General features: G+C 40.1%; 213 protein-coding genes, 20 tRNA genes, 3 rRNA genes, 36 pseudogenes and 1 riboswitch (1 of these 273 running past the window's edge). Of the genes and pseudogenes, 64 read left to right on the top strand and 208 right to left on the bottom strand.

The window, feature by feature from the left end; genetic code table 11:
- On the bottom strand, window positions 1–1,031 hold the 5' portion of the coding sequence (locus tag OVN21_RS01635) for a galactokinase (RefSeq protein WP_267246995.1). 148 nt of this gene lie to the left of the window's left edge; 1,031 of the gene's 1,179 nt are visible here — the first part of the coding sequence; its start codon is at window positions 1,029–1,031; its stop codon lies off the left edge, out of view.
- A 164-nt stretch (window positions 1,032–1,195) separates the two neighbouring features.
- Here OVN21_RS01635 and OVN21_RS01630 point away from each other — a divergent pair.
- The 3 genes and pseudogenes from OVN21_RS01630 to OVN21_RS01620 all read left to right on the top strand — a co-directional run.
- Window positions 1,196–1,309, top strand: a pseudogene (locus OVN21_RS01630) (LacI family DNA-binding transcriptional regulator); the annotation flags it as partial.
- Window positions 1,310–1,700: 391 nt separating this feature from the next.
- Window positions 1,701–2,183, top strand: a complete 483-nt coding sequence (locus tag OVN21_RS01625; protein ID WP_267246929.1) for a transposase — start codon at window positions 1,701–1,703, stop codon at window positions 2,181–2,183.
- Window positions 2,184–2,385: 202 nt separating this feature from the next.
- Window positions 2,386–2,916: pseudogene (locus tag OVN21_RS01620) on the top strand (transposase); the annotation flags it as partial.
- A gap of 76 nt (window positions 2,917–2,992) precedes the next feature.
- Here the strand turns inward: OVN21_RS01620 and OVN21_RS01615 are convergent.
- From OVN21_RS01615 to miaA, 5 genes are read right to left on the bottom strand one after another with little or no spacing between them, the layout of a single operon-like run.
- Window positions 2,993–3,748, bottom strand: a complete 756-nt coding sequence (locus tag OVN21_RS01615; RefSeq protein ID WP_267246994.1) for an SDR family NAD(P)-dependent oxidoreductase — start codon at window positions 3,746–3,748, stop codon at window positions 2,993–2,995.
- A gap of 20 nt (window positions 3,749–3,768) precedes the next feature.
- Window positions 3,769–4,698, bottom strand: a complete 930-nt coding sequence (gene rnz, locus OVN21_RS01610) for a ribonuclease Z (RefSeq protein WP_267246993.1) — start codon at window positions 4,696–4,698, stop codon at window positions 3,769–3,771.
- Between the two features lie 14 nt (window positions 4,699–4,712).
- Complete coding sequence (locus OVN21_RS01605; RefSeq protein ID WP_267246992.1) at window positions 4,713–5,336, bottom strand: cystathionine beta-lyase; 624 nt, start codon at window positions 5,334–5,336, stop codon at window positions 4,713–4,715.
- Entirely contained in the window at window positions 5,329–6,567 is a 1,239-nt protein-coding gene (gene hflX, locus OVN21_RS01600) for a GTPase HflX (RefSeq protein WP_267246991.1), read from the bottom strand. The genes OVN21_RS01605 and hflX overlap by 8 nt, the downstream gene beginning before the upstream one ends.
- On the bottom strand, window positions 6,560–7,444 hold the full coding sequence (gene miaA, locus OVN21_RS01595) for a tRNA (adenosine(37)-N6)-dimethylallyltransferase MiaA (protein WP_267246990.1): 885 nt from the start codon (window positions 7,442–7,444) through the stop codon (window positions 6,560–6,562). Before miaA ends, hflX begins: the two co-directional genes overlap by 8 nt.
- A gap of 120 nt (window positions 7,445–7,564) precedes the next feature.
- Between miaA and OVN21_RS01590 the strand changes: the two genes are divergently transcribed.
- Window positions 7,565–7,735 (top strand): DUF3042 family protein, encoded by a 171-nt coding sequence (locus OVN21_RS01590; RefSeq protein ID WP_001051782.1) that lies wholly within the window; start codon window positions 7,565–7,567, stop codon window positions 7,733–7,735.
- Window positions 7,736–8,158: 423 nt separating this feature from the next.
- Here the strand turns inward: OVN21_RS01590 and OVN21_RS01585 are convergent, their stop codons facing one another.
- From OVN21_RS01585 to OVN21_RS01435, 31 genes and pseudogenes are all read right to left on the bottom strand, one after another.
- Window positions 8,159–9,703: an ATP-binding cassette domain-containing protein gene (locus OVN21_RS01585; protein WP_267247289.1), complete on the bottom strand. Its 1,545-nt coding sequence runs from the start codon at window positions 9,701–9,703 to the stop codon at window positions 8,159–8,161.
- Window positions 9,696–10,892, bottom strand: a complete 1,197-nt coding sequence (locus tag OVN21_RS01580; protein ID WP_267246989.1) for a radical SAM protein — start codon at window positions 10,890–10,892, stop codon at window positions 9,696–9,698. The genes OVN21_RS01585 and OVN21_RS01580 overlap by 8 nt, the downstream gene beginning before the upstream one ends.
- Before the next feature lie 223 nt (window positions 10,893–11,115).
- The gene (locus tag OVN21_RS01575) at window positions 11,116–12,006 is read right to left on the bottom strand and encodes a helix-turn-helix domain-containing protein (protein ID WP_267246988.1); all 891 of its coding nucleotides are present in this window, start codon (window positions 12,004–12,006) and stop codon (window positions 11,116–11,118) included.
- 630 nt (window positions 12,007–12,636) lie between these two features.
- Complete coding sequence (locus OVN21_RS01570; RefSeq protein WP_267246987.1) at window positions 12,637–13,476, bottom strand: thymidylate synthase; 840 nt, start codon at window positions 13,474–13,476, stop codon at window positions 12,637–12,639.
- A gap of 52 nt (window positions 13,477–13,528) precedes the next feature.
- Window positions 13,529–13,963 (bottom strand): GTP pyrophosphokinase, encoded by a 435-nt coding sequence (locus OVN21_RS01565; protein WP_267246986.1) that lies wholly within the window; start codon window positions 13,961–13,963, stop codon window positions 13,529–13,531.
- A gap of 93 nt (window positions 13,964–14,056) precedes the next feature.
- Window positions 14,057–15,016, bottom strand: a complete 960-nt coding sequence (locus tag OVN21_RS01560) for an ROK family glucokinase (RefSeq protein WP_267246985.1) — start codon at window positions 15,014–15,016, stop codon at window positions 14,057–14,059.
- Window positions 15,017–15,139: 123 nt separating this feature from the next.
- A complete protein-coding gene (gene pabB / locus OVN21_RS01555; protein ID WP_267246984.1) occupies window positions 15,140–16,858 on the bottom strand; it encodes an aminodeoxychorismate synthase component I in 1,719 nt (572 codons plus the stop codon).
- 260 nt (window positions 16,859–17,118) lie between these two features.
- Window positions 17,119–17,682 carry a TIGR01440 family protein gene (locus OVN21_RS01550; protein WP_267246983.1) on the bottom strand — a complete coding sequence of 188 codons (564 nt, stop codon included), beginning with the start codon at window positions 17,680–17,682 and terminating at the stop codon, window positions 17,119–17,121.
- A 109-nt stretch (window positions 17,683–17,791) separates the two neighbouring features.
- On the bottom strand, window positions 17,792–19,483 hold the full coding sequence (locus tag OVN21_RS01545) for a cache domain-containing sensor histidine kinase (RefSeq protein ID WP_267246982.1): 1,692 nt from the start codon (window positions 19,481–19,483) through the stop codon (window positions 17,792–17,794).
- Window positions 19,483–20,217 carry a response regulator transcription factor gene (locus OVN21_RS01540; RefSeq protein ID WP_267246981.1) on the bottom strand — a complete coding sequence of 245 codons (735 nt, stop codon included), beginning with the start codon at window positions 20,215–20,217 and terminating at the stop codon, window positions 19,483–19,485. Before OVN21_RS01540 ends, OVN21_RS01545 begins: the two co-directional genes overlap by 1 nt.
- Window positions 20,218–20,287: 70 nt before the next feature.
- Entirely contained in the window at window positions 20,288–21,400 is a 1,113-nt protein-coding gene (gene msrB / locus OVN21_RS01535; protein ID WP_267246980.1) for a peptide-methionine (R)-S-oxide reductase MsrB, read from the bottom strand.
- Window positions 21,401–21,410: 10 nt separating this feature from the next.
- A complete protein-coding gene (locus tag OVN21_RS01530) occupies window positions 21,411–21,974 on the bottom strand; it encodes a redoxin family protein (protein WP_267246979.1) in 564 nt (187 codons plus the stop codon).
- 13 nt (window positions 21,975–21,987) lie between these two features.
- A complete protein-coding gene (ccdA2, locus tag OVN21_RS01525; protein ID WP_267246978.1) occupies window positions 21,988–22,698 on the bottom strand; it encodes a thiol-disulfide oxidoreductase-associated membrane protein CcdA2 in 711 nt (236 codons plus the stop codon).
- Between the two features lie 163 nt (window positions 22,699–22,861).
- Window positions 22,862–23,413 carry a GNAT family N-acetyltransferase gene (locus OVN21_RS01520; RefSeq protein ID WP_267246977.1) on the bottom strand — a complete coding sequence of 184 codons (552 nt, stop codon included), beginning with the start codon at window positions 23,411–23,413 and terminating at the stop codon, window positions 22,862–22,864.
- Between the two features lie 57 nt (window positions 23,414–23,470).
- On the bottom strand, window positions 23,471–24,295 hold the full coding sequence (nadE, locus tag OVN21_RS01515) for an ammonia-dependent NAD(+) synthetase (protein ID WP_267246976.1): 825 nt from the start codon (window positions 24,293–24,295) through the stop codon (window positions 23,471–23,473).
- Window positions 24,292–25,752 (bottom strand): nicotinate phosphoribosyltransferase, encoded by a 1,461-nt coding sequence (locus tag OVN21_RS01510; protein ID WP_267246975.1) that lies wholly within the window; start codon window positions 25,750–25,752, stop codon window positions 24,292–24,294. Before OVN21_RS01510 ends, nadE begins: the two co-directional genes overlap by 4 nt.
- Before the next feature lie 115 nt (window positions 25,753–25,867).
- Complete coding sequence (locus tag OVN21_RS01505) at window positions 25,868–26,356, bottom strand: DUF6773 family protein (protein ID WP_267246974.1); 489 nt, start codon at window positions 26,354–26,356, stop codon at window positions 25,868–25,870.
- The gene (locus OVN21_RS01500) at window positions 26,346–26,819 is read right to left on the bottom strand and encodes a DUF6773 family protein (RefSeq protein ID WP_267246973.1); all 474 of its coding nucleotides are present in this window, start codon (window positions 26,817–26,819) and stop codon (window positions 26,346–26,348) included. The genes OVN21_RS01505 and OVN21_RS01500 overlap by 11 nt, the downstream gene beginning before the upstream one ends.
- On the bottom strand, window positions 26,809–27,018 hold the full coding sequence (locus tag OVN21_RS01495; protein ID WP_001107495.1) for a helix-turn-helix transcriptional regulator: 210 nt from the start codon (window positions 27,016–27,018) through the stop codon (window positions 26,809–26,811). The genes OVN21_RS01500 and OVN21_RS01495 overlap by 11 nt, the downstream gene beginning before the upstream one ends.
- A 147-nt stretch (window positions 27,019–27,165) precedes the next feature.
- The gene (locus tag OVN21_RS01490) at window positions 27,166–27,762 is read right to left on the bottom strand and encodes an HAD family hydrolase (RefSeq protein ID WP_267246972.1); all 597 of its coding nucleotides are present in this window, start codon (window positions 27,760–27,762) and stop codon (window positions 27,166–27,168) included.
- A 58-nt stretch (window positions 27,763–27,820) separates the two neighbouring features.
- Window positions 27,821–28,231 carry a GNAT family N-acetyltransferase gene (locus OVN21_RS01485; RefSeq protein ID WP_267246971.1) on the bottom strand — a complete coding sequence of 137 codons (411 nt, stop codon included), beginning with the start codon at window positions 28,229–28,231 and terminating at the stop codon, window positions 27,821–27,823.
- A 101-nt stretch (window positions 28,232–28,332) separates the two neighbouring features.
- Window positions 28,333–29,697, bottom strand: a pseudogene (locus OVN21_RS01480) (amino acid permease).
- 76 nt (window positions 29,698–29,773) lie between these two features.
- The gene (gene greA / locus OVN21_RS01475) at window positions 29,774–30,256 is read right to left on the bottom strand and encodes a transcription elongation factor GreA (protein ID WP_267246970.1); all 483 of its coding nucleotides are present in this window, start codon (window positions 30,254–30,256) and stop codon (window positions 29,774–29,776) included.
- Between the two features lie 61 nt (window positions 30,257–30,317).
- Window positions 30,318–32,060 carry an endolytic transglycosylase MltG gene (mltG, locus tag OVN21_RS01470; RefSeq protein ID WP_267246969.1) on the bottom strand — a complete coding sequence of 581 codons (1,743 nt, stop codon included), beginning with the start codon at window positions 32,058–32,060 and terminating at the stop codon, window positions 30,318–30,320.
- 90 nt (window positions 32,061–32,150) lie between these two features.
- On the bottom strand, window positions 32,151–32,639 hold the full coding sequence (locus OVN21_RS01465; protein ID WP_267246968.1) for a GNAT family N-acetyltransferase: 489 nt from the start codon (window positions 32,637–32,639) through the stop codon (window positions 32,151–32,153).
- Window positions 32,636–33,103, bottom strand: a complete 468-nt coding sequence (locus tag OVN21_RS01460; RefSeq protein WP_267246967.1) for a GNAT family N-acetyltransferase — start codon at window positions 33,101–33,103, stop codon at window positions 32,636–32,638. Before OVN21_RS01460 ends, OVN21_RS01465 begins: the two co-directional genes overlap by 4 nt.
- 9 nt (window positions 33,104–33,112) lie before the next feature.
- Window positions 33,113–34,447, bottom strand: coding sequence for a UDP-N-acetylmuramate--L-alanine ligase (murC, locus tag OVN21_RS01455; RefSeq protein ID WP_267246966.1), 1,335 nt, complete (start codon window positions 34,445–34,447; stop codon window positions 33,113–33,115).
- 11 nt (window positions 34,448–34,458) lie between these two features.
- Window positions 34,459–35,070, bottom strand: a complete 612-nt coding sequence (locus tag OVN21_RS01450; RefSeq protein WP_267246965.1) for a cystathionine gamma-synthase — start codon at window positions 35,068–35,070, stop codon at window positions 34,459–34,461.
- A 47-nt stretch (window positions 35,071–35,117) separates the two neighbouring features.
- Window positions 35,118–38,213, bottom strand: a complete 3,096-nt coding sequence (locus OVN21_RS01445; protein WP_267246964.1) for a DEAD/DEAH box helicase — start codon at window positions 38,211–38,213, stop codon at window positions 35,118–35,120.
- Window positions 38,214–38,305: 92 nt separating this feature from the next.
- Window positions 38,306–39,471: pseudogene (locus OVN21_RS01440) on the bottom strand (MalY/PatB family protein).
- A 7-nt stretch (window positions 39,472–39,478) separates the two neighbouring features.
- Window positions 39,479–40,563, bottom strand: a pseudogene (locus tag OVN21_RS01435) (cystathionine gamma-synthase).
- Window positions 40,564–40,719: 156 nt separating this feature from the next.
- On the opposite strand from OVN21_RS01435, the pseudogene OVN21_RS01430 reads away from it, so the two are divergent.
- Window positions 40,720–40,940 (top strand): annotated as a pseudogene (locus OVN21_RS01430) (transposase); the annotation flags it as partial.
- Between the two features lie 222 nt (window positions 40,941–41,162).
- Here the strand turns inward: OVN21_RS01430 and OVN21_RS01425 are convergent.
- Together OVN21_RS01425 and OVN21_RS11110 are read right to left on the bottom strand one after the other, a co-directional pair.
- The gene (locus tag OVN21_RS01425) at window positions 41,163–47,114 is read right to left on the bottom strand and encodes a S8 family serine peptidase (protein ID WP_416370405.1); all 5,952 of its coding nucleotides are present in this window, start codon (window positions 47,112–47,114) and stop codon (window positions 41,163–41,165) included.
- Entirely contained in the window at window positions 47,111–47,626 is a 516-nt protein-coding gene (locus tag OVN21_RS11110; protein ID WP_416370404.1) for a hypothetical protein, read from the bottom strand. The genes OVN21_RS01425 and OVN21_RS11110 overlap by 4 nt, the downstream gene beginning before the upstream one ends.
- Window positions 47,627–48,162: 536 nt before the next feature.
- Here OVN21_RS11110 and OVN21_RS01420 point away from each other — a divergent pair.
- The 4 genes and pseudogenes from OVN21_RS01420 to OVN21_RS01405 all read left to right on the top strand — a co-directional run bounded on the left by OVN21_RS01420 (window position 48,163) and on the right by OVN21_RS01405 (window position 50,620).
- Window positions 48,163–48,420 (top strand): helix-turn-helix domain-containing protein, encoded by a 258-nt coding sequence (locus tag OVN21_RS01420; RefSeq protein ID WP_267246963.1) that lies wholly within the window; start codon window positions 48,163–48,165, stop codon window positions 48,418–48,420.
- Window positions 48,389–48,767: pseudogene (locus tag OVN21_RS01415) on the top strand (IS30 family transposase); the annotation flags it as partial. The gene OVN21_RS01420 and the pseudogene OVN21_RS01415, both read left to right, overlap by 32 nt.
- An 8-nt stretch (window positions 48,768–48,775) precedes the next feature.
- A pseudogene (locus OVN21_RS01410) lies at window positions 48,776–49,247 on the top strand (transposase); the annotation flags it as partial.
- Window positions 49,248–49,467: 220 nt separating this feature from the next.
- Window positions 49,468–50,620, top strand: a pseudogene (locus OVN21_RS01405) (IS110 family transposase).
- A gap of 174 nt (window positions 50,621–50,794) precedes the next feature.
- Here OVN21_RS01405 and OVN21_RS01400 read toward each other — a convergent pair.
- From OVN21_RS01400 to OVN21_RS01365, 8 genes and pseudogenes are all read right to left on the bottom strand, one after another.
- A complete protein-coding gene (locus tag OVN21_RS01400; protein WP_267246962.1) occupies window positions 50,795–51,079 on the bottom strand; it encodes a GIY-YIG nuclease family protein in 285 nt (94 codons plus the stop codon).
- Window positions 51,069–51,818 (bottom strand): tRNA1(Val) (adenine(37)-N6)-methyltransferase, encoded by a 750-nt coding sequence (locus OVN21_RS01395; protein ID WP_267246961.1) that lies wholly within the window; start codon window positions 51,816–51,818, stop codon window positions 51,069–51,071. The genes OVN21_RS01400 and OVN21_RS01395 overlap by 11 nt, the downstream gene beginning before the upstream one ends.
- 53 nt (window positions 51,819–51,871) lie before the next feature.
- On the bottom strand, window positions 51,872–52,231 hold the full coding sequence (locus OVN21_RS01390; RefSeq protein ID WP_267246960.1) for a S1 RNA-binding domain-containing protein: 360 nt from the start codon (window positions 52,229–52,231) through the stop codon (window positions 51,872–51,874).
- A 1-nt stretch (window position 52,232) separates the two neighbouring features.
- Entirely contained in the window at window positions 52,233–53,633 is a 1,401-nt protein-coding gene (locus OVN21_RS01385) for a bifunctional Cof-type HAD-IIB family hydrolase/peptidylprolyl isomerase (protein WP_267246959.1), read from the bottom strand.
- A gap of 125 nt (window positions 53,634–53,758) precedes the next feature.
- A pseudogene (locus tag OVN21_RS01380) lies at window positions 53,759–54,861 on the bottom strand (glycosyl hydrolase family 8).
- An 8-nt stretch (window positions 54,862–54,869) separates the two neighbouring features.
- Window positions 54,870–56,173 (bottom strand): annotated as a pseudogene (locus tag OVN21_RS01375) (glycosyltransferase family 2 protein).
- 493 nt (window positions 56,174–56,666) lie between these two features.
- Window positions 56,667–56,840, bottom strand: a pseudogene (locus OVN21_RS01370) (small molecule-binding protein); the annotation flags it as partial.
- A 54-nt stretch (window positions 56,841–56,894) separates the two neighbouring features.
- Window positions 56,895–57,794, bottom strand: coding sequence for a helix-turn-helix transcriptional regulator (locus OVN21_RS01365; RefSeq protein WP_267247288.1), 900 nt, complete (start codon window positions 57,792–57,794; stop codon window positions 56,895–56,897).
- Here OVN21_RS01365 and OVN21_RS01360 point away from each other — a divergent pair, their 5' ends adjacent.
- The 6 genes and pseudogenes from OVN21_RS01360 to OVN21_RS01335 all read left to right on the top strand — a co-directional run.
- Window positions 57,795–58,058, top strand: coding sequence for a transposase (locus OVN21_RS01360; RefSeq protein ID WP_267246958.1), 264 nt, complete (start codon window positions 57,795–57,797; stop codon window positions 58,056–58,058).
- Complete coding sequence (locus OVN21_RS01355) at window positions 58,055–58,573, top strand: transposase (protein WP_323743922.1); 519 nt, start codon at window positions 58,055–58,057, stop codon at window positions 58,571–58,573. The genes OVN21_RS01360 and OVN21_RS01355 overlap by 4 nt, the downstream gene beginning before the upstream one ends.
- 215 nt (window positions 58,574–58,788) lie before the next feature.
- Window positions 58,789–59,241, top strand: coding sequence for an NUDIX hydrolase (locus OVN21_RS01350; RefSeq protein WP_267246957.1), 453 nt, complete (start codon window positions 58,789–58,791; stop codon window positions 59,239–59,241).
- 59 nt (window positions 59,242–59,300) lie between these two features.
- Window positions 59,301–59,600: a DUF1827 family protein gene (locus OVN21_RS01345; RefSeq protein WP_267246956.1), complete on the top strand. Its 300-nt coding sequence runs from the start codon at window positions 59,301–59,303 to the stop codon at window positions 59,598–59,600.
- A 315-nt stretch (window positions 59,601–59,915) separates the two neighbouring features.
- Window positions 59,916–60,398: a transposase gene (locus tag OVN21_RS01340; protein ID WP_267246929.1), complete on the top strand. Its 483-nt coding sequence runs from the start codon at window positions 59,916–59,918 to the stop codon at window positions 60,396–60,398.
- 202 nt (window positions 60,399–60,600) lie between these two features.
- Window positions 60,601–61,131 (top strand): annotated as a pseudogene (locus OVN21_RS01335) (transposase); the annotation flags it as partial.
- Window positions 61,132–61,202: 71 nt separating this feature from the next.
- Here the strand turns inward: OVN21_RS01335 and rpsR are convergent.
- The 7 genes from rpsR to asnS form a co-directional block, all read right to left on the bottom strand.
- The gene (gene rpsR, locus OVN21_RS01330) at window positions 61,203–61,442 is read right to left on the bottom strand and encodes a 30S ribosomal protein S18 (protein ID WP_156975163.1); all 240 of its coding nucleotides are present in this window, start codon (window positions 61,440–61,442) and stop codon (window positions 61,203–61,205) included.
- A gap of 241 nt (window positions 61,443–61,683) precedes the next feature.
- Complete coding sequence (locus OVN21_RS01325) at window positions 61,684–61,872, bottom strand: group II intron maturase-specific domain-containing protein (RefSeq protein ID WP_323743921.1); 189 nt, start codon at window positions 61,870–61,872, stop codon at window positions 61,684–61,686.
- Between the two features lie 3 nt (window positions 61,873–61,875).
- On the bottom strand, window positions 61,876–62,871 hold the full coding sequence (gene ltrA, locus OVN21_RS01320) for a group II intron reverse transcriptase/maturase (protein ID WP_267246954.1): 996 nt from the start codon (window positions 62,869–62,871) through the stop codon (window positions 61,876–61,878).
- Window positions 62,872–63,408: 537 nt separating this feature from the next.
- Window positions 63,409–63,879 (bottom strand): single-stranded DNA-binding protein, encoded by a 471-nt coding sequence (locus tag OVN21_RS01315; RefSeq protein ID WP_000609613.1) that lies wholly within the window; start codon window positions 63,877–63,879, stop codon window positions 63,409–63,411.
- A gap of 11 nt (window positions 63,880–63,890) precedes the next feature.
- Window positions 63,891–64,181: a 30S ribosomal protein S6 gene (rpsF, locus tag OVN21_RS01310; protein ID WP_001151776.1), complete on the bottom strand. Its 291-nt coding sequence runs from the start codon at window positions 64,179–64,181 to the stop codon at window positions 63,891–63,893.
- Window positions 64,182–64,315: 134 nt separating this feature from the next.
- Complete coding sequence (locus OVN21_RS01305) at window positions 64,316–65,521, bottom strand: MFS transporter (protein WP_267246953.1); 1,206 nt, start codon at window positions 65,519–65,521, stop codon at window positions 64,316–64,318.
- Window positions 65,522–65,645: 124 nt separating this feature from the next.
- Window positions 65,646–66,989, bottom strand: a complete 1,344-nt coding sequence (gene asnS / locus OVN21_RS01300) for an asparagine--tRNA ligase (RefSeq protein ID WP_416370403.1) — start codon at window positions 66,987–66,989, stop codon at window positions 65,646–65,648.
- Between the two features lie 228 nt (window positions 66,990–67,217).
- Between asnS and OVN21_RS01295 the strand changes: the two are divergent.
- A pseudogene (locus OVN21_RS01295) lies at window positions 67,218–68,278 on the top strand (transposase).
- Window positions 68,279–68,543: 265 nt separating this feature from the next.
- On the opposite strand, the gene OVN21_RS01290 reads toward OVN21_RS01295, so the two are convergent.
- From OVN21_RS01290 to OVN21_RS01255, 8 genes are all read right to left on the bottom strand, one after another.
- Complete coding sequence (locus OVN21_RS01290) at window positions 68,544–69,485, bottom strand: 3'-5' exoribonuclease YhaM family protein (protein WP_267246952.1); 942 nt, start codon at window positions 69,483–69,485, stop codon at window positions 68,544–68,546.
- Entirely contained in the window at window positions 69,475–70,731 is a 1,257-nt protein-coding gene (rmuC, locus tag OVN21_RS01285) for a DNA recombination protein RmuC (RefSeq protein ID WP_267246951.1), read from the bottom strand. The genes OVN21_RS01290 and rmuC overlap by 11 nt, the downstream gene beginning before the upstream one ends.
- A 1-nt stretch (window position 70,732) precedes the next feature.
- A complete protein-coding gene (locus OVN21_RS01280; RefSeq protein ID WP_267246950.1) occupies window positions 70,733–71,395 on the bottom strand; it encodes a thiamine diphosphokinase in 663 nt (220 codons plus the stop codon).
- Window positions 71,358–72,014: a ribulose-phosphate 3-epimerase gene (rpe, locus tag OVN21_RS01275; protein ID WP_267246949.1), complete on the bottom strand. Its 657-nt coding sequence runs from the start codon at window positions 72,012–72,014 to the stop codon at window positions 71,358–71,360. Before rpe ends, OVN21_RS01280 begins: the two co-directional genes overlap by 38 nt.
- A 10-nt stretch (window positions 72,015–72,024) precedes the next feature.
- Complete coding sequence (gene rsgA, locus OVN21_RS01270) at window positions 72,025–72,903, bottom strand: ribosome small subunit-dependent GTPase A (RefSeq protein ID WP_267246948.1); 879 nt, start codon at window positions 72,901–72,903, stop codon at window positions 72,025–72,027.
- Window position 72,904: 1 nt separating this feature from the next.
- A complete protein-coding gene (rsmA, locus tag OVN21_RS01265) occupies window positions 72,905–73,777 on the bottom strand; it encodes a 16S rRNA (adenine(1518)-N(6)/adenine(1519)-N(6))-dimethyltransferase RsmA (protein ID WP_267246947.1) in 873 nt (290 codons plus the stop codon).
- A 64-nt stretch (window positions 73,778–73,841) separates the two neighbouring features.
- Entirely contained in the window at window positions 73,842–74,408 is a 567-nt protein-coding gene (rnmV, locus tag OVN21_RS01260; protein ID WP_267246946.1) for a ribonuclease M5, read from the bottom strand.
- A complete protein-coding gene (locus OVN21_RS01255; protein WP_261028364.1) occupies window positions 74,408–75,181 on the bottom strand; it encodes a TatD family hydrolase in 774 nt (257 codons plus the stop codon). Before OVN21_RS01255 ends, rnmV begins: the two co-directional genes overlap by 1 nt.
- Before the next feature lie 151 nt (window positions 75,182–75,332).
- Between OVN21_RS01255 and OVN21_RS01250 the strand changes: the two are divergent.
- A pseudogene (locus OVN21_RS01250) lies at window positions 75,333–77,170 on the top strand (APC family permease).
- 181 nt (window positions 77,171–77,351) lie between these two features.
- Here OVN21_RS01250 and rpmH read toward each other — a convergent pair.
- From rpmH to OVN21_RS01235, 3 genes are all read right to left on the bottom strand, one after another.
- Complete coding sequence (gene rpmH, locus OVN21_RS01245) at window positions 77,352–77,486, bottom strand: 50S ribosomal protein L34 (RefSeq protein ID WP_000831902.1); 135 nt, start codon at window positions 77,484–77,486, stop codon at window positions 77,352–77,354.
- 144 nt (window positions 77,487–77,630) lie between these two features.
- The gene (locus OVN21_RS01240) at window positions 77,631–78,845 is read right to left on the bottom strand and encodes a pyridoxal phosphate-dependent aminotransferase (RefSeq protein ID WP_267246945.1); all 1,215 of its coding nucleotides are present in this window, start codon (window positions 78,843–78,845) and stop codon (window positions 77,631–77,633) included.
- Window positions 78,846–79,000: 155 nt separating this feature from the next.
- Window positions 79,001–79,303 (bottom strand): hypothetical protein, encoded by a 303-nt coding sequence (locus tag OVN21_RS01235; RefSeq protein ID WP_267246944.1) that lies wholly within the window; start codon window positions 79,301–79,303, stop codon window positions 79,001–79,003.
- Between the two features lie 161 nt (window positions 79,304–79,464).
- Between OVN21_RS01235 and OVN21_RS01230 the strand changes: the two genes are divergently transcribed.
- The gene (locus OVN21_RS01230; RefSeq protein WP_000079152.1) at window positions 79,465–79,917 is read left to right on the top strand and encodes a universal stress protein; all 453 of its coding nucleotides are present in this window, start codon (window positions 79,465–79,467) and stop codon (window positions 79,915–79,917) included.
- Window positions 79,918–79,951: 34 nt separating this feature from the next.
- Here OVN21_RS01230 and OVN21_RS01225 read toward each other — a convergent pair whose 3' ends face one another.
- Window positions 79,952–81,340, bottom strand: coding sequence for a Cof-type HAD-IIB family hydrolase (locus OVN21_RS01225; protein ID WP_267246943.1), 1,389 nt, complete (start codon window positions 81,338–81,340; stop codon window positions 79,952–79,954).
- A gap of 65 nt (window positions 81,341–81,405) precedes the next feature.
- On the opposite strand from OVN21_RS01225, the gene OVN21_RS01220 reads away from it, so the two are divergent.
- Window positions 81,406–82,368, top strand: coding sequence for an asparaginase (locus OVN21_RS01220; protein WP_267246942.1), 963 nt, complete (start codon window positions 81,406–81,408; stop codon window positions 82,366–82,368).
- Window positions 82,369–82,420: 52 nt separating this feature from the next.
- Here the strand turns inward: OVN21_RS01220 and ccpA are convergent, their stop codons facing one another.
- Window positions 82,421–83,431 (bottom strand): catabolite control protein A, encoded by a 1,011-nt coding sequence (gene ccpA / locus OVN21_RS01215; protein ID WP_267246941.1) that lies wholly within the window; start codon window positions 83,429–83,431, stop codon window positions 82,421–82,423.
- A 205-nt stretch (window positions 83,432–83,636) separates the two neighbouring features.
- Here ccpA and OVN21_RS01210 point away from each other — a divergent pair, with 205 nt between their 5' ends.
- Window positions 83,637–83,954 (top strand): DUF960 domain-containing protein, encoded by a 318-nt coding sequence (locus tag OVN21_RS01210; protein WP_267246940.1) that lies wholly within the window; start codon window positions 83,637–83,639, stop codon window positions 83,952–83,954.
- A gap of 46 nt (window positions 83,955–84,000) precedes the next feature.
- On the opposite strand, the pseudogene OVN21_RS01205 reads toward OVN21_RS01210, so the two are convergent.
- The 7 genes and pseudogenes from OVN21_RS01205 to OVN21_RS01175 form a co-directional block, all read right to left on the bottom strand.
- Window positions 84,001–85,052 (bottom strand): annotated as a pseudogene (locus OVN21_RS01205) (DUF308 domain-containing protein).
- Window positions 85,045–85,866 (bottom strand): 2-amino-4-hydroxy-6-hydroxymethyldihydropteridine diphosphokinase, encoded by an 822-nt coding sequence (gene folK / locus OVN21_RS01200; RefSeq protein ID WP_267246939.1) that lies wholly within the window; start codon window positions 85,864–85,866, stop codon window positions 85,045–85,047. Before folK ends, OVN21_RS01205 begins: the two are co-directional and overlap by 8 nt.
- Window positions 85,867–85,908: 42 nt before the next feature.
- Complete coding sequence (gene folE, locus OVN21_RS01195) at window positions 85,909–86,463, bottom strand: GTP cyclohydrolase I FolE (RefSeq protein WP_267246938.1); 555 nt, start codon at window positions 86,461–86,463, stop codon at window positions 85,909–85,911.
- Window positions 86,444–87,763 carry a bifunctional folylpolyglutamate synthase/dihydrofolate synthase gene (locus tag OVN21_RS01190; protein WP_267246937.1) on the bottom strand — a complete coding sequence of 440 codons (1,320 nt, stop codon included), beginning with the start codon at window positions 87,761–87,763 and terminating at the stop codon, window positions 86,444–86,446. The genes folE and OVN21_RS01190 overlap by 20 nt, the downstream gene beginning before the upstream one ends.
- A gap of 1 nt (window position 87,764) precedes the next feature.
- Window positions 87,765–88,739, bottom strand: a complete 975-nt coding sequence (gene folP, locus OVN21_RS01185; RefSeq protein ID WP_267246936.1) for a dihydropteroate synthase — start codon at window positions 88,737–88,739, stop codon at window positions 87,765–87,767.
- A 75-nt stretch (window positions 88,740–88,814) separates the two neighbouring features.
- Entirely contained in the window at window positions 88,815–89,522 is a 708-nt protein-coding gene (locus OVN21_RS01180; protein ID WP_267246935.1) for a CPBP family intramembrane glutamic endopeptidase, read from the bottom strand.
- A 29-nt stretch (window positions 89,523–89,551) separates the two neighbouring features.
- Window positions 89,552–90,970 (bottom strand): NCS2 family permease, encoded by a 1,419-nt coding sequence (locus OVN21_RS01175; protein ID WP_267246934.1) that lies wholly within the window; start codon window positions 90,968–90,970, stop codon window positions 89,552–89,554.
- 190 nt (window positions 90,971–91,160) lie between these two features.
- Here OVN21_RS01175 and OVN21_RS01170 point away from each other — a divergent pair, with 190 nt between their 5' ends.
- The 6 genes and pseudogenes from OVN21_RS01170 to OVN21_RS01145 all read left to right on the top strand — a co-directional run.
- Window positions 91,161–91,973 carry a Cof-type HAD-IIB family hydrolase gene (locus tag OVN21_RS01170; protein ID WP_267246933.1) on the top strand — a complete coding sequence of 271 codons (813 nt, stop codon included), beginning with the start codon at window positions 91,161–91,163 and terminating at the stop codon, window positions 91,971–91,973.
- 266 nt (window positions 91,974–92,239) lie between these two features.
- On the top strand, window positions 92,240–93,229 hold the full coding sequence (locus OVN21_RS01165) for a PTS sugar transporter subunit IIB (protein ID WP_267246932.1): 990 nt from the start codon (window positions 92,240–92,242) through the stop codon (window positions 93,227–93,229).
- 74 nt (window positions 93,230–93,303) lie between these two features.
- A complete protein-coding gene (locus OVN21_RS01160) occupies window positions 93,304–94,116 on the top strand; it encodes a PTS mannose/fructose/sorbose transporter subunit IIC (protein WP_267246931.1) in 813 nt (270 codons plus the stop codon).
- Window positions 94,117–94,130: 14 nt separating this feature from the next.
- Window positions 94,131–95,042 carry a PTS system mannose/fructose/sorbose family transporter subunit IID gene (locus OVN21_RS01155; protein ID WP_267246930.1) on the top strand — a complete coding sequence of 304 codons (912 nt, stop codon included), beginning with the start codon at window positions 94,131–94,133 and terminating at the stop codon, window positions 95,040–95,042.
- Between the two features lie 315 nt (window positions 95,043–95,357).
- Window positions 95,358–95,840, top strand: a complete 483-nt coding sequence (locus OVN21_RS01150) for a transposase (protein WP_267246929.1) — start codon at window positions 95,358–95,360, stop codon at window positions 95,838–95,840.
- A gap of 202 nt (window positions 95,841–96,042) precedes the next feature.
- Window positions 96,043–96,573, top strand: a pseudogene (locus tag OVN21_RS01145) (transposase); the annotation flags it as partial.
- A gap of 23 nt (window positions 96,574–96,596) precedes the next feature.
- Here OVN21_RS01145 and yidC read toward each other — a convergent pair.
- Entirely contained in the window at window positions 96,597–97,517 is a 921-nt protein-coding gene (gene yidC, locus OVN21_RS01140; RefSeq protein ID WP_267246928.1) for a membrane protein insertase YidC, read from the bottom strand.
- 77 nt (window positions 97,518–97,594) lie between these two features.
- Window positions 97,595–97,873, bottom strand: a complete 279-nt coding sequence (locus OVN21_RS01135) for an acylphosphatase (protein ID WP_020903085.1) — start codon at window positions 97,871–97,873, stop codon at window positions 97,595–97,597.
- Window positions 97,874–97,906: 33 nt separating this feature from the next.
- Between OVN21_RS01135 and OVN21_RS01130 the strand changes: the two genes are divergently transcribed.
- From OVN21_RS01130 to OVN21_RS01075, 12 genes are all read left to right on the top strand, one after another.
- A complete protein-coding gene (locus OVN21_RS01130; RefSeq protein WP_267246927.1) occupies window positions 97,907–98,647 on the top strand; it encodes a TrmH family RNA methyltransferase in 741 nt (246 codons plus the stop codon).
- Between the two features lie 55 nt (window positions 98,648–98,702).
- Window positions 98,703–99,386: a Bax inhibitor-1 family protein gene (locus tag OVN21_RS01125; RefSeq protein WP_267246926.1), complete on the top strand. Its 684-nt coding sequence runs from the start codon at window positions 98,703–98,705 to the stop codon at window positions 99,384–99,386.
- A 111-nt stretch (window positions 99,387–99,497) separates the two neighbouring features.
- On the top strand, window positions 99,498–100,490 hold the full coding sequence (gene asnA / locus OVN21_RS01120) for an aspartate--ammonia ligase (protein WP_267246925.1): 993 nt from the start codon (window positions 99,498–99,500) through the stop codon (window positions 100,488–100,490).
- 64 nt (window positions 100,491–100,554) lie between these two features.
- Window positions 100,555–101,094 (top strand): 16S rRNA (guanine(966)-N(2))-methyltransferase RsmD, encoded by a 540-nt coding sequence (gene rsmD / locus OVN21_RS01115; RefSeq protein WP_267246924.1) that lies wholly within the window; start codon window positions 100,555–100,557, stop codon window positions 101,092–101,094.
- Window positions 101,084–101,560 carry a pantetheine-phosphate adenylyltransferase gene (coaD, locus tag OVN21_RS01110; RefSeq protein WP_267246923.1) on the top strand — a complete coding sequence of 159 codons (477 nt, stop codon included), beginning with the start codon at window positions 101,084–101,086 and terminating at the stop codon, window positions 101,558–101,560. Before rsmD ends, coaD begins: the two co-directional genes overlap by 11 nt.
- Window positions 101,557–102,594 (top strand): SepM family pheromone-processing serine protease, encoded by a 1,038-nt coding sequence (locus OVN21_RS01105; protein WP_267246922.1) that lies wholly within the window; start codon window positions 101,557–101,559, stop codon window positions 102,592–102,594. Before coaD ends, OVN21_RS01105 begins: the two co-directional genes overlap by 4 nt.
- A gap of 55 nt (window positions 102,595–102,649) precedes the next feature.
- The gene (locus tag OVN21_RS01100; protein ID WP_002892633.1) at window positions 102,650–102,880 is read left to right on the top strand and encodes a DUF1146 family protein; all 231 of its coding nucleotides are present in this window, start codon (window positions 102,650–102,652) and stop codon (window positions 102,878–102,880) included.
- A gap of 61 nt (window positions 102,881–102,941) precedes the next feature.
- On the top strand, window positions 102,942–103,838 hold the full coding sequence (locus tag OVN21_RS01095) for an acyltransferase family protein (RefSeq protein WP_267246921.1): 897 nt from the start codon (window positions 102,942–102,944) through the stop codon (window positions 103,836–103,838).
- 11 nt (window positions 103,839–103,849) lie between these two features.
- Window positions 103,850–105,133: a UDP-N-acetylglucosamine 1-carboxyvinyltransferase gene (gene murA / locus OVN21_RS01090; protein WP_267246920.1), complete on the top strand. Its 1,284-nt coding sequence runs from the start codon at window positions 103,850–103,852 to the stop codon at window positions 105,131–105,133.
- The gene (locus OVN21_RS01085) at window positions 105,126–105,314 is read left to right on the top strand and encodes a DNA-directed RNA polymerase subunit beta (protein WP_267246919.1); all 189 of its coding nucleotides are present in this window, start codon (window positions 105,126–105,128) and stop codon (window positions 105,312–105,314) included. Before murA ends, OVN21_RS01085 begins: the two co-directional genes overlap by 8 nt.
- Window positions 105,315–105,350: 36 nt before the next feature.
- On the top strand, window positions 105,351–106,175 hold the full coding sequence (locus tag OVN21_RS01080; RefSeq protein WP_267246918.1) for a DNA/RNA non-specific endonuclease: 825 nt from the start codon (window positions 105,351–105,353) through the stop codon (window positions 106,173–106,175).
- Between the two features lie 135 nt (window positions 106,176–106,310).
- The gene (locus OVN21_RS01075; protein WP_267246917.1) at window positions 106,311–107,642 is read left to right on the top strand and encodes a hemolysin family protein; all 1,332 of its coding nucleotides are present in this window, start codon (window positions 106,311–106,313) and stop codon (window positions 107,640–107,642) included.
- Between the two features lie 5 nt (window positions 107,643–107,647).
- Here OVN21_RS01075 and OVN21_RS01070 read toward each other — a convergent pair whose 3' ends face one another.
- From OVN21_RS01070 to OVN21_RS01055, 4 genes are all read right to left on the bottom strand, one after another.
- Window positions 107,648–108,268, bottom strand: a complete 621-nt coding sequence (locus OVN21_RS01070; RefSeq protein ID WP_267246916.1) for a transposase — start codon at window positions 108,266–108,268, stop codon at window positions 107,648–107,650.
- Entirely contained in the window at window positions 108,222–108,401 is a 180-nt protein-coding gene (locus OVN21_RS01065) for a hypothetical protein (RefSeq protein ID WP_267246915.1), read from the bottom strand. The genes OVN21_RS01070 and OVN21_RS01065 overlap by 47 nt, the downstream gene beginning before the upstream one ends.
- Window positions 108,398–108,718, bottom strand: a complete 321-nt coding sequence (locus tag OVN21_RS01060) for a transposase (RefSeq protein WP_267247285.1) — start codon at window positions 108,716–108,718, stop codon at window positions 108,398–108,400. Before OVN21_RS01060 ends, OVN21_RS01065 begins: the two co-directional genes overlap by 4 nt.
- A 419-nt stretch (window positions 108,719–109,137) precedes the next feature.
- Entirely contained in the window at window positions 109,138–112,344 is a 3,207-nt protein-coding gene (locus tag OVN21_RS01055; protein WP_267246914.1) for an LPXTG-anchored hyaluronate lyase, read from the bottom strand.
- 220 nt (window positions 112,345–112,564) lie between these two features.
- Here OVN21_RS01055 and OVN21_RS01050 point away from each other — a divergent pair.
- Window positions 112,565–113,029 (top strand): annotated as a pseudogene (locus OVN21_RS01050) (glutathione peroxidase).
- Window positions 113,030–113,295: 266 nt separating this feature from the next.
- Window positions 113,296–113,538, top strand: a pseudogene (locus tag OVN21_RS01045) (IS3 family transposase); the annotation flags it as partial.
- A 100-nt stretch (window positions 113,539–113,638) separates the two neighbouring features.
- Here OVN21_RS01045 and OVN21_RS01040 read toward each other — a convergent pair.
- A pseudogene (locus OVN21_RS01040) lies at window positions 113,639–114,151 on the bottom strand (GNAT family N-acetyltransferase).
- A 125-nt stretch (window positions 114,152–114,276) separates the two neighbouring features.
- Here OVN21_RS01040 and OVN21_RS01035 point away from each other — a divergent pair.
- Window positions 114,277–114,441 (top strand): hypothetical protein, encoded by a 165-nt coding sequence (locus tag OVN21_RS01035; protein ID WP_267246913.1) that lies wholly within the window; start codon window positions 114,277–114,279, stop codon window positions 114,439–114,441.
- A gap of 250 nt (window positions 114,442–114,691) precedes the next feature.
- Here the strand turns inward: OVN21_RS01035 and rpsI are convergent, their stop codons facing one another.
- The 5 genes and pseudogenes from rpsI to OVN21_RS01010 form a co-directional block, all read right to left on the bottom strand.
- The gene (gene rpsI, locus OVN21_RS01030; RefSeq protein ID WP_000075969.1) at window positions 114,692–115,084 is read right to left on the bottom strand and encodes a 30S ribosomal protein S9; all 393 of its coding nucleotides are present in this window, start codon (window positions 115,082–115,084) and stop codon (window positions 114,692–114,694) included.
- Window positions 115,085–115,102: 18 nt separating this feature from the next.
- Entirely contained in the window at window positions 115,103–115,549 is a 447-nt protein-coding gene (rplM, locus tag OVN21_RS01025) for a 50S ribosomal protein L13 (RefSeq protein WP_267246912.1), read from the bottom strand.
- Between the two features lie 210 nt (window positions 115,550–115,759).
- A pseudogene (locus tag OVN21_RS01020) lies at window positions 115,760–116,949 on the bottom strand (ABC transporter permease).
- Window positions 116,946–117,839, bottom strand: coding sequence for an ABC transporter ATP-binding protein (locus tag OVN21_RS01015; protein ID WP_267246911.1), 894 nt, complete (start codon window positions 117,837–117,839; stop codon window positions 116,946–116,948). Before OVN21_RS01015 ends, OVN21_RS01020 begins: the two are co-directional and overlap by 4 nt.
- A 288-nt stretch (window positions 117,840–118,127) precedes the next feature.
- On the bottom strand, window positions 118,128–120,107 hold the full coding sequence (locus OVN21_RS01010) for a peptide ABC transporter substrate-binding protein (protein ID WP_267246910.1): 1,980 nt from the start codon (window positions 120,105–120,107) through the stop codon (window positions 118,128–118,130).
- A gap of 211 nt (window positions 120,108–120,318) precedes the next feature.
- Here OVN21_RS01010 and OVN21_RS01005 point away from each other — a divergent pair.
- A pseudogene (locus OVN21_RS01005) lies at window positions 120,319–120,907 on the top strand (transposase).
- Between the two features lie 485 nt (window positions 120,908–121,392).
- A pseudogene (locus OVN21_RS01000) lies at window positions 121,393–122,395 on the top strand (endonuclease/exonuclease/phosphatase family protein).
- Window positions 122,396–122,461: 66 nt separating this feature from the next.
- Here the strand turns inward: OVN21_RS01000 and pheT are convergent.
- From pheT to OVN21_RS00960, 8 genes are all read right to left on the bottom strand, one after another.
- The gene (pheT, locus tag OVN21_RS00995) at window positions 122,462–124,867 is read right to left on the bottom strand and encodes a phenylalanine--tRNA ligase subunit beta (RefSeq protein ID WP_267246909.1); all 2,406 of its coding nucleotides are present in this window, start codon (window positions 124,865–124,867) and stop codon (window positions 122,462–122,464) included.
- A 129-nt stretch (window positions 124,868–124,996) separates the two neighbouring features.
- A complete protein-coding gene (gene pheS / locus OVN21_RS00990) occupies window positions 124,997–126,043 on the bottom strand; it encodes a phenylalanine--tRNA ligase subunit alpha (protein WP_267247284.1) in 1,047 nt (348 codons plus the stop codon).
- Between the two features lie 455 nt (window positions 126,044–126,498).
- Window positions 126,499–127,914 (bottom strand): glycoside hydrolase family 1 protein, encoded by a 1,416-nt coding sequence (locus OVN21_RS00985; RefSeq protein WP_267246908.1) that lies wholly within the window; start codon window positions 127,912–127,914, stop codon window positions 126,499–126,501.
- Window positions 127,915–127,926: 12 nt separating this feature from the next.
- Window positions 127,927–129,765, bottom strand: coding sequence for a beta-glucoside-specific PTS transporter subunit IIABC (locus OVN21_RS00980; protein WP_267246907.1), 1,839 nt, complete (start codon window positions 129,763–129,765; stop codon window positions 127,927–127,929).
- Window positions 129,766–129,782: 17 nt separating this feature from the next.
- The gene (licT, locus tag OVN21_RS00975; RefSeq protein ID WP_267246906.1) at window positions 129,783–130,622 is read right to left on the bottom strand and encodes a BglG family transcription antiterminator LicT; all 840 of its coding nucleotides are present in this window, start codon (window positions 130,620–130,622) and stop codon (window positions 129,783–129,785) included.
- Between the two features lie 226 nt (window positions 130,623–130,848).
- Window positions 130,849–131,499 carry a phosphatase PAP2 family protein gene (locus OVN21_RS00970; protein ID WP_267246905.1) on the bottom strand — a complete coding sequence of 217 codons (651 nt, stop codon included), beginning with the start codon at window positions 131,497–131,499 and terminating at the stop codon, window positions 130,849–130,851.
- Window positions 131,489–132,052: an ECF transporter S component gene (locus OVN21_RS00965; protein ID WP_267246904.1), complete on the bottom strand. Its 564-nt coding sequence runs from the start codon at window positions 132,050–132,052 to the stop codon at window positions 131,489–131,491. The genes OVN21_RS00970 and OVN21_RS00965 overlap by 11 nt, the downstream gene beginning before the upstream one ends.
- Window positions 132,053–132,204: 152 nt before the next feature.
- Window positions 132,205–132,423: riboswitch (FMN riboswitch) on the bottom strand.
- Window positions 132,424–132,476: 53 nt separating this feature from the next.
- Window positions 132,477–132,980: a tRNA (cytidine(34)-2'-O)-methyltransferase gene (locus tag OVN21_RS00960; RefSeq protein ID WP_267246903.1), complete on the bottom strand. Its 504-nt coding sequence runs from the start codon at window positions 132,978–132,980 to the stop codon at window positions 132,477–132,479.
- A gap of 406 nt (window positions 132,981–133,386) precedes the next feature.
- On the opposite strand from OVN21_RS00960, the gene trkA reads away from it, so the two are divergent.
- Both trkA and OVN21_RS00950 read left to right on the top strand, forming a co-directional pair.
- Window positions 133,387–134,736, top strand: a complete 1,350-nt coding sequence (trkA, locus tag OVN21_RS00955) for a Trk system potassium transporter TrkA (RefSeq protein ID WP_000706802.1) — start codon at window positions 133,387–133,389, stop codon at window positions 134,734–134,736.
- A 3-nt stretch (window positions 134,737–134,739) separates the two neighbouring features.
- Complete coding sequence (locus OVN21_RS00950) at window positions 134,740–136,179, top strand: TrkH family potassium uptake protein (protein WP_267246902.1); 1,440 nt, start codon at window positions 134,740–134,742, stop codon at window positions 136,177–136,179.
- Window positions 136,180–136,267: 88 nt separating this feature from the next.
- Here OVN21_RS00950 and OVN21_RS00945 read toward each other — a convergent pair whose 3' ends face one another.
- The 5 genes from OVN21_RS00945 to OVN21_RS00925 form a co-directional block, all read right to left on the bottom strand.
- Window positions 136,268–137,197, bottom strand: a complete 930-nt coding sequence (locus tag OVN21_RS00945) for an ATP-binding cassette domain-containing protein (protein ID WP_267246901.1) — start codon at window positions 137,195–137,197, stop codon at window positions 136,268–136,270.
- Window positions 137,198–137,207: 10 nt separating this feature from the next.
- A complete protein-coding gene (locus OVN21_RS00940) occupies window positions 137,208–138,275 on the bottom strand; it encodes an ABC transporter ATP-binding protein (protein WP_267246900.1) in 1,068 nt (355 codons plus the stop codon).
- Between the two features lie 8 nt (window positions 138,276–138,283).
- On the bottom strand, window positions 138,284–139,210 hold the full coding sequence (oppC, locus tag OVN21_RS00935) for an oligopeptide ABC transporter permease OppC (RefSeq protein WP_267246899.1): 927 nt from the start codon (window positions 139,208–139,210) through the stop codon (window positions 138,284–138,286).
- Window positions 139,210–140,706, bottom strand: coding sequence for an ABC transporter permease (locus OVN21_RS00930; RefSeq protein WP_267246898.1), 1,497 nt, complete (start codon window positions 140,704–140,706; stop codon window positions 139,210–139,212). The genes oppC and OVN21_RS00930 overlap by 1 nt, the downstream gene beginning before the upstream one ends.
- A 66-nt stretch (window positions 140,707–140,772) precedes the next feature.
- Window positions 140,773–142,752, bottom strand: a complete 1,980-nt coding sequence (locus tag OVN21_RS00925; RefSeq protein WP_267246897.1) for a peptide ABC transporter substrate-binding protein — start codon at window positions 142,750–142,752, stop codon at window positions 140,773–140,775.
- Window positions 142,753–143,058: 306 nt separating this feature from the next.
- Here OVN21_RS00925 and OVN21_RS00920 point away from each other — a divergent pair.
- Together OVN21_RS00920 and OVN21_RS00915 are read left to right on the top strand one after the other, a co-directional pair.
- Window positions 143,059–143,129, top strand: a tRNA-Cys gene (locus OVN21_RS00920).
- Window positions 143,130–143,638: 509 nt separating this feature from the next.
- On the top strand, window positions 143,639–143,830 hold the full coding sequence (locus OVN21_RS00915; RefSeq protein WP_267246896.1) for a hypothetical protein: 192 nt from the start codon (window positions 143,639–143,641) through the stop codon (window positions 143,828–143,830).
- Window positions 143,831–143,901: 71 nt separating this feature from the next.
- Here OVN21_RS00915 and OVN21_RS00910 read toward each other — a convergent pair whose 3' ends face one another.
- The 37 genes and pseudogenes from OVN21_RS00910 to OVN21_RS00730 all read right to left on the bottom strand — a co-directional run bounded on the left by OVN21_RS00910 (window position 143,902) and on the right by OVN21_RS00730 (window position 176,788).
- The gene (locus tag OVN21_RS00910) at window positions 143,902–144,333 is read right to left on the bottom strand and encodes a DUF2335 domain-containing protein (RefSeq protein WP_267246895.1); all 432 of its coding nucleotides are present in this window, start codon (window positions 144,331–144,333) and stop codon (window positions 143,902–143,904) included.
- Complete coding sequence (locus tag OVN21_RS00905) at window positions 144,317–144,523, bottom strand: hypothetical protein (protein ID WP_267246894.1); 207 nt, start codon at window positions 144,521–144,523, stop codon at window positions 144,317–144,319. Before OVN21_RS00905 ends, OVN21_RS00910 begins: the two co-directional genes overlap by 17 nt.
- A 167-nt stretch (window positions 144,524–144,690) precedes the next feature.
- Window positions 144,691–145,635, bottom strand: a complete 945-nt coding sequence (locus OVN21_RS00900; RefSeq protein WP_267246893.1) for an N-acetylmuramoyl-L-alanine amidase family protein — start codon at window positions 145,633–145,635, stop codon at window positions 144,691–144,693.
- 2 nt (window positions 145,636–145,637) lie between these two features.
- Window positions 145,638–145,970 (bottom strand): phage holin, encoded by a 333-nt coding sequence (locus tag OVN21_RS00895; protein ID WP_267246892.1) that lies wholly within the window; start codon window positions 145,968–145,970, stop codon window positions 145,638–145,640.
- Window positions 145,971–145,973: 3 nt separating this feature from the next.
- Window positions 145,974–146,390, bottom strand: coding sequence for a phage holin family protein (locus tag OVN21_RS00890; RefSeq protein ID WP_267246891.1), 417 nt, complete (start codon window positions 146,388–146,390; stop codon window positions 145,974–145,976).
- 8 nt (window positions 146,391–146,398) lie between these two features.
- A complete protein-coding gene (locus OVN21_RS00885) occupies window positions 146,399–146,749 on the bottom strand; it encodes a hypothetical protein (protein ID WP_267246890.1) in 351 nt (116 codons plus the stop codon).
- Between the two features lie 2 nt (window positions 146,750–146,751).
- On the bottom strand, window positions 146,752–146,952 hold the full coding sequence (locus OVN21_RS00880; protein ID WP_267246889.1) for a hypothetical protein: 201 nt from the start codon (window positions 146,950–146,952) through the stop codon (window positions 146,752–146,754).
- Entirely contained in the window at window positions 146,933–150,217 is a 3,285-nt protein-coding gene (locus tag OVN21_RS00875; protein WP_267246888.1) for a phage tail spike protein, read from the bottom strand. Before OVN21_RS00875 ends, OVN21_RS00880 begins: the two co-directional genes overlap by 20 nt.
- The gene (locus tag OVN21_RS00870) at window positions 150,210–150,395 is read right to left on the bottom strand and encodes a transposon-encoded TnpW family protein (protein WP_000545053.1); all 186 of its coding nucleotides are present in this window, start codon (window positions 150,393–150,395) and stop codon (window positions 150,210–150,212) included. The genes OVN21_RS00875 and OVN21_RS00870 overlap by 8 nt, the downstream gene beginning before the upstream one ends.
- A 109-nt stretch (window positions 150,396–150,504) precedes the next feature.
- Window positions 150,505–151,513: pseudogene (locus tag OVN21_RS00865) on the bottom strand (ORF6N domain-containing protein).
- 71 nt (window positions 151,514–151,584) lie between these two features.
- Complete coding sequence (locus OVN21_RS00860) at window positions 151,585–151,908, bottom strand: hypothetical protein (protein ID WP_001222544.1); 324 nt, start codon at window positions 151,906–151,908, stop codon at window positions 151,585–151,587.
- A 173-nt stretch (window positions 151,909–152,081) separates the two neighbouring features.
- Entirely contained in the window at window positions 152,082–152,834 is a 753-nt protein-coding gene (locus OVN21_RS00855) for a phage replisome organizer N-terminal domain-containing protein (RefSeq protein ID WP_000774837.1), read from the bottom strand.
- A 2-nt stretch (window positions 152,835–152,836) separates the two neighbouring features.
- Entirely contained in the window at window positions 152,837–154,489 is a 1,653-nt protein-coding gene (mobQ, locus tag OVN21_RS00850) for a MobQ family relaxase (protein WP_267246887.1), read from the bottom strand.
- 244 nt (window positions 154,490–154,733) lie between these two features.
- Window positions 154,734–155,063, bottom strand: coding sequence for a DUF3847 domain-containing protein (locus OVN21_RS00845; protein ID WP_000712033.1), 330 nt, complete (start codon window positions 155,061–155,063; stop codon window positions 154,734–154,736).
- Between the two features lie 84 nt (window positions 155,064–155,147).
- On the bottom strand, window positions 155,148–155,564 hold the full coding sequence (locus tag OVN21_RS00840) for a sigma factor-like helix-turn-helix DNA-binding protein (protein ID WP_001074478.1): 417 nt from the start codon (window positions 155,562–155,564) through the stop codon (window positions 155,148–155,150).
- A gap of 265 nt (window positions 155,565–155,829) precedes the next feature.
- Entirely contained in the window at window positions 155,830–156,414 is a 585-nt protein-coding gene (locus tag OVN21_RS00835) for an MptD family putative ECF transporter S component (protein WP_000791750.1), read from the bottom strand.
- A 10-nt stretch (window positions 156,415–156,424) separates the two neighbouring features.
- On the bottom strand, window positions 156,425–157,129 hold the full coding sequence (locus OVN21_RS00830; protein ID WP_000567178.1) for an energy-coupling factor transporter transmembrane component T: 705 nt from the start codon (window positions 157,127–157,129) through the stop codon (window positions 156,425–156,427).
- Window positions 157,119–158,636, bottom strand: a pseudogene (locus OVN21_RS00825) (ABC transporter ATP-binding protein). The gene OVN21_RS00830 and the pseudogene OVN21_RS00825 overlap by 11 nt, the downstream one beginning before the upstream one ends.
- 2 nt (window positions 158,637–158,638) lie before the next feature.
- Window positions 158,639–160,348 (bottom strand): ABC transporter ATP-binding protein, encoded by a 1,710-nt coding sequence (locus OVN21_RS00820; RefSeq protein ID WP_267246886.1) that lies wholly within the window; start codon window positions 160,346–160,348, stop codon window positions 158,639–158,641.
- Window positions 160,341–162,080: an ABC transporter ATP-binding protein gene (locus OVN21_RS00815; protein WP_019034767.1), complete on the bottom strand. Its 1,740-nt coding sequence runs from the start codon at window positions 162,078–162,080 to the stop codon at window positions 160,341–160,343. The genes OVN21_RS00820 and OVN21_RS00815 overlap by 8 nt, the downstream gene beginning before the upstream one ends.
- A gap of 140 nt (window positions 162,081–162,220) precedes the next feature.
- Complete coding sequence (locus OVN21_RS00810) at window positions 162,221–162,739, bottom strand: ClbS/DfsB family four-helix bundle protein (protein ID WP_000708365.1); 519 nt, start codon at window positions 162,737–162,739, stop codon at window positions 162,221–162,223.
- 50 nt (window positions 162,740–162,789) lie between these two features.
- Window positions 162,790–163,362 carry a TetR/AcrR family transcriptional regulator gene (locus OVN21_RS00805; protein WP_267246885.1) on the bottom strand — a complete coding sequence of 191 codons (573 nt, stop codon included), beginning with the start codon at window positions 163,360–163,362 and terminating at the stop codon, window positions 162,790–162,792.
- Between the two features lie 75 nt (window positions 163,363–163,437).
- Window positions 163,438–165,276 (bottom strand): recombinase family protein, encoded by a 1,839-nt coding sequence (locus OVN21_RS00800; protein ID WP_001243447.1) that lies wholly within the window; start codon window positions 165,274–165,276, stop codon window positions 163,438–163,440.
- A 76-nt stretch (window positions 165,277–165,352) separates the two neighbouring features.
- A pseudogene (locus OVN21_RS00795) lies at window positions 165,353–165,820 on the bottom strand (phage tail spike protein); the annotation flags it as partial.
- Window positions 165,817–166,515 carry a phage tail protein gene (locus OVN21_RS00790; RefSeq protein ID WP_267246884.1) on the bottom strand — a complete coding sequence of 233 codons (699 nt, stop codon included), beginning with the start codon at window positions 166,513–166,515 and terminating at the stop codon, window positions 165,817–165,819. The gene OVN21_RS00790 and the pseudogene OVN21_RS00795, both read right to left, overlap by 4 nt.
- Window positions 166,515–170,690 (bottom strand): phage tail tape measure protein, encoded by a 4,176-nt coding sequence (locus OVN21_RS00785; protein ID WP_267246883.1) that lies wholly within the window; start codon window positions 170,688–170,690, stop codon window positions 166,515–166,517. The genes OVN21_RS00790 and OVN21_RS00785 overlap by 1 nt, the downstream gene beginning before the upstream one ends.
- A gap of 56 nt (window positions 170,691–170,746) precedes the next feature.
- On the bottom strand, window positions 170,747–170,977 hold the full coding sequence (locus tag OVN21_RS00780) for a hypothetical protein (RefSeq protein ID WP_267246882.1): 231 nt from the start codon (window positions 170,975–170,977) through the stop codon (window positions 170,747–170,749).
- A 248-nt stretch (window positions 170,978–171,225) separates the two neighbouring features.
- Window positions 171,226–171,519: a phage tail assembly chaperone G gene (gene gpG / locus OVN21_RS00775; protein ID WP_267246881.1), complete on the bottom strand. Its 294-nt coding sequence runs from the start codon at window positions 171,517–171,519 to the stop codon at window positions 171,226–171,228.
- A gap of 45 nt (window positions 171,520–171,564) precedes the next feature.
- A complete protein-coding gene (locus OVN21_RS00770) occupies window positions 171,565–172,149 on the bottom strand; it encodes a major tail protein (protein WP_267246880.1) in 585 nt (194 codons plus the stop codon).
- Window positions 172,150–172,171: 22 nt separating this feature from the next.
- A complete protein-coding gene (locus OVN21_RS00765) occupies window positions 172,172–172,552 on the bottom strand; it encodes a hypothetical protein (protein ID WP_267246879.1) in 381 nt (126 codons plus the stop codon).
- On the bottom strand, window positions 172,549–172,950 hold the full coding sequence (locus OVN21_RS00760; protein ID WP_267246878.1) for a hypothetical protein: 402 nt from the start codon (window positions 172,948–172,950) through the stop codon (window positions 172,549–172,551). The genes OVN21_RS00765 and OVN21_RS00760 overlap by 4 nt, the downstream gene beginning before the upstream one ends.
- Window positions 172,943–173,332, bottom strand: a complete 390-nt coding sequence (locus tag OVN21_RS00755) for a phage head-tail adapter protein (RefSeq protein WP_267246877.1) — start codon at window positions 173,330–173,332, stop codon at window positions 172,943–172,945. The genes OVN21_RS00760 and OVN21_RS00755 overlap by 8 nt, the downstream gene beginning before the upstream one ends.
- Window positions 173,319–173,507: a hypothetical protein gene (locus OVN21_RS00750; protein ID WP_148842732.1), complete on the bottom strand. Its 189-nt coding sequence runs from the start codon at window positions 173,505–173,507 to the stop codon at window positions 173,319–173,321. The genes OVN21_RS00755 and OVN21_RS00750 overlap by 14 nt, the downstream gene beginning before the upstream one ends.
- Window positions 173,500–173,790: a phage gp6-like head-tail connector protein gene (locus OVN21_RS00745; protein WP_267246876.1), complete on the bottom strand. Its 291-nt coding sequence runs from the start codon at window positions 173,788–173,790 to the stop codon at window positions 173,500–173,502. The genes OVN21_RS00750 and OVN21_RS00745 overlap by 8 nt, the downstream gene beginning before the upstream one ends.
- 13 nt (window positions 173,791–173,803) lie before the next feature.
- A pseudogene (locus OVN21_RS00740) lies at window positions 173,804–174,918 on the bottom strand (phage major capsid protein).
- Window positions 174,919–174,936: 18 nt separating this feature from the next.
- Window positions 174,937–175,659, bottom strand: coding sequence for a head maturation protease, ClpP-related (locus OVN21_RS00735; protein WP_267246875.1), 723 nt, complete (start codon window positions 175,657–175,659; stop codon window positions 174,937–174,939).
- Complete coding sequence (locus OVN21_RS00730; RefSeq protein ID WP_267246874.1) at window positions 175,640–176,788, bottom strand: phage portal protein; 1,149 nt, start codon at window positions 176,786–176,788, stop codon at window positions 175,640–175,642. The genes OVN21_RS00735 and OVN21_RS00730 overlap by 20 nt, the downstream gene beginning before the upstream one ends.
- A 122-nt stretch (window positions 176,789–176,910) precedes the next feature.
- Here OVN21_RS00730 and OVN21_RS00725 point away from each other — a divergent pair, with 122 nt between their 5' ends.
- Both OVN21_RS00725 and OVN21_RS00720 read left to right on the top strand, forming a co-directional pair.
- Window positions 176,911–177,198 (top strand): type II toxin-antitoxin system RelB/DinJ family antitoxin, encoded by a 288-nt coding sequence (locus tag OVN21_RS00725; protein WP_267246873.1) that lies wholly within the window; start codon window positions 176,911–176,913, stop codon window positions 177,196–177,198.
- On the top strand, window positions 177,188–177,529 hold the full coding sequence (locus OVN21_RS00720) for a type II toxin-antitoxin system RelE/ParE family toxin (protein WP_148842681.1): 342 nt from the start codon (window positions 177,188–177,190) through the stop codon (window positions 177,527–177,529). The genes OVN21_RS00725 and OVN21_RS00720 overlap by 11 nt, the downstream gene beginning before the upstream one ends.
- Before the next feature lie 69 nt (window positions 177,530–177,598).
- Here OVN21_RS00720 and OVN21_RS00715 read toward each other — a convergent pair.
- The 19 genes and pseudogenes from OVN21_RS00715 to OVN21_RS00625 all read right to left on the bottom strand — a co-directional run bounded on the left by OVN21_RS00715 (window position 177,599) and on the right by OVN21_RS00625 (window position 187,397).
- Window positions 177,599–179,239, bottom strand: a pseudogene (locus OVN21_RS00715) (terminase TerL endonuclease subunit).
- Between the two features lies 1 nt (window position 179,240).
- Window positions 179,241–179,591 carry a hypothetical protein gene (locus tag OVN21_RS00710; RefSeq protein WP_267246872.1) on the bottom strand — a complete coding sequence of 117 codons (351 nt, stop codon included), beginning with the start codon at window positions 179,589–179,591 and terminating at the stop codon, window positions 179,241–179,243.
- A 156-nt stretch (window positions 179,592–179,747) separates the two neighbouring features.
- A complete protein-coding gene (locus OVN21_RS00705) occupies window positions 179,748–180,041 on the bottom strand; it encodes an HNH endonuclease (protein ID WP_267246871.1) in 294 nt (97 codons plus the stop codon).
- A gap of 470 nt (window positions 180,042–180,511) precedes the next feature.
- Window positions 180,512–180,940, bottom strand: coding sequence for an ArpU family phage packaging/lysis transcriptional regulator (locus OVN21_RS00700; protein WP_267246870.1), 429 nt, complete (start codon window positions 180,938–180,940; stop codon window positions 180,512–180,514).
- A gap of 69 nt (window positions 180,941–181,009) precedes the next feature.
- Complete coding sequence (locus OVN21_RS00695) at window positions 181,010–181,393, bottom strand: helix-turn-helix domain-containing protein (protein ID WP_267246869.1); 384 nt, start codon at window positions 181,391–181,393, stop codon at window positions 181,010–181,012.
- A gap of 5 nt (window positions 181,394–181,398) precedes the next feature.
- A complete protein-coding gene (locus OVN21_RS00690) occupies window positions 181,399–181,575 on the bottom strand; it encodes a hypothetical protein (protein WP_267246868.1) in 177 nt (58 codons plus the stop codon).
- Window positions 181,568–181,800, bottom strand: a pseudogene (locus tag OVN21_RS00685) (DUF3310 domain-containing protein). The gene OVN21_RS00690 and the pseudogene OVN21_RS00685 overlap by 8 nt, the downstream one beginning before the upstream one ends.
- Entirely contained in the window at window positions 181,797–182,714 is a 918-nt protein-coding gene (locus OVN21_RS00680) for an N-6 DNA methylase (RefSeq protein WP_267246867.1), read from the bottom strand. The pseudogene OVN21_RS00685 and the gene OVN21_RS00680 overlap by 4 nt, the downstream one beginning before the upstream one ends.
- Window positions 182,715–182,746: 32 nt before the next feature.
- The gene (locus OVN21_RS00675) at window positions 182,747–183,295 is read right to left on the bottom strand and encodes a hypothetical protein (RefSeq protein ID WP_267246866.1); all 549 of its coding nucleotides are present in this window, start codon (window positions 183,293–183,295) and stop codon (window positions 182,747–182,749) included.
- A 143-nt stretch (window positions 183,296–183,438) separates the two neighbouring features.
- Window positions 183,439–183,606 carry a hypothetical protein gene (locus tag OVN21_RS00670; RefSeq protein ID WP_267246865.1) on the bottom strand — a complete coding sequence of 56 codons (168 nt, stop codon included), beginning with the start codon at window positions 183,604–183,606 and terminating at the stop codon, window positions 183,439–183,441.
- Window positions 183,607–183,618: 12 nt separating this feature from the next.
- A complete protein-coding gene (locus OVN21_RS00665) occupies window positions 183,619–184,008 on the bottom strand; it encodes a hypothetical protein (protein ID WP_267246864.1) in 390 nt (129 codons plus the stop codon).
- A gap of 198 nt (window positions 184,009–184,206) precedes the next feature.
- A complete protein-coding gene (locus OVN21_RS00660; RefSeq protein WP_267246863.1) occupies window positions 184,207–185,043 on the bottom strand; it encodes a PD-(D/E)XK nuclease-like domain-containing protein in 837 nt (278 codons plus the stop codon).
- Window positions 185,044–185,045: 2 nt separating this feature from the next.
- Window positions 185,046–185,909, bottom strand: coding sequence for a recombinase RecT (locus tag OVN21_RS00655; RefSeq protein WP_267246862.1), 864 nt, complete (start codon window positions 185,907–185,909; stop codon window positions 185,046–185,048).
- A gap of 96 nt (window positions 185,910–186,005) precedes the next feature.
- A complete protein-coding gene (locus tag OVN21_RS00650) occupies window positions 186,006–186,182 on the bottom strand; it encodes a hypothetical protein (protein ID WP_267246861.1) in 177 nt (58 codons plus the stop codon).
- 105 nt (window positions 186,183–186,287) lie between these two features.
- Window positions 186,288–186,431, bottom strand: a complete 144-nt coding sequence (locus OVN21_RS00645; RefSeq protein ID WP_000196747.1) for a hypothetical protein — start codon at window positions 186,429–186,431, stop codon at window positions 186,288–186,290.
- 16 nt (window positions 186,432–186,447) lie between these two features.
- Window positions 186,448–186,696: a hypothetical protein gene (locus OVN21_RS00640; protein ID WP_267246860.1), complete on the bottom strand. Its 249-nt coding sequence runs from the start codon at window positions 186,694–186,696 to the stop codon at window positions 186,448–186,450.
- Window positions 186,693–186,878, bottom strand: coding sequence for a hypothetical protein (locus tag OVN21_RS00635; RefSeq protein ID WP_267246859.1), 186 nt, complete (start codon window positions 186,876–186,878; stop codon window positions 186,693–186,695). The genes OVN21_RS00640 and OVN21_RS00635 overlap by 4 nt, the downstream gene beginning before the upstream one ends.
- 10 nt (window positions 186,879–186,888) lie before the next feature.
- Window positions 186,889–187,146 (bottom strand): hypothetical protein, encoded by a 258-nt coding sequence (locus OVN21_RS00630; protein ID WP_323743920.1) that lies wholly within the window; start codon window positions 187,144–187,146, stop codon window positions 186,889–186,891.
- A 74-nt stretch (window positions 187,147–187,220) separates the two neighbouring features.
- Window positions 187,221–187,397: a helix-turn-helix domain-containing protein gene (locus tag OVN21_RS00625; protein WP_033675869.1), complete on the bottom strand. Its 177-nt coding sequence runs from the start codon at window positions 187,395–187,397 to the stop codon at window positions 187,221–187,223.
- A gap of 141 nt (window positions 187,398–187,538) precedes the next feature.
- Between OVN21_RS00625 and OVN21_RS00620 the strand changes: the two genes are divergently transcribed.
- Entirely contained in the window at window positions 187,539–187,781 is a 243-nt protein-coding gene (locus OVN21_RS00620; protein WP_267246857.1) for a hypothetical protein, read from the top strand.
- A 339-nt stretch (window positions 187,782–188,120) separates the two neighbouring features.
- Here the strand turns inward: OVN21_RS00620 and OVN21_RS00615 are convergent, their stop codons facing one another.
- The 4 genes from OVN21_RS00615 to OVN21_RS00600 form a co-directional block, all read right to left on the bottom strand.
- The gene (locus tag OVN21_RS00615; RefSeq protein ID WP_222861492.1) at window positions 188,121–188,384 is read right to left on the bottom strand and encodes an HTH domain-containing protein; all 264 of its coding nucleotides are present in this window, start codon (window positions 188,382–188,384) and stop codon (window positions 188,121–188,123) included.
- A gap of 136 nt (window positions 188,385–188,520) precedes the next feature.
- Entirely contained in the window at window positions 188,521–188,736 is a 216-nt protein-coding gene (locus OVN21_RS00610) for a hypothetical protein (RefSeq protein WP_267246856.1), read from the bottom strand.
- A gap of 33 nt (window positions 188,737–188,769) precedes the next feature.
- Window positions 188,770–189,180 carry an ORF6C domain-containing protein gene (locus tag OVN21_RS00605; RefSeq protein ID WP_267246855.1) on the bottom strand — a complete coding sequence of 137 codons (411 nt, stop codon included), beginning with the start codon at window positions 189,178–189,180 and terminating at the stop codon, window positions 188,770–188,772.
- Window positions 189,177–190,052, bottom strand: a complete 876-nt coding sequence (locus tag OVN21_RS00600; RefSeq protein WP_267246854.1) for a DUF3102 domain-containing protein — start codon at window positions 190,050–190,052, stop codon at window positions 189,177–189,179. The genes OVN21_RS00605 and OVN21_RS00600 overlap by 4 nt, the downstream gene beginning before the upstream one ends.
- Window positions 190,053–190,109: 57 nt before the next feature.
- Here OVN21_RS00600 and OVN21_RS00595 point away from each other — a divergent pair, with 57 nt between their 5' ends.
- Window positions 190,110–190,592 (top strand): hypothetical protein, encoded by a 483-nt coding sequence (locus OVN21_RS00595; protein ID WP_267246853.1) that lies wholly within the window; start codon window positions 190,110–190,112, stop codon window positions 190,590–190,592.
- 80 nt (window positions 190,593–190,672) lie between these two features.
- Window positions 190,673–191,203 (top strand): hypothetical protein, encoded by a 531-nt coding sequence (locus OVN21_RS00590; protein ID WP_267246852.1) that lies wholly within the window; start codon window positions 190,673–190,675, stop codon window positions 191,201–191,203.
- A gap of 25 nt (window positions 191,204–191,228) precedes the next feature.
- Here OVN21_RS00590 and OVN21_RS00585 read toward each other — a convergent pair whose 3' ends face one another.
- The 4 genes from OVN21_RS00585 to OVN21_RS00570 form a co-directional block, all read right to left on the bottom strand.
- Window positions 191,229–191,369 (bottom strand): hypothetical protein, encoded by a 141-nt coding sequence (locus tag OVN21_RS00585; protein ID WP_267246851.1) that lies wholly within the window; start codon window positions 191,367–191,369, stop codon window positions 191,229–191,231.
- An 18-nt stretch (window positions 191,370–191,387) separates the two neighbouring features.
- Window positions 191,388–191,573: a helix-turn-helix domain-containing protein gene (locus OVN21_RS00580; protein ID WP_267246850.1), complete on the bottom strand. Its 186-nt coding sequence runs from the start codon at window positions 191,571–191,573 to the stop codon at window positions 191,388–191,390.
- Between the two features lie 122 nt (window positions 191,574–191,695).
- Window positions 191,696–191,875, bottom strand: a complete 180-nt coding sequence (locus tag OVN21_RS00575) for a helix-turn-helix transcriptional regulator (RefSeq protein ID WP_284525284.1) — start codon at window positions 191,873–191,875, stop codon at window positions 191,696–191,698.
- A 27-nt stretch (window positions 191,876–191,902) separates the two neighbouring features.
- A complete protein-coding gene (locus OVN21_RS00570; RefSeq protein WP_267246849.1) occupies window positions 191,903–192,061 on the bottom strand; it encodes a hypothetical protein in 159 nt (52 codons plus the stop codon).
- A 355-nt stretch (window positions 192,062–192,416) separates the two neighbouring features.
- Here OVN21_RS00570 and OVN21_RS00565 point away from each other — a divergent pair, with 355 nt between their 5' ends.
- The 4 genes and pseudogenes from OVN21_RS00565 to OVN21_RS00550 all read left to right on the top strand — a co-directional run.
- Entirely contained in the window at window positions 192,417–193,214 is a 798-nt protein-coding gene (locus OVN21_RS00565; protein ID WP_267246848.1) for a helix-turn-helix domain-containing protein, read from the top strand.
- 141 nt (window positions 193,215–193,355) lie between these two features.
- The gene (locus OVN21_RS00560) at window positions 193,356–194,306 is read left to right on the top strand and encodes an Abi family protein (RefSeq protein WP_267246847.1); all 951 of its coding nucleotides are present in this window, start codon (window positions 193,356–193,358) and stop codon (window positions 194,304–194,306) included.
- Between the two features lie 120 nt (window positions 194,307–194,426).
- The gene (locus tag OVN21_RS00555; protein ID WP_267247283.1) at window positions 194,427–195,494 is read left to right on the top strand and encodes a site-specific integrase; all 1,068 of its coding nucleotides are present in this window, start codon (window positions 194,427–194,429) and stop codon (window positions 195,492–195,494) included.
- Between the two features lie 75 nt (window positions 195,495–195,569).
- Window positions 195,570–196,454, top strand: a pseudogene (locus OVN21_RS00550) (substrate-binding domain-containing protein); the annotation flags it as partial.
- A 122-nt stretch (window positions 196,455–196,576) separates the two neighbouring features.
- Here OVN21_RS00550 and OVN21_RS00545 read toward each other — a convergent pair.
- The 9 genes and pseudogenes from OVN21_RS00545 to purR form a co-directional block, all read right to left on the bottom strand.
- Window positions 196,577–197,092, bottom strand: a pseudogene (locus tag OVN21_RS00545) (alcohol dehydrogenase catalytic domain-containing protein).
- A pseudogene (nmlR, locus tag OVN21_RS00540) lies at window positions 197,093–197,509 on the bottom strand (stress response transcriptional regulator NmlR).
- Window positions 197,510–197,541: 32 nt separating this feature from the next.
- On the bottom strand, window positions 197,542–198,021 hold the full coding sequence (locus OVN21_RS00535; protein WP_267247282.1) for a transposase: 480 nt from the start codon (window positions 198,019–198,021) through the stop codon (window positions 197,542–197,544).
- A 35-nt stretch (window positions 198,022–198,056) separates the two neighbouring features.
- Window positions 198,057–198,320, bottom strand: a complete 264-nt coding sequence (locus tag OVN21_RS00530; RefSeq protein ID WP_267246846.1) for a transposase — start codon at window positions 198,318–198,320, stop codon at window positions 198,057–198,059.
- Between the two features lie 37 nt (window positions 198,321–198,357).
- A pseudogene (locus OVN21_RS11105) lies at window positions 198,358–198,616 on the bottom strand (transposase); the annotation flags it as partial.
- Window positions 198,580–198,939, bottom strand: coding sequence for a transposase (locus OVN21_RS00520; protein ID WP_267246844.1), 360 nt, complete (start codon window positions 198,937–198,939; stop codon window positions 198,580–198,582). The gene OVN21_RS00520 and the pseudogene OVN21_RS11105, both read right to left, overlap by 37 nt.
- Window positions 198,940–199,230: 291 nt before the next feature.
- Complete coding sequence (gene pflA / locus OVN21_RS00515; protein WP_267246843.1) at window positions 199,231–200,025, bottom strand: pyruvate formate-lyase-activating protein; 795 nt, start codon at window positions 200,023–200,025, stop codon at window positions 199,231–199,233.
- A 125-nt stretch (window positions 200,026–200,150) separates the two neighbouring features.
- Complete coding sequence (locus OVN21_RS00510) at window positions 200,151–201,401, bottom strand: diaminopimelate decarboxylase (RefSeq protein ID WP_267246842.1); 1,251 nt, start codon at window positions 201,399–201,401, stop codon at window positions 200,151–200,153.
- Between the two features lie 66 nt (window positions 201,402–201,467).
- A complete protein-coding gene (gene purR, locus OVN21_RS00505; protein WP_004238844.1) occupies window positions 201,468–202,295 on the bottom strand; it encodes a pur operon repressor in 828 nt (275 codons plus the stop codon).
- Between the two features lie 215 nt (window positions 202,296–202,510).
- Between purR and OVN21_RS00500 the strand changes: the two are divergent.
- The 3 genes and pseudogenes from OVN21_RS00500 to OVN21_RS00490 all read left to right on the top strand — a co-directional run bounded on the left by OVN21_RS00500 (window position 202,511) and on the right by OVN21_RS00490 (window position 204,423).
- A pseudogene (locus tag OVN21_RS00500) lies at window positions 202,511–203,571 on the top strand (transposase).
- A 73-nt stretch (window positions 203,572–203,644) separates the two neighbouring features.
- A complete protein-coding gene (locus OVN21_RS00495; RefSeq protein WP_267246841.1) occupies window positions 203,645–203,908 on the top strand; it encodes a transposase in 264 nt (87 codons plus the stop codon).
- The gene (locus OVN21_RS00490; protein WP_323743919.1) at window positions 203,905–204,423 is read left to right on the top strand and encodes a transposase; all 519 of its coding nucleotides are present in this window, start codon (window positions 203,905–203,907) and stop codon (window positions 204,421–204,423) included. Before OVN21_RS00495 ends, OVN21_RS00490 begins: the two co-directional genes overlap by 4 nt.
- 117 nt (window positions 204,424–204,540) lie before the next feature.
- Here OVN21_RS00490 and OVN21_RS00485 read toward each other — a convergent pair whose 3' ends face one another.
- Together OVN21_RS00485 and OVN21_RS00480 are read right to left on the bottom strand one after the other, a co-directional pair.
- Window positions 204,541–204,894, bottom strand: coding sequence for a hypothetical protein (locus tag OVN21_RS00485; RefSeq protein WP_267246840.1), 354 nt, complete (start codon window positions 204,892–204,894; stop codon window positions 204,541–204,543).
- A 144-nt stretch (window positions 204,895–205,038) separates the two neighbouring features.
- Complete coding sequence (locus OVN21_RS00480; RefSeq protein ID WP_267247280.1) at window positions 205,039–206,232, bottom strand: O-antigen ligase family protein; 1,194 nt, start codon at window positions 206,230–206,232, stop codon at window positions 205,039–205,041.
- A 272-nt stretch (window positions 206,233–206,504) separates the two neighbouring features.
- Between OVN21_RS00480 and birA the strand changes: the two genes are divergently transcribed.
- Together birA and OVN21_RS00470 are read left to right on the top strand one after the other, a co-directional pair.
- Window positions 206,505–207,443: a bifunctional biotin--[acetyl-CoA-carboxylase] ligase/biotin operon repressor BirA gene (gene birA / locus OVN21_RS00475; protein ID WP_267246839.1), complete on the top strand. Its 939-nt coding sequence runs from the start codon at window positions 206,505–206,507 to the stop codon at window positions 207,441–207,443.
- Between the two features lie 240 nt (window positions 207,444–207,683).
- A pseudogene (locus tag OVN21_RS00470) lies at window positions 207,684–208,856 on the top strand (IS110 family transposase).
- 183 nt (window positions 208,857–209,039) lie between these two features.
- Here the strand turns inward: OVN21_RS00470 and OVN21_RS00465 are convergent.
- From OVN21_RS00465 to OVN21_RS00360, 22 genes are all read right to left on the bottom strand, one after another.
- Window positions 209,040–209,127 (bottom strand) — tRNA-Ser (locus OVN21_RS00465).
- 14 nt (window positions 209,128–209,141) lie between these two features.
- Window positions 209,142–209,215: transfer RNA gene (locus OVN21_RS00460), tRNA-Ile, on the bottom strand.
- Between the two features lie 33 nt (window positions 209,216–209,248).
- Window positions 209,249–209,319, bottom strand: a tRNA-Gly gene (locus tag OVN21_RS00455).
- A gap of 16 nt (window positions 209,320–209,335) precedes the next feature.
- Window positions 209,336–209,408 (bottom strand) — tRNA-Phe (locus OVN21_RS00450).
- A gap of 4 nt (window positions 209,409–209,412) precedes the next feature.
- Window positions 209,413–209,486 (bottom strand) — tRNA-Met (locus OVN21_RS00445).
- A 10-nt stretch (window positions 209,487–209,496) separates the two neighbouring features.
- Window positions 209,497–209,586 (bottom strand) — tRNA-Ser (locus OVN21_RS00440).
- A gap of 11 nt (window positions 209,587–209,597) precedes the next feature.
- Window positions 209,598–209,671: transfer RNA gene (locus tag OVN21_RS00435), tRNA-Ile, on the bottom strand.
- A 13-nt stretch (window positions 209,672–209,684) separates the two neighbouring features.
- A tRNA-Met gene (locus tag OVN21_RS00430) sits at window positions 209,685–209,758 on the bottom strand.
- Window positions 209,759–209,763: 5 nt separating this feature from the next.
- Window positions 209,764–209,837, bottom strand: a tRNA-Pro gene (locus tag OVN21_RS00425).
- Window positions 209,838–209,852: 15 nt separating this feature from the next.
- Window positions 209,853–209,926 (bottom strand) — tRNA-Arg (locus OVN21_RS00420).
- An 11-nt stretch (window positions 209,927–209,937) separates the two neighbouring features.
- Window positions 209,938–210,023, bottom strand: a tRNA-Leu gene (locus OVN21_RS00415).
- Window positions 210,024–210,030: 7 nt separating this feature from the next.
- Window positions 210,031–210,102 (bottom strand) — tRNA-Gly (locus OVN21_RS00410).
- A 27-nt stretch (window positions 210,103–210,129) separates the two neighbouring features.
- Window positions 210,130–210,202, bottom strand: a tRNA-Thr gene (locus tag OVN21_RS00405).
- Window positions 210,203–210,214: 12 nt separating this feature from the next.
- Window positions 210,215–210,296, bottom strand: a tRNA-Leu gene (locus OVN21_RS00400).
- A gap of 5 nt (window positions 210,297–210,301) precedes the next feature.
- Window positions 210,302–210,374, bottom strand: a tRNA-Lys gene (locus OVN21_RS00395).
- Between the two features lie 24 nt (window positions 210,375–210,398).
- A tRNA-Asp gene (locus OVN21_RS00390) sits at window positions 210,399–210,471 on the bottom strand.
- A 4-nt stretch (window positions 210,472–210,475) separates the two neighbouring features.
- Window positions 210,476–210,548, bottom strand: a tRNA-Val gene (locus OVN21_RS00385).
- A 32-nt stretch (window positions 210,549–210,580) separates the two neighbouring features.
- Window positions 210,581–210,696: ribosomal RNA gene (rrf, locus tag OVN21_RS00380) — 5S ribosomal RNA — on the bottom strand.
- 76 nt (window positions 210,697–210,772) lie between these two features.
- Window positions 210,773–213,673 (bottom strand): 23S ribosomal RNA (locus OVN21_RS00375).
- A gap of 121 nt (window positions 213,674–213,794) precedes the next feature.
- A tRNA-Ala gene (locus tag OVN21_RS00370) sits at window positions 213,795–213,867 on the bottom strand.
- A 51-nt stretch (window positions 213,868–213,918) separates the two neighbouring features.
- A 16S ribosomal RNA gene (locus OVN21_RS00365) occupies window positions 213,919–215,466 on the bottom strand.
- Together the 16S, 23S and 5S rRNA genes with 19 tRNA genes alongside form the textbook arrangement of a ribosomal RNA operon.
- Window positions 215,467–215,696: 230 nt before the next feature.
- Window positions 215,697–215,768 (bottom strand) — tRNA-Glu (locus OVN21_RS00360).
- Window positions 215,769–215,964: 196 nt separating this feature from the next.
- Here OVN21_RS00360 and OVN21_RS00355 point away from each other — a divergent pair.
- Window positions 215,965–216,929, top strand: a pseudogene (locus OVN21_RS00355) (transposase).
- Window positions 216,930–217,181: 252 nt separating this feature from the next.
- Here OVN21_RS00355 and OVN21_RS00350 read toward each other — a convergent pair.
- The 5 genes from OVN21_RS00350 to pbp2a form a co-directional block, all read right to left on the bottom strand.
- On the bottom strand, window positions 217,182–217,655 hold the full coding sequence (locus OVN21_RS00350) for a sigma-70 family RNA polymerase sigma factor (protein WP_267246838.1): 474 nt from the start codon (window positions 217,653–217,655) through the stop codon (window positions 217,182–217,184).
- A gap of 120 nt (window positions 217,656–217,775) precedes the next feature.
- Window positions 217,776–218,312: a transcription termination/antitermination protein NusG gene (gene nusG / locus OVN21_RS00345; protein ID WP_267247279.1), complete on the bottom strand. Its 537-nt coding sequence runs from the start codon at window positions 218,310–218,312 to the stop codon at window positions 217,776–217,778.
- Between the two features lie 53 nt (window positions 218,313–218,365).
- The gene (gene secE / locus OVN21_RS00340; RefSeq protein ID WP_267246837.1) at window positions 218,366–218,542 is read right to left on the bottom strand and encodes a preprotein translocase subunit SecE; all 177 of its coding nucleotides are present in this window, start codon (window positions 218,540–218,542) and stop codon (window positions 218,366–218,368) included.
- 9 nt (window positions 218,543–218,551) lie between these two features.
- Window positions 218,552–218,704 carry a 50S ribosomal protein L33 gene (gene rpmG / locus OVN21_RS00335; RefSeq protein ID WP_267246836.1) on the bottom strand — a complete coding sequence of 51 codons (153 nt, stop codon included), beginning with the start codon at window positions 218,702–218,704 and terminating at the stop codon, window positions 218,552–218,554.
- 52 nt (window positions 218,705–218,756) lie between these two features.
- Window positions 218,757–220,952: a penicillin-binding protein PBP2A gene (gene pbp2a, locus OVN21_RS00330; RefSeq protein ID WP_267246835.1), complete on the bottom strand. Its 2,196-nt coding sequence runs from the start codon at window positions 220,950–220,952 to the stop codon at window positions 218,757–218,759.
- A gap of 86 nt (window positions 220,953–221,038) precedes the next feature.
- Between pbp2a and OVN21_RS00325 the strand changes: the two genes are divergently transcribed.
- Window positions 221,039–221,914: an RluA family pseudouridine synthase gene (locus tag OVN21_RS00325; protein WP_323743835.1), complete on the top strand. Its 876-nt coding sequence runs from the start codon at window positions 221,039–221,041 to the stop codon at window positions 221,912–221,914.
- 67 nt (window positions 221,915–221,981) lie between these two features.
- On the opposite strand, the gene gap is transcribed toward OVN21_RS00325, so the two are convergent.
- The 6 genes from gap to OVN21_RS00295 all read right to left on the bottom strand — a co-directional run bounded on the left by gap (window position 221,982) and on the right by OVN21_RS00295 (window position 227,764).
- Window positions 221,982–222,989, bottom strand: coding sequence for a type I glyceraldehyde-3-phosphate dehydrogenase (gene gap / locus OVN21_RS00320; protein ID WP_050142225.1), 1,008 nt, complete (start codon window positions 222,987–222,989; stop codon window positions 221,982–221,984).
- Between the two features lie 316 nt (window positions 222,990–223,305).
- Entirely contained in the window at window positions 223,306–225,957 is a 2,652-nt protein-coding gene (gene adhE / locus OVN21_RS00315; protein WP_267246834.1) for a bifunctional acetaldehyde-CoA/alcohol dehydrogenase, read from the bottom strand.
- A 296-nt stretch (window positions 225,958–226,253) separates the two neighbouring features.
- Window positions 226,254–226,667: an MORN repeat-containing protein gene (locus OVN21_RS00310; RefSeq protein ID WP_267246833.1), complete on the bottom strand. Its 414-nt coding sequence runs from the start codon at window positions 226,665–226,667 to the stop codon at window positions 226,254–226,256.
- A complete protein-coding gene (locus OVN21_RS00305) occupies window positions 226,654–227,097 on the bottom strand; it encodes a low molecular weight protein-tyrosine-phosphatase (RefSeq protein WP_267246832.1) in 444 nt (147 codons plus the stop codon). The genes OVN21_RS00310 and OVN21_RS00305 overlap by 14 nt, the downstream gene beginning before the upstream one ends.
- Window positions 227,098–227,144: 47 nt before the next feature.
- Window positions 227,145–227,465, bottom strand: coding sequence for a preprotein translocase subunit YajC (yajC, locus tag OVN21_RS00300; protein ID WP_267246831.1), 321 nt, complete (start codon window positions 227,463–227,465; stop codon window positions 227,145–227,147).
- A gap of 98 nt (window positions 227,466–227,563) precedes the next feature.
- On the bottom strand, window positions 227,564–227,764 hold the full coding sequence (locus tag OVN21_RS00295) for a hypothetical protein (protein WP_267246830.1): 201 nt from the start codon (window positions 227,762–227,764) through the stop codon (window positions 227,564–227,566).
- 79 nt (window positions 227,765–227,843) lie between these two features.
- Here OVN21_RS00295 and OVN21_RS00290 point away from each other — a divergent pair, with 79 nt between their 5' ends.
- On the top strand, window positions 227,844–228,464 hold the full coding sequence (locus OVN21_RS00290) for a hypothetical protein (protein WP_267246829.1): 621 nt from the start codon (window positions 227,844–227,846) through the stop codon (window positions 228,462–228,464).
- Between the two features lie 218 nt (window positions 228,465–228,682).
- Here the strand turns inward: OVN21_RS00290 and tkt are convergent, their stop codons facing one another.
- Entirely contained in the window at window positions 228,683–230,659 is a 1,977-nt protein-coding gene (gene tkt, locus OVN21_RS00285; RefSeq protein WP_267246828.1) for a transketolase, read from the bottom strand.
- Between the last annotated feature and the right edge of the window lie 27 nt (window positions 230,660–230,686).

Below are 230,686 nucleotides of genomic sequence, written 5' to 3'. Positions count from 1 at the left end.
CCTGCCCCTGTCATACGAGCACCTAGAACTCCTTCTTGTGCCCAAGCAGTATGAACCAGGGTATCCAATTCCAAGCCAGTTACTTCATAATCATGCTCCAGAGAAACGTGAGAAGCATTCATCAAGCGACCAAAAGTTTCCAAATCACCTGCCTGAAGAGCTGCTTGAGCTTTAAGGGTACGTTGGTTTTCAAGCACAGCATGGCGAGCACGTTTCAAACGATTTTCGTCTTTAATCAGATAGCTGTATTGGTCAAAGGCCCACTCGTCCAATTCACCCAAGGTCTGAATATCCAAGTCAACTTGCAACTCTTCCACAGCTTTTTCACACTCAGCACGACGTTCATTGTATTTAGAATCTGCCAATTCACGACGTTTGTTGGTGTTCATGATAACAACAACATTGTCCTTCAAATCAAGTGGCACCAAGTCATACTCCAAGGTATTGGTATCTAGGTAAATGGCACGTTGGTCTGCCCCCATACCTATAGCAAATTGGTCCATAATACCAGAATTAACTCCAATAAAGTTGTTTTCTGTTTGTTTTCCGATTTTAACCAAATCCAAACGGTCTAGTTTTAAATCAAAGAGATGCTCTGCCACTACCCCTGTCAAAAGTTCCAAGGATGCTGAAGAAGACAAGCCAGCACCATTTGGGATATTCCCATAAACATAAAAATCAAAACCTTTGTCAATCACATGTCCAGCTTCTTGCAAGAAATGAAGGACACCTTTTGAATAGTTGGTCCAGTTGTGCTCTTTTTCAAACTTGAGGTCAGCTAAAGGTACTTCGATGATGCCCTTGTCCTCAAAGTTAGCTGAGTAGAAACGTAAAACTTGGTCGTCACGCTTACGAGCTGCACCGTAAGTTCCCAAGGAAATAGCAGCTGGAAAAACGTGCCCACCGTTGTAGTCTGTGTGCTCACCAATCAAGTTGATACGACCTGGTGAAAAGAATGTTTGGTCTGCTTCTTGACCAAAAACAGCAAGAAAGTCTTTGCGAAGCGCTTCAGCAGTAAGATGTTGTGTCATATGATTTCTCCTTTTACTGTCCGTTAAGTCACCTTAACGTGTAATCGTTTTCTTCTATTGTATCCAAGGGATTTCCCAAAGTCAATCCTTTTTACTAAACTTTTACTAAACTATCAGTAAAAAAGCAGGAAAATATGATATACTAACCTAATCAAGGAGGATTTATGGCTACCTTAAAAGACATTGCACAGCTAGCCTCTGTCTCTATCTCGACCGTATCCCGTGTTCTCAACCGCGATCAGAGCCTATCTGTCACAGAAGAAACCAGACACCGCCTTTTTTTAACCTATTTTATAGTGATTTATCCGAAAAGAAAGTCCGTAAAATCGGGCTTTTTTATTTTTCTAAATAGATAGGGATAACTATATCTACCATATAGATTTACACAAAAAACCTAGGACAATAGTCTCTTATCTCCAAAAAAGCAACGGATTTGCCGTTGCTTTTTGCATGGTTACGATAGTCTTGGTAAAATAGAATTGCACAATACACCATTTAGAAAGGCTATCTTATGCATATTCACTATAACAAAAATCAAACAACTTTACCACTAGAAATCCGTTCTTTCTTGCCACAAGACCATCTCGTCTTTATTATCTGAATACCTTGGAAGATAGTCCTTTCCCTACCTTCTATCATGCCTCTGCTCACCCGTCTTAGCACCCTAAAATGCTTGTATCTACTCTTCTATTTGCCTCTTCACAAGGGATTTTCTCTGCTCGAAAAATTGAAAAAATGATGATTGAAAATCTCGCCATGCAGTACCTAACAGGGCAGTTGGTTGTTAGCTATCGCACCATCAAGCGTTTTCGTGTCGCCGAAGGGATGGAAGAACTCATTCGTGATCTTTTCATCGACCTCAATCTTCGTTTAAAAACGGAAGAGTTAGTGATCTTAGATTGTTTGTGTATTGACGGGACTAAGATTGAAGCCAATGCCAACAAGTATCGTTTCGTGTGGAAAAAAGCAAGGGACAAGTTTTCCGTCAAACTGCAAGAACAGATCCAGATTTATTGTCAAGAAGAAATCATTCCTCTTATCCATCAAGCTATCGAACTAGAGACACAAGAGCCTATCTCCTCAGGGCAGTTGATTGAACTCTCTCACGTCCTTGAAGAAGAATTGCCAAGACATGGAGGAGACACTCCTTAAAGGAAAAGATGAGCGTAAAACCAAAGGTCGGAAACTCAAGAAAATCTTGCCTAAAGTCAAAGATGATTTTTCAGTACGTGCTGAAAAATAGGAGAAGGATCAAGAAACTTTTGTAGGTCGCAACAGCTTTTCCAAAACAGATACAGATACCAAGACTCTTCTCCCCTTACTTGAAACCTATCCACATGACCTAAAGACAGTTGTCGCAGATGCTGGATATGGAAGTGAAGAGAACCTCCTTCGTTTAGATGAAAAGGAGGTGAACCATCTGATGAAATATGCCATGTTTGATAAGGAACAAAAGAGAAGGTATACACAGTCAGCTAGAAACTTAGGGAATTGGTACTATAATGGCAAGGAGGATAGCTACACACATCCTGATGGCTGGTGTTATCGTTTTCGCCCTATCAAACATCAGAAAACAGAGACGGACTTTCAAGAGGAAATCAAGGTTTACTACGCTGATGAATCTGAATCAGCTCCTCAAAAGGGACTGTATATGAATGAAGGCTATCAGCACTTAAAAAATAAAGAATGCCAGGCGCTTTTATCTCCCCAAGGTAGACAGATTTTCGCTCAACGCAAGATTGATGTGGAACCTGTCTTTGGACAGATAAAGGCTTGTTTGGGGTACAAGAGAGGTAATCTGAGAGGGATGCGTCAAGTGAGAATTGACATGGGATTGGTACTTATGGCAAATAAGCTCCTAAAATACAATAAGAGAACGACTTAAAATGAAAAAGCTAGAGTTCTGCAATTGGAAATCTCTAGCTTTTTGTGGTTGAGAACTATTTTGTCCTAGGTTCTTTTTACTTATAATTAAAGATTCCTCCTGCCAACTTATCAGTTAGCTTGGGAAAGAGTGTATAAAACTTATGGGCTAAGTTTAACAAAACTGGGAGATTGAGTTCCCGTTTGTTTTTTCCTATGGTTTTGACAATCTTTCTAGCGACTTCATCTGGTTCTAAGAGAAAGCGGTCAACCGACTTAAGGTAGGTCCCATCTGGGTCTGCCTGGTTAAAAAAGGAAGTACGAATCGGTCCTGGATTAACCGTCGTTACATAAACACCATAGGACATAAGTTCGAGGCGCAGAGAGTTTGAAAATCCAATAGCCGCAAACTTGGTCGCTGAGTAAAGACTGGACTTAGCAGTCGCTATCAAACCTGCCATGCTGACGATATTGATGATATGCCCCTTTCCCCTCTCCTTCATACGAGCCGCAAGACGACGAGACAGATTCATCAGGGCAAAGGTATTGACCTCAAACATCTGGTGAATGTCTTGAACAGAGATCCGGTCGAAATCTTCAAAAATCCCGTAACCAGCGTTGTTAATCAAGACATCAATCTTGCCATAACGGAGATAGAGGTCAGCTACCAGATTTTCTAAGGCCGAGTCATCAGTAATGTCAATTTCAATCAATTCCACATTAGGATGATTTCCATAGAGTTTCGACAGTTTTTCCTTGTTTCTACCTAACAAGATCAGTTGGTCATTTGGCAAGAGTTTGACCATTTCTTGGGCTAAGCCACCGCTAGCACCTGTAATGAGAATTGTAGACATATTTATCCTTTCTCAATCTTTTAGATTTCCACTTCTTCCAAGTCTTTGACTACATGGACATTTTCAAAAATACTAGCTGCATCTTTCTTAAGCTGGCTGATATCTTTTGAAAGGAAACGAGCGCTGATATGATTGAGCAGGAGTCGTTTGGCACCTGCTTCTGCTGCTACTTGCGCTGCCTGCATATTGGTTGAGTGACCGTGATTGCGGGCAATTTTTTCATCGCCCTTGCCATAAGTAGACTCATGGACCAAGACATCGGCATTGACTGCCAGACGCACACTGGCATTGGTTTTTCGGGTGTCACCAAGAATAGTGATAATTTTACCTGGGCGAGGAGCTGAGATATAATCTGCTGCCTTGATTTCAGTTCTATCTTCTAAAACAATGTCCTGACCGTTTTTGATTTTTCCAAAAAGCGGGCCGAACGGAACACCAGCAGCCTTGAGTTTTTCAGCATCCAGCGTTCCTTCTAGGTCCTTTTGCATGACACGATAGCCAACACAGAAAATAGTGTGGTCCAACTCCTCTGCATACACCGTGAATTTATCGGTTTCAAGGATTTTACCTAGAGAATCTTGGTCAAACTCATGAAAATGAATGCGATAAGGCAAACGAGAACCTGACACACGAAGGCTGGTTAAGACAAATGACTTGATCCCTTGAGGTCCGTAGATTTCCAAATCTGTTTGCTCTTCATTGGCCTGAAAGGCACGACTAGAAAGGAATCCTGGCAAGCCAAAAATGTGGTCTCCATGCAGGTGAGTGATAAAGATTTTGCTGACCTTACGTGGTCGAATTGTGGTTTCAAGAATACGATTTTGCGTTCCTTCTCCACAGTCAAAGAGCCAAACTTCGTTAATCTCGTCCAAGAGTTTCAGGGCGAGACTTGAAACGTTGCGGGCTTTAGAGGGTTGACCAGCCCCCGTTCCTAAAAATTGAATATCCATTCGATACTTTCTAATTAATCAATATATAACATGGCTGTGCGGTTTTCCGATCGGAAATAGCGCTTGCCAGAAAAAGCAACAGCTTCTTGTAATAAATCCTCTTGGCTATAACCTTTGAGACGTTTGCGACCATCAGCCAAGCTTTCCAAATCTGTCAAAGCTGTGAGACTCTCCACACTAACAACTTCTTCGTCTCCGGCATCCTTCATGTAAATCTTTCCAGACTCTTCAAAGACGAGCTGATGGGGGAAAATTTGCGCAATCTCAAAAAGCAAGTCATTCGAGATTTCCTCTTCATTTTCAGAGAAAATCCTTCCCAGTCCTTCACTCTCGTAGCAAAATCCAAAAGATTTGCCAGATAAATTAAGACGAATAAAAGGCTTATTTTCAAAGGTGAAACTTGGCTCAGCATTGTAGAGGTTCAGTTCTTGACTGAGTTCTGCAAAGTAATCTGTCGCAGCCTGAGGACTCTTTTTCTGGTAGAGTTCTGCAAAATAGGCATTGACGACACTAGGCGGAGGGGTGATGAGAGCCAACTGCTCTTGCTCTGTTTTGCCAGCTAGAAGTTGATCCAGATAGACCTTATCCAGACTTGTATAGCCCCCATATTTTAGAGCCAAGGTTTTAATATCAGTCATAAAATTCCTCTAACTTCCATTTATTTTTCTCAGAAATGTAGCCTGTAATCACTTCTCCGTCATCTTGGTAGTCACGATCTTCAAGAATCGCCACACTTTCTAAATCATGAATCTTGTAGGACTTAGAAAAAGGCACCCGTAGAGTAAAGGCTTCAAAAATATCCTTGATTTTCTCTAAAAATAAAGCCTGCAACTGCTCACGACTATCCTCAGACTTGGCAGAAATGAGGGCATACGGCGTTTGGGTAGGCGTGAAATCCTCCACCAAATCCGCTTTATTATAAAGAGTCAGGCGAGGAATATCCTCCATATCCAAGTCTTTCATGATAGACAGAACCGTTTTTTCATGCTCCTCATGATAAGGATTGCTGGCATCGATGACATGAACTAGAAGGTCTACATGCTTGCTTTCTTCCAAGGTTGATTTGAAACTGGACACCAACTCTGTCGGCAAATCTTGGATAAAGCCAACCGTATCAGTCAAGGTAACCTGTAGATTGCCCCCAAGATGGATGCTCTTCGTCGTCGCATCCAGAGTCGCAAATAGCTCATCTGCTTCATACTGGGTCTTACTGGTCAAGGTGTTCATGATGGTTGATTTCCCAGCATTAGTGTAACCAATCAAACCAATCTTAAAGGTGCTTGATTCCAGACGCTTTTCTCTGACTGTCACCCGATTTTTCTCAACCACCTTGAGCTGGCGCTCGATATCTGTAATTTGATTACGAACACTACGACGGTTCAGTTCCAGCTGGCTTTCACCAGGTCCACGGGAACCAATTCCCCCAGCCTGACGGCTGAGCATAATTCCCTGACCAACCAAGCGAGGCAAGAGATACTTAAGCTGGGCCAAATGCACTTGGAGTTTTCCTTCATGGCTTCGAGCCCGCATAGCAAAGATATCCAGAATCAACTGCATACGGTCAATAACTTTAACACCCAGAACTTCCTCTAGATTGACATTTTGCCGTGGTGTCAGACGGTTGTTGACGATGACAGTGCTAATTTCTTCCGCATCTACCATCAGTGCAATCTCTTCCAACTTACCAGAACCAACGAAGGTCTTGTAGTCATACTTTTCCCGTTTTTGCCTGTAGCTATCTACAACAACTGCCCCAGCTGTCTTAGCCAGACTGGCCAACTCTTCCATGGAGATGTCAAAATTATCCATGCCTTGTAGCTCAACACCAATTAGCAGGACTCGTTCCTCTTTTTTCTCCGTTTCAATCATTTAAAAACTCCTCTATCTGTCTTAAAATGCGGTCTTGAACTCCAGGCTCTCCTATCTGATAAAAGGTGACCTGCATGCGATTACGAAACCAGGTCAACTGACGCTTGGCAAAACGACGAGTCGCCTGTTTGAGACTCTCGCTTGCTTCCTCAAGAGTTTGCTCCCCACGGAAATAAGGAAAGAGTTCCTTGTAGCCAATGCCTTTGGCTGCCTGCACATCTGGATAATTTCCAAAAAGCCACTTAGCTTCACTCAAAAGCCCAGCATCAAACATCAGATCTACTCGGCGATTGATACGTTCATAAAGCTGGCTGCGTTCATCATCCAAGCAGATAATCAGAGGTTCATACAAAGTCTCCTGATTTTCCAAATCCTGACCAAAATGGGCAATTTCCAAGGCACGCATGGCACGACGACGGTTAAACTGGGGAATTTCAAGACCTGCTTGCTCCACAAAATGGGCTAATTCCTCATCTGAGTAAGGCTCCAAACTAGCCCGATAAGCTAAAATCTCCTCATGAGGTGTTTCCCCACCTAGATGGTATCCTTCCAGCAAGCTCTGGATATAAAGTCCAGTTCCACCAGCGATAATGGCTAGCTTGCCACGGCTTTGAATATCCTCAATAGCCTTCTTAGCTTCTAAAACAAAATCAAAAGCCGAGTAAGACTCGGTCACCTCTCTGACATCAATCAAATGATGAGGAACAGCTGCTTGCTCCTCTGGGCTAGCCTTGGCCGTCCCAATATCCAACCCTCTGTATACTTGCTGACTGTCACCGCTGACCACCTCTCCACCAAAGCACTTGGCCACTTTAATAGCAAGGGCTGTCTTCCCAACAGCAGTCGGTCCAACAATCACAATTATTTTTGTTTTCATCTTTTTTCCTTGAAAAATTTCCATTTTTTCGTTACTATTATTATATCACAAAAAGGTCGGTCAGAAAAATGCTACCTCTTGAGGAGCCTGACTGTTCGGGAAGATAAAGGAGGAAGACTCATGGCTAAAGGATTCGCTAAAGGTCTTGTAACAGGTGTCGCAGGCACTGTCGCTGCCGTTGCAGGTGCAGTATACGCAATTAAAAAGAAAGTGATTGAGCCAGAAGAGCAAAAAGCAGCTTTCATCGAAGAAAACCGCAAAAAAGCGGCTCGTCGTCGCGTATCACATTAAGCAACAAAAGAAGTTGGGGATAAACTTAATTTGAGGAGAATGCCCAATAAATATTTCCACAATAAAACACATAGTATCAGGTATTCAAAAAAATTGATACTATGTGTTTTTTGATTTCGACTACCTTTAACCCATACTTTATAATTAAAAAGTAGAAATCGAATTGATAAATAAAGTATGAATCTATATTACGAAAGTTAGACAGAAAATTTCATGATTGAGGTGTAAATTAAATATGTTTGCTACTATTCTTTACTTATATTATTCATAAAAAGGTAATATTGAATCTATTAAATTTACAATATCAGATTTTGTAATAACGTATATATACACAATGATGTTAACTGTCAGCCAAATGCAAACAATTCGCGTACTAATAATTTTACAAATGAACGAAACATACCTTCCTCTTTTTATTGATTGTCACTGAGACAAATTAATTACTTTGTCGTATTGTGCAAGTGTCTCCTCATCATAATGGTGGATTACCTCAACCAAGGTTTGTGGAAGGGTTAATAAGATATTTGAAATTTGTTTTGAATTCACTTTATCAAGATTGGCTTTAACCTCGTCTGCCAAAATAAGATCACTATTATGATACAAACTGCGAGCGATTTCTATACGTTGCTTTTCCCCACCAGAAAGATGATTTCCATAAAGAAGATGTCCCTTTAAAAATTCTAGATTTACTCGATTAAGAATTAGGTCCATCTTTATATTATCCATCGACTCTCCAAGGGTAATATTCTCCTCAAGTGATAAACCATCAAAAATATAGGAATCTTGTAAAATATAAGAAGCTGATTTGGCAACTTGCTCTTGATTTAAGATCTGACCAGCATAAGTCACCTTCCCCAAATCTGGAGATAGTTGCCCATAGATGAGGTTAAGTAAGGTTGACTTACCACAACCACTTGCACCTATTAGAGCAATTTTTTCTCCTTTTTTAATTTCAAATGATAGATTTTCAAAAAGTATATTATCTTCAAAACTTAAACTGACGCAATCAACTAAGATAGGAAAAAGTGATGTTGAAGACAGGTCATCTGTTTGTATAATCGCATCTTGAAGTAGAAAATCATAACGATTCCTAAGCTGCTTGCTTGATTTATAGGTATTGATAAAATATGACAATTCATTGAATTGATAGCCTATATTATGAGATACTAGATAAATTGCAACAAAACTAGCTCCTGACAAATAATTATAATAAGTCATTATACCACCGATAATGATGGGAACTACCGAACAAAATGCGCCAATACTATTAATGAGAATATTATTAATCGTACGTTGTTGTTCATAACGAATGTCCTGATCAATTCTCTTCGACAAGGCTCTTCTGAAAAGAGAATAGAAGAAATCCATAGCACCGTAATTTTTAATCACACTCTCTCCACCAATGATATTCGTTGTCTGAGACAAGTACTCCTGATTCGACGTCGCTTTTTCCTCAGAAATAAGGGCTAATTTTTTACTACCTATACCACTACAGAGTGCAGGCATAGAGTAAAAAAAAATAAATATCCAGCCCAACCAAAAATTTGTTGTCAATGCATATACAATGGAAACTATTGTAAAACCAACTGAGGAAATAATAATGACTGCTGGTTCGAGATAAGACGTTTCTAATTGTTTGACATCGTTTTCAAGATTGGATAGGATATCCTCTTTTTTACTATTTTTATTATATAGAAAATGCCCAAACAATTTATATTTCATGATCCAAGTGAAATCTGCTACTAACTTGGCATAATAATACCTTTTCCCAGCCAACCCAATAAGAATAAATAAATTACCAATTATACCTACAGCAAGGGCTATCCATAAATCATCCAGAATCTTCTTCTCAAAACTGGCTATAATCATCGATACCAAGGTTGGTGTGATGATAGCCTCTAACCACGTAATAGCAATGAAAATAAAATAGAGCACCAAATGTTTTTTTGTGATGAACTTTTTAAGCATATCTAATGAACCTTTCAAAATTGGTAACTAATTTTGTTAAACGCTCTTTATCCTTACTCAATTCAATAATTTTATAAATACAGTATTCCATTAAATCTTGTTTTTTACACTCAATAAATTTTCCTTCTTCAGAAATAATTGATGAATAGCCATCAATCATATTTGCGACACATTCCATGCACATTCCTCTACACCAACAATCTTTACACTTAGAAAAGTTATCCTTATTATTGAATTGTGTAACTTTATCACTGCTATGGGTCCCCAAAAATCTAAAGCAAAATTTAGTTGATCCATCAACATCAAATGTTATTGTTGTTTCTGGATCAATATCATCACAAAACGATTCTATCTTACTTTTAAAAATCATTGAAAGTAGCACATCATAAACAATCGGGCTAATGTAGTTTTTAACATTATTATTGATAATATCTTCGAATGACTGATCGATAAATGTTTTTCTATTTTCTTCAGTCATTTCCATTTCTTTAACTATTAGAATTTTATTTTTGCTAAATACATTATTGATATTAAATCTAACACCCATATCAGTAAAATATCTATAGATATCCCCTTTTTGAAATCCAAGTTTTTGATGCATCCGCGTGTAAGTAGAAGCGACTTCAAAATTTTCGTAATCTATTTCTTTTAAATACTGAATAAAATTCAATGTTCGTCTATGACTTCTCTTGCCTCTTAACTTATCGTGAATCAATTGTGGGCCATCAAGGCTAACTGTTAAAAAAGGATGATAATTGTTAATCATCATTTCAACTTTCTTATTTAAGATGGTACCATTTGTCACAGTTTCAATTTTTTGAATCTCAATATTTTTAGATAGCTTTTCAATAATATAAACAAACAAATCAATATTTAAAAACGGCTCGCCTCCAAAAAGGATTAATCTCTTGATACATTGAATTCTGCGAGAGACTAGCTGATCAATAATTTTATCTGCTGTATCAATATTCATCAGTTGATTCATCATTCCGTAATTACCACCATCAGCATAGCAGTATGTACATGAAAGATTACAGTTATTTGAAATATTGATTACTACTTTTTTTAAAATATTATAATCGTTTTCTTTTTTGATATTATTATTCAAATCATCTATTGAAGTTGATAAAGTAAAGGTTTCAGAATTAAAATAAAGAGTATCAGATTCTGTAATAAATGCTTTTAACATAATTATTCCCCCTATATAACATAGAGAGGGAATAAAAATCCCTCTCACAATAAAAATAAGATAGTCGTTACCGACCTCCACCACAAGAATGACTAGGGCCGCAATCATGAATAACATAGGCTGATTTATTGGCTAGTAATTCTTCCAAATCGATAATTTTGAGATTATCCATTTTATTGTCCTCCTTTATTTGATGATATGATTATATCATTCAATAGTTCAGTCAAAATTTCTTTCCCATATTTGCTTGATGACTGTCCTCCCCTAAAACTTTTTTTAAATGTCCTTCATAAATCTTTGCTAAGTGGTTACTGCCTGCTAATTTTATTGCTCCAATACATTTTTTCATTTCAATAATTGCAATCTTATTTCCGTTTTTTTGATAGCGATAAAGGTTTTGAGCATAGAGAAAAATGAGTCTTTCATAAATTTCTGTCTCGATAAAAAAGCATTGTTTCAATTGTTTTTCAAAATACAAAGCATCCATAAACTTTTTCTTTTCAATACAGGTAATATAAGCATTAAGCAACATGGTTGAAATCAGGCGTCGATTAATAGGAATTTCTTTATAAAAATCTGATCGTCTAGACATTTCTCTTGCTAAAACCATAAAACCATCATGTTTTAGAACATCCAAAGTATTCATGAAAATCAACAATTCATAATATCCCCAATATTCAACACCAAATAGATAATCGGTTAAATCATCCAAATCTGTTTCATTATAGTATTTTTCTCCCGATAAATCCTGAAGGCGAATTTTAACTAAAATGGTATTTATATGATGAAATTTCTCTCGTTTTCCTTCATTTTCCATTTGAGATATCAACAATCTCTTCATCCCTTCAATGTCGCGAGTCGTTACACATTTCCTAACCTGAGCTAATAGTTCATTTAGTTCATCACGATGAAAATCATGAACGGCATACATAAATTCATCAATTGGCATGTTAATTTCATTTAGAATATGTATAAACTTTGAAATGGTTAAATCCGTTTCTCCTTTTTCGAAACGTGAAAGCTGAGATGTTGATATACCAGCCTTCGTGAGATCCTTTAACCGCAATCCTCTTGATTCTCTAAACTTTTTAAAAATTTCTCCAAAATTTTTCATTCTGAATCTCCATCACGCATATATGGGAATATATTTTATTCACCCCAATAATAACATATAATAAAAAAAAAGTGAGGATTACACATGAAAAAACAAAAAATATTACCACTCCTACTCTTTTTACTAGAAGGAATTATTATTATCGGAGTTGGATAATCTTAATTTCTAAGGAGAGTTTTGCCTAGACTGCTCAGCGATAAGTACGGCTGAGCGCCGGCTATAGTTTGGAGGCAGGTAATGTACGTAACAGTCAGGTATTGCCTGCCCTCTTTAGCTAGATAGAAAACATCAAACTTTCTTACATTATCGCGCATTCTAGTTACAAAACTCCTATTAGACTTAAGTTCTTACTGAATTAAGACATCACTCCTATCTCTCCTTACACTCGTCCTAGCAGACAGAAGGATATGCTTAGTCCGAAAAAGTTTAACTATAGTCAGCACAATGACTCCTATACCTGTCTTAAAAAGTCTTTTCGCTAGACCACTACAGTTGACGAAAAGCCTGCTTTTGCAGATTATAAATTTGAACTTTATCCTCATAAATTACAACATAAGAAAACACCTCATAAGTTAGATTTTTCTGTCTAACTTATGAGGTGCTAGTCATAGAAGGATATTTACATTTTTCTTAAATAGCCAAATCAAACTTCAGCTGCGGCTTAACTGGATCATAGTCGACCAACTCAAAGTCTTCGGCTTTGATATCAAAGAAATTAGTCTTGTCTGGTACATTCAAGACCAAACGTGGTTGGCAGTTTGACGGCTCACGACGGAGCAATTCCTGAGCTTGTTCAAACTGATTATCATAGATATGAAGGTTGTTGATAAAATAGAAAAACTTCCCAACCTTCCAGCCGAAATGCTTGGCAATCATCATCTGCAATGCTACGTACTGCATGGCGTTAATGTGGTGAGCCACCAGCATATCATTCGAACGCTGGGTCAAGGTCGCATCCAGATAGATTTCCCCATCAACTCGACGGACATCAAACATGGTCTGAAAGGCGCATGGAAGGAGGCCGTCTGTCTCCTCAAAAGCCTCATAATCCCAGAGAGAGATGATATTGCGACGATTCCATGGATTGGCTTCCAACTGCTTAAGAATCTTATTAATAATGTCGTGCTTCTTAACGACTGCCCCATAGCGCTCACCAATAGTTCCCGTATCTCCCACTTCCCAGTCATTCCAGTAGTGAACATTGTACTTGCTATTTAGCACTTCTAGGCTATTAGACTGGTCTTGGTAGATCCAGAGTACTTCCTTGATAGCGGATTTGATTGCAATGGGACGCAAGGTTGTGATGGGAAATTCCCCTTTGGCCAAATCATACTCCGCAAAGGCACCCGTTACGTACTTGGAGTTGGCAACAGTCCCATCCTTGTACTTTGGACGAGCCTGCTCAGAAAAGACACCTTCCTTAAAAATTCGTTCTATATTTTCTTTAAAAATCGTATCTGCTTTTGTCATTTACTCTCACCTCATTTATTGTCCTAACTAGTATAGCATAAAAAAATCTTTTCTACATACTCAGATAATCGATGGCCTTTTTATATTTTTCTAATCGTTCCAAATCCTTATCAGTGACAGAACTCAGTCTCGATAAATCCGAATTATGCTTCAAATCTGCTAATTTGACAACGCGTGCTAGGGAATTAGATTTCACATTTTCTAGATATGTTTGATAATCTTTCTCCTTTTTCTTTGTCAAAACCTGAACAGCAGTAACTACTGTTTCTGGTAAACCAGCTTGTAATAGTTCTTCAGCCGTAAAAGGACTGTCCTCAATGACATCATGTAGTAAAGCAACTGCTTTTTCTTCTTCAGTATCAACTTGGCTTGCCACATAGATTGGATGTTCTATATAATCTACTCCTGCCTTATCAAATTGCCCTTTATGAGCTTCCGTAGCAATAGACAATGCTAATTCAAGCATGGGTTGTTTTGATGTGTTCATCTAGCGACTCCTTCCCAAAATTTAAACCTATTCCGTTTTATTTGATTTCTAAAAAAGAGCTTGATAAACACCAAGCTCTATTATCAATCTATCTTATTGCAATACAAGTGATGCTGCTCCGATAACTCCAGCGTCATTTCCTAGAGTTGCAAGAGCCAATTTAGTGGATGCACGTACTTGTGGGAAGGTATTTTCATCATAAACCTTTTGCACGCCTTGTAGAAGGAATTCTCCCGCAGCTGATACTCCACCACCGATAACGATTGTTGATGGGTTTAGGATTGAACCAATATTAGCACACGCAATACCCAAGTAACGTGAGAAGTTACGGTAAACGATCAAGGCAAGGTCGTCCCCTTCTTTTGCAAGGTCAAAGACAGTTTTAGCAGTTACTTCTTCTCCGTCATCAATCAAGCGTTTCAAAGCTGCATCGCCTTCGTATTCATCTGCATAACGACGAGTCAAGTTGACAATCCCTGTTGCTGAAGCAACTGTCTCAAGACAGCCTTTTTTACCACAGGTACATGCGATTGGTTGGTCAAAGTCAACAGTGATGTGACCAAGCTCACCAGCAGCACCAGCAACACCGTGAAGCAATTTGCCTTCTGCCACGATACCGCCACCAACACCTGTACCAAGTGTCATAAAGACAACGTCTGGTTGGTTGTCACCAGCGCCCATCCAGCGCTCACCAAGAGCAGCTACGTTGGCATCATTGTCGATGAAGAACGGAATACCCAATGCTTTTTCAATCTTTTCTTTAATCGGTTGAAGGGTTTTCCAGTTCAAATTGTAGGCACCAATAACAGTCCCTTTTTCACGGTCAACCACACCGGGTGAACCCATTCCAATACCTCGGAAGTCTGTAGCTGACAATCCAAGCAAGTCCAAACGATGTTGAATAGACTCTATCATATCATCTACAATGTGGCTTCCTTCGTCCAAAATATTGGTCTTAATAGACCATTTTTCTTGGATTTCTCCTGCTGTTGTTAAGATTGCAAATTTGATAGAAGTTCCACCAAGGTCAATCCCAATAATCTTTTGACTCATCATATTCTCCTTTTTAATTGAAAATGCTTACAGATATAGTATAACAGAATCATCAGTTTTATGCAAAGGTTTGCGTGAATTTATTCTCATTTAATCATTTTCTTTATTTCAAAGTTTGCTATCTTAAGATTCAATCCTCAACTCATACAATCCTCTCACTGCATTACAACCATAGATAGCCTCCGCTTGGTTCAAGTCTGCCAAAGTCAGAACTTTTTCCTCTACTTGTCCTATTTCTAGCAAATGCTGGCGGTAAATTCCTGGCAAAATTCCTTGACTGGTGGGGGGTGTGTAGAGTTTACCATTAATTTTTAAGACCAGATTTCCAATAGAGGTCTCAAGCAGTTCTCCTGATTTATTGTAATAAATCTTCTCTTGCTCCCCTAGACTCAAATGCGGTCTATGAGTTGTTTTAAAGTAGGTAAATGATTGATTCAACTCTGCCTCTTGCAGGCAGAGTTTAGCTTTGCAGAAGGTCGAACTGAGGGATGTTAAGATTTGGCGACTGAGTTCTATCTCTCCAGACTTGCTAAGACTGATTCTTAGACGGTAATCTTGATTAGCGTCACAAACTTGGCACTCAGCTTCTATATTTTGCCTCAAGTCTTCTGTATTAAAAGGAAATACAAAATACCGACTAGCTTTTCTCAGCCTTTCTATATGTTGATTTTCAAATAGCAGTTGTTTTTTGCTTATTTTTCCAGTTGTAATCAGTTGGAAGCGAGCTTGTTTACGATAGAGAACAGCCGCCTTTTGATGAACTTCACGGTATTCAGATTGCCAAGTGCTATCCCAAGTAATGCCGCCACCCACTCCATAGATGGCTTTCCCTTGATGCAGTTGGATAGTCCGAATGGCGACATTGAAAATTCGTCGCCCATTTGGAAGCAAGATACCAATCGTTCCGCAGTAGACTCCGCGTGGTTGTGGTTCCAAGTTCTTGATGATTCCCATGGTCGCAATTTTCGGAGCTCCCGTTATGGAACCACAAGGAAAAAGAGAGCGAAAAATGGCAACCAAGTCCACATCCTCTCGCAACTGACCCTTGATGGTTGAAGTCATCTGCCAAACAGTCGAATACTGCTCCACTTGACAGAGACGCTCTACATGCTCACTTCCAACCTCAGAAATACGGTTCATATCGTTGCGCAATAGGTCAACAATCATCATATTTTCAGAGCGATTTTTAGGATCCTGTTCCAACCAACTGGCCCGCTCTAGATCTTCTTGGTCAGTCACTCCTCGCTGGGTTGTTCCCTTCATCGGACGTGTTGTCAATTTTCGGTCATTTTGCTCAAAAAAGAGCTCTGGGCTCATGGAAATCACTGCCATCTCATCATGTTCAATATAGGCATTGTAGCCCGCCTCCTGCTCTACCACCATACGATTATAGACGGCAAAAGGATTAGCACTTAAGTCCTGCTTGAGTTGGACGGTGTAGTTGACCTGATAGGTATCCCCCTGGCGCAAATGATGGTGAATCTGGGCAATGGCCTTTTCATAGTTCTCTGCAGATGTTTCTTCCTGCCAATCAGAAGGCAAATCTACTCCCTCATAAATCAGAGGGATAGGAGATGTTTCTACGCTATCATGAACTGTAAAATATAGCAGATACTCTGCCAGTAAAGGAGCTTTATGAACTGCTAATTTCTCCTCAAATGCAGGTGCAGCCTCGTAACTGACATAGCCCACCACATAATAGCCTTGCTCTTGGTAACTTTCCACTTGTGCCAGCAAGTCTGCCACTTCTGCTAAATCTCTCGTTTTTAACTCTTTGATAGGCTGGGTAAAGGTGTATCTCTCTCCCAGAGCCCTAAAATCAATCACTGTTTTTCTATGCATACTAAAAGTATAGCACAAAAAAGCCGACCTAGAACAGCTAAATACAGCTTTGTTTACTGATTCTATAACGAAAAAATTCTCTAAGTTGCTTTTTTTACTTTTGACAATTCTCCATCAGATGGCGCCCCTTCTTCTTGTAAAAACTGTTCTTATTTGGAGCACTTTACACAAAAATTCAACAAAAAGAACAGAGGAAGTCATGGTATCTATACCGTTATTTCCTCTGTCTTTTGCTTTTCTTCTGTTACTACAGAATAATTTCAGGACTTTTTGATAGAATCTTGTGGATACTGCGCACGCGCACCTCCGATTAGTTTTGGACGACTAGCTAGAGCCGTTACGTGGGCATGCCCAATTTCACGCAGTACGGGACGAATCGGAACCTGAACATGCTTAACATGCATGCCAATTGCAGTATCTCCGATATCCAATCCAGCATGGGCCTTGATAAATTCGACCTCAACTGGATCCTGCATAAACTTGAAGGCTGCCAACTGACCCGAACCTCCCGCATGAAGAGTCGGAAGGACACTGACGATTTCCAGGCCAAACTGCTCTGCCACCTGACGTTCAACAACGAGTGCACGATTGACATGTTCACAACCTTGAACGGCTAGATGAACTCCTTTTTCTCCTAGGATATCTAGGATGGTCTTCACAATGATTTCCCCAATTTCTTGACTGGATTCCTTGCCAATCTGACCACCCATTACCTCACTAGAAGAAAGACCCAAAACAAAGATAGCTCCTTGCTTCAAATTAGCCTTTTCTAATACATCTTCTACAATCTGGCTTGTTGCTCTTTGAATGTCTTTTTCCTTCATACTTGATACCTCTTTTGTCACTATCTATCATATCTTTTTTTACTGATTTTATCAAGACCAACTAATCATTCTGATTTTTAAAAGCAAAACTCCCAGAATTGACTGGGAGTTAGCTAATTGCTTTTTTATTGATGTACACTTCAACCGTCGTCCCTTTTTCGGATGCAGAATTGATCTTCATCTGGTAATTGTCTCCAAAATGAAGTTTGAGTCGTTGGTCGACATTTTGAAGGCCAACTCCCCCACGTTTGAGCTGACCTTGACTACTATCGCCAGCAGCTTGAAAACCAACACCATCATCCTCAATGCGGATGACCAGTCCTGAATCCTTTTTCCGAACAGAAAGTTTAATATGACCCTGACCTTCCTTCTCCTTGATGCCATGGTAAAGAGCATTTTCTACAAGAGGTTGCAACACCAACTTGGGTAAGACTAGGTTATCAAAGGCAGGATTTTCATCAATTTCATATTCCAGCTTATCCCCATAACGCTGTTTCTGGATAAAGAGATACTGACGGACATGATTAATTTCGTCAGACAGGCAAATCAAATCCTTACCTTGATTGAGCGCCAAGCGGAAATAGGTTGCCAAGGACTTGGTCACCTGCACCACTCGCTGACTATCCTGAAATTCAGCCATCCAGATGATGGTGTCCAAGGTGTTGTAGAGGAAATGAGGGTTAATCTGGCTCGACAAGGCTTGAAGCTCATACTGACGGGTTGTTTCTTCCTGCCTGCGCACATCTGCCATCAGCTGATCAATCTGATTCAGCATGGCATTAAATTGACGAGTCACTTCTCTCAGTTCATAGGCACCAGCCTCCTTGGCACGAAGATTTTGATCACCAGAGGCAATTTCCAGCATGGTTTCTCTCAGATCCTTCAAGGGAGCAATCCAGCGTTTGAGACTGAACCACACCAAGCAGATACAGGCAAAAAGAGAGGTGACACTTGCCCCAAGCAAGGTCCACAAGAGCTGACTCCGAACCTGGTCTAACTTCTCCAGCGAAGACACGCCTATAACTGTCCAATCAGTTCCTGCAATCTGTTTCTGACTGACGTAGGATTGGTGATCTAGCGTATAGCCCTGCCCTGTCTCGATATAGGGTTTCATGGCCTCCATTTCGCTAGACGAGCTGTAAACTGTGTGTTTAGGGTGGTAGACAAATTCATGGGTTTCATTGATGATAAAGGCAAAGCCCTGCTGACCCAACTGGAGTTGGTTGAGATAGGCTTCCAGAGTTTCATAAGAAATGTCCAAACGAAGCACGCCTAGATTGGCTCCCTTTGCATCAAGAAGTTCTTGAGTGACAGAAATGACCCACTGACTATCTGATTTACGAGCTGGTGTCAAAACAGGCTTAGCCCCCTGATGAATGGCCTTTTGGTACCAATCCTCAGCCATCATATCAGATGAAGTTTTCATCTGCACACTGTCATCTGTAGAAATGACCTGACCAGATTTAGTCACCAGCACAACAGTTTTCAAATCCTGGTCTGCCTTTAAGATGGTCAAAAACAGATTTCGAATTCCCTTGACCTTGTCTTGACTAGGATTCTCAGCATAGGCTAAGACATCCGTCTGCTGGGTCAAACTGGTAGAGGTGGTTTCTAATTTTTTGATATAAGACTGGATAAAGTGGCTAGTCTGACTGATGGTCGTTTGGCTATTGCCTTCAATGGTGGCCTCAATAGCTGATGAACTAGATTGATAGTAGAAAGTCCCAACCAGAGCTAGGAGAATGAGAAAGACCAGAAAGATGGAAATAACCATTCTGACTAAAAGAGAAGAACGCTTCATCAGCCTTCCCCCTTCTTAAACTGACGAGGCGTTACACCTGCAATCTGTTTAAAACGTTGGGTAAAGTAGTTCATATCTTCAAAACCAACCTTTTCAGCTATTTCATAAATCTTTAAATCTGTGGTCAATAGTAAGAGCTTGGCTTGTTTGACACGCTCTCGTACCAGATAATCCTGAAAAGGCAGACCTAACTCTTTCTTAATCAAGGAGCTCAGATAAGTCGGACTAAAACCCAAGTCACTGGCTAAATACTTCAAACTAAACTGGCTATCAGCCAGATGGGACTGGATTTTCTGGGCCATGTTTCCCTCAAACTTATCGGTCAGTAAATTTTGTAACTGCTCCTCTTTTTCTTCTTTGTCTAACTTTTGCTTGACTTTCCCCAACATTTCTTCAATATCCTGACGAGAAAAAGGTTTGAGCAAGTAGTCGTCCACACCTAGTTTGACAGCAGACAAGGCATAATCAAAATCATCGTAACCTGTTAAAAAGACCAAATGAACCTGAGGATAGGTTTCTCGTACCAGACTGGCCAACTGGATGCCATTTAGATGAGGCATGTTGATATCGGTTAAAATGATATCTGGCACCTGCTTTTGGATCAATTCCCAAGCCTGCCTTCCATTTTCAGCCTGACCGATGATTTCCATATCGTAGGCTGCTACATTGACCAGTTTAGTCAAGCCTTGTCTTACCAGATATTCATCTTCTACGATTAAGATTGTGTAGGTCATGCTCTGCTCCTTTACCACTTACTAGTATCAGTATAGCAAAATTCTCTTCTAACTGCTTAGGAAAGACTTATTAATCAACATAATCTAGTAAATAAGCATAGCCTTTTTCTTCCATTTGGTCTTTAGGAATAAAGCGGATAGAAAGGCTATTGATACAGTAGCGCAAGCCACCCTTGTCCTGAGGCCCATCTGTAAAGACATGACCAAGGTGAGAATCTCCAACTCGGCTCCGCACTTCCATACGCGTCATATTGTAAGACTTGTCTTCCTTGTAGATAGCAACATCTGGGCTGATGGGTTGGGTAAAACTAGGCCAGCCACAACCAGACTCAAACTTGTCCTTTGATGAAAATAGAGGTTCACCAGTTGCTACATCCACATATATACCGGATTCAAATTTATCCCAATAGCGGTTTGAAAAAGCCCGTTCTGTTTGATTTTTCTGGGTAACTGCATACTCTTCAGGTGACAAGGTCTTTTTCAACTCTTCATCACTTGGTTTAGAATAGTTGCTGGCATCGATGACGGGATAAGCAGCCTGATTGACATTGATATGGCAATAACCATTTGGATTTTTCTTGAGGTAGTCTTGGTGATAATCCTCCGCCACTACAAAATTCTTCAAGGGTTCCTTTTCAACTGCCAAAGGTTGGTCGTATTTCTTAGCCACCTCATCAAAGACTTGGTTGATTGCCTCCAAATCCTTGTCATCTGTATAATAAACACCGGTCCGGTACTGGGTTCCCACATCATTTCCTTGTTTATTTTTGCTAGTTGGATTGATAATGCGGAAGTAATGAAGCAGGATTTCCTTAAGAGAAATTTGATTGGCATCGTAAGTGACATGGACGGTTTCCGCATGACCTGTTTGATTGATCAATTCGTACTTGGTTGTTTCCGCTCTACCGTTTGCATAGCCTGAAACGGCATCTGTCACTCCGGGAACGCGGGAGAAGTATTCCTCAACTCCCCAGAAACAACCTCCAGCTAGATAAATTTCGTGCAAGTCTGCGTCTTTACTAATTTCTGTTTTTTTCACTGTTTTTCCTCCTTGGCTGACTGATGCTTTCTCAATTTGCGATCTATCTGTCTGCCCTGCATTTCGCATCAATAGAAAATAGAAACCAGTTATGGCTAGGAAAAATACACCTAGCAACAAGATGATTTTTAACTTATCATTCATAGGATATCTCCTAGGCTAATTCTTTCAAAGTTTGTAAAATCGCATCTTTTTCCATGAAACCTGGCTGGGTTTTGACCAGCTTGCCTTCCTTGTCTATAAAGGCTTGAGTTGGGTAAGAACGAACACCATAAGTTTCCAAAAGTTTGCCTGATGGGTCAACTAAAACTGGGAAATTTTTATAATCCAAGCCCTTATACCAGTTCTTAAAGTCCGCTTCTGCTTGTTCTCCCTTATGTCCTGGTGACACTACCGTTAGAACCACATAGTCATCGCCAGCATCTTTAGCGATTTCATCCGTATGTGGAAGGCTGGCTAGGCAGATGGAACACCAAGAAGCCCAGAATTTGAGATAGACTTTCTTGCCCTTGTAATCAGACAAGCGATAGGTCTTGCCATCTACACCTGTCAGTTCAAAATCAGCGACTTCCTGACCTTTAGTCGCAGTTTGTGAACTGACTTGTTCTGTTTTGGTTTGCTCCTTCATAGTAGATTGGTCTGACATATTTTTAGTCGAACAGGCTGCCAAGCAACAGATTGAGCCTACTCCAAGGAGACATGTTTGCCATTTTTTCATTTCTTCTTCCTCTCTATTCAAATAATGTAGTCAAAATGGAAGCATTTCCCAAAAACACCAAGATTCCCATCACGATAATGAGGAAACCACCCACTTTTTTGAGGGTTCCGAGGTAAGGATGGAGTTTTCGGAAATGTTTCAAAACATAGCTGGAGGCGAGAGCTAGAACCAAAAATGGTAGCGCCAAACCCAGCGTGTAAACCAACATGAGACCAGCTCCCTGCCAAGCTCCTGAACCACCTGAAGCCGCCAAAGCCAAAACAGACCCCAGAACCGGCCCCACACATGGCGTCCAAGCAAAACTAAAGGTTAACCCCAGTAAAAATGCCTGGCTATAGCCGTTACCCTTTTGCCCTTGTCTCTTTAATTGTAGCCTTCTTTCCTTGTAGAGCCCCTGCAAATGTAGGACTTCCATCTGGTGTAAGCCCAAGAGAATGATAACCGCACCCGTCACATACTGAAACCAAGAAGCATACAGCAAATTGCCTAAAAAACCAGCTCCATAACCCAGTAAGATAAAGATAAAAGAAATCCCCGCTATAAAGGCCAGAGTTCGCAATAAACTAACAAGTGAGATTGAAAATTTTTCGCTAGAATCCTGAGCACCATCTTTGTCATCCAACAAGACCCCTGCATAGACAGGTAACAAGGGTAAGATACAAGGAGAAAAGAAGGAAAGAATTCCAGCAAGAAAAACACTGATAAAAAAGATTATATTATCCATTGCCTTCCTCCATTCTTTGATTTGATAGGACTATTATAGCCCCAAAACTCAAGAAAAAACAGGGACAATGATAGGGAAAAATAGGAATTTAATCAGTTTATTCAGAAATCTGGCACAAAAAAAGCCAGACAAGGTCTGACTTTGATAGATACAGAAAAGAAAATCACCTGTCTTCCCTACTTATCTGGTAATAAATAAGGTCCGCAACGCAGTCTTTTCTCTCCACACCATTGGCAATGGTTTTTAGATAGGACATTCCAGCCTTTTCCATGACACGGCCTGAAGCTGGGTTGAGACTGGCGTAACGAGCTCTGACTTTTTGAAAACCTGCTTGAGTAAAACAGAAGTCTAGCACAGCTTTCAATGCTTCCGTCATTATACCACGACCCCAATAATCTTTTCCTAAAACATACCCAATCTCACAGCTAGAGTCAATCTCATCCATTTCAACGATGCTGATATCTCCTATCACTTGCTCTGGTTTTTCTTTGAGACAAATGACCCATTTGTAATAGTTGGGATTAGCATAGGAGGCAATCGAATTTCGACTCGAGTTCCGAGTTACCCCGACATCAGGATGGGGATTCCAAGTGACATAGGTCAAATTCTCAGCAGATGAAGCCCAATTTTGAAACATGGTTTCCGCATCACTCTCCACAAATCTTCTCAAAATCAAACGTTCTGTCTGTAACATTTTCGTGCCGATTTCTTTCATGACGATGCTTCACTTTCTCATTTCTAGGCTCAGGGTAAAAACCTCCACTGGAGGTTTTTACTCCCAAAAGTCATCAAAAATGGTGATTGGTAGGTGGCGTTTGTGTTGGCCTTTATGCCACCAGTTTTCAATAGTCACTTGGGCTTCTGGACTGATTGTTTTGCCTTCGAGGTAATCATCAATTTCATTGTAAGTGACTCCGAGGGCTATTTCGTCAGCAAGTCCAGGTTTGTCTTCTTCTAGGTCTGCTGTTGGGATTTTTTCATAAAGTGCTGGGTCTGCGCCAAGTTCCTGCAAGAGTTGTTTTCCTTGACGTTTATTGAAACGGAAAAGGGGTAAAATATCCGCACCACCGTCACCAAACTTGGTAAAGAAACCTGTGATATTTTCCGCTGCATGGTCTGTTCCAATGACCGCTCCGCTATGGGAACCTGCCAGGGCATATTGGGCAATCATACGGCAACGAGCCTTGATATTGCCCTTGGTGAAGTCTGAAACAGGGCTTCCTGTCGCTTCGACTGCAGCTGTCATGGCGTCAGCAGATTCCTTGATATTAACTACCAAGCTGGTATCTGGCTGGATGAAAGCGAGGGCTTTTTGAGCATCTGCTTCATCAGCCTGCACTCCATAGGGCAGGCGGACAGCAATAAATTTGTAGCTGTCATCTCCTGTCTCTGCTCGCATTTCTTCCATAGCTAATTGGGCCAATCGACCTGCTAAGGTTGAGTCTTGTCCTCCAGAAATCCCTAATACAAATGTCTTAAGAAAGGGATGCTTTTTCAGGTATCTCTTTAAGAAATCAATAGAACGACGGATTTCTTCCTTGGCATCAATCACAGGTTTGACACCCAGTTCTTGGATAATCATTTCTTGCAAACTCATTCTTCTTCTCCTTCACCAAGAGCTTCCTTGCGCATCTTATCAATCAAGTCCATCTTGTCTTGCCATACATCACGCGCCAAATCCACTGGATAGTGTTGCGGATTGAGCACGCGCTTGTACTCATCCCACAACTTGTCAAATTCCTTACGGGCATAAGCCTGAATCTCAGTCAAGCTAGGCAGGTTGTAAATCAATTTCCCGTCCTTGAAAATATCCACCAAGAGAGGAACAGCATCAAAATTACGAACGGTCTTCTTGATGTATGTATAAGTCGGATGGAACATCTTGATTTCTGTCATGTCATTCACATCAAGACCATCATAAGTGATGTAGTCACCTTCTGACTTACCTTTTTCACGACTGGTAATACGCCACACCTGCTTCTTACCTGGCGTAGACACTTTTTCCGCATTATTAGACAGCTTAATCGTATTGCGCATGTTCCCATTTTCATCTTCTATCGCAACAATCTTGTAAACCGCCCCAAGAGCTGGTTGATCGTAAGCTGTAATTAACTTGGTTCCCACACCCCAAACATCAATCTTAGCCTTTTGCATCTTGAGATTAAGGATGGTATTTTCATCTAGGTCATTAGAAGCATAAATCTTAGTTTCCGTAAAGCCTGCCTCATCCAATTGCTGACGGACTTTCTTAGAAATGTAGGCAATATCCCCAGAGTCAATCCGCACACCCATAAAGTTAATCTGGTCACCCAGTTCACGCGCCACCTGAATAGCAGCTGGCACACCGATACGAAGGGTGTCATAGGTATCCACAAGAAAGACACAATCGCGATGAGTCGCCGCATAGGCCTTGAAGGCTTCATAGTCGTTTCCATAAGCTTGTACCAAGGCATGGGCATGAGTCCCCAATACTGGAATGTCAAAGAGTTTACCAGCACGCACATTGCTAGTTCCGTTGGCACCGCCAATCACCGCTGCGCGTGTTCCCCAGATAGCCGCATCCATCTCTTGCGCCCGACGTGTCCCAAACTCCATCAAGGGCTCATCTTCAATAACCGAACGAATACGAGCTGCCTTAGTCGCCACCAAGGTCTGGTAGTTAACGATGTTCAAGAGAACGGTTTCAACCAACTGACATTGGGCTAGAGGGCCTTCCACCTGCACAATCGGTTCATTAGCAAAAACCAGGTCCCCTTCTTGGGCAGAACGAACGGTCAACTCCAACTTGAAATTGCGGAGGTAGTCTAAGAACGCCCCATGGTAGCCCAGCGACTCCAAATAGGCAATATCACTATCTGAAAAATGCAAATCTTCAAGATAGTTCACAATTCTTTCCAAACCAGCAAAAACCGCATAGCCATTCTTAAAAGGCTGTTGGCGGAAATACACCTCAAAGACCGCCTTCTTATTGTGAATCCCTTGGTCAAAGTAAACCTGCATCATATTAATCTGGTACAAGTCCGTGTGCAATGTCAAACTATCATCTGGATACATACTTTTCCTACTTCCTTAACTAGAAATACATGAAAATTTTCAAAAACTTTCATGTATTCCAATAAATTAGTACTATTATAACACATTTTAGCTGGATTGAGAAAAGAGTAACAAGCTATTCTCCGTTCTCCAGTTCATCCATATCTTGCTCAAACTTTTTTTGAGCCCATTCGCCATAACTTTTAAGCCCGAGATTGCCGATAAAAACCCAAGGAAGGTAAATCAGATAAGTAATGACCCAAGCAGACAAATATTTAACGTTCAAAGGATTGTGTTGATAAATCTCGATGTTGAATTGATAATTCTGCAACATCAAGAGAGTCGTAATAGCGAGAGTTACCAGCAAACACCCTACAATCGTAAAATGAAAACAACTATAGTAGGTCACTCCAAATTGTCGTGCACGGTTGAAAAAGAAAAAAATTCCTAGAAAAAGGCTAACCAGAAGAATAGTAGGATTAAAAAGAGCAGGTGCTAATACAGCTACCAAATAGCTTAGAAGCACAAGTCCACTGAAGAGGGTAAAGGATTCCGCCCCAGCTTTGTTAATCAGTTGTTCTTCTCTTTCGTCTAGTAATTGATAATAAAAAAATCTATTTTTCATCTTCTTCCTCCCAAACTTGCTGATTTATGCGATTCAAGTATAGGATAACCCTATCCATAGAATAACTCCCGACGAGATAGATGATAACTGCTAGAACCACTTTTAGGGAGTACTTCCAAGTCAATAGACTGACCAGTTCCTCGCGATTGCCTACGATATCAATCAATAAAACCACTATAGAAAATCCCAAAGCAGATAAAATTCTTTCTTTTCCAGTATTCTCACCAATATCTCTAATATCAATTCCTACATACATGCGGCGAATAATGGCATACAAACCTACTCCAATCAATAAAAGTAATTCTGGTGAATAGGATAGAAGCGTTAAATTAAAAATATAAACTTTGGCAAAAATTTCCAGTGCCAAAAATAGGTACATTCCCAAAAGAATTTCTCCTGAAATCTTTCCATCCAATTTTTCCGTACGTTCATCTTTGATCACAAGTTTTTTTCTATTTTTCATCCTCTTCCTCCCAAAATAATTGATCTAAAGTTTTGCCTAAGCATCTGCAAATGGACTGGCAGAGCGAGAGACTCGGATTGTATTTCCCAGCTTCAATCAAGCCTATAGTCTGCCTAGTAACGCCCACAGCTTCTGCCAAATCCCCTTGTGTTAAATCAAGCTCCACCCGAGCTAATTTTAATTTTAAATTTTTAGCCACTAGCGTCCTCCTTCACATTTTTAAAAAGTTGCGCTTCTTTTAAAAACATTATACCATATATCTAACTTAATGCAATATATAAATGTCATTTTGTAAGATTTTATTAACAAAAAGACTCTCTACTACAAAAAATAGAGAGCGTTGCCTTTAACTATAGGATTTCAAAATATCGATGACATCACTTCTTTTCTTGACCTGATAGCTCTTGATGCCCAATTTCTCAGCTGCGTTTGTATTGTCCTCAATATCGTCTAGAAAGACACAATTTGTAGGATCTAGCTGGTATTTATCGAGAATCTCCTTAAACATTACCAAATCAGGCTTTATAGCTTTTATATCACAGGATAAGACAAAGCCATCTAAAAGTTCTTTTAAGGGAGATAGGTGCTCTTCCAGCAAGTCGTAAAATACCTTTGAGGTATTGGACAAAACAAAAATCCGATGACCTTTTTTCTTTAGTTCTGACAAGATAGGAAAGACCTCCCTATAAATATCAATGTAGTTAGGCCAGTTCCAGATAACTTCTTCAACCTTCTTTTGATAGGCACTACCAATCATTGACACAACTTTAAGCACCAATTCTTCTCTCGTCATAGTCCCAAGATCTAATCTTAACCAAAGCCCCGACTGAAAAATGCTCTTATCTAAAATTAGGTAATCTTTCTTCATCTCCGAAACGCCTTGTAAAATCTTATCCTTGTTCCATTCTAATAAAACGTTGCCCATATCCAATATTATATCCATCTGTCCACCTCCATACTTATGTGCGAGTCTCTCTTTGTACTATACCTTCATACTCACCTTACAAATCCTTTTGGTAATAAAATCTTTGCCCTGTATAGGGATAGTCTTGCAAAGCAAAGGCTTCCTTATAGCCATGCATTTTATAAAAATCTGGTGCTTGAAACTGGTAAGTGTTCACGAAAGCAAACTGACAGTTTCGATTCTTAGCTTCATTTTCAGCTTGCTCCAATAGTCTTGAACCGATTCCCTGTCCTCTCAATTCCTCTTTCACAAACAAATACTCGATTTCCAACCAATTTCCGAAAGTCTCTGCTACTAATCCCGCCAAGAGATTGCCCTTTTCATCTTCAACATAAAGGTTCAGTGGCTCGCTTTCAGCCTCTTCTCGTTTGGAACGATTATAAGCACGAATCAAATTCCCTATTTCTTGCGCTTTATGCGACTCCTTATTTTCCAATCTAACGTGCATCCAAACCTCCTTAGAACTATTTACAGCTTGATTATAATCTTATTTCAATAGACTGTCAAACTAGAAAAAAACTCACCAACCTGAGTTGATGAGTCTTTAATCTATTTTCTAAATTTCCACTGGCTATAAATTCCGAAAACGATAATCCAGATAGCAGAACCAACTGCCCCCCATAAAAGTAGATTCTTGTAAAAAGAGGGTTACAAAGACAAAGGTAAAGAAGAGCATGGTTAAAGGATTTAGAAAACGGTAATGGGGCATGAGGTAGCCATCCGCCATAAAGTCTTGTGACTTGCGGTATTTGAGATGAGTCACCATGATCAAGATATAAATCGCGATATAGACACCTGATGAAGACGCCGTAATCAAAGCAAAGGCAGCCAAAACACCTGGCAACACATTGATAAAGGCAGCCAGAGCAATTAAGGTTGCTGAAGTAATAATAGCATTTTGTGGAACATTATGGCGAGAGAGAGTATTTGCCTTGATCGCTTTTAGGAAGCGATTGGGTGAATCATGGGCAATCTGGTAGAGGTGTCGTCCTGTTGAATAGAGGGTTGAATTAAGAGCAGATGCGGCCGACGTCAAAACGAAGAAGTTAGTCAGAGCTGCCGCCCACTTGACACCTGCCAATTCAAATACTGTAACAAATGGTGAATCTGAAGAAGCAAGTTCTCTCCAGGGAATGATAGATATAATAGCTAATAGAGCTCCACCATAAAAGAAGACCATTCGAAGAGGAATTTCTTTAACTGCTTTTGGCAAAACCTGACGAGGATTCTTCGTTTCAGAGGTTGTCACTCCGATAAATTCAATCATCAGATAGGCAAAAAATACCATTTGAAAGGTCATGACAAAGTTCATAACTCCATTTGGGAAAAGAGAGAATTGATTGCTGATATTTGCCAAACTTGCAGCACCATATGGTGTTTCAAATCCTGTCAAGACCATAAAGACTCCTGTTGCAATCATAGCTAAAATAGCCACAATCTTAACCATAGCAAACCAAAACTCGACTTCTCCAAAGAGCTTAACCGCAATCAGATTGACCAAGGCTAGAATAGTCAAAAATCCAATCTCAATCATCCAACTTGGCCAGCTAGGGAACCAGAACTGAACATAGTGAGAGATAGCAGTGATTTCTGCCATACCGATAAAGATAACAGACAACCAATAAGACCAAACCGAGAAATACCCCCAGCCTTTCCCAAAATGACGGGTGATAAAGTTGATAAAAGTATGTTGTTCTGGATCCTGATAGAGCATCTCCCCAGCAGCCCGCATCATGAGGAACATAAAGGCTCCAGTAATCATATAAATCAGGATGATAGAAGGTCCAGTAAGGATGATAGAACGCCCAGCACCTAAGAAAAGTCCGGTTCCGATTGTCCCCGCAATAGCCATCACCTGAACATGACGATTGGTTAAACCACGCTCCATTTTATTTTTTTCTTATTTGAACTCATATAATCTCCTATTTATTCAAAAAATCAAAAAGGAGTTGAGCAAGTCAAGACCTCCACTACTCCATTTTCATTCTATTTAGGCTGTTTTTTCAACCTTTAAAATTTTGACATCGTAACTACCAACAGGTGTCTCAATCGTAACAATATCACCTGTCTTTTTACCGATTAAAGCTTGTCCAATCGGACTTTCATTTGATACCTTCCCAGCGAAAGCATCCGCACCTGCTGAACCTACGATAATATAAACTTCTTCTTCGTCCTCACCAATTTCTTGGATAGTAACTGTTTTACCAATCGCTACTTCGTCTTGGGCAACTGAGTCACTATTGACGATTTCAGCATAGCGAATTTTTGTTTCTAGACTTGAAATTTGTCCTTCAACAAAAGCTTGTTCATCCTTAGCTGCTTCGTACTCGCTATTTTCTGAAAGATCCCCGTATGAACGAGCAATTTTGATACGCTCTACTACTTCAGGGCGACGAACGAGTTTCAATTCTTCTAATTCTTTTTCAAGTTTTTCCTTTTCCTCAAGGGTCATTGGGTAAGTTTTTTCTGCCATTTTTTCAACTTTCTTTTCTATTACTTTTTTAAAACAAAATTATGTGGAAAACCACATAATTTTAGTTTGAACTACTTGATGGTGTTAATTTACTATTGATGTGTTCTGCAACGTTTTGGTCATGCTCTTCTTTTGTCGTTGCAAAGTACACTTTACCATCTTCGACATTGGCTACAAAGTACAAGTACTCACTCTTTGTCTGATTTATACTTGCTTCAATCGCATCGAGGCTTGGACTATCAACTGGTCCGGGCATGAGGCCAAGATGTGTATAAACATTATAAGGTGAATCAATCGTAGTATCAATTGCAGTATCATCAGCCAAGCTAATCTTTTGCCCAAGTTTTCCTTCAGCATACAAGATAGCAATGTTGCTTTGAAGTGGCATACCAAGATTCAAGCGGTTATAGAAGACTCCCGCAATCAATTTACGATCTTCGGTCTTGGCCCCTTCTTTTTCAACAAGAGAAGCAACACTGAGCAATTCATTAACTGTCAGATTCTTTTCTTTAGTCGTAGTGTAGTACGGTGACATGGCCTTGTCCATAGCTGCTAACATATCATCAATCAAGCTTTCAACTGTGGTGCTGTCTTTGATAGTGTAGGTTGCTGGGAAAAGGTAACCTTCAAGGCGATAACGAACGCCACTGTCTTTTGTTGGAAGACTTCCAAGAAGGTTTGGATACTTGACTACTAGTTGGGAGATGAAGGTTTCATCTTGAACTTTTTCCATGAAAGCATCCGCTGTAAGAGGTTCTTTAAAATCACCTTGGAGTTGACCTACTGTCTGAGCAATTTGCTCTAAGGTATAACCTTCCGGAATAGTTAAGTTTGCAAGTACTGGTTCTTGAGGTTCAGGAGTTCCACCTTTTTGCAATTCTTGAATCAAGTCATCCGTACTCATGCTCTTCTTCAAATTGTAATAACCTGACTTCAAGTTTGAACTCTTATACTTAGCATAAATACTAAAGATAAGACCATGTTTGACCAAACCAGATTTTTCCAAAGTGCTCCCAATTTGTTGCACATTTGATCCTTCTGGAATTTGAACTGTCACATACTCCTTAGAACTCGCATCAACAGGTTTCAAGGAGTCTTGAACGTAACCGTACCCAGAGTATCCACCAACAGCCACAAGCATCGAGAGAAATAAAAAGGTTACTAGGAAACCTTTGACCCTTGATTTCTTCTGTTTCTTGGTTGGTTTTTTGCCTTTACGACGATGGTTACGACGTGATTCCTCCGTTAATCTGTCTGAGGAACCAGTTGAAACTGGGGCTTCAGCTTTATTCTCAGAAGAAGGAATTGATTTATTGGCCCCTTCTGTCTTATAAGTCACATCTATCTTCATCGGAGTATAGTTAAATTCTTTTTCTTCAGATTCAAATTCAACTGGTTCCACCTCAGGTTGAACGGACTCCACTACAGGTTCCTCAGCTGGATGAATCGGTTCTATTGGAGGCTCTTCAGATTCTACAACTTCAATCTTGTCAATGATAGACTGTCTAATCTCTTTCTCTTCTTTTTCTTCAGTTCCAGCACTTGAAAGTGGAGGAACACTTGGCGCATTCTTTAGAATTTTATCAACAACAAATAGGGAATCAGCCAGCAACTCTTCTGTTGAAATATCAGATTCAGGATTTGCAGGAGTTACTGAACTAGCTTGAGATGATGAAACTGTCAGATTTGGAATGTCTACTTCTTTCTCTCTTCTACCTTGTTCTTTCACTCTCTCTAAATCACGTAGAATCTGCTCTTTAAAGGTTAATTTTTCTTCTTCTCTTGATTTTTCAGTCAAAAGCATTACCTCCTTGTTGACAATCCATAATATTATATCTTAAAAGTTACAGAAAAGCAACAAAACATCCCTTTCTATAGCTATGATTCTCATTTTTTAAGGTTGCCAAACCATATCATACCAACTTTCACCCGCAAAGCTTGACTGAGATACCCCTTCATTCACAAATCCATGTTTTTCATAATAAGGGATGAGATAGTCATGACAGGTCAAGTTGATACCTTCTCGTTCATGTTCTAAAGCGACTTCTTTCAGAGCCCTTAACAGTCTTTTCCCCACGCCCAAGGCTTGTGCTTCCTTAGCTATGGAGAGACAAGTCACAGAGATATAACCTCCAGGTCGATGGCTATAGTCTTTTATCTCTTCTGTAAAGGACTGATCTTGTAGATGACGATGTGGGACGACTGGACCTTCGATATACCCAAGGATACGTCCCTCCTTTTCAGCTACGAGAAAACTGGTCCGAATTTCACGTAAGTGCACCTCAAAGACCGAACAAGGAATGGCTTCTTCAAGGGAGAAATTCTCCAGCTCTATCTCTAAAATTTGATCTAAATCCGAAAATCTAGCTTGTCTGATTTTCATACTTCCTCCTGATAAAAAGGATTTGCCCAAATCAAATCCCATCCTGAAAATCTTGCGTACGAAGCTTCGGGCACTTCTTCCTCAACAAAGCCATTCATCTCAAAATAAGAGAATAAGTCATCAGGACAAGTCAAGCGAAGATACTCATACTCTCCTTCCACTGCCACTTGTTTCAAGCTAGCAAGAAGAAGTGTCCCCAAGCCTTGCCTACGATGGTCAGGATGAATAGCAAATGATCTTATTTCTATCCATGTGGGATGAAGAGACTGAGACTCTCCTAAAACATAGCCCACGAGCTGGTTTTCATCTCTAGCTACAAGAAAGGTATCTGCAATCTTACGGATACTCTCTTCTAAAAATTCGTAGCTCACTATTTCTTCTGAGGATAAACAAGATTCTTCAATTGCTACAATTTCTTCTAGATCCGATAAAGTAGCTCGTCCTATGGTGATTGGAATTTCCATTCTTTTTTCTTATTGGACATTACTTGTCAAATTAGACAAGAGACGTTCAAATGAGTACTCATAGGTTTGGATGTCTCCTGCTCCCATAAAGACATAAACAGCATTGTCATGGTCTAGGAGTGGAGAAACATTTTCAACAGTGATAACTTGGTGTTTTTTGTTGATTTTTTTGGCTAGGTCTTCTACCTTAACGTCACCATGGTCCACTTCACGAGCTGACCCATAAATTTGCGCTAGGTAAACGGCATCCGCTTGGTTCAAAGCGTGAACAAATTCGTCCAACAAGGCAATGGTTCTTGTAAAGGTATGCGGTTGGAAGACCGCTACGATTTCCTTGCTTGGGTATTTCTGACGAGCCGCATCCAAGGTCGCAATAATTTCTGTTGGATGGTGGGCAAAGTCATCGATAATCACTGTATTATTAACAATTTTCTCAGTAAAACGACGTTTGACACCCACAAAAGTTTTCAAGTGTTCACGAACCAATTCCAAGTCAAAGCCTGCTGTGTAAAGAAGAGCAATAACGGCCGTTGCATTCATGATATTGTGACGACCAAAGGTTGGAATGTGAAATTGACCCAACTCTTGTCCTCGGAAATGAACTGTGAAGGTCGAACCAGTTGTAGAACGTAAAAGGTCGCTGGCTACAAAGTCATTTCCCTCAGCATCAAAGCCATAGTAATAAATTGGAGCATTGGCTGTAATCTTACGCAACTCAGCATCCTCACCGTACACAAACAAACCTTTAGTAATTTGTTTGACATAGTCATTAAAGGCATTGAAAACATCCTCTAGACTTGTGAAATAGTCTGGATGGTCAAAGTCAATGTTGGTGATGATAGAGTATTCTGGGTGGTAAGGAATGAAGTGGCGCTCATATTCGTCAGATTCAAAAACAAAATACTTAGCATTTTCAGAACCTCGACCCGTTCCATCCCCAATCAAGAAGCTAGTGTCTGTGATGTGAGACAAAACGTGAGACAGCATCCCCGTCGTTGATGTCTTACCATGTGCTCCTGCAACCCCCATGCTGACAAAGTCACGCATAAAGCTACCTAGAAATTCATGGTAACGTTTATAGCTGATACCATTTTTGTCAGCATAAGCGATTTCAACATTGTTATCTGGACGAAAGGCATTTCCAGCAATAATTTCAAGATCCCCTTGCAGGTTCTTTTCATCAAAAGGAAGAATCGTAATTCCTGCCTGCTCTAGTCCACGTTGAGTAAAGTAGTATTTTTCAACGTCTGAACCTTGAACCTTGTGTCCCATTTGATGCAACATCAAAGCCAAGGCACTCATCCCTGATCCCTTGATTCCAATAAAATGATATGTTTTTGACATGTTTTTCTCCCTTACTCAGTAATTCTTGTCAGATTCAACTCTTGAGCAACCTGACGTTCCTGTTCTGTTTGCTTATGCTTTTTATTATAGATTTGACTCTTCTTTAGAAAATCATAGTTGTTCTTTTTAGCTTTTTCCGTTTGGGTTTTCGGAGTTGGATTCGCCACTTGGCCAACCTCCTCAGCTAAGATATAGTGAGACTGACTCAAGTTTTTACTAAATTTGGCAAACTCACCTGGATTTTCCTTTTGAAATGGCGCTGTTGGTTGGTTTCCCTGTCGAACAAGTGTTGAACCATTGTGTCGTCTGGTATGACTAACATCCTGAGTCAAATACTTAGCTGAACGTTTCTTCTTCAAATCCGCACGCGCCTCTTCTCGAGCCAATTCAGCATACGTTTTTTCAACTTTTTTAGGTTCTGGGCCTGGTTTTGACTCCTTGCTAGCTGCCGAAGGAGTTACAGCCTGTTCCTCATTGATAGGAGACCATTCCAAATAGTTTTTATCGCGGTAATCACCCTTGATATTGCTAATAAAGTCTGACTCATCGTACAAGTCCATGACTGTCATTTTAGTCAGCATGATCTCATCATCTGACACTAATGGAAATCGATCTTGTTTCATTTTGTATTTCCTTTCAACACTTCATTATAGCGTATTGTCTTGATTTTTCAAGTGCTGGCTTCAGAAATCCCTAAAATTTCTCGAATTTCTGCCAGACTGAGACTCGCACGCGATTCCGTCCCACCTAAAACTTGGGAAACCAGGTGTCTCTTCTGTTCTTGGAGTTCTTGAATCTTTTCTTCAATGGTTCCTCTAGTAATCAAACGGTAAACCTCTACCTTCCGCTCCTGTCCCATTCGGTGAGCTCGTCCGATAGCCTGGGCTTCGACAGCAGGATTCCACCAGAGATCCACTAGGATGACGGTGTCAGCTCCTGTCAGATTGAGACCGACACCACCTGCCTTAAGGGAGATGAGAAAGATATCTCTTTCCCCTTGATTAAATATTTTGGTCATCTCTTGTCGATCTTGAGCAGGAGTTGAGCCCGTAATTTTGAAGGAAGTCAAGCCCAAATTTGGGAGCTCTTGCTCGATTTTTTCTAACATTCCTTTGAACTGGGAAAAAATCAAGACCCGATGCCCACCATCTGCCACTTGTAGCAATAAATCTCGGAGACTATCCAATTTACCACTGGCTCCCTGGTAATCGTCCATAAAGAGAGCTGGCGTATCGCAGATCTGGCGCAAACGCATGAGACCGGATAAGATTTCTACACGACTTCTCTGAAATTCTTGATCTGTCACTTGCGCTAGGCGGTCTCGCATCTGTTGCAGCTGAGCCAGATAGATGGCCTTCTGCTCGTCTTCCAGTTCATTTTTATAGACGACTTCGATCAGGTCAGGCAGCTCTGTTAGAACTTCTTCTTTCTTACGCCTCATGACGAAGGGCTTGATAAACTGCGCGACTCGGTCAGCCGGTAATTTCATAAACTCCTTTTTACTTGGCAAGAGCCCCGGAAGCACAATTTGGAAGATAGACCACAACTCTCCTAAATGGTTTTCGATGGGCGTACCTGACAAAGCAAAGACTGCTGGCACCACGAACTGGCGCAAACTCTGAGCAATCTTAGTCTGGGCATTTTTCATGACCTGGGCTTCATCTAAGAAGAGAAAATCAAAAGCCATCTCTTGATAAAGCTCGCTGTCTTGACGAAAGGTAGCATAACTGGTTACGTAGATTTGGTGATTTTCAGAAAGAATTGCTTCTCGATTCGCTTTCAAACCATGAACGACAGCCAAATCCAACTGTGGTGCAAATTTCCTAAATTCATCTGCCCAATTGTAGATCAAACCTGACGGCGCTAAAATCAAGACCCGACTATGTTCTGTCACCTGACTGGTCAAAAAAGCGATAGTTTGCAGTGTTTTTCCCAGTCCCATATCGTCTGCCAAGATGCCACCAAAGCCATAGCGGTAAAGCATCTGAAGCCAACGAACTCCCTTTTCCTGATAGTCTCTCAAACTCGCCTGCACCCGTATATCTCCTAAAGGAAAGTCCTCTGGATGGGTCAAATCATGAGCTAAATACTGAAATTCTTCCGAGAAGGAAATCCCGTCTCGACCGTCAAAAAGCTGAGAAAGGCTATAAGCCAGAGATTTTCGAGCTTGAAAAGAACCATCTTTTAGTTCAACACCCAGTTCCTGCAAATTTTGACGAATCTGCTTGGTTTCCTCATCAAAAAAGTACACTTGGTCAGAAGAACTGATATAGAAATCCTGATTGCTGGTCAGGGCTTTGAGAGCTTGAGCAATCTCTTCTTGGGCAATCCCTTGGAAATCAAATTGGATTTCCAACAGTCCTCCCTTGGACTCAATCTGAACCTGAGGAGCTTGGATGCTGTAGAGCTGATTCATCTCATCAGACAAAGAGACCTGACCCAACTTCTCAAAAGCTGGAATTGTATGGTGAAAGAAAGAATAAACTGCCTCTGGCTTCAAAGCCTGTCTCCAGGACTGAAAATCAGCCTCAAAACCAGCCCCTAAACAGACTTGAAATAGCTGATTTTCCAAGACGGCATTACTTGAAAAAGGTAATTGTTCCAACTGTTGACGACTAGTCACCTTAACATCTCCATAGTCAAACTGGATATCCAAGCGGATACGACCGTCATCCTCCTTATCAAAGTAAAAGATTGGTGAAAAAGGTTTGATTTGCAAGCGCTCGGGAGCAGAAACTGTGCCCAGCTGCCCAAACAAGGGCAGACAGGCGGCTAGGCGGTCACGATCACTGTTGTCAAATTGGAGGCACTTCCTCCCTCTTCCCTCCTGAGGAAGTTCCTTTAGTTCCTTCAAAAGAGTTATCTGATTAGGGGTCAAGAAATAAACATTTCCTTTACGAAAGAGAACTGCCCCTACATAGAATACGTTGACTCGCTCACTTTCAGAAATCTCCATCTCAAAATAATCGGGATACTCCTGCACGGAAAAAGAGAACAGTTCTGCATCAGGACCTAAATCATGAAAGAGAAGATTTTCATAACTATCGTTCTGGTGTTCAAAATGAAAATCCTCCAAGTTCATCAGCAACTCCACTCCCTGCTCAAAAAAGGTCAGAGGGAAAAAGAGGTGACGACCTTGATTAGGGAAAAAGAGCTCTTGACTCAGTCCCTCCTCAATCAAGCCACATAAAAAAGTAAGAACTTCTTGACTAGCTGTATCAAAAGCCTTCCAAGACAAGTCATTTTCATAGTATTTCCCAATCATATATGGTTTTCGATGGACTAAAACCTTCAAAAAGAGTGGGATGTCACGAATGACATAATATTTTTGACTATCAACTAAACCGATTCGGAGAGTCCAAAGGAGGCGATTGGTCCCAGCTTCCACCTGGCCTTGAGCCGACAAAGTGTAGATTTTCTCTCGCTTCTGAGGTTGGATACGCTCCAAAAAACTACCACCAAAACTAACCTTGGTTTCGACCTCTTCTTGCTCTTCATGTCCTTTCTCTAAAGCTTGTAAAATCACCTGGCCTTCTTCGTCGTTCTTCAGATAATGCTCGAGCGCCGCTAGGTGAACACAGTAACCTCTTTTTTGGAAAAAATCACAAGCACAAAAAACCAGATCATCCTCTAAACTGTAGCGCAAGTATTCTCCCGCCACACGAGTATAGAGGCGACTCCCTTTTTCCTTGATAATCTCAATGTTGCCTGTCTCATAGAGAGTAACACCCTCCATGCGCAACTTTCCCGGAATCAATTTAGCCATAGTTACCCCTTTATCTTATCTTTTCATTATACCACATTTTCCCCTACGAAAATAGCCTTCTAGGAAGACTTTTCTCCTAGAAGGCTGGATTTTTAAAGTGTAGCAAAAGTGGTCACGATGCATTGGCAAACTTCTTCTAGTACTGACTTCGGCATAGCCACATTGAGGCGAGCATGAAGGGATCCCTCCTCCCCAAAGTCCAAACCTCGGTTCAAGATAACCTTGGCTTCATTCTTCAAAAGCTCTTGCAAGCGGTCATCCGTTAGGTCATAGGCTGAAAAATCAAGCCAGATCAAGTAGGTACCTTGTGGTTTCATGACCTTAATCTTGGTTTCGTTGCCCAAAACATCCACTACATAGTTAATGCGATCCTCGATGACTTCTTTTAACTCTCCTAACCAGTCCTTACCATAACGGTAGGCAGCTTCTGTCTCCAAATACCCCAAGCCTGAGATTTCATGTTGGTTATTGGCCAACTGGCGTTTTTGGAAAGCAACTCGAAGCTTTGGATTTTCAATAACTGCATAGAAATTCTTGGTCCCAGCAATATTAAATGTTTTAGTAGCACTGCTCAAGATAAGGGCGAAGTCTTTAAAGGCGGGATCAATGGTGTTGAAAGACTGGTGTTTGTGATCAAAGAGAGCCAAATCTTGGTGAATCTCATCTGAAACCAACAAAACACCATGTTTTTGGCAGAGATGACCAATCTTTTCAAGACCTCCCTTTCCCAAACACATCCACCAGGATTGTGGGGATTGCAAAGAATATAAAGTTTCACATTCTCATCTACCAAATCCTTCTCCAGCTGATCAAAGTCAATCTCAAGCAGCCCATCCTTTTCCACCAAAGGATTGGTAATCAATCTGCGATTGTTCAGTTTGACACTGCGAGCAAAAGGTGGATAGACCGGTGTGTTAATCAGAACAGCCTCTCCTTCTTTTGTAAAGGCTTGGATAGCTGTTGAAATAGCTGGTACCACACCCTCGATAAAGACGAGAGCCTCTTTGTTAAAGTGGTAACTGTGTTGTGTGGCTTCCCAGCCCTGAACCGATTCAATCAAAACATCACTAGCATAAGCATAGCCATAGACCAACTGATCTGCGTAGGCTTGTACAGCTTGTCGAACTTCAGGCAAAACCACAAAGTCCATATCTGCTATCTAGGCTGGTAAAACTTCTCGATCAGCTTCCACTTCTTTCCATTTATAGGTATGGTGCCCAAAACAATTGGGCAGGCTTGTAAAATCATATTTTCTCATATCTATCTTATCCCTCCAAAACTTGTCGCAAGTCCGCAATCAAATCTCTAGCATCTTCAATCCCAATTGAGAAGCGCAAGAGATCATCTGTCAATCCATAGGAATGGCGCACTTCTGCTGGAATATCCGCAGGGGTTTTAGTTGTCGGATAGGTGATTAGACTCTCTACCCCACCCAAACTTTCTGCAAATGAGAAGACCTTCAAGCTATTTAAAATATGAGGAATACGCTTTTCATCCACTACTTTAAAGGAAATCATCCCCCCACGTCCTGTATAGAGAACTTCCTTGACAGCAGGTGAATCCTTCAAAAAAGCAACTACTTCTTGGGCATTGGCTGTAGAAAGTTCCATACGAAGGGGCAGGGGTTTGAGACCACGAATCAACTGATAACTATCCAACAGTGACAAGACCGCACCTGTCGTATTGAGATTATAGAAAAGTTGTTCATATAGTTCTAAACCATTAGTCACAACCACCCCAGCTAAGACATCATTGTGCCCTGCTAGATACTTGGTAGCTGAATGAAGAACAATATCCGCACCGTCTTCAATCGGACGTTGGTAAATCGGACTGTAGAAGGTATTGTCCACTACTACATTGGCACTCTTGGCATGAGCTAGTTTGGCTAGTTTTGCAATATCAAATTCCAACATCAAGGGATTGGTTGGCGTTTCGATATAGAGAACACCCACATCCTTTTCTAACTCAGTAATCAGCTCTTCTTCTGTATTGGCATAGGTAAAATGGAATCGACCTTCCTACTCCACTTGGTTGAACCAACGGAAAGAACCCCCATAAAGATCTCGCACAGCCAAGACTTTACTTCCTACTGGAAAGCCAGTACAATCGCAGCCATTCCTGAGCTCGTCGCTAAAGCATAGTCTGCTGACTCAATAGCCGCCAAGACTTCCTCCGCCTTACTGCGAGTTAGATTTTCAGTCCGAGTATAGTCGAATCCAGTAGACTGACCAAACTCTGGGTGCTGATAAGTTGTAGAAAAATGAAGCGGCGTTACCAAGGCACCTGTTGCCTCATCTGATTTGATACCCGCCTGGACCAAAATTGTATTAATGTGTAGTTCTTTACTCATACAATACCTTCAAATCTATAGTAACTATTGTATCATTTATTTTCGCCAACTCATTTTCTTGTTTTCAGGAGCTAGTTATAGTTTCAAACTATATAAAACGATAGTTTCTTGAGAAACTGGCTCTATAATATTTATAATAGGTAAATCCCCTATGGATATTATAGAGCCTTTAAAACCTTCCTCAAGGACAAAGAGAAAATCATCAACGCTCTTCAGTTACCCTATTCCAACGCCAAATTAGAAGCGACTAATAATCTCATCAAACTTATCAAGCGCAATGCTTTTGGTTTCCGGAACTTTGAAAACTTCAAAAAACGGATTTTCATCGCTCTAAATATCAAAAAGAAAGGACGAAATTTGTCCTTTCTAGATATTAGCTGACTTCAACCCACTACAGTTGACAAAGATCCAAAAAATCTTCCTATTTGTAATAAGAAGATTTTTTAGGTATCTAAATTAAGCCCATTAATACATTCTAAAAGAGTATAAATATCAACATAAACTTAAGAATTAAATGTTAAATAGTTATTTTCACAAAACTGTTTCATCATCACACTATCTCAGTACATAAACCATTTTTTTCATCTATAGCTTTTGTCCTAATCTTGATCTTTTTTCTTCAATCCAAGGAGTGATCCTACTATAAACAATATTCCAGCAATGAATGGTGTAAAACCTTCTCTAACTGTTCCGGTTTTTGGCAATCTATCAGAATTGTTAGTATCCGATTTACTATCGATATTGGTATGTTTATTAGCTATGTTCTCTGGTTCATTAAGATAAACTTCCTTCTCATTTTCAAAGTTTTTATCATTTCTATCAGGAACTGTAGCTGTAACATCCTTAGTTGAATCAGGTTTTTGTGAAGGATTTTCTCTTTGTAAGTCCTCTTTTCTATGACTTTGATTTAATTGACTAGAATTTACCTGTGGGTTGTCTTTCTTTTTCGATACATCAAAAGTAGGTTTATTTTCCTCCTCCTTTTTCTCCTCTATTTTCTTGAATACAGGTTTTATAAGGGTATCTTTTGATAGATTAAGAACATAGCCAACGTCTTTTTTCCCTTCAAAACCAGCAATTTCCCAGCCATCAAATTGATAGCCTTCTTCTAATTCACCCTGATAGACAGGTAAAATAAAATCTTCTTCCGACACTATCGTTGAACTCATTTCTTTTCCATTTTGAATGGTCACAGTTACTGTATGAGGTTTTAGTTCGCTTACCTCTCCCGTATCTTTGTTTAAAATGAATTCTTTTACGGTTGTATTTCTTGCAAAATCTTTTACAAGAATCTTAATGTTTAGCGTCTTGTCTGTTATTTGTTTAATAGCATCAAATGATGTATATTCTTTTCCATTTACATAAATATGTTGTTCTTGAATCTCACCATTGAATCCATTATTTCTTTTATCATTGATGTTAAAGATAACAGATTTTCCATCAGCATATTCGATACTTGTATTTCCCTTAGGATCAATGTTCACTTCTGGTTTAACATTATCATATAAAAATTGATAGTGTACTCCAACCGCTTTCGCATTCAAATCACTATAGCCAGTTTGAAGATAAACATTTCCATCCATATCTGTTACCTTATCTGGAAATCCGTTTGCTTTATAGTCTTTCATCCCCCAGTCCATAATGTCACCGTCTTTAACATTAAGCTTAATGTTAAAATCTCTAGTGTTATCAATGTGTAAATCTCCGTAGATTAAATAATTATCTACAACCGATTCATTGACTCTCAATTCCCAGTTAAAACCACCCTTATCAGAAATCTTACCTCTTAAATAAAATTCTGGATTTCGTACATAAATTTTATTAGATTTAGATGGATTAAAGTAGTTCTTGTCCATTGAAAGGTTTACTGGTTTGGTATCAATAAATAACATGGAGCCATCTTCTTTTATAGCTTCTACATTAGAATATTCCTCCCCATGATACTCTTTATCATCTTTACCAAATAATACAAGTTTAGAGGAATCTGTCACAAGATTTCCATCTTTATCAATTGCTTCCCCTTTATCATTCATTTTAAAGGTAAACACTTGATATCTTACAATGTTAAAGCCGTCCAAAGCCGACATTAATACTGATTGAGTGCTTCTTCCATCTTTAACATTTCTACTATCAGCATAAATTGTTGTTTCTAAAAGGACTCTTAGATTAGGATTGGCCTTTTGTATTTTTGCTATATCTTCCTTGCTATAGACTCCATTCCCTTCTAACATATCCGTTTTTCCAGGATTATAGGTAGTCACTTTTAGTGCATAGCCTTTTCTTAGAATGATATTATCCTTTAACAGATATTGTTGTTTTTCTGAATCAGAATAGATTTTACCAGATTCCATTTCAGTTAAATTGTTTGGTTTATTTTTTGAAAGATCTCCTTCTCCTAATTCTATTACATTCCCATAACTTGATGCATAGGGATATTCTGTTTTAGTTTCCTTATTTTTTTCAGGCATTCTAATTTTAGTTTTAGCTTTTGTTTCACCCTTATCTTTTACAAGGATATTCATATCACCCGTAAAGGATAGACCATCGACTACATCATTTGTGTTTGCGAATAAGTCAAAGGTTAGAGTTTTTGTTTGTGGGTCGTATTTACTTGCCTTAATTTCTATTAATTTGAAGTCATTGCCATAGTAAGCCTTAGCACTTTGGGATACATTACTTACTTTTCCAAGAATTTCAAAATGTCCATCCTTTGATGGGCTTAATACACCACCAAGCTTTGATTTAACATCATCAAGTTTCTCAGTCTCATATTCTAGAGCACTTCCATCCACATAGGCAGTTATATTTCCCTTAGCATCATATCGATAATCAAGCTCTACTTTTCTTTTTCCGCCATTTACAAAGTCTTCTTCTTCCTTATATTTCTTTTTAATGAGTTTCTTTAGGTCTTTATTTTCAAAGTTTCTTACAGTAGAGATTTCTTTGTCTAACTCTAGAGTTGAAGGTCCCTCTATAGGTTTTTCTTCAACAGTCTCTTTCTTTTCTTCTACGTTATTTGAGGCTTCTGGACTTTGGGCATTTTTAAGTTTATCTTCAGAAATTTCCCCTAGTTTTTTGTAAGAAGAAGCATCTTTCTCAGGATCTACTAGGTAATAAGAAATCATTCCATTTTTGTCAGCCTTATCAGCAAATTTAATTCTATGGATTTTGGTAAAGTTGCTTGCGCCATCTAGGGCGATTACTTCGATGATTTTTCCTCTTAAATCTCCTGCTCCGCTAATTTCGTAGATGGTATTTCCATTTTTATCAAGCTTCCTATTTCTTCCCTCACCCTCTCCGGCGTAAGTTACATCAAGATTTCTCTCAACATCTCCATACGCATCGACAAGAGCTGCACCTGCATACCATACTTCGTTGGCTACTTCTTCAAATTTCTCAGGATGTTCTTTTTGGTCTCTAGCAAACAAGGTTTCGTGTTTGTACTCATCCTTTACCTTGTGGTAGGTATCTTTTGCGATCAATTTAATTTTATTTGGATTAGAAAAATCAATTGAAATAATTTTTGGAGCTGTATTATCAATTTTTACAGGAATATAGGAAACCTGCCATGGGTAATCCTTGGTTAATCTATATTTGAATTTGTAGAAGTATTGACCCTCAGCTATTGGTTCAAATTGTCCTCTTATCCTAGTAGCTGGATCTTGGTTATCCTTACTTTCTGGTTCGTTTTCTTCTCTACCTCTAGGGTTATAGATGAGTCCATCCCACTTCAAGTCACCCCAAACTTTTAGTTTAGATGATTTGATTCCCTTTGCATCATTGCTTTTAGAATTTAAAATTCCTCTAATAAAGTGTTCTCTCGAAATGACTTTTAAGTCTCTTTGATTTTCTCCCTCTTTATTTGTATTTACTATTGAAATCAATCCTTCTTCTGCACTTCTTAATACAAGTGGAGAAGGTGTTAATCCTCTTTCTAGTGAAACACTTTGTGGTTCTCCCTTTGAGTCAAGTGGATATACCCTAGCAACATCAGATCCACTAGTGGATTCTGCATGAATACCTTGGTTGTTAAAGGCAAATAAGTCTGGGTCTTGGTCTAGTGATGTAATATTTTTATCTTTTCTGTTTTGAATAACAGCTGCTGGATTAAATTTATCTATACCATGTTCTCCACCAATACCCTTGTTCAAGGTTCCAGGAATTTTCGGTTTACCATCATCATCATAACCTTCCATTGTTTTTGATTTTGATCCTTCTTCCCAAGCCCATTTATCAAGGATTGGTTCGTGGTTCCAATTCCCAGCAAATCCCATTAGAGGCATCGACAAAGAAGGTTGGAAGTTTATTTTCTTCCCGTTAGAGTTTAGAGCTTCCATTTCTTCCACTGACTCAAAACGAATAAATGATTCTACAAATTTATTTTTGTTTTTAGCCTCCCCGACATTTATAACCGCATTTAAATCAAAGCTGGAATTTGGGCCTATAGTGAAAGTGTCATGCTCAAATGTGATATTTGCTCCTTTGATTTTTTCTGGGTGAATTTCTGGAACAATTTGCTTACCATCTGGAGATTTTTCGTCTTTATATGTTTCATCCAGTTTTAATCTGTCAGTTAGAGAATCTGTAGTTATCGCTGATGCTGAAACCTTAAAGGTTAAAGGTCTGTCTGATGTATTGTGAAGCTTAACTGTAAAATATTTTTCTTCTCCTTTTATTTCTTTAAGAGAAATAGAACCATAAGAGTTTACCAAACCTTTAGAATCCCTGTTTTTGAAAGTCGCTACAACTTCATTTCTCAAAGCATTGGCAACATTAATTAGCCCTGCTCCCTGTTGTCTAGGTGATGCAAAGTATTGACTTTTTTCTTTCCAAGAAGTTGCATCCATCATAGGTCGTGCAGTATTTTGTAGGGCTATTTTTGTAAGACTTGTAAGGTCTATTTTGTCATCTCCCTCAAGATTTTTCAATACAGGTCTTTCAAGCATTTCCTTTAACTTCGGTCTAATCAAAACAGTAGAAGCTGCCACGATTGGAGTTGCCATACTGGTTCCTGACATATAGCCATAAGTTGATTTCCCATTAATGACATTCAGAGTGGATTTAATATTTTTACCAGGTGCTGAAACATCCGGTTTTAAAAGTAAATCTATTCTTGGCCCCCAAGATGTGGACCCTGCTGGAACGATGATATCTTCTTTATAAAGTTCTTTGTCTGTGTCAGGTGCAAACTTAAAGTCAATCTCTTTTTCATCACCTACATTCGGTTTATTAGAATTATAGCTTGCCATATCAATTGGATAGTATTGCTCCAATTTATCTTTAAAATCTTCTTTATTATTTCTTTTGACTTCAGTTTTTTTATCAGGGTTAATCATGTTCCATAACTTTACACCATCATCTCCTGAAATTGAAAAAACTTGACTAGTAGTCCCTTCATCCGCTTCATATCCCATAGCTGGAAGCTCTGTCCAATTATCTCTATTGTAGTAATTTACAGTATTTACAACCATAATGGCGCGTGCACCCTTATTCGTAGCTCGTTTAAAAGCATTTTTTAAATCCTTTGTATAAATTCTATCCATTACTGCAATTTTGCCCTTAAGATCCAATCCTATCAAGTCTTTGTATCGACCTTTACCTATATATACAAATTTTAATTTACTAGGAGCTTTTGATCCATTTTCATTTGTTATTATTTTATTCTTATCGAAAAAGGCACCTATATTTCTGTATTTAAAACTTTCTCCTCCAATCTTAACTTTGTCAAACTCAACTGTTTGATTTTTAGCAGATGCGACCGCTATCGCATCTTCATGTGCTGCAGTTCGTGTTACATTTCCAGTGTCTGTCATTTTCAGATGATTATTTGCTACTAAATCCCAAGAAGAACTTGAAGCAGAAGTCGCATAGTTACCCGTAGCGACAACCATTGGAATGCCTGCTTTTCTTAACGCTCTAATAGCTTGCCAATATTTCTCACCTACAAGGCCTGTTCCCGTAAAGCCAGATGATACCGAAACAACATCGACATTGTGTTTGATGGAATCTTCAATAGCATGAAACATTGTTTCATCCCCTGCGAATCCAGATCCAGCGTCAGAGTACATTTTATAAGAGAATATCTGTGCATTAGGGGCAATTCCATCTATGCCGTTAAAGTTTTTGATATCTTGTTCAGTATCATTTCCCGCAAGAATCCCTGCAATATGCATCCCATGTGGGTCAAAATAATCCCTTCCATCATCATATTTTTCTACAGTGATTTTACCGCCATTATAATAATTGAAAGCATGAGGAATTTTATCACTCAACCAGAAATTTTTATCAGTACCTTTTAAGTCTTCTTTTTTAAATCTCATTGAGGCTTTGGCATCATCATCGATTCTCATAGCTTTATGTCTATAATCAGTCCCAGTATCGATGTTTGAAATGACCATACCCCGACCATCAAAGTTTTTCCCAAATGGAGCATTAATGGCCTTCAGATAATCGATTGCCTCCTCAACTCCAATCTCCTTTCTAGCATGATTCATCATTGGTTGGACTTTTTGTGCCCTTTCAACCGATGAAATACCTTCTATTAGTTTCATTTTGTCCAAGTTATCTTGGGTTGTTTCAATCGCACTACCATTAAAACCGTATCATAAGTATATAAAACTTTTGTATTCTTAAGATTGGATAGTTCCTTGATTGCTTTTTCTCCAGATTCTTTATCTTTAAATTCAGCAATATAGATAACTTTATCCTCTTTTTTGGGACTTTCTGGGTCTTTACTTGCAGACGAGTCCGCTTTATCTCCTTGGGATTGATTAGAATCTTCTTTGATTTTTTCTTCTTCATTGCTAGTTTTGTTATCTATCACAGATTCTTTACTAACAACTTCTTTTTCCTCAATAACCGTTGTTTTCTTCTCTTCAGTATCCTGTGAAGTTTCCTTAGCATTATGAACATCTTCAAGTTTTTCTTTGTTTTCTTTTTGTTTACCTACTACTTTTTCTTCATCAGAGATAGTTAAAGCATCTTCAGAGCTAGATGTGTCTGCTAAAACTACCTCATTTGGGACATATGCTGCTAAAATAACTGCAGCTGTGGTTAATGACAATACTGTACTTTTTTCATTTTAATTCCTTACATATTTATTTAACTTCCAATAGATAGAAAACTTTAACTTTGCTAGCATTTGTTATAAAAAGTTTTACTAAGTATTATCTAGGAAATAGAGTAGTACATTTATATATAATTGTTATCTCTCCATAAAAACAGTATATCATTTAAAAAATTTAAGTCAAGAAAAATTAACATACGTTAATTTATTTTTTAACATACGTTAAAAAATGATATTAAATCAAAAAGTTTCGTAGTTAACTGAGACACAATATAAGCACGTCATACCATCAAAAATAGTAGCAATACACTTGAACAACTACCAGAAACACGAAAACAGGCATAATTGATGCAATATCAACACTATTAAACAAAATAAATCTCGGCTCTATAATTTCTATAGTGGGTAAAACCCCTATGGATATTATGAAACCTCTTTTGTTGCCTTGAATATACAATATAAGTGCACAATAAAAACTCATAAGATTTTCTAGTAAAATAGAATTGAACGAACTAGTTACGAAAAGAAATCTTATGAGCTACCATCATTTTACCGTAGATGAGCGTGAAAGTATTCTCATTTACCGTATGCAAGGCCTAAATTTTTCTCAAATTGCTAAGTTTCTCCATCGTCATCCGTCTAGTATTAGTCGCGAGTGGAAACGACATCTAAGAGAAGAAAGCTATTCTCCAAGTCATGCACAGGAATCTTACCATATTGCTAAATCACCCTATGGGCGGAAACGGATGCTTGAAATAGATCACAATTCACGAAAGACCAGAAGACGCTAATAACCGAACTAGAATAGGAGATTGGGAAGCAGATACTGTTGCAGGTAAAACTGGAAAAGCTTGTTTAGTGACTCTAACTAACCGTTATTCTCGCTTTCTAAAAATACAGAAGGTAGCAGTCAAGAAAAGCAAGTTGGTGATAGAAGCTATGGTAAAAATGTTAGAACCCTTGACAAAGCATACAGTAACTCCTGATAGAGGGAAAAAATTCACGTATCATCAGAAATTGAGTGATCAATTGAAAATTGAAGTTTATTTTCCAGACCCTTATGCACCTTGGCAACGAGGGACTAATGAGAATACGAATGGTCTACCGAGAGAATATTTTCCAAAAGGAAGTGATCTAACGTTGGTTGATAGAAAATCTCATGAATACAAGGCTATCAAGCGCTACGGTAAGTTCATTCAACAGAATAGTCGGAAACTAAGTGATAAACGATTTTATCTCCCTACTTTTCGCATGCATCTAACCAACAAAGAAATTCTAGAAAAGTTTCTCTCTTACTCTCAAGAACTACGAGAACATTATGAAATCTACCTTCCATTTTCATGAGAGACAGGCTGGGCAATTCTTTGGACTCATTGAAGGTACTATTTCTTATGTAAATCCTATTTTTATAACTGTTTTTAAGACCTTTTTGAAAGATAAAGACAAGAGCCTGAATGCAATGGACTTATCCTACTAAAACACAAAACTAGAAGCTACCAATAGCCTCATCAAACTCATCAAGCGCAATGCTTTCGGCTTTCGAAAACTTTGATAATTTGATAACTTTAAAACTAGAATCTTCATCGCTTTGAATATTAAAAGGAGAGGAACAAAATGATCCTCTACAAGTTATAACTTTTCTTCAGCCCATTACAGTTGACAAACATTCTAAGATTAGTAGTGAGAAAATCTCCGACGGGAGAGAGTACTCACTACTTTTTCTTTATGTTAAAGTAAAGGTGTCTTGTAAAGTCGTAGGGCTCTTTGGTGCTAGACGTCGCGTATTGAAAATAAAATCACTAAAACACGGAATTATTCAAGACAAAAGAGGTAATATCGTGCCTACAGTATTTGGGATTGATGTGAGTAAGGCAAGTCTGAGGTGGCAATTTTAGTCAACGGTGAGAAGAGTCATGGCTACACTAGGCTCAATGACCCCATTGGCTTCAATCGTCTTTTGAACGACTTGAAAACTGTTCATAACCCTGAGATTATATTTGTCTATTCTAGGCGTCTTCGATCCTTTCTTGAGGAATACGACTACGCTTATACACAGCTGAATCCTCTGGAAGCTAAGAAGCAATCGGACAGTCTGCGAGTTCGTAAAATAGACAAAATTGACGCTGAAAAGTTGGCTCATTCTCAGTTTGTACTCAATCGTAAACAAACTTATGCGCAGGAAGAAGTTTAGCAACACCTGCGTGATTTAAGTCCTTTCTATCAAAATCTTACAGAAGGCATTGTTCGAGCTAAAAACCGTCTACACAAGGTCTTACAAGTCACCTTTCCTGAATTGGAAAATCTCTTATCCACACCAACTGGAGAGCCATATTGGAACTTGGTCATGGCTTTTCCATGCAAAGAGTTTGTAGTAAGCCTATCTCAAGGTGAATTGTGGAAAATTATCCGTCAATCTACCTCCAAACGAATCCCTGAAAAGCCTATTGCTTACCTGACTGATAAACTTATAAAACTCGCTAAACAATCTTTTTGTGCGGTCAAGAAAACCTCTCCAATGCTGGAAGAGCTTCGTTTCTATGCTCAAAAATTGCTTCGTCTTTCTGAGCACAGACAGGTTGTCTTAGACGACATGGTCGCTCTAGCTCAGCCTTTAGCAGAGTATGACATCTTACGGTCAATTCCTGGCATCGCAGAAACCACAGCGACATCTATCATTGGCGAATTGGGAGATATTCGTCGCTTTCAGTCTACCAATCAAAGCAACGCTTTCATTGGCATTGACCTGAGACACTATGAATCTGGGAACTTTCTCACCAAGGAACACATTACTAAACGAGGGAATCCCTCTGCCAGAAAAATCTTGTTCAAGTCCATTCATAACATCGCTTCAGCTCGTCATACCAATCCCTGCCATATCGCCGACTTTTATGAGAAACGAAAAAGACAAGCAACAATAGCTTCAACCGAACAATGTATTACCTCATTACGCATAACAAACTTTACGATTACTCTCTGACCCAAAATCGATAAGGCTGCCTATGCCGTATTATTATAACACCTTGTTTCAAAAAATCCCAGATGAGGGGTTTTTTAGCATGGAGCAATAAGTGGTAAAAATAAGACAGTAACCTCAGAATAGCTACTGTCTTATCTCTTTTTTACTTAAAGTCCTTGATAGACTTGACAAATGGTAGAAAAGAGCTATTATATATCAATATCGTTGACTAGATTTTTCTCTTGATTTTCAGATAAAAATCGTTCTTTCTGTGGTCTTTTCTTACGCTTGAGAAGAGCCTCAGCAGACATGGCTTCTTCCTTACTGGCAAAACCCTGAGCATAGATGAGTTTGACTGGCAAGCGAGCTCGGGTATACTTGGATCCCTTACCACTATTATGAACGGCAAGGCGCCTCTTCACATCCGTTGTATAGCCCGTATAGTAAGAACCGTCGCGACACTCTACCACATACATATAGGCCTTATGATCCATAGTAAATCTCTTGAATTTCTGGGGTATAGGAACCATCATCATTGTGAACAACGAGTGGTGGTAAGACCTTAAAGCCACTCGTTGAGCCATCCTTAATAGCTTCGATTAAGAGCATATTGGCCTCCTTCTCTCGTTTAGGATAGACAAATTGCATGCGCTTGGGTGCCAAATTGTGGCGTTTGAGCATGTCTAGGATATCCAAGAGCCGATCTGGACGATAAACCATCGCCAAACGACCATTAGACTTGAGAATACTCTGAGCGCTTTGGCAAATTTCTTCTAGGTTAGTCGTGATTTCGTGTCTGGCCAGAAGGTAGTGTTCACTCTCGTTCAGATTAGAATGCGAATCCACCTTGAAATAAGGTGGATTACACAAGATCATATCCACCTTACTTCCCTGGATATAGGCAGGCATATTTTTCAAATCATCACAGATGACCTGCATCTGCTCTTCCAAGCCATTTAACTGAACCGAACGCTCTGCCATATCTGCCAAGCGCTCCTGAATCTCTACAGATATTATCTGCGCCTGAGTTCGTGAGCTAGCAAAAAGCCCCACTGCACCATTTCCAGCACAAAAGTCCACAATTAACCCCCGTTTAGGGAAGCGAGGAAAGCGTGACAAAAGAACACTATCCACCGAATAGCTAAACACCTCTCTATTTTGAATGATCTTGATATCTGTCGAAAAGAGCTGGTTGATTCGCTCTCCTGATTTTAATAATTGTTCTTCTTTCATACTTCTACTATAATAAACTATGTTAATATTGCAAATATTTTAGGTAATCATATTTATGGTTTCTTCTTTAAATGATCTAATGCCTCACGTGTCCAAACAGGCATCATTCGAGCAAGGGGCGCAAAACCGTGCTTGATCTGATCATTAGAAAAACGTCTCCGTCTAGGTAATTGATGTTTTTCCTCTTCCAGGGTACGGATGGAAAGACTGGTCTTCCCAGTGTATTCGTCAAAATCCACCACCTGAACTTGGACTTCATCGCCAGTTTTTAAAATGTCATAGATATTTTCAATAAATCCCATCCGAATCTCCGAGATGTGAATCAGCCCTGTCACCCCTGTCTCTATCTCGACAAAGGCACCATAGGGCTGAATTCCTGTAATACGCCCAGTTAGCTTATCACCAATTTTCATCCTAGTCCTCAATTTCAATCGTTTCAATTACTACATCTTCAACTGGTTTGTCCATTGCACCAGTCTCAACAGCTGCAATGGCATCCAAGACCGCAAAAGATTCTGCATCTATCAATTGCCCAAAAACAGTATGACGACGGTCAAGGTGAGGGGTTCCACCTTGCTCTGCATAGATCTCAGCGATTGGTTCTGGCCAACTACCACGCGCAATCTCTTTCTTAGAGTATGGCAAATGTTGGTTTTGAACGATAAAGAACTGGCTACCATTCGTATTTGGGCCAGCATTGGCCATAGAAAGAGCTCCGCGGATATTGTAGAGTTCTTCTGAAAATTCATCTTCAAAAGAGTCGCCGTAGATTGACTCACCTCCCATACCAGTACCGGTTGGGTCCCCGCCTTGGATCATAAAGTCCTTGATAATACGGTGGAAAATAACTCCATCATAGTAGCCATCTTTTGAAAGAGCTACAAAGTTGGCTACTGTTTTTGGAGCCTGTTCAGGGAAGAGCTTGATACGCAAGTCTCCATGATTGGTCTTAATGGTCGCAATCGGACCTTCTACTGTTTCAATATCTACTTGTGGGAATTGCAATTCTTTTTCTACCATACCAAATCCTTCTAAGGCATCAAAAATACCATCTTCTTCTACTGTTTTTGTAATATAATCTGCTTTTTCTTTGATTTTATCATGAGAAATTCCCATTGCAACGCTGATTCCAGCATAATCAAAGAGTTCCAAGTCGTTGAGTCCATCTCCAAATACCATGACGTTCTCTGATTTCAAGCCTAAGTGCTCCACCACCTTAGCTACACCGGTTGCTTTCGATCCTGAAATTGGCACGATATCAGACGAATGTTCATGCCAACGAACCATACGAAGTTTATCTGAGAGACTGTCAGGCAAGCTCAAGTCATCTCCTTTATCTTCAAAAGTCCACATCTGATAGATATCTTCTTTCTCATGGAAATCTGGATCCACATCCAAGTTTGGATAAATCGGATCAATAGCCTCACTGATCAGTTCTGTTCGCGTGGAGAGTTTAGCGTCATGACTGCCAACCAAGCCATATTCAATTCCCTCTCGCTTAGTCCAAGAGATATACTCCTCAACATCTGACTTGTCAATCTGATGTTGATAAATGACCTGACCTTTTTTATCTTCGATATAGGCCCCATTCAGGGTTACAAAAAAGTCCGGCTTGAGATCACGAATCTCTGGAACGACACCGAAAATACCACGCCCAGAGGCGATTCCTATTAAAATTCCTTTTTCACGTAACTGCTTAAAGACAGTGGGAATTGTAGCTGGAATAAAACCTGTCTTCGACGTACGCAAGGTATCATCAATATCAAAAAAGACGATTTTAATCTTCTTTGCCTTGTATTTTAATTTCGCATCCATCTCTCTACCTCTTTCAATCTAACTCTTTCCATTATACCATAAAGCTGATAAAATTCCTTTTTTGAAAAAAGATGAAAATCCTATCAAAAAGAGAGCTAGTATAACTAGCGCCCTCTCTTTTCATCCTAGAACAACTCCAGAGCAATCATAGTAATCATCGTTGCATCATAGCAGTTATCCAAAGGTAAATCTTGTGTGAAAATGTATTTATTTTGTTGAAAGAGTTTCAGGTAACCTTCTCCCTTATCAACTACATAGGCAATCGATGCCAAGAAACTACCTGCCTGGTATTGATTGAGGACAGTTCCGCTCAAATCATAGCCAGCATAAACGCGTCTCTCTTTCATAAAGAAATTCATCATCTTTTAAACAAGTTTTTGACTTCTTTCATCTTGACTTTGAGACAAGTGATAAGGCAAACGACAAGCATTATAAGAGTACGCCCCATCGTATTGAGATTCTATTGTGTTAGCATCAACAAGACGTGCGTCTGACTTCTCAGCCCAGATAAAATCTGGCAGGAGATCCGTATCCGAACGAGAGCTAATTTGCTCCAGTTGCCCAAGCATTTTATCCTTAACGTCTAACCACTGTTTGTTTCCAGTCAAGTCATAGAAAGATTGGAAATAGTGAGGAAGGGTATCAGACGTCCGCATCAAGTAATAATCGAAATCCTTGTTTGTCCAGTTCCCTACTGTTAGGACACCTGTCCCTTCATTGTAGTTGTATTGAAGAATATCTTCTAAGATTTTTTAGCCTGCGCTTGGTATTCCTGAGCTTTATCCGGCCACTGCTTGGCAGCTTCAATCAAGGAATAAGCGATGTAGAGATTTCCATCAGTTGCGTTTTATTTTTCAACAGTTTCACTATCATTTTTGAGAACTTGCTTCCAAGATATCAACTGTGTTCCCTCGAGACGATGATTTTGATAATAGCGATAAGAGCTATCAAAATCTGCTTGTGTTGCTTGCCCTTTTTGGGCTGCTAAAACTGTTATGAGCATGCCGTAACTTTGAGTTTCTGATAGAACTGTCGTTTCCTCAGAATCATTCGTTGTACGAACATAAGACTGATTGCCTTTTGTAACAAGGAACTGTTGACTCCATTGGCTGTAAAGGCGATGATTGCGCATCTCAATTTTACTCCTTCCCCTTGCCAAAAACAAGGCTAAACAAAAGATAGAAAGAATGAGCACAAACCAGTCATATTTTAATTTATTCGTTTTCATAGAACCTCCTATCCTGCAAATCGCTTGGTTTTAACCCACTTGGTTTCTTTTCGGCGAAGTACTTTGTCCAGCACGATCGAAGAAATAGAATCAACGGATACAACGATAAACATCTGTTCATAAAAGAAATAGGCTGCCAAGGCTAACCAGATTTGTTCGGTCGTCGCTTGTCCAAATTGACTTAATTTGCATTAATACATTAAATAGAGACCAATCATGAGTATCCAGTTGAAGAGCATAAGCTGGGCAATGTAGATATTGTCCGCATCAAAAGCAAATGGCACCCTGACATCTGGGATGAATAGGTTCAGGAAAATTGCTAGCACATTCGCTAGGAAAATCAAATCCGATAGGATAATGGCAAAGTTAAACCAAAAGAAGAAACATGAATAGTTAAAGACTTCTAGTTTGACACGCCAGTTTGCTCTGCCAAATAAATCCTTAAAGTTTGAAAGAACAACTTCATAATTTCCTTTTGTCCAACGTTTCCGTTGCATATAGTAACTCTTTAAGATCTCAGGCTCCTGTTGGAAAGCTTCTGAATTATAGGCAAGGGCAATCAATTTCCTGCTCTGCATGATTTTGAAGGAAATATCAGTATCCTCTGTCAAGGCACCATTTTTCCAGCCACCGATACTCTTTACAAAGTCGGTTTGAATGATAAAGTTGGTTCCTGGAATACGCCCAATTTTAAAAAGATGCCACATCCCAACATGGTGCACACGCTGAGTAACAACGATTTCTTGCTTGATGCAACGAGTCAAGAAATTTTGATTGGCATTTCGAGTCTTGTTGCGACCAAAAGATGCCACGTGATGTTCTGGATCCTTCATCACTTCTTTGACAAGGAAATAAAGAGCATTTTTTCAGGCATAGCATCCGCAACATAAACACAGATATATTCACCCATTGCCATCTCTAAGGCATCGTTTAGAACTCCTGCTTCTCCTCCTGTACCAGTACGGTCGATAATAGTCAGATTTCTTCCTGTATATTCAGGCATAGCTTGTACAGGCAAATACTCTGCATAGGTGTTATCCGAACAGTTATCCGCAAACAAGAGCAACTCCACACGGTCGTGAGGATAATTCATATCCAAGATAGCTTTTGTCGTCTGTGCAATAACCACATCCTCATTATGAGCAGGTACGACAATGGTAACCTTCGGATAATAAAGTAGTGGCGAAGTGTCTACACGAAAATCGCTGTGTTTAAACCAAAAGTGAGCAGTTGAAAAGAGAATTACCAAGCCCCATGCTAGAGAAATCCAAATTGTAAGCAAGGTAAAAATCATCAGAATTTGACTAATCATGTTTCACCGCCTTAAAATTTTTGTTCACTCGATGGTAAAGAATATTGTATGCAATAAATAATATGATAAAACAAATGCCAAAGGCGAGACTGAGTCCCAAAGCAATGCCAAAAAATATATTGGTTAGAGTCATGTTTTCCTCCTAATATTCTACAATTACATCTGTCTCTAATTGACGTTTGAGATGACTGTGTATCCCCTCTCTTCTGTTCCTGATCAAACATGGCATATTTCATCAGATGGTTCACCTCCTTTTCATCTAAACGAAGGAGGCTCTCTTCACTTCCATATCCAGCATCTGCGACAACTGTCTTTAGGGGTTTCAAGTAAGGGGAGAAGAGTCTTGGTATCTGTATCTGTTTTGGAAAAGCTGTTGCGACCTACAAAAGTTTCTTGATCCTTCTCCTATTTTTCAGCACGTACTGAAAAATCTTCCTTGACTTTAGGCAAGACTTTCTTGAGTTTCCGACGTTGGTTTTTACGCTCATCTTTTCCTTATCGCATAGGCTAAGGCATATAAAGCCCCTACGCGTTCTGAAAAATCTTCTTGATTTGGATCGCCTTTACCATCAATCACGATATAGGATTGACCTGGTACCTGCAAGATGCTGGGCCTAGCTTTCACTTGATAAAGATCTTTCGCTTCTTTTCTCCATTCGTATTTCATTTGGTTCTTCTCCTTTCTATCTCTAGTATAGCACTAAAACCTTGACATCTTTTGTCAAGGTTTGTAAAGTTTTTGGATTTTTTCTACTCTAGAAAGCAGTTCCTTCTTCAGATAATCGGGGGCGAGTATTTCCACTCTATCTAAATAAGACAGGAGGTAAGTATACATGCTTTCGTGGTCAGGTAGGACAGTTTTGACATAATAACATCCATCTTTCCCCAAACTAATCTCATCTTCTGAAAAATCTTCATAAACCCGGAAAGCAAGCTTGGTGCTAAACTTCAAGGAAACTTCGATTTGATTTACCACTTGATCTGAACCATCAACCCAATCCAGCACATTTTTCTGCTTCACAGTTTCAGTTGTTAGGTGATAATTCCTAATTCTGGATAATTTGAAAAAACGCCACTCTTCTTTCAAACAACAGTAGGCATGAAGGTACCAATCTCTCTTTTTAAATATGAGTCTAAAGGGCTCGACTGTACGAATCGTTTTCTGACCTCTCCCACCTAGATAAGTGATTACCAGTTGCCTTTTCTCTAGAATAGCATGTTTGATGTTATCAAATAATTCTTTTTGACCTTCTCGCTTCCTCCAGTCAGTCAAGTCTACTTCTATCCAAGAGCTGGTAGAAACTTGAAAAATAGATTCCAATTTTTCAAGTAACATGTCTTGCCTGTCATCGGTCAGGGCTTGAATCCCTTGCAAAGCTGACAGAAGTTCTAATTTTTTATCCTCAGATACTAGAGTACGCTCCAGAACAAAGTCTTTCATTAAAAAGATCCCACCTGCCTTTCCAGGTATCGAATACAGAGGAATCCCCGCCATACTCAATCGCTCAATATCGCGATAAATCGTACGTGCAGATACTTCAAACAATCGAGCTAATTCTGGAGCAGTTGTACTGCCTTTTTCTAAGAATCTGTATTCACAAAAAAATGTTAAACTAAAGATATGATACGAAAAGCATATGATACCGATTTAACCGATCAAGAATGGGCTAAACTTGAACCCTATTTCTCCCAACATCGCACCTATAAGTGGGCTAAACGAGAACTCGTGAACGCCACCTTGTATATCACTAAAACAGGTTGCCAATGGCGTATGCTCCCTCATGATTTCCCTCCTTCCCCAACTGTCTGGAGTTTCTTTCGTCGTGCCAGAGAGAGCGGCTTGTGGGACACCATTTTGACGGAACTGGTTAAAAAAAGCGACTGAAAGCTGGTAGAGCAGCCCCTCCAACCTATGCTATCATTGATTCTCAAAGCGTGAAAACAACAGATGCTGCAGAGGAACGTGGGATTGATGGCGGTAAGAAAGTCAAAGGGAGGAAGCGCCACATCCTTGTGGATACTATGGGAAATCTTCTTGATGTGGTGGTTCATGCAGCTCATTTGCACGACACAAAATCAGGCTTTTTAGTGGCTCGCAAAGTGATGCTACAATTCCCAACCATCAAGGCTTTTTCAGCCGATGCTGGTTATCGTAAAAGCTCTGAGGAGATGATGGTGAAGGAGTTTGGTTGCCCAGTAGATATTTCTGAAAAAATCAAGGCCAGCTGGCAAATCATCCCCAAACCTTGGGTTGTTGAGCGAACTTTTTCTTGGTTGAATCACTCTCGAAGATTAGCTAAGGATGTTGAAAAATCCGTATCGTCAGAGCTTGCTTTTGTCAAACTTTCACACATTAATCGGCTTTTAAAGGCTCTATCATTTTGTGAATACAGGTTCTAAAAGTAGATATAGGATACGAAATAGTCTTGATTCTGCCATAAAATCACCTCTCTTTTATTATACCAGTTAGAGTGCTAGTGTTGGAAAGTTTAACTAGACAAGTATTGATCAAGACAAAGTAGCTATTTCTACACAAGTTCGTTGGTTTATTCTTGACAGCTATCCCCTCGTCCATTATGATAATAATAAAGATACTAGAGAATGAGGAAAATGCAATGGCAAGCCCACTTTTTGGTGAAAAAAAAGAAAATGTAACCTACCAGACCCGCTACGGAGTTTACGCAGTTATTCCTGATACAGAAAAAAAACAAATTGTTCTAGTTCAAGCTCCCAATGGTGCTTGGTTCTTGCCAGGTGGAGAAATTGAAGCAGGCGAAGATCATCAAGAAGCACTGAGGAGAGAACTAATCGAAGAACTTGGCTTTACAGCTGAAATCAGAACCTATTATGGACAAGCTGATGAGTATTTCTACTCTCGCCACCGTGATACCTACTACTACAACCCAGCTTATCTCTATGAAGCTATTTCTTTCCAAGAAGTACAAAAACCATTGGAAGATTTTAATCATATTGCTTGGTTTCCTATTGATGAAGCAATTGAAAAACTCAAACGTGGTAGCCATAAATGGGGAATTGAAGCTTGGAAAATCCAGCATGGAATTGACTAAATTACACGATTTTTATCCAAAAAGTGCTATAATAGAGTTAGAAAATCGGAGGAACTGTTATGAAGCTTATCAACACGACTAATTCACACTCGCAACTTGTTAAAAGCCAATTAGAAAGTACTGACGCAATTCTTGTCGAGGTCTACTCTGCTGGAAATACAGATGTGGTTTTCACACAAGCCCCGCTTCACTATGAAATCCTCATTTCCAACAAACACCGTGCTATTCGTGAACCCGAAATTGAAACCATCCAAGACTTCTTCTTAAAACGTAAAATCGGCAAGGGAAGCATTGACGAAGCCAATATCAAAACCCTCTATTCGGATAAATTGATTGAGATTTCAATCCCTATAAAATAATAAGACCTGCTACAAAGCTGGTTTTCACTTGCAAAAAAAACTAGGACAATAGTCTCTTATCTCCAAAAAAGCAACGGATTTGCCGTTGCTTTTTGCATGGTTACGATAGTCTTGGTAAAATAGAACTGCACAATACACCATTTAGAAAGGCTATCTTATGCATATTCACTATAACAAAAATCAAACAACTTTACCACTAGAAATCCGTTCTTTCTTGCCACAAGACCATCTCGTCTTTATTATCTGAATACCTTGGAAGATAGTCCTTTCCCTACCTTCTATCATGCCTCTGCTCACCCGTCTTAGCACCCTAAAATGCTTGTATCTACTCTTCTATTTGCCTCTTCACAAGGGATTTTCTCTGCTCGAAAAATTGAAAAAATGATGATTGAAAATCTCGCCATGCAGTACCTAACAGGGCAGTTGGTTGTTAGCTATCGCACCATCAAGCGTTTTCGTGTCGCCGAAGGGATGGAAGAACTCATTCGTGATCTTTTCATCGACCTCAATCTTCGTTTAAAAACGGAAGAGTTAGTGATCTTAGATTGTTTGTGTATTGACGGGACTAAGATTGAAGCCAATGCCAACAAGTATCGTTTCGTGTGGAAAAAAGCAAGGGACAAGTTTTCCGTCAAACTGCAAGAACAGATCCAGATTTATTGTCAAGAAGAAATCATTCCTCTTATCCATCAAGCTATCGAACTAGAGACACAAGAGCCTATCTCCTCAGGGCAGTTGATTGAACTCTCTCACGTCCTTGAAGAAGAATTGCCAAGACATGGAGGAGACACTCCTTAAAGGAAAAGATGAGCGTAAAACCAAAGGTCGGAAACTCAAGAAAATCTTGCCTAAAGTCAAAGATGATTTTTCAGTACGTGCTGAAAAATAGGAGAAGGATCAAGAAACTTTTGTAGGTCGCAACAGCTTTTCCAAAACAGATACAGATACCAAGACTCTTCTCCCCTTACTTGAAACCTATCCACATGACCTAAAGACAGTTGTCGCAGATGCTGGATATGGAAGTGAAGAGAACCTCCTTCGTTTAGATGAAAAGGAGGTGAACCATCTGATGAAATATGCCATGTTTGATAAGGAACAAAAGAGAAGGTATACACAGTCAGCTAGAAACTTAGGGAATTGGTACTATAATGGCAAGGAGGATAGCTACACACATCCTGATGGCTGGTGTTATCGTTTTCGCCCTATCAAACATCAGAAAACAGAGACGGACTTTCAAGAGGAAATCAAGGTTTACTACGCTGATGAATCTGAATCAGCTCCTCAAAAGGGACTGTATATGAATGAAGGCTATCAGCACTTAAAAAATAAAGAATGCCAGGCGCTTTTATCTCCCCAAGGTAGACAGATTTTCGCTCAACGCAAGATTGATGTGGAACCTGTCTTTGGACAGATAAAGGCTTGTTTGGGGTACAAGAGAGGTAATCTGAGAGGGATGCGTCAAGTGAGAATTGACATGGGATTGGTACTTATGGCAAATAAGCTCCTAAAATACAATAAGAGAACGACTTAAAATGAAAAAGCTAGAGTTCTGCAATTGGAAATCTCTAGCTCATGAAAAAGAGGTCCACCCGGACCTCTTTTTTAACCTTCGTTTACGAAAGGCATCAAAGCCATTACGCGAGCACGTTTGATAGCTGTTGTTACTTTACGTTGGTTTTTAGCTGAAGTTCCTGTTACACGACGAGGAAGGATTTTCCCACGTTCTGAAACGAAACGGCTAAGAAGCTCAGTATCTTTGTAATCAACATATTCAATTTTGTTTGCTGCAATGTAATCAACTTTTTTACGGCGTTTGAATCCGCCACGACGTTGTTGAGCCATGTTTTTTCTCCTTTATAGTATTAATTGTCCATTGTAGAGTAGGTCTCTAGTTTGAATTTATCTCCTCAGCGACCCCTCGTCAAACCGTGCGTAAGGTTTTCCCTTACACGGCTTTCCCAGTATCTTCTGTCTTCGACGTTACGGCCTCAGTGCAAGTTCCCTACCTGCGATACCTCTGATTATCATGGTCAAAGTTCGTACATATCTTTCTCAGGCATACAAGCCCGAAATAGTCATAATACTACGCAGGCGGATGTTCTCGCCATCCCTTGCCAGGTTTCTTGTACTTCTTTCTAAGCATTATCGTCAAATTGTATGTCACATAATTGTCAATACTCTTAAAGTGCTGCTTGGAATTACCAGATTTGAAATAGTTAGCCCAGCCTCGCAAGATAGGATTTAACTTTTCAACCACCTCAGATAATTTCAGATGTTACCCGTGTTGGGTTATATCTTTAATTTTACCCTTGATAGCTTTCATAGACTTTCTCGACGGATAGTAATAGGTTTTATACTTATCTGTCTTGAGTGATTTCCCTTTTCTGAGCGTGTATCCCAGAAAGTCAAATCCCTCGCCCGCATGCACAATTCTTGTCTTGTCTTCGTTCAATGTCAGCCCTAATTTACTAATACGCCGTTTGGCATAGTTATAGTATTTCTTTGGATTGTTTGAACACAGAATAACAAAATCGTCCGCATATCGTATTAGGTGAGCGTCATGACCTCTTTCTACCAGTCTATTGTTAGTCCAGTATCTGTCTAAAGCGTTTAGGTAGATATTAGCCAAGAGCGGTGAGATAACCCCGCCTTGTGGTGTACCAAGGATATTGCTTCTGACTTGATTATCTTCCATGATACCTGCTTCTAGCCATAGACTGAGCAGCTTGATAACTGACTTATCAATCACTCGTTCTTTGACCAGTAACAACAATTTATCATGAGGAATGGTATCAAAATACCCTTTCAAGTCTGTGTCAATGACCCATTCGCAGCCAAAATTTAGATATTTATATATCTCTCTTATGGCTTGGTTTGCACTTCGCTTAGGTCTAAACCCATAGGAGAAGTCCTGAAAGTCAGCTTCAAATATTGGCTCAATGACAATTTTCACTGCCGTTTGAACTACTCTATCCTTCACTGTCGGGATTCCTAAAGGTCGTTTCTTACCGTTAGCTTTGGGAATATAAACCCTCTTGACCGCTTTAGGTTGATACTTCTTGCTTTTCAGTTGCACTTGTATCTCGTCTAGGAAGTTTTGAACTCCTTTGTCTTCGATTTCCTTAATGGTAAGGTCATCTATTCCAGCAGAGCCCTCGTTATTCTTCACATAATACCAAGCTAGTCTCAAGTCTGACTTGGCTGATAGATATATCTTCCGTTGAAATACTCGAACCTTTTCAAAGATGTTTATAGCCTTTTGAGCAATCATCTAGTTCCTCTTTCATCGGTAAGAGTGATACAGGTAAGGCTCCTTCCCTATGCCGAGTTTTGTTGTCTCGTGCAATTATCGGTACTATGAACCTCTCCGACTCCCTGTTCCTACGTCAGTTAGAACTTCGGTGTTTGCCTTATATCTAACCTGACCCGCTGGGAAGGCGGGATAGAATAGGGTCTCTTTCGTTCCCCACTCATCTTTCCTAACATTCCATCTTCTATATGCCTATATGCCGGGAGTTCTGACGATAGTGTCCACCAGTTAAAACTATCATCAATTCCAGCTCTCTCAGTTATACCTGCTGGATTGACCTTAACGACACTTATCGGAAGTTCACTTTCGCTACGGACTGCAAGTTTGCTCGCTCCCACAGACTGAGTTAAGACTAATTAGCCACTGGGGACGCGTTAGTCGGCATTGCTTCCACATTTGGATTACTCCGCATATGTATGCCATAGCTACCTAGCCGAACTGGTTAATTGCTAGGACAGGACTTTCACCTGTAAGATTGAGTGAAGCTTGACGGAGCGCTCAAAATGGTAAATCATCATCTGAAATGTCCAATGGATTTGTTGCTCCAAATGGATTTTCAGAACGTGAAAAGTCTGGTACTGGGTTTGCAGGTGCTGATTGACCAGCAGTTGGTGCAGAATAAGCGCCACCTGAATGTCCTTCACGCACTCCACGGCTTTCCAACATTTGGAAATTATCCGCCACGACTTCTGTTACGTAAACACGTTGTCCTTGCTGGTTATCGTAACTACGAGTCTGGATACGACCTGTGATCCCGATAAGAGAGCCTTTTTTAGCCCAGTTAGCAAGATTTTCAGCCTGTTGACGCCACATAACGACATTGATGAAATCAGCCTCACGTTCGCCATTTTGACTCTTAAATGTACGGTTTACTGCAAGAGTAAAAGTCGCAACTGCTACATTTGATGAGGTATAACGCAACTCAGCGTCACGCGTCATACGCCCTACAAGTACAACATTGTTAATCATAATCTACCTTCTTACGCGCCAAGTTTGACGATCATGTGACGAAGAATGTCAGCGTTGATTTTTGAAAGACGGTCAAACTCTTTAAGAGCTACGTCGTCGTTAGCTTCAACGTTAACGATGTGGTAAAGTCCTTCGCGGAAATCTTGGATTTCGTATGCAAGACGACGTTTTTCCCAATCTTTTGATTCAACAACAGTTGCACCGTTGTCAGTCAAGATAGAGTCAAAACGTGCTACCAAAGCGTTTTTCGCTTCTTCTTCAATGTTTGGACGAATGATATAAAGAATTTCGTATTTAGCCATTGATATATTCCTCCTTTTGGTCTAATGACCCCCAGTCTTTGCAAAGGGTAAGTGAGGTTCACTCACAATAAACCATTATACTAGAAAAACTGACAGATAGCAAGTGAAAAAGATAAAAGTAAAAAATAACTTTATTACTTAGAAATAACATCCTCTTTGAGTTTCAAAGCTCCGGCCATCTCTTTCAAAATGAAAAATAGCAAAAAGCTGGCTAGTACTAAAATGAGCCCTAAGTAAAGGAAGGCTACTACAAATCCTAGATAGTCAATCAACCATCCCGTCAAAGGAAAAATGATAATCATACTTAGGCTGAACATCATAGAGTAGACACTTAGCATGGTTGCCCGTACCTCACTTGGGAGTCGCTTTTGTAAATCATTATCAAAAATCGGCTGAAAGAGAGCATATAAGGCGTTGCTGATCCAATAAACCAAAATATAAATCAGCGGCGTTCCGAAGTAGGAAAGCAAATAAGTTCCTCCCGTCAAGAGTACAAGAATTGGAAAGAGCTTTAAGGCTGAATACTTCTTTCCAATCTTACTTGCTAGATAAACTGCCCAGATATTCAAAACACTACCCATCAACATGACCATCGAAATCTGCCACCCTTCTAAGTCAGGCAGTTGATTTTGATAGTAAAAATAAAACATGCACATCAGCGTCCCGATGATTTGGGAAAGAATCATCCAACTAAAAAGACTGGGGTTTCTCCGCAACTCCTCTTTGACAGTCCAGATTATTTTTTTCATCGTCAAGCGCTCAGATTTTTGCGCTTTAACACTAGGCTCTTTTAGCATCCAAGTTAGGAAAAGAACAATTATAGAAGTAGCAATCATGATATAGTAGGTCAAGTGTAATTGACCATGGACAAAAAATCCCGCTAAAACGGTCCCCAAAGACCGAGTTCCTTCTGCCACTCCTGACATAAAACTGGAGATGGACAAGTAGCGCTCTTTTAATCCAGCCTCCACGACAGAATCATAAACCATGGCTGCACTCGTCCCCGAATCAAAATTATAAGACAAGGCACTCACCACCATAGCGAGTGCGTAAATCCAAAAATTACCTTGTCCTAGTAACATGAGAATAGATGACGTAATCCCAGCTATTCGACTTAAATATAGATTGGTTTTATAGGAGTAGCGGTCAGCTAACATTCCAGAGGGAATTTCACAGATGACACTGGTGGCATGAAAAATACTTTCCAATAAGCCAATCAGCCAAAGCGACATCCCATTTTGACTGAGAAATAGAATCCAAAAGCTGGTAATGCCCAGAAAGGCAAAAAATTCCACACCAGCCATGAGACCGATATTCTTCCGGTAATTTCGTTTAAACATAGTTTCTCCTTTAACAAGTGTATTTGTATTTTTGTGTTTGTCACTTGTTAAGCTGTGCTTTACATGTTCTCCACCTCTTCTTTCTTCTACTTTGAAAAAACGCCACATGGGCGTTTTCCTGTTCTTATGGTTTGATACGGTGCAACATACGTGGGAATGGAATAGCTTCACGGATATGTTTGGTTCCAGCTGCGAAGGTTACCATACGTTCGATACCGATACCAAATCCTCCGTGTGGCACTGTACCGTATTTACGAAGGTCAAGGTAGAATTCATATTCTGTACGATCCATGCCAAGTTCATCCATCTTAGCGACAAGGGCATCGTAATCTTCCTCACGCATAGACCCACCGATAATTTCTCCATAGCCTTCTGGAGCAAGCAAGTCTGCACAAAGCACGCGCTCTGGATTTCCAGGAACTGGTTTCATGTAGAAGGCCTTGATGGCTGCTGGATAGTTCATGACAAATGTTGGCACACCAAAGTGGTTTGAAATCCAAGTTTCGTGTGGTGACCCAAAGTCATCACCGTGTTCAAGATGCTCGTAATCTGCATCTTCATCATTTTCATATTCTTGCAAGAGGTCAATGGCTTGATCATAAGTGATACGTTTGAATGGCTCTGCAATGTAGCGTTTCAAGAGTTCTGTATCACGTTCCAAGGTTTCCAAGGCCTGAGGCGCGCGGTCAAGAACACCTTGTAGAAGTGCTTTCACATAAGCTTCTTGCAAGTCAAGCGACTCATCATGTGTCAAGTATGAGTACTCAGCATCCATCATCCAGAACTCAGTCAAGTGACGGCGTGTTTTTGATTTTTCAGCACGGAAAACTGGACCAAAGTCAAAGACACGACCAAGAGCCATAGCCCCTGCTTCTAGATAAAGCTGACCTGATTGGCTCAAGTAGGCTGGCGTTCCAAAGTAGTCAGTTTCAAAGAGTTCTGTAGAATCTTCTGCCGCATTTCCTGAAAGAATTGGGCTGTCAAACTTCATGAAGTCATTCTTATCAAAGAACTCATAGGTTGCATAAATGATAGCGTTACGGATTTGCATGACAGCCACTTGCTTACGAGAGCGCAGCCACAAGTGACGGTTGTCCATCAAAAAGTCTGTTCCGTGTTCTTTTGGAGTAATTGGGTAGTCTTGTGATTCACCAATAACTTCGATATCTGTAATATCGAGCTCATAACCAAACTTAGAACGCTGGTCTTCTTTGACAATACCTGTCACATAAACAGACGTTTCTTGACTCAAGTGTTTGATCGTTTCAAATTTTTCAAGACCTACCTCTTCACCAAATTTTTCAATAAAGTTTGGTTTAAAGGCTACACCTTGGAAAAAGGCAGTTCCATCACGCAATTGCAAGAAGGCAATTTTCCCTTTTCCTGATTTGTTGGCAACCCAGGCTCCGATAGTCACTTCTTGGCCAACGTAGTCTTTTACATCGATGATTGTTACACGTTTTGTCATAATCTATCTTCCTTTTTTCGTTTAACTTGTCCGAAGACATCATTACCCACCATTTTACCATAAATAGATTGCGATAGCTAGGTTCGACTAGAGAAAATTCGCGAGATTTTCGATTAGATAACTTCTCAAAGTAACTTCCACTTTCCTGATCGAAGTGGAAATTCGTCTAAAACGGATTTTCATGGTGGAATTAAGTGTGAGACGTTTGAGTTAGAAATGAGATCTACTCTGACCAAACAGAAACACCTTACCCTTTCAGACCGTAATGATATCCAACTAGGCTTAGAGCGCGGTGAAACCTTCAAAACTATTGGACAATCCATTCTAAAAGACCCAACTACTGTTTCAAAAGAAGTCAAAAGAAATAGACAAGGCCGAGAGTCTACGTGTGATAACCTTCCTTGCACTTTACTCGATAAGGCTCCCTCTGTCTGTAATGATTGCCCTAAAAGAAGACAAAATTGCGGATTTAAAAAAATCTTCTGCCTTGCTAAACAAGCTCAAAAGCAATACGAACAAACTCTTGTCGAGGATCGTGAAGGAACTCCTCTCAATTCCAAGACTTTCTGGGACTCCGAAAAGGATACCTATCTATCGCTCCTATTGACCTAGCCAGAGCCGTTAAATTTAAAGAAAGACGGAAAAATAAGCTACCTTCCATCCCTAAAGAAGCTAAAAAACCGTTCCTCTGAGGATTTTCAAATCTATTTAGCCCTGAATCAACTAGACTCATGGCTGGAAATGGACACGGTTATGGGCAGAATGGGAGGTAAAATCCTAGTCACCTTCAATCTTTCCTTCTGTAACTTTATCTTCGCTAGGCTGCTGGAGAATCAAACTGCCCTTGCGGTTACCAAACACCTCATGATATTAAGAACACTCTTCACCAAGCGAACAAAGACTTTTTCCAACCCTTTCCCGTCATTCTTACCGATAATGGTGGAGAGTTTGCCAGGGGCGATGACATCGAAATGGATATTCGAGGAGAAAGTAAACTCTTCTTTTGTGACCCTAATCGCTCTGACCAGAAAGGGAGAATTGAGAACATTCACACGCTGATTCGCGACCTTCTACCTAAAGGAACTTCCTCTGATAACTTCATTCAAGAGGACATCCATCTCGTCTGTTCGCATGTCAACAGTGTCAAACGAGCTGCTTTGAATGGAGAGTCAGCCTATGAACTCTTTGCCTTTACTTACGGAGAAGGGATTCCTAAGCTTCTTGGTATTTCTAAAATACCTGCAGAAGACGGCTGTCAATCTTCTAAATTACTTCAATATAGGTTCTAAAAACGAACCTTCAACCCCATTCAAACGTCTCACTCTAACTTCCACCATAGCGGAACTTAATCTGAAATGCTTTCAGATGAGGGGATTTTGTGCCCTCTTTTTTCGATTCCTTTTGGCTACAAAAGCGATGAAATCAAGCATTAGTAAAACCAGTGGAACTTACCCTGACACGGATTTCCACTGGTTTTTAGAATTTTTTTCAGACTAACTTCCACTTCTACTAGCGGTGGAACTTAGTTTGGGAATTTAGCTTTTTCTTAAATTATCAATCTAAATCTGGTTTATAGAAGGAACGATTGTCCATAGCGAAAATTTTATTGCTCATCTCTCCTTTGTCCACCAAAGCAAGAGCTGTTGACATCATCATCATGCTAGCATCTAGATTATCAATCATGTGGATAATCTCTGCCTCCATAATACGTGGACGGACTGGGCTTCCATACTCCAGCAAGCCATGATGACTGAGGATGACATGGCGCAGTAGCACCACTTCTTCTCTAGTATCATCGATACCGAGCTCCATGACTGTCTTGGTAATTTCGCTATCGATGAGGGCGATATGCCCAATGAGATTGCCTCGCACTGTATACTCAGTTTGGTCTGGTCCCGTCAACTCAATAACTTTGGCCAAGTCATGTAGCATAATTCCTGCATAGAGCAGACTCTTATTAAGCTGAGGATAGATCTCGCTAACGGCATCTGCCAAACGCACCATGGTCGCCGTATGATAGGCCAATCCCGTTTCAAAGGCATGGTGGTTGGTCTTAGCAGCTGGATAAGAGTAAAATTCCTTATCATACTTGGTGTAGAGATTTCGAACAATTCGTTGCCAGACAGGATTTTCAATTTTGAAAATCATTTGCGACATATAGTCACGGATTTCCTTGACATCAACTGGCGACTTGACCTTGAAATCGGCTGGATCATTGGGTTCGCCCAGTTGAGGCAGACGGAGAGTAATTTGATTGACTTGAGGGGTGTTGTTATAAACTTCTCGGCGTCCTTTCATGTGAACAACCTTACCTGCGGTAAAGGCCTCAACATTATGAGGTTGGGCATCCCAGAGTTTCCCTTCAATCTCGCCACTATCATCTTGGAAGGTAAAGGCTAGGTAGTTTTTCCCAGCTCGAGTTTGCCTCAGGTCAGCTGACTTGATTAGGTAAAAGCCTTCAAACAGCTCATCTTTTTTCATGTGACTAATCTTCATATTCTTCCTCATTTTCTTGGAAATGGAGTAAATCAAGCGCAGGCTCACCTTCTGACAACTCAATGTGACGGAGCGTCCGCTCGATAGCTATGGTACGACGGTTTAATAGTTCATCAATATTGCCAGAGGCATGTTGGAGGTGTTTTTGTGCCTTGACCAGAATGCCACCAAACTTGCCAAACTCGGTCTTGACACTGGCAAGCGTTTTGCTAATATGGTCTGCACTCTTTTGGATATTGAGAGTTTTGAAACCAACTGATAGGGAATTGAGGAGGGCTGACAGGGTACTTGGCCCTGCAACGATAATCTGTTCTTCCCGTCTCAAATCATCAAAGAAGACCGGATTGCGGACGATTTCTGAGTAGAGACCTTCTGTTGGAACAAACAAAACTCCAAAATTGGTCGTCCGAGGCGGTGCTATGTACTTGCTCCTGATATCCTTGGCAAAGCGCTTAACGCTTGCTAGAAGTGACTTGCGACAGCGTTCGATTTCATCCTTGTCACCTGCTTCATAGGCTTCTTCTAGGCGGTAATAATCAGCTAGTGGAAACTTAGAGTCAATCGGCAGGTAGACATATTCCTGGTCGCCTTGCCCAGGTAGCTTAATGGCGTACTCCACTCGTTCACTAGAATTTTCAACCGTTGCGTATTCTCGTTCATACTGGGCAGGGGTCATAATGTCTTCGATGATTTGCCCCAGTTGCAATTCTCCCAGAATCCCTCGTGTCTTGGTTCCAGAGAGAACCTTGTTAAGAGCTCCAACATCACGGGCAACTGTCTGCATCTCTCCAAGACCACGATTGACAGATTCCAGTTGCTTGGAAACTGTCTCAAAGGAAGCCTGCAAGCGCGTCTGCAAGGTCTTCTCTAACTTTTCTTCGACTGTATGGCGCATTTGCTCCAAGCGTTGCTCATTTGATTCCTGCAGGGCTTGAAGGCGTTGGTCGGTCTTGTCTCTGGTTTGGAGGAGATTCTCTGTCATTTCTTGACGGACTTGCGTCAGACCTTGGTGTAGTTCAATACGGACTTCCTGCAAACGGTCGCTGACAGCCACTTCCAAGTCTTTTTGGTCTAACTGGCTGGCTTGTCTGGCTTGTTCAAAGCGATAATCCAACTGGTCTGACAAATGATCTGCCTGATCCTCCAAGCTCTTGCTGAGATGTTTTTCCTGCTTATCCTGCCTTTGCCAAATCAGAAAGATACCAACTAGGTTGGCAATTAATAATAGAACAAGTAAACTTTCCATCCTACCTCCTGTCCTTGCTATGCAGTACGACTACATAGCCATCCGGGCAAGTCACCGACACTTCCCTATCTATATATTCGTTAGAAGCGTACACTTTTTTAAAGAAAAAATTTTCCTCTGTTAACTCATACTTGGCACCAAGAATGGTCAACTGGCTATCCCGAACCGGCATAAAGGCTAGATAGTCATAGTCTGAACGAGTCTGTAGCTGACTGGCCCCTTCCGGACAATAGGTAATCAAGTTTTGCCCATCCTCAATTTCTATCTGGCGCATAAAGGGTGCTAATTTGGGATTGCTAGGCAGAAAGACATTGGCCAACATATGGTCAATACGACCACCCAAAGCACCGAAAATAGTAACTTGAGCCTGAGGATTTTGTTCAAAGATAGTCAAGAGAGCCAGTTCCAGATCCGTATCATCTTTTTCTGGTCGGGCTTGGACAAAATGCTGGGCACATTTTTGAATCACCTGTCGCTCTTCTGCAGTGACAGAATCAAAATCTCCAACTGCTAGAGCAAGAGGCAAATCTTCTTCCAAGACCCAGAGCGAGCCTCGATCCACACCGACAAAGCAATCAAAATCCTTCCGATAATGACCACGGTCTCCACCGGCAAAAACGGCAACCCTAGTCCAGTTGTTTTCTGAGAGTTTGTACTCGCTCATTGACATCTCCCTTAAAGACATAGGAACCTGCTACAAAAACTGTCGCACCAGCTTCTTTGGTTTGGGCAATAGTTTGGTCATCAATCCCGCCATCCACCTCGATTTCAAAGTTCAAGCCTTTTTCATCACGAAGAGCAACCAACTCACGGACCTTATCCATGGTCTCTGGTAGAAAGGCTTGTCCACCAAAGCCTGGGTTCACTGTCATGACTAAGACTTGGTCAACTAGGTGAAGAACGTGCTTAATGGCTTCAACAGGCGTACCAGGATTGATAACGACCGAAGGTTTAACGCCGAGAGAGCGAATTTTTTGGAGGGCACCATGAATATGGGGAGTTGCTTCCACATGGATGCTGATGATATCCGCACCCGCACGCGCAAAGTCTTCTAAATGATGCTCTGGATTAGCCACCATCAAGTGACAGTCAAAGACCATCTTACTATGGGGACGAAGAGCTTCAACCACACCTGCACCAAAACTGATTTGTGGTACAAAGTGACCATCCATGATATCGATATGGGCATATTCTGCCCCAGTTGCTTCTAGGCGTTTGATTTCACGTTCAAAGTTGGCATAATCTGCTGCCAGAATTGACGGAGCAATCTTGTATTGAGACATAGGTTTCTCCTTATTTTGGAATTTTTTTGCTGACTTTTTTATAGGTTTCTCTGCGATTTTCAATTTCGCTGAGGAATTGCAGGTAGTTGTCAAAACGGAAGGGTGCAATGGTACCTTCTTCAACTGCTGGCTTGACCGCACAAGACGGCTCATGGGTATGGGTACAAGCACGGAACTTACAATCTCGACTGACACTGGCAAGCTCTGGAAAGGCCTGATTGAGGTCTTCAGCCGTTGATACTTCATAATCCAATGATGAAAAACCTGGTGTGTCCGCGATTTTACCCCCATTAAGGTTGTAAAAACTAACAGCTCGAGTGGTATGGCGACCGCGCCCCAGACTATCTGATATTTCTCCTGTCTCAAGATTAAGATCCGGTGCGATTTTATTGAGAAGAGTTGACTTCCCAACACCTGTCTGCCCCATAAAGACCGTCACTTTACCTGTTAATAAAGGCAGGAGCCCCTCTTTACTGGTCACAAAGTCATAGCCAATGTCACCATAAGTTTGTTGGTAAAAATCCAGTTCTCCTCTATCTTCCAGCAGGTCCATTTTAGAAATATAAACAATAGGATGGATGCCCTTGTGCTCCAAAAGAACTAAGAACCGATCTAGCAAATTGCTGTTAAAATCAGGTTCCTTGACAGACATGATTACTACAGCTTGGTCAATATTGACAATAGGTGGGCGAACCAGACTGTTTTTCCGTTCGTGAATTTTGAGGATATAACCTTCTGAATTTTCCTCGGCAGAAAAATCTACCCAATCCCCAACGTAAGGGGTATGGCCTTTTTTACGGAAATTCCCACGCGCCCGTGTTTGATAAACCTGGCCATCGCTTTCCACATAGTAGAATCCTGCCAAGGCTTTAATAATTTGTCCCTGCATCTTAGAGTCCTTGCCCTTTAAGTGCATCTGCTAGACTGGCAAATTCTGCCAAGCTGAGAGCTTCCCCACGCACACTTGGTGACAAGCCCGCTTGATCCAAGGACTTGGTCAATTTCTCCTTGACTTCTTCGGTCTTGCCAAAGTAGCCTGTCAAATTGTTCCACAAGGTCTTACGACGATGAGTGAAACTAGCCTTGGAAACCTTAAAGAAGAAGTTCTCGTCTTCCACTACTACGGCTGGCTCTGGATGACGCACCATTTTTAAAATGGCTGAGTCCACATTTGGCGCTGGCACAAAGACCGTACGAGGTACGATAAAGGCAACCTTGGCTGTCATGTAGTACTGAACCGCAATCGACAAGCTACCATAAGCCTTGGTATTCGGTTGAGCGGAAATGCGGTCAGCTACCTCTTTTTGCATCATGACCACAAATTCACTAAAAGGAATGCCACTCTCAATCAAGTGCATGAGAATAGGCGTCGTGATGTAGTAAGGCAAGTTAGCTACTACCTTGATTGGCAGGTCAGGATTTTTGAAATTCTGGATATGTTGCGCCAAATCGACCTTGAGAATATCCTCATTAACCACTGTAACATTGTCGAAATCACGCAGAGTATCTGCCAAAATCGGTACCAAACGGTGGTCAATCTCAAATGCCATGACTTGAGCTGAACGCTCAGCCAAAAATTCTGTCAAGGCACCAATCCCTGGCCCGATTTCGATGACATTAACCTGGTCATCAATCTCAGCCGTATCCACGATTTTTTGTAGGATATTGGTATCCGTCAAGAAATTTTGCCCAAAGGACTTTTTAAAGGTAAAACCGTGACGCTCCAGCACTGCCTTGGTCACGCTATAATCTGCAATTCTCATCTATTCTCTTTTCTACTATCTGTTACTTCTATTGTAACACATTCCCCTTACATTTGGGGTCTGCTTAGCTGTCCTCATAAGATTTCATAGCTTCTTCCACTTCTGCCAAGGTGACCCCGAACAACTCTAGGCGTTTGAGGAGTTGCTTGCCGTTGGAATAGCCAATTCGGAGAGCCTCTCCTAGATATTCTCGTCGCTTACGGCTATCTGCTCCTGCTAGAAAACCAAGGCGGATCAAGTCGCTACGGCTGATATCAAACTGGCTCTCATGTTCAAATTGTTCTGTCACCTGAGCTAGAGCCGTTTTCAGGTCTTCATAGCTAGCATGTTCAATTCCCAGAGAACGTCCCTTGGTCTTGGACTTAGGAGCAGCTTCATCTCGTTTGAGAAAAGCATGTTGCACTGTTGGAATAGCCGTCATAATCATACGACGAATCCGCTCCCCATTAAAATCTGGGTCTGTAAAGACAATGACTCCATGACGTTGGTGCAGGCACTGAATCCGCTCTAGATCCTGGTCATTGATGGCAGAACCTCGTGTCTCATAGGTTTCTACATCGAAGTAACGTTTGAGATTTGCCGTATCATCGCGACCTTCCACCACGATAACTTGGGAAATTTTCTCTTTCATTACTTGCTGTCCAATCCAAAAATTCGTTCTGCATTTGCAGTTGTTACCGCCGCTAGCTCTTCTGCCGTCATCCCACGCAAGTCAGCGATAAAGTCCACTACATAGCGAGTGTAGGCTGTTTTATTTTCACGACCACGCTTGGGTACAGGTGCTAAGTAAGGCGCATCTGTTTCCACCAAAATCTTATCCAAAGGTAACTCTTTAGCTGCTTCTTGGATGTCAGTTGCCTTCTTGAAAGTCACCACTCCTGAGAAGGAAATAGTCATGCCAAGCGCGACAAACTTCTCTGCCCATTCAAGAGTTCCCGAAAATGAATGCATGATGCCACCTCGAGGACCAACGCCCTCACTTTTGATAATCTCATAGGTATCTTCCAGCGCATCACGGGTATGGACAACAAAAGGCAAATCCAAGTCCTTAGATAGCTGAATCTGACGGCGAAAAACCTGCTCCTGCACCTCTTTTGGCGCTGTCATCCAATGATAATCCAAACCAATCTCACCTAAAGCAACAACCTTGGGATGCTTGAGCTTGTCAAGCAAGTAGGCTTCAATCTCCTCTGTATACGTCCCAGCTTCTGTCGGATGCCAACCAATAGTCGCGTAAAGTTGGTCATACTCATCTACCAACTCCAAGGCACGCTCTATCGTCGGTTTATCAAAACCAACAATATTCATCTGTGTCACACCCATCTCAGCAGCCAAGGCGATTTCTTCTGCCTCACGACCAGCAAATTCTTCTACATTCAAGTGTGTATGTGTATCAAAAATCATCTCTTCTAACCTCGTTTTCTTCCATCTATTATACCAAAAATAACATCCCTCGGCTTGTAAAAATATTCTAATACCAGTCATTCTCCCTTGACTGCCCTTTTTCAAAGCAGTATAATAAAGCTTATTGAAATTTTCAACAAAGGACAAGAAAATGTTTAGAAAATTAAAATATATCTTTATCGGTCGACCACTCAAGTCTCTCACAGACGGCTAAGGGGGATTGTTGGGAAAAATGCAGGCACTTGCAATATTATCCAGTGATGATCTGTCTTCTATTGTCTATGGACCCGAACAAGTCATTCTCGTATTAGTCAGTCTCTCTCCTCTCGCTATTTGGTGGAGCCGCCCCATCGGTATTTTTGTCCTCTTACTCCTCGCTAGTTTGACCACTTCCTATCGTCAAATCATTCATGCCTATCCTCAAGGTGGAGGAGCTTATATGGTCACTCGGGAAAATCTCTCCCCTGAACTAGGCTTGAATGCAGGAGGCAGCCTCCTTGTTGACTATATGCTGACAGTAGTCGTATCCGTTGCTTCTGGAGCTGATGCTATTACTGCAGCCACCCCTGCTCTCCACCCTTACAACCTCCACATCTCCATTTTTCTGGTTTGCTTGCTCATGCTCTTGAACTTACGGGGCTTAAAAGAATCTGCCAGTTCACTGATGATTCCTGTCTATCTCTTTATCATCAGTACAGTCTTTCTCTTGCTCTATGGAATCTTTCAACTAATGACAGGTTCTCCCAGCTATCAGACAACTTCTCCTATCGGGCATGCTGTACCGAGTCTGTCTATCGTTCTCCTATTGAGAGCCTTTACCAGTGGCTCTGCCTCTCTGACAGGGATTGAGGCTATTTCAAATGCGGTACCATTTTTTAAAACTCCGAAAGAAAAGAATGCTGCTCAGACTTTGACCATCATGTCACTGATTCTAGGTTTTCTTTTTGCAGGTATTATCTTCCTAAACTACTGGATGGGGATTATGCCTCAACACGGAGAAACTATTCTTTCACAGATGGCTCAAGGCATCCTTGGTAATTCCTTCTTTGGTCATGCTAGCTACTATCTCTTACAATTCTCCACAGCCTTGATTCTAGCTGTAGCTGCAAATACTGGCTTTTCAGCCTTCCCTATGCTGTCCTACAATATGGCTAAAAACAACTACATGCCCCATCTCTTTATGGAAAAAGGAGACCGCCTAGGCTACTCCAACGGAATCTTAACTCTGGCCTTTGGAGCTATGATCCTTCTTCTCATTTTTAATGGTAATACCGAACGTTTGATTCCCCTTTATGCTATCGGAGTCTTCGTTCCCTTTGCCCTTTCTCAGACTGGGATGATTCACCATTGGAAAAAGGAGCAAACTTCTTAAAATCTGCCCTTGCCAATATCCTTGGGGCCATCATTTGCTACGCGATTGTACTAATCTTGCTCTTTTTCCGTATCAGTGATATCTGACCTTTCTTCCCGATTATTCTCGTACTCACCCTACTCTTCTTGGCCATTCACAGTCATTACCAAAAAGTATCCCAACAACTGCGACTCTATGAAGGAATCGAAAAACCTACTTACGACGGCAATCTGGTTCTAGTCCTAGTAGTTAATGTCACCCGAGTCAGCGTCGGAGCCATTAACTACGCTCAAAGTATCGGTGATGAAGTCCTAGCCATGCATATTTCTACCAAGGAAACAGCAGAAAAAGATCAAGAAATCCTTCAGGAATTTGCCGATTATTTCCCAAATATCACTCTGAAGAATATCAATACCAGCTACCGCTACATCATCACCCCTACTGTCAAGTATGTCAAACGAATCTCTGAGGATGCCCAGAAAAAGAACTATACAGTCACTGTCCTCGTTCCCCAGTTTATCCCTAATAAACCTTGACAAAATATCCTGCACAATCAAATGAGCCTCAAACTAAAATACGCTCTCAGATGGCACGAAGACGTCGTTGTCGCTAGCTACTCTTTTCACTTAAAAGAATAAACAAAAACTCAAAATCAGTAACTTATATCTGGTTTTGAGTTTTTTGTATGTGACCTTTTAAATGAGCCCTCCATGAGTTCCATTTGAAATTGACGATTTCGTGGACAATGCACCCTTTAAGATAAAAAGAAAAGCCAGTAGACTCGAGTTCCTACTGGCTTCTTTGCTGAATTTGTTTGGATTATGCAGCCAAAACTTTGCGTCCTTTACGACGACGAGCTGCCAATACGCGACGACCGTTTTTAGTTGACATACGGTTACGGAATCCGTGTTTGCGCGCACGACGAATTTTACTTGGTTGATAAGTACGTTTCACGATGAATACCTCCTCATAGATTTTGTATTCGTTTAGCCGGCTATAAAGTGATCAGTTACTAAACATACTTTTCTATTCTATCTGATTCTGATACTTTTGTCAATAGCTCTAGGCAAATGTTTCCAGCTTTTTCGAATGTAAGCCCTATCTACGATACTGTTTCAAGAAACGAGTCATCTTTTCTTGGATTTGCGCCAATTCGTCCACACGTGGAAGGTAAACAATACGGAAATGGTCTGCTTCCTGCCAATTAAAACCGCGACCATGAACCAAGAGAACCTTCTCTTGCTTCAAGAAATTGAGGACAAACTGTTCATCATCATCAATGCGATACATATTGCGGTCAATTTTAGGGAAAATATAAAGTCCGGCTTTGGGTTTAACAGCAGATAAACCAGGAATATCTTGAATGGCATTGTAAATGAAGTTTCTTTGCTCGTAGATCCGTCCACCAGGAAGGAGCAATTCATCCACTGACTGGTGCCCACCTAGCGAGGTTTGTACGACTTGCTGGGCCAAAACGTTAGAACAAAGGCGCATGTTGGACAGCATATTAAGACCTTCAATATAGCCTTTGACATGTGTCTTAGGTCCAGATAAGACCATCCACCCTACACGGAAACCAGCGATGCGGTGAGATTTTGAAAGCCCATTCATGCTAACACAGAAGACATCTGGAGCTAGACTAGCTACTGAGACATGCTCATGACCGTCCATGACCATACGGTCGTAGATTTCATCCGCAAAAATAATCAAGTCGTTTTGACGTGCAATCTCGATAATCTCTAACAAGAGTTCCTTGGGATAAAGGGCTCCTGTCGGATTATTGGGATTGATGAGAATAATAGCCTTGGTATTTGAAGTGATTTTTGACTTGATATCGTCAATATCAGGGTACCATTCTGCAGCCTCATCACAGATATAGTGAACAGCATTTCCCCCAGCTAGGCTGACAGCCGCTGTCCAGAGAGGATAGTCCGGCATAGGAACCAAGACCTCATCTCCATTGTCCAAAAGTCCCTGCATGGACATGACAATCAGCTCACTGACACCATTTCCAAGGTAAATATCATCAATATCCACATTTGGGAATTTCTTCAGTTGGCAATACTGCATGATAGCCTTACGGGCTGAGAAAATCCCTTTAGAATCAGAGTACCCTTCGCTATCACGCGCATTCATAATCAAATCATGAATGACCTCATCCGGCGCTGTAAAGCCAAATTCTGCTGGATTCCCTGTATTCAAGCGTAAAATCTTTTCTCCATTTGCTCGCATCCGCATGGCTTCTTCTAAAACAGGACCACGGATATCATAAGCAACATGCTCTAGCTTGCTAGATTTGTTAAATTCTTTCATCTTTTTTCCTCAATTCGTCAGGATAGTAACATTATACCACTAGAAAGAGAATGCGACAAGTTTGCTGAAATGTGTTACTAGATTCAGATAGAATAAAAACCTCACTAAAAGCGAGGTCAAGACAGTTGAGATAGCAGGTGTTTTGCCAAAAAACATCACATACCAAAAGATAAACCTAGAAAAAGCAAGCCTAGAAAGGAGTCATAGAGAAGATTAAACATGAGGAAAAGCCCCCATATCATCAAGTAATCCCAGCGACCACTTCTTTTAGCGACTAGGAATAATACCAAATGGTAGAGTAAATGAAAGACTAAAAAGCCAACAAAACCTGGATAAAGAAGCGGAATCAACCTATCTAATTGCCAGATCATAATCACTTCTACCAAGACAGAGGCTAGGATGATTCCATAATAAAGGAAATTTGATTTTTTTGATTCTTGAAAAGAGTTTTTCATCATTCTCCCTCCCTTCACTTGTTTCCTGCTATCCTTTCTTTTATTTTATCATATATTTATATAGTTTTTAAGCGCTAACATTCTTTTGAAAAATACTTTTTTTACTTTACTTCTATAGTAAAAAGGTTTACAATTATAGTAAGAAAATTTCAGGAGGTTTCATTATGGCACAACGTTACCAAAATATTATGGTCGCAATCGATGGTTCTAAGGAAGCGGACTTGGCTTTTGTCAAGGGAGTTCATTCTGCTCTACGAAACGACGCTAAACTCACCATCGCTCATGTCATTGACACACGCGCACTCCAAAGCGTATCCACCTTTGATGCTGAAGTTTACGAAGAACTCCAAGTCGACGCTGAAAGTTTGATGAAAGAGTACGAAAAACGTGCGAAAGATGCTGGTGTGACAGATGTTCACATCGTTATTGAAATGGGAAATCCAAAGACTCTCTTGGCACGTACTATTCCAGATGCAGAGGAAGTGGACCTCATTCTCGTTGGCGCAACTGGTCTCAACGCCTTTGAACGCCTCTTGGTCGGATCTTCATCTGAATACATCCTCCGCCATGCTAAGGTCGATTTGCTGGTTGTGAGAGAACAAGAAAAAACCTTATAATCACGAAGAAAAGGAGCCCAGAGCTCCTTTTTGTTTACTGTTTATTTCTCTCTTTATGGCGTTCATAAGCCTTGAGCTGGCGCTGCAGTTCCTTTTTAATAGCAGGTTCTGGAGCATATTTTTCTTCCCAATCATCTGGTTTTAAGATTTTGTGGGTCACTGGATCAAAATGGGTCTTGCCATCTGGGAAAATTTTCCCCATATTGGCCTGATGGACAATGTCAAAAATACGTTCTGGGTCCACCCCCATCAAAACAAAACTACCATAGGTGAAGTAAAGCGTGTCAATCAAGGCATCCACTTGCCCTATCAAATCTTGCTGGGCAGGCGTCTTCTTAGCTACTTTATCTGCCGCCTTATCAAGAGCCTGATGAAGTTGCAATAGAGCTTGACTAAAATCCTCTTCAGAAGGGCTGGCAGCTCGAACAAACTCCACCAATTCTTCTATTTTAAAGCCAGCCCTGTGGGTTGCACCTTCTAAATCCCAAGCTCGTGGTTCTTCTTGGGTTCGTTCATCCATCATGTGGTGGAAGGTCTTGACCTTATTGAAATGATAGTCACGGCTGACAAAGACTTTTTCTGAGGCCAGAACACCAAAATGTTCCAGGGCCTTGTGGATTCCGTCTTGCTGATTGCTGGTGGTAATGTGCTTAGCCACCTCCTTAACACTGCTACTACCATTTCCCATAGCGACCGACATACCGACACCGGCCAGCATTTCTAGGTCGTTATCGGAGTCACCAAAAGCCATGACTTGGTTGAGGTCAAAGCCATATTCTTTTCCGACTCGACGTATACCTTCCAATTTAGAGTTTCCTTGATTGATGACATCTGCTGCAAAAGGATTGCTACGTGTCAATTTCAAGTCTTCAAAATCAGCTGCCGCCTTCTCAGATTCTTCTGGCGTCATCAGCATCAAAACTTGGTAGATAGGCTGATTCATCAGGTGAAGCAGGTCTTCTTCCTTTTGGGGAACAACCTTGCTGACCATACGATTAAAGGAATGACTCACCGTCCGAGTTAAAACTGAGGGAACGAAGCGACTGATTCGTTGAGAAAAAGAACCCAAACCAAAGGACATGATTTTAGAACCCAACATGGCATCCTTGGTCCCTAGGGCAATCTCCTTGCCCTCTTTTTTAGCATAAGTAATTAGCTGGCGCAAGTGTAACTTGGAAATAGGGCTCGTAAACAAGACTCTTTCTTTATTAAAGATATACTGGCCATTATAGGTTACCGCAAAATCCAGATCCAAATCGTCCATCAATTCCTTAACAAAAAAAGGGCCTCGTCCTGTCGCTACGCCGACAAGCACCCCTTGTTCTTTGACAATCTTAATCGCGTCCTTAGTGGATTTCAAAACACTCTTGCGATCGTTGACCAAGGTTCCATCGATATCAAAAAAAACAGCCTTGACTTCCATCCTATCCCATTCTCTCCTTTTGTGTTACAATGATTATACCACATTTCAGAAAGAGTGACTAAATCATGCCTAAGAAAATCCTTGTTTTACATACAGGTGGGACTATTTCCATGCAAGCAGACGCCACTGGTGCCGTTGTAACTAGTCAGGACAATCCCATGAACCATGTTTCCAATCCACTTGAAGGGATTGAGGTGCATGCCCTAAACTTTTTTAATCTGCCCAGTCCTCATATCAAACCCAAACATATGCTTGCACTCTATCATAAAATCAAAGAGGAGGCTGATAACTACGACGGGGTTGTCATCACACATGGTACAGATACCTTAGAAGAAACAGCTTACTTCCTTGATACCATGAAAATTCCATCCATCCCCATCGTTCTAACAGGGGCCATGCGTAGTTCAAACGAACTTGGTAGCGATGGTGTTTATAACTATCTGAGCGCTTTGCGAGTTGCCAGCGATGATAAAGCAGCCGACAAAGGTGTGCTGGTCGTCATGAACGACGAGTTCCACGCAGCCAAGTATGTTACCAAAACTCATACGACCAATGTCAGCACCTTTCAAACCCCAACACATGGACCACTTGGCCTCATCATGAAGCAAGAAATCCTCTACTTCAAAACGGCTGAACCTCGTGTCCGGTTTGATCTCGAGCATATTCAAGGTCTGGTTCCCATCATCTCAGCCTATGCAGGTATGACAGATGAGCTGATTGATATGTTAGACTTAGACCAGCTGGATGGCTTAGTCATTCAGGCTTTTGGAGCAGGCAATGTCCCCAAAGAAACAGCTCAAAAGTTGGAAAATCTCCTCCAAAAAGGGATTCCAGTCGCCTTGGTTTCACGATGTTTTAATGGTATTGCTGAACCTGTCTACGCCTACCAAGGTGGAGGTGTGCAGTTGCAACGAGCGGGTGTTTTCTTTGTCAAAGAACTCAACGCTCAAAAAGCTCGCCTCAAATTATTAATTGCCCTTAATGCTGGACTAAAAGGACAGGCTTTAAAAGACTATATGGAAGGCTAATCCTCTTCTCAAGTACGTAAAATCAGGAAATCTTCACGATTCCCTGATTTTTCTATCTACGTTTTCGTGTAGAGCGGCGTTCTGTCAAACCATGAGGTAGGAGAACTTCGCGTTCTTCCAACTCTTCCTTATGCATAATCTTAGTCAACATACGCATGCTGATAGCACCTAGGTCATAAAGAGGCTGAGCAATAGTTGTCAAGTTTGGACGAGTGAATCGTGCAATCTGAGAGTCATCTGTCGTAATGATTTCAAACTCTTCTGGTACAGATACACCGTGGTCAGCCAAACCATTCAACACACCCGCCGCCAATTCATCACCTGTTACAACTGCGGCTGTAGCTTGTGATGAAATCAAGCGTTCTGCCAAGGCATAACCATCGTCATAGCTGTATTTTGACTCAAAGACCAAGCCCTCGCTATAAGAATGTCCGGCTTTTTTCAACGCTTCCTTGTAACCAATCAAACGAACCTTACCATTGATATCATCGACAAGTGATCCACTTACAAAAGCAATCTTTTCGTTTTCTTTGAGAAGGTAGCTCACTGAATCAATCGTTGCTTGCTTGTAGTCAATATTCACACTTGGAAGTTGGTGTTCAACATCCACAGTACCAGCAAGAACAACCGGTGTCCGTGAACGAGAGAATTCTGAACGAATTTTTTCAGTCAAGTGATAGCCCATAAAGATAATCCCATCGACTTGTTTTGAAAAGAGAGTATTGACCACTGAAACTTCCTTTTCATCATCCTCATCACTATTTGCAAGGACAATGTTATACTTGTACATTTCAGCAATGTCGTCAATCCCCTTAGCAAGTGTTGAGAAATAACCGTTGGTAATGTTAGGAATCACAACTCCAACTGTCGTTGTTTTCTTGCTAGCCAAACCACGTGCTACCGCATTGGGGCGATAGTCCAAGCGTTCAATCACTTCTAAGACTTTTTTTCGAGTGTTCTCTTTAACATTCTTGTTGCCATTAATGACACGGCTAACCGTTGCCATTGAAACTCCTGCTTCACGGGCAACGTCATAAATCGTTACTGTATCATCTGTGTTCATTCCGTTTCCTTTCTATAATGAAAATTTCGCTTTCACGCATCTACTTACTCCATTTTATCACTTATTGTAAACACTTTCAAGTATTTTTAAGAGAAACTTTGAAAAAATTTCATTCTTCATTCTCATTTTGAAAAAGCGAGTACGATTTCTTGATTTTTGAGATATTTTGCTGTATGATAAGGAAAAATAAATGAGGGAGGAAAACATGGCTTTTACAAATAGACAGAGACGTTCTGCTAGTTTTGGTGTCGTGACCAGCCTGCCTGACGATGTCATTGACTCTTTATGGTATATTATTGATCATTTTCTGAAAAATGTCTTTGAATTAGAAGAAGAACTTGAGTTTCAACTGCTCAACAATAAGGGGGCCATCACCTTCCATTTTTCTAGCCAGCACCTTCCGACTAGCATTGATTTTGATTTCAATCATCCTTTTGATCCGCTTTACCCTCCTAGGGTCCTTGTTTTAGACCTGGACGGCAGAGAAACCATCCTCCTTCCAGAAGAAAATGACCTATTTTAAAAACTCTAGCTTCTCGGTGCAAACTGCTGAGGAACTAGAGTTTTTTCTAATAAATAGAGCGACTGACAACTAGACCGTTTGGTTTTGTATACTCTAAATCAAGGTAATCCTGATAAGTCCCTGGCACAATGAAACCTTGGGGACTCAATATATCAGTCCCAGCTTTTCCTACGATAGAGTCTGCCAGCAAAACACAATTGGTACCGAGAACAAAGTAGGTCTTAAACTCAGATGAGCTGAATTTATAGAGAGTCGCATCTGCTTCCTCTTTCTGTTGGTAGGAGTAGGTATGCTTGACCTCTCCCTCTCTTCTTTTCATCAACTGTGAACTTGGTTCCCAGGGAATTAACAGGTCTTCTATCTCTGCTAGACAAGCTTGGATGGCTGCTTTCTGTTAGTCCGTCAAACTCAGACCATAAGCAAACAAGGTCTTCTGACTTCCCCTTCTTGACTTTCATGATTTGACAGCCACTCATTTAGTTTGCGCAAGGTGCTAATAGGGATCAAAGCTGTCACAAAGATAGGCAGGGGCATTCGCATTCGTCGTTTCAGCTTGGGATTATTTTCTATCTTTTCAAAAAAGAAACCGTCCCGAAGGCTACTGGCTCCTAGCATGAGCAAGTAAAACCCAAGCAAGAGCAATTCAAAATTCGCTGCATCGTGAAAAGGAGAGATGCTATAAAGCCCAAATCCTATCATCCGTACAGCATCAAAGAGATGGTGAAGCCGAGGATGAATAGCATTTTTTCGATAGAGAGACCAGGTCACAAGACTAATGATGCCCGTAAACAGCTGGTAGCTCGCAATGATAAAAACAAGGAGATAGAGGGCAAGGTCTTGCAAGATGATAGAGTCAAACACGAGAGCCGCGACCACCAGCTTGGCCAGAGCTACAAAGATATTTTCCCGACCTTTTTTATCCTGAAACCAGCGAGTCAACAAGTGCCAAACTGCTGATAAGGAAAAGTAGCCCATCAGCAACTGGTACCCTATCCGCGGCATAACCTGTCCAAAACGAATCAAGAGAAGCCCTAAAATAGCAAGCAGTCCCTCCCCGATACTCTTCCACTTGCTATAGGTATCGGAAAGTTTAGGCATTTCCTTGCTCCAACTGGTCAACCAAGTAACGAATTGGTTGCTTTAGGATTGGATGGATAAAATGGGGAGCTATTTCCACTAACGGTTCAAGGACAAAGCGGCGTTCTGCTATATAAGGATGAGGCAAGATGAGCTCGTCTGTGTAAATAATCTGGTCCTCCACAAAAAGCAGGTCCAAATCAATCAAGCGAGGCCCCCAATGCACTTCTCTCACCCGTCCCATTTCTGACTCAATGGCTAATAATGTTTCTAACAAGACTGGTGCTGGTAGCCAGGTTTCTACCTCAACCACTTGATTAGCAAAGCTATCTTGCTCCACACCCCCCCAAGGGTCCGTCGTCAAGACACTGGACTCTTTGCGAATATGGATACCTCGAGTTCGCAGTTTGTCAATGGCTTGCTCCAAGTTTGCTTTTTTGTCTCCCATATTGCTTCCAAGAGCAATAAAGGCCCGCTGCTTACGACGGTGAATGGTCACCGAGCAGGTATCCAACGGTAAATGCACTGGAGCCCAAGGTTTTTTGAGTTCCAACTCAATCTCTTGGACAAGAGGATAGATCTCAAAGGTACGTTCAACTAGTTTGTAGGCTACCGTTTCAATCAAGTCCTCAGTAGTTTCCTGAAACCAGGTCGTCCACTGCTGACACAATTCTCCGTAATGGACAGAGGCTGTCAAATCCAAGTCTGTAGCCGCCTTGGTCATATCATAGGATAGGATGGCTGAAACGACAAACTTTTGCCCCAATTCCTTCTCACTAGGAAAAAGACCATGATAGGCAAAAATTTCCAAATCTTTAATCTGCAGTTGATCCATAACTAGTCCTTTCTAGAAAAATCCGCACGAAGCGGATTCTTTTTATAGTCCCATTAAACGATAAGCCTGGTCTCGGAGGTCTTTATCTGTTTCAAATACACCTCGCGCTACTGTTGTCAAGGTTGCAGTTCCTGGTTTTCTGACACCGCGCATGCTCATACACATATGCTCGGCCTCAATGACAACAAAGGCTCCCTTAGCCCCCAGATAGTCCATCAAGGCATCGACCACTTCGATATTCAACCGTTCTTGAATCTGTGGTTTTTTAGAATAAACTTCAACCGTACGGGCTAGCTTGGACAAGCCTGCCACACGTCCATCTGGAATGTAGGCAATGTGGGCTCTCCCATAAAATGGCAAGAAGTGGTGCTCACACATAGTGTGGAAAAAGATATCCTTTTCCACTACCATGTTGTCATCAATAATCTCAAAAGATTTTGACAAATGTTCCTCAGCAGTTTGGCCAAGACCTGAAAAAATCTCTTGATACATACTGGCTACACGAGCGGGTGTCTCCTGTAATCCCTCGCGGTTAACATCCTCGCCGACGGCCTCAATAATCATTTTTACAGCCGTTTCAATCTTTTGTGTATCCATTCTCGTTCTTCCTCTCCATCAGATAGGCTCTCACTTGGCTCAAGAAATACAAGGAACCCGTGACAATCCTAACTGTTTTTTTCTTTTTATCTTCTGTCATTTTCTGTTCTAAAAATTCCTGCCAGTTTTGGTAATTGAGATTTCTAGACTTAGCTGCCTCTTTCAGCACGTTTTCATCAGTCGCCCGACTATCGTCAAAATGGGTTAAAGTCAATTGACTATCTGGCACCGTTTCTAGCAAATCCAGCATATCCTCCAAAGCCTTGGTTTTGATGCAAGTAAAGAGAATTTCCTTATGATAATCCGCAAAGCGTTCTCGCAAGGTTGCCAACAAAGCCTTGATAGCATGGGGATTATGAGCCCCATCCAAAAGCAGCAAGGGGTCACTAGACACAACCTCCAAACGCCCTGGCCATCTTGTTTCTTCCAGAGCTTGACCAATCAAGTCATTGCTTGCTAATTCTCGCCCAGTCTCCTGGCAATAAGTGTCTAGGAGAGCAAGTGCCATCCCCGCATTCTCTATCTGATGCAAACCAATCAGACCTGTTTGAAAGCGACCTTGTCTGACAGAACTGGTATAATCAAAAATTTCACCCGCTACCACACTTTCTTGATGACTGACTTGATAATCACTTCCATAGACAAGTCTCGGCGCATTTTTAGCTTCTGCAATAGGAACGATCACAGTCAAGGCTTCAGGAACAATATGACCTGTCACCAAGGGAATACCTTGTTTGACAATACCTGCCTTCTGATCTGCTATGGCTTCCAAGCTGTCACCTAAAAGGGCTACATGGTCCAATCCAATGGTCGTAATTCCTGTCAAAATGGGCTGGCAGACATTGGTACTATCCAAAAGTCCGCCCATACCGACTTCCATGATGGCCACGTCTACTCGCTCTGAGGCAAAGTAATCATAAGCTATAGCTGTGATAATCTCAAACTCGGTTGTGCCTTGTAATGCAGCGCTCCTCTCCCCCTCAAGCAAAGACTGATAGTCTGCCATGAGGGCCTCCAGCCTCGCTTCTGGGATGGATTCTCCATTGATGTTAATCTGGTCTGTATAATGAATGAGATAGGGCGAGTTGAACATCCCAACTCTCAGACCTAGCTTTTCCAGCATCTTTTTCAAAAAAGCAATGGTTGAACCTTTACCATTTGTTCCGCCGATATGGATAACCTTGAGTTTGAGATGGGGATTGCCTCGTAAAGCTAGGAGTTCTACCATTCGCTCCAAACCAAAATGCGGTTGATCCGTCCGGTAGTGGGCAAGCCACTGATTGTTTTGAATTTTGTTCATCTTATTTATATTGTTTTAAATCTAGATTTTCTGCATCATCAGCTAGACGAATAGCGGAGGCAATTTCAACCGCCATCCTATGACTTGCTACGTCATGCACGCGCACTACTTCCACACCCTGTCTCGCAGCGATACTGGTTACATGAGCCGAAGCTGTGTCCCGATTGTGGAAACCAAGTTCGGTCTCAGGATTGACTTCAAAACCATTTTCTTCTAGGATATTGATAACAAATCGCTTGCGCGAAACTCCAAGAAAAATCGGATAGCCTTGCTGGTGTAATTTATCCAGATCCCGTAGAAGGAGTAGATTTTCTTTCTTGGTCAGACCAAAGCCAATCCCTGGATCCAGCAAGATATTTTCTCTTGCTATCCCAGCTTGATTCGCTCTCGCTAGAGCTCGATCAAAGAAAATCTTCATCAAGTCTTCGATTGGCATTTTTTCAAAGTCAGCTAATTCTTCCTCTGTAAAAGCCTGTCCAAAGCCAAAATGAGGAAATATGAGCGAGCTAGGGTGCTGAGGTCGCGCCATGACTGGATTAAACATGATAACCACTTTCGCTCCAGCCTTAGAAACCACATCCGCCATTTTCTCATCTCCCATGAGACCAGTGATATCATTTACCAGATTGGCACCAGCAGCCAAGGCAGCCTCTGCCACCTGACTTTTCCATGTATCGACGGAAATGAAGACATCACTTTCCTTGCAAATAGCTTTGATAACTGGAACAACACGCTGGATTTCCTCTTCTATCTCAACATAGCTACTACCCGGGCGAGTCGATTCCCCACCGATATCTAGCATGCTCGCTCCTTCAGCTATCAATTTACGAGCTTGCTGGAGCGCTTGGTCAATAGCAAAAAATTGACCACCATCTGAAAAGGAGTCTGGGGTTACATTGATAATGCCGCAAATAGCTGTTTTTGCGTGGCTGACTTTATTGGACATAACGGTCACTTCCTTAAGGTTCTTTACCATATTATCTCTCTATTTTACCATAAAAAGAAAAAGATGGACACGCTAGTATTCATCTTTTCCAAGTAGGTCAATGGCTTAGAATGATAGGCCTAGATTTTTACTAATCAAGACTACCAAGGCTATTAAACAAAAAGCAATACCATTGAGAATCATATGAAGCAGGATTGACATCTCCAAACGTCCCGTCTTGTAGGCTGTCCAAGTTAAAACCGTTGACATCCCTCCATAAATAATCACAGAAGGCAAATTAGTTGGCGTATGGAGCAAGGCAAAGACGATTGCACCCACAATAAAACCTAGTTTTTCTTTTCCACGGAAGATCTTTTGGGGAATAATCCCACGACACAGAATTTCCTCACAAATCGGAGCAACCAATACAATCAAGAAGAAGGTAGAAATCAAGGAACTATTCTGAACCAAACCATTCAGCGTTGATTGATTACTTGTCGTTGTTTCATTCATCATGCGAAGCAAAGCTGAGCCCAACAAATTAGTAGCAAAGATCGCTAGATAACTCAATACCAAGCGAGCTAGATCCTTAGCTTTAAAAAAGGATAGATTAAAGGTAGCAAGCTTTGTTTTTCGCGCACCAATGATGAATACTACCAAAACGACAATAGATAAAGCACCAACTAAGAGTCCTGACTGCAAAAGAGGAAATTGTCTAGAAGTCAACCAAGCGGATAACCCTAAAGGAAATTGTGATAGGACAAAAGCTACTAAAAGGATGAGGATCCACTTCCCTCTGTCCCAAACCTCTCGCCAGATCGTCTTTTCTTTCATGCTATACCCCCTTCTTACTATTATATCATTTAAAGCGCCATACTGATATAGTTAAGGATAAACAAGGCATCCAAAATCCAAATCATCGCGTGCACATCCTTGGCTTGACCTTTGACAACTTTTGTTAATGTATAAGTCAAGAAACCAACTGCAATCCCTTGTGTGATAGAGTAGCTGAATCCCATGAAGATAGATGTAAAGAAGGCAGGGACAGCTTCAGCCATATCATCCCAATGGATGTTTTTCAAGCTACCGAGCATCATAATCCCAACGATAATCAAAATTGGAGCTGTAGCAGATGAAGGTACGATAGCTAGCAGTGGGCTAAAGAAACTTGAAATTGCAAAACAAATCGCAACTACCAAGGCAGTCAAGCCAGTACGTCCACCTGCACCGATACCTGCTGCAGACTCAACATAGGTTGTCACGTTAGAAGTACCTGCGATAGCACCAATTGAAGTACCAATCAAGTCAGAGTAAAGAGCCTTATCCAACTTATCTGATTGGTGATTTTCACCATTTGTCGCTACGATACCGACTTTTTCACCTGTACCAATCAAGGTACCAATTGTGTCAAAAATATCTGTCAATGAGAAGGCCAGAATAGCCAGAAGTGTTTCCGGTAGACGAGCAGTGTCTGAGATTAAAGCCCCCAATCCTTGTGAGCCAAGTGCTGCACCAAAGATTGTCTTCAAATCTTCAAAGGCTGCACCTACATGGTTATTAGAAAAATCAATGCTTGATACATCAACCAAACCAACAGCGATAGCAAGAACTGTCGTTGTTAAGATAGAAAGAATAATTCCTCCCTTAATGCCCTTAATAACAAAGAAAATCGTAATAGCCAAACCTGCAATAGCCACTAAAACAGCCGGATTATTAAAGCTAACCAGACCTGGAACTGCTGAAGAGTTTGCTGTAATGGCTGCTTGGGCCTTATCAGCACCCTCACCAGCAACTGTATAACTTCCTGGATCAATAGAGAATTTCAAAAGACCAGCATTCTTAATCCCTACATAGGCAAGGAAGACACCGATACCTGCTGAAATAGCCGAACGAAGCGCATTGGGAATGGATTCAATAATCATTTTACGAACATTTGTTAAGGTAATGATTAGCGAAATAATCCCACAGATAAAGACCATAGCCAAGGCCTCTTGCCATGAATAACCAAGCCCAAATACGACTGTAAAGGTAAAGAAGGCATTGAGTCCCATACCTGGTGCTTGAGCGTATGGCAGGTTGGCATAGAAGGCCATCATCAGGGTACCAGTTACTGCACCAATAATCGTTGCTAGGAAGACACCTTGAGCAGGCATCCCTGTCTGCGCAAGCATTTGTGGATTTACAAAGAGAATGTAACTCATTGCAAAGAAAGTTGTTAAACCAGCGAGAACCTCCGCACGAACGTCCGTCCCGTTCTCTTTTAGTTTAAATAGTTTGTCCATTATGAATCTCCTTCTATTTTTTACGAACAATATTAGCATTATATCACTTATCATTCATATTTTCAATATGTTTATTTGGTTTATTTAGCAAATTGGAGTAATTTTTGTTTTTTTATCTCGAGTCTGCTTTTCTTCTTTCTTTTTGATATAATAGTAGACATCTTATCTGGAAACGACTAGGAAGGTTTATATGACTAAAAAAATTATCGCAGTCGATTTGGACGGAACCCTACTGAATAGCGAAAGCAAGCTCTCCGATTTTACCAAAGAGACAATCAAAAAAATTTCAGAAAAAGGACACCATGTCATCATCACGACGGGGCGTCCGTATCGCATGGCAAAAGACTTCTACCGCGAACTAGAGCTACATACTCCTATGATTAACTTTAACGGTTCCCTCACCCATCTACCAGGACAGGCTTGGGAGCATGAAAAGTGCTTAACCTTGGACAAAAAATATCTCCTAGATATGGTCAAACGTAAAGAGGATATCCAGGCTGATTTTATTGCCGGAGAATACCGTAAGAAATTTTACATTACAGCTCCGAATGAAGAAATTGCAGACCCTAAACTATTTGGCGTAGAGAACTTCCAACCGGAAAATCAATTCAAACCCGAACGAGTAACCAAGAATCCTAACTGCATTCTCTTGCAAACAAGGGTTGAAGACAAATACGCTCTAGCGGACGAGATGAATCGTTTTTATCAGCATCAACTAGCTATCAACACCTGGGGTGGTCCCCTCAACATCCTCGAATGTACTCCCAAGGGCGTAAACAAGGCCTTTGCTCTAGAGTACTTGCTCAATGTGATGAATCGTGATAAAAAAGACTTAATCGCCTTTGGCGATGAGCATAATGATACGGAAATGTTAGCATTTGCAGGCAAGGGATATGCTATGAAAAACGCCAATCCTTCTCTTCTTCCATATGCAGACGAACAACTTCCTCTGACCAATGAAGAAGACGGGGTAGCCCACGCTTTACAAACTTTATTCCTATAAAAAGGAGGATTGCTATCCTGCAATCTTTCATTTTTGTTTTCATTCTATTTTCATAAAGATCGCTCATTTTCAGTATTTTTATATTAAATTTTCTATTGCTATTTTCATATATTTTTCAGAATAATATATATATATATATATATATATTATTCTTTAGAAATTCTATATCAAATACTTGATTTTTTAATGAAAACGATTTATACTTAATTAGACTTAAAGTTTTCTTAAACACACAGTCAAACATTTTAAAAGGAGGAATGACAATAATGAGTATCGGAATCATTATTGCGAGCCACGGCGAATTTGCTGCGGGTATTCATCAGTCAGGATCTATGATCTTTGGTGAACAAGAAAAGGTTCAAGTTGTAACCTTTATGCCAAATGAAGGTCCAGATGATCTTTACGCTAAATTCAACAACGCTGTGGCTGCATTTGACGCAGAAGATGAGGTTCTAGTATTGGCTGACCTTTGGAGTGGTTCTCCATTCAACCAAGCTAGCCGCGTGATGGGAGAAAATCCTGAGCGTAAGTTTGCCATCATCACAGGACTGAACTTGCCGATGTTGATCCAAGCCTACACAGAGCGCCTGATGGACGCTACTGCAGGTGTGGATAAAGTCGCTGCGAATATCATTAAAGAAGCCAAAGATGGCATCAAAGCTCTTCCAGAAGAGCTCAATCCAGTTGAGGAAGTGGCTAGTGCTGCGGCTGCTCCAGTTGCCCAAGCTGCTATTCCAGAAGGAACTGTTATCGGAGATGGTAAATTGAAAATCAATCTTGCCCGTCTTGACACACGTCTTCTTCACGGACAAGTTGCAACTGCTTGGACACCAGATTCAAAAGCAGACCGTATCATCGTTGTTTCAGATAACGTTGCAAATGACGAATTGCGTAAAGAATTGATCAAGCAAGCTGCTCCTAACGGAGTAAAAGCGAACGTTGTACCAATCAAAAAATTGATTGAAGTTGCAAAAGATCCTCGTTTTGGTAACACACATGCTCTTATCTTATTTGAAACACCTCAAGATGCCCTTCGTGCCATCGAAGGGGGCGTGCCAATCAAAACCCTTAACGTCGGTTCTCTAGCCCACTCAACAGGTAAAACAATGATCAACAACGTCTTGTCTATGGACAAAGACGACGTTGCAACCTTTGAAAAAATGCGTGACCTCGGTGTTGAATTTGATGTACGTAAAGTACCAAACGACACGAAAAAAGATTTGTTTGACTTGATTAACAAAACCAACGTTCAATAATAGACATTAAACTATAGAAGAATTCTAAGAAAATTTTTCACCTTATTATAATTAAATAGAAAAGGAATAAAACCATGTCAGATATTTCAATCATTTCTGCTATCTTGGTTGTAGTTGTTGCCTTCTTTGCAGGTCTTGAAGGTATCCTCGACCAATTCCAATTCCATCAACCAATCGTAGCATGTACCCTTATCGGACTTGTGACAGGTAACTTCGAAGCAGGTGTTATGCTTGGTGGATCTCTTCAAATGATCGCCCTTGGTTGGGCAAACATCGGAGCTGCCGTAGCTCCTGACGCGGCTCTTGCCTCTGTCGCTGCTGCAATCATCATGATTAAAGGTGGTAACTTTACTACTGAAGGTATCGGCGTCGCAACAGCCACAGCTATCCCTCTTGCCGTAGCTGGACTTTTCTTGACAATGATTGTTCGTACAATCTCAGTTGCCTTGGTTCACTCAGCTGACACAGCTGCAAAAGAAGGAAACATTGCGGCTGTTGAACGCGCTCACTACTTTGCCCTTGTTCTTCAAGGTCTTCGTATCGCTATCCCTGCAGCCTTCCTTATCGCTATCCCCGCTTCTACCGTTCAAGATGCTCTTAAATTGATGCCAGACTGGTTGAGTGGTGGTATGGCTGTCGGTGGTGCTATGGTCGTTGCCGTTGGTTACGCTATGGTTATCAACATGATGGCAACTCGTGAAGTATGGCCATTCTTCGCTATCGGTTTTGCTCTTGCAGCAATCTCTCAATTGACTTTGATTGCCTTTGGTATCATCGGTGTTGCCCTTGCCTTCATCTACCTTAACCTTACAAAACAAGGCGGAAACGATGGCGGCGGAGCTACGACTTCTAACGACCCAATCGGTGATATCCTAGAAGACTACTAGAAAGGGGAACAATCATGACTGAAAAAATTCAATTATCAAAATCAGATCGTCAAAAAGTTTGGTGGCGTTCACAATTCCTTCAAGGTTCTTGGAACTACGAGCGTATGCAAAACTTGGGTTGGGCTTATTCATTGATGCCAGCTATCAAAAAATTATACACTAAAAAAGAAGACCAAGCGGCTGCTCTTGAGCGTCACCTAGAGTTCTTCAATACTCACCCATACGTCGCTGCTCCAATCATGGGGGTTACTCTTGCACTTGAAGAAGAACGCGCTAACGGTGTTGAAATCGACGACGCAGCTCTCCAAGGGGTTAAGATTGGTATGATGGGACCTCTTGCTGGTGTCGGTGACCCAGTATTCTGGTACACAGTTCGTCCTATCCTTGGAGCCCTTGGTGCATCACTTGCTGCATCTGGTAACATTGTTGGCCCCCTTCTCTTCTTCTTTGGATGGAATGCTATCCGTATGGCCTTCCTATGGTATACACAAGAGTTCGGTTACAAAGCTGGATCTGAAATCACTAAAGACATGTCTGGTGGTATCTTGAAAGACATCACCAAAGGAGCATCTATCCTTGGTATGTTCATCCTTGCCGTTCTTGTACAACGTTGGGTGTCTATCAACTTCACTGTTAACCTTCCGGGTAGACAATTGGCTGAAGGTGCTTATATCAACTTCCCAGAAGGTGCTGTAACAGGTGGAGAATTGAAGGGAATTCTTGGTCAGGCTCTTAGTGGTCTGAGCTTAGATAGCGTTCAACCTCAAACTCTACAAGGTCAGTTGGACTTATTGATTCCAGGATTGATGGGACTTCTCCTTACTTTCTTCTGCATGTGGTTGCTTAAGAAAAAAGTATCACCAATCGCAATCATCCTTGCTCTCTTTGCAGTAGGTATTGCAGCTCGTTTCCTCGGTATCATGTAATCCAAACCATCGAGAATATAGATAAAAAACCCTAGGACAATAGTCTCTTATCCCCAAAAAAGCAACGGATTTGCCGTTGCTTTTTGCATGGTTGCGATAGTCTTGGTAAAATAGAATTGCACAATACACCATTTAGAAAGGCTATCTCATGCATATTCACTATAACAAAAATCAAACAACTTTACCACTAGAAATTCGTTCTTTCTTGCCACAAGACTTCTCGTCTTTACTATTGAAAAAGTGCTGAATACCTTGGAAGATCGTCATTTCCCTACCTTCTGTCATGCCTCTGCTCGCCCGTCTTAGCACCCTAAAATGCTTGTATCTACTCTTCTATTTGCCTCTTCACAAGGGATTTTCTCTGCTCGAAAAATTGAAAAAATGATGATTGAAAATCTCGCCATGCAGTACCTAACAGGGCAGTTGGTTGTTAGCTATCGCACCATCAAGCGTTTTCGTGTCGCCGAAGGGATGGAAGAACTCATTCGTGATCTTTTCATCGACCTCAATCTTCGTTTAAAAACGGAAGAGTTAGTGATCTTAGATTGTTTGTGTATTGACGGGACTAAGATTGAAGCCAATGCCAACAAGTATCGTTTCGTGTGGAAAAAAGCAAGGGACAAGTTTTCCGTCAAACTGCAAGAACAGATCCAGATTTATTGTCAAGAAGAAATCATTCCTCTTATCCATCAAGCTATCGAACTAGAGACACAAGAGCCTATCTCCTCAGGGCAGTTGATTGAACTCTCTCACGTCCTTGAAGAAGAATTGCCAAGACATGGAGGAGACACTCCTTAAAGGAAAAGATGAGCGTAAAACCAAAGGTCGGAAACTCAAGAAAATCTTGCCTAAAGTCAAAGATGATTTTTCAGTACGTGCTGAAAAATAGGAGAAGGATCAAGAAACTTTTGTAGGTCGCAACAGCTTTTCCAAAACAGATACAGATACCAAGACTCTTCTCCCCTTACTTGAAACCTATCCACATGACCTAAAGACAGTTGTCGCAGATGCTGGATATGGAAGTGAAGAGAACCTCCTTCGTTTAGATGAAAAGGAGGTGAACCATCTGATGAAATATGCCATGTTTGATAAGGAACAAAAGAGAAGGTATACACAGTCAGCTAGAAACTTAGGGAATTGGTACTATAATGGCAAGGAGGATAGCTACACACATCCTGATGGCTGGTGTTATCGTTTTCGCCCTATCAAACATCAGAAAACAGAGACGGACTTTCAAGAGGAAATCAAGGTTTACTACGCTGATGAATCTGAATCAGCTCCTCAAAAGGGACTGTATATGAATGAAGGCTATCAGCACTTAAAAAATAAAGAATGCCAGGCGCTTTTATCTCCCCAAGGTAGACAGATTTTCGCTCAACGCAAGATTGATGTGGAACCTGTCTTTGGACAGATAAAGGCTTGTTTGGGGTACAAGAGAGGTAATCTGAGAGGGATGCGTCAAGTGAGAATTGACATGGGATTGGTACTTATGGCAAATAAGCTCCTAAAATACAATAAGAGAACGACTTAAAATGAAAAAGCTAAGCTTTTTTCTTATTTTCTAGAATGTTGTTTACCAGCATTACGTTTTTTAGTAGTCGTAATTGCAGTTGCTTGGTTAGGAGTAATATCTTTTCGCCCGCCTGTAGTTGATGCTGAACTTGCTTTTGGTGGGTTCTTGGCTAGTTCTTCACGGACTTTTTTGCGAAGTTTTGGACGAACGATATAGTTGACGATAAACTGTTGGAGAATCATCATGAAACCACCGACAACCCAGTAAAGTGTGACACTAGCTGGTGAGAAGAGGGAGAAGACGACGATCATGAGTGGGCTCATGTAAATCATTTTCTTGATTTGTTCTCTTTGCATTTCATCTTCTACCCCGTGAAGTGAAAGGAGCGATTGAAGATAGTAAAGGACACCAGCGCAGGCAACCAAAATCATACTTGGAGAACCTAGAGGAATGCCTAGGTAGCTTGCTTGAGCAACACCTTCAGTATGTTGGGCAGCAAAGTAGATAGCAGAGAAGAAAGGCATTTGAAGGAGGATAGGGAAACATCCTACACCGCCAAACATGCTGATACCGTGCTCTTTTTGAGCAGCAAAGAGAGCTTGTTGGGCTTCGAGTTTTTCTTCTTGAGTAGTTGCTTCTTTGAGACGCGTTTGGTGTGGCTCAAGGACGTGCTTGAGGGCGTTCATCTTTTCAGAGTGAAGCGTTGCCTTCCATGATTGGTAGATACCAAGTGGCAAGATAATCAAGCGCACGATAATAGTTACGATGATGATAGCGACACCGAAGCCTAGACCTTTATCAGTAGCGAAGTACTTGATAGCTTCAGCCATAGGGGCTCCGATGGTATTCCAAATAAATCCTGTCGGCTGACCTGTGGTTTTATCGACATTGACACAGCCAGTTAAGACTAGCAACATAGCCACTCCCATAGCTGAGAGTGCAAAACGTTTAATAGATTTCACTGTTTTTATTCCTTCTTTAAAAATTATACCTTTCTATTCTACTGTTTTTTTACAAAATATACAATAGTTCTGGAGACCTAATTTGCGATTTTAAAGTCAGGATAGGGAGGAAAGTTGCTCAGTTGGACATCTAAGTAGCTGACTTTTGAAAAAGGTGTGGGTCCTTTTCGGATTTCTTGGATAAATTTTGCCATGATAGCAGATGAGTCTGCTTGGGCTAAAATTTCCACTGTGCCATCGTCGTTATTCCATACTCGGCCTGTGATGCCACCAATTTCAAGTGCCAAGCTGTAAACACCCCAACGAAAGCCGACTCCCTGTACCCTACCTTGGGCAATCATTCTAACCTTTTGCATACCAAACCCCTTTGATTGTGTTATAATATTTCTATGACTATTATAACCTCAAAAGCCAATTCTGTGGTAAAAAATACCAAGAAATTACACCAAAAAAAATACCGCAAGTCAGCCTATTTGATTGAAGGCTGGCACTTGTTTGAAGAAGCTGTTCAAGCTGGAGTGACGATTGAGAAAATCTTTGCCTTAGAAAATTACCGAGATCAGTTAGCTGCTTTTCCGCAAACTGTCTGGGTTTCAGAGGATATTTTGCTAGATTTGACGGATTCTCAGACTCCACAGGGCATTGTTGCGGTGGTTCAAAAAGAAGAAGTAGGACAAGCTGATTTGAGTCAGGGTAAATTCTTGTTTTTGGAAGATGTGCAAGATCCTGGTAATGTGGGAACTATCATTCGGACTGCGGATGCAGCAGGTTTTACTGGAGTGATTGTTTCAGATAAGTCAGCAGATATCTACAGTCTCAAGACCTTACGTTCCATGCAAGGCAGTCATTTCCATCTGCCTATTTACCGGATGTCTAGTCAAGCGCTTCTCGAGAAAGCTAAAAAGGCAGCTATTCCAGTACTGGCAACAACCCTATCTAAAGATTCTGTTGATTACAGAGAACTGCCTCCTATAGAAAATTTTGTACTAGTCATGGGAAATGAGGGTCAAGGAATTAGTCCCCTCATGACTGAAAGTGCAGACCAGTTGGCCCATATTAGCATGAAGGGGCAGGCCGAGAGTCTCAATGTTGCGGTTGCAGCCGGTATTTTAATTTTTCATTTAAGCTAATTTTAACTTTTTTTGCTATAATCAAGGAAAGATGTTCATAGAAAAGGGGAAAAGGATGAATCACACTATTATACATGACCGTGCAGGTCTCAATCAATTTTACGCTAAGGTTTATGCCTTTGTTGGTCTGGGAATCGGACTATCTGCTTTGGTATCAGGCCTTATGTTGACGGTCTTTCAGTCTCAGTTGCTTTACTTTTTGATGCAGGGGCGTCTCTGGTTGACCATTGCTACTTTTGCGGAGTTGGCCTTGGTTTTCGTTGCCAGTAGTATGGCCTTAAAGAATAGTCCAGCTGCTCTTCCAGTATTTTTGCTTTACTCTGTTTTAAACGGTTTTACACTCAGTTTTGTGGTGGCCTTCTATACTCCAGGTACAGTTTTATCTGCCTTTGTATCGAGCGCCCTTCTCTTCTTTGTCATGGCGGCAGTTGGTATCTTCACCAAGAAAGACTTGAGTGGTCTTGGTCGAGCGATGATGGCAGCTCTCATCGGTTTGCTGATTGCTATGATAGTCAATATTTTCTTGGCTAGTGGTTTCTTTGATTATATGATTAGCGTAGCCATGGTTTTGGTTTTCTCAGGGTTGATTGCTTGGGACAACCAAAGAATTCGTCTCGCTTATGAACAATCACAAGGCCGTGTAGCGACAGGTTGGGTTGTGTCAATGGCTCTCAGTATCTATCTTGATTTTATCAATCTTTTCCTAAGTATTCTACGTATCTTCGGTCGCAATGACTAGAAGGTATTTAACATCAGTGTTCGAAGGAGCACTGATTTTTTTAAATTTGCTCTTTCCTTTTCTTGGAAATAGGTGTATAATGCTTTTAATTAAATTTTTGAGGAGTAGCTTATGAAGAAAAGTTTTATCCACCAACAAGAAGAAATTTCCTTTGTCAAAAACACTTTTACCCAGTATTTGAAAGACAAGCTAGAAGTTGTCGAAGTTCAAGGTCCTATCTTGAGTAGGGTCGGTGACGGGATGCAGGATAATTTATCAGGTGTGGAGAATGCCGTATCGGTCAAGGTTCTCCAAATCCCTGATGCTACTTATGAAGTGGTGCACTCCCTTGCCAAATGGAAACGTCATACTTTGGCTCGTTTTGGTTTTGGTGAGGGGGAAGGTCTTTTCGTTCACATGAAAGCCCTTCGTCCAGACGAAGACTCGCTGGATGCAACCCACTCTGTCTTTGTGGATCAGTGGGACTGGGAAAAGGTCATTCCAAATGGACAACGTAATATTGCCTACCTAAAAGAAACCGTCGAGAAGATTTACAAGGCTATTCGCCTGACGGAGTTAGCTGTTGAAGCCCGCTATGACATCGAGTCAATCTTGCCAAAACAAATCACTTTCATTCATACAGAAGAGTTGGTAGAACGCTACCCAGACTTGACACCGAAAGAACGTGAAAATGCGATTTGTAAAGAATTTGGAGCCGTCTTTTTGATTGGTATCGGTGGCGAGTTGCCAGATGGTAAACCGCACGATGGACGTGCACCAGACTATGATGACTGGACAAGCGAGTCTGAGAATGGCTACAAGGGTCTAAATGGTGATATTCTTGTCTGGAATGAGTCTTTAGATGGAGCCTTTGAGTTGTCTTCTATGGGGATTCGTGTAGATGAAGAAACCCTTCGCCGTCAGGTTGCAATTACAGGTGATGAAGACCGCTTAGAATTGGAATGGCACAAGGCTTTGTTGAATGGTCTATTCCCATTGACAATCGGTGGAGGAATTGGACAATCTCGTATGGCTATGTTCCTACTTCGCAAGAAACACATCGGAGAGGTGCAAACAAGTGTTTGGCCTCAAGAAGTCCGCGATACTTACGAAAATATTTTATAGAGAATCGAACCGCAAGGTTCGGTTTTCTTTCTCTTTTCGCCCATAATTTGGTATAATAAACGGTATGAAAATCGTATCAGGAATCTATGGGGGACGTCCCCTCAAGACACTAGAAGGCAAGACGACAAGGCCCACTTCGGATAAGGTTAGGGGAGCCATTTTTAACATGATTGGTCCCTACTTTGAAGGGGGACGAGTCTTGGACCTTTATGCAGGTAGTGGTGGTTTATCTATCGAGGCAGTATCGCGTGGCATGTCCAGCGCTGTTTTGGTGGAGCGAGACCGTAAGGCTCAGGCTATCGTGGCTGAAAATATTCAGATGACCAAGGAAGTTGGAAAATTTCAACTCCTCAAGATGGATGCAGACAGGGCATTGGAACAGGTATCTGGGGAATTTGACCTCATTTTCTTAGATCCTCCTTATGCCAAGGAACAAATTGTAGCAGATATTGAAAAAATGGCTGAGAGAGAGCTTTTTTCTGAAGATGTCATGGTCGTGTGTGAGACGGATAAGGCCGTTGAACTTCCAGAAGAAATTGCCTGCCTGGGTATCTGGAAGGAAAAGATTTATGGAATTAGTAAGGTGACAGTCTATGTCAGATAAGATTGGCTTATTCACAGGCTCATTTGATCCGATGACAAATGGGCATCTGGATATGATTGAACGGGCGAGCAAACTCTTTGATAAGCTCTATGTCGGTATTTTTTTTAATCCCCACAAACAAGGATTTCTCCCCATAGAAAATCGTAAACGGGGGTTAGAAAAGGCTGTGAAACATTTGGAAAATGTTGAAGTCGTGTCTTCTTATGATGAATTGGTGGTTGATGTTGCAAAAAGACTGGGGGCTACTTTCCTAGTACGGGGGTTGAGGAATGCATCGGATTTGCAATATGAAGCTAGTTTTGATTACTACAATCATCAGCTGTCTTCTGATATAGAGACTATTTATTTACATAGCCGACCTGAACATCTCTATCTCAGTTCATCCGGTGTTAGAGAGCTTTTGAAGTTTGGTCAAGATATTGCCTGCCATGTTCCCGAGAGTATTTTGGAGGAAATTAAGAAATGAAAAAAAAGATTAGATGGCCCTTATATGTCATTGCGGCCTTGATTGTGACTTTCTTGGCATTTGTAGTGCCCTTGCCCTACTATATAGAGGTGCCAGGTGGTTCGGAAGATATTCGCCAAGTCCTTAAAGTCAATGACACAGAAGATAAGGAAGCTGGTGCCTATCAATTCGTTACGGTTGGTGTCCAGCACGCTACTTTAGCCCATATGATTTATGCGTGGTTGACGCCTTTTACAGATATTCGGAGTGCTCAGGAGACTACAGGTGGAACTTCCGATATTGAATTTATGCGAATCAATCAATTCTACATGCAAACATCACAAAATATGGCCAAGTATCAAGGTCTAAAAACAGCTGGTAAGGATATCGAACTAAAATATCTTGGGGTTTATGTTTTGACTGTGACGGATAATTCGACCTTTAAAGGGATTCTTAACATCTCTGATACAGTTACCGCAGTCAATGATCAGACATTTGATAGTTCCAAAGACTTGATTGATTACGTCAATTCTCAAAAACTAGGGGACTCCGTCAAGGTCACCTATGAAGAGGATGGGCAAACCAAGTCTGCAGAAGGTAAGATTATCAGCTTGGAAAATGGAAAAAATGGGATTGGAATCGGTTTGATTGACCGTACAGAAGTGACCAGTGATGTCCCAATTCGCTTTTCAACAGCCGGTATCGGCGGTCCAAGTGCAGGTCTCATGTTTAGTCTGGCCATCTATACCCAAATAGCTGACCCTGGCCTTAGAAATGGCCGTATCGTTGCCGGTACAGGAACCATTGACCGCGATGGTAATGTGGGGGACATTGGAGGTATTGATAAAAAAGTAGTTGCAGCCTCTCGTCAGGGAGCCAACATCTTTTTTGCTCCTGACAATCCAGTCACCGAGGAAGCAAAAAAAGCAGATCCCGATGCGAAAAGCAACTATGAAACAGCTCTAGAAGCTGCTAAAACGATCAAAACAGAGATGAAAATCGTTCCCGTTAAGACCTTGCAAGATGCGATTGATTACCTCAAAAACAATCCCTAATTCGTAGAAAAATCGAAAACTAGCGCGTAAGCGGATAAGATGGTATAATAGTCCAATGGTTCAATTATTATTCACTCTGAGTAGTCATATACTCTTTATTTATTTGAGTTTTTACCTTTTAAAAGATCTTGTAAGATGGGAAAAGGTTTTAAAAGTAACTGCTACTAACACAAAAAAAGTTCGTTTGTTGGTCGGCTTCTTTAGTATTGTGATGGGCTATATCTTGAGTTCATTCTTTATCAGCCTATATCAGTTATGGCAAGAAGCGCTTAGAGGATTATTATAATTTGCGTGTTTAAGAAATTACTTTCAAGATATTATTAAACTTATAGGGAGAAATAGAATTCATGGATATTATAATCTTATTGTTGATAACGCTATTAATTTATTTGTTACCTCAAAATAAGGAATATCTAAATGTTAAATCTACATCAGGGCTTAGAGGATTTCTAGCTATAGGAATAATATTTCATCATTTGTCACAATGGGTTACATCTGGTGATGAATTTTCTAATTTTTCCTATATGGGAACTTATATCGTTTCTATTTTCTTCTTTTTATCAGCCTATGGATTGTATTTTCAGAACGAAAATAAGAAAAACTATCTAGATAATTTTTTAGTTAAGAGACTTTCTAAAATTCTAGTTCCATTTTTTTATATATCGTTTAAGTTTTTCAAAAATAAGTTCATTTCTATTGTTATCAATACAATACTTATAATTGGTTATATTTGTTTAGCTATAAAATTAGGTTACGGTTTTTGGTGGTATAATAGTGTTTTTCCCTTCATTATTGGCTTAATATGGGCTAAAAATCAAGAGAAAATTGATAGAGTTTTAGATAGACATTATTTTATCATACTTGTTTTAGTAACTGTGTTACTCTTTATTTCACATCAATACGATATTTTGTTGAGGTATGTGCATTTAGAAGATAGTTATAGTTACGCGTTAGCTGCTAATTTAGATAATATTATTTTTACAATCTACTTTATTATTGTTTTTTTGAAAAAAATAAATTTTTCAAATATATATTTGATTTTAATAGGTAGTATATCATTTGAATTATATATGATACATGGATTAGTTATTTCTATGCTAGGAAAAACACTTGTGTCATCCAGAATAAATGATGTGATATTTACATTTTTTGTGCTGGTCCTTAGTCTAATTTTAGCTTGGATTATTAATAAATTAGTTAATAGAATTACAAAGAAAGTAAGTCTATTACAAAATCAAGAGTAAAGGAAATAAGTATGGAAAAAATTGTGGTTCAAGGTGGCGATAATCGTCTGGTAGGAAGTGTTACGATTGAAGGTGCAAAAAATGCAGTCTTGCCCTTGTTAGCAGCGACTATTCTAGCCAGTGATGGAAAGACCGTCTTGCAGAATGCTCCTATCTTGTCAGATGTTTTCACTATGAATCAGGTGGTTCGTGGTTTGAATGCCAAGGTAGATTTTGATGAGGAGGCTCATCTTGTCGAGGTGGATGCGACTGGCGATATCACTGAAGAAGCCCCTTACAAGTATGTCAGCAAGATGCGCGCTTCCATCGTTGTCTTGGGACCAATCCTTGCCCGTGTAGGTCATGCCAAGGTGTCCATGCCAGGTGGTTGTACCATTGGTAGCCGTCCTATTGATCTTCATTTGAAAGGTCTGGAAGCTATGGGGGCTAAGATAAGTCAGACGGCGGGTTACATCGAAGCTAAGGCTGATCGCTTACATGGTGCCCATATCTACATGGACTTCCCAAGTGTTGGTGCTACGCAGAACTTGATGATGGCAGCGACCCTAGCTGATGGGGTGACAGTGATTGAAAATGCTGCGCGTGAGCCTGAGATTGTGGATCTAGCCATTCTCCTCAATGAAATGGGAGCTAAGGTTAAGGGTGCTGGTACAGAGACCATTACCATTACCGGTGTTGAGAAACTTCATGGTACGACTCACAATGTAGTCCAAGACCGTATCGAAGCAGGAACCTTTATGGTAGCTGCTGCCATGACTGGTGGTGATGTCTTGATTCGAGACGCTGTCTGGGAGCACAACCGTCCCTTGATTGCCAAATTGCTTGAAATGGGAGTGGAAGTAACAGAGGAGACTGAAGGAATTCGAGTTCGCTCTCAACTAGAAAATCTCAAGGCTGTCCATGTGAAAACCTTGCCCCACCCAGGATTTCCAACAGATATGCAGGCTCAATTTACAGCTCTGATGACCGTCGCAAAAGGGGAATCCACCATGGTGGAGACAGTTTTCGAAAATCGCTTCCAACACTTAGAAGAAATGCGCCGTATGGGTTTGCATTCTGAGATTATCCGTGATACAGCTCGTATTGTTGGTGGACAAGCTTTGCAGGGAGCAGAAGTTCTATCAACGGACCTTCGCGCTAGTGCGGCCTTGATTCTGACAGGTTTGGTGGCGCAAGGAGAAACAGTCGTCGGTAAATTAGTCCACCTTGATAGAGGTTACGATCGCTTCCATGAGAAGTTAGCTCAGCTAGGTGCTAAGATTCAGCGGATTGAGGCAAATGATGAAGATGAATAAGAAATCAGTCTACGTAATCAAGCGTTTACTTTTAGTCATTCTGGTACTGATTTTAGGCGTTCTAGCCCTAGGAATCGGTTTAATGGTCGGTTATGGAATCTTGGGCAAGGGTCAAGATCCATGGGCTATCCTGTCTCCGGCAAAGTGGCAGGAATTGATTAGCAAATTTACAGGAAATTAGACTGGGAGGCCAGCCTTTTTCTAAAGAGGGAGAAATATGAACAAAAAAACAAGACAGACACTAATCGGACTGCTAGTGTTATTGCTTTTGTCTGCAGGGAGCTATTATATCAAGCAGATGCAGTCGACAGCTAATAGTCCCAAAACCAAGCTTAGTCAGAAAAAACAAGCTTCAGAAGCTCCCAGTCAGGAGCTGGCTGAAAGTGTCTTAACTGAGTCAATTAAGAACCAAATCAAGGGGGAGCTCGAGTGGAATGGAGCAGGGGCCTTTGTTATCAATGGCAATAAAACCAATCTAGATGCCAAGGTTTCAAGTAAAACATACGCCGATAATAAAACAAAGACAGTGGGCAAGGCAACCGTACCAACTGTAGCAAATGCTCTCTTGTCTAAGGCAACACGCCAGTACAAGAATCGTGAAGAAACTGGGAATGGTTCGACTTCGTGGACTCCTCCAGGCTGGCATCAGGTTAAGAATCTAAAGGGTACTTATACCCATGCGGTCGATAGAGGTCACTTGTTAGGTTATGCCTTAATCGGTGGTTTGGATGGTTTTGATGCCTCAACAAGTAATCCTAAAAATATTGCTGTTCAGACAGCTTGGGCAAACCAAGCACAGGCTGAGGATTCGACAGGTCAGAACTACTATGAGAGTTTGGTCAGAAAAGCCTTGGACAAAAATAAGAGGGTCCGTTATCGGGTGACGCTCCACTATGCGACAAATGAGGACCTAGTTCCATACGCTTCACAAATCGAAGCCAAATCTTCGGATGGCGAATTGGAGTTCAACGTGCTAATCCCAAATGTTCAAAAGGGGATCCAGCTTGATTACCAAACGGGTCAAGTAACGGTGACGGATTAGAAATAATAGATATTATAAAAACATCTCCTTTGTTTTCTAGAGGCAGGGGAGTTGTTGTTTAAATGAAAAATAATGTGAATCCTGAAGAATTTTATGATATAATAAAACACAAGATACTATTTTAGGAGAAGGACTATGGAAGACCCGAGCAGTCAGAATTTGTTGCTACAGTTTGTATTATTATTTATCTTGACCTTGTTAAATGCTTTTTTCTCAGCCACTGAGATGGCAATGGTGTCACTAAACCGTTCCCGAGTAGAACAAAAGGCAGAAGAGGGAGACAAACCTTACATCCGTTTGTTAAAGGTACTTGAAAATCCTAACCACTTTTTATCAACGATTCAAGTTGGTATCACTTTAATTACCATCTTGTCTGGGGCCAGTTTAGCGGAGACTCTAGGACGCGAAATTGCCTCTTGGATAGGGAACAGTGAAACAGCTTCCGCTATTGCAAGTTTTCTATCTTTAGCGTTTTTGACCTATATTTCCATTGTTTTTGGGGAACTCTATCCCAAGAGAATTGCTCTAAATCTGAAAGATTCCTTGGCTATCCGAACAGCGCCAGTCATTATTGGTTTGGGGAAAATTGTCAGTCCCTTTGTTTGGCTCCTATCAGCCTCAACTAATCTATTGAGCCGTGTGACGCCAATGACCTTTGATGATGCTGATGAAAAGATGACACGTGATGAAATAGAGTACATGCTTACCAATAGTGAAGAAACACTGGATGCAGATGAGATTGAAATGCTACAGGGAGTCTTTTCTTTAGATGAACTAATGGCTCGTGAGCTAATGGTGCCTCGAACAGATGCCTTTATGGTAGATATTCAGGATGACAGTCAAACGATTATCGAGAGTATTTTAAAGCAAAATTTCTCACGTATCCCTGTTTATGATGGTGATAAGGATAATGTTATTGGTTTGATTCACACCAAGCGCTTGTTGAATGCCGCTTTTGTGGATGGTTTTGACAATATTGTCTGGAAACGAATTCTCCAAACGCCACTGTTTGTTCCTGAGACTATCTTTGTGGACGATCTTCTTAAAGAACTTCGAAATACCCAAAATCAAATGGCCATCTTACTAGATGAATACGGTGGAATGGCTGGTTTGGTAACTCTGGAAGACCTCTTAGAAGAAATTGTTGGTGAGATTGATGATGAGACTGACAAGGCTGAAATTGAAGTCCATCAAATAGGAGAAGACACCTATATCGTTCAAGGTACCATGAATCTTAATGATTTTAATGACTACTTTGATGTAGAACTGGAAAGTGATGATGTTGATACCATCGCCGGTTATTATTTGACGGGTGTGGGAATGATCCCAACAACTGAAAAACTCAGTTATGAATTGGTCAGCCAAAACAAACAAATCATCCTAACCAATGACAAGGTGAAAAACGGACGTGTTACCAAGGTAAAAGTCCAAATCACTGAAATAGAGACTGAAGAAGAAACAGAATAAAGAACCTAGGACAAAATAGTTCTCAACCACAAAAAAGCTAGAGATTTCCAATTGCAGAACTCTAGCTTTTTCATTTTAAGGGCTCTCTTATTGTATTTTAGGAGCTTATTTGCCATAAGTACCAATCCCATGTCAATTCTCACTTGACGCATCCCTCTCAGATTCCCTCTCTTGTACCCCAAACAAGCCTTTATCTGTCCAAAAACAGGTTCCACATCAATCTTACGTTGAGCGAAAATCTGTCTACCTTGGGGAGATAAAAGCGCCTGGCATTCTTTAGTTTTTAAGTGCTGATAGCGTTCATTCCTATACAGTCCCTTTTGAGGAGCTGATTCAGATTCATCAGCATAGTAAACCTTGATTTCCTCTTGAAAGTCCGTCTCTGTTTTCTGATGTTTGATGGGGCGAAAACGATAACACCAACCATCAGGATGTGTATAGCTATCCTCCTTGCCATTATAGTACCAATTCCCTAAGTTTCTAGCTGACTGTGTATCCCCTCTCTTCTGTTCCTGATCAAACATGGCATATTTCATCAGATGGTTCACCTCCTTTTCATCTAAACGAAGGAGGCTCTCTTCACTTCCATATCCAGCATCTGCGACAACTGTCTTTAGGGGTTTCAAGTAAGGGGAGAAGAGTCTTGGTATCTGTCGGATTTGAGAAGACATCATAGTGAAGAAGAAATTGGTTTTCAGTAGCGATTTGAAGATGATAAGCAGCCTTGAGTGGGTCATTTTTCATATGATCTTCTTTCATCCGCATAAAAGTGGCATCTGTATCTGTTCTTGCAGTTTGACGGAAAACTTGTCCCTTGCTTTTTTCCACACGAAACGATACTTGTTGGCATTGGCTTCAATCTTAGTCCCGTCAATACACAAACAATCTAAGATCACTAACTCTTCCATTTTTAAACGAAGATTGAGGTCGATGAAAAGATCACGAATGAGTTCTTCCATCCCTTCGGCGACACGAAAACGCTTGATGGTGCGATAGCTAACAACCAACTGCCCTGTTAGGTACTGCATGGCGAGATTTTCAATCATCATTTTTTCAATTTTTCGAGCAGAGAAAATCCCTTGTGAAGAGGCAAATAAAAGAGTAGATACAAGTATTTTAGGGTGCTAAGACGGGTGACCAGAGGCATGATAGAAGGTAGGGAAATGACGATCTTCCAAGGTATTCACCACTTTTTCAATAGTAAGGACGAGATGTCTTGTGGCAAGAAAGAACGGATTTCTAGTGGTAAAGTTGTTTGAATTGTGTTATAGTGAATATACATGAGATAGCCTTTCTAAATGGTTTATTGTGCAATTCTATTTTACCAAGACTATCGTAACCATGCAAAAAGCAACGGCAAATCCGTTGCTTTTTTGGGGATAAGAGACTATTGTCCTAGGTTCTTTTTTAAAAGAAAAATCCGAAGATGTTTGGTCTTCTTCGGATTTTTTCTATTTTCCACAGTTCCATGTGATTCATCTAGATGATGAGCATATCAATTGTTCTTTCCTCTACGGAATAGATAAACCGTCCCAAGTAGCAAGAGCCCTAGACTTGCCAAGATTGACTGACCTTCTCCTGTCTGAGGGAGATTCTTTTGATCCGAATGGTTCTTTTTTTCTTCTTCAGATTTTTCCTTTTCTTTTGAATCCTGAGTTTGTGGTTGAGCTGCTTGTTCTAACTTTTTAAAGACTTCCTGATCTGGCGCTGATTCCTGGGTTTCAGGATTGTAGTAGGCAACCTTATAGTCATCCCCTTCTTTTCGAATGGTATAGACTCCACGCTTCAAGACTTGGAATTTGTTGGAAATAGTAGAGACGGAATCATCGTATTTTACGACTCCCCAAACTCCTTGTTTGGCATCATAAACAGACTGAAGATTTTCGCTATTTTCGATGAGGCTACTTTCTAGCTCTTTTACCATTTGATTAAAGGTCGCTCTGTCCACATTAGGGATGAGCATATAGCCATAAGAATCCCCACTTTGCTTATGAACCTGACTAATCGTAAGAAATTCATTTTCAACTTCCTTGTCTGACTGCCCTTCATTGATATCCTTCCAAGATCCCCTTTGCAAAGCCTTACTCATACTGATTGAACTCTTCTTAAAGAAAAAGTAACCAATATTCTTTTTCGAATCGGACGATTCTAAAAAGACACTTTGGGTTTCAGGATGATCCTTTTCTTGTTCCGTGAGGGAGGCCTCTTTATCGTTGACATAGACTTTATATGGATCACTTGATTCCAGTTTTCTCTGGTCAATTGTAGTTGCAGCAGCATCTGTTGAAGTATTTTGAATATTGCTTCCTAAAAAGGCGATCTTATCCCTCAGCATAAACCAGCTCTTATGAGCAGTCAGTGTTTGATTCCAGTTAGTGAAATCCATGGTTGCTGTCGCATTGGCCTCATCTAGTTTGCTCGTTCCAACGAAAGCAGACGGTAGAACTTTACCTGTATCGCTATCCAATCTCTTAGCGTCCGTCTCTGTCGTACCAGGCATCTTATATGGATTGACTGTTGGCCAGTAGCCATCGCTATAGTGACTCAAATCGTCATTGTAAAGATAGAACATCCCATCACTCGTATACCAACCACGTTTGTTTTCCTTGTTCATGTGTTCGTAATTCAAGGTACGACTGGAAAAGAGTGACAAGCCAAATCCAAATCCTTTCTCTGCATTGTACATAGCTGTTTTATCCATCTTATTAAAGGCAGATAGGTAACTTGTTCTTGGAGTACTTGCGACTCCAGCATCGCTTAACAAGGATTGCATCAAACTGATATCCTTATAAGTCTTCAAATTCTTAAAGACATCATAATAACTATCCGATTGAACAATGGTCTTCACAAGACTCTGCAAACGTTGTTTGGTTTCTCCTTCAGACATATCCGCTATCCGGTGAATCCCTCTTAACACTTCTACTGCGGCCACGTGCCCCTCGCTATTTGCACGACTGATAGAGCGTCCACGACTCATATCCATCAGCTCTCCATTCACTAATAAAGGAGCAAACGATTTATCAATCCAGTGGTACATGGTTTGCATTTTATCTTTATCGATTGGACTCTTGGTCTTTTGAATGACTGGCAACAGTTGAGACAGACCATCAATCAAGACATTCCCATAAGCACCCGTATAGGCAACATTGGTGTGGTCGATATAGGATCCATCTTGATAAAAACCTTCACCTTGGTCTACCAACTTAAACACTTGCTCAATCGAACGAATGGTAGAAGAAATTTCTTGGTCATCCTTGCGCAGCAAACCAGCTATCACTTTTACCCTTCCCATATCCACTAAGTTTCCACCTAGGGCCTTAAATGGGTTATCAGTCGTCTTTCGGAAATGTTCGGGATCTGGAACAAATTTTTCAATCACATCTGTATATTTTTTAATTTCCTCATCAGAGAAGTATTCTTTCATCAGAGACAAGGTATTGTTGATGGCACGAGGTGTACCGATTTCATAATCCCACCAGTTCCCAACAATGCTCTTTTCACTATTGTAGACATGTTTATGCATCCATTCCATGGAATCCCTGACTGTTCGAATGACGGTTTCATCTTGATAATAACGAGAAGAAGGATTGGTCACTTGCTTGGCCATCTCCTCCAATTTCCGATAAGTGGCAGTTAGATTCGCAGACGTTTTATAATTTGAAAATTTTTCCCACAAATAGGAGCGGCCCGCCTGACTTGAAATACTGGATAGGCTATCAGCCACCTTTCCTTCCAGTTCCTGGTTTAACTTGACCATCTGTTCATTTTTAGAATCATAGTATTGATTCCCAGCGATGATGCCATTCCAGTCATCCAAACGGTCTGTGTATACATCCTTAACAAAGGCTAGAATTTTCAAAGGAATCTTTTTCACTTCCTTGCCATCTTTACTGACAATGACATTGGTTGTCCCTTCCTTAAGAGGTTCTAAAATTCCATTTTTGACTGAAGCAAAGTCAGGATTTTCCACCTTATAAGTATAGTCTGCAAGAGCACAGATATGTTTTTTCCCAATTGGTAAATCAATCTTTTCCTCAAGCTGTTTATCTGTTTGAGAATCCTCAGAAGACTGCTCTGCTACCTCTACCAGCTCAATATCCTTAAAGGAAACAGTCCCAATTCCTGTTTCATAGAATAACTCCAGCTTGATTTTATCAACATCTAAAGTCGGGCTATAGTCTGCTTCAATGGTCTGCCAATCCTTTGTTCCTGACGTCGTTGCAGAACTCCACAGTTGCTTGCCCTTACCACTTTCCTCAATGATACGAACCTTAGCAATCCCGACTTTATTATCTGTTTTAATCTTGAAACGCAGTTTATACTTTTTCTTAGCTTCAATAGGGACCATACGGTGAACCACTGCCCTTAGTTTCTCAGAACTTGAGATAGTGGCAGCCCCATCCTTGGCTTCAATAACTCGAGTTGATGCATCTGAAGAACTATTCTTCTGGTCTACCCAAGCTGACCACCCCTGGGCTTTGCTTCCTGTCCAAGGACTGCTTCCGTTCTCCGTCTGACTAAAATCACCATTTTCAACTAAATTTTTGGTATCCCTTTGCTGATACTGAACTTCCTTCTGGCTTTGCTGAATGGTATTCGTAATCGTTTCTTCCGCTCCAACTGTCAGATAATGGTTTAATAAAAATCCTGATAAAACAAGTGAAGATAAACTCACAATGAGTTTCTTTGTTTTTGTTTGCATGTACCCTCCAAGAAACATATTGTAAAATCAATAGGAACTAAATCTCAGATTAGAGATTTATAGCAACTAAGTAAACCGGTTTAATTAAATCATACCATTTTTAAAGTTATTTGTAAACGATTTCTATTATATCAGGGACCTATTTTTCAACAACATCTCCTATCCGACTCGACGACAAAAAGAAAAACTGTTACAATGTAGAAAAAGAAAAGAGGCGCTCATGACAAGTATATATGATTTTCCCGTTATGAAGCAAAATAACCAAGCAACTCCAATGGATAACTATCGTAGCAAAGTCAATACCGCTACTGGATGTGGTTTAACGCCCCAGTACCGAGAGCTCCAAGAACTCTACGAACGCCATCAAAATCAAGGCTTTGAAATCCTAGATTTCCCTTGCAATCAATTTATGGGACAAGCCCCAGGCAGCTCAGAGGAAATCAATCGTTTCTGTAGCCTACACTATTAGACAACTTTTCCTCGCTTTACCAAGGTCAAGGTTAACGACAAGGAAGCAGGTCCTCTTTATGTTTGGCTAAAAGACCAAAAAGCTGCCCCGCTAGGAAAACAAATTGAATGGAATTTCGCTAAGTTTCTCATTGGCCAAGATGGGCAAGTCCTTGAGCGCTTCTCTTCCAAAACAGGCCCCAAAACCATCCAAGAGTATCTCCAAAAAATACTCTAATTTCTTTTTAAAAAGCAACTGATTTTCTTTAATTTATATTTATTTCTTTGTTTTTTGCTATTGCAATCCTTTTATTAATTCAATGTATTTAATAGATTAAAAATTTTTAGTCATTTTAAGGGAGAAATGACCTTTTAAATTTTTTTATCTCTTGAATTATCAAATTAAGTGCACAATTTTCCATAAAATACTTCATAAGGAAAGTTTCCTTGTGAAGTATTTTCGTAATCTATTATCATTTTATCTCCCCCCAGCGATAAGGCTAACAATATCGACACATTTCTTACCATCAATTTTTAGAGAGTAAAGGCATTCAATCCTCTATATCACGCAAAGGCAACAGCCCTGACAATGGCATGATGGAATTTTTCTTTGGCATTTTAGAATCAGAGATGTTTTATGGTTTTGAAAAGGCGATTATCAATTACATCTTTTATTCCAACAAACGAATTAAAGTCAAACTAAAAGGACTTACCCCTGTACAATACAGAACTAAATCCTTTACTTAAATTTTTTATCTAACTTTTTGGGGGGCAGTACAAGTCCTCTTGAATGCCTGGAAAGATTGATGACTCCATCAGCCTTATCAATAGACTAGAAATGATGATATTATGCCCTCGTTATCTCAAATACTGCTGTATGAACCCACTCATTATGAATTTGTAAGTCATTTTCTATAATCCTACTAAAGGTGAAGCCATTTTTAAAAAGTACTCTCTGAGAAGCCAGGTTATCTGTTGCCGTTCCTGCAATAATTCTATTTAAACCATAAGTCGTGAAGGCTTTTTCTAAAACGAGTTTAACCACTTCGCTGGCATAGCCTAAGTTAGTAACATTTTCACCAATCCTATACCCAAGTTCTACTGTATTTCAATCACTCTCTAAGACACTTAGATTGATTCTTCTATCCATAACACCTTGCGAATCTCTAATAAGATGCATGTATGCATCATGATTATCTTGCTCCGTTAACAATTCCCTTGTAATTTCTTTAAAACCGTCTGAATCAAAATAGTTAGCTGGTCTAGGAGGTAAATTTCGTTCAAAATACTCTCGATTTTCTTTTTCAAAAGAATAGACGTCTAGACTATTTTCTTCAGACAACAGCTCTAAACTGATTATTGTAAATCATCTCCCGTCATTATCTATATTCAACATTTTCTCATGTTGAAACAAAGTGAAATTTACAGAATTTAAAGAGATTCTTTTATTTTCTGTATAGTTTCTATATTATAACACAAAATACTATGGGCAAACATAATATTCAAAGCGCCACACCAGTAAAACGAGCTGGTGTGGCGCTTGAGATCATTTCAGAAGCTCTTACTCATAGTGATAAAGAAATTGTTAATACCAAAGATAAAGTCAATCAGACCGTAGGTGATATTGCATTTTGTAGCTTAAAAAATTGATGGGGTGAATATGGGATGAACTTTAGATTTTTAAAACAAAAAGACATCCAAGAGAAAATTCTTGAATGTCTGTAAACGTTGATATAATCGTATTGATTAACGTTTTGAGGCAACTGACCTTGTCATGTTGCAGCCACATTTGTAGGCGACTAAAGTCGCAACAACTGTGTCAATTGCACCAATTTAATAAGAAAGTATAAAAAAGAGCACCCCGAAAGGTGCTCTGTATAAGTATAGTAATTCTTTCGAATTAACGTTTACTAAATTGTGATGCTTTACGAGCTTTCTTAAGACCTGGTTTCTTACGTTCAACTTTACGTGAGTCACGTGTAAGAAGACCTGCGCGTTTCAATGAATCGCGGAAGTCTGGGTCAACTTGAAGAAGGGCACGAGCGATACCGTGACGGATAGCTCCTGCTTGACCAGCGTATCCACCACCTACAACGTTAACGAAAACGTCGTATGAACCTACAGTTGAAGTAACTGCGAATGGTTGGTTGATGACAAGACGAAGGTCAGCGTGTGGGATGTACTCTTCAACATCTTTTTTGTTAACAGTGATTTTACCAGTTCCTGGAACAAGGCGAACGCGTGCAACAGCGTTTTTACGACGTCCAGTACCTGCATATTGTGCTTGTGACATACTTTATTGTTCCTTTCCTTAGATAAGTCCTGAAATATCAAGAACTTCTGGTTGTTGTGCAGCGTGAGTGTGCTCAGCTCCAACGAATACTTTCAATTTCATACCTTGAGCGCGACCAAGAGTATTGTGTGGAAGCATACCTTTAACTGATTTTTCAATCAAACGTACTGCATTTTTAGAACGAAGTTCACCAGCAGAGATTGATTTCAATCCACCTGGGTGGTTTGAGTGAGTGTAGTAGATTTTATCAGTTACTTTTTTACCAGTCAATTTAACTTTTTCAGCATTGATAACGATTACGAAGTCACCTGTATCAGTATGTGGTGTAAATGTTGGTTTGTTTTTTCCGCGAAGTACGCTAGCAACAACTGCTGAAAGGCGTCCAAGAGGTACATCAGTTGCGTCAACAACGTACCATTTGCGTTCTACCTGGCCTGGTTTAGCCATGAATGTAGTTTTGTTCATGATTTCTCCTATATGAATATCGTTTTTGTTTACAGGGCGGATGTTCCGGTCCGCGGGGTATTTGAAAGGTTCCGGGGCCTTACAAATGGGGTAAACAATACCGTCTACTATCATACCAAATTTCATCCCTAAAAGTCAATAGATATGAAAAATATTTTTCTTGAATTCACTCTTTTCATCTCTAAAAAACCTCGCTTTCGCGAGGCTCTTCTATTTATAAGCTAAGGCACGTTTAAAGGTTTTCCAAATCCCTAAATCATCTGTTTGAAGGACCAGGCTAGCATACATGCGTCCGATAAATCCTGTTGCTAGCACCGCAAAAATCACTGTAATAGCAAGTGAAATCCATGCCTCTGCTCCCCCTGCATAGCCATTAATCGTTCTAAATGGCATGAAGAAGGTCGAAATAAAGGGAATATAAGAACCAATCTTCAAGATGAGATTGTCACCAGCTGCACCTAAAGCTGTCACTCCAAAAAAACCACCCATAATCAAAATTATCAAAGGCGACAAGGCTTTTCCTGAATCCTCAGGACGAGAAACCATAGAACCTAGAAAGGCAGCCAAGACTACATACATAAAGAGACTGACCAAAATAAAGAGCAATGTATTCAGTGAGAATGCATCTCCCAAATGATCCAAAATACCAGACTGAGCCAAGAATGGCAAATCTTTAAAGAGCAGAATGGCTGCCAGACCACCTACAACATAAATCCCTATATGCGTTAAAATCACTAGAAATAGAGCCATCATCCGCGCTGACTAGCCCTTATGCTAGAAAAGACGACTTCCATAATTTTGGTACCTTTTTCACTGGCAACTTCCTGAGCTGTTACACCCGCATAGGTAATCAGAATCATATAAAGAAAGAATCCTAAGGCGCCTGCTGCAATTGTTTGAACAAACTTTTTATTTTCCTTGGCTTCATCAATCTTTTCTGTGAATTGAATCGTCTGCGCTAAGCGTTTTTCCTGCTCTTGAGACAAGGAGGCCGTTGAACGATTAAGCTGATTTTGCAGTTCATTGAGGGTACCTGTAACTGCAAATTTAATTTCATTTTCAAGCGACGTTTCGCCATGATAAACTGCCTTTAGAACACTATCTTCTTGATCAATGGTCAGATAGCCTTTTAATTTTTCATCTTTAATCGCTTCTTTGGCACTTGCTTCATCTTTATAGTCAAAGTTAACACCATTTACATTCTTCAGTCCTTCTGCTACAGATGGCACTGTTGTCACTACTGCCACTTCATCATTTTTAGCCATTGAAGAACCCTGGAGATAGCCAATTCCTCCAGATAGACCGATAAACAAGAATGGTGAAATCACCATAAAGAAGAAACTCCACGACTTGATGTGTCGAAGATAGGTTTCCTTCATTACAACCCACATATTTCTCATACTTCCACCCCTGATTCTAGTTTAAAGATTTCATCGATTGTTGGCGCTTGTTGGTCAAAGGTTGCGATATATTGCCCCTGAGTCAAGATTGGGAAGAGTTCCCTTCCGGCGCTCTCATCCTCTAAAATCAATTTCCAACTGCCTTGTTTGGTCAAACTAACCTGTTTGACATGAGGAAGGTTTTCCAATTCTTCCTTGCTTCGTTCACTTGAAACAAAGAGACGTGTTTTCCCGTATTGATTGCGGACATCCTGAACTGGTCCATACAAGACCACACGACCATCTCGGATCATGAGAATATCGTCACAAAGCTCCTCGACGTTGGTCATGACATGGTCCGAGAAGATAATGGTTGCTCCGCGCTCTTTTTCCTGCAAAATGACTTGTTTGAGCAATTCTGTATTGACTGGGTCCAAACCACTGAAAGGCTCATCCAAGATAATCAAGTCTGGTTCATGAATCAGAGTAATGATGAGCTGAATCTTCTGCTGATTTCCTTTTGACAGACTCTTAATTTTATCTGTCAGCTTTCCTTTCACTTCCAACCTCTTCATCCATTGAGGGAGTTTTTCCTTGACCTCCTTGGCATCCATGCCTTTTAGAGTCGCCAAATAGCGAACTTGTTCAAGGACTGTCAATTTAGGCATAAGACTGCGTTCCTCAGGCAGATAACCAATCCGAGCATAGGTCTCCTGACGAATATCCTGCCCATCCAGACTGATCTCTCCTTGGTACTCTAAAAACTTTAACATACTGTGGAAAATCGTTGTTTTCCCAGCACCATTTTTTCCGACCAAACCCAGAATCCTTCCTGGACTTGCCTGAAAATTGACACCAAACAAGACTTGCTTGGAACCGAAACTTTTTTCTAGACTTCTTACTTCTAGCATCTTTCACCTCCGAAATGTCTTGCACTCATTATACTCCTTTTTGATAGCCTTTACAATGATTTCTGTCTATTTTTAGAAGACTATTGCTGTGTAAAATATGGCCTGGAGCACTTTTATACTCAATGAAAATCAAAGAGCAAACTAGGAAGCTAGTCGCAGGTTGTTCAAAACACTGTTTTGAGGTTGTAGATAAGACTGACGAAGTCAGTCACATATATACGGCAAGGCTGGTTTGAAGAGATTTTCGAAGAGTATAAAAGAGTCGGCTACAAACCAACTTCTTTACCTTTATTTGACATGTTTGGCAAGTTCTTCTTGCGCTTTTTTATTGGATTCTGCTTTTTCTTTCATCCATTTTTCTTGAGCTTTTTGGTATTCATCTGCAGTAACTGCCTTGTCTTGAAGTTCCAAGTATTTATACAAGACTGGTTCACTTGTACCTTTATTTCCTGACAATGCAAATGGTATTGTAAATGGTACCATCTTAGACAAGATTGGACGCCCTGTACGAGATGTAGTTGGAATAATCAAAGCACTATCTGTCAACCAAGCTTGGGCTGCAGCGTATTTATCATAGCGTTTAGCAACATCTGTAGCCTCATCACCAGCCTCAGTAACCAATTTTTCGTAGTCATATAGACCTACTTTTTTCGCAGCTACATTATCTTCCCCTGAGTCAAATCCTAAATATGTTTTAGTACTTTCTCCTACAGATGGTTTGATAATATCAAGGTAGGTTGATGGATCGGCAAAGTCAGGCCCCCAACCGACATTATCTGAAATATCCCAGTCTTCGCCAGCTGCTGTTTCAGCAAAGTAGGTAATATTCAAGACTTCATCTTTTTGTAGTTGTTGAATATCAATTACGACATTATCAGTTCCTAAAGTTGCTTCCAAGGATTGTTTCATAGATTGGACACGTTGAACTTTTGTAGTTGCTGTCTGGTCAACTGGCATATCTAGGTGAATTGGGAATGTCACGCCTTCTGCCTGTAAAGCTGATTTAGCTTTAGCAAATTCGGTCTTGGCTTTTTCTGGATTGTAGAGACCATCTTGTGAATCGGCTAGATTAACATCCTTCCACTCATCCCCATAGATTACTAATTTCTCTTTGACCATATCGCCAAAGTTTTTCCCATCTGCTTGAACAAATGTTGGTGGCACAAAGAGATTACGCAAGATTTTGCTTGCTCCAGTTTCTCCATTCAACTGAGAGGCATAGGCTGTACGGTCAAATCCAAAGGCAATAGCCTGACGGAAATCTTTGTTCAAGAGAGCCTTTTTAGTAGATGTCTTTTGTTCGTCGCTAGTCTTAGAAGTATATTTATAGGACTGACGGTCAATATTTGTTCCTACTAGATACGTAGTCGAGTCTTGTTGAGTATAGACAATATTGTCTTTCATACTCTTCTCAAGCTCTGCGAAACTTGCACTTGTTGGATAGAGACGAGCTGCTGAAAGACTACCATCTTTAAAGTTTTCTGCAGGTTTACTAGTGTCTTGACCATCCCAGAATGACAATTTAACGTTGTCAATATGAACATTATCCTTATCCCAGTAGTTCGGATTTTTTGCAAATTCAACAGAGGATTTGGTCACAATAGATTTCAACAAATAAGGACCATTATACAAGATACTGCTTGGATCTGTTGCTTTAGCAAAATCATCCCCTTTTGAGTTCAAAAACTCTTCATTAACTGGCGCAAGCACACCCATGGTTGTTTTTGAATTCCAAAAGCTTTCAGGTTTGTTCAAAGTGTATTGGACCGTTTGATCGTCAAGGGCTTTAATCCCAACTTGAGAGAAATCTTTAATTTCCCCTTTAGCATAAGCATCCAGACCTTTGATTGAATCTTGTACCAAGTAAAGGGCTTCTGCTTTCTTATCTGTTGCATATTTAAGACCTGTCACAAAGTCCTGAGCCTTAACAGGAGCATACTCTTCGCCCTCAGATGTGTACCACTTGGCATCCTGACGAATCTTATAAGTGTAGGTCAATCCATCCTTAGAAACTGACCAGTCCTCTGCCATTGAGGGAATAAGGTTCCCGTATTTATCATTTTCAAGCAATCCATCAATCACATTACTAGTAATGTCAGCAGTTGCTGCCTTACCAGTTGTTAAGTAGTTGAGATTATCTGGGTCTGTCTCGTAAGTAAATGCAAAAGTCTGCTCACCTTTAGCACCAGAACCACCAGAACAAGCAGCTAAAACACCAGCTGCTAATAAAGTTACTCCCACAAGAGCCAATACTTTTCTTGTTTTCATAGCATTCTCCTTTGTTTTTTATTCATTATAGACCCTTTTTCAAGTTCTGTCAATAGAATTTTCTGAATTTTAGAAAATTATTTTTTAAACAACAGATTTGCAAAAATATGAATATTATCAAAAATCCCTCAACTACATCACATAGTTAAGGAATTTTTTATACTATAGTAAAATGAACCAAAAATAGTACACAATGTGGTATCATCTTCTTATGGCATATTCAATAGATTTTCGTAAAAAAGTTCTCGCCTATTGTGAGCGAACAGGTAGTATAACAGAAGCATCACACGTTTTCCAAATCTCACGTAATACCATTTATGGCTGATTAAAGCTAAAAGAGAAAACAGGAGAGCTAAACCATCAAGTAATTCGATACTTATTTTTATCGAGAATATGGTCGCTCATTAAAAGGTCAGATAATAAGAGGTAAAGTATCTGGAAGAAGATATCAGAGGATTTCTTTGGTTGCAGGGCTAACAAATGGTGAGTTAATCGCTCCAATGATTTACGAAGAGACGATGACGAGCGACTTTTTTGAAGCTTGGTTTCAGAAGTTTCTCTTACCAACATTAAATACACCATCGGTTATTATTATGGATAATGCAAGATTCCATAAAATGGGGAAGCTAGAAGTCTTGTGTGAAGAGTTTGGGCATAAACTTTTACCTCTTCCTCCCTACTCACCTGAGTACAATCCTATTGAGAAAACATGGGCTCATATCAAAAAGCACCTCAAAAAGGTATTACCAAGTTGCAATACTTTTTTCGAGGCTCTTTTGTCCCGTTCTTGTTTCAATTGACTATAGTAATCCCATCTCATCTACTTCTCTACAAAATTTCAGGCGCAAAAAACTTGTCATATGTGAAAACTCTTGTTTTTATTGTATACTATCTATAAATAAAAAAGCAAGGAGGGGTCCATCATGAAAATCTTTCATTCTCTAGTTTTGTTATTTGGTAGCCCAATCTGGACATGGAAACCATCTATAAAAGTTCTAAAGAAAGGACAAACAAAATGAACTCTAATGTAATAGGAAAACTCTGCATATTACTATCATTTCTACTCGCAATTATATGTCTATCCTATCAATCTATTTTTTTACCTGAAGGAGAATTGTACGAACCTTACATTTTATCTCGAAATTTGTTAATCATTTCAATCTTAAACTGGACTTTTTTACTTGGCTTGTACTTAATCTATAGAGAAGACAAAGAATAGCAACCAAGTAAGGTAACAAAGTTAAATTAGCTCAGAACGACCATTGCAAATCGAGGTACGCATACAATGATTAAAACATTTCTCTCTACCCTTTCTGTCATTCTCTTTTCCATCCTTATCATAGCTTATTCTTTTTTCCCATCTTCTAATCTTAATATTTGGCTATCTACCAGGCCTATCTTGGCACAGGTTTATGCATTCCCCTTAACTACTGCAACTATAGCTTCTATTTTAAGTTTCGTATTTTTTTTCCCTATCTTTTTACAAGAAAAATAAACAAATATGTTTTTATTCTGGCATCTTGCTCTTACTATCGTTCATATTACTATTATTTGGAACAGATAAAATCCTTTCTTCCGCATCAAATAAGACTAAAACCTTAAAATTAGTAACTTGGAACGTCGCTAATCAAATAGAAGCACAACATATTGAGCGAATTTTTAGCAATTTCAATGCCGATATCGCTATATTCCCTGAACTAGCTACCAACATTAGAGAAGAGCAAGGAAATCAGCAAATCCAACTATTGTTTCAACAAGTCGGACTTTCTATAAGCAACTATGATATTTTCACTTCTCCACCTACTGACAGTGGAATAGCTCCTGTTACTGTGATTGTCAAGAAAAGTTATGGTTTCTATACAAAAGCTGAAACTTTTCATACAACACGATTCGGGACAATTGTATTACATTCGAGAAAACAAAATTTACCAGATATCATTGCTTTGCATACTGCTCCTCCTCTGCCGGGTTTAATGGAAGTCTGGGAACAAGATTTAAATATCATTCATAATCAACTGGCTTCGAAATATCCAAAGGCTATTATTGCAGGTGATTTTAATGCAACTATGCGTCATGGAGCACTTGCAAAAATAAACTCTCATAGGGACGCATTAAATGTACTTCCACCTTTTGAAAGAGGAACTTGGAGTAGTCAAATTCCAAAACTTTTTAATGCAACGATAGATCATATTTTATTGCCTAAAAACCAATACTATGTTAAAGATTTAGACATTGTAAGTTTTCAAAACTCTGATCATAGATGTATTTTTACAGAAATCACATTTTAATTATTTTATATAAAATTACCCCTCTAGTGTTCATAAACTAGAGGGGAATTTATATCTTACTATCGTTTAACGTACTTCTGCATTCACTTTTTTTTCGAGTGATGCTTGGATTTTTTCCATATAGCGTGCGACTTCTTCGTCTGTTAAGCTATCTTCTGGATTTTGGAAGGTCAAGCTATAGGCCATTGACTTCATACCAACTCCCAATTTTTCGCCTGAGAAGACGTCAAAGAGTTTGATATCTGTCAAACGTTTTACGCCTGCAGCTTGGATAGCATCTACAACTTCTTGATGAGTCACTTCTGCCTTGAGGAGAAGGGCAACGTCACGGCTAACTGCTGGAAATTTCGTGATTTCCACAAATGGAGTAGAAGGTTGAAGCGCTGCTTCGACGGCTGAAAGATTAAGCTCCGCTACATATGTTTCTGGAATATCGTAAGCCTTGGCAGTGACTGGATGCACTTGGCCAAGGAAACCAAGAACTTGGTCACCGAGTGAAATCACGGCTGTACGTCCTGGATGGAGGCTAGCAATTTCAGCTGTTGCTGTATAGGTCACTTCTAATCCCAAGCGAGTAAATAGGGCTTCTAGGATTCCCTTAGCATAGAAGAAATCAACTGGAACTGCTGCTGTTTGGAAGTCTTTTTCAGCAACCAAGCCTGTCAAGGCAAAGGCAAAGCTGTTGATCTCATTTGGAAGTTCTTCTTTTGTATTGCCAGTTTGTTCAAAAACCTTCCCAATCTCGTAAAGGGCCAAGTTTTTATTCTTACGAGCTACGTTATAAGCTACCGTATCAAGGATACCAGAAATCATATTTTGACGGAGGACAGAACGGTCCACTGTCATTGGCCACATGAGTTCAGTAAGGTTACTTGGTTGAGCCGTAAACTCTACTGCTTTTTCAGGAGTTGTCAAAGCGTAGGTGATGATTTCTGTCAAACCTGCTCCTTCAGCAATAGTACGAACTTGACGGCGGAGTTTTTGTGTGGCTGTCAATTCACCTGCTGTACCATCGTCTTTTGGTAGACTAGTTGGCAAGTGGTCATAACCATAGATACGAGCGATTTCTTCAAAGAGGTCCGCTTCGATGGCGATATCCCAACGACGACGTGGAACGCTAACGGTAAAGCTGTCTGCATTTCCAGAAAGACCAAAGCCAAGACGACGGAAGACATCTTCGACATCAGCGTATGAAAGTTCTGTACCAAGGACACGGTTGACATCTGCAAGAGTTGAAGAAACTTCCACATCAGAGGTATCAAGTTCACCTGCTGAAACGATACCTTTACGCACAGTCGCACCTGCAAGCTCTGCAATCATGCTAGCCGCCGCATCAAGGGCTTCATTGACTGTTGCCACATTAATCCCTTTTTCAAAACGAGAAGATGACTCCGAACGAAGGTTAAGGCGTCCGCTGATCTTACGGATTGATTTTCCGTTGAATACTGCAGCTTCAAGGACGACACGGCTAGATTTTTCAGAGATTTCTGTTGCTTGTCCACCCATAACACCTGCAAGGGCTACTGGCTTGTCTGCGACAGTGATAACTAAGTCATTTGTTTCCAAGTCACGTTCTTCACCATCCAAGGTCACCAATTTTTCACCAGCACGCGCTTCACGCACACGGATGTCATTCCCTTCAAAGGTATTCAAATCAAAGGCGTGCATTGGTTGACCAAAGTAGAGAAGGATGTAGTTTGTCACGTCTACAACGTTATTGATGGGACGGATGCCTTCGTTCATGAGGATATTTTGCAACCATTGTGGACTTGGTGCGATAGTCACATTGTCCAAGATACGAGCTGCATAGTAAGGCGCCTTGTCTGTCTCAATGCTCACAGAAAGAGCATCTGCTGCAGCTTGGTCAGTTTCTGAAAGAGTAAATTCTTTAAAGTTGACCGCCTTATCATAGATAGCTGCCACTTCGTGAGCCACTCCACGCATAGAAAGGGCATCCGCACGGTTAGGGGTAATTGAAAGTTCGATAATTTCATCATCCAAGTCTAGGTAAGAGAAGACTTCATCCCCAGGAACGGCATTTTCTGGCAAGATTTGGATGCCATCTGCGAATTCCTTTGGTACAACTGAGTCAGAAATCCCCAATTCACCAAGTGAACAGATCATCCCAAGTGACTCCAAGCCACGGATTTTACCTTTTTTGATTTTGTAGTTGTCAGCGATACGAGCTCCTGGAAGAGCCACCATGACCTTGATCCCAGCACGCACATTTGGTGCCCCACAGACGATTTGACGGGCTTCTTCTTCGCCAACGTTAACCTGACAAACATGGAGGTGAGTTTCTGGCACATCTTCGCAAGACAAGACCTCACCGACGACAATTTTTGAGAGACCGGCTGCTGGTGATTCGACACCTTCGACCTCGATCCCTGTAGTTGACATTTTTTCAGCCAACTCTTGTGATGGAACATCAATGTCCACCAATTCTTTTAACCATTTATAAGATACAAGCATAATTCTGATTGTAAGATCTCACCAAGTAAGACCTTTTCAATTCCTTTCTTTTTCTTCGAGTCAGTCCTCATCATTCTCATCAAGAGAAAATGACTAGAACTGTATAGGACTGTGTTTCAGGTTTCAATCTTATTTAAACTGTTCTGAGAAGCGGACATCTCCTTGGTAGAAGCCACGAATATCGTTGATTCCATAACGGAGCATAGCTACACGCTCTTGACCAAGACCAAAGGCAAATCCAGAGTAAACAGTCGCATCGATACCACTCATTTCAAGGACACGTGGGTGAACCATACCGGCACCCATAATTTCGATCCAACCTGTTTTCTTACATACGTTACAGCCTTCTCCACCACACTTGAAGCAAGAAACATCCACCTCAACAGATGGCTCTGTGAATGGGAAATAAGATGGACGCAAACGAATTTGACGCTCTTCGCCAAACATTTTTTGGACGATTAACTGAAGGGTTCCTTGAAGATCAGCCATAGAGATATTTTTCCCAACAACCAAGCCTTCAATTTGGTGGAACTGGTGACTGTGGGTCGCATCGTCTGTATCACGACGGAAGACACGCCCTGGTGAGATCATTTTCAAAGGACCTTTAGAGAAATCATGGGCATCCATAGCACGCGCCTGCACAGGAGATGTATGAGTACGTAGCAAGATTTCTTCTGTGATATAGAAAGTGTCCTGCATATCACGGGCTGGATGGTCTTTGGGAAGGTTCATACGTTCAAAGTTATAGTAGTCTTGCTCTACTTCAAAACCATCCACAACTTGATACCCCATACCGATGAAGATATCTTCGATTTCTTCACTTGTTTGTGTGAGGACGTGGCGGTGACCAGTCGCAACTGGACGACCTGGAAGTGTCACATCGATGCTCTCGCTAGCAAGTTGAGCAGCGATTTTCTTTTCTTCCAAGAGCTTAGCTGTTTCTTCAAAGGCTGTTGTCAAGACATCACGAGCTTCATTGACGTGTTTCCCGATGATTGGACGCATCTCAGCAGAGACATCTTTCATCCCTTTGAGGATTTCAGTGAGCGAACCCTTTTTACCAAGGACAGAGACACGCAAATCTTGCATCTCTTTTTCATTTTCAGCAGAAATCTGCTTCAAGCTTGCCAGCGTTTCTTCGCGAAGCGCTTTTAATTGTTCTTCAATAGTTGACATAATTCCTCCATCAGTCGCTCGTAGATAAAAAGAAAACCACATGTCAAAAACTCCACTCGGAGCGTTGACACGCGGTACCATCCGTTTCATCTGACAAGTCAGACCTTCATTTCTAAATCCATGCGCAAGTGAATTCACTCAGCTTTCATATAGAGAGCTTGCAGTCACGGCTCTCCTCCCTGATATACTTCCCTTGAGTTACTAGTCTTGCAGATTCCTATTCAATTACTACTTAGTTTATCAGATTTTTACCATTCTTGCAAGACCTATCTCACTTCTGCTTGTTAGCTTATTCTTATCTAAATCAACTATTTATAATTTCTGTAACAAAATTAAATTAATTAATCCCCCTATAAAATAAAGAGGTTTAGAATTTGATGTCTTCCAAACTTCTTTATTTCATATTTAATGAGATGTTGCCTTAACCGTGATAATAGCTAGTCATCAATAAAAAACTATTTGAATAAGGATTCTCCATTTGATTCAATCACTTCTTTATACCAAGTAAAAGACATTTTCTTATATCGATTTAATGTACCACTTCCATCATCGTTTCGATCAACATAAATGAGACCGTACCTTTTAGAAAGTTGTGCAGTGGACATAGAAACACAGTCAATACATCCCCAAGACGTATAGCCCATAATTTCCACACCATCTTGTAGAGCTTCAGCTACTTGCAATAAATGTTCTTTCATATACTGAATTCTATAATCATCTTGGACAGTTAAGTTATTAAGTTCATCTTTTATTAGTTGATCTTTAGCACCTAAGCCATTTTCTACTATAAATAATGGAATTTGATAACGGTCATAATATCTATTTAAAATTATACGTAGTCCAATTGGATCAATTTGCCATCCCCACTCAGAAGACTCTAAATAAGGATTTATTAAACCACCAATAATATTCCCTTCTCCTGAATTATACTGTGTTGGAAGAGCAGATTGAGTCACACTCATGTAATAGCTAAACGATAAAAAATCTACAGTATAATTTTTTAATAACTCTGCATCTCCAGCTGCAAACTCTATGTTAATGTCATTTTCCTTAAAATATCTTTTTGCATAATTCGGATAATAACCTCTAACATGCACATCTGAAAATAGATAATTTAGATTCTCATACTCATGAGTCGCCCATACATCTTTTGGATCTGGAGTCATTGGATAAGCTGGCATAGCCAATACCATACATCCCACCTTAAACTCTGAATGAATCTCACGAGCAATTTTTGTAACCAAACTCGAGGCGACTAATTCATGATGTATAGCTTGATATAATTCTTGTTTCGAAAGATTCTCCTTAGGTATATCTATTCCTCCACTAGTAAATGGTAATTCCAAAACAGAATTCACTTCGTTAAATGTAAGCCAATATTTAACTTTATCTTTATACCTTTCTAAAACTGTTCGAGCAAATTTTTCATAAAAATGAATCATTCTCCTATCAATCCATCCATGATAGTTTCTTGCTAAATATAATGGAGTCTCATAGTGTGAAAGAGTTACAAGTGGTTCTATCCCGTGAGCATGTAGTTCATCAAACAATTCATCATAATATTTCAAACCAGCTTCGTTAGGTTCTTCCTCATCTCCTTTTGGAAAAATTCTACTCCATGCAATAGAAGTACGAAAAACATTAAAGCCCATTTCAGAAAACAAGGATATATCTTCCTTATATTTATGATAAAAATCAATACCTATCAATTTTAAGTTATCTTCTGTAGGATTTTCTGTTGCTTCTCCTAATCCACCTTTGGGTAACACATCCTGAACTGATAAGCCCTTACCATCTTCATTATATGCTCCCTCTACTTGATTAGCTGCAACAGCTCCACCCCAAAGAAAATCATCTGGAAAAATGGTCATAACTTTCCTCCATTATAATATTACCAGTAATTCCTTAGAATGCTCGATTGTCTGATTATTAGGTAATACTAATACATCTAGAAAATCATTGGTATTCGTTACAATCACTGGTGTAACTGTTTCGTAGCCTTCAGCCTTAATTAAATTCAAGTCCATTTCAAAAATCAACTGATTTTTGAAAACTCTGTCTCCTTCTTCTACATGACTAATAAAACCTTGACCTTTTAGCTCAACAGTATCTAATCCAATATGAATTAGTAACTCAACCCCCTCATCACTCTTCAATCCAATTGCGTGCTTAGTCGGAAAAATATTTGTAATTTTCCCATCAAATGGTGCATAAACCTTACCTTCACTTGGGATAATCGCTACTCCGTCTCCAATTAGTTTATCTGAAAATGTTTTATCCTGGACATCGCTTAGCGGAATGATTTCTCCTGATATAGGAGAAAATATCATTTTTTTATTTGAAACTCCAGCTTCAACTTCTAAATTGCTAGAACTCTCTTCTTCATCGATTCCAAATATATAAGCTAATACAAAGGTAATAACAACCGAAATGACCGCCACAATTAAAGCATTTACACTATTTGATGGTACATCAGAATAAATAAATTGAGGCAACGCTATCAAAGATGGGACAGCAAATAGATACGCTTTAACACTAGTAAGACCTGCAAATAATCCCGCTAATCCACCACCAATCATAGCTGCATAAAGCGGTTTTTTATATTTTAAAGTCACACCATATAATGCAGGTTCGGTAATCCCTGCAAGTAAGGCTGAGAAGCCTGCTGCAAAAGCAATTTGTTTTGTATGATTATTTTTACTCTTTAACGCAACAGCCATCGAAGCAGCCCCTTGAGCTAAGTTTGACCCTAACATTGCTGGAAGAATTAATACGTCTGGAGTAGCAATAGATGTCGCCAAAAAAATAGGTGCAAAAGCCCAATGCATTCCAGTCATAACAATAAATGGCATAATAGCACCAAGAATAGCTAATGTAAGCCATCCAGCTACACCATACATTTGCCCAACTAGATTTGATAATCCTTCACCAACAATTACTCCAATAGGTCCGACTACAACTAAGGCAATAAAGCTTGATACTAATGATACCAGCGTAGGCTGCAAAAAACTTTTAGTAACAGCTGGTGTTAATTTAGCAATCCTTTTTTCAATATATTTCATCAACCAAACCATGATAAGAATTGGAATAACTGACGAACCATAACTAGCTGGTGTCACAGGTGCACCAAATAAACTAAGAGGATTCCCTGACTGCACCATTTGAACAAAATTTGGATGAAGTAGTACACCTGCTACAGACATAGCTAATGTAGATGTTACTTTTAATTTTTGTGATGCAGAATAAGCTAATAACAGCGGTAAGAAATAATATGGAGCATCCCCAAAAAATGTCAAAAAAGCAATAGTCTGAGAATCTGATTGCAATATACCAAGCATTGGTAAAATGATTACCAAAACTTTCAACATACCTCCCCCTAACATCGCTGGAATGATTGGAGTCATGGAACCAGCGATATACTCAATGATTCTCTCTAAAATATTCCCTTTGTGCCCTTGAACAACTGAATCTGATTCAAAATTGCCAAGTTTAACGAATTCTTTATAATAATTGGCTACATCATTACCAAGTATCATTTGATATTGCCCATTCTTTTTCATAATACCTATTACACCTGGTATCTTCTTCACATCATCATCATTGACTACATTTTCATCTTTTAATTCTAATCTTAAACGTGTTACACAATGGGTAACTCTATTGACATTTTTTTCACCTCCAATTACATCGAGGATTTTTTGTACCGTATCTTTATAACTCATGGTATTCTCCTATTCTATTAATCTAAATTTTTTGTTAAGCGACGAATATGAGCCGTCAAATAAACTAATTCACTAGAAGTCAGCAAATAATTGTACTCAGTTTGTATAAACATTGCCACCTGTTCACCACATTCATATTCTCTAGGATATTTATTTTTCATTAATGCTAACAAGTCTTCATCATCATCGTCACAATAAGTTGTATTTTCAACTAAGCGATGGGCAAATAATTTTATATGAGTTATGAATCTATAATAATCAATAGAATCTTGGTTAAACTCAGTACAATAGAAATCTTGAATGATTTTCTCAATTCCCATAATTATTTCAGTGATTTTATACGACTCTTGAAAATTATTTTCTAAATTAGCATTAACAAAATGTAGTGCTATGAATGCAGCTTCATCAATTGGAAGTTCAATACCTAACTCTTTTTTTATTATTTGTAAAGCCCTTTTCCCAAGCTCAAATTCTTCTTTATAATATTTCGAGATTTCCCAGCGTAGGGGATTCGAAATAATAACTCCTTCTTTATAACGTTCTATGCTCGAAGACATATGATCCGTTAGATTTATATAGATAATTTCATCAAAATGATTACCCAATGTTATTTTACCTAGATTAATTATTTTTTCGGTGATGTACACCAACTCCAAAGGAACGTTAATAAACATCTCTGTAAAACGGGTCATATTATCACTATTTTTGAGAAAAAAACTTTTCTCAATATCAATTGGATTTACTTTATCTCCAATTTTTCTTCCAAAAGCTATTCCCCTTCCAAAAAGAAGAATATCGATATCTTTTTTACTTTGCGCAATTACGGCATTGTGGTTTAGTATTCGTTTTATGATCATAAAATTTCCCTTTTAAAATAAAAGGAACCTACTTAAAAACATCAAGAAACTTCTTCCGATGTGATTAAATAGGTTCCTGCTCACTTGTATTAGTGATAACATCCTTTTATTTCAATTTTTAATGGTGACATAAAGCTTAAATCATTAATAACTCTGTAACCATTTTCATTTTATGATATTTCAATCTATTTGTCAAGTACTTGTAGAAATTTTTTTATCTTTTTCATCACTTCTGCTTGCCTTTAAATCGCCATTGGAATCGAAGCTTGTCATAGAAGGGGAATTCGATAAACAAGACTCCCAAGCCGACACAGAGACTGGCAAGGACGTCTGATGGGTAGTGAACTCCCAGATAGACCCTTGATACCAGCACACTACCTAGGTAGAGGCCAAGGACGATTTGCACGATTTTTCTCCAGACTGGATTTTTAATCCGTTGACCGAGAATGACAATCAGAGAACCGACCATCAAGGTTACAGCCAGAGAATGGCCGCTTGGGAAGGAAAATCCCTTCTCCTCAACCAAGTGTAAGATAGCTGGCCGTGGGCGCTGGTAGATATTTTTAAAGGTCACGATTAAAAAACCTGCCAAAGCCAGATTTACCAGCATGAAGAAACTTTCTATCTTCCATCTCTTAAGATAAAAGACAAAAGCTGTAATAACAACCCAAGTGATAATCACTGGGATATCAATCAAGCGTGTGATGGCTCGAAAAAGAATCGTCAAGTAATCTGGCAAATCTCCTCGAACGTCCGTCTGAATGGGCTGATCAAAACCGACCAGCGTTTCAGGGTAAAATTTGACCATGTAGCCAAGAATAACGAAAAGTAAAAGGGCAAAACTGCCCTTCATTAAAAATGTTTGTTTATCTCTCATAATGTTTTAAGGTTGGTTTTAAGAGGACATACAGCAACCAGAATGAAACGGCAAAGATGATACCCTCAATCAAGTTAAAAGGTAAAACCATGGTCATTAGGTAGTTGGAAAGTCCCAAAATTTTTCCAATATCAAAGTTAGCAAACTTAGCGTACAAAGGAACCGCATAAACATAGTTGAGAACCAACATAGCAACAGTCAATCCGATGGTTCCCGCTAGAGATGCTAGTAGGAAACGAAGAGTGCTACGTTCCTTTTTCCAAATCAAAGCAAATACGATGACAAAAACTCCCAAAGCTACAATATTCATCGGCAAACCAATGTAAGTATTCACTCCCTGGCTGTTCAGAAGCAACTTCAAGAGCGAGCGAAGCAAGAGAACTCCTAGAGCAGCAGGCAAATCCATCACCACCAAGCCCACCAGGACTGGCAAGATACTAAACTCGATCTTGAGGAAGGTTGCCGCGGGCAAGAGCGGAAAGTCAAAATACATCAGCACAAATGAGATGGCTGATAAGATCGCAATGGTCGAAAGTCGACGTGTGTTTGTCATAACAGGTTCCTCCAATTTTCTATAAAATCAGAAGAAGTTGGAAAGGATTTCTCTATCTATTCTCACTTTTTATATCCCAAATCTTTCCTCTCACTCTATTGAGCAAGCGATTGCATTCATCTATAAATTCATCAGAACAGACAAAGCTATTCTTTCGTCTTCTCCCATCCAGACTATACTGTCGGTTGTGGAATCTCACCACATCAGCTTACGCTCGCGGACTTATTTGGCTAAGATATTTTAGATTTATCTAGGCGTCGCAGTCAAAGATAATACTTAAAGTATATCGAGACAAGACAACGACGAGAAAGCTAAAATAGCTAGTCAAATTTACCGCCGGTCGGGAATTTCACCCTGCCCTGAAGACTCTTTTATCATAACAAAAAACGCTTGCAAGCGCAAGCATTTTGTTCATTTTCATTTTTTATTTCAATTTATCTGCTTCATAGGTATGAACGAGCTCAAGACCTGCAAAGTTCTGCTGGCGAAGAGCCTCGTAGACAATCATACAGACGGTATTCGACACATTGAGACTGCGGACGTGTTCATCGTTCATAGGAATACGGAGAGCTTTCTCAGGATGGTCTCGCATAAAGTCCTCAGGCAAGCCCTTGTCTTCACGTCCAAAGAGAAAATAATGGTCTTCGCCAATCGATAGATCTGCCTCAGAGTACACTTTTTCAGCAAATTTCGAAATCAGATAGAGTTTTCCCTTCATCTGAGACATGAAATCCTCCAAACTCTCGTAAAAGTAAATCTCTAGCTTATCCCAATAATCCAATCCAGCTCTCTTCATCTTGCGGTCATCTATAGGAAAGCCCATAGGCTTGATGATGTGGAGGGGAGAATTGGTCGCAGCGCAAGTACGCGCGATATTGCCTGTATTTTGTGGAATTTGAGGTTCAAATAATACAATGTGATTTGTCATGACTTGCTTCCTTTCACCATTGCAAAAAAATAGCCACACTGCCCGGAGTCAAGCTCAGCAAACAGCGTGGTTAAGGCATCGTTAACTTACCTCACAACAGGTTTGAAGTAAATCAGCGAAGCTACTTTCTTAGTATAACACTTTCAGAATCATTGTCAATAGAAATGACTTGATTCTTTTTTACTTTTTTTGATAATATTTCCATACTTAGTCATTCTTTTTCTGAGAAAGGATATTAAATGAGCGAAATCATTTCATATAATAGACATTTCTATGAAAGGTGACCGATTTTATCTTTAAAAACTTAAAAAAAAAGTCTTTTCTTATCCTCTAAAATGCCTTGGCAAGTGCATTTTTTGCGAAAAAAGGGTATGATAGTTACATCATGAAAAAGTAGGGTTTTTATATGAAAATTGTCCTTGTTGGTGGAGGGAAAGTCGGTTTCGCCCTCTGTCGTTCATTGGTTGCAGAAAAACACGACGTTGTCCTCATCGAACAAGATGAGGCTGTTCTCGATCATATTGTCAGTCGCTTTGATATCATGGGACTCCTTGGAAATGGAGCAGACTTTGCTATCTTAGAGCAAGCCGGCGTTCAAGAGTGTGATATCTTTATCGCTCTAACGGAACACGATGAAGTGAATATGATTTCAGCAGTACTTGCTAAAAAAATGGGCGCTAAAGAAACCATCGTTCGAGTGCGAAATCCTGAATACTCCAATGCCTATTTCAAAGAGAAAAATATTCTTGGATTCTCACTTATCGTTAACCCAGAACTCCTAGCCGCCCGTGCTATCTCAAATATCATTGATTTTCCGAATGCACTCTCAGTTGAGCGGTTCTCAGGGGGACGGGTCAACCTGATGGAGTTTGTTGTCAAAGATTCCAGTGGTCTCTGTCAAATGCCAATCTCAGATTTTCGTAAAAAATTTGGCAATATCATTGTCTGCGCTATGGAACGAGACCATCAACTTATGATTCCGAGCGGTGATATCACCATTCAGGACAGAGATAGGATTTTTGTTACTGGGAATCGTGTGGATATGATGCTCTTCCATAACTATTTCAAATCACGTGCAGTGAAAAGCTTGCTCATCGTTGGTGCTGGAAAAATTGCTTATTACCTACTTGGCATTTTAAAAGATAGCCGTATTGACACTAAAGTTATCGAGATTAATCCTGAGAGAGCTCGTCTCTTCAGTGAAAAATTTCCAAATCTCTATATCGTACAGGGAGATGGAACTGCCAAAGATATCTTGCTTGAGGAAAGTGCTCCCAACTATGATGCAGTTGCAACTTTGACTGGGGTTGATGAGGAAAACATCATTACCTCTATGTTCTTAGACCGTGTTGGTGTCCATAAGAATATCACCAAGGTGAATCGTACTAGCCTTTTAGAAATTATCCATGCGCCTGATTTTTCAAGTATCATCACACCAAAAAGTATTGCAGTGGATACCATTATGCACTTTATCCGTGGTCGAGTAAACGCTCAGTACTCAGACCTTCAAGCCATGCACCATCTAGCAAACGGTCAAATTGAAACTCTTCAATTCCAAATCAAAGAAGCTAATAAAATGACTGCCAAACCTCTTTCACATCTGAAATTGAAGAAAGGGGTTCTCATCGCAGCCATTATCCGAAAAGGAAAAACAATCTTCCCTACTGGAGAGGACAGGCTTGAGGTAGGAGATCAGTTACTCGTAACGACCTTATTACCAAATATCACCAAGATTTATGATCTGATTGAGAGGTAAAAGATGAATAAAAGTATGATTCGTTGCCTCCTCTCAAAACTTCTCTTGATTGAGGCGGTTCTCCTCCTAGTGCCCGTTAGCGTAGCAACCTATTATCAAGAATCCAGCCAAGTATTTACAGCTCTCTTTACAACAATTGGGATTTTAATACTTCTTGGTAGCTTGGGAATTTTATGGAAACCCAAAAATCAGCGAATTTATGCTAAGGAGGGAGTCTTAATCGTCGCCCTCTGTTGGATTCTATGGTCTTTCTTTGGAGCGCTTCCCTTTGTCTTTTCAGGGCAAATCCCAAGTGTCATCGATGCCTTCTTTGAAATCAGTTCTGGTTTTACAACTACAGGAGCAACCATTCTGACAGATGTCTCAGTTCTCAGCCGATCCCTCCTCTTCTGGCGAAGTTTTACTCACTTGATTGGAGGGATGGGAGTACTCGTCTTTGCGCTTGCCATTATGGACAATGCCAAGAATAGTCACTTAGAAGTGATGAAGGCTGAGGTCCCTGGGCCTGTCTTCGGTAAGGTTGTATCCAAACTAAAAAATACTGCCCAGCTCCTCTATCTGCTTTATTTAGGACTCTTCTCACTTTTTGTAGTCATCTACTATCTAGCTGGTATGCCCCTATTTGATAGCTTTGTCATCGCTATGGGAACGGCAGGAACCGGAGGCTTCACCGTCTATAACGACGGAATTGCCCACTACGGCAACTCACTCATCACCTATCTCGTCAGTATCGGAGTTCTGGTTTTTGGGGCTAACTTCAATCTCTACTACTACCTCATGCTCCGTCGGGTTAAGGCTTTCTTTGGAGATGAAGAACTTCGCACGTATGTAATCATTGTCCTAGTTTCTACCGGCTTGATTACTCTCAATACGCTCCATCTCTACCAAGGTGTCTCTAAGAGCTTTGAAATGGCTCTCTTCCAGGTGTCCAATATCATCACAACAACTGGTTTTGGTTATGGAGATATTACCAACTGGCCCCTCTTCTCTCAATTTATCCTCCTCTTCCTCATGGGACTGGGTGGCTCTGCTGGATCAACCGCAGGTGGACTCAAAGTTATCAGAGGACTCATCCTTTCAAAAATTGCAAAAAATCAGATCTTGTCCATCTTATCTCCTCATCGCGTATTGACTCTACATGTCAATAAAACTGTGATTGATAAGGATACCCAGCACAAGGTCCTAAAATATTTTGTCATTTATGTGACGATTTTACTATCACTTATCTTCATTGTCAGTCTAGATAACAATGATTTTCTAGTTGTTACCAGTGCTGTCTTCAGTTGTTTCAATAACATCGGACCTATTCTAGGTACAACTTCTAGTTTTGCTATCTTTAGCCCCATCTCTAAAATCTTTCTCTCATTTGCAATGATTGCAGGTCGTCTAGAGATTTATCCCATTTTGCTTCTCTTTATGAAACGAACTTGGTCTAAGCGCTAATTATAATACAACTCCCCTTTTACAAGCTAGTGAAAGGGGGGCTTTTCTATTAAAAATGAGAAGACCTTTCAGTCCTCTCCTAATCTGTTTATTTTTTAAGTGCTTCTTTGTAGCGAGCAACTTCCGCTTGATTAGCCCAAACATAGTGACCTGGACGAATTTCCACCATAGATGGTTTGTCTGTCTCATAGTCATGTTGGCTAGGATTATAGACTTTCAAGACCTTCTTACGTTCCAAGATTGGATCTGGAATCGGTACAGCAGATAGAAGTGCTTGAGTGTACGGATGAACAGGATTGTTAAACAACTCCTCTGTCTCCGCTACTTCAACGATAACACCCTTATAGATAACTGCGATACGATCTGAGATAAAGCGAACAACTGACAAGTCATGCGCAATGAAGAGATAGGTCAAGCCCAATTCTTTTTGAAACTTCTTGAGCAAGTTCAAGACTTGCGCACGAACAGACACGTCCAAGGCTGAAATCGGCTCATCTGCAATAACGAAATCAGGTTCCATCACAAGAGCACGGGCAATCCCAATACGTTGACGTTGACCACCAGAAAACTCGTGTGGGTAACGGGTCAAGTGCTCTTTCAAAAGACCGACTTCATGAATCATCTTTTGAACTTTTTCTTTTCGCTCTTCTTCGTCTTTGAACAAGTGGTAGTTATAAAGACCTTCAGAGATGATATAGTCAACTGTCGCACGTTCATTTAAGCTGGCTGCAGGGTCTTGGAAAATCATCTGGATACGGCGGATCAACTCTGAAGATTCCTTGTGAGATTTTTTCCCACTGATCTTATGACCGTCAAAGATAATCTCACCTTTACTGGTATTATTCAAACCAATAATGGCACGACCAATCGTCGTTTTCCCACTACCAGATTCACCAACAAGAGAGAAAGTTTCTCCCTTGTTGATAAAGAAGTTAGCGTTTTTAACGGCAACAAACTTCTTACTTCCTTCACCGAAGGAAATTTCTAAATCTTTAATTTCTACTAATTTTTCAGACATTTCCTTCCTCCTAGTCTTCTAGATGAGCAAAGCCCATTTTATCACGAATTTTATCATGTAAATCTGCGATGATTTCTGGTTTTTCAACCTTAGGAGCATTCTCATGAAGCAACCAAGTCTTAGCCCAGTGAGTATCAGTGACTGAAAACTGAGGTGCTTTCTGTTCAAAGTCAATTTGCATCGCATAATCTGAACGAAGGGCAAAGGCATCACCTTTCAACTCAGTATAAAGAGATGGTGGTGTTCCTGGAATAGAGTACAATTCTCCTTTATCATCAGCGAGCTGTGGCAAGCTAGACAAGAGACTCCAAGTATATGGATGACGTGGGTCGTAGAAGACTTCCTCAACCGTTCCATACTCTACAATTTCACCAGCATACATAACCGCCACCTTATCGGCAATACTTGCTACCACACCAAGGTCATGGGTGATAAAGATAATAGTAAAGTGGTACTCATCTTGCAAAGTTTTAAGCAAATCAATGATTTGCGCTTGAATGGTAACATCAAGAGCCGTCGTTGGCTCGTCACAGATCAAAATATCTGGACGACAAGCAAGGGCAATCGCAATGACGATACGTTGGCGCATCCCTCCAGAATATTGGAAAGGATACTCGTCAAAACGTTTTTCAGCGTCTGGAATTCCAACCTTGTTCATATAGTCGATTGCCATTTCTTTGGCTTCCTTAGCTGTTTTCCCTTGGTGTTTAACGATAACTTCTGTGATTTGGCTACCGATTGTATTAATTGGATCCAAACTTGTCATTGGGTCTTGGAAGATGGTTGCAATTTTAGCACCACGGATTTTCTCCCACTCTTTGTTTGAAGTCAAGGCTGTCAAGTTTTGTCCACGGTAGTCGATGCTCCCTTGGGCAATGCGTCCATTATCTTCTAACATCCCTGTAAAGGTTTTTGTTAATACAGATTTACCAGAACCAGACTCACCTACCAAGGCTAGAACTTCCCCTTCAATCAGTTCTAGCGAAACGCCTCTGATAGCTGTCAGAACTTTGTCACGAACGTCAAATTCCACGACGATATCGCGAGCAGTCAAAATTACATTACTTTCTTTTGTCATGTCTACTCCTATCTATGTGTACGTGGATCACTAGCATCCGCCAAGTTCTGACCAACAACGAATAGAGATAGGGATACCAAAATCAAGGTTGTCAATGGAATCCAGAACAAGTACGCGTTGGTCGTAACGTTTTGTGAGTAATCTGAAATCAAACGTCCCAAACTTGGAACTGTCACAGGCAACCCCAATCCAAAGAAGGAAAGGAAAGCCTCATAAGAGATAAAGTTTGGCAACATCAAGGTCATCGTAGAAACAATAACAGATACCAATTGTGGCATGATGTTTTTAACGATAATTTTAAAGGTTGGTGTTCCAAGAGTTTGAGAAGCAAGGTTGTATTCCAAGTCACGGTAACGCATGATTTGAATACGAATTGAATAAGCAATACCAATCCAAGTTGTCACACTCATGGCAAAAATCAAATTCCAGAAACCAGCACCAATTGAGTAAGTCAAGACGATAACAATCAAGAGAGATGGAATGTTTGAAATAATGTTATAAACTTCCATCATGACGCGGTCAACAGATTTTGAAATCCCCCAAATTCCACCAACAATAACCCCGATTACAAGGTTGATAAAAGTAGCAATTACAGAAATGAGAATGGAGTTACGCGCACCAAACCAAACTCCATCAAACAAGGATTTACCATTGCTATCAGTACCAAACCAGTGTTCGGCATTGGGCTTAATAAAACGAGCGCTAAAGTCATTCACCTTACTTACATCGTTAAAGTCAAAGTCTGAAAACATCGGATAGATAAAACTCATCAAAATAATAGCGACCAAAATGCCTAACATAACAACTGTCGATTTTTTCTTCAGAAACTGTCTGAATACAGATCCCCAGTACGAATAAGCTGGCGCATCAATCGTTTCAGAGGCAAAATCGTCACGTTTTACAAACTGAAATTTTTCTTTATCAATTGTTGACATTATTTGCCTCCTTTCTCTGTCAATTTAATACGTGGGTCAAGCATGGTCATCCAGATATCCCCTACAAAAAGTGAGAAGATAGAAATACATGTAAAGATGAAGACGAGACCAACTACCATTGAGTTATTTGATGCCTTAACAGAGTCAATCAACATTTTACCCATACCTGGGAAGGCGAAGACTGTTTCTGTCAATGTTGCACCACCAATAACCCCGATTACGGCACCTGGAATACCTGAAACCAAAGGAACCATGGCATTTTTAAAGACGTGTTTATTTGAAATTTCTTTTTCAGATAAACCTTTTGCACGAGCAAAACGGACGAAGTCCTGAGATTGCAAATCAATCATATAACGACGAATCCAGATTGCTGTACTTGGCGCACCCAACAAACCTAGAATGACTGCTGGCAAGACATAAGAACGCCAATCTCCAGCCCCTAAGATAGGGAATGAGTCGGGCAGACCAATAGATGAGCCAATCAAACGCACGATATAAACCAAAGCAATCGTTGGAAGGGCAAGCAAGAAGGTTAGAGCACCTGTTGAGAAGCTATCAATCCAAGTATTCTTGTGGCGAGCCATGGCAGATCCAAGAGGAATCGCAATAGCATACGAAATAACCAAACCAATCAATCCAGCAACAGCAGAGCTTGCAATCATTGATGGATACTGATAGTTGCTCTCTGTAGCTGTATACGGATCATTTTTCCCATAGTTGGCTACTTCACGAGCGTCTGCCTGACTAGGTGATTTATAAGTACGAGAGTAAATATCTACAGACGAAGTCTTTTTACCCGTAGGGAATTGAACTTCTGATGTCTTGGTTTGTCCTTGTCCTTGTGTGATAACTTGAAGCACTGACGTGTTCGCATAAGTTGGGTAAGAGTCACCCAAGTTAATGTTCACAAAGTTTTGGTGTACAAACGGGAATTGATTGTTGAAATACAAAAGGTATTTATGTTTGGTACCTGAACCAACCAATGACCAACCGATAGCAGGGTCGTTTTCAAAACGAAGATAACGCTCCAAGTTTGGATTTTCAGGGTCTTGAATCTTGTTTGTATGATCAATATCAAGTAAGTTCGCATAGAATTTGAAAACACGTTCAAAAATCGGAATTTCACGCGTAGCATAGAATTGACCACTCTCTGAAAAGACACCTAATGTCCAACCATTACCGAGTTGGTTGATGTATTTTTCGTAGATTGCCTTATTGGTGTCATTGGCATCTACTGTTACAGATGAGTCCATTGAGCTAGCTTTTTCTTGCAACTCCTTGGTATCGTAGTACTCGATATAGCCCATACGTTCATAAACGGTATTCTCATAATTATCCCGCTTATCTGGAGTCGTTGCAATCTTGTTGTAGTTGGTATCCTGCTTGAAAATCAGTTTCCGAGGAACCATCGTATAGATAATCGTGTAGGTCAAGGTTGTCACCAAGAAAATAGACAACAATGAGCGCAAGACACGCATAAAAATATATTTTTTCATATCGTTTCCTTTTAAAATCCCAAAAGAACCTTCTCCTCATGGAGAGAAAGTTCTCTTGAGAGTTATTTATTTAACGTGATTCGTCAATTCTTTTTGAACTTTTTCGTTTGATTCTTTTTTCTCTTTGAGCCATTTCTCGCGAGCTTGTTCGTAATCAGCTTTCGTTACAACCTTGTCTTGCAACTGAATATACTTGAAGTATACATCTGAACCCTTATCTCCAGATTGACTGTATGACGCAGAGAATGGTACTACACGAGAAATGAATGGCGCTGCTCCACTACCTGACATAGCAGGAAGGAAGAGAGAGCTATCTGTCAACCAAGCTTGAGCTGCTGCGTATTTTTCATAACGAGCATTCAAATCGTCAGTTTCTTTAGTAGCTTCATCAACTAACTTATCGTATTCTTTCAAACCAACTTGTGCAGCTGCTGCATTTGCTGGATCGTCGTAACCCATGTATGTTTTTGTTTGCTCGCTATTAGTTGTTTTTAAGATATCAAGGTAAGTTGATGGATCTTCGTAGTCTGGACTCCATCCAACTGCTCCTGAGAGATCCCAATCTTCTGCCGCAGCGCTTGCTGCGTAGTAGGTGATATTGTTCAACTCATCTTTAGAAACTTGTTGGATATCAATCACTACATTATCCTCACCGAGTACTTTTTCAACGGATTGTTTAAAGGATTGAATACGAGCGATATAATTTTTAGATGTTTGGTCTACTGGAACATCCAAGTGAATAGGGAATTTCACACCTTCTGCTTCCAATGCAGTTTTAGCTTTCGCAAATTCGGCTTTGGCTTTGTCAGCATTGAAGAGACCGTCTTGACCATCCGCAAAGTTTACATTCTTCCACTCATCACCGTAAGTAGCCATCTTTTCAGTTACCAAGTCACCAAAGGTTTTGTCTCCTGCAGAAACAAAGTCAGGTTTCACAAAAAGGTTGCGAACTGCAAGAGGAGCACCTTCCTTACCATTTACTTGAGCTGAGTAAGCCGAACGGTCAAAGGCGAAGTTCAAGGCTTGACGGAAGTCTTTGTTAAGAAGAGCTTTCTTAGTAGATGCTTTCTCTTCATCTGTTGTCTTAGAAGTATATTTGTAATTTTGACGATCAATATTTACACCTAGACCTCCAATACCAGCTCCTGATGGAGTATAGTAAATATTATCTTTGTATGACTCCTCTACCTTCGAGAAGTTTGAACTTGTTGGGAAGAGACGAGCATAGCTATAAGCTCCACTTGTAAAGTTACGTTCAATTGATTCTTGGTCTGACCCATCATAGAAAGCAAGGGTTACTTTATCAATATGAACATTATCTTTGTCCCAGTAGTTTTCATTCTTAGCGAACTCAATAGAAGATTTAGCAGTCAAACCTTTCAGTAAGAATGGACCATTGTAAAGCAAGGATGTAGGATCTGTTGCTTTAGCAAAATCAGAGCCTTTTGATTTTTCAAATTCTTCGTTTAACGGCCAGAAAATTGAGTAAACCATCTTAGAGTTCCAGTATGGTTCTGGCTGGTTCAAGGTATACTCAAGAGTATAATCATCAACTGCCTTCACACCTACCGTAGAAAAGTCTTTTGAATTTCCAGACAAATAATCAGACAATCCTTTAACAGAAGTTTCCGCTAGATATAAAGCTTCGGATTTCTTATCTGCTGCGTGTTTCAAGCCATTTACGAAATCTTTAGCTGTTACTTCAGCGTACTCTTCTCCATCAGATGTCATCCATTTAACACCTTTACGGATTTTGTAGGTATAAGTCAAACCATCTTTTGAGACTGACCAGTTTTCTGCAACTGCGAGAGTCAAATTCCCATATTTGTCATTTGTAAAGAGACCATCGATACCATTTGAAGTGGCAATTTTGGTACTTTGTTTTCCTGAAATGAGGTAATCCAATGTTTCTGGGTCAGCTGAGTAGACATAACCATAATTTTTGGGCGCTATTGAATCAGATGATTTTGAAGAACCGCAAGCAGCTAGTACGCCACTCGCTAATAAGGCAACCCCCGCTGCAACCAATACTCTGCTTTTTTTCATGTTTTTAACTCCTATTGAAAAATTTAGGCTTATCGAAGATTATAACATATATCTTCTAAAAAGTAAACAAATTTTCAGAATATTTAGGCGTGTATCTATAAAAAAACTTCTCTTTGTTAGAATTTCCCCATTTTTTATTTGTATTTATGAGAAAAGAAAATTAATTTGTCTAGCTCTGTAAGCTTCATTTTTACAAGTTGCTTTTTCCTTTTTTCTTCACATGACATAATCTATCTTCTAAATTGAATTTTCAATTAAGAAACTATTGACGGGAAATGATTTTCAAGGTATAATAATAAACGTTGAGGCGGTATAGCCAAGTGGTAAGGCACGGCTCTGCAAAAGCTTGATCGTCGGTTCAAATCCGTCTACCGCCTTTTTTAACCTATTTTATAGGTATTTATCCGAAAAGAAAGTCCGTAAAATCGGGCTTTTTTAATTTTATTTCAAGATAAAAAAAGATAACTTTAAAAAACTTTTGGGGCGAGTTTGGGGCGAGGGTAAAAAATAAAAAACTTCATCAAAACTATTGACTTTCTACAACTTTAGTTGTAGAATAGATACATAATGTTAAGGAGGAAACCTTAGACAAGGAAACTAGTAGAAAGGAAAACAAAATGTTTAAGTTCAAAAAGAAGCCACTCAAAGTAAAAACAAATAAGCTAGTCATCAAAATAAACTTATTTATAATCAGCTTTGAATGGCACGTCGAATTTGGATAGTGAGAAATCACTATCCACCCCTTCGGGGGTGTACTTAAATTATAACAGGAAAAATAATGAAAGTAAATCTAAAAATTAGAAAAACCACCAAGCGTGAAAAAGTTGAATTTATTATTGGACTTCTTCTACTCCTATTTGCGATTTGGTATTTTACGAGGTAATATATGTCAGTAGATATTAAAGCTATCCGCTGGCTTTTAGACAGCGCCACAGCCTATGCTATCAGCAAAAACTGTGGCGTATCTATTCAGGCCGTGGATAAATATAAAAATGGTGTATCAGATATTATGAATATGCGGTTAAAACACGCTATCAGCATGACTGATTATGCCTATACGTTACAAGAAAAACAGTGATTTTTTCACTGTTTTTTCTACTTTCAGAGCAAACAAAAAAAGCCCGCAAGCCTAAGCCTGCGGTGAAAGAACTATTCTTTGTCTTTGTTTTTATTTTGATTGTTCCCTGTAAACAAACCAATTAGCCCTAATGCAGTAGTTCCAGTTAAAACACTACCTGCAATTTGTTTATCTGTCGCTATTAAGTAAATTCCACCAATAATAACAACGAGGGCGATTAAAAAGCCAAATAACTGTCCCAATTTATGAGAAGCGATATTCCCTGATAAGTATTTATCTTCCATGGCTCTACGATGTTGGCTTTCTGCAATGCCATTATCAATAATCTTTTGAGCAGCATCCGGGTATAACTCTTGATACCCTTTAAGAATATCTGGATGAGGTAGGTTACCTTGATAGATTTCCAACTTCTGCAGAACTACTTGACGTTGTTCATGTGGCAAACGCTCAACTTCATCAACAATATTATTGACTTCAATCAAATCTTTATTCTCGGTATCCAAATTTCATTACCTCTTTCTGAATGCCCATCGTTGATTTCTTGTAATCACTCTTGACTTTCTTCCAGTCTGGGACTGTATCAGCTTTTGCTTTTGAAATGTTCTGATTAAAGCTAAAAACAGGCAATACAATTGCTGTCATACCAAGTAAAAAAGACTTAAAGTATTGAGGTTGTTTTGTATTTTTTAACATACCAAATTCCTCCTACTCGCTCCATCATATTTTTTTGAATTAACTTGATTATGACATCTTTCTTTAAAAAAGTCAATGTTTCTTACTCTTTTTAACAAAAAAGCCCGCAAGCTATTGCCTGCGGGTCATTAAGAAGAAAAATAGAATCTCCTTTCTTTATTTAAAATTTATTTTGTAGTAATCAAGCCATCTGGCTCAACTGTAAATTCTGGCTTGTCTGCCATAGATCCATCTGGTTTGAGATAGTACCAGCCATTGCCATGTTTGACAAATTGATCGGATTTCATATCTCCATTCTTTTCATCGAGATAGTACCAGGTCTCACGGTATTTCACCCAACCTTTAGCCATGCGCCCATCTGATTTGAAGTAATACCAGCGGTTATTGATATACATCCAACCTGTAACCATTGCGCCACGCTTGTCAAGATAGAACCAGTCTTTACCATCATTAAACCAACGGTTAATCAAGCAATAGCCACGATTATCAAATCGGAACCACTCCCCATTGATTTTCTTCCAGCGGTCTGTCGGATAAGAACCATCCGACTCCTCCCACCACCAGCCCGTATCATTGCGTTTCCAGCTGGCTTCAGATAGACCACCTTCAATATCTTTCTTGAATTGCCCACGACTGATTCCCCATTTGCCCAGATAAGGATACGGGTCAACGTGGTCTGAGTGGTTATTCGGTTGATTATTGGTGCAATACTGATGCGTTTTGATGCCTGCAAGACTAGCAGAGTCAAGCGTCTTCGGAATGCCCGCTTCGGCTGCAAGATTTCGCAAAAGTTCAATATAGAGCTTGTAATCGCGCATAAACTCTTCTTTTGTGCTATGGCTCTCAATCAATTCAACTGCTGCATAACTCTCAGCATTCCAACCGCCGCCTACGTCCCAACTTCCATTATTGACAGGGCCGACCTGCATGACACGACCATTTCCTACAACGTGAGAGAAGAAACCAAGCTCAGGATCTTTACGATAATGATAGTCCGCTTCGTTTTGAGCGGTTGAGTTGCGGTTCCCTGTCGAGTGCGCATGAACTTGTCGGTAAGGTTGTACACCAACCTGAGGTAAATTAGTTCTTAATCTGCTTGTATCAATATCCATGATTACTCTCCTTTCCAGGCATCGTTCATCTGCTTAACCGCTGACTCGACAAATGTATCAAGGTCGCGGTCGGTCATGCTGATGTTATATTTGGCAAGCTCAGCACGGATTTTAGTTCGTGCTTGTTCCAGCTTCTCTTCGCCTTTAAAACCAGTTTCGGCTGCGACCTGCTCCACGGCATTTACTGCATTTTTGGCCAAGATTTCAACGATTTTGATGGTCTTTTCTCCACCTTTTTGAACCAGGTAGTCCTTGACTGCCTTGACTGCGATTCCAGCTAAAATGACTAGGATGCTTACTGCTCCGTTTGTAATGATTTCAGTAATTTGTTGCATGTGTTATTCTCCTTTATTTTTATCTTCGTCTTTTTCAAGCAAGCGCTGAAATGCTTTCACCATCGGCTGAAAAAGAGTGACATTTCCTTTTAATTTTCGATAATTTTCAATGAGTGATTGAAAAGTGAATACAATATATCCAAGATAGATTGAATATAAGAAAGCAAAGCCTGTCTTTTCAGGCAAGAGCACGGACATCGGGATGAGGATCATCAGCAAGAGGACTCCTAAAATCTTGCGAAGAAGTCCGTTGATGCCGATTTTGCTCTTGTATTCGATGCCAGGATTGACAATCGCCGCAATCGTTCCTGTCACAAAATCAATGATTTCCATTGAGACAATCAAAGCCAGAGCGTACAAGACCAGACCGTCTTCAGTCTGGACGACACTTCGAAAAAAATGAAAAAATTCGATTTGCATAGAACCTCCTATTCTTTAGGTTCTACCGTTGGATCCATCCAGTCAGGATTGCCCTCTGCATCAAATTTCATGATGTAGAACTCCTGATTAAACAGATCAGCTACGTTGATTGTTGTGGTTGTACCTCCCCACTGGTTGAACGCCCAAACGGTTTCAACATCCTTGAATTGGCGACGCCCATTTACGATCACAGGACGTTTTTGAACATCACGATACATATAGAAGTCATTGCTTGCATTCTTGCAACGAATGAACTCTCCATTTTCTTTCATGTAGCGCAAAGCGAGCGCAAGGTCAAATGGTTCTGTGATTTTCGTAAGATCTAGCAAGTTATCTGTGTTTTGAATTGTTTCTGCCATGTCTATTCTCCTTCTGCTGGTTTAGTTTGTTCATCAAGCAGAGCTTCCAGCTCCTCCACTCGTACTTGAAGTCTTTGATTTTCTTCCCTTTGCTCATTCAACTGAATGCTCAAGAGATTACTTGTAATCATCGAATTTGTTGAGGCTGTTGACATTTCACTAATTGTCATTTGTAAGGCTTGGTTAAGCTGTTCTGCGTCCATTTTCTAAGTTCTCCAATCTTTGTGTAAGTTTTTGATTTTCAAGAGCAAGCTCCTGAATAGCTTTAAGGGCGATATTGGTCAATCTGAGATTATCCAGGTTCAACGTGTCTCCGTTTTGGTAAACAAGTGTAGAATCCACTGCTTGAACCTCTTGGGCAATCAAACCAATCTTCGTGTGCGCTTGCTGTGGTCTATCTTTTTGCTTCTTCCAATCGTATTCCTTAAACTGAAATTGCTGGATATAGTCAAGAGCCTTATGCTTGCAGTCAATGATGTTTTCTTTCAGACGTCTGTCTGAAAAATGTGCCTTCACACACGTCCACAAGCTATATGCTGTCCCGTTATAGCTATAATAGATATCATTTGCAGAGCCGCCAAAACTCAAAGATACATTGTCTGAGTTCCAAAGCCCGATTGTTGCAATGGTTTTCCCATTGACGCTCCCTTTCCCTGTTCTCATCCAACCGATTCCCTTTGCATTGATGTAACCCTGTACAGTCATAAGGAACTCATCTGTATCTGTTGCAGTATTTCCTCTTGTGAAATCAGAATCTTTATAGACAAAAAGACCATAAGGGACATTCTCGCCACGACCATAGGATCCAATGAACTGAACGCCCAATCCATTCTTGGCATTATAATCTCGCGGAACGTTAATCTGTAGACCACCATTGACCGTATCAAACGAACCGTAAGAGCCTAGTTGAATTTGGGTGTGCCCTGTTAAGGTTCCACCATATATATTCGTCCCTCTAATCGTCCCACCATAGATTCTATCACCGCTTAAAATACCTGACCGAACCTGACTTGCATCGATTGCAACACTCTGCACACGGTAAATAAAGGCTTGCTTGGCAAAAAGTTGACTCAAGTAAGCTTCGTTTGCTACAAGCTTATTGAAGAATGCCTGGTCAACCTTCAATTTTTCAGCTGTGACAGCTTCAGCGTCTAATATCGTAGTAGTCACCGAACCAGCTTCAAAATTGGCCGTCTTCAGCTTGTCAATCATAGCTGACTTGATAACAGCTCTGTCAATCAAGGTCTCGCCAGTGATATGAGTCAATTTACCAGAAAGACGATTACGACCATTGGCGCCAAGATTGATTCCTGAAATCAAATCACCCGCGCCGTTGATGTTTTGAACTGCCCACGAACCAGCTAGTTGACTTTGAACAGTTTTTACAGCTTCTAAAGCTCCAATCGCATCATTTGGCGCTACTGAGTAAGCTGATGGAATCGAACCGTGTTCTACTTTTATCAAACCATCATCAAACATACTAGCTGAGAATCTGACGAAATAAGCATTCTCTGGTACAGTAATTCGATTGATATTGTGTTGTTTGCCTACAGTTGCTTTAAAAGCATTTATACCTGTTCCGCGAGGACCAATAGGCTTTTTGTTTTTATCAAAAAATTGCCATACACTCCACGCGGTTTGATCTTTAGAAAGTGTTACCCAATGTTGAAAAACTATCTTTTCATGGGGAGATACTGAAATAAAGTCTGACGTAACCTCTTTGCTTATAGGATATGCGCGTTCAATCACCCCTTCTGCCCTTAAAATTCCTTTTGTCGTGGTTGAGTTCAAGAATAAATTTTGGTGATTTCCAAAAGCTTTTCCTACCTCGACCTGAAACAACTGATTGGTCAAAGCCATGCGAGCGACCCTGTTCGAGATGTCGTTCTCGTTACTACCGATAATGCGCTCATAGAGCTGACTAGTCTCTCTAACACGCTGGAAGTCTGTCTGATTAGCCTTACCAGCTATTTGAGACGTAATACTTGCAAATTGTCCATCGACTGTCTGCTTGTACTGAGCGATTTTCCTAGCTATATCATTGTTCGTCTGGGTGCTTATCGCACTAAATCGACGTTCTAGGCCTCTCACATCCTCTTGATAAGCCGATTTCCCAACGTAGTCTCTGGATATCTGCTCACGAACCGCGCTGACTTGACGAGCGCTCTCGTCTCGAGCATAACGCTGCAAGCTCTCTTGTCGCTGACCATCTTGATTAACGTAACGCTCAACTGCTGACATCTTAGCAGATAGGCCATCAGCTGTTTTCTGAAATTCTGTTTTAGCTAGAGTGATTTCACTTTTAGCTCCAGAAATCAAATTGTTCGTATCCGTTTTAAGCTTAGCAAATGTCTCTGTCAGCCCAGCCACATCTTGTCTAACTTCAGATTTCGTCGCAAATCCGTCCATCTGACCAGTCATGCGACTAAGAGCCTCAGTGGTCGTTCTGCGGTACTCTGAAGCTTGATTGACCTCACTTGTGACTGTTTGCTTCAGAACATCCAAATCGCCTGTCAGAGTTGATTGAGCGCTCGTAGCCTGTGACTTGAATGCTTCGAGTCTGGCAATTGAATCCAGACCAATCCGCTTGGCTTCCTGAGCAAGCAGGCTACTTGCGCCAGCATTTCGCAAGGCTTCTTCAGCCCTGCGCTTGGCTTCTTGCAGAGGACCATTGTCAAAACTGCTAAACCGCTGGTCAATAGTGTCAGACAGTTCTCTCTTAACTTCTTCCGCCTTAGCTTTGGCAGCATTGAGACCGTCTGTGAATTGGTCAACCAATTCTCCTTTCTGCCTATCAAAAGCAAGGTCAGCATTCTTGAGTTCTCTTTCTAACTGCCTTTCAAAATCACTTTGAAATTGTTGAGCCTCCCCCTTGACGGCATCACTCACTGCGTTACCAATTACATTTGCAAGCCCAGACTGGAACCGACCGAAGCCAATAGATTTCAGCTTCTTGGCCATTGGTGAGTAGGTGTATTTAGTAATCTTCTTGCGCACATCCAGATTGTAGACCTCATGAAACAGGCTCACAATATCGAACATCTGGACAGGCACGTCGCTCTGGCCGACAACCTCAATCTCAAGGCTATCTTCCATCATGTCGCAGAGTGTTGTTCTGAAATACTGCTCACCATACTTACGAAGACTGACTTCATCCTTCACATCTTCGTCATTAACCTCAATCACATCTTCGTAGATTTGACTGTACTTGTTAATGAGCGGACTATCCACCACCACAGAAAACTTGCGGTCAGGCGCCTGTTCTCCCTCACCTTTGACGGTAGTCTTAAAGGTGATTCGAGTTTTCAAAGATTTGGTAGAGGTCTTGTGCTGATAGCTAGACAGGTTTTTCTTGTACATAAAAAGCGATTCATTTTCTGAGCCGCCATTTTTTAAGAGTCGAACCTGGTAACCATGACGCACAAGGTCGCCACCCCTGTAACAACTTGTCAAGGACTTTCTAATCATTTTTATCGACTTTTTGATGTTTTTCTCTCTCCATTTCCCTAAGCATTATCCTTTTCAATTTATCTTGCATGGTTTCAGTCGCATTTTCATTAAAATGGACTACAACCTCGTAAGTTGCCCTTCCTATCTTCTTTATGGTCTTTGTTCCAGTATTTTGTTCATTTCTGTTTTCGTGCATATTATTTTCCTCCTATTAGTTGCAATTAAAAAAGACGATAGAATTTTATTTCTACCGCCTTTCGCAAGTCTTATAGCTATTCATTGAATAACGCTTTACCATTTACATATTAAATTTTCAAATCCTTATTGTTCAGCATTCCGCCAAACATCGTATGATACATATCCTTGGAAGATTCCTCTATCTTTGTAATACTTGATATTTTATTTCCTGCATCTTTTGATGAAGCTCCGCAAAGATAAAAGGCTTCACTGTCTGTTCCATAGTCAATGGCAATATATCTATCGTGATACTTTTTACCTGCAATTTTCATCTTCAGATTAATATTAGGGTAATCTTTTCTAAAATCGTTAAGGATATTTTTTGTAAGCATATCCTTGTTCTTCACATTGTCGCTAAAGACTATAATTTCAACATTGTCTTTTGCAGCCCTTAATAATTCTAAGGTTTTCAAGCCTATATAGTTGTCTATCACATAAATGCTTTTCTTTGCAGACTTATATATTTTGGTATAGGCAACATCTGCTTCAATCTTATCTCCGTTCATTAAAAGGAAATGCTTGTATGTGTCCGGATCTATAAAATTATCCATAACCTTTTTCAAATCTTCTTTTTGTAGCCATTTGCGACTTTATTTCAGCTATATCCTTTGTATTTTGATTTGTCTGTACTGCTATTTGAACTAATTCTTTTGAACCGATAAAATCTTGGTTTTCAATGATAAAATCTTTCATTTGCTTAAATGTTCTAACTAAAGCTCTGCTTTGCTTAACAGCAAGTTCACCTCTTAATACAGTCATCAGCATATAAATACCTTGTTCTGTAAAGGCATAAGGATTGTATTTAATATTACTTCCTCTACCAGTCCCTCTGTTCAAGGTGAAATTTTTGCACCTTGAAAGTTCTACCATTTCTTCGTCCGTTAATTGGAACATGAAGTCTTCACCTTCAAATTTTTCTGCGTTGTTTTTCACCTGTCTATTAAAGTTTTTTGTTTCATAACCATATATTTCAGCTAAATCTGCATCAAGCATTACTTTTTGCCCACGAATAAGATATATTTTTTCTTGTATAGTTTTATCATCTACAATAACTATCTCTTTATTTTCTTCTGCCATGAAATGCACCTCCAACATTATCTAAATTCTTTTCCAATTCGCCACGCACTGCGTAGCTTTTTGAATAAGTCTTATATTCTTTTATATTTTTCTACTCCGCCTTCAGCTTTTCCGATGTGTTCCACATTTTTTACAAGTCCCTTATTTACATTTTCATAAAACCATCTGCCAATCAATGCCGGAGGTGTTGCGATTAACTCTCTCAAAACAAATTCTTTGTCCTTTGGTAAAGAGCTAATTTTGTTTAATAAGGTAGTATATAGGTCAGCATAGCTTGTATTTTCTTGTAAACTACTACACTTACAATATTCAGTAACGCTTGGGAAACCTCCCTCTATTGCTTTTTTAGTTAAAATTTCAAGTTCTTCATCGGTTACAGTAAATTGAATTCGCATTTATATATCCTCTCCTTATAACTGAGTTTATTACCATATCATTATCATTTTATCATAAATACGATATTTTTTCCATACTGCAATTTTAAGCCCTATTTTACACTTAGCTATAGTCTCATATCTATTTTATGATTAACGCTCTAAAAACACCTTTCCACCGTCTTATGCGAAGTCTACAAGTGTTCACCCTTGTCATAATCTTCAAAGGTATATACTTTTGATTTACTGTTTTCCTTTAATTTCCCTTTGTCCTGTTCATACCAATGAACTAAGGTCGCATAATGGTCTTTGTAGTTTCTTCCTGTACTTTGCATATAGGTTGACAGCTTCTCTATCATTTTATCCCTATGACCTTGCATTTTATCCTTTAATTTTCCATATTCTTCATCAGTTAAGGAAACATTTTTATATTCTCCATAAAGGTTGGGGGATATTTTTTCTATCTCCCCCTCTTTTTCTAACTCTATATCTATCTCTTTATCTATCTCTATATCTCCGTTGCAGTTTTGTTGCAAAAGGTTGCAAGGTGTTGCACCAGTGTTGCATTGCAACGCTTTTTGTCCTCTCGATTTTCTTGAACGCCTTGTAGAAGCTGTTTCTGAACCTATAAGACTTGGGATTTCTGTTAAAAAATACTCGTCATTTTCTGTGATTATCTCCATCAAGCCTTGTGCTATAATATAATTTACTGTAACCATTACATCATCTTCCGTTTCATCAATCGTTAAGGCAATCTCTTTGATAAAGTCTGTTTCTACTCCATCATAATACAGCTTCCCACTATCTTTTAAGCTAAGTAAAAGCAATTTAAGATAGATGATTGTATAGGTATCTCCTCCTGATATTTTTCTTAGCCTTTTGATTCTCTTATCTGTAAAAAAATCTTCTTTCAATTTTAACCAATAGTATCTTCTGTTGTCTGCCATTTTTATCTTTCCTCCCCTTTATTTTTATAATTTTCTTTAGCCTTTTCCTTGGCTTTTTGTTTGTACTGCCCCTTTATTTCCTCTTGCTCTTGGAATTTTTTCAGTTGTGCAATCACACTTGGTTTATCTCCTCTCTTAATTGCCTTGTCTATCTCTATGCTTAGGTCTATTCCATACTCTTCATTGACAATCTTTACTGCATATTTGATATGGTCTATCTGCTTAAATTCGTCTTGAACTTTAGCTTTATCTTTGGTTAGCTCTTGTATCTGATTTTCAAGGCTTGATATTTCTTTCTGCCAATCACTCGACTTTATAGCTGATGTTCCAGTAAATTTTTCTATGATCTTTCTTGCTCTTTGGTATCTGTCTATTTCTTTTTTATGGGAATTGTAAAAACTGTCTTTGAATAGTGTCTTGCTTTTGTATTCCTGATAGACTTCTTTGTTTTCTCTGATAGCGTCTATGCAGCTTACACATTGATTTAGGTCTTTTATTCTTTGTGTTTTATCTTGAATATCACCACTTATCTTTTTACTTTGCTTTGCCAGTTCAAAGACTTTTCCTTGTAGGTCTGCTATGGTTTGAAGATGATTATCTTTCAAATAGTAGATTGCTTTTACAAATCTCTTTAGGTCTGCATTTCCCTTTTTTATCTGTCCGTAGTAGGATAAATTTTTTGTTTTTTCTCCCTGTATCTCGTTGTAGATAGAAATATACTCATAGAGGTTAAAGAGTTCCGCTTTGTTCTCCAGTTCATCTTTCTTGGTCTGTTTATACTCATCGTATTTTGCTTGCAGATTTCCAAGTAAAGAGTCTATCCAAGAGGTGATTTCTTTTATCTTGTTCTTGATGGCTTTTACTAAAGAGTTATGCTTTTTGATTTCTCTATTGATATTTCCTTTGTCGGTTTCGATTCCTTTTTTCTCTAAGGCACTGGCACTTGCTCCCATGTGAATGGTTGGGATTTCTTCTATCCCTTGTCTTTTGTAGGAACGATGATCTACTCTCTTTTCCTGATGATTTTTTTCTAAATACTGATTACAAAGGCTTGCAAAATTCTTTCTCCATTTCTCTGCGTTGCCTTTATCGTTCCAGTCTGTCAGCTCTACTTTTCTTGTTTTGTAATTACCACTTTTTAGTTTTATCTTTTCTCCCTTTTCATCAAGAACATATTCTTTTTTGCTTTTTGCCAGCCACTCTCCTTTTTTATTAATCGGTCTAAGAGTAGTCATAATATGTGTATGGATATTGTTATTTTCTTCATCACTTTCATCATGAATTGCAAGGTCTGCTATCATTCCTTTTGATACAAAATGTTCTTGTATGAAGTCGGTAATGAGTTTCTTGTTTTCTTCAAAGGATAATTCTTTTGGTAGAGCAATGATAAAATTTCTTGCAAGCTGTGCATTGCTTGCTTTCTCATTTAGTTCAACGCTGTTCCATAATGTAGTTCTATCTTTTAATGCTATGGGAACATTCTCCGGCAAGAAGATTTCTGAATGTAAAAATCCCTTTTTATTATGGTAATCGTGAACTTCTCCGTCCCATTCATTTTTGATTTTCTCACAAGAGATATATGCTGCACTTGCAACTGCCGATTTACTTTTTCCTCTGCTTATCATAGAAATATTAAAGTGAAATGTTTCTGCCACTTTTAAGCTCCTTTCATTTTTTGTTTGTTTTCAGGTAAAGGAAAAAGCAGACAGGTTATTTTTTGTATCTTTTCCTATCTACTTTATCCGTATGTTTTTATTAAGTTTTGGATTTTTAAAGACTTGCTAAAATCCCTTAGTTTTTCTAAGGGCGCAATTATACACCCTAAAGGGTGCTTTGCGTTCTGCGAAGCTTTTTGCCCTTGCAGGGAGCTTCTGAAAAAACTATGGTTTTTTATTTTATCTACTCTATCTCTGTTTCATCTTCCATATCTTTCCCATTTATCATTTCTTCATAGGCTTGTCTGTATTCTTTTGTGTGAGTAGCAACTTTAAGTAATTCTTCTATCTCATCGTTAGTAAACATGATAGGATTTTTAATGACTCTTTCTACTATCAAGCCTCTTTGTATGAGCCTATGATTTCTTCTTTTTCGTTCCTTTTCGTTTGCAAGTTTTTCTAATTTCTTGCCTTGATTTTGTAATTGTTTCAGCTTCACATCGCACTTTTCTCTTTCTTGCTGAAGTTCAGAAATTTGTTCCTGTACTTCCTGTAATGTGTTTTCTTTCTTCATTTTTCATTCCTCCGTTTTGGTATCTGCTTGTTTCCATAAAGAAAGGTTAAGCACCTTTTTTTGACACTTAACCTTTCCAAGTTTTTAGATTTTATCTTCTAAAATCTTTCTCAGTTTTTCTAAAATCCTATCCCTCCTCCCACTGATTGCTTGATGTGTAACTTTCTCTCTTCTGCTGATTGACCTTAGACTTTCTTCTTTGTAGAAGATGGCTTCCATCAACTCTCGTTCTTCTTTTGAAAGAGTATTTAATGCTCTATGAAGTTCTTCAATTCGCATTTTTACTTCTACAATTTTTTCTAAGTCTATCTTTTCATCTATGATGTTATCTACAAAGTGTCCATCATGATCCAGTGCCGAAAATGGTATTACATTATGCTTCCAATCTTTTCTTTGGAGATACTTTTCATGCTCTGTTATCTTCCAATAGGCTTTGTAGACTTCTTCACTTACAGGTACGGCTTTGCCTTTTACATAAAGGTAATATTCTTTCTTTGCCACTTAGTCATCCTCCTTTTTAAGTTCTCTGTTTTGGTTTTGAGAATAAAAAAGGAGGACTTCTACACTTTGACGTAAAAAGTCCTCTCGGCTTAAAAACTAATGTTTTATATAATTTTCTATTTTGTTGTTTCTGGTAAAGTATTATTGCTATGTGTAAGCAATTCCAAGAATAAAAAAGGATAATTATATCGTTCTGTGAAAACCGAAACTATAAGTTTTGACATAATTATCCCTCCATTATTTTCCCTCCTAAGTAAATTTATTATTAAATCACTCCTGCTTTTTCAAAATGCTTTTTGAGTATCTTTGTTGCAACGAATGCTCCTATGCAAGCAAGAACAAAAGTTATCAAGCCAAATCCTACTGCCCACGAAACTTTGAAATAAGATAATGCTTCATTTATTTGTGCTTCGCTCATTTTCCATTTTGATGCTCTTTCCACAAAAGAAGCTGTCCCGAATAAAATCACAGGAATTACTGTTCCTAAAAAATCTGCTAATGCAAATATCCCATATCCAATAATCATTCGTCCCTTGCTCTCATAATTTCCTATAATCAAATCACATATAATTCCACCGATTACAGCAAAGACTGCATGAGGCAAATGTCCTCCTGACAATGCAATTAAACCAAGAAGCGTTCCTGATATTGTAAATACGCCCTTCTTTTTAACTTTCAAAGCCATAAGTATATAAACGGTAGCAGCTACCATAAAGCTAACTCCTGAAGCAATAAATCCTCCAATCACTGTTGTTGCCATAGCAAATGCAACCACCATGTATATGACAATTCCAATTGCATTAAAGATTCCGATTGTAATAAAATCACGACCATTTAATTTGTTTTTCATAAAAGTCCTCCTAATAAATTTTCTGTATTACTATCACAAGAGCAATCATCAAAGCTCCTAATAGTCCAATCAACAAATCCGCCCATCTAAACCTCAATTTTGTCAATGTAACCCTGTTCTCATCACTATCAAGTCCTCTAATGAGTGCTGAAGCTGACAGTTCATCTGAAATCTTAATCATCCTCATTAAAAGTGGAACAAGCGTATATTCAATATATTTAAATGGATGTAGCAACGGGAAAAATCTACTTGTTACGATTCCTCGAATCTTCATATTCTCTTTTAATGCCTTGAGTTCTATTCTTATAGTTGGTACAAACCTAAGCAAAACACTAAAAGGTATACCAATGCTTCTTGGTACTTTCATTCTATTTAATGCTTCAAGCATTTCACTTACACTTGTAGTCTTTGTTATATATCCACCAAACATAGCAATTAAGGTCATCCTTGATGCAAAGTAAATAAACATATATATTGCAAATACGATACTTGCTTCACGAAACTTTCCAAGCCCTAACTCTATGCAGTATAAAAGCACAAAAAACAAAATAAAGCGTAATGCTCTTTTCCACATACTACTGTATACATACAGAAAAAAGGCAAAGACAATCAGTCCGAAAAGTAGGATTGTATCGCTTATAAAAAAGCTGGTAAAGGAGGCAATTGGAAGTAGAATAAGTTTTATTCTCGGATCGACTGTTTTTCTATCTATCAAGTTCTCTACCTCCTCTCATCTTGTCTAATATGAGAAATTTATTACTTTCACTCATATTCAGAACCTTTTCTATTTTTCCATCTCCCATTACCCATAGCTCACTCACTGTGTTTGCTAAAAACTCAAAATCATGACTTATCACCAAAACTGTTGTCCCATTTTTTAATTGTTCTTCAATCAATTTTGCGACTGAAAGCATTGAGTCTTTATCACAACCTGATGTTGGTTCATCATAGATAAAAACTTTTGCCTGTTTCATCATTCCACAAGCTATTGTCAGTCTTTATTTTTCTCCTCTTGATAAAGCAAACGGATGCTTGTCTATATATTTATCTAAGCCAAGTACATTCAAAATAAACTTTGCCTTTTGGGTATTTTCTTTTTTATTTTTACTTGAAATACCAAGTAGCATTTCATCAAGTACACTTTCCGAAAACAACTGATAGTCTGAATCTTGAAAGACAAAATATGACATATCCATTAAATCTTTGTGATTAAGCGACTTATCTTTTCCCGCCCATATTGTCCCCTCTTTTATCTTCTCAAGTCCTGAAAGCACTCTTGCAAAGGTAGTTTTCCCAGTACCATTTAAGCCGATAAGACCAATGGCTTTTCCGCACTCCATATTGAAATCAAGATGATTTAAAATGTACTGTTTTTGCTTCTTTCCATTCTTAGCTACATTCGAATAGCAAAATCTCAAGCCTTTTCCGCTGATACTTTCATCCTTTAATTGATATGAATCTTTCTTCTCACTTATCCTGTATTCTTCTAATTCAAGAGTTCTTAGTCCATTCTCATCCCAAAACTCCCCTTCAAGATGAATAACTTCTTCCCGACTCAAGTCCAGTGCAATTTCTCCATCTTTCACCAAAAGAAAACGGTCAAATAAAGATTTTACATAGTACAAACGATGTTCAATTAGAACAACTGTTGTTCCTTTTTTCTTTAATTTTCCCAAAATTAAAAATAGGTCAAATGTTGCTTTCATATCCAAATTTGCTGAAGGTTCATCTAAAATTAAAACTTTCGGATTCATCGCATAGATACTTGCAATAGCTATCTTTTGTTTCTGTCCGCTTGATAATTCAAAAACAGATTTTCCTTTCAGTTCCTCAATATCCAGTTCTGCATATACTTCTTCTACTCTCTGTTTTATTTCATCTCTTGATTTGCAGATCGTTTGAAGCCCAAAAGCTATTTCTTCATCTGTAGTTGTTGTAAAAAACTGACTTCTTGGATCTTGAAATACAGTCCCTACAATATGCCCTATTTCATGAAGTAATAATTTGCTTATATCTTTTCCGGACACAAAGGCTTCTCCTTTCATTTTGCCTTTGTAATAATGTGGTATAAGACCATTCATTACACTTCCAAGAGTGCTTTTACCACTTCCACTTTTCCCTGAAATTAAAACAAATTCACCTTTTTTAATTTCAAGATTGATATTTTTTAAAGCAGTTCGCCCATCTTCCCATTCATAAGAAACATTTTTTAACAAAATCATGATTATACCTCGTACTGAGCTTTCCATAATTTTGTGTAGTAACCATCTTTCTCAAGAAGTTCCCCATGCTTTCCTTTTTCAAGTAAATTTCCTTTTTGAAATACGAGAATTTGGTCAGCTTTTTGAATGGTTTTTAAATGATGAGCCACTACAAGTACAGTTCTATTCTTTGCAAGTTCTGTAATAGCATCTTGTATCAAAGATTCATTTACAGGATCAACATTACTTGTCATTTCATCAAGAATTAAAATAGGTGCATCCTTTAGAAAAGCTCTTGCAATAGATATTCTTTGTCTTTGTCCACCTGATAAAATCCCACCATTTTCTCCAATATCAGTTTCATAACCTTTTGGTAAACTCATAATGAAATCATGTATTCTCGCTTTCTTTGCAGCTTCAATGATTTCTTCTTTCGTTGCTCCTTTTTTACCTACCTTGATGTTTTCTTCAATTGTATTATCAAACAACTGAACATTTTGCATGACAATACTAATACGATCTAAAAGCTCATCATAAGGAATATCCCTTATATCAGTTCCTCCGAGGGTAATTTTTCCTTTATGCACATCATAAAATCTTAAAAGCAAGTTGGTTATAGTAGTCTTTCCACTACCTGATTCTCCAACTAAGGCTGTCATTGTTTTTTCAGCAATAGAAAAGCTCAAGTTTTCCATTTTAAATTCATCTTTTTCATAAGAAAAATCTATGTTTTCAAATGCTATATCATTATCTTTCGGAACAATTCCATTCACTTTATCCGGGATTACATCTGCATATAAAATTCTTGAAAGTCTTTCGTAACTATCTACCGCCGAAACATAGTACATATAGTGTTGTTCCATAGAAGCGAATGGCTTATAAAACTCTTTTGAAATTACCGCAAAGATAATAAAATTAAGTACATCAAGATTTCCCTTTACAACAAATATTGTTCCTGCAATTAAAAGAACTAAATATCCAATATCCAGTAAAAAACCAAATATAGATAACTGTTTTGCCTTGAATCTTGAAGCTGCTTTGCTTGTTTCTCCAAACTTCTTTGTTTTATTCATAAGCTCATTATCCAAGCTCTTATTGTTAGAAAAACTCTTTAATACAGGTATTCCTCTCACATATTCAACAAATAGGCTAACCATATCAAGAAGTGCTGAGTTATTCTGATTCTCTATTTTTTCAGATTGCTTAATTGTCAGATATAGAAAGATAAGTGCAATCGGAACAGATACAGCCATTAGAATAGCAAGTTTTAAATCAATACTTGCAAGACCAATAAATACGACTGCACCTATCAAAAAATCGCCAAACATTCTTGACCACATGTGTCCTACAACAAGTGACATATTATCAACATCTTTGTGTAAAATTGTATTTATTTCCCCAAGTCGTTCATTGGTATAAAATCCTAAGCTGAATTTTTTCAATTTAATAATCATGCGTTCTCTTATTTGCTGAACAATATCAAACCCTGCACTATGCTTTTTCATATCTGCGACCATATTACAAATATCTTTGAACACTACAAGTAATCCAATCGCAATAAAATATTTATATAGGCTTGCTAAGCTCGTTCCGTCAAAGATTTGGAACAGTATAGAAAATACGATAACAATCATGGCTATGGAGCTGAGTCCATAAAGGGCAAAGAATACACTTGATATAATCAAATCTCTCTTGCCGGTTTTTGTTAGTAGTTTTAACATTTCTCTAAACATTTTCTGTTACCACCTCTTTCAAATTCCATCTATCTACCTTGTTCTGTGCTTCAACCATATCCTTATAAAAATCACATCTTTTCATCAGTTCTTCATGGCTTCCTGCATCAAGAACAACGCCCTTATCCATAACTATAATCTGGTCTGAATCTCTAATCGTATTTAGATGATGAGCAATTGTAATGATAGTTTTATCCTTACTTAAATCATCAATCGCTTCACCGATTAGTCTTTCATTTTCACTATCAACAGCTGCCATTGCCTCATCTAATATTAAAATCGGTGCATTTTTAAGTATCATTCTCGCAATTGATATTCTTTGTTTTTCTCCACCGGATAACTTAACTCCCATTTCACCTACTCGTGTTTCATATCCATTTGGTAATGCTGAAATAAAATCATGGCATCTTGCTTTTTTAGCAGCTTCTATGACTTCTTCTTTTGTTGCATTTAGTTTTCCAATTGCTATATTTTCAAAAATACTTAAATCAAAAAGGATAACTTCTTGTTGCACACTACCAATCAGCATTGAGATATTTTCTTGACTATATTCTTTTATATCTTTTCCATTTATCAGTATTTGTCCTTCATCTGCATCCCAAAATCCCATAAGCAAATTAGATACCGTACTCTTTCCACAACCGCTTGCTCCTACAAAGGCGTTCAAACTATTTTTCTTAAAATTCAAATTGATATTTTTAAGCTCAAAGCTATCTTTTCCGTATGCAAAATTCACATCTTTAAATTCTATGTTTCCAAATTCTAAACCTTGTTCTGTTTTTTTCTTTGGAAGCGGAACTGTTAAAACTTTTCCAATTGCCTTTAGAGCTTCCTTAAACACAATAGAAAAATGTTGCAATGTAGCCGTCTTACTTATAGATGCAGTAAAAGCAGACGATAAAATAATGGCAAGTATAAAATTAGGTGTTGTAATATTTCCATAGTAAAGAAATATACTTCCCAAAATCATGACAATAACTACTCCAATTTCCATAAATATGTCAATAAGTCCCATTGGAATTGTAACCATCCCCATGCTCTTTTTAACCCAGTAAATATATTCTCTTGCCGTTTTTAATGTTCTTTCACTAATTTCCTCTTCTTTAGCAAAAGCCTTAATCACAGAAATATTTTTTACATATTCCATTAGCTCTTCTCTCATCTTGTTTTCATGGTTAAAGTAAATAGCAAAGTTTTTATCCATTGTTTTCTGTGAAAGAACTTTTACCAAATACATGAGTGGAACTCCGGCAATCATTCCAAGAGCAAGACGTAGGTCCACAAAAATCATAGCTACAAAAATAATGGTAGGCAGAAGTGTAACTGACATTATTTCAGGAAGACCATGAGCAAGATATACTTCCACTTGTTCTACATCATGTTGAACAATGTTGGTAAGCTCCCCAGTATTATGTTCTTTAAAAAATCCCAAACTCAGTTTTTTCAGATGACCTATAATATCTAACCTAAGTTCTGTTAATTTTTCGTATGCTTTCTCATGGGCAACCTTTGTTGCAAAATAATAAAACACTCCTTTTAATACAAATGAAGTAAAGATTCCTAAGAAAATATATTTCAAATTATCTTCGCTAATATTGTTTGTGATTAAAGAACTAATCAAATATACGAGTAAGATTTGTGGTATCAAATCAAATACTATTTTTAAAGCAAGAAGTGAATTGGATAAGCCGTTTTTCCCAATCACTTTTTTTCTTAATTCTTTTTCCGGCATGAACAACTCTCCTTTCAAAATTGAATAATATTGAATTTTAATTCAGTATTAAGGTTTAAAGTAAGACTTTGCTGATTACGCAAAGTCTATTTTATCCGATCACTATATTTTTTTAAATTACTGTATCAGCAAATCAAAAATTATAGCACAATCTTTTTCCATTTTCTAATCTTAGTTCTAAACGTTCCAAAAGGGGCAACCGTATTAACATGAATAAACTTATAAACTTCCCATGTCGCTGTTTTAGTAGCTTCATCAGCCCATTTTCTCATATGCGGTTGAAATAATTCTTCTTCACTTAGTGTATCAATCATTGTATAGATAGATATAATATTTTCTTTCAATCGTTTCTTTAATTCTTCTATCGATAAATGAGCATAAGTATCGGTAAACCACTGATATAATTCTCCAAGTTGATTCCATTTAAACATATCCGACGGTGTCTTTACTTCAAAACCGTTTTTCTCATCTTTTTCCCATTTCAAAACTAATGTTGTCCATCCGAGTTGATAAGCAAGATTTTCTGCTGGTGTTCTGTCAACTTCAGGAACTCTCTTATCTTTGAGAGATTCAGGAATAATATCAAATTCAGAAATATACTTTTCAAAACTTTTATTTATCTCAGATTTCAGTTCTTCTTTATCTTTATATATCTTCAAAATATCTCCTCCAAAAATTTAAATTTATCGCATTTAAATATCAAATCAACTTACAATGATTCCACTCCCTTGTAATAACACTTTGCAATAAGTTTTAGCATATCTTTTGCCCACTTTTCACTTTGATAATGCCTTGCTATTTCAAGAAGTCCCTCTGTAAAGTTACTGGCTAAAATATGGGCAAGCATTGGATCATATTCCTGTTTCGATTGTCTTTTTAAACTTACTTCAATATGAACCTGCATTTGCGATATGAGTTTTTGTTTTGCTTCTGTATGCTTTGTACCTGAGCTTTTATCCATTAAAATAATTAACTTCTTACGATCTTTTAAAAGTTCATGAATATAATTTTCTCCAACTTCATCAAACCTTTCAGAAGCAGAACCTTTTTCCAAAGATTCTTCCTCATTAAAAGCTGACTCGAAGTTTATATAAACAGAACTTACTACTGCATCAAACAAAACTGCCTTATTTTTGAAATAGGTATAAATTAGTGCCACAGGAATATCTGCTTCTTTTGCAATTTCTGTTAATTTGGCACCTCTACAATCCTTTTTATAAAATACTTTTTCTGCTGCTTCGAGTATTCTATTTCTAACTTCTTCTTTTAATACTTGTGCCATAGCACACCTCTTTCTATTCCAATACTGAATCTATATTTAATAATAAATTAAAATTCAATATTTGTCAAGATAGATTTAAATATTTGTTTTTATATACTCACTCACCGGTATCCCCACTCTTTTCAAAACCTTTATTTTCTCCTGTTTCTTCTGTTCTCTTCTTGCCTTATATTTATCTTCATACTCTTTCTGTTTTCCACTCGCTTTACGCTTTAGGTAATTTTGATGTAGCTTGTCTTTTCTTTCTTCGATTTTTCTTTCTTCTTCCTCAAGTTTTTGTTTTTTTTCTTCGCTTAACTCCGCCTGTGGTAGTTCGTAATTACCTATGAAATTAAAGTAAATTTCTATCTTTTGCTTTGATGTCTGACTTCCTTTTCTATCTCTTTCATGTACGATAATCTTTTCTACAAACTCATTTATCATTGTAGTTGTAAGTTCATCAAAGTTTTCATAACGACTGATAAGAGATATAAATTTTCTTGCTCTGTCTGTTTCTTTTTCATATCTTGATACCTGCTGCTCTAAATCTTTGATCTCTTTGCTTAAAGTTATCTGCTCTGTTTCATATTGATTGTTTAGTATCTCATATCTGCTATTTGGTATTTTGTTAAGGATCATATCTTCGTAAATTCTGCACATAAGTCGTTCGAGTTCCCTAAGTCTGTTTTGGCTTTCCGTTAATCTTACCTTTTTCTTTTCTATCTCTATTTTTTCTTTTTCTTCCATTTCATTTTGAATGGAACAGATAAAGGCTTCATTATCTTCATCAAGGTATTTTTTAATATCTTTTAGTGTGTCTTGTATTAAATTTAAGACTACTTCCGCTTTTATTCTGTGTGCTGATGGACAAAGCATGCCACAAGGTGTTTTAGTATAGGCACTGCAAGTGTAATAGGGTATATTTTTGTAATTGCTTGTTCTATGAACATACATTTTACTTCCACAATCTGCACAATACATCAGTCCTGTGAGTGGGTGATATTCTCCCCAACCGTCAGGATACCTTTTTACATTTCCTCTTATCCTTTGCACATTGTCAAAGGTTTCTTGATCTATAATTGGCTCGTGTGTATTTTCAAAAATAAGCCAGTTATCCTCGGATACATATTTGCTTTTCTTGTCCTTGAAGTGTTTTCTTGTTTTGAAATTGACTGTATGTCCCAAGTATTCCTGTTTCTTTAAAATGCTTGCTATGGTTGAGCTGCACCAACGATAGGGATGTTCAAAGTTTTTGCTTTGATATAGTCCATAGCCTAATTTCTGTTGATGATAGGCTGGTATATCTACTTTTTCACTCTCCAATATCTTTGCTATTCGATACGGACCATTTCCTTGCATGGTCAGGTTAAATATTCGCCTTACTATCTCTGCTGCTTTTTCATCTACTATCCACTTGTTTTTATCTTTTTCATCTTTGATATAGCCATAAGGCGGTGTACTTGCAGTATGTTTCCCACTTTCGCCTTTTGACCTGAAAGTCGATTGGATTTTTCTTGATGTATCTCTTGCATACCATTCGTTCATGATATTTCTAAAAGGGGTAAAATCATCTTCTCTGTAAAAACTATCTACATTGTCATTGATAGCGATTAGTCTTACGCCCTTTTGTCTTAGTATCTCCATACATTGACCGACTTTGAGATAATCTCTGCCAAGTCTGCTCATATCTTTTACAATGATACAACCAATATTTCCTTGATTGACTCCGTTCATCATTGCCATAAATCCCGGTCTGTCAAACTGCGTTCCACTGATTCCATCATCTGTAAAGTGAATGATGTTTGACAAATTATTTTTGCTTGCGTATTCTTCCAATATTTTTTTCTGATTGATGATAGAGTTACTCTCTCCTTGCAGTTCATCATCACGACTTAATCTCTCATAGAGTGCTGTTATCTTTTCAAAATTCCTCATTTTTACCCCCTTTCTCTTAATTTTTCAATAAAAAAAGAATTAAGAAGTACATATTTCACTAAAATAGTGATTAAGTGTTCTCCTTAATTCTATTACTCCACTGACCAATAATAGAATGCTTATCTTTCGCGAATGCTTCCATGGCATTCTTAGAACCAATATTAAAAGTGTGCCTATCTTCAATATCCGAGAAGAACGAGAACGGATTGTCACGACTGATACTTCCAGCGAAGCGACTCAAAGCAGTTGAGCCAGTCGCTCTATCCAAGGAAATCGGATTGACCACATAGTTATTCAAGAGGGTGAATACTTGATTCGCATAGACTTGAATATAGCCATGCTTCTTCTCTACCTCGAAAATGACAAAATCCTGTTCACCGTGAAGGTCATCAGCCGTTAGGAATGTTTCCTCTTTCAACTTCTCCCATAAGGGATCGGATGTCGGAAATCGGAAGGACAATTGATAAGTGCTATTATCCTCTTGAACAATTTCATCAGCACAGGCAGCGTTCAGAGGCATATTCCCATTTGTTAAATAAATCAAATCTTATACCTCCAATTCGGTCGAATAGTAATTTTACGAACATTTCCAGTAAACGAAACACCAACCTTGCCTGTCGGGATTTCTAAGAATCCTCCACGCTTACGAAGCGTATTCTGGACTGCTCCAGTAGCATTGTAGATGTTTTGCTTGCCTTGCCTGCAATCAATCGTAGCCTTGGTCTTAATCACTAGGTACATCGTTTTCCGACCAATCGTGAGGGAGAGATCACCATCTCCCTCAACCTCGATGATTGGTTCAGAATAAATCGTACCAGGATTGTTGACTGTACCAGATGCCGTAAGAACCACAGGATCTACGCCCTTCTGATATCGGAAGGGTTGCATGTTCAACTTAAGCTCTAGTTTCCAGGCATGCATACCATGAGGGCTATAGGTTGCACCAATAAAATCCGCATAAAAGACAGACCCCAACTGGTAGCTAAACTCTAGCACATTGTCCTTAGGCTGAAATTTCTCCACGATAGTAGAAACATCCAGTAACTTAGGAATGTAGAACGAAAAAGTCCGTTCATAACTCTCATAGCCACCATCCAGCACCCGATAACTTCCGTTGGCTCCGGAGAGGTTAGCGTCTTCAACCACCCTAGGCTTAGCAGCCTCCACCTGACCAAAATCCGTCACCACGCAGTGAGGGATAGTTGATGTATTAAAACCATTGATAATCATGTAAAACATTACATTCCCTCCCTAGCGTAAATCGCACCTTGACGTTGGTAGACGCTCATTGAAATTTTATCAGCGTCTAGGTAAGTATCTGACGGCTTTTCAAGGATAGCAGTAAGGATTTTCTCCATACTTGTTCTCAGAATCGCTATCTCAGACACGACTTTATCGCTGTCTTTGCTATTTGTATCTCCTTTGGCTTGAACCACTATTTTAGCTTGTGCTTCCTCCATCTCACGAATAAATTTAGCATCACTCGGAATGCCAACTCCTGCAGCATATTTAGGAACTCCCATCTCACGCATCAAGCGTTTTGTCTTATCAGCTCGCAAAACTTTAGCCCCTTTAGGAAGAGGAAGAAGAACATCCCTCCCCTCAGGAATAAAACTACGACCATCTGGAAGAGTAACCAATTCCTTGTAAGTGCTGTTGCGTTGGTCATTGACCATAGCGAGACCACCAGGGTGGTAGTTGGTCCCCTGAGCATGCCGACTAGCAAAAACATTCGTAAAGAAATCACCAGTTACCCTAGTAATCCAACTCCTAATGCCTGCAAGCACGCCAGAAGCATTATCTTGAGCGCTGATTGTAACCGTTTTGTCTTGAATACTATTAACGCCACTTTTGACCTCACTAACAGTACTAGAAGTGCTATTTTTAGCAAGGATATCCACTGGATTATATTGCTTAATCGCGTTGATAGCATTGCTCGTTTCGTTTCTTACGCCACCTGTTTGGTCAGTAGCGAACAAATCAATAGGAGCTTCCTGTTTCGGAGAGTTCACGCTGGCTTTTGCACTATCAACAGCTGAACTAGTATTATCAGTAGCGTCCAATGATTTCGGATCAGGAGTAGTTGCATTCCAAGCAAATATCTTGTCAATTGATAACTGACCATTATTCAAAACATTTGTAGGATCTAGTTTCAAATCTTTTGTAAATGGAGTAGTCGCATTCCAAGTCGTTAGCGTGTCAGTCGAACGAGCAACGGCCTTTCTGAAATTCTCATCCGTAGCCAGCAACTCTTTCTGTTTAGGAGTCAAGGCATCGTAGTTATAGAGCGCTTTGGAAGCTTCCTCAGCCTTATTCATCACATCTGTATTTTCCAAAAGCAGTTGCTTGACTTCCGCAGGCATACTGTTCCAGATTCTAAGATGGTTTTCACTATCAAAGATAGCTTGTAGACCAGCTTGATTTTGGACAATCAACTGTTTTTCTTCTAATGTCATTTCTGACCACTTGCCAGATTCGACAAGAGCCTCAGCAATTGTCACACGAGCGTTAGAGTTGATATCCGCATTTTTAACAATCAATTGCAATTTCTCCCAACCCTCAGCAGATTTAGTAGCTTCCCAAATTACTTCTTTTACATTGGATTTAATCTCAAAGTTCCCATTCTCATTAATATTGCCAACAAGTAAAGACCATGCATCATTCGCTTCTTTTGTTTCCTTGGTCATATCACTAGTATACTTAGCGAGGATGCTATGGGAATCACCCATTTTTTGAGAAGCTTCTGCTGCCTTCTGACCGATTACTTCATAAGACAAGCCATATTCTTCCAGAACCTTTTTAGCTTCTTCCCAGTAGTTCCAGCTTTGCCCAGTCCGAGCTTTTATCTTAGCGTCAAGATTTTGCATAACCTGGTAATACTTAGTACCCAAAGCTTCCATAGTTTGCTGGTGGTTTGTTTCTAAAGTTTGAAGTTTCTTGTTATAGGTTTCTTGGTCAATAACCTTTCCTTCCAGCAACTCTTTCAGCTCACTTTTAGAAGTCTCATAAAGTTGTTTTTCTTCGTCCAGAGACTTCTTCAACACATCTCTTGTGTGCTTTAATTGCGTCTCGTTTAAACTACCAATCTCTCCATTCAGAGCCTGAAGCGCAGCCTTTTGTTGTTCGCCAGATAATTCCATCATTTCAACTCTAGCTTTAATCATCTCTCTTTGGTTATTTAAGACGATTTCTTTTTCTTCTTGAGAAAACTTGCTAGCGTCGCCATTATGACGTTTGTAAATTTCACTGACTTGATTAGCCATAGCATCTGTATTTGCCACTACTTGTTCGTTTCGTGCCTTCATATTAGCTATTTCTTCATCGCTAATCTCCCACTTTTTAGCCAGTTCTTCCATTCTCTGGCTAGCTTTTTCAGCTCCTGCAGCAACCTCTTCATGAAGTTTTCGAAAAGCCTCGGAAACTTTTTCAGCATCGCCAGCGTGGGTTCCAAAGTTAGCAACTGCTGTACTGGTATCATCAACAGTCTTTTGAAAACTTCGCAATTCTCCACGAGCAGTGTCGCTCAGTTGCGAACCAAACTCCTCAGTCTTAATCCGAGCTTCATCTTTTTTATGAGCCAGATAAACCAATCCTCCAGCTAGTAAAGCAGTACCACCCACCAGTAAACCAATAGGATTTGTCAAAGCCCCAATAGCTCCAGACAAGAGACTAGAACTAGATGCGGCAGCGCCAGCTCCTTCCGCTAAAACAGTAGCTTCGCTTCCTACCTTAGCAAGACCGAGACCGCCTTGTAAAAGTCCTTTTAATTTACCAGCACGCTCTGTCAATTTAGCAAGACCGAGACCACCCTTTAATAGTACTCCTAATTTACCGGCATGTTTTATCAAAATACTAAGAGCCGTCGCCCCACTGCCTAGAAAGTTCAATAAAGGATAACCCAGAGCCAAAAAACCACCAATACCAACCGCCAAGATCTGAACGGCTGGAGGAGCCTTACTTAACCAGTCGATAAATTGGTTCACCTTCTCAATCACAGGAGTTAGTAAGGGTAATAATTTCTGACCAATGTTAATCTGTAAAACTTCTAAACTAGATTTAAAACGTTCCACCCCATTTTTAGAAGACTTAGATAATTCATTTGCTAAATCCTTGGTATAAGTTGTCGCCCCCTTGGTTTCGTTAGCAAGATTACGCAAAGCATCTCCACCTTGGTCAACCAAGATATTCATCGCTGTCTGAGCTTCTGTACCAAAGGCTGTAGCAATCAAGGCCGTTTTCTGAGCATCTGTCATTCCTTCCGTATTCTTTTTGATACGATCCAAAATATCAGGTAGCTTAATCGCACCGCTACGAAATTCTTCTGCAGAAAAACCAAGTTTTTCCATTGCCTCAGCATTTTGCTCAGATGGTTTCAAAAGCCTTGTTAAAGCTCCACGCAGAGCCGTACCAGCCTTTTCACCGGCGATACCGTTGTTGGACAAAAGACCAACAGCAGCGGCAGTCTCTTCCAAGTCCATACCAACGTTTTTAGCAACGGGACCAACATACTCCATTGCAGCCCCCATATCAGCGAAACCAGCAGCCGTTTTATTGGCGACAAAGGTTAAACTATTGGTTACTCGCTCTGTATCCTGAGTAGATAGCCCAAATTGTTGCAAGATATTCGTAGTGGCGTTCATAACCGTATTGAAATCCTCACCAGATGCCTTAGCAGCGTCTAGGATAGCAGGCATGGCTTCGATTGTTTGATTGGCATCAAAACCTTTCTTGATAATTTCTTGCATCCCTTCATTGATAGATGCAGTAGAAATCCCATACTGCTTCGCCCAATTTTTTGAACTTTCCCCCAGCTTTTGTGTGGTACTGTTCAGTTCATCCGCTGTTGGAATGGTATCAGCTAACAGAGATTTAGTTGTATTCATCTGACTTTCAAAGTCAATCGCCTTCTTAGTAGAAAGCGTAAAACCAGCTAATAAAGCAGCGGATACAGGCTTCATTGCATCACCCATAGCCCGCAATTTTTCCCCACCTTTAGCAAATCTCTCACTCAAGGCATCCATCTTACCAGACCAACTATTTTCACGCCCTACATCTTGCAAAGCTTTTTCAACTCCGCGTAGCTGGTTTTCCATTACTGCCAGCTTAGCATTCTCGCGCTGAATATCAGCAGCAGCCTTATCAAACTTAGCTGTCCCCGGTTCAAGCTTGTCAAAACTTTTCTTCATCTCATCCAAGACTTTACGCTGTGAATCAATGGCTTGTCCTAAAGTCTTGTATTTCGCTTGAAGTAACCCAGCGTTTTTTTCATTCCCCTTTAAAGTACTGTCCAAAGAACGGACATTATTTTGAAAGTACTTTACAGCGTTTTTTGCACCAGTTAGAGTAGGATTGAAATTCGACACGTCCAGCCCTAGCTCGATATACATTGCTCCTAACGGCGTACCGTTTGCCATTTTGTTCTCCTTCCTATCTCCTCAGAGCAAAGAAAAAAGCCCTTACGGACTTTTCATCATTCTTTAAAAAAATCATCCATTGCCAGGCTCATAAAAGCCCAGATAAACAAACCAAGAAATAGATAAGCATAGAGTGGCAAGGAAGCAAAGATAAAGGGTGATAATAAAATCATACCCACGGTATCTCCAAAATTTGTACAAATACAATACAAGCCAAAAGCAAGATAAAGGACAAAAATGGTAAACCAAAACCAATATCTTCTACACGCCTTTTCTTTTCGAGACATAGTTTCCACCTCCCTTACATATCTCTATTATATTCCTAAGCCTTTTATTTGTAAAGTCCTGACCTAGAGACTTTCTAAAAAATCTGCCAAGTCAAGTACTTCTTCTTGTTCACTCGTTTTCATACTTCCAAGAACACCCATCAAGTCCTCCCAGCTCGTATCCATCACATCGCGAATACTCATACCATAAGGACCCTCTGTAACTTGCTTGACAAATCCATAAAAACGTTGAATAGCTTGCCCAGGTGCTAGCTCTTTCCCTTTGGGGCTACATCCCCCACCAAGTGAGCATAAATTTCTGTAAAAATAGAAATCACTTTCGCAAAATCTGTGTATTCTAGTAATTGTTCTACTGTCACATCATCAAACAAATTAGCAATAAATCCCAACTGCTTATCAAGCTTCTCTACCTCAGATAAATCACTTGTCAGGGAATCGTTCATGACCAAATAGTCACGATAATCACGAGTTGTGATTTCCTTGCTCTTTTTTAGGACATCTTCTCCCTTGTCGTTTTTGATTGTAAATTGAACCTTAGCCATATACTTTCCTTTCTAAAAAAGTAAAAGAGAGCTTACGCCCTCTTCCTACCCTGCAGCAACCATTTTAAGCTGACCTTTGAACTTTTTGAGCTTCTCCTCATCCTTACCGATATATTTGATGTAATATAAATCTTTCGTTTCTGTATCATCGCTTGCGATTGCAGCAAAACTCAAGTTATCATCTGGAAGTTCTTCTTGTTTGTCTTTAAGCGTTTCAAGCTCTTCAGTATCCATAGAAAACTGACCCTTGAAAAATCCTACTTGTGCTTGAGTTCCATTTGAAGTCTTAGATTCGAGCATTACTGCACAAAATGGTGAGACTGTTTCGGCACCAATTCCAATAATATCATCCTTGACCTGATGACCCAGAATTTTAGCTAGCACTGTAGAAGGAATATCAACTGCAGTCATTTCCATCTTCACATCCCCAACACCACGATTTGAAACATGGTAAGCAATATCGCTCCCATACGTTTTAACCGGATCACTTGCAAGACCAGAAATTTTAGCAGTACGAGTTGCACCCTCACCAGTTTTACCTTCGATTACGAAAAGGTTTTGTCCGAGCGTTGGAGTAGCGTTACCATCCAACACACGAATTGTCATACGTTTAAAACCAACTAATGCCATTTATAGCACCTCTTTCTTTCATTTAGTATTCTTCGTATAGAGCACTCCGACCTTTATAAGTCCGAGCGTCTACATAGCGTTTGATATCAGGGATCCATTGTTCCAGACCGCCTTCAGTCTGATAAAATCCCTGACTTTCCATTATTTTTTCAATTCTACCTTGGAGTTCTTTACACTCCACTCGATGAGTAGACTCTACATTGATTTGATATAGAAAAGTCTTAGCCAAACTGGTGTTGCTCCCATGAGCCGTCTGCATTGGAGGTCCGACAGGAATAATGACAATACTGGTCTCGTCATCTCTCAAGCTCTCAGGACGCTCAAAAGACTTGATACTAATACCAAATAAAGACTCATCCTCTTCCAAAGCGTTAGAGAGTTCAGTTAATTTGTCTTTAATCATTGTAAAAACTCCTGTTTTAATTTCATGCCGACTTTAGACTTAAAGACCGGCTTACTCGCTTCAAAAAAGCGGCGCATGACTCCGAAACCACGAGGATGCCCATTCTTAGCATAGCCAAATTCATTTAAGTGAATAAGAGTCCAACGAGGGCTTTTAAAACCTAATTTAACCATTGGAACTCCGCTGGATGTACCAGTCACATTCCCATGGACAACAGCACTAACCGTCTTCCCAGTGTCAGCGTACACCGCTAAAGCCCGTTTGAAAGTTGGCTCAAACTCCTTAACCGTCTCCTTCAAGGCTCTGTTGACCTTTCTACGAACCACTGGTTCTCCTAAACGAGCCTCGATATTCCTCAAAATATCATCAAATCCTTTTAGATTAGCTCCACTAGACATCACGACCACCTCCGATAATAACAATCAAAAAATCCCGATTATCATAATCAGGATGCACATCGATAACCTGCCATTTCTTGCCAACTAAACGGATATCCCCCACTTCGACAAAATGCCGACCCTCAGGCTGATAATCTGTCAGAGGGTCACGAATCTTCAAAGTCATCTTAGCTTTCATCGCTTTTCCAGTAGCAATCTCAAAGTCTTTCATACTTGGAGAATAAATTTGACCCATCGTATAAAAAACCTTCTCGTAACTCATATCACGACCATCAACCCCCTCCTCGACTTTAGAAGTATAGAAAGACAAGGGGGTTCTAAGGTCTCCATTTTGAGCCTCAGGCTTTTTATAGCGATAGCTTGGCCCCTCACTCTTGGTCATTTACACTCACTACTTCCTTAGAGCTACGACTTCTGGATGACTTTTCCAACTCGACATAGTCCGGTAAATGTTCCTTTAGCTCAGCAAATCGTTCTTCTGTCGCTTCAAAACTTTCTCCGACTTGCCTAAGGACTCCCTCCTTGAGGTCATAAAATTCTTTTAATACCTTAATCATCACTATCCTCCATTTCTATCCCATTTAACGATAATGCTAAAATATCCGCTTTGAAATTTTCGTAAAAAAATTCAACTTGGTCATTATAGACATAGCGAGCACGTTCTAAGATGAGTTCCCTTATTTGATGATCGTGTATATTCCCACTTCCTACCAAGCGGGTAATAACCATTTGAGAACTTTCTAACATCCGTGAGAGATTTGCATCTTCTCCGCTATGAAAAATTCTCATCCGCTCCTTAAAAGGATCAAGGAGGGAATGAAGTTTAGCTTCAATCTCCATCCTTCGTCACCTTTTATTTCGCAATGTTTAGAGTCCACACAGCAGCAGCCTTTTCGTCATGCGCTTTACCATAAGCAAATTGCTTAGCAGTGTAGAGATTCAAGTCTTCTAAAGCATAGGTTTCGGTAAATCGTCCAAATTCAATACCACCACCTACAAAGGCATCGTAGCGACCTTTGACAAATGTCGTCACCTTACCAGACGCTTGAGCAACCGACTCAACCAAGATGAGGTTATAAGGCATCGCTGTTACATATACCCCCTGAGCATTGAGAGACGTATATTGCTTCTTCACATCCCAAGCATCTACAGGATTCACTACCATAACCAAATTACCTTCTACTGCAACAGGAGTTGTATCGTCAGCTTTTGTAGAATGGTATTTATAAACCTCCGTCAACTCTTTTACCACGGTAGCAGAGTCTGCTAAAGTCAATGGTTTTTTCTGAGCCTGTTTCTCAGCATAAGTTACTTTTTCACTTTCTGCAGTACCTGTAAGAGTACGAGACAGCCCGATAGGTTGATTGTTCCCATCACCATTCAAATAACCAGCTTCAAGAGCAGCTGCAAAGGCTTCTGTAATTTGAATAGAGACATAAGACTGCAACCAAGCCGGACCAAACTTCTCAGAGTCTTTAGGGATTACAACAAAAGCAGTCAATTTAGACTGAATCGCTTCTTCTTCAGCAAACTCTTGTTTCAATTGTCCTTGAATTTCAGCATTGATTTTACCCCAAACGCTTGCCCTGTACGGCTAGACTTGAGGAATTTTAAGCGAATACCTGCATTACGTAAGCCGATGTGTTGAAGAAGTGGACGAGCTGCCACCATATCCTCAAAAATACGATCAATTGTTTCCTGAGGGAACAATTTCTCAATTCCTTTTGGAGGAAGTTTCTCAATGTTGTTGAAAAATTCGCGAGCTTCAGCAGTCAACTGCGCATCGTATGGATTCATAGTTGCGATTTCTTTACGAGCAGTCTCTCTAGCGTCGTTTTGCAACTTATCTGTCAATACCTCAATCATCTCGTTATAGAGCTTATTTTGCTCCTCCATAGGAGCACCAGTTTCTACTGCATTCATAAAGTTCTGACGAGCAGTTGTAAATTCATTACCAAGTTTCATCATTGTTTTTTAGTTCCTTTCTTAAAATGGAAAACGACCCAACCCCACAGGTTCAGCCGTCTTGTCTTCTTTTTTCTTATCTTCTGGGATAGATGGATTATTATTCAACCTATCACGAACCAAGTTTGCCAATAACTCCAAATCTGGGGTCATCGCAGATCGGATTTTTTCGATAAAATCACGAGGAATCACAGGTGTCTGACTAGCTACCAAGACAGGAGCTTCTTGACTTTCAAACATGACCTTATCTGCAAAACCATGATTAACAGCAGAACGAGCATCAAACCACGTTTCACGATTCATTAGTTCCAACAAATCATCTAAAGCCTTACCAGTCTTATCCATATAAGCACTCGCAATTGACTTATTAAAACCTTCCAACACACCAGCCTCATGCAAGAGCGCCTTATGGTCACCATGTACACCAGCAGATACATTATGGATCATGATTTGCGCTGTAGGACTAATTTCCACCCTATCACCAGCCATAGCGATAACACTCGCAGCACTAGCAGCAATTCCCACGATTTTCACCGTCACATGCCCCTGATAATCACGTAATGCTGTATAGATTTCACTACCAGCATACACATCCCCACCGCCAGAATTGATATGGATTTCCACATCTTCTCCCGTCGTCGGCAATACAATATCCTTAGGAGCGGTTGCATCCATGTCTAGCCAGTCATAAAACCAGCGGTCATCATTGGATACAATCGCTCCCTTAATTTGAATGATTGTCATCCTCATTTTCTCCTTTCTCTATTTCGTTTTCGCCCTGATAGTTCTTGGTGATAAGGAAAGTATCCCCACCAGGAACAGCCTCAAGCCCAAGCTCCAATCTCACCTCATTTCGAGTCATAGCCCCAGATGAGATGAGTTTATCTATGTTCTCAGCTAGAGCAAACTTATCAAGTCCCCCCTCGCCAAAAATCACAATTTTTTTCTGATTAGCATATCCAGCCGAGCTCACCATAGCATGATTTAGAGCGTCACCCACTTTTTTAACCAGCGATTCATAACAATAACTGTTAAACATCTTCTGACTATTAGACAAATCAGCCATATCTCCATGCATCAAAGCCGTCGGCAAACCTAATATATCCGCAACCTCATCATCAAATTGACGTCTCAGTTTCTTCAACTCTTCAACCGATAAATTTGAAGTTCCTACCGTATTGGTCAACTCCGAATACTCTACACCGTCCATTGTCGGTACAATGGCAACCGTCTTAGACGTAAAGGACTTAAAAAGATTGTCCGCATATCTCTGCAGTTTCTTTCGCTTGTCCTCATCAAAAGTTCCATTGGCTTTTGTAGCTAGAACTCCACGGATTTGATTATTCCTAGCTAAAGCTTCCACCAGACGAGTATGCAGTTTTTCGTAATCAGAAAACAAGTCTGATACATATTCTTGCAAGCGATTGTTATTATACTGGAGAAAGATCACATCACTCATAGCAAACTTCCTCTGAAATGTATAATCCCTGACAGACACCATCTCAAAGGTGTCATCATACAGAGCATAACGCCTACGAGTAAAAGCATCAGCCACCAGTAACTGCTTATCATCAGACAAAACAATGAGTACTTCATTTTTCGTCAACAAGCGGTAAATGACCTTCTGCCAGAACTCTGAGGTCGACTCATTCTTATTAGGACGCACATTTAAAATATAATCCCAGTCTGACGCCACATGATGATTCTCCACCATATACCGAAATTCCGACTTAGCAAAAATACGAGCCACAAACTCAGCAGACTTATCAATAGCTAAACTCTTCAATTGCAAGCGCCCCAACATTCGTTCCAACTCTTCAAAATCAAAACCAACATCAGGCGCATCACGCTTAAATAAATTTAAGAACCCCATGCTTCCCCTCCTTCCTATCCAATTACCAACCTACCACCCTTCCCTACTAAAACAGCCCTTGACTTTCTCTATCTTTTTTTGTAAGATGTATGTAATACAATATCGTTACAAGGAGAAATGCCATGTCAACACTTACACGAGACCGAGTTTATAACTTCCGCGTCAATACCCAACTATTCGAAGAAGCAAAAAACATCCTAGAAAGCAAAAACATCAGCCTTTCAGATGCCCTCAACCTCTTTGTAGAACAAATCGTCCTTGAAAAAGGTCTCCCAATTAGAACAGCCGACCAACTCAAAGCAGAAATCTTCCTAGGCGAACTCAAAGCAGAACTAGATAAAGGCTACCAAGATATCATCGAAGGGCGTCTCTACGACGCAGACGAGGTCTTTTCAAAGTATGAACTATAAAGTACGCTTTACAGAACAAGCCAGACAAGACTTGGACGATATTTTCACCTACTACTCCACAGAGTTCAGTGAAAACATAGCCAAGAAAGTCATCACTAGCCTCCAACAAACCAGCAATCTACTCACCTTATCACCAGAGGGCGGTATTAACTTTGACCATAAAATCGGATACTCCCTCTATCCAGGAAACACGCTCAGAATGATTGTCTCTAAACAATACCTACTCTTTTACCTCGTTCATGAAAAAGAAGTCCATATCCTGAGAATTATCAACTCACGCACCGACTACCTAAACCAACTCGACCACCTCTTTCATCATATCCAAGACTGAGAGCTTACTTCTCAGTCTTTTTATCTACTGCAAATCAATGGCATATGAAAAAGCATAAATAAGGATTTCCTAAAACTCCCAATCCTCTAACATATCTAGGAATTCCCCAACATTCGACTCATGTACAAACTCACGTTTTTAGAGAGCAGTAATCAAAGCGTGGAATCCATCTGTCTTTCTTCGCACAGGCTCTTTCTTTAAGAAACGCTTATTACCATCCTTGTCCTCTTTGATGTAGGTGTTATCCGTATACCAAATCATGGAATTATCATTCTCAAAGACAAACCGCTCATTGGCAAATCCATCTTCAATGATTGGTGCAACCTTAGATTGAATCGCCCCAGGATTCCGTAAGAACTCATATTCAAAACCAGCCTCTTCCAAAAGTGGTTTTAACAAGTCCATTCTGAAACCATCGGCGCATACAAGCTCAATCTGATAAAACTTACTCCATTCATTCAATTTTTCGACCAATAAACGAGGGTCAATACTAGGGCCGTCCACAATTGTAAATAAGCCTCTGTCTGCCCATTCTTCAATAGGGGCTTTTAGTTTGAAAGCTTTCAAAAATGCTTTACGAGCAAATGAATGTTGTTTCCAGATAAAGTCATCACCATTTTTAAACAACAAACCAACACTCGCAAAATCTCGAATGCTAGCATAGTCAAATCCTGCGACACAAGATCTACCCAACAAGTCGATACCAGGAGACCGTAGACAAGCTACTAACTTATCCCGAGAGGTTACATCTTTCTCAAGATCCGCTTCAGGAAGATTCATCCGTTTTGTCATAAATTCCTGACGGCCAGATGGCTCCAGCTCAAGATCATCGTAGTCAGCCTTTGTTCTCGCAAGAAGCCTTTTGGCGTAAGGCGTGCTTTCATCCAACATCGGATTTGCCTTTGGCCAGTTCTTCATATCATCCACTTCATCAGCATTGTCTAGCTTGCAGATGAAAGGGAACAGCCTGAAATCATCAACCTCTCCATTCAAAATTTGCATAGACTTCTCTATCAGCTTGTCATAAAATCCCTCACGTACATATCCATTCGTACCGTTGTAGAAAGTCCTGGCATGAGCAATCTTACCAAGACCAGACCTTTGAACCTTCACAGCCTTATCATCCTCAAACTGGTGAATCTCATCAAACTCAAGACAACCATCTCGAGCCGAGTCCATAGTCTTCGGATTATTCGTCCGAAAAGAAAAGACCGAGTTGTTAGCTCGACCTGTGATAGACATTTTAGTCAGATAGAAATGGTCCTCAAGACCACGCCTTTGAATAGTCTCATAGACTTCCTCAAAGGAAACCTTACCCTGTTTCTCAGAGTTAGCAGTGATGGTCACATCATAATCTCTGATAGGATAGATAGGGCTGATAAAAAACGAGGCCCTAGCTGACATAAAACCATTCTTACCTCCCCCACGAGCAAGTGTGTATAGATACTCGTCGAAGTGCGGCTCCCCGTCTTCCTTCCGAAAAAGAAAGATAAACGGGGTCAAGAAAAGTTGGTACTTTGCCAAAGAGAAAAAGTTCTTTTCCGCAAACCGAATGAACTTGTCAATTAAGTCATTATCAAAATACAAATCATCGCGAGGATAAATTTTCTCCTTGATGATTTTAAACAGCAACTTCCTTTCCTTGTTGACGACAATTTCTCCACACTCAGCCATTTTGATGTAGTCATCAACCAAGGGATGAGAAATCATATTAATTCACTACTTTCAACTTGTTTTTTTCTACCTCTTCGATTTTTTCATTTGGCAGTAAATCAATTAACTGTTTTATAATTCTTTGATAACTAGCTTCTTGAGCATTATATAATTTAGCAACTGGTCTTTCTCTTTCATAAGGGTCTTGTTGTTCGGATTGTTTAAATAATGTGTAATATCCTTTTTTAGATATATCTTCCCACATTTCATTCAATGCCACTCGTAATCTTGCTGCTTGAACTACTAATCCATAAGCTAGACTTTTTTTGTTCGGAGGTATATCCGAAAATTGAGCCATGAGGCGCTTTTGCTCAATCCTAACTTTTTCGTTTCGCTTGGCTAAACTCATCGTCATTGCCTCCTTTCATATTTTTATTTTTTAAGGGGGAGGGGGGTCGTGTATGAAAAAATAATAAAAATTTGGACAGTCGAGTTGCCGCCGCTTACTTGCTCCTTTGAAATTTCTCGATTTTTTTGACCAGGGGGGTGTTTAAGGTTCGTTCACCTAACCCCACCATTCATCTTTTCGGAAATTTCTGGCATTCTTATCAAAACGATCATGCCTTTTATTATGACATGCTTTGCACAATGTTCGTAGGTTATCAATATCAAGCGCGAACTCTGGATAGAACTCTAGCTCCTTGATATGATCAACTTCTAAATTAGTAGTCATAACTTTGCCTTCATCCTTGCACCATACACATTCGTAGTGATCTCGTTTAAGTGCTTGCCTTCTTATCGTTCTCCATTCACTGGAATTGTAAAACTGGTTTCGTTCTTCTCGAGTTGAGACATCCATTACTCACCTACCAATAATAATAATAAAAAAAGCCACACAATGTGCGACCTTTCTGCAAGGCGACTACAACCTTGCATGTGTATTAAATTTTGACTTCATTTTTATTTTTTGTAGTCATTACAACCTCTAGCGGAATCAAACCGCCTAGCTTATAACTTACCTAGGATATGAATAGCTACGCAATCATGCAAGTTCCAGTCGCTACTGCAACCTTCTAACAAGTTTAAATGACAGTAGCTGGAATCGAACCAACTGGTCTAGCAGTAAAACGCACGCTTGGTAAAAGTTTCAAGAAGACCCAAACAACCTGCTAACCTGTCCTTACTGTCTAAGAGGCAAAAGCCCCTGTATTTTTAGGAGTCCTCATGACTGTTCGTTGCCCAATCATTGGATAATACTATTTTAGCACCTTTTTCCGCTCCAATTCTCCCAAGATTTTCCCAGATTTTTCCCAAGATTTTCCCAGAAAATCACTTGTAAACTAAAAGGTTGCTTGCTTGATAGGACTCCGCAAACTCTAATAAAGCCTTGTTCAATATCCGATAATACTCACTAGATGAATAACCTAGCTCTGAATAAATGCTGTAGTCTTCCCTCCTTTTCTTCCTGCAATATCGTTCAACAAGAATACGTGTGTATTCCAAATCGGAAAGATTGTTGATTGCTTTAGCGATTAGTTCTAAATCCTGCTGAGCTGACACTCTACGCACGACCATACTTTCTACCTGCTTGCTTGTCTGACCACTTGATGATTTTGGTTCAAGTGAGTAGGATATTGTTATTTTTGGAGCGTATTCTTCTCCAGCAATCCGTCTCAGACGACTGTATTTTTTGAGTACTTTGATAGCTTCCTTTCTGGTTTTCTTTTCGTCGATGATATCCAATAACTCTATTTGCACACGAACTCCTCCTCATGATATAATAGTTATGCGAAACTATAACACGAGAAGTCAGCTGTGCTGGCTTTTTTATATCTCAATCCCAAAAAATGTACAAATATCTTCGATGGCAAACTCTGAAATACTTGCACCGTTCTCCCAATTATTGATTGTTGAAACGGAATAGCCTAACTTATCGCTTAACTCTTTCTGAGTCAGTCCACGCTCTAGCCGTTTCGTTTTCAAAAGGATGTTGAACTCTTTGGGGACTACATCGAATAAAATTGATTCCTCGACTCCTAACTCTTCAGCTATTCGTTTTCTAAGACGTTCAGGCGGTACCCTGCCTCCTTCCCAACGGCCAATCGTGTTTGCTGAAACACAGAGCACTTTCCCAGCTTGTGTTTGTGTCAATCCTCTTGATTTTCGCCACATCCGTAATTGTTCTGGAAAAGTCTTATCTTCTCTATTCATCGTCTCTATTCATCGTCCACCTCAATCTTTACGACAGCTCTACTATTTGGATTTCTTCTTTGCGTGGATGTAAAAGTATAATACTTCAGCATCCTTTCAGCAATACCTGTTTCTTTGCTAATTTCCGCAAGAGTTCCCATGGTAATAAAGGTGTCACCATCATACAAAGCGTATTCACTCATGCTCCATCTCCTCAATCAGCCAATCCAGATTTTTACGTGCTTTCTTCAGGTCTTCAAGACCGTTCTTCTTCTGGAATCGCAATTGATACTTCAAGGCATTTCCAAGATAAAAGCCTTTCAGTTGTTCAGGTGTCATGAAATTTCTTAAAGCATCGATAGACTTCATCCATACCGCCCTTGGTAGTGGCTTGGGTTGTTTACGTTGTCAATTATTTCTGGGTTCATTCTAATCCTACTGCAAAATTGTACATCAACAAGTAATCGTCTAAAACCTTATGACATTTTGTGATGAAAGATTTTAAATCAATATCTGCATTGAAAAACTGAATCAAAATCAATTGACTAGCTAGATGTTTTTCAAGGTGATTGATTGCCATTTGGTCTAGCTCTGCGTTTACTTGGTCAATGTCTATTTCTTCTTTCTCTACTGGTTTACTTGGTGCTATCCATCTAAAATCTGAATCTAACGTATCAGATTCTTGATATTCGACCTTTTGGGGCTTACAGTCATATATCTCTTTTGAAATTTCAGGAGTATTTTTTTCTTTGTCAATGACTAAGAAAATCACGTTGATAGATGTATCTTCAAATCCATTTTGAATCACATTCAATTCAACAAGGTTATTTCCTACCAGCTCTCTCATTTTCTTTTCAGACTGACGGTAAGCAATACCAGGAAACATGATATAAAATCCGTATCGTTTCGTGTAAGTCATCGACTTCAACAGGAAAATATCATCAACAACACCAGATTTTTTCCACGGATATAATTTTTTAATAGCCTCTTGGTCTTCCCCTGGTAAATCTTTCAATTTCAAAGAATAAGGCGGATTCATTGCAATTGCATCCACTTGTATATCTGACTGATAAGTAAAAAAGCTCTGATTATCCACAACTGCATGAGGAAAGTTCGTTTTCAACGCTTCACAACTTTCCTGCTGAATTTCTACCGCTTGAAAATCAGTCATACTGATAAACTGCTCCAATTGTCCAGAACCTGCAGCGCCATCAAAGACAGATACATTCTCACCGCAATACTGCTTCACTTTCTTTGCTAAGTATTCTCGCAAAGGCTTCCCTGTCACATACTCAGCAAATTTATTAGCTTTCTGACGGTTATTGTGTTCCACGAACGTCATAACACAACATCACCTCATCTTTCTATTTATCCTCAAAACTGCCCTTTTTCTCTTAGTTCTGCATAATCATTTAAAATTCCTCGTAACTCTTCTGGTTCTACTTGAAACTCTTTGAACCAACTGCCATTAGGCGATATATGCATCTGCTTCATATCTACAAAATCCATTGGAAGCAAGAGGCAATAAGGACTGTCAATACCTGTACCTTGTTCTCTTTCCAAAAATGCAACTATGAAATCTTGCTCACCTTTGCACCTAATCCCCCAATGATTTGACTTTCCGCCTGAATATAACGAACTGTATTTCACATCAATCGTCATATTTTTAAAAACAAAATCATAGACAGGATTATTTTTCTTGAAAAGCGCATTGGCATCAACAGCGTCAGGTACTAAAGTCTGAAACAACTGTTCTGCTTGTCCGCCTAACTTAGCTCCTTTACTGCCAAATTGGATTTTGTCAGCAATCTTCAAGACACCAGCCTTACGTAATTTGATATGCGCGATGTGCATTGGCAGACCACTCAAGCGTACAGCTGTTCTAAAATCTCCATGCTCTAAGTATAAATCGACAATATCCATTACAACTCCTTTAAAATATTTTCAACAAATCGCGCTCCAGCGCTCGAATCCGTCTCTTGCGTGAATCGCACGGCTTCGAATACTCGATTATCTTCTCTTCGTTTTGCTCAATCGTGCGTTTCAGTCCGTCAATGACTGTCTGTTTATCGTAATTCATCTTCTAAAAATCTTTCAATACCTTCTCTATAGGTGGCTTCCACCAGACCGTCTAAGTCGTTCAGGGCTTCAATATAGTCTGGACGCCCTTGCCCATACTGCTCTTTCAAAAATTCAACAAAGAGATGAATTTCCTTATAGGTTACTCCAACCATGTTTCTTACCTCCTATTCGTAAATCTCCAGCTCAATCCTATAATTCTTATTTCCGGACTTGCCACCGTGCATGAACTCAGTCGATACTATCACATTGTAATTGTCATCTGTCCAAATCTTAGCGTCCGTCAAACCGTCAAACAAAGCCTTGCTTGTTGGTGACCAGTTCGGTGGGTCATACTTCCGATTGGTCGGAGGATATATCCGAACCTTAACCTTGCAAGGCTTGTCCTCGCTGTAAGGTAACCCAAAGTAATCTCTCAGTACATTGTTACCCTCGTATGCAGCTAACTGCCGTAAGAACTTCGTAATTTTAGCCTTTTGATGAAAGTGTGGTCTATCGTTTGAGTTAATCATCTGCTTTCTGTTTAACTCAAATTTAAGAATCAATCGTTCTTTCATGTCTTTTTGTTCATACTTCCTACCAAAATCCCACGCCTGCCAATTTGTGAGCGAGGCAAGCGTGAGTGAAATTCTTTGCGTCATTCGTCCAAAGTCACATGACCGTTTTTGACGCTTTCTAGTTCGCAGTTTTACAAGAATGCACGGCTTGTTGGTTTTTGAGTTGTTTCCAAAATGGAAATAGTTGGTTTCGTGAATTTAATAATCACTTTCAATCAAGTCATTCAAGCTAACTACTGCATTCAGTTTTTTCTGACTTCTGCAATAATCGCAATGACCACATTTTTTAGGTTCTTTCCGACCTTGGATAACGTCCCAAACTTCTATAATTTCAGACTTGATTTTATCTAAACCTTCCTCAAGCCATTCATCATCAATTTTTAAAATATCTTTATCAGGAACATTCTCCTTGCTGACCGCTACAATGTATGACCTGAAATCATTCCCTGTCATTTGTTTCAGCAATTCACGATATAGACCAAGTTGCCCATGGTATCCAAAGATAAGGATATTATTAACTGCTGCAGGAACTTTCTTTTTGAGCTCTGCGCTCCATTCTTCCGAGTAGATGGATTTCATAGTTTTTAGATCCACGAAATAGCCACGACTTAGATTCACACTGTCTAACTTCCCTTTAACTGGTACGCCTTCAATTTCGCCGTACACAATCAATTCTTTTTGAACCTCATCCGATGGATAACCGTGATACAAATGATTAAATCCGTCGTCGTCCTTTAGGCTTGCAATCATCTTATCGCCAATCACAAAGTCAGATTTTAGATTTCCTTTATTCTTACCTGTCTTAGCAAGCAACTTGTCGCCATTCTCATCCATAAATTGCTGATGTGCTTCTGGATTTTCAAAGTAACTATGAACATAGTTTCCGAGGAGAAGAAGTGTTTCATCTCTTTCCTCAGTCCATTGACCACTATCAAGGGCGAATGCCTTCGCTTGGCACTGCTGATACCGTTTAAATCGTGAATTGGTCAAATAGCTAGTATCGTTGTAGTAATTTTCTTGAGTTAATTCAATCATGGCTAGAACTCCTTAACATTGGTTGTATTACCTTCAAACAAGCTAACTTCTTCCAAAACTTCACCAGTTTCTTGGTCGTGGTTTGGAACTTCTTCTACAGGCGCTCCAAGAATGCCATCTAAAGTTTCGACAACTGGTTCTTGAGTAACATCTTTAATTTCATTTTTGCTTTGGATTGTGCTATCTTCATTATCAGCAACAATCGCTTCTTGTAATTCTGTAGATAATGGAGCATAGGTTGAAAGCATATGTTTTAAAACTGTCTTTCTTCCCATTGCATCAAAATCTGATTGCCAAGGGCTAAATTTACTGTTGTACGACTGACTGTATTTCTTTCCATGAGCCTGTACACGCTCTTTTGTCCAAAACACGGTCTTTTCAAATCCGTTTGCAAGTCGCATAAAAGCAAAGTAGCCTACCACTTTTTCGTTTTCCTTTGGGATCGCATACATATCAACTTCAAGGTCTTCAGTAAGAGGATTGAAACCCTTATACTGGCTTTCGTAAATTTCTCCAGCGTTCAACCGTGTCACTTGTCCACTACGCTGAGCGAGTTGAATCAGACCTTTATATCCAATCTGGAACTGTGCTTGATTTTTATAAGGCACGATATAAGCATATCCAAGGCTAGGTTCGATTGGCAAATTCAATACTGCTGCCTTCATTGCTGCAGTCATGATCGTTTCATTTGACGCTTTCGCCAACAAATTATTATTAGTCACAACACTCAGTAAACTCGCAACAAATTGTTGACCGTTGCCATTTACCACTTCTGAAAATTTCTGTTTCACTGCCGGTGAGTTAAAAAATTGTTTATGTGTTAGTTCGTTAGTCATCGTTTCTCTCCTATGCCCCTTATTCTTCATATTTGGGGTCTATTTCCGTTTTTTATTCTTCGTTCGATAATTTATATACCTGCTTCTTAAAATCGAATACAGGCGATTTTAGAGCCTTCTAAGAGCTCATCTTCTTCCCTTCGTCTTCTTCAAATTCCAATTTTCACGCTTTAAGCGCCTGTTTTCCTTTTGTAATTTCAAAATAATATCTTGTTGTTCGTTGATGATTTGCCCCAGCTCTTGGGCAAGATGAATATAATCAGAGCGCCAATTGTCGATTTCTGCGTATAACTCCTCAATCATACTTCATCACCCACATATCGGTACTGCCCACATCCAATATAGATGTACCGGCTAGGGTCAAGTTCCTCTTGTTCTTCAGGCGGTTGCATGATATCCCTATCATAATCAAACATGAGCATACACCTTCCCGAGTTCCAAAACTCGTTTCACATATCGAGCTTTGGATGTTAACCCAAGATCCAGCAATTCGTTTTTTTCTTCGTGGTTGGCCAAAAGCCATACACGGTTTTCAAGTTCAATTCTAGTCATCAGCGTCTCCTTTGCTCTATCCCAAATACTTTGCATAGCGTGCTCTTCGTGGTTCTGGTAAGGCTAATGGCTCAGGACGCAATCCTACAGGCGGTTCTACATCATAAGTAAATTGCTTGTCTGAACTTCTCAAGTTCATGCGTGCGACATTACTTGCCATTCGCTGGCGCTCTTTCTGCTTCATTTCAGCGTGGTTATCTAGTTTATTTACTAGCGACCACAGGATGATTCCAACGATTGTTACCAGGTAAATGTATTCCATCATTTTGAGTTTTCCTTTTCTTTATAGATTGCTACGATTCTTTCAAGATCTGCTATACGCTGATTCGCTTGTTGATATTCCTCTTGAAGGTCGATCAATGCTCTGTTTAAATCCAAAGCTACGATTATCCAGTCAGTATTTATTTCTTTTTCCAACCAGTTTTTTATTTTTGTTAAAAAGTTCATCCTACTGATCTCATTTTCTTACTTTTTTCATTTCTTTTTTCCAATCTAGGCTTCCTCTGTATTGCAGGTAGGCATCAAAACCTTTAATCGTGACAAGCTGGCCATCATTCCTAAGATGCTTCTGTTGGCTAGGTAGCTTTTTCATCTCACGTCTCATGTCTCCCGCTTGCCGTTTTGAACATCCAAAGATGCGCTCTAGTTCTTCATCGTTTGCAGAAATCTTCTCGATGATCACATCTTTAATTCTCACGATTTGAACTGTTTCCATTTTTGCTCCTTTCATGTTATAATTTCCTTGAATAATTTTGATTAGCGCCTGGTTGCCGTCAGGTGCTTTTTGTTTTATCTTAGTTCATCCAAGCTGACTTCCAGTGCGTCAGCGATTTTACACATATTCTTAAAAGAAATACGCTCGGTTTTGATATTTCTGATTGTATTTGGACTGATACCAGCTTTTTCAGCTAATGCCTTCTGTGTCATCCCTTTTTCAATCAACAAATGCTTAAACTTCTTCCACACACATTGCTCCTTTCCCAATATATTGTGTTTTAAACATATAAAAACACTACATATTGTTATTTAATTTAGATTATGCTATAATCATTCTTGACTAAGACCTCTCACGTTTTAGTCAAAATTCCAATAGAAAGGAGATGTAATATGGATTCTAATAAATTTATGGAAGTTGTCTCGAAACACATAGATCAAAATTTTAATTCAAACAATCAACTAGTAGACTACGTTGTGACTGAATTAAATTCGTTAGATCTCGGTATCAATACTGAACAAGCTCAACATATTGTCAACATTATTGAATATGTGTCAAAATCAACTTCTAAAAGCGCCATTATTGCTTTGGTAAATTCCATGCTAGAACTTGGGCTTCTAAAGATCGACAACTAATTTTATTTGTATCCCAAGTTGTTGTCAGACTTTTTGAATCTATCAGTATTTTTTGAACTAACTCAGGGTCTGCCTTTACAAAGGTGGACTCTTTTTTCCCGCTATACGGATATCGTTTTGGTCTCATTTCTTTCTCCTTTCCCATTTTTGCAAAGTCCTAAATTTGAAATTTTAAATTTCTCTTTTTTTATTTATTAATAGAAGTAGGACTGGTTGTCTTTTAATATTTATTGTTAGTTAATACTTGTTGTTATTTAATACTTATTAGTGCCTTATTTTACTGATTTGTAAAATACAGATTTGTAAAATACAGATTTGTAAAATAAGGAAATGTAACTACTATTCTGTGGATAACTTTTGTAATCCCTTCTCCAATCTCTCCAGCATCATCTCAAATTGAGAATCGGTAATTTTGACATCTGAGAAGAAGCGAAAGGTCTGAACTCCTTTACCTCGTCCAAGACTTTTTTTAAAAGTTCTGAGATAACCAGCCTTCTCTATCTTCTTGAAATGCCTATCTACCATATCCCGACTCACTCCTAAACGATTTGCAATTTCTTCTGGATAGACAATCCAGTTTTCTTTATTGCTGAGTACTACCATCAAGATACCGATAGAAGCAGGCTCTAGGTTCGAATCTTTAAGAAAATCATTGCTGACAGAAGTATAATCGTTAATTGGATTTTTGAAAGATGAGCTGAGCTTCCAAGTTCTTAAAATCTAGCATGATTTCTCCTTCCTAATCTTCAAACACCAAGCGTTTTCTGGTGACTGTTTCCGTCTCTATGCGGACATTTTTCAGTCCATTTTTAAAGATATAATCCGCCGCTTGACTGATTGGTATTCCACTTCCTTGAGCTAGCTCATATAAATCCTCAAATAGTTCATCTGAGATTGCGACCGTGCGAACCCCACGGCTGCTCTTTTTTACTGGTCTTCCTTTCCCTGGTTGCATCTTTACTATCTCCTTCTCTAAATTGCTTAGCCTTTACCCATTTATGGTCTTAATTTCCATCTTGGTATTATGTGATGGTTCCCATGACTTCCAGTAATTAAAAGCCTTTTCTTCGTCTTTTTTCTTCAGTAGGTCATACCGTGGAATCCTAAAGAATTCTTTAAAGTCTTTAGCCGCCTGACGAAAGACCTTGCTGGCAAAAGAGCGGTCTTTATACGCTTGACTATCCTTACCGCCAAGAGCCGTGATGACTTTCACTTTTCTTAAATTTTCAAGCTCTAAACAAATGGATGGGTTGACCGGTTGCTCATTTTTTAGATAATCAACATCTCCTGCCAATACTTCCTGATTTTGCTTTAATTCTTTTTGAGTTTGTAGAACTTGTATCAAGATATCCTCTTGAGTCAGTTCGCTCGGTTGACTTGAAACCACTTCATGCGTCATAAAATTTCTCCTTCCAAGATTTGCTTGTCTTTCTTTCTGATTGCTTGTAAATCGTTAAAGAATCGGATACCTCGATTGACAAAACTGTCAAATTCCTGACCAGCTACCCCGTCCGCATGTAAAACTTTTTCTTCATCTGCGTAGATGAGACCGCCCATATTAGCAAGAAAATCATTCCCTTTCTGGATAAGGCTAAGGATATTCTTGTAGGCTGCGATTTTTTTCTGGTAGTCGTCCAACTGCCCTTGGGATTGCTGGATGGCTTTTGTCAATTCATCGTACTTGTTCGATTTTTCATCCACTTCTGCACGTTGAGCGTACAGGTCTTTCAATTGCGCTTCAAGAAAAGCATTCCTCTCCTCTGCAGACTTAGCACGCTCTTCTAGTTTTTGATGATTCTGGAGGGCTTCCTGATAGTCCGCCGGCATAACAGGAACTTCTTTCACGATTTCCCTAGTCTGTTCTTCCCCCTTTTGCAGTTCCATTATTTTTCTTTTAGCTGCAGAAAATTTTAATTTCAAATCTTGCAACTCTCTGACTGTTGGGTTATCCCCTTGCTCAATCCTGTTAATTTGAGCCTGTTTCTCTTCTGCTGGAAGGGTTGCAATGAGATAAAGGGCCTTTGTCCCCAAATTTGTGTACGTGCCCAAATTTGGAATCTCTTCAGCTATTTTTATAAATCTACTTGCTTCTGTTCTAGCAATTCCTATACTCTCTACCCAACTTCCAAATTGACCGTGGGTAAGATTACGTTCTTTGACATGTTTCAGTCGTCTGCCGATTTCCCAAATTGACTGCCCTGCAATTTGTTTGTGATGATTGATTTCTAGTTCAATCTGATTGAGGTTGTTTGATAAAGCTATTTCATTCACTCTCTAATTCCTTTCTAAATTTGATATAATTAAAATAAAAACGACTGGAGGAGAATAATGAAATCGTCATTTTTTCACTATCTAAAGGAAATCGTCTTATATGGTGTCCTAGTTCCGATTTCGACAGTTATCGTAGGATTTCACCTTTTTACTACCTTCTATCCTATTTCTGATTCACTGTTAACAGATTTCTTGAAAGCTTTTACAGAACAAAGAATCCTTGCTATTGTATTCGTTCTTATTCTTTGCTTTATATTTTTCGGTTCAATTTATTACTGTATTTCATGTGGACGAAATAGAAAATTGATACCTGATAAAGTTTATACACAAATCACAACTTACATTTCATCTGTAGGTTTAGCGACTGCAGTGATAGCTGTCGCTACCTTGACTCTCACAGAATTACAGTTTTCAATCCTTACGGGTTGGATTGCTTTTATCGCTTTGTTGTTGCCACTTCTGAAGTTTAAAGTCCAATACAGCACCTATCAGACTAGCGACAATGTAGCACAGAAAACTACCGAAAACAAAGCCAATTAAGAAAGGCTCTACCATTCTCCTCTCCCCCTTTCTATTTTTCTCTCCTTCTGCTATAATAAATCCATAAAGGAGGTAATATAATGCCACAAATCACCAATGATAATGTCCAGATTTGGACACTCTATATCACAGTAATAATTGCAGTTATCGGTTTTGTTTTTAATACCATTTCACTCTGGCAAACGAAGAAAGCTACAGAGGATATGGCAAAGCCTTATATTAATGTTTATGTAGATGCCTATGCAGTTAAAAATCAACAACGTACCTATGTTTTTAAAAATTTTGGCCAAACTCCAGCATATATAGATAATATTCAGATAGATGGAGAATTGGATTCATTGAATTCTATGCACCGCTTCAACTCACTTATCGGAAATATGATTGCCCCAGGACAAAAAATTACATCGTCAATACACCCAGATTATAAAGGACGTATCGTAATAACGATTGCCTACTCCGATACTAAGAAACGTAAATATACAGACAATTTTGTACTTGATGCAAACTTGGCATCTTCAATGCTCTACACTGTAAACGAGAGCAATAAAAGCGATTCTCCAGCTACAGCTATCAGACAATCGACCATGGCTCTATTACGCGATCTACGATAGAACCATCTCCGAGCGATTTTACAGTTCAAACATCACGTAAGCATTCAATTTTTATCTCAACAGTTTCATCGTCAAGTGTATTGGCGATGATTTTATTTTTTGCGTCAATCGCTTCGTTCAAGTCTTTACAAGTTAATTCATAAAATACATTTACATTTGCATTCATTTCTTCCTCTCCTTCCTCCTACAACATATCTTCCACTCTACACCCTAGCGCCTTAGCAATCGCCACCGCCTGCGACAGCGTCACTGCCTTCAGGTCGTTCTCGATCCGTGACAAGGTCGTGTAGTCTATCAAGGTTCGCTTAGCAAGCTCACGCAAATCCAGCTTTTGAGCAGCTCTCAGCTCCTTCATTTTCGCTCCATACATTGACTTCTTCCTTTCTACTGATAGGTCTTTTCAAAACTGTTGGTACTTGTCAACAGTTTTGATAGAATTAATTCTATCGATTTTGAAAAAGTTTGACCTTTTTGACGTTTCCGTTTTGGTGACTATCTTGGTAAAAAAATTTCTTGCAATGGTTTATTAAAAAAACTATGCAAGAAAAACATTTCATCTTGAGTAAAGGGACGTTGCCCCTTTTCTTTCTGACGATATGCCGTTTCGGATATCCCAAGTTTATCTGCCAAATTCTTTTGCGTCAATCCTTTGGATTTACGTAATTCGTACAAAAGTATTTGCAAATCATAACCACCTCCCTATCTAAAAATTAAATATAAAGTCAGTACGATAATACTAGACCAGAACAACATACTTGGAATAAGTCCACCTCGAATTTCCAAGGAAGTTTTTGCATGATTGTCTTGATTTGTCTTTTCGTAATCAAAGTTACCAAACAAGAATTTTTTCCAATTCATTTTTTCTCCTTTTTCTTGCAGGAGATACAGCCTATGTGATATAATGACAGTGCCCCATAGAGGGGAGGGGCTTTAGGTCAGCCCCTTAAGTTCCTACCACTCTATTGAGTAATGGAACTCAATTTTGAACCAGAGAATTTGGATTTTTAAGCCGAATTCTCTTTTTTTAGGTCTTCTTTCCTGTCGCCTCATTGGCTGTACCTCCTTTTTTATTTGGTTGATTATCTCAACCATGATTTAATTATGTCACCATTTTGGTGACTTGTCAACACTTTTTTAATGAAAAAATAAAAAAAGTTGCGATTTCGGTGACTTTTTTATATAATCTACATATAACGTCACAGGGGTAAAAAATATGGACTTAAAAAAATACATAGGAAATCAGATAAAACTGTTCAGAAAGTCAGCTAGTCTTACTCAAGATGAACTTGCTCAAAAACTAAATACAACAAAACAAACCATAAGTAGATACGAAAAGGGAGATCGTAAAGCTAATCAAGATATGCTTTTTTCCCTATGTGATATTTTCGGGGTAAGCATTGATGACTTCTTTCCATCTACGAATGAAAACTCTACCACCTCCACAGCGTCCCCAGATTTGCTCACACAGCAGATAACGGACAAGGTGGTACAATTAACCCCAGATAATAAAAAAATCGTCCTACGGACTTCTGAGGAGCTTCTGGAGAGCCAAAAAGCAAACGGCAGCATCTATCGACAGAAAAACGAAGAAGAAACGAAGAAAAACGAAGTATCGGAGGACATCACCAGACTGGACGACTACAGACAGACCACTTACCGCCGTGTTACTAGGGTTGTTTCTGCTGGTAGTGGCGCGATGCAGGACGACGATTTAGATATGGAGGTTTCATTCTATGAGGATGAAATACCAGACAACTATGACGCTATCGCTTATGTCGTCGGAAATTCCATGGAGCCAAAGATAAAAAACGGCGACTATCTCTTTATCAAGAACACCCCACAGGTTGACTATAACACCATCGGTATCTTTCAAGTAGACGGCGCTAACTATGTCAAGAAACTGCGTCAAGGGTATTTAGAAAGCCTTAACCCTGAATGTGCTGATATTCAACTAGACGAAAGCAACGATATCCGCACCATCGGCGAAGTTGTCAGTGTGTATAGAGAATAAAAAACTGAATTTAACAAAAAACTTGACAAAAACAACAAAAGACTCTATAATGAAATTAATCTAAGTGAATGCTCCCCCCTGGGAGCCTAGAAGAGTCTTTGCATCTATGCAGAGGCTCTTTTTGATTTACGAAGGAGAGATATGGAAACAAAACCTTTCAAAACATTCCGAGAGCAGATAGAACTCCTAAAATCTCGAGGGCTTACCATCCGAGATGAAAACAGGGCAATCAGCATTTTATCGACATACAGCTATTACGAAATCATAAACGGCTATAAAGAAATTGGTATTGAACAAGGAGAGAAGTTTAAAGAGGGTGCAACATTTGAAAAACTCGTAGACGTTTTCCTCATGGACAAAAGCATACGAACAAATATCAATCTAGCATTACAAGAAATCGAGGCTCATCTTAGAACCGTTCTTTCCTACGTAGTCGCAGAACATTACACTGCAGACCAAAATAAATACCTTCAAAGAGAGAACTATGAACGAGGTGCTAAAAAATTCAAAGAGTCTGAACGTTCTAAGTTTCTACGTAAATGCTATAAAATCACCCAAGATAAGACTCAACCATATAAACATTATCGAGAAAAGCATGGCAACGTGCCGCCTTGGATTCTTGTTAAAGGGATGACTTTTGGTCACCTAATCACTTTTTATAAACTACAAAAGTCGCATATAAAGACAGAAGTTATTCAGCGCATGACAGGACTAGATAAAGAAAATATAGATAATGATATTAAACAATTGTTTATCAATGTATTTTACTTCTTACTCTCCTATCGAAACAGATGTGCCCATCTTGGAAGAGTTTATAACTTCACAACAGAAAAGAACAAAATCAATTACAATAAATTCTTTCACAATCGATTGCACATCACAGAAGAAGATTACAAGAATGGGCAAGGACAAAACGGTTTGAGAACACTCATATTTTCCCTAACCTTATTCAAAACTTGGGGTCCAGTATCACCAGTGGGATTATTGAACTTCCAGATTATGGAAGCTATCAACTCCTATCTGTTGAAATATCCAGAAGATAGAGATTATATAAACCAACAAATAGGCGGTGAACTTATTCCTATCGTCTAAACAAAAAATCCCCCCACTCTCCGACGGCCATCTTTGAGTGTGAGGATATCCAGTATAGTAAAAGGCATTAAAAAGCCCTCTTTACTATACCCATTTTATCAAAAAAGTGAGGTACAAACAATGGCATACTTCAGAAAGCGAGCGAACGGTTGGGAGTATCGCATATCTTACAAGGATACCGACGGCAAGTATAAGCAAAAATCAAAAAGTGGATTTAAGACGAAAAAACTTGCTCAAGTAGAAGCCTTGGAAGTTGAGCAAAGTCTATCGCAAAATTTACTGACAGATAAAGAGGTTACTTTGTATGATTTCGTCAAAATGTGGTCTGACGTATACAAGCGTCCACACGTCAAAGATAAAACGTGGGATACATACACGAAGAATCTCAAGCATATCAAAACATATTTCGAAGATTTGAAAGTAAAGGATATAACGCCCCTCTATTATCAAAAGAAATTAAACGAGTTTGGTGAGAAATACGCTCAAGAAACACTTGAGAAATTCCACTATCAAATTAAAGGCGCTTTGAAAGTTGCAGTCCGTGAGCAAGTTATCAACTACAACTTCGCTGATGATGCAAAAGTGAAATCACAAATCGAAAACCGAGCAGAAGAAAACGACTTTTTGGAAGAGGACGAGTATAAGGCTCTAATTTCATCCACACGCTCGCATATCCAGTATGTGTCCTATTTTACCCTCTACCTCCTTTCTGTGACTGGTATGCGCTTTTCTGAGGCTCTAGGGCTAACGTGGAGTGATATAGACTTGGAAAATGGAATAATAGATATAAACAAGTCCTTCGACTATTCCAAAACGCAAGATTTTGCTGGTCTAAAAAATGAAACATCAAAAAGAAAAGTCCCGATAGATAAAACCACGATAGAAACGCCGAAAACGTACAAAAAGAAATACTGGCAAGCAAACATAAAAAACCGTGTTTGTTTTGGAGTGTCCAATTCCGCTTGTAATAAGCTGATAAAAAGGTTAGTTGGTCGTCCAGTTAGAAATCATAGTCTGCGCCATACTTACGCATCATATTTGATTTTAAAGGGCGTTGACATTGTAACGATATCAAAATTGTTAGGACATGAAAGTCCTGATATAACCTTGAAAGTGTATTCGCATCAAATGGAAGCACTGGCAGAAAAGAACTTCGAAAAGATAAAAGAAATTTTTCTAATTGCATAATTTTGGGGCGGATTTGGGGCGAACCACCCGTAAACCGTGATAAATAAAGGGTGTTAAATCCGTCTACCGCCTTTTTTAACAGTTGCTGAAGAGCTGGGCTACACCAAACACCTCAAGACAGGCGAGTCCCACAAGCTCAAGCAAAAGATTGCCATTATCCAATGGGTCAGCGAACAAGGAGAGCTGGACGATCTCTACTACCAGATTCGCCTTGGGATTGAAAAAAGAGCCCAAGAGTTGGACTATGATATCTTGCGCTATTTTAATGACCATCCTTTTACACTAAGCGAAGAAGTGATTGGGATTCTCTGCATCGGAAAGTTCAGCCGGGCTCAGATTTCTGCCTTTGAAGAATACCAAAAACCTTTAGTCTTTATAGACAGTGACACCCTCTCACTAGGTCATACCTGTATTATTACTGGCTTTTACACTGCTGTGAAACAAGCTGTAGACCATTTCCTCAGCCAAGGGCTTGACCGTATCGGAATTCTCACAGGTCTTGAGGAAACAACCGATCAGGAAGAAATCATTCAGGATAAGCGACTAGAAAATTTCAAAGACATTTCCCAAGCAAAAGGTATCTACCATGAAGAACTGGTCTTTCAGGGGAGCTTTACTACCCAGTCGGGCTATAACTTGATGAAGAAGGCCATTTACAAGCTAGGAGAACAACTCCCACCAGCCTTTTTCGCAGCCAGCGATAGTTTAGCCATCGGTGCCCTCCGTGCACTTCAAGAAGCTGGAATCAGCCTGCCAGACCGCGTCAGCCTTATTTCTTTTAACGACACTAGTCTGACCAAGCAGGTCTATCCTCCTCTTTCTAGCATCACTGTCTATACCGAGGAAATGGACCGAGCAGGCATGGATATTCTTAATAAGGAAGTTCTCCATGGTCGCAGCATCCCTAGCCTGACTATGCTGGGAACCAGACTGACTCTGAGAGAGAGTACTCTTCCATAACTCAACAAGTATACCAACGCAAAAAATCCTAATAGAGATTCTCAAATCTCCATTAGGATTTTCTTCTATTCAATCACAATCATAGACTTAATGGTCTTGCGTTCATCCATATCTTTACAAGCCTAGTCAATATCTTCTAATCTATAGCTTGAAGTAAAGACGCGACCTGGATTGATGTCTCCATCAAGAACGGCTTTTAGTAAGAATTGCTTATCGTATGTTGTAACAGAAGCTGGACACCACAGATTATTGTATTTTGACCAAAGGTTGAGCCAATGGCCCGATTCTCATAGTGCGGTACACCGACAAATCCTAAGCGGCCTCCGTTGTGAAGGACTCCCAGAGCTGCATCTGCCTCGCCACCTAGAATCTCACGCACCTTGGCAATTCCTTCTTGACCACGTTCAGCTACAACAGCTGTCGCACCTGACTCCAGATCCATGGGTGAAAGGTGCAATGACAAAATCTCCCGGCTTGACCGTTGTAATAGCCTCTCCGATTTCTTCGATAATTCCAATAGCCTCATGACCGCTATTCCTATGTCCTTCTTCAGTTTTGGGATTACGGTAGCTCCAGAGATCCGAACCACAAACGCAAGTGCGAACAATGCGGATAATAGCATCATCTGCTTCTATAATTTACGGACGTTCAATTGTAGCAAGTCCAACCTGACCCGCCTTTGTATACACTGCTGATTTCATTTGAAATTTTCCTTCCTTGTAAAGTTTAATTTTGAGATTGAAGCGATTTAAAGCCGTCTGTAACTGAGACAAGCGCTCCTCTAATTTTTTCTTTTCATCTTCTAAAATACCAAGCCTTTCCTCTCTCGTTTCATCCCCCTTTTGGTAGAGCGACATATAGTCAACTAAACTGTCTACAGAGACACCTGCCGAACGGAAACACTTAATAAATTCCAGTACTTCTATATCTTAATCTTGAAAGTCACGAATTCCAGTTGCGGTTCGAGTAATCGGTGGCACAAGACCAGCTCGCTCATAATACCGAATCGTATCCGCTGAAATTCCCAATAAGTCGCTGGCGGATTTAATATTCATATACTAGCCTCCTTTCATTTTCTTCACTGAACTTAGAACCTGTATTCACAAAATGATAGAGCCTTTAAAAGCCGATTAATGTGTGAAAGTTTGACAAAAGCAAGCTCTGACGATACGGATTTTTCAACATCCTTAGCTAATCTTCGAGAGTGATTCAACCAAGAAAAAGTTCGCTCAACAACCCAAGGTTTGGGGATGATTTGCCAGCTGGCCTTGATTTTTTCAGAAATACCTACTGGGCAACCAAACTCCTTCACCATCATCTCCTCAGAGCTTTTACGATAACCAGCATCGGCTGAAAAAGCCTTGATGGTTGGGAATTGTAGCATCACTTTGCGAGCCACTAAAAAGCCTGATTTTGTGTCGTGCAAATGAGCTGCATGAACCACCACATCAAGAAGATTTCCCATAGTATCCACAAGGATGTGGCGCTTCCTCCCTTTGACTTTCTTACCGCCATCAATCCCACGTTCCTCTGCAGCATCTGTTGTTTTCACGCTTTGAGAATCAATGATAGCATAGGTTGGAGGGGCTGCTCTACCAGCTTTCAGTCGCTTTTTTTAACCAGTTCCGTCAAAATGGTGTCCCACAAACCGCTCTCTCTGGCACGACGAAAGAAACTCCAGACAGTTAGGGAAGGAGGGAAATCATGAGGGAGCATACGCCATTGGCAACCTGTTTTAGTGATATACAAGGTGGCGTTCACGAGTTCTCGTTTAGCCCACTTATAGGTGCGATGTTGGGAGAAATAGGGTTCAAGTTTAGCCCATTCTTGATCGGTTAAATCGGTATCATATGTTTTTCGTATCATATCTTTAGTTTAACATTTTTTGTGAATACAGATTCTTAATCAGATGGTTCACCTCCTTTTCATCTAAACGAAGGAGGTTCTCTTCACTTCCATATCCAGCATCTGCGACAACTGTCTTTAGGGGTTTCAAGGAAGGGGAGAAGAGTCTTGGTATCTGTCGGATTTGAGAAGACATCATAGTGAAGAAGAAATTGGTTTTCAGTAGCGATTTGAAGATGATAAGTAGCCTTGAGTGGGTCATTTTTCATATGGTCTTCTTTCATCCGTATAAAAGTGGCATCTGGATCTGTTCTTGCAGTTTGACGGAAAACTTGTCCCTTGCTTTTTTCCACACGAAACGATACTTGTTGGCATTGGCTTCAATCTTAGTCCCGTCAATACACAAACAATCTAAGATCACTAACTCTTCCGTTTTTAAACGAAGATTGAGGTCGATGAAAAGATCACGAATGAGTTCTTCCATCCCTTCGGCGACACGAAAACGCTTGATGGTGCGATAGCTAACAACCAACTGCCCTGTTAGGTACTGCATGGCGAGATTTTCAATCATCATTTTTTCAATTTTTCGAGCAGAGAAAATCCCTTGTGAAGAGGCAAATAGAAGAGTAGATACAAGCATTTTAGGGTGCTAAGACGGGCGAGCAGAGGCATGATAGAAGGAGGGAAAGGACTATCTTCCAAGGTATTCAGCACTTTTTCAATATCAAAGACGAGATGGTCTTGTGGCAAGAAAAAACGGATTTCTAGTGGTAAAGTTGTTTGATTTGTGTTATAGTGAATATGCATGAGATAGCCTTTCTAAATGGTGTATTGTGCAATTCTATTTTACCAAGACTATCGTAACCATGCAAAAAAGCAACGGCTTTGCCGTTGCTTTTTTGGGATAAGAGACTATTGTCCTAGGCTTTTTTTATCCATGTACACGTTTCATATAGTCTTGGTAACTTTCAGTATCCATGAGTTTTTTAGCGTTCTTGACACGATCTGCTGTTGGTGGTTTAACCCCTTCGAGTGTATAAGGAATTCCCAATTCACGCCACTTGAACTCACCCATAGTGTGATAAGGCAGAATTTCAAACTTATCAACATTTTTAAGGGTCTTGACGAACTTACCAAGTTCAATCAGGTCATCGTCTCTGTCTGTCAATCCTGGAACTAGCACGTGGCGAATCCAGACAGGTTTTCCAATATCTGATAGATACTGGGCACAGGCCAAGATATTTTTATTGGTTTGGCTAGTAACAATCTTGTGCTGTTCTTCGTTGATTTCCTTGATATCCAAGAGGACCAAGTCAGTGACAGCCATAAGTTTGTCAAACTTCTCAAGGTAACGTGGTTTATTACGGAAAGGCAGGGCACAGGTGTCCAAGGTACAGTGGATTCCTTGTTCCTTAGCCTTGGTAAAGAGGGCAATCAGGAAATCAATCTGCAAGAGAGCTTCTCCTCCACTGACTGTAATCCCACCCTTATTTCCCCAGAAACCGCGGTAGCGCAAGGCCTCTGTCAAGACATCATCTACCGTCCGTTCACGTGACTTATTGGACTCCATAGCCCAAGTATCCGGGTTGTGGCAATACTGGCAACGCATGTGACAGCCCTGCAAAAAGACAATAAAGCGAATACCAGGCCCATCTACTGACCCAAAGCTTTCTGTCGAATGCACCATTCCTGTCACTTGTCCATAATCAATTGTTTCTTCAGACATATCGTTACCTTCCTTGAAAACGTTTTATAGTTTTATTATATCACGACTTGAAGGAAAAACAAGATTTTTGCCTATTTTTTAGAAAGCAATCTGTTTTTCAATTTCATTTTCAATTACTTATCATCTTATTCTTCAAAATCAAAGTCATACAAGGTTGCAAAGTAGTCCTCAGGGCGCTCTGCACGGCGGATTTGACGGGCTTTCCCTTCTTCGGTATAGAGGATTTCCGCAGAACGAAGTTTGGCGTTGTACTGGTAGCCCATTGAAAAACCGTGAGCACCTGTATCATGAATTAGCAGCAAATCACCGATTTCTGTATGAGGCAGTTCGCGATTCACTGCAAATTTATCATTGTTTTCACAGAGTGAACCAACCACATCTACCACTTCAGCTGGTCCTTCTGGATGAGTCATGTTGCTAATATGGTGATAGGCGCCGTACATGGCTGGACGCATAAGATTGACTGCTGATGCATCCACACCTAGATAGGTACGGTAGGTTTCCTTCTTATGAGTTACTCTTGTAACCAAAGCACCGTGAGGTGCCAACATAAAACGACCCAATTCGGTGAAAATCTTAACCTCACCAAGACCTGCTGGCGTAAGGACCTCTTCATACACCTTACGAACTCCCTCACCAATCAAGGCAATATCATTTGGCTCCTGGTCTGGACGATAATTGACACCAATACCGCCAGAAAGATTGATAAAGTCTAGCGAAATGCCCAACTTTTCCTTGATTTCAACAGCCAATTCAAAGAGCTGACGCGCCAACTCTGGATAATAGAGATGGGTCACAGTATTAGACGCTAGGAAGGAGTGAATCCCAAAGGTCTTAGCTCCTTTTTCCTTCAAGATAGCAAAAGCTTCAAAGAGCTGGTCCTTGGTCATGCCGAACTTGGCTTCTCCAGGATTGTCCATGATGTCTGTCCCTAGCTCAAAAACACCTCCAGGATTGTAACGACATGAGATGATTTCTGGAACGCCTGCTGCACGCTCTAGATGTTCAATATCTTCAAAGGCATCCAAGTTAATGGTCGCACCCAATTCACGCGCATAGGCGTATTCCATGTCTGGCGTGTTGTTTGAAGAGAACATAATCTCAGAACCAGGGAAATTCAGTTTATGACTCATCAAAAGTTCTACATAACTAGAGCAGTCCACACCACAGCCTTCCTCTTGGAGAATTTTCAAAATAGCTGGGGTTGGAGTAGCCTTAACTGCAAAATATTCCTTAAAGCCCTTATTCCACGAAAAGGCTTGGTTGACGGCTCTTGCCTTCTCACGAATCCCCTTCTCATCATACAAGTGAAAGGGAGTTGGGAACTCGGCAACAATCTCTTCTAAGTCTTCTTTTTTGATAAATGGTGTTTTCATAAGTTTCTTTCTATTCTATTTGCAAAGAAAGGCTGGGACAATCGTTCCAACCTTTAGTTCTATCTCTTATTTATCTTCGTCAAAGATATTGCCAACCTCAACATCGATGGCTTGGTTCTTGACATCAATATTGGTTACCTTCAAGAGTGACTTGTAGTCAAACTGCTTTTCACGTTCTTCTTGGGCATTGTCCGCAAAGACTGCTACACCTGCCAATTCTGAATCAAACTCACGCAAGAGACTAATCATCCCGTTGACAGTTCCGCCACCTTTCAAGAAGTCATCCACAATCAAGACACGGCTTCCTGCCTTGAGACTACGTTTTGAAAGGAACATTTTCTCGATGCGGTCACCACTTGAACCTGATACATAGTTGACGCTGACAGTTGAACCTTCGGTAATTTTCAGGTCACGGCGCACAATGACAAAGGGAACATTGAGGACATTGGCAACTGCATTTGCAAGCGGAACACCCTTGGTCGCTACTGTCATAACCGCGTCAATCTTTTGGTCCATAAAGCTCTTGGCAATAATGCGACCAATATTTTTCAAGATAGCTGGTGTGCTAAGCAAATCTGACAAGTAAATATAGCCACCTGGCAAGATACGGTCACTTTCTGACAACTTGGCACGCAAGTCCTCAACCATTTCCTTGGCATCATGACTTGAGATTGACGGTGTGAAGATGACACCTCCACCAGCCCCAGTAACTGTCTGGATGTGGCCGATTTCGATTTCCTCAAAGGCGCGCTTGATAATCACGATGTCCTCTGAAATCGATGATTTAGCAGATTCGTACTTTTCTGCAAAGGTGTTGAGACTTGTTAGTTTGTATGGATTATTAATCAAATAGTTGGAAATGACAACCATCCGATCACTTCTTCTTAATTTCATTTTTATTTACCATTCCATTTAATTTTGATATTTTATCCATTATACCACATTCACATAAAAAAACGAACATTATTGCGTAAAAAATGCTCGTTTTTCTTAAATTGGTAACTTCTCAAAGTAACTTCCACTTTCCTGACCGAAGTGGAAGTTCGTCTAAAACGGATTTTTATGGTGGAATTAAGTGTGAGACGTTTGAGTTAGAAATGAGATCTACTCTGACCAAACAGAAACACCTTACCCTTTCAGACCGTAATGATGTCCAACTAGGCTTAGAGCGCGATGAAACCTTCAAAACTATTGGACAATCCATTCTAAAAGACCCAACTACTGTTTCAAAAGAAGTCAAAAGAAATAGACAAGGCCGAGAGTCTACGTGTGATAACCTTCCTTGCACTTTACTCGATAAAGTTCCCTCTGTCTGTAATGATTGCCCTAAAAGAAGACAAAATTGCGGATTTAAAAAAATCTTCTACCTTGCTAAACAAGCTCAAAAGCAATACGAACAAACTCTTGTCGAGGCTCGTGAAGGAATTCCTCTCAATTCCAAGACTTTCTGGGACTCCGAAAAGGATACCTATCTATCGCTCCTATTGACCTAGCCAGAGCCGTTAAATTCAAAGAAAGACGGAAAAATAGGCTACCTTCCATCCCTAAAGAAGCTAAAAAACCGTTCCTCTGAGGATTTTCAAATCTATTTAGCCCTGAATCAACTAGACTCATGGCTGGAAATGGACACGGTTATGGGCAGAATGGGAGGTAAAATCCTAGTCACCTTCAATCTTTCCTTCTGTAACTTTATCTTCGCTAGGCTGCTGGAGAATAAAACTGCCCTTGCGGTTACCAAACACCTCATGATATTAAGAACACTCTTCACCAAGCGAACAAAGACTTTTTCCAACTCTTTCCCGTCATTCTTACCGATAATGGTGGAGAGTTTGCCAGGGGCGATGATATCGAAATGGATGTTCGAGGAGAAAGTAAACTTTTCTTTTGTGACCCTAATCGCTCTGACCAGAAAGGGAGAATTGAGAACATTCACACGCTGATTCGCGACCTTCTACCTAAAGGAACTTCCTCTGATAACTTCATTCAAGAGGACATCCATCTCGTCTGTTCGCATGTCAACAGTGTCAAACGAGCTGCTTTGAATGGAGAGTCAGCCTATGAACTCTTTGCCTTTACTTACGGAGAAGGGATTCCTAAGCTTCTCGGCATTTCTAAAATACCTGCAGAAGACGGCTGTCAATCTTCTAAATTGCTTCAACAGTGGTTCTAAAAACGAACCTTCAACCCCATTCAAACGTCTCACTCTAAGAATCTGTATTCACAAAAAATGTTAAACTAAAGATATGATACGAAAAACATATGATACCGATTTAACCGATCAAGAATGGGCTAAACTTGAACCCTATTTCTCCCAACATCGCACCTATAAGTGGTCTAAACGAGAACTCGTGAACGCCACCTTGTATATCACTAAAACAGGTTGCAAATGGCGCATGCTCCCTCATGATTTCCCTCCTTCCCTAACTGTCTGGAGTTTCTTTCGTCGTGCCAGAGAGAGCGGTTTGTGGGACACCATTTTGACGGAACTGGTTAAAAAAAGCGACTGAAAGCTGGTAGAGCAGCCCCTCCAACCTATGCTATCATTGATTCTCAAAGCGTGAAAACAACAGATGCTGCAGAGGAACGTGGGATTGATGGCGGTAAGAAAGTCAAAGGGAGGAAGCGCCACATCCTTGTGGATACTATGGGAAATCTTCTTGATGTGGTGGTTCATGCAGCTCATTTGCACGACACAAAATCAGGCTTTTTAGTGGCTCGCAAAGTGATGCTACAATTCCCAACCATCAAGACTTTTTCAGCCGATGCTGGTTATCGTAAAAGCTCTGAGGAGATGATGGTGAAGGAGTTTGGTTGCCCAGTAGGTATTTCTGAAAAAATCAAGGCCAGCTGGCAAATCATCCCCAAACCTTGGGTTGTTGAGCGAACTTTTTCTTGGTTGAATCACTCTCGAAGATTAGCTAAGGATGTTGAAAAATCCGTATCGTCAGAGCTTGCTTTTGTCAAACTTTCACACATTAATCGGCTTTTAAAGGCTCTATCATTTTGTGAATACAGGTTCTAAATTTTGACTTACCTTCACTATTTTCTTGATAGCTTCCTCGTTTGAGTATACTTTTCGATGACAAGGAACTGAGCATTGAAACGCACTATAGTTCCCCTGAATTTCAAACAATCGTTCTCAATCAAATCCAGCCTTTTCAAACTGACCGTCCACATTCGTCATCATGACAAAATATTCCTTCTCTTTTACAAGATTGTATAAATCCTGATATAGAGGCAAACTTTCGCCATAATGGTTTAATAATACATGTCGTGACCAGTATGCCCACTTTTCTTCCAAAGTTTGAAAAGGATAAAATCCAACAGAATACATATCGGTCATACCATATTTTTCTATATAATCTGAAAAATATTGCTGGAATCTCTGACCTACATAATCTAAACCTGCAGCAGTTGATAATCCAGCAGCAGCCCCTATCAAAATCGTATCTGCCTCATTCAATAATTGCTTTGCCTCTTTAACCTGATTCATTTTCGCCTCCAATTTATTTCTATATCGCATTTTCTCTATTGTAAGGTCGATTGTTCTATCCGTCAACTACTTCGATTTAGAAATAATTTTCACCAACAAAAAAGACCTCCCACCTAGAGTAGAAGATCTCCGTTCTTGAGTAGCTTAATCTACCATTTCAGACACCAAGGTTCGATGTTCCAGTGGTAGACTGCACATAACCAGCAAGAAGATGAATCCTGACTGAATCCAAAAGAGAGCCAAGTCAAAAATTCCATGTACAGCAACTACTGTCAGGAAGGAGAGATAAAGACCGATAATTGGTCGTTTACCAGACTCCTGACTCATATCCATCATCATGTGAACCGGGATAACCGAAGAAATGGATAGGAGAATGGTTCCAATCAAACCATAACTTAAGATAGTATCAATGTAAAGACTATGTGCATGCTCGTGGTAAGGTGCATGAATTCTCGGATAGGAATTCATATAGGTCAGTGGTCCCTCACCCCAGATCGGATTTTGTTTAAACAAAGTCATACCGGCATTCCAGATTGAAACACGCTCCTCCATTGAAGAATCTAGCGTTCCCATACGAACACCCAAATCGCTTGAGAAGAGGAAACAAAGGCCAATCCCAAAAACTCCAATACTGAGCCAGAAGGCGCGCCAGTTTTTAATGGTTGTAAAGAGATAAATGATGGCACCAGCGATGATGGCAGGAAAGGCTGTTCTATTTTGCGTAAAATTCAAACCAAATAGATTTACAAAACCTGCTAGAACACAAAAGACTTTCAACCATCTTAACTTCGTCGTTGTAAAGAGATAAAAGGCAATCATAATACAGAAGCAACAGATAATCCCATAGTAGTTAGGATTAAAGAAGGTCACCTCTGCACGGTTCTGGTGCCATACTTGCATATTGGGCGAAAGAAAGGCATAATTAAATTTCTTTACAATTTGGAAATGCTCCAAGGTAGCAAAAGCCGCAGAGAGCACACTACCAAACAAGATTGTCTGCAGTATCAGTCGAAAGAAAGCATGTGTCAGACGTTTTTGATAAAAACTAAAGAAAATGAGGAAGAGAAACATCAGTAAAGATGCAACCAATCCAAGCCAGTTCTTGGCAACGATAGAGATGATACTACTGTAGGCAATAAAAAAGAGAAGTACAGGATGTTTGATTAATCCTTTGATAATCTCCTTCATCTCCCCAGTAACAAGTAAACCTATCAAATATAAAGCAAAGAGCGCTAAAAACAAATAAAAAGGTAAAAAGATACTTATGGTCATCAAATACAAAAAGAAATCTTTTTTCGAAAGCCCTCTTATCTTATCCAGTAATCCAATTGATTTCAAAACGGATCCTTTCTGTTCTGGATTTCTCCAGAAGATAAATGCTAAACTATCTTTATATTCTACCATTTTTTCCGTCACTTGGGAATAATGAACACGCTACCAATAAGAAAAAATCAGTGAATATTTAGAAAAATTTTTTAAAGAGAGAAATATTACAAAGCAATTATTGCTCCCCTACAACTATTCATTTTCCTAAATTAAAGAAAGCTATGGTAGAATAAAAGAAAGCTATAAAAATCACTGTAGAACAAATCTGTATAGAGGAAAACAATATGAAATCACACCAACTAGTCTACCAAATATTAGCTAGAGAAAACGATTATGTTAGCGGAGAAAAAATCGGAGAAGAACTGAATTTAAGTCGTACATCCATATGGAAAGCTATCCAACGTCTTCAACAAGAAGGCCTAGAAATTGACAGTATCAAAAATAGAGGATACAAGCTTATTCAAGGCGATCTGATATTACCTGATTTGATTCAGGAGAAAACCAACTTAACCATTCGCTACAAACCTGAGACCAAATCAACACAAACAGATGCAAAAGAAGGGATTGAAGCTGGAAACGAAGGAAATACACTCTATCTTTCAACCTGTCAAACAGCAGGTCGTGGCCGCTTTCAGCGTCCCTACTATTCTCCATCTCAGGGCGGAATCTATATGTCCCTGCATATTCAACCCAATCTTCCCTATGAAAAACTCCCTTCCTATACTCTTCTTGTAGCTGCTGCAGTCTACAAAGTCATTAAAAATCTAACTATGATAGAAGTAGATATCAAATGGGTAAATGACATCTACTTTAAAAATAAAAAGATGGTAGGTATCCTCACCGAAGCACTGACATCAGTTGAGACAGGCTTGGTTACAGATGTCATTATCGGACTTGGTATAAATTTTTCTATAGCAGACTTCCCAGATGACCTAAAAGAAAAAGCAGGCAGCCTATTTATGCCACCTGCACCAATTAGTCGTAATGAGCTCATCAGCGAAATATGGAATTGTTTCTACAATACGAATCCAAATGAGCTACTTTATATCTATAAAGAAAGATCAATCGTTCTTGGAAAAGAAGTTACCTTCCAGCAAGATGGAAAAGTAAAAAAAGGTCTTGCAAAAACAATCTCAGAATCTGGGAAACTTCAAGTCGAACTTGAAGATAAACATACTATCTGGCTAAATAGCGGAGAAATATCTCTAACTAGTTGGCAATAAACAAAGAAAGGACGAAATTTGTCCTTTCTCGTTCTTAGCTGACTTCAACCCATTACAGTTGACAAACATACTAAGATTAGTAGTGAGAAAATCTCCGACGGGAGAGAGTACTCACTACTTTTTCTTTATGTTAAAGTAAAGGTGTCTTGTAAAGTCGTAGGGCTCTTTGGCGCTAGACGTCGCGTATTGAAAATAAAATCACTAAAACACGGAATTATTCAAGACAAAAGAGGTAATATCATGCCTACAGTATTTGGGATTGATGTGAGTAAGGCAAGTTCTGAAGTGGCAATTTTAGTCAACGGTGAGAAGAGTCATGGCTACACTAGGCTCAATGACCCCATTAGCTTCAATCGTCTTTTGAACGACTTGAAAACTGTTCATAACCCTGAGATTATATTTGTCTATTCTAGGCGTCTTCGAGCCTTTCTTGAGGAATACGACTACGCTTATACACAGCTGAATCCTCTGGAAGCTAAGAAGCAATTGGACAGTCTGCGAGTTCGTAAAACAGACAAAATTGACGCTGAAAAGTTGGCTCATTCTCAGCTTGTGCACAATCGTAAACAAACTTACGTGCATCAACACCTGCGTGATTTAAGTCCTTTCTATCAAAATCATTGTTCGAGCTAAAAACCGTCTACACAAGGTCTTACAAGTCACCTTTCCTGAATTGGAAAATCTCTTATCCACACCAACTGGAGAGCCATATTGGAATTTAGTGATGGCTTTTCCATGCAAAGAGTTTGTAGTAAGCCTATCTCAAAGTGAATTGTGGAAAATCGTCCGTCAATCTACCTCCAAACGAATCCCTGAAAAGCCTATTGCTTACCTGACTGATAAACTTATAAAACTCGCTAAACAATCTTTTTGTGCGGTCAAGAAAATCTCTCCAATGCTGGAAGAGCTTCGTTTCTATGCTCAAAAATTGCTTCGTCTTTCTGAACGCAGACAGCTTGTCTTAGATGACATGGTCGCTCTAGCTCAGCCTTTACCAGAGTATGACATCTTACGTTCAATTTCTGGCATCGCAGAAACCACAGCGACATCTATCATTGGCGAATTGGGAGATATTCGTCGCTTTCAGTCTACCAATCAAAGCAACGCTTTCATTGGCATTGACCTGAGACACTATGAATCTGGGAACTTTCTCGCCAAGCCAAGGAACACATTACTAAACGAGGGAATCCCTCTGCCAAAAAAATCTTGTTCAAGTCCATTCATAACATCGCTTCAGCTCGTCATACCAATCCCTGCCATATCGCCGACTTTTATGAGAAACGAAAAAGACAAGCAACAATAGCTTCAACCAAGCCACATGCGATTGCCTCTATACATCGTCTCATTCGAACAATGTATTACCTCATTACGCATAACAAACTTTACGATTACTCTCTGACCCAAAATCGATAAGGCTGTCTATGTCGTATTATTATAACACCTTGTTTCAAAAAATACCAGATGAGGTGTTTTTTAGCATGGAGCAATAAGTGGTAAAAATAAGACAGTAACCTCAGAATAGCTACTGTCTTCTCTCTTTTTTACTTAAACCCTTTGATATACTTGACAAATAGTAGAAAAGAGCCTCTTAACGTACGGAGAATGGGGGATTCGAACCCCCGCGCCAGTTACCCGACCTAACGATTTAGCAAACCGTCCTCTTCAGCCTCTTGAGTAATTCTCCTATTAATGGGTTAATGGGCACGAGTGGACTCGAACCACCGACCTCACGCTTATCAGGCGTGCGCTCTAACCACCTGAGCTACGCGCCCAAGTTTGAAAACTTGGTATGAACTTTCGTTCAAAGCGGGTGACGAGAATCGAACTCGCGACAACAGCTTGGAAGGCTGTAGTTTTACCACTAAACTACACCCGCTTAATAAAGTAAAATATGGCGCGAGACGGAATCGAACCGCCGACACATGGAGCTTCAATCCATTGCTCTACCAACTGAGCTACCGAGCCAATATTGCGGGAGCAGGATTTGAACCTACGACCTTCGGGTTATGAGCCCGACGAGCTACCGAGCTGCTCCATCCCGCGTTAATATAAAAGGAGGATGTGGGATTCGAACCCACGCACGCTTTTACACGCCTGACGGTTTTCAAGACCGTTCCCTTCAGCCGGACTTGGGTAATCCCCCATTATTTACAATGGACCTTGTAGGACTTGAACCTACGACCACTCGGTTATGAGCCGAGAGCTCTAACCAGCTGAGCTAAAGGTCCAACAAAATCATTATAGCGGCGAAGGGGATCGAACCCCCGACCTCCCGGGTATGAACCGGACGCTCTAGCCAGCTGAGCTACACCGCCATAAATCGGGAAGACAGGATTCGAACCTGCGACACCTTGGTCCCAAACCAAGTACTCTACCAAGCTGAGCTACTTCCCGCGTCAAATAAAAAAATGCACCCTAGAGGAGTCGAACCTCTAACCGCCTGATTCGTAGTCAGGTACTCTATCCAGTTGAGCTAAGGGTGCTCATCATTATATGCCGAGGACCGGAATCGAACCGGTACGATCGTTACCAATCGCAGGATTTTAAGTCCTGTGCGTCTGCCAGTTCCGCCACCCCGGCCTCTCTAAGCGAACGACGGGATTCGAACCCGCGACCCCCACCTTGGCAAGGTGGTGTTCTACCACTGAACTACGTTCGCATCGACCTCTTATTCTATATAAAAAAATGCCGGCTACATGACTTGAACACGCGACCCTCTGATTACAAATCAGATGCTCTACCAACTGAGCTAAGCCGGCTGCTTTCTATTATGCGGGTTAAGGGACTTGAACCCCCACGCCGTTAAGCGCCAGATCCTAAATCTGGTGCGTCTGCCAATTCCGCCAAACCCGCAAATATGACCCGTACTGGGCTCGAACCAGTGACCCATTGATTAAAAGTCAATTGCTCTACCAACTGAGCTAACGAGTCTAAAATAACTTCCGTTACCTTAAACGGTCCCGACGGGAATCGAACCCGCGATCTTCGCCGTGACAGGGCGACGTGATAACCGCTACACTACGGGACCTATATGGGAGTTAACGGGATCGAACCGCTGACCCTCTGCTTGTAAGGCAGATGCTCTCCCAGCTGAGCTAAACTCCCAAAAGAGTGGAGTCAGCTCCCTGACTCCTCTTGCTAAGCGACTTCCATATCTCACAGGGGGCAACCCCCAACTACTTCCGGCGTTCTAGGGCTTAACTGCTGTGTTCGGCATGGGTACAGGTGTATCTCCTAGGCTATCGTCACTTAACTCTGAGTAATACCTACTCAAAATTGAATATCTATCAAATACCAAGTAAACCTCACACTTTGTATCCTCAGTTACTTTGGATAAGTCCTCGAGCTATTAGTATTAGTCCGCTACATGTGTCGCCACACTTCCACTTCTAACCTATCTACCTAATCATCTCTCAGGGCTCTTACTGATATATAATCATGGGAAATCTCATCTTGAGGTGGGTTTCACACTTAGATGCTTTCAGCGTTTATCCCTTCCCTACATAGCTACCCAGCGATGCCTTTGGCAAGACAACTGGTACACCAGCGGTAAGTCCACTCTGGTCCTCTCGTACTAGGAGCAGATCCTCTCAAATTTCCTACGCCCGCGACGGATAGGGACCGAACTGTCTCACGACGTTCTGAACCCAGCTCGCGTGCCGCTTTAATGGGCGAACAGCCCAACCCTTGGGACCGACTACAGCCCCAGGATGCGACGAGCCGACATCGAGGTGCCAAACCTCCCCGTCGATGTGAACTCTTGGGGGAGATAAGCCTGTTATCCCCAGGGTAGCTTTTATCCGTTGAGCGATGGCCCTTCCATACGGAACCACCGGATCACTAAGCCCGACTTTCGTCCCTGCTCGAGTTGTAGCTCTCACAGTCAAGCTCCCTTATACCTTTACACTCTGCGAATGATTTCCAACCATTCTGAGGGAACCTTTGGGCGCCTCCGTTACCTTTTAGGAGGCGACCGCCCCAGTCAAACTGCCCGTCAGACACTGTCTCCGATAGGGTTCACCTATCCAGGTTAGAGTGGCCATAACACAAGGGTAGTATCCCAACAGCGTCTCCTTCGAAACTGGCGTCCCGATCTCTTAGACTCCTACCTATCCTGTACATGTGGTACAGACACTCAATATCAAACTGCAGTAAAGCTCCATGGGGTCTTTCCGTCCTGTCGCGGGTAACCTGCATCTTCACAGGTACTAAAATTTCACCGAGTCTCTCGTTGAGACAGTGCCCAAATCATTACGCCTTTCGTGCGGGTCGGAACTTACCCGACAAGGAATTTCGCTACCTTAGGACCGTTATAGTTACGGCCGCCGTTTACTGGGGCTTCAATTCATACCTTCGCTTACGCTAAGCACTCCTCTTAACCTTCCAGCACCGGGCAGGCGTCACCCCCTATACATCATCTTACGATTTAGCAGAGAGCTGTGTTTTTGATAAACAGTTGCTTGGGCCTATTCACTGCGGCTGACTTAAAGTCAGCACCCCTTCTCCCGAAGTTACGGGGTCATTTTGCCGAGTTCCTTAACGAGAGTTCTCTCGCTCACCTGAGGCTACTCGCCTCGACTACCTGTGTCGGTTTGCGGTACGGGTAGAGTATGTTTAAACGCTAGAAGCTTTTCTTGGCAGTGTGACGTCACTAACTTCGCTACTAAACTTCGCTCCCCATCACAGCTCAATGTTATAGAACTAAGCATTTAACTCAATTCACACCTCACTGCTTAGACAGACACTTCCATTCGTCTGCTTTAGTTAGCCTACTGCGTCCCTCCATCACTACATACTCTAGTACAGGAATATCAACCTGTTGTCCATCGGATACACCTTTCGGTCTCTCCTTAGGTCCCGACTAACCCAGGGCGGACGAGCCTTCCCCTGGAAACCTTAGTCTTACGGTGGACAGGATTCTCACCTGTCTTTCGCTACTCATACCGGCATTCTCACTTCTATGCGTTCCAGCACTCCTCACGGTACACCTTCTCCACACATAGAACGCTCTCCTACCATACCTATAAAGGTATCCACAGCTTCGGTAAATTGTTTTAGCCCCGGTACATTTTCGGCGCAGGGTCACTCGACTAGTGAGCTATTACGCACTCTTTGAATGAATAGCTGCTTCTAAGCTAACATCCTAGTTGTCTGTGCAACCCCACATCCTTTTCCACTTAACAATTATTTTGGGACCTTAGCTGGTGGTCTGGGCTGTTTCCCTTTCGACTACGGATCTTAGCACTCGCAGTCTGACTGCCGACCACAATTCTTTGGCATTCGGAGTTTATCTGAGATTGGTAATCCGGGATGGACCCCTCACCCAAACAGTGCTCTACCTCCAAGAATCTTTATGTCGACGCTAGCCCTAAAGCTATTTCGGAGAGAACCAGCTATCTCCAAGTTCGTTTGGAATTTCTCCGCTACCCACAAGTCATCCAAGCACTTTTCAACGTGCCCTGGTTCGGTCCTCCAGTGCGTCTTACCGCACCTTCAACCTGCTCATGGGTAGGTCACATGGTTTCGGGTCTACGACATGATACTAATGCGCCCTATTCAGACTCGGTTTCCCTACGGCTCCGTCTCTTCAACTTAACCTCGCATCATATCGTAACTCGCCGGTTCATTCTACAAAAGGCACGCTCTCACCCATTAACGGGCTCGAACTTGTTGTAGGCACACGGTTTCAGGTTCTATTTCACTCCCCTCCCGGGGTGCTTTTCACCTTTCCCTCACGGTACTGGTTCACTATCGGTCACTAGGGAGTATTTAGGGTTAGGAGATGGTCCTCCCAGATTCCGACGGGATTTCTCGTGTCCCGCCGTACTCAGGATACTGCTAGGTACAAAGACTATTTTAAATACGAGGCTTTTACTCTCTTTGGCTGATCTTCCCAAATCATTCTTCTATAATCTTTGAGTCCACAGTGCAGTCCTACAACCCCGAAGAGTAAACTCTTCGGTTTGCCCTCCTGCCGTTTCGCTCGCCGCTACTAAGGCAATCGCTTTTGCTTTCTCTTCCTGCAGCTACTTAGATGTTTCAGTTCACTGCGTCTTCCTCCTCACATCCTTAACAGATATGGGTAACAGGTAGTACCTGTTGGGTTCCCCCATTCGGAAATCCCTGGATCATTGCTTACTTACAGCTACCCAAGGCATATCGTCGTTTGTCACGTCCTTCTTCGGCTCCTAGTGCCAAGGCATCCACCGTGCGCCCTTATTAACTTAACCTTATTTTTGACCTTTCAGTCAGAAACTCTTTTAATACTACAGCGTTTCGGTTTATTTTCTTGTTACTATTTGATATAGATATTCAATTTTCAATGTGCATTACTTGGTAATCTCTCACCAATGGAGCCTAGCGGGATCGAACCGCTGACCTCCTGCGTGCAAAGCAGGCGCTCTCCCAGCTGAGCTAAGGCCCCACAAGACCTCTCAAGACTAAACAAGACCAATGTGCAGTTCCTTATCCTTAGAAAGGAGGTGATCCAGCCGCACCTTCCGATACGGCTACCTTGTTACGACTTCACCCCAATCATCTATCCCACCTTAGGCGGCTGGCTCCTTACGGTTACCTCACCGACTTCGGGTGTTACAAACTCTCGTGGTGTGACGGGCGGTGTGTACAAGGCCCGGGAACGTATTCACCGCGGCGTGCTGATCCGCGATTACTAGCGATTCCGACTTCATGTAGGCGAGTTGCAGCCTACAATCCGAACTGAGACTGGCTTTAAGAGATTAGCTTGCCGTCACCGGCTTGCGACTCGTTGTACCAGCCATTGTAGCACGTGTGTAGCCCAGATCATAAGGGGCATGATGATTTGACGTCATCCCCACCTTCCTCCGGTTTATTACCGGCAGTCTCGCTAGAGTGCCCAACTAAATGATGGCAACTAACAATAGGGGTTGCGCTCGTTGCGGGACTTAACCCAACATCTCACGACACGAGCTGACGACAACCATGCACCACCTGTCACCTCTGTCCCGAAGGAAAACTCTATCTCTAGAGCGGTCAGAGGGATGTCAAGACCTGGTAAGGTTCTTCGCGTTGCTTCGAATTAAACCACATGCTCCACCGCTTGTGCGGGCCCCCGTCAATTCCTTTGAGTTTCAACCTTGCGGTCGTACTCCCCAGGCGGAGTGCTTAATGCGTTAGCTGCGGCACTAAACCCCGGAAAGGGTCTAACACCTAGCACTCATCGTTTACGGCGTGGACTACCAGGGTATCTAATCCTGTTTGCTCCCCACGCTTTCGAGCCTCAGCGTCAGTTACAAGCCAGAGAGCCGCTTTCGCCACCGGTGTTCCTCCATATATCTACGCATTTCACCGCTACACATGGAATTCCACTCTCCCCTCTTGCACTCAAGTTAAACAGTTTCCAAAGCGTACTATGGTTAAGCCACAGCCTTTAACTTCAGACTTATCTAACCGCCTGCGCTCGCTTTACGCCCAATAAATCCGGACAACGCTCGGGACCTACGTATTACCGCGGCTGCTGGCACGTAGTTAGCCGTCCCTTTCTGGTAAGATACCGTCACAGTGTGAACTTTCCACTCTCACACTCGTTCTTCTCTTACAACAGAGCTTTACGATCCGAAAACCTTCTTCACTCACGCGGCGTTGCTCGGTCAGACTTTCGTCCATTGCCGAAGATTCCCTACTGCTGCCTCCCGTAGGAGTCTGGGCCGTGTCTCAGTCCCAGTGTGGCCGATCACCCTCTCAGGTCGGCTATGTATCGTCGCCTTGGTGAGCCGTTACCTCACCAACTAGCTAATACAACGCAGATCCATCTGGTAGTGATGCATTTGCACCTTTCAATGGATTATCATGCGATAATCCATTTTATGCGGTATTAGCTATCGTTTCCAATAGTTATCCCCCGCTACCAGGTAGGTTACCTACGCGTTACTCACCCGTTCGCAACTCATCCAAAAAGAGCAAGCTCCTCTCTTCAGCGTTCTACTTGCATGTATTAGGCACGCCGCCAGCGTTCATCCTGAGCCAGGATCAAACTCTCATTAAAAGTTTGAGTTCTCACTCATTTCTGTCACTGACAGATTTATTGTTTTTTCATTGTTCAGTACTATAACCTTAGTTATAGTGCCCTGCACATTGGTTCGTCTTGTTCAGTTTTCAAAGGTCTTTGTCACTCACTCTCTCAAGCGACAACTATATTAGTATATCACAGCTCCCTGTCTCTGTCAACAGTTTTTTTAAACTTTTTTCAAGTTTTTTTCTACCACGATACACTCATAGTCCGTACGGGATTCGAACCCGTGTTACCGCCGTGAAAAGGCGGTGTCTTAACCCCTTGACCAACGGACCTTGAGCCTTTCAACTCTTTCTATTATACCTACTTTTCCCCCTTTGTCAAGAACTTTTTTTCAGTGAATTTGATTTTTTATTTTCGGTAATTTCTCAAAGTAACTTCCACTTTCCTGATCGAAGTGGAAATTCGTCTAAAACGGATTTTTATGGTGGAATTAAGTGTGAGACGTTTGAGTTAGAAATGAGGTCTACTCTGACCAAACAGAAACACCTTACCCTTTCAGACCGTAATGATATCCAACTAGGCTTAGAGCGCGGTGAAACCTTCAAAGCTATTGGACAATCCATTCTAAAAGACCCAACTACTGTTTCAAAAGAAGTCAAACGAAACAGACAAGTTAGAGAATCTACATGTGATAACCTTCCTTGTCCTCAACAATACGAACAAACTCTTGTCGAGGCTCGTGAAGGAACTCCTCTCAATTCTCAGACTTTCTGGGACTCCGAAAAGGATACCTATCTATCGCTCCTATTGACCTAGCCAGAGCCGTTAAATTTAAAGAAAGACGGAAAAATAAGCTACCTTCCATCCCTAAAGAAGCTAAAAAACCGTTCCTCTGAGGATTTTCAAATCTATTTAGCCCTGAATCAACTAGACTCATGGCTGGAAATGGACACGGTTATGGGCAGAATGGGAGGTAAAATCCTAGTCACCTTCAATCTTTCCTTCTGTAACTTTATCTTCGCTAGGCTGCTGGAGAATCAAACTGCCCTTGCGGTTACCAAACACCTCATGATATTAAGAACACTCTTCACCAAGCGAACAAAGACTTTTTCCAACCCTTTCCCGTCATTCTTACCGATAATGGTGGAGAGTTTGCCAGGGGCGATGACATCGAAATGGATATTCGAGGAGAAAGTAAACTCTTCTTTTGTGACCCTAATCGCTCTGACCAGAAAGGGAGAATTGAGAACATTCACACGCTGATTCGCGACCTTCTACCTAAAGGAACTTCCTCTGATAACTTCATTCAAGAGGACATCCATCTCGTCTGTTCGCATGTCAACAGTGTCAAACGAGCTGCTTTGAATGGAGAGTCAGCCTATGAACTCTTTGCCTTTACTTACGGAGAAGGGATTCCTAAGCTTCTTGGTATTTCTAAAATACCTGCAGAAGACGGCTGTCAATCTTCTAAATTACTTCAATATAGGTTCTAAAAACGAACCTTCAACCCCATTCAAACGTCTCACTCTAACTTCCACCATAGCGGAACTTAATCTGAAATGCTTTCAGATGAGGGGATTTTGTGCCCTCTTTTTTCGATTCCTTTTGGCTACAAAAGCGATGAAATCAAGCATGAGTAAAACCAGTGGAACTTAGCCTGACACGGATTTCCACTGGTTTTTAGAATTTTTCAGATCAACTTCCACTTCTACTAGCGGTGGAACTTAGTTTGGGAATTTAGCCTTTTATCGAAATTCTGAAAAGATAATGGAAAGTTCTCTTAGAAGAGCTTTACGTCCTCTGAAGACTTCCCCTCCCATGAGACGGTCCACTAACTCTTGTTTCTCCTCACTTTGCTTGGATTTGTAAGTCTTTAGAAGTTCGTGAAAAAGATAATAATCATCCAGTCTGAGTCCTTTTTCTCCTAGACGATGGCTAATCTTACTCACCTCTTCATAGGGTTCTTTGTTGAAACGACGCTTGTGACTTTCCTGTTTACGGATATAATCTAAAATACGATTCCGGAATTTTGTTTTAAAGCAGACATATAATCGATGTCGTTCATCTTCTAGTAACTCTGGATGGTGACTGACCAGCTCATAGAGGCACATCATGCCCTCCTGGTCCCAGTCTTCTTTCTCCCACAGATGTAGATGATAATCTTTGCGACACTTATGGACAATCCCCTTCGTTTCTTCGTATAGTTCTTTCATATTCATAGACCTCTCCTTTCTGCATTTAGTTTAGCAAAATGCACGAACCCATGGGTCTATTTCCTCTATTCTATACTTCTTCCTCTCTCAACGGCACATAAAAAGAGAGGCAAGGCCTCTCTGGGGTTATAATTCTGCAATTTGGTTTAGGTTTACTTCTGCAATCGTATCATTACCAAACATAGAGATAATCATCTTCACTTTGTTGTTATCAATTTCGGTAATTTTACCTGTGTAGTCTGCAAAAGCGCCATCAATGATGCGGACAGTCTGACCAACTTCAACGTCAATATCAAACTCTTGAACGGTTTGTCCCATTGAAACCAGAATATCACGGATTTCTTGTTCCAATAGTGGCGTTGGTTTTGATCTGTTACCGTGAGACCCGACGAATCCTGTTACGTTCGGTGTGTTTCGAACAACGAACCATGCTTTATCGGTCATGACCATTTCTACAAGGACATAACCTGGAAAGCGATTCTCCTCAACTTCCTTTTTCTTTCCATTTTTCTCAACTTGCACGGTTTGTGTTGGAATTTCAACGCGTAGAATATTATCCAACATGTTATACGTTTGCGCACGTTGCAATAGATTTTCTTTTACCTTATTTTCATAGCCAGAATAAGTTTGTAGAACAAACCATCCCTTGTCAAAACTATCCATGATATTTCCTTTCATATATAGAAGAAAGCTAGCAGGAATCCTCCGCTTTTCTTCTAAAAAATGTTAATAAATTGAATCAAACCTGAAACAATCAACTTGTCAAAAATGTAAATGATTACCACAAAGAAGGCTGTGTATTCCATAATAGAGCGAAAATCTCTCCAGCTTTCCTTGCGAGTTGGCCACGTTGTTTCTTTAAGAAGTTTAAAAATATCCTTAATAAAGCCCATCTTCCTCTCCTATCTCGTTTCTCTATGTGTTGTATATTTCCCACAATGTTTACAAAATTTATTTACTTCTAGTCGTGTTGGCTTGGGGTTCCAACTAATTTTGATTGAGTAATTCCTTGAACCACAAACTGCACAAGCTAGGCTTGCTTTTTTTAGTACCATAACGCCTCCATCTTATCTATTATAACAAGAAACCTAGGCTTTGACAAGCCTCTTAACGAAATAGATTAAGGAATGAGTCCCATATAGTCTGGGCTTTTTCTTTTATCTTAGCTTCTGAAATCGCACGTCCTGCTTCATCTACAAGATTTTGTGCACGACTACGAATATCTCCTATCGGGTCCTCAGACTGGTTTATCTCATTTTCAATAGCTTGTTTTTTCGTATTTTCTGGTTCAATCCCATTTTGTTTATAAGCATTCTCAACTGTAAAGGTACTTCCTGGCGTATAAGGTAAAATGGTATTGGCAATGTTTCTAAAGACATGAGCTGCACCGTTTGAAGTAGAGCCAGCTAGATAGTGGTTTTCATCAGTGGTCGGAAAGCCAAGCCAGTGGCTAATCACTACATCCGGAGTATAACCAATTACCCACTGGTCACTTGTGTACTCCGGATTGAAAACTGCTTCAGTTGTTCCAGTTTTCCCTGCCATGACATAGTCTGCAGGCGATGAACTAATACCGGTACCGTTGGTGAAAGTCCCCAACATCATACTGGTCATCTTGTCAGCTACAGACTTATCAATCACCCGTTTTTGTGAATTTTTATGACTCGCAATAACTTGTCCACTAGCATTTTCAATTCTACTAATAAAATGAGCTTCAGGCATTAAACCTTCATTTGCAAAGGCAGCGTATGCTTGAGCCATTTGAAGAGGGTTGGTTTCAACACCGCTTCCCAAGGCGACACCAAGAACACGGTCGACCTTTTCCATGTTGAGTCCGAATTTTTCGCCTGCCTCAAAAGCCTTGTCGACACCCAAATCATTAACAGTGGCAACAGCAGGTAGATTAAGCGATTCTGCCAAGGCTTGATACATAGGAACTTCTCGACTCGTTTTGATCCCTGCATAGTTGTCCACTTGATAACTATCGTACTGCATCGTATGATTATCCAATTGCTTGTTTAAGGCCCATCCTGCTTCTACTGCAGGCGTATAAACAACTAAAGGCTTAATTGTAGAGCCAGGGCTACGCTTAGACTGAGTGGCATAGTTGAAATTGCGGAATCCAGTTTTATCATTATCAGCAACCTGACCGACAACCCCACGAACTCCTCCTGTTTTTGGTTCGAGTGCTACACTTCCTGATTGAGCAAATGTTCCATCTTCTGCCCTCGGAAATAGTACGGTATTTTCATAGACGACCTGCATATTTGCTTGGTAGTTTTGATCCAACTCTGTATAAATGCGGTAGCCATTATTAACAATTTCTTCCTCTGTTAGATTATACTTGGAAACGGCTTCGTTAACCACCGCATCAAAGTAAGAAGGATAGCGGTAATCTGAGATTTTTCCTTCATACTTATCGTGCAATTGCGAAGTCATATCAACTTCAGCAGCTTCGGTTTCTTGATTTTTATCAATATATCCCGCCGCAACCATATTTTGCAAGACAGTATCGCGACGATTGGTTGAATCCTCTACGGAATTCAAGGGATTATACAATTCCGGCCCCTTGAGCATCCCTGCCAGAGTCGCAGCTTGATCCAAACTCACTTCTGACGCAGAAACTCCAAAGTATTTCTTACTTGCATCTTCTACGCCCCACACACCATTTCCAAAATAGGCGTTGTTAAGGTACATGGTTAAAATCTGATCCTTGCTATATTTTTTTGTTAACTCTAAGGCTAGAAAAAATTCTTTCGCTTTTCTCTCGACAGTTTGATCCTGTGACAAATAAGCGTTTTTAGCCAGCTGTTGGGTAATAGTAGAACCACCACCTGAACGACCAGCAGTGACAATAGCCAAGAAGAAGCGACCATAGTTAATCCCGTCGTTTTTATAGAAAGAACGGTCTTCAGTTGCAATAACAGCATTCTGCAAATTTTTACTGATGTCAGTCAGTTCAACGTAGGTTCCCTTTTGACCAGACAAGGCACCAGCCTCCTTTTCTTCACGGTCAAAAATGAGAGTTCGAGTTTTCAAGGCATTTTGCAAATCATTGACGTTGGTTGATTTGGCAACAGCAAACAAATAGGTTCCAACCAGCAAGCCTGCACTCAAACCTAGTATAAGGACAATCTTTGTTAAATGATAGCGACGCCAGAATTTTCGAATCGGACCCACTTGGGCCAATTTTTTTCGATCACTGCGAGAACGACGCAAGCTAGTAGACCCAGAATCCTCTGATTCACTTATTTCTTTTTTAAAAAGAGAAAGAAATTTCTCGAATAATTTATCTAATTTCATGCGTTTATTTTATCATCTTCATCATAGGAAGACAAGAATTTAGCTATTTCCTATCCAAATAGGGCTTTTTTTGTTACAATATCTGTATGAAATTCACATTTACATTACCAGCCTCTTTACCTCCAATGACGGTTAAGCAATTACTAGAGGAGCAACTCCTCATTCCTAGAAAAATCCGACATTTTTTGAGAATCAAGAAACATATTTTGATAAACCAAGAAGAAGTTCACTGGAACGAGATGGTGAATCCTGGAGATGTTTGCCAGTTGACTTTCGACGAGGAAGATTATCCCAACAAGGAAATACTTTGGGGAAATCCAGACCTCGTTCAAGAAGTTTATCAAGATCAACATCTTATTATCGTCAATAAACCCGAGGGTATGAAAACTCACGGTAATCAGCCAAACGAAATCGCTCTTCTCAATCATGTCTCTGCCTACATTGGGCAGACTTGCTATGTCATTCATCGCCTAGATATGGAAACAAGTGGTTTAGTGCTTTTTGCTAAAAATCCTTTTATCCTACCCATTCTTAATCGCTTGTTGGAGAAAAAAGAAATTGCTCGCGAGTACTGGACACTCGTAGAAGGGCGAGTAGAGAGCAAAGAACTTGTCTTTCGAGATAAAATTGGCCGTAATCGACACGATCGCAGAAAACGAGTAGTAGATCCCCAAAATGGGCAATATGCTGAAACGCATATCAGTCGATTAAAGCAATTCCCAAATAAGACTTCTCTGGTTCGTTGCAAGCTAAAGACCGGTCGAACGCATCAGATTCGTGTTCACCTCTCTCATCACGAGCATCCTATCTTAGGCGACCCTCTCTATAATAGTAAATCAAAAACAAGTCGGCTTATGCTTCATGCCTTTCACCTTTCTTTTACCCATCCACTCACCTTAGAAAAATTGAGTTTTACTGCCCTCTCAAATACTTTTGAAACAGAATTAAAAAAGAATGGATGATTGTCTCATCCATTTTTAAATATTTAAAAAGCAAGACCAAGGGCCTTGCTTTCTATCGACTCAAGAATTATTTAGCAATTTTTGCGAAGTATTCAAGAGTACGAACAAGTTGTGCAGTGTATGACATTTCGTTGTCGTACCATGATACAACTTTAACCAATTGTTTACCGTCAACGTCAAGAACTTTAGTTTGAGTTGCGTCAAACAATGAACCGTAAGACATACCTACGATATCTGAAGATACGATTGGATCTTCTGTGTAACCGTATGATTCGTTTGAAGCTGCTTTCATAGCTGCATTCACTTCATCAACAGTAACGTTCTTTTCAAGAACTGCTACCAATTCAGTAACTGATCCAGTTGGAGTTGGAACGCGTTGTGCAGATCCGTCAAGTTTACCGTTCAATTCTGGGATTACAAGACCGATAGCTTTCGCAGCACCAGTTGAGTTAGGAACGATGTTTGCAGCACCAGCGCGAGCACGGCGAAGGTCACCACCACGGTGTGGTCCGTCAAGGATCATTTGGTCACCAGTGTAAGCGTGGATAGTAGTCATCAATCCTTCAACAACACCAAAGTTGTCTTGAAGAGCTTTAGCCATAGGAGCCAAGCAGTTTGTAGTACATGAAGCACCTGAGATAACTGTTTCAGTACCATCAAGAACGTCGTGGTTAGTGTTGAATACAACTGTTTTAACGTCGTTTCCACCAGGAGCAGTGATAACAACTTTTTTAGCTCCACCTTTAAGGTGTTTTTCAGCAGCTGCTTTCTTAGCAAAGAAACCAGTAGCTTCAAGAACGATTTCTACACCGTCGTTAGCCCAGTCGATTTGTTCTGGATCACGTTCAGCAGAAACTTTGATGAATTTACCGTTAACTTCAAATCCACCTTCTTTAACTTCAACAGTACCGTCGAAACGACCTTGAGTTGTGTCGTATTTCAACAAGTGTGCAAGCATAACTGGATCTGTAAGGTCGTTGATACGAGTAACTTCAACACCTTCTACGTTTTGGATACGACGGAAAGCAAGACGACCGATACGTCCGAAACCGTTAATACCAACTTTAACTACCATTAGTGATTTCCTCCTTATGAAAATCATGAAATTTTTATTGTGAAAAAAGTAACTTGAATCACTACAAATCACCTTTCAACAAACCTATTATATAACTATTTGAGTTTAATTGCAAGTATGGGCGTCGATTTTCTCTCTTGCTTTTCTACTTTTCCACTCCTTTTCATTCACTTATTTTTTAATTTTTAAATATATCCCTACAATCTTTTATAATGTCCGTATATTATCCCCATTTCCACACTCAACCTTAATTCCAGGTCTATCTGAGTTCACAAAAAAGAGACAGGATATTTCCTGCCTCTAGGCTGATAAACGATTATTTACAACGTCCTGGACGTTCTTTATAACCATAGTAAGCATCTGCCATGATTTCTTCCATGTCAGCTACCATCGGCAAGCGTGGGTTTGCAGGTGAACATTGGTCTTCGTAAGCAAGCAAGGCAATCTCATGCAAGCTGTCTTTCCAAGTTTTTTCATCGATACCAAAGCCTTTGAAATTCATTGTAATTCCAACTGCTTCACCAAGATCGTAAACTGCTTTGGCATAAGCTTCAACTGCTTCTTCTGGAGTTGAGTGAGGCAAGCCAAGCATTTTCGCGATGTCTTGGAATTTTTCATCAGCTTTCCAGTAGTTGTACTTAGGCCATGTAGTCGTCTTAGATGGACGAGTTCCGTTGTAACGGATAACGTATGGAAGCAAGATTGCGTTTGTACGTCCGTGAACTGTATGGTGAACTCCTCCAATCTTGTGGGCCATTGAGTGGCTCATGCCAAGGAAGGCATTAGCGAAGGCCATACCAGCCATTGTAGATGCATTATGCATTTTTTCACGTGCTTCTGGGTCAGCTGTCTTAACAGATCTTTCCAACCATTCAAAGACAAGTTTGATTGTTTGAAGGGCGATACCGTCTGTATAGTCGTTAGCGAAGTTTGAAGTGTAGGCTTCAGTCGCGTGAGTCAAGACGTCCATACCTGTATCCGCAGCGATGAAGTCTGGAACTGATTCAACCAAAGCAGGGTCAACAATGGCAATAGTTGGTGTCAATGAGTAGTCAGCCAATGGGTATTTGCGGTTGTTTTTCTTATCAGAGATAACGGCAAATGGCGTTACTTCTGAACCTGTACCTGAAGTTGTTGGAATACCAATGTATTTCGCTTTCTTACCAAGTGATGGGAAGCGGAAGGCACGTTTACGGATGTCCATGAATTTTTGAACCAAGTCACGGAAGTCGATTTCTGGTTGTTCGTAGAAGAGCCACATTACTTTGGCCGCGTCCATTGGAGAACCACCACCAAGAGCAATAATTGTATCCGGTTCAAACGCTCTCATCACTTCAGCACCACGTTCTACAGTTGTGATATCTGGGTCTGGTTCAACATCTGAGAAGACTTGGATTGTTACACGGTTGCTACGTGCATTCAATTGATCGATAACCCGTTGAACAAAGCCAAGTTTTTCGATCGATTTGTCTGTAACAATCATAACGCGTTCAATATCTTCACATGTTTGAAGGTATTGGATAGAATTGCGTTCGAAGTAAATTTTTGAAGGAACTTTAAACCATTGCATATTATTTCTACGTTTCCCTACTTTCTTGATGTTTAGAAGGTTGATCGCACTCACGTTATCACCGACTGAGTTGTGTCCATATGAACCACATCCAAGTGTCAATGATGGAATGAAGGCATTGTATACGTCACCGATACCACCGAAAGTAGATGGAGAGTTCCAGATAATACGCATTGCTTTGATTTCTGTACCAAAGCGTTTAGCAAGAGCTTCGTCTTTTGTATGGATAGCTGCTGAGTGACCAAGTCCGTTAAACTCAACCATTTGACGAGCTTTTTTAAGACCATCTTCTGTATCTTCAGCTTTTAGGACAGCGATAACTGGTGACAATTTTTCACGAGTCAATGGTTCTTTTGGTCCTACTTCTGCACATTCTGCAGCCAAGATGTTTGTTCCTTCTGGAACGCTGAATCCTGCTTGTTCTGCAATCCATGCCGCTGGTTTACCAACGATGTTTGCGTTTAGTTTAGCACCTGCACAATTTTTGCTGTTTGCCTTCACGCCGAAACAGAATTCTTCAAGAAGCGCTTTTTCTTTCTTGTTTACAAAGTAAGTGTGATATGATTTGAATTCTTCTACAAATTCATCATACACTTCTTTATCAATGATAACCGCTTGTTCTGATGCACAGACCATCCCATTATCAAACGATTTAGACATAACGATGTCATGAGCTGCTTGACGAAGGTCAGCAGATTTTTCTACATAGGCAGGAACGTTTCCGGCACCTACCCCAAGAGCTGGTTTTCCACATGAGTATGCAGCTTTAACCATAGCATTCCCACCAGTTGCGAGGATAGTCGCAACACCTTCGTGGTTCATAAGTGCCCCAGTTGCTTCCATAGATGGCTCTGTAATCCATTGAACACAGTTTTCAGGTGCACCGGCTGCGATGGCTGCATCGCGAACGATTTGTGCAGCATGAGCAGAAGATTCTTGAGCTGATGGGTGGAAGGCGAAAACAATTGGGTTACGTGTCTTCAAAGCAATCAATGATTTGAAAATTGCTGTTGAAGTTGGGTTTGTTGTTGGAGTGATACCACAAATAACTCCAACTGGCTCCGCAATCTTCGTCAAACCTGTAATTGGATCATCTTCGATAGCTCCAGCTGTTTTAACTCCACGCATATTGTTCACTACGTGTTCACAGGCAAATAGATTTTTTGTCGCCTTATCTTCAAATACGCCACGACCAGTTTCTTCAACTGCGTGTTGTGCAAGGATACCGTGCGCATCAAGTGCTGCAACAGACGCTTTTGCTACGATGTAGTCAACTTGCTCTTGGTTCAACTTGCACATTTCATCAAGCGCAACCAGGGCTTTTTTCACGAGACCATCGACATGCTTTTCAGCAGCAAGTTGTTTTTCCTCTGGTGTTACTATTTTTTTATCAGCCATATTATCCTCCATAGCCTTTAAGGATGTAATCCTTTGTTAATTTTTTCACAAGTATATTATAACTCTTTTTTTATGCTTTGTAAACAGTTTCATAAGCATTTCACAAAGAATTTTTCTAAGATTGTGAACTTTTTCTCAATTCACCCGTACAATAGAGTTTTGACCGGCTGATTGTGAAATTATGAAAAATATTTTTTTATTTCACAAAGTTTTTTCTAATTGATAGCTATTTATCGAAGCCGTGCGCAGAAAACGCTTTCTTTCATACTTTTAAAAATAGCCTCCTCATCTGGAGACTACTGTTTTTGTTGGAAAACGCCTTGTTTAAAGGTTCCTTCATAGACAACTTCTTGCTCTGTCGTCAACTTTCCTTGACCTTCAGCCTGACCATTTACAAAATCACCTTCGTATTTCCAGCCATCTTTTGATTGGAAGGTTCCTTTTCCATTAAAGGCTCCATTATTGAAATCACCTGTATATTGGTCCCCATTTTCAAAGGTCATGGTCCCCTGACCATTCATTTTCCCTCGTACCAGGGTACCATCATAAACAAGTGCACCACCATCAAGTGTCAGGAAACCCTTTTTGGGTGTATTTAGTAGAAATACCGAAAGGGCACAGGGTGCAATTACGACTACTGTAATGAACTCTAACCTAGGGCGAGTTAGGTAAACTCTATACTTCTCATAGATTTGTTTAAGCTTTTCCATTGTCACTCTCATTTTCTAATCGATCTAGCCAGCTTTGACATCCACTTGTGATGCGAGCATAGGTTTCCTCAAAATCTCCTGTATACCAAGGATCTGGAACACTTTCAGATGCAAAAGGGTAGATCTTATACTGCAATTCCTGAGGACACATGTGACGCAGATCTGAAACGTTTAAAGCATCCATCCCGATAATGTAATCAAATGACTCAAAATCTTCTCTACGAATCTGGAGTGATGTTTTGTCTTTGTCATAAGGAATCTGATACTGCTGGAAAATCCCCTGCGTTCCCTTATGAATCGGATTGCCATGTTCCCAAGCCGAAGTCGCACGACTCTCAACCTGGTAATCACTCGTTATGGATTTCATCACAAACTCCGCCATGGGGCTACGGCAGATGTTTCCTAAGCACACAAATACTATTTTTCTCATCCCTTTTCCTCTTACTTTATAGAAAAACGGGAGTGACAGATCCCGTTTTATTCTTCAATTGCTCCGCCTTCGTCAACAACTGTTCCTTCTGGTGTCACAGCCTCTTTGAGCGGCAAAACGGTCTTGATAGCAGTCAATTCAAAAGTCAAATAAACACCATCTACATCAAGTACGATTGTTCTCTTCTCAGTGTCTACTTCATCCACTGTTCCGTAAAGACCGCCAATTGTAATCACTTCATAGCCTTTTTGAAGTTTATTTAAGCTTTCCATACGCTTTTGAGCTTGTTTCTTTTGAGAACGTTGCATAAAGAACATCAAGGCCATCATACCTACAAGCATGATTAAAAAAGTAATATTTGGATTCATTGTTTTCTCCTTTATCTTTTACATAGGACTACTATATCAAATTTCAGCTACTTTTACAAGGTTGTGCCTTGCTTTTCTAGTAAGAATCAAATCTATTTTCAGTCCTCTTTTATTTTAATATTACTAAATACTCCAACTAAAATATTTACAAATATAAACGTGCTTACAACCCAATATATGTGCTCAGTCGTTAGGTATTGTCGATCCAAACCATCCTTTAAATGTAATAGTATAATTGTTTGGTTAATAATCAAAAAGGTTGACCAGAAACTTTTTTTTAAAAAAAGAGATACTTTCATTTTTATTGCCGCTTTCTTTTTCTGTGTTTTTAGTGTGTAATTAAATTATAAAAAAATCAAATAAAAAGTAGAAATTATTGTGTATAAACATTTCAAGTATTTTTATCTTCTAGCTACAATTTGCTTATGTGTTGTAGTTGTTTCACCACTATCTGTTTTAGCAAATAATGATCTATATACAACACAAACTGAGGTTAATTCGGACTCCACACAGATAAACATCATAAACGATACCGTTCTTGAAATTATTTATAGTGATGGTAAAAAAGATGTCATTAAAAAACGTCCAGATGGTGTTTACTTGAATGGTCAATTTTTTAGTGAATATGAGATCAACTCAATTAGCAACTCAGTAACTTTTCGTTCAATAGATCCAAAAGCTTGGCATTATGTCTCAACCGTCAGAGGAAATGTACTGGAAAATTCTTTTAGAGATAATTTGATGAATTTGGGATTAAGTGCATTCTTTGCACAATTAGGAGCGATTGTTGGGGGTCCTTGGCCTTGGGTGATTGGCGCATCATTTTCCGGTATAGGCGCCTATCAATCCTGGCTTCAATCAAATAACCCTTATCCTTATTACATCACTACCACTTATATAAATGCACATCAACGAAAATGGAAATTTATTACTAAGTCTTATAAAAACTCTGACTATTCAGGTTATGTCAAGACTGAAACCACCTACGTTAATTTTTAATAAATTATACTCAATGAAAATCAAAGAGCAAACTAGGAAGCTAGCCACAAGCTGTACTTGAGTACGGTAAGGCGACGCTGGCATGGTTTGAATTTAATTTTCGAAGAGTATTAACCTTACATCTCTTTTATGTTCTATAAAAATGGTGGAACGGAATTCGTTCCACCATTTTTATAAGCAATCATCTACGATTGAATTCCTTAAAACTTTTCATTTTATTATTTCAAGTTATTCACAAGTTCTACAAGATCTTCTACAGTAAAGCCATATTCTGCCAAGACTTTTGGTGCTGGGGCAGAGGCTCCAAAGGTATCAATACTGAGAACGGCACCATCTAGACCGACATATTTGTACCAGTTTTGACTTGCACCCATTTCGACTGCAACACGACGGCGGACTGCATTTGGAAGGATTTCTTCCTTGTATGCTGCATCTTGTGCGTCAAAGACATCTGTAGATGGCATGCTGACTACGCGGACTTTTTCACCTTGACTAGCCAATTCTTTGGCGGCTGAGACAGCAAGATTGACCTCTGAACCTGTCGCAATCAAGATGGTATCAAAGTCTGCTGCATTTTCATAGACAACATAGGCACCTTTTGCAACCTTGTCGAAGTCTGTTCCCTCTTCAACAGTCAAGTTTTGACGGGTCAAGACAAGGGCAGTTGGTGTTTTCTCACTTGTCACTGCCAGGTACCAAGCTGCTTGCGTTTCACGCGCATCTGCTGGACGGAAAACATTTAGATTTGGCATGGCACGGAGACCTGCCAAGTGTTCAACTGGTTCGTGAGTTGGGCCATCTTCCCCTACCGCAATAGAATCGTGGGTAAAGACATAAGTCACAGGAAGTCCTTGCAAGGCTGACAAACGGACAGCTGCCTTCACATAGTCAGAAAAGACGAAGAAAGTTCCACCGTATACACGAAGTCCACCGTGAAGAGCCATCCCGTTCAAGATTGTTCCCATTGCAAATTCACGAACACCAAACTGAATGTTGCGGTTCAAGCGATTAGTGTCGTCTTGAAGTCCGTCCGTTTTGATGTAAGTCATATTTGAGTGAGCGAGGTCAGCTGATCCACCTAGGAAGGTTGGCAACTTGGAAGCTACAACGTTCAAGGCATCTTGACTTGAATTACGAGTTGCTTGAGAGAAGCCATTTTCTATAGCTGGGAAGTCTGCTGGAGTCACTTCAACTGGATCACGGCCGTCGATAATAGCTTCTACTTCTGCAGCCAGTTCTGGATGCGCTTCTTTATAGTCAGCAACTAATTTTGTCCAAGCTTGATAAGCTGATGCGCCACGGTCTGCAACATTTTCTTTGAAATCAGCATATACTTCAGCTGGGATTTCAAATGGTTCATAGTCCCAACCGAGGGCTTGACGAGTCGCTGCAGTTTCGTCTGCTCCAAGAGGAGCACCGTGTACAGCATTGGTTCCTTGTTTGTTTGGAGAACCGTATCCAATCACAGTCTTCACTTCAATCAAAGATGGTTTGCCTGAAGCTTTAGCAGCTTCGATAGCAGCATGGATAGCTTCCAAGTCTGTTCCATCTTCAACCAAGGCTGTATGCCAACCGTAGGCATTGTAACGGTCACGAACACTTTCTGTGAAGGAATCTTTTGTCTCACCATCCAAGTTGATGTCATTTGAATCATAAAGAACAACCAACTTGTCAAGTTTTTGTAAACCTGCGTATGAAGCCGCCTCACTTGAAACACCTTCCATCAAATCTCCGTCTCCACAGATAACGTAAGTATAGTGATCAAAGATATTATAGCCTTCGCGGTTATATTTGGCTGCTAAGAAGCGTTCTGCTTGGGCAAAACCAGTAGCAGTAGAAATCCCTTGACCTAGAGGTCCAGTAGTAGCGTCAACCCCCGCAGTATGACCAAATTCTGGGTGACCTGGTGTTTTGGAACCCCATTGGCGGAAGTTCTTGACTTCATCCATGCTGACATCTTCAAAACCAGAAAGGTGAAGAAGGGCATAAAGAAGCATAGAGCCGTGTCCTGCTGAAAGAATAAAACGGTCGCGGTTGATCCAGTTTGGTTGAGCTGGATTGATACGAAGTTGCTTTGTAAAGAGGCTATAGGCCATTGGAGCAGCCCCCATAACCACCCCTGGGTGACCTGAGTTTGCTTTGTTGATGGCGTCAATACCTAGGAAACGGATTGCATTAACAGATAGATTTGACATAGAATTTCCTTTCTATTTGAGGTGATA

The organism is Streptococcus sp. Marseille-Q5986 (assembly GCF_946902915.1).
In the GTDB taxonomy this organism is placed as follows: Bacteria; Bacillota; Bacilli; order Lactobacillales; family Streptococcaceae; genus Streptococcus.
This window is presented reverse-complemented; position numbering and strand designations above follow the sequence as displayed.

What these genes read in the sequence shown, in the direction of transcription:
- OVN21_RS01625 (WP_267246929.1), top strand. Translation starts at nt 1,701, where the DNA reads ATGCTTGTATCTACTCTTCTATTTGCCTCTTCACAAGGGATTTTCTCT.
- OVN21_RS01615 (WP_267246994.1), bottom strand. Translation starts at nt 3,748, where the DNA reads ATGTCTACAATTCTCATTACAGGTGCTAGCGGTGGCTTAGCCCAAGAA.
- rnz (WP_267246993.1), bottom strand. Translation starts at nt 4,698, where the DNA reads ATGGATATTCAATTTTTAGGAACGGGGGCTGGTCAACCCTCTAAAGCC.
- OVN21_RS01605 (WP_267246992.1), bottom strand. Translation starts at nt 5,336, where the DNA reads ATGACTGATATTAAAACCTTGGCTCTAAAATATGGGGGCTATACAAGT.
- hflX (WP_267246991.1), bottom strand. Translation starts at nt 6,567, where the DNA reads ATGATTGAAACGGAGAAAAAAGAGGAACGAGTCCTGCTAATTGGTGTT.
- miaA (WP_267246990.1), bottom strand. Translation starts at nt 7,444, where the DNA reads ATGAAAACAAAAATAATTGTGATTGTTGGACCGACTGCTGTTGGGAAG.
- OVN21_RS01590 (WP_001051782.1), top strand. Translation starts at nt 7,565, where the DNA reads ATGGCTAAAGGATTCGCTAAAGGTCTTGTAACAGGTGTCGCAGGCACT.
- OVN21_RS01585 (WP_267247289.1), bottom strand. Translation starts at nt 9,703, where the DNA reads ATGCTTAAAAAGTTCATCACAAAAAAACATTTGGTGCTCTATTTTATT.
- OVN21_RS01580 (WP_267246989.1), bottom strand. Translation starts at nt 10,892, where the DNA reads ATGTTAAAAGCATTTATTACAGAATCTGATACTCTTTATTTTAATTCT.
- OVN21_RS01575 (WP_267246988.1), bottom strand. Translation starts at nt 12,006, where the DNA reads ATGAAAAATTTTGGAGAAATTTTTAAAAAGTTTAGAGAATCAAGAGGA.
- OVN21_RS01570 (WP_267246987.1), bottom strand. Translation starts at nt 13,476, where the DNA reads ATGACAAAAGCAGATACGATTTTTAAAGAAAATATAGAACGAATTTTT.
- OVN21_RS01565 (WP_267246986.1), bottom strand. Translation starts at nt 13,963, where the DNA reads ATGAACACATCAAAACAACCCATGCTTGAATTAGCATTGTCTATTGCT.
- OVN21_RS01560 (WP_267246985.1), bottom strand. Translation starts at nt 15,016, where the DNA reads ATGAGTCAAAAGATTATTGGGATTGACCTTGGTGGAACTTCTATCAAA.
- pabB (WP_267246984.1), bottom strand. Translation starts at nt 16,858, where the DNA reads ATGCATAGAAAAACAGTGATTGATTTTAGGGCTCTGGGAGAGAGATAC.
- OVN21_RS01550 (WP_267246983.1), bottom strand. Translation starts at nt 17,682, where the DNA reads ATGAAGGAAAAAGACATTCAAAGAGCAACAAGCCAGATTGTAGAAGAT.
- OVN21_RS01545 (WP_267246982.1), bottom strand. Translation starts at nt 19,483, where the DNA reads ATGAAGCGTTCTTCTCTTTTAGTCAGAATGGTTATTTCCATCTTTCTG.
- OVN21_RS01540 (WP_267246981.1), bottom strand. Translation starts at nt 20,217, where the DNA reads ATGACCTACACAATCTTAATCGTAGAAGATGAATATCTGGTAAGACAA.
- msrB (WP_267246980.1), bottom strand. Translation starts at nt 21,400, where the DNA reads ATGAATGATAAGTTAAAAATCATCTTGTTGCTAGGTGTATTTTTCCTA.
- OVN21_RS01530 (WP_267246979.1), bottom strand. Translation starts at nt 21,974, where the DNA reads ATGAAAAAATGGCAAACATGTCTCCTTGGAGTAGGCTCAATCTGTTGC.
- ccdA2 (WP_267246978.1), bottom strand. Translation starts at nt 22,698, where the DNA reads ATGGATAATATAATCTTTTTTATCAGTGTTTTTCTTGCTGGAATTCTT.
- OVN21_RS01520 (WP_267246977.1), bottom strand. Translation starts at nt 23,413, where the DNA reads ATGAAAGAAATCGGCACGAAAATGTTACAGACAGAACGTTTGATTTTG.
- nadE (WP_267246976.1), bottom strand. Translation starts at nt 24,295, where the DNA reads ATGAGTTTGCAAGAAATGATTATCCAAGAACTGGGTGTCAAACCTGTG.
- OVN21_RS01510 (WP_267246975.1), bottom strand. Translation starts at nt 25,752, where the DNA reads ATGTATCCAGATGATAGTTTGACATTGCACACGGACTTGTACCAGATT.
- OVN21_RS01505 (WP_267246974.1), bottom strand. Translation starts at nt 26,356, where the DNA reads ATGAAAAATAGATTTTTTTATTATCAATTACTAGACGAAAGAGAAGAA.
- OVN21_RS01500 (WP_267246973.1), bottom strand. Translation starts at nt 26,819, where the DNA reads ATGAAAAATAGAAAAAAACTTGTGATCAAAGATGAACGTACGGAAAAA.
- OVN21_RS01490 (WP_267246972.1), bottom strand. Translation starts at nt 27,762, where the DNA reads ATGGATATAATATTGGATATGGGCAACGTTTTATTAGAATGGAACAAG.
- OVN21_RS01485 (WP_267246971.1), bottom strand. Translation starts at nt 28,231, where the DNA reads ATGCACGTTAGATTGGAAAATAAGGAGTCGCATAAAGCGCAAGAAATA.
- greA (WP_267246970.1), bottom strand. Translation starts at nt 30,256, where the DNA reads ATGGCAGAAAAAACTTACCCAATGACCCTTGAGGAAAAGGAAAAACTT.
- mltG (WP_267246969.1), bottom strand. Translation starts at nt 32,060, where the DNA reads ATGCTTTTGACTGAAAAATCAAGAGAAGAAGAAAAATTAACCTTTAAA.
- OVN21_RS01465 (WP_267246968.1), bottom strand. Translation starts at nt 32,639, where the DNA reads ATGAAAATCAGACAAGCTAGATTTTCGGATTTAGATCAAATTTTAGAG.
- OVN21_RS01460 (WP_267246967.1), bottom strand. Translation starts at nt 33,103, where the DNA reads ATGGAAATTCCAATCACCATAGGACGAGCTACTTTATCGGATCTAGAA.
- murC (WP_267246966.1), bottom strand. Translation starts at nt 34,447, where the DNA reads ATGTCAAAAACATATCATTTTATTGGAATCAAGGGATCAGGGATGAGT.
- OVN21_RS01450 (WP_267246965.1), bottom strand. Translation starts at nt 35,070, where the DNA reads ATGAAACAAGATCGATTTCCATTAGTGTCAGATGATGAGATCATGCTG.
- OVN21_RS01445 (WP_267246964.1), bottom strand. Translation starts at nt 38,213, where the DNA reads ATGGCTAAATTGATTCCGGGAAAGTTGCGCATGGAGGGTGTTACTCTC.
- OVN21_RS01425 (WP_416370405.1), bottom strand. Translation starts at nt 47,114, where the DNA reads ATGAAACTAATAGAAGGTATTTCATCGGTTGAAAGGGCACAAAAAGTC.
- OVN21_RS01420 (WP_267246963.1), top strand. Translation starts at nt 48,163, where the DNA reads ATGAGCTACCATCATTTTACCGTAGATGAGCGTGAAAGTATTCTCATT.
- OVN21_RS01400 (WP_267246962.1), bottom strand. Translation starts at nt 51,079, where the DNA reads ATGGATCATAAGGCCTATATGTATGTGGTAGAGTGTCGCGACGGTTCT.
- OVN21_RS01395 (WP_267246961.1), bottom strand. Translation starts at nt 51,818, where the DNA reads ATGAAAGAAGAACAATTATTAAAATCAGGAGAGCGAATCAACCAGCTC.
- OVN21_RS01390 (WP_267246960.1), bottom strand. Translation starts at nt 52,231, where the DNA reads ATGAAAATTGGTGATAAGCTAACTGGGCGTATTACAGGAATTCAGCCC.
- OVN21_RS01385 (WP_267246959.1), bottom strand. Translation starts at nt 53,633, where the DNA reads ATGGATGCGAAATTAAAATACAAGGCAAAGAAGATTAAAATCGTCTTT.
- OVN21_RS01360 (WP_267246958.1), top strand. Translation starts at nt 57,795, where the DNA reads ATGATACGAAAAGCATATGATACCGATTTAACCGATCAAGAATGGGCT.
- OVN21_RS01350 (WP_267246957.1), top strand. Translation starts at nt 58,789, where the DNA reads ATGGCAAGCCCACTTTTTGGTGAAAAAAAAGAAAATGTAACCTACCAG.
- OVN21_RS01345 (WP_267246956.1), top strand. Translation starts at nt 59,301, where the DNA reads ATGAAGCTTATCAACACGACTAATTCACACTCGCAACTTGTTAAAAGC.
- OVN21_RS01340 (WP_267246929.1), top strand. Translation starts at nt 59,916, where the DNA reads ATGCTTGTATCTACTCTTCTATTTGCCTCTTCACAAGGGATTTTCTCT.
- rpsR (WP_156975163.1), bottom strand. Translation starts at nt 61,442, where the DNA reads ATGGCTCAACAACGTCGTGGCGGATTCAAACGCCGTAAAAAAGTTGAT.
- ltrA (WP_267246954.1), bottom strand. Translation starts at nt 62,871, where the DNA reads ATGATTGCTCAAAAGGCTATAAACATCTTTGAAAAGGTTCGAGTATTT.
- OVN21_RS01315 (WP_000609613.1), bottom strand. Translation starts at nt 63,879, where the DNA reads ATGATTAACAATGTTGTACTTGTAGGGCGTATGACGCGTGACGCTGAG.
- rpsF (WP_001151776.1), bottom strand. Translation starts at nt 64,181, where the DNA reads ATGGCTAAATACGAAATTCTTTATATCATTCGTCCAAACATTGAAGAA.
- OVN21_RS01305 (WP_267246953.1), bottom strand. Translation starts at nt 65,521, where the DNA reads ATGTTTAAACGAAATTACCGGAAGAATATCGGTCTCATGGCTGGTGTG.
- asnS (WP_416370403.1), bottom strand. Translation starts at nt 66,989, where the DNA reads ATGACAAAACGTGTAACAATCATCGATGTAAAAGACTACGTTGGCCAA.
- OVN21_RS01290 (WP_267246952.1), bottom strand. Translation starts at nt 69,485, where the DNA reads ATGAAGATTAGTCACATGAAAAAAGATGAGCTGTTTGAAGGCTTTTAC.
- rmuC (WP_267246951.1), bottom strand. Translation starts at nt 70,731, where the DNA reads ATGGAAAGTTTACTTGTTCTATTATTAATTGCCAACCTAGTTGGTATC.
- OVN21_RS01280 (WP_267246950.1), bottom strand. Translation starts at nt 71,395, where the DNA reads ATGAGCGAGTACAAACTCTCAGAAAACAACTGGACTAGGGTTGCCGTT.
- rpe (WP_267246949.1), bottom strand. Translation starts at nt 72,014, where the DNA reads ATGTCTCAATACAAGATTGCTCCGTCAATTCTGGCAGCAGATTATGCC.
- rsgA (WP_267246948.1), bottom strand. Translation starts at nt 72,903, where the DNA reads ATGCAGGGACAAATTATTAAAGCCTTGGCAGGATTCTACTATGTGGAA.
- rsmA (WP_267246947.1), bottom strand. Translation starts at nt 73,777, where the DNA reads ATGAGAATTGCAGATTATAGCGTGACCAAGGCAGTGCTGGAGCGTCAC.
- rnmV (WP_267246946.1), bottom strand. Translation starts at nt 74,408, where the DNA reads ATGAAAGAGAAAATTTCCCAAGTTATCGTGGTGGAAGGTCGCGATGAT.
- OVN21_RS01255 (WP_261028364.1), bottom strand. Translation starts at nt 75,181, where the DNA reads ATGATTTTTGATACACATACACACTTGAATGTAGAAGAATTTGCTGGT.
- OVN21_RS01240 (WP_267246945.1), bottom strand. Translation starts at nt 78,845, where the DNA reads ATGAAAGAATTTAACAAATCTAGCAAGCTAGAGCATGTTGCTTATGAT.
- OVN21_RS01235 (WP_267246944.1), bottom strand. Translation starts at nt 79,303, where the DNA reads ATGATGAAAAACTCTTTTCAAGAATCAAAAAAATCAAATTTCCTTTAT.
- OVN21_RS01230 (WP_000079152.1), top strand. Translation starts at nt 79,465, where the DNA reads ATGGCACAACGTTACCAAAATATTATGGTCGCAATCGATGGTTCTAAG.
- OVN21_RS01225 (WP_267246943.1), bottom strand. Translation starts at nt 81,340, where the DNA reads ATGGAAGTCAAGGCTGTTTTTTTTGATATCGATGGAACCTTGGTCAAC.
- OVN21_RS01220 (WP_267246942.1), top strand. Translation starts at nt 81,406, where the DNA reads ATGCCTAAGAAAATCCTTGTTTTACATACAGGTGGGACTATTTCCATG.
- ccpA (WP_267246941.1), bottom strand. Translation starts at nt 83,431, where the DNA reads ATGAACACAGATGATACAGTAACGATTTATGACGTTGCCCGTGAAGCA.
- OVN21_RS01210 (WP_267246940.1), top strand. Translation starts at nt 83,637, where the DNA reads ATGGCTTTTACAAATAGACAGAGACGTTCTGCTAGTTTTGGTGTCGTG.
- folK (WP_267246939.1), bottom strand. Translation starts at nt 85,866, where the DNA reads ATGGATCAACTGCAGATTAAAGATTTGGAAATTTTTGCCTATCATGGT.
- folE (WP_267246938.1), bottom strand. Translation starts at nt 86,463, where the DNA reads ATGGATACACAAAAGATTGAAACGGCTGTAAAAATGATTATTGAGGCC.
- OVN21_RS01190 (WP_267246937.1), bottom strand. Translation starts at nt 87,763, where the DNA reads ATGAACAAAATTCAAAACAATCAGTGGCTTGCCCACTACCGGACGGAT.
- folP (WP_267246936.1), bottom strand. Translation starts at nt 88,739, where the DNA reads ATGGTAAAGAACCTTAAGGAAGTGACCGTTATGTCCAATAAAGTCAGC.
- OVN21_RS01180 (WP_267246935.1), bottom strand. Translation starts at nt 89,522, where the DNA reads ATGAAAGAAAAGACGATCTGGCGAGAGGTTTGGGACAGAGGGAAGTGG.
- OVN21_RS01175 (WP_267246934.1), bottom strand. Translation starts at nt 90,970, where the DNA reads ATGGACAAACTATTTAAACTAAAAGAGAACGGGACGGACGTTCGTGCG.
- OVN21_RS01170 (WP_267246933.1), top strand. Translation starts at nt 91,161, where the DNA reads ATGACTAAAAAAATTATCGCAGTCGATTTGGACGGAACCCTACTGAAT.
- OVN21_RS01165 (WP_267246932.1), top strand. Translation starts at nt 92,240, where the DNA reads ATGAGTATCGGAATCATTATTGCGAGCCACGGCGAATTTGCTGCGGGT.
- OVN21_RS01160 (WP_267246931.1), top strand. Translation starts at nt 93,304, where the DNA reads ATGTCAGATATTTCAATCATTTCTGCTATCTTGGTTGTAGTTGTTGCC.
- OVN21_RS01155 (WP_267246930.1), top strand. Translation starts at nt 94,131, where the DNA reads ATGACTGAAAAAATTCAATTATCAAAATCAGATCGTCAAAAAGTTTGG.
- OVN21_RS01150 (WP_267246929.1), top strand. Translation starts at nt 95,358, where the DNA reads ATGCTTGTATCTACTCTTCTATTTGCCTCTTCACAAGGGATTTTCTCT.
- OVN21_RS01135 (WP_020903085.1), bottom strand. Translation starts at nt 97,873, where the DNA reads ATGCAAAAGGTTAGAATGATTGCCCAAGGTAGGGTACAGGGAGTCGGC.
- OVN21_RS01130 (WP_267246927.1), top strand. Translation starts at nt 97,907, where the DNA reads ATGACTATTATAACCTCAAAAGCCAATTCTGTGGTAAAAAATACCAAG.
- OVN21_RS01125 (WP_267246926.1), top strand. Translation starts at nt 98,703, where the DNA reads ATGAATCACACTATTATACATGACCGTGCAGGTCTCAATCAATTTTAC.
- asnA (WP_267246925.1), top strand. Translation starts at nt 99,498, where the DNA reads ATGAAGAAAAGTTTTATCCACCAACAAGAAGAAATTTCCTTTGTCAAA.
- rsmD (WP_267246924.1), top strand. Translation starts at nt 100,555, where the DNA reads ATGAAAATCGTATCAGGAATCTATGGGGGACGTCCCCTCAAGACACTA.
- coaD (WP_267246923.1), top strand. Translation starts at nt 101,084, where the DNA reads ATGTCAGATAAGATTGGCTTATTCACAGGCTCATTTGATCCGATGACA.
- OVN21_RS01105 (WP_267246922.1), top strand. Translation starts at nt 101,557, where the DNA reads ATGAAAAAAAAGATTAGATGGCCCTTATATGTCATTGCGGCCTTGATT.
- OVN21_RS01100 (WP_002892633.1), top strand. Translation starts at nt 102,650, where the DNA reads ATGGTTCAATTATTATTCACTCTGAGTAGTCATATACTCTTTATTTAT.
- OVN21_RS01095 (WP_267246921.1), top strand. Translation starts at nt 102,942, where the DNA reads ATGGATATTATAATCTTATTGTTGATAACGCTATTAATTTATTTGTTA.
- murA (WP_267246920.1), top strand. Translation starts at nt 103,850, where the DNA reads ATGGAAAAAATTGTGGTTCAAGGTGGCGATAATCGTCTGGTAGGAAGT.
- OVN21_RS01085 (WP_267246919.1), top strand. Translation starts at nt 105,126, where the DNA reads ATGAATAAGAAATCAGTCTACGTAATCAAGCGTTTACTTTTAGTCATT.
- OVN21_RS01080 (WP_267246918.1), top strand. Translation starts at nt 105,351, where the DNA reads ATGAACAAAAAAACAAGACAGACACTAATCGGACTGCTAGTGTTATTG.
- OVN21_RS01075 (WP_267246917.1), top strand. Translation starts at nt 106,311, where the DNA reads ATGGAAGACCCGAGCAGTCAGAATTTGTTGCTACAGTTTGTATTATTA.
- OVN21_RS01065 (WP_267246915.1), bottom strand. Translation starts at nt 108,401, where the DNA reads ATGAAAGAAGATCATATGAAAAATGACCCACTCAAGGCTGCTTATCAT.
- OVN21_RS01055 (WP_267246914.1), bottom strand. Translation starts at nt 112,344, where the DNA reads ATGCAAACAAAAACAAAGAAACTCATTGTGAGTTTATCTTCACTTGTT.
- OVN21_RS01035 (WP_267246913.1), top strand. Translation starts at nt 114,277, where the DNA reads ATGGGCAAACATAATATTCAAAGCGCCACACCAGTAAAACGAGCTGGT.
- rpsI (WP_000075969.1), bottom strand. Translation starts at nt 115,084, where the DNA reads ATGTCACAAGCACAATATGCAGGTACTGGACGTCGTAAAAACGCTGTT.
- rplM (WP_267246912.1), bottom strand. Translation starts at nt 115,549, where the DNA reads ATGAACAAAACTACATTCATGGCTAAACCAGGCCAGGTAGAACGCAAA.
- OVN21_RS01015 (WP_267246911.1), bottom strand. Translation starts at nt 117,839, where the DNA reads ATGCTAGAAGTAAGAAGTCTAGAAAAAAGTTTCGGTTCCAAGCAAGTC.
- OVN21_RS01010 (WP_267246910.1), bottom strand. Translation starts at nt 120,107, where the DNA reads ATGAAAACAAGAAAAGTATTGGCTCTTGTGGGAGTAACTTTATTAGCA.
- pheT (WP_267246909.1), bottom strand. Translation starts at nt 124,867, where the DNA reads ATGCTTGTATCTTATAAATGGTTAAAAGAATTGGTGGACATTGATGTT.
- pheS (WP_267247284.1), bottom strand. Translation starts at nt 126,043, where the DNA reads ATGTCAACTATTGAAGAACAATTAAAAGCGCTTCGCGAAGAAACGCTG.
- OVN21_RS00985 (WP_267246908.1), bottom strand. Translation starts at nt 127,914, where the DNA reads ATGACCATTTTTCCAGATGATTTTCTTTGGGGTGGAGCTGTTGCAGCT.
- OVN21_RS00980 (WP_267246907.1), bottom strand. Translation starts at nt 129,765, where the DNA reads ATGAGTTATAAAGATACGGTACAAAAAATCCTCGATGTAATTGGAGGT.
- licT (WP_267246906.1), bottom strand. Translation starts at nt 130,622, where the DNA reads ATGATCATAAAACGAATACTAAACCACAATGCCGTAATTGCGCAAAGT.
- OVN21_RS00970 (WP_267246905.1), bottom strand. Translation starts at nt 131,499, where the DNA reads ATGAGAGATAAACAAACATTTTTAATGAAGGGCAGTTTTGCCCTTTTA.
- OVN21_RS00965 (WP_267246904.1), bottom strand. Translation starts at nt 132,052, where the DNA reads ATGACAAACACACGTCGACTTTCGACCATTGCGATCTTATCAGCCATC.
- OVN21_RS00960 (WP_267246903.1), bottom strand. Translation starts at nt 132,980, where the DNA reads ATGACAAATCACATTGTATTATTTGAACCTCAAATTCCACAAAATACA.
- trkA (WP_000706802.1), top strand. Translation starts at nt 133,387, where the DNA reads ATGAAAATTGTCCTTGTTGGTGGAGGGAAAGTCGGTTTCGCCCTCTGT.
- OVN21_RS00950 (WP_267246902.1), top strand. Translation starts at nt 134,740, where the DNA reads ATGAATAAAAGTATGATTCGTTGCCTCCTCTCAAAACTTCTCTTGATT.
- OVN21_RS00945 (WP_267246901.1), bottom strand. Translation starts at nt 137,197, where the DNA reads ATGTCTGAAAAATTAGTAGAAATTAAAGATTTAGAAATTTCCTTCGGT.
- OVN21_RS00940 (WP_267246900.1), bottom strand. Translation starts at nt 138,275, where the DNA reads ATGACAAAAGAAAGTAATGTAATTTTGACTGCTCGCGATATCGTCGTG.
- oppC (WP_267246899.1), bottom strand. Translation starts at nt 139,210, where the DNA reads ATGTCAACAATTGATAAAGAAAAATTTCAGTTTGTAAAACGTGACGAT.
- OVN21_RS00930 (WP_267246898.1), bottom strand. Translation starts at nt 140,706, where the DNA reads ATGAAAAAATATATTTTTATGCGTGTCTTGCGCTCATTGTTGTCTATT.
- OVN21_RS00925 (WP_267246897.1), bottom strand. Translation starts at nt 142,752, where the DNA reads ATGAAAAAAAGCAGAGTATTGGTTGCAGCGGGGGTTGCCTTATTAGCG.
- OVN21_RS00915 (WP_267246896.1), top strand. Translation starts at nt 143,639, where the DNA reads ATGTCAGTAGATATTAAAGCTATCCGCTGGCTTTTAGACAGCGCCACA.
- OVN21_RS00905 (WP_267246894.1), bottom strand. Translation starts at nt 144,523, where the DNA reads ATGTTAAAAAATACAAAACAACCTCAATACTTTAAGTCTTTTTTACTT.
- OVN21_RS00900 (WP_267246893.1), bottom strand. Translation starts at nt 145,635, where the DNA reads ATGGATATTGATACAAGCAGATTAAGAACTAATTTACCTCAGGTTGGT.
- OVN21_RS00895 (WP_267246892.1), bottom strand. Translation starts at nt 145,970, where the DNA reads ATGCAACAAATTACTGAAATCATTACAAACGGAGCAGTAAGCATCCTA.
- OVN21_RS00890 (WP_267246891.1), bottom strand. Translation starts at nt 146,390, where the DNA reads ATGCAAATCGAATTTTTTCATTTTTTTCGAAGTGTCGTCCAGACTGAA.
- OVN21_RS00885 (WP_267246890.1), bottom strand. Translation starts at nt 146,749, where the DNA reads ATGGCAGAAACAATTCAAAACACAGATAACTTGCTAGATCTTACGAAA.
- OVN21_RS00880 (WP_267246889.1), bottom strand. Translation starts at nt 146,952, where the DNA reads ATGGACGCAGAACAGCTTAACCAAGCCTTACAAATGACAATTAGTGAA.
- OVN21_RS00875 (WP_267246888.1), bottom strand. Translation starts at nt 150,217, where the DNA reads ATGATTAGAAAGTCCTTGACAAGTTGTTACAGGGGTGGCGACCTTGTG.
- OVN21_RS00870 (WP_000545053.1), bottom strand. Translation starts at nt 150,395, where the DNA reads ATGCACGAAAACAGAAATGAACAAAATACTGGAACAAAGACCATAAAG.
- OVN21_RS00860 (WP_001222544.1), bottom strand. Translation starts at nt 151,908, where the DNA reads ATGCGAATTCAATTTACTGTAACCGATGAAGAACTTGAAATTTTAACT.
- OVN21_RS00855 (WP_000774837.1), bottom strand. Translation starts at nt 152,834, where the DNA reads ATGGCAGACAACAGAAGATACTATTGGTTAAAATTGAAAGAAGATTTT.
- OVN21_RS00845 (WP_000712033.1), bottom strand. Translation starts at nt 155,063, where the DNA reads ATGAAGAAAGAAAACACATTACAGGAAGTACAGGAACAAATTTCTGAA.
- OVN21_RS00835 (WP_000791750.1), bottom strand. Translation starts at nt 156,414, where the DNA reads ATGAAAAACAAATTAAATGGTCGTGATTTTATTACAATCGGAATCTTT.
- OVN21_RS00820 (WP_267246886.1), bottom strand. Translation starts at nt 160,348, where the DNA reads ATGTTTAGAGAAATGTTAAAACTACTAACAAAAACCGGCAAGAGAGAT.
- OVN21_RS00815 (WP_019034767.1), bottom strand. Translation starts at nt 162,080, where the DNA reads ATGCCGGAAAAAGAATTAAGAAAAAAAGTGATTGGGAAAAACGGCTTA.
- OVN21_RS00805 (WP_267246885.1), bottom strand. Translation starts at nt 163,362, where the DNA reads ATGGCACAAGTATTAAAAGAAGAAGTTAGAAATAGAATACTCGAAGCA.
- OVN21_RS00800 (WP_001243447.1), bottom strand. Translation starts at nt 165,276, where the DNA reads ATGAGGAATTTTGAAAAGATAACAGCACTCTATGAGAGATTAAGTCGT.
- OVN21_RS00790 (WP_267246884.1), bottom strand. Translation starts at nt 166,515, where the DNA reads ATGTTTTACATGATTATCAATGGTTTTAATACATCAACTATCCCTCAC.
- OVN21_RS00785 (WP_267246883.1), bottom strand. Translation starts at nt 170,690, where the DNA reads ATGGCAAACGGTACGCCGTTAGGAGCAATGTATATCGAGCTAGGGCTG.
- OVN21_RS00780 (WP_267246882.1), bottom strand. Translation starts at nt 170,977, where the DNA reads ATGTCTCGAAAAGAAAAGGCGTGTAGAAGATATTGGTTTTGGTTTACC.
- gpG (WP_267246881.1), bottom strand. Translation starts at nt 171,519, where the DNA reads ATGGCTAAGGTTCAATTTACAATCAAAAACGACAAGGGAGAAGATGTC.
- OVN21_RS00770 (WP_267246880.1), bottom strand. Translation starts at nt 172,149, where the DNA reads ATGGCATTAGTTGGTTTTAAACGTATGACAATTCGTGTGTTGGATGGT.
- OVN21_RS00765 (WP_267246879.1), bottom strand. Translation starts at nt 172,552, where the DNA reads ATGATTAAAGACAAATTAACTGAACTCTCTAACGCTTTGGAAGAGGAT.
- OVN21_RS00760 (WP_267246878.1), bottom strand. Translation starts at nt 172,950, where the DNA reads ATGTCTAGTGGAGCTAATCTAAAAGGATTTGATGATATTTTGAGGAAT.
- OVN21_RS00755 (WP_267246877.1), bottom strand. Translation starts at nt 173,332, where the DNA reads ATGACCAAGAGTGAGGGGCCAAGCTATCGCTATAAAAAGCCTGAGGCT.
- OVN21_RS00750 (WP_148842732.1), bottom strand. Translation starts at nt 173,507, where the DNA reads ATGATTAAGGTATTAAAAGAATTTTATGACCTCAAGGAGGGAGTCCTT.
- OVN21_RS00745 (WP_267246876.1), bottom strand. Translation starts at nt 173,790, where the DNA reads ATGGAGATTGAAGCTAAACTTCATTCCCTCCTTGATCCTTTTAAGGAG.
- OVN21_RS00735 (WP_267246875.1), bottom strand. Translation starts at nt 175,659, where the DNA reads ATGACAATCATTCAAATTAAGGGAGCGATTGTATCCAATGATGACCGC.
- OVN21_RS00730 (WP_267246874.1), bottom strand. Translation starts at nt 176,788, where the DNA reads ATGGGGTTCTTAAATTTATTTAAGCGTGATGCGCCTGATGTTGGTTTT.
- OVN21_RS00725 (WP_267246873.1), top strand. Translation starts at nt 176,911, where the DNA reads ATGTCAACACTTACACGAGACCGAGTTTATAACTTCCGCGTCAATACC.
- OVN21_RS00720 (WP_148842681.1), top strand. Translation starts at nt 177,188, where the DNA reads ATGAACTATAAAGTACGCTTTACAGAACAAGCCAGACAAGACTTGGAC.
- OVN21_RS00710 (WP_267246872.1), bottom strand. Translation starts at nt 179,591, where the DNA reads ATGAGTTTAGCCAAGCGAAACGAAAAAGTTAGGATTGAGCAAAAGCGC.
- OVN21_RS00705 (WP_267246871.1), bottom strand. Translation starts at nt 180,041, where the DNA reads ATGGATGTCTCAACTCGAGAAGAACGAAACCAGTTTTACAATTCCAGT.
- OVN21_RS00695 (WP_267246869.1), bottom strand. Translation starts at nt 181,393, where the DNA reads ATGAATAGAGAAGATAAGACTTTTCCAGAACAATTACGGATGTGGCGA.
- OVN21_RS00690 (WP_267246868.1), bottom strand. Translation starts at nt 181,575, where the DNA reads ATGAGTGAATACGCTTTGTATGATGGTGACACCTTTATTACCATGGGA.
- OVN21_RS00680 (WP_267246867.1), bottom strand. Translation starts at nt 182,714, where the DNA reads ATGACGTTCGTGGAACACAATAACCGTCAGAAAGCTAATAAATTTGCT.
- OVN21_RS00675 (WP_267246866.1), bottom strand. Translation starts at nt 183,295, where the DNA reads ATGGATATTGTCGATTTATACTTAGAGCATGGAGATTTTAGAACAGCT.
- OVN21_RS00670 (WP_267246865.1), bottom strand. Translation starts at nt 183,606, where the DNA reads ATGGTTGGAGTAACCTATAAGGAAATTCATCTCTTTGTTGAATTTTTG.
- OVN21_RS00665 (WP_267246864.1), bottom strand. Translation starts at nt 184,008, where the DNA reads ATGAAAGAACGATTGATTCTTAAATTTGAGTTAAACAGAAAGCAGATG.
- OVN21_RS00660 (WP_267246863.1), bottom strand. Translation starts at nt 185,043, where the DNA reads ATGATTGAATTAACTCAAGAAAATTACTACAACGATACTAGCTATTTG.
- OVN21_RS00655 (WP_267246862.1), bottom strand. Translation starts at nt 185,909, where the DNA reads ATGAAGAATAAGGGGCATAGGAGAGAAACGATGACTAACGAACTAACA.
- OVN21_RS00650 (WP_267246861.1), bottom strand. Translation starts at nt 186,182, where the DNA reads ATGATTGAGGAGTTATACGCAGAAATCGACAATTGGCGCTCTGATTAT.
- OVN21_RS00645 (WP_000196747.1), bottom strand. Translation starts at nt 186,431, where the DNA reads ATGACTAGAATTGAACTTGAAAACCGTGTATGGCTTTTGGCCAACCAC.
- OVN21_RS00640 (WP_267246860.1), bottom strand. Translation starts at nt 186,696, where the DNA reads ATGATGGAATACATTTACCTGGTAACAATCGTTGGAATCATCCTGTGG.
- OVN21_RS00635 (WP_267246859.1), bottom strand. Translation starts at nt 186,878, where the DNA reads ATGAACTTTTTAACAAAAATAAAAAACTGGTTGGAAAAAGAAATAAAT.
- OVN21_RS00630 (WP_323743920.1), bottom strand. Translation starts at nt 187,146, where the DNA reads ATGGAAACAGTTCAAATCGTGAGAATTAAAGATGTGATCATCGAGAAG.
- OVN21_RS00620 (WP_267246857.1), top strand. Translation starts at nt 187,539, where the DNA reads ATGGATTCTAATAAATTTATGGAAGTTGTCTCGAAACACATAGATCAA.
- OVN21_RS00615 (WP_222861492.1), bottom strand. Translation starts at nt 188,384, where the DNA reads ATGGTAGTACTCAGCAATAAAGAAAACTGGATTGTCTATCCAGAAGAA.
- OVN21_RS00610 (WP_267246856.1), bottom strand. Translation starts at nt 188,736, where the DNA reads ATGCAACCAGGGAAAGGAAGACCAGTAAAAAAGAGCAGCCGTGGGGTT.
- OVN21_RS00605 (WP_267246855.1), bottom strand. Translation starts at nt 189,180, where the DNA reads ATGACGCATGAAGTGGTTTCAAGTCAACCGAGCGAACTGACTCAAGAG.
- OVN21_RS00595 (WP_267246853.1), top strand. Translation starts at nt 190,110, where the DNA reads ATGAAATCGTCATTTTTTCACTATCTAAAGGAAATCGTCTTATATGGT.
- OVN21_RS00590 (WP_267246852.1), top strand. Translation starts at nt 190,673, where the DNA reads ATGCCACAAATCACCAATGATAATGTCCAGATTTGGACACTCTATATC.
- OVN21_RS00585 (WP_267246851.1), bottom strand. Translation starts at nt 191,369, where the DNA reads ATGAATGCAAATGTAAATGTATTTTATGAATTAACTTGTAAAGACTTG.
- OVN21_RS00580 (WP_267246850.1), bottom strand. Translation starts at nt 191,573, where the DNA reads ATGTATGGAGCGAAAATGAAGGAGCTGAGAGCTGCTCAAAAGCTGGAT.
- OVN21_RS00570 (WP_267246849.1), bottom strand. Translation starts at nt 192,061, where the DNA reads ATGAATTGGAAAAAATTCTTGTTTGGTAACTTTGATTACGAAAAGACA.
- OVN21_RS00565 (WP_267246848.1), top strand. Translation starts at nt 192,417, where the DNA reads ATGGACTTAAAAAAATACATAGGAAATCAGATAAAACTGTTCAGAAAG.
- OVN21_RS00560 (WP_267246847.1), top strand. Translation starts at nt 193,356, where the DNA reads ATGGAAACAAAACCTTTCAAAACATTCCGAGAGCAGATAGAACTCCTA.
- OVN21_RS00555 (WP_267247283.1), top strand. Translation starts at nt 194,427, where the DNA reads ATGGCATACTTCAGAAAGCGAGCGAACGGTTGGGAGTATCGCATATCT.
- OVN21_RS00530 (WP_267246846.1), bottom strand. Translation starts at nt 198,320, where the DNA reads ATGATACGAAAAACATATGATACCGATTTAACCGATCAAGAATGGGCT.
- OVN21_RS00520 (WP_267246844.1), bottom strand. Translation starts at nt 198,939, where the DNA reads ATGCTTGTATCTACTCTTCTATTTGCCTCTTCACAAGGGATTTTCTCT.
- pflA (WP_267246843.1), bottom strand. Translation starts at nt 200,025, where the DNA reads ATGTCTGAAGAAACAATTGATTATGGACAAGTGACAGGAATGGTGCAT.
- OVN21_RS00510 (WP_267246842.1), bottom strand. Translation starts at nt 201,401, where the DNA reads ATGAAAACACCATTTATCAAAAAAGAAGACTTAGAAGAGATTGTTGCC.
- purR (WP_004238844.1), bottom strand. Translation starts at nt 202,295, where the DNA reads ATGAAATTAAGAAGAAGTGATCGGATGGTTGTCATTTCCAACTATTTG.
- OVN21_RS00495 (WP_267246841.1), top strand. Translation starts at nt 203,645, where the DNA reads ATGATACGAAAAACATATGATACCGATTTAACCGATCAAGAATGGGCT.
- OVN21_RS00485 (WP_267246840.1), bottom strand. Translation starts at nt 204,894, where the DNA reads ATGAATCAGGTTAAAGAGGCAAAGCAATTATTGAATGAGGCAGATACG.
- birA (WP_267246839.1), top strand. Translation starts at nt 206,505, where the DNA reads ATGAAATCACACCAACTAGTCTACCAAATATTAGCTAGAGAAAACGAT.
- OVN21_RS00350 (WP_267246838.1), bottom strand. Translation starts at nt 217,655, where the DNA reads ATGAATATGAAAGAACTATACGAAGAAACGAAGGGGATTGTCCATAAG.
- nusG (WP_267247279.1), bottom strand. Translation starts at nt 218,312, where the DNA reads ATGGATAGTTTTGACAAGGGATGGTTTGTTCTACAAACTTATTCTGGC.
- secE (WP_267246837.1), bottom strand. Translation starts at nt 218,542, where the DNA reads ATGGGCTTTATTAAGGATATTTTTAAACTTCTTAAAGAAACAACGTGG.
- rpmG (WP_267246836.1), bottom strand. Translation starts at nt 218,704, where the DNA reads ATGGTACTAAAAAAAGCAAGCCTAGCTTGTGCAGTTTGTGGTTCAAGG.
- pbp2a (WP_267246835.1), bottom strand. Translation starts at nt 220,952, where the DNA reads ATGAAATTAGATAAATTATTCGAGAAATTTCTTTCTCTTTTTAAAAAA.
- OVN21_RS00325 (WP_323743835.1), top strand. Translation starts at nt 221,039, where the DNA reads ATGAAATTCACATTTACATTACCAGCCTCTTTACCTCCAATGACGGTT.
- gap (WP_050142225.1), bottom strand. Translation starts at nt 222,989, where the DNA reads ATGGTAGTTAAAGTTGGTATTAACGGTTTCGGACGTATCGGTCGTCTT.
- adhE (WP_267246834.1), bottom strand. Translation starts at nt 225,957, where the DNA reads ATGGCTGATAAAAAAATAGTAACACCAGAGGAAAAACAACTTGCTGCT.
- OVN21_RS00310 (WP_267246833.1), bottom strand. Translation starts at nt 226,667, where the DNA reads ATGGAAAAGCTTAAACAAATCTATGAGAAGTATAGAGTTTACCTAACT.
- OVN21_RS00305 (WP_267246832.1), bottom strand. Translation starts at nt 227,097, where the DNA reads ATGAGAAAAATAGTATTTGTGTGCTTAGGAAACATCTGCCGTAGCCCC.
- yajC (WP_267246831.1), bottom strand. Translation starts at nt 227,465, where the DNA reads ATGAATCCAAATATTACTTTTTTAATCATGCTTGTAGGTATGATGGCC.
- OVN21_RS00295 (WP_267246830.1), bottom strand. Translation starts at nt 227,764, where the DNA reads ATGAAAGTATCTCTTTTTTTAAAAAAAAGTTTCTGGTCAACCTTTTTG.
- tkt (WP_267246828.1), bottom strand. Translation starts at nt 230,659, where the DNA reads ATGTCAAATCTATCTGTTAATGCAATCCGTTTCCTAGGTATTGACGCC.